The 225,308-nt window shown below is 69.2% G+C and carries 230 protein-coding genes and 1 riboswitch (2 of these 231 only partly in view); of the genes, 119 read left to right on the top strand and 111 right to left on the bottom strand.

Annotated features, from left to right (window positions below; translation table 11 throughout):
• Positions 1-200, bottom strand: partial view of a CaiB/BaiF CoA transferase family protein gene (locus DMP23_RS38935; protein ID WP_337823969.1) — the beginning only. It extends 967 nt beyond the left edge of the window; only the first 200 of its 1,167 coding nucleotides appear in the window; the start codon lies at positions 198-200; its stop codon lies off the left edge, out of view.
• Positions 201-329: 129 nt separating this feature from the next.
• Between DMP23_RS38935 and DMP23_RS38930 the strand changes: the two genes are divergently transcribed.
• The 8 genes from DMP23_RS38930 to DMP23_RS38895 all read left to right on the top strand — a co-directional run bounded on the left by DMP23_RS38930 (position 330) and on the right by DMP23_RS38895 (position 6,706).
• Positions 330-1,205 (top strand): LysR family transcriptional regulator, encoded by an 876-nt coding sequence (locus DMP23_RS38930; protein ID WP_337823968.1) that lies wholly within the window; start codon positions 330-332, stop codon positions 1,203-1,205.
• Positions 1,206-1,328: 123 nt separating this feature from the next.
• Positions 1,329-2,729 (top strand): fatty acid desaturase, encoded by a 1,401-nt coding sequence (locus tag DMP23_RS38925; protein ID WP_337823967.1) that lies wholly within the window; start codon positions 1,329-1,331, stop codon positions 2,727-2,729.
• Positions 2,729-2,920: a ferredoxin gene (locus DMP23_RS38920; RefSeq protein WP_037811043.1), complete on the top strand. Its 192-nt coding sequence runs from the start codon at positions 2,729-2,731 to the stop codon at positions 2,918-2,920. The genes DMP23_RS38925 and DMP23_RS38920 overlap by 1 nt, the downstream gene beginning before the upstream one ends.
• Positions 2,917-4,119: an NAD(P)/FAD-dependent oxidoreductase gene (locus DMP23_RS38915; protein WP_134729341.1), complete on the top strand. Its 1,203-nt coding sequence runs from the start codon at positions 2,917-2,919 to the stop codon at positions 4,117-4,119. Before DMP23_RS38920 ends, DMP23_RS38915 begins: the two co-directional genes overlap by 4 nt.
• Position 4,120: 1 nt before the next feature.
• Positions 4,121-4,744 (top strand): TetR family transcriptional regulator, encoded by a 624-nt coding sequence (locus DMP23_RS38910; protein WP_337823966.1) that lies wholly within the window; start codon positions 4,121-4,123, stop codon positions 4,742-4,744.
• A 42-nt stretch (positions 4,745-4,786) separates the two neighbouring features.
• Entirely contained in the window at positions 4,787-5,515 is a 729-nt protein-coding gene (locus tag DMP23_RS38905; RefSeq protein ID WP_337823965.1) for an SAM-dependent methyltransferase, read from the top strand.
• 60 nt (positions 5,516-5,575) lie between these two features.
• Positions 5,576-5,971 (top strand): VOC family protein, encoded by a 396-nt coding sequence (locus tag DMP23_RS38900; RefSeq protein WP_037811038.1) that lies wholly within the window; start codon positions 5,576-5,578, stop codon positions 5,969-5,971.
• 21 nt (positions 5,972-5,992) lie between these two features.
• Positions 5,993-6,706 carry a nucleotidyltransferase domain-containing protein gene (locus DMP23_RS38895; protein ID WP_337823964.1) on the top strand — a complete coding sequence of 238 codons (714 nt, stop codon included), beginning with the start codon at positions 5,993-5,995 and terminating at the stop codon, positions 6,704-6,706.
• A 380-nt stretch (positions 6,707-7,086) separates the two neighbouring features.
• Here the strand turns inward: DMP23_RS38895 and DMP23_RS38890 are convergent, their stop codons facing one another.
• Positions 7,087-7,803, bottom strand: a complete 717-nt coding sequence (locus tag DMP23_RS38890; RefSeq protein WP_337823963.1) for a CDP-alcohol phosphatidyltransferase family protein — start codon at positions 7,801-7,803, stop codon at positions 7,087-7,089.
• 33 nt (positions 7,804-7,836) lie between these two features.
• Between DMP23_RS38890 and DMP23_RS38885 the strand changes: the two genes are divergently transcribed.
• The 3 genes from DMP23_RS38885 to DMP23_RS38875 are packed head-to-tail and all read left to right on the top strand — an operon-like array spanning position 7,837 to position 9,955.
• Positions 7,837-8,811 (top strand): zinc-binding alcohol dehydrogenase, encoded by a 975-nt coding sequence (locus tag DMP23_RS38885; RefSeq protein ID WP_037811037.1) that lies wholly within the window; start codon positions 7,837-7,839, stop codon positions 8,809-8,811.
• 11 nt (positions 8,812-8,822) lie between these two features.
• Positions 8,823-9,221 carry a 6-pyruvoyl trahydropterin synthase family protein gene (locus DMP23_RS38880; RefSeq protein ID WP_037811036.1) on the top strand — a complete coding sequence of 133 codons (399 nt, stop codon included), beginning with the start codon at positions 8,823-8,825 and terminating at the stop codon, positions 9,219-9,221.
• Positions 9,218-9,955, top strand: a complete 738-nt coding sequence (locus DMP23_RS38875) for a class I SAM-dependent methyltransferase (protein WP_337823962.1) — start codon at positions 9,218-9,220, stop codon at positions 9,953-9,955. The genes DMP23_RS38880 and DMP23_RS38875 overlap by 4 nt, the downstream gene beginning before the upstream one ends.
• Here DMP23_RS38875 and DMP23_RS38870 read toward each other — a convergent pair.
• The 5 genes from DMP23_RS38870 to DMP23_RS38855 all read right to left on the bottom strand — a co-directional run bounded on the left by DMP23_RS38870 (position 9,938) and on the right by DMP23_RS38855 (position 14,043).
• A complete protein-coding gene (locus DMP23_RS38870) occupies positions 9,938-10,903 on the bottom strand; it encodes a DNA polymerase domain-containing protein (RefSeq protein WP_337823961.1) in 966 nt (321 codons plus the stop codon). The genes DMP23_RS38875 and DMP23_RS38870 overlap by 18 nt on opposite strands.
• 39 nt (positions 10,904-10,942) lie before the next feature.
• Complete coding sequence (locus tag DMP23_RS38865) at positions 10,943-11,722, bottom strand: oxygenase MpaB family protein (protein ID WP_337823960.1); 780 nt, start codon at positions 11,720-11,722, stop codon at positions 10,943-10,945.
• A gap of 42 nt (positions 11,723-11,764) precedes the next feature.
• The gene (locus tag DMP23_RS38860) at positions 11,765-12,808 is read right to left on the bottom strand and encodes a cytochrome P450 (protein WP_337823959.1); all 1,044 of its coding nucleotides are present in this window, start codon (positions 12,806-12,808) and stop codon (positions 11,765-11,767) included.
• 78 nt (positions 12,809-12,886) lie between these two features.
• The gene (locus DMP23_RS48135) at positions 12,887-12,964 is read right to left on the bottom strand and encodes a tryptorubin family RiPP precursor (RefSeq protein ID WP_350539724.1); all 78 of its coding nucleotides are present in this window, start codon (positions 12,962-12,964) and stop codon (positions 12,887-12,889) included.
• A gap of 203 nt (positions 12,965-13,167) precedes the next feature.
• Positions 13,168-14,043, bottom strand: a complete 876-nt coding sequence (locus DMP23_RS38855) for a LysR family transcriptional regulator (protein ID WP_337823958.1) — start codon at positions 14,041-14,043, stop codon at positions 13,168-13,170.
• A 70-nt stretch (positions 14,044-14,113) separates the two neighbouring features.
• Between DMP23_RS38855 and DMP23_RS38850 the strand changes: the two genes are divergently transcribed.
• Positions 14,114-15,256, top strand: coding sequence for an FAD-binding oxidoreductase (locus DMP23_RS38850; protein ID WP_275290688.1), 1,143 nt, complete (start codon positions 14,114-14,116; stop codon positions 15,254-15,256).
• Between the two features lies 1 nt (position 15,257).
• Here the strand turns inward: DMP23_RS38850 and DMP23_RS38845 are convergent, their stop codons facing one another.
• Positions 15,258-15,662, bottom strand: coding sequence for a nitroreductase family deazaflavin-dependent oxidoreductase (locus DMP23_RS38845; protein ID WP_043830655.1), 405 nt, complete (start codon positions 15,660-15,662; stop codon positions 15,258-15,260).
• A gap of 86 nt (positions 15,663-15,748) precedes the next feature.
• On the opposite strand from DMP23_RS38845, the gene DMP23_RS38840 reads away from it, so the two are divergent.
• Positions 15,749-16,207, top strand: coding sequence for a MarR family transcriptional regulator (locus DMP23_RS38840; protein WP_037811026.1), 459 nt, complete (start codon positions 15,749-15,751; stop codon positions 16,205-16,207).
• Here the strand turns inward: DMP23_RS38840 and DMP23_RS38835 are convergent.
• Complete coding sequence (locus tag DMP23_RS38835) at positions 16,193-16,864, bottom strand: GNAT family N-acetyltransferase (protein ID WP_037811025.1); 672 nt, start codon at positions 16,862-16,864, stop codon at positions 16,193-16,195. The two genes, DMP23_RS38840 and DMP23_RS38835, sit on opposite strands and share 15 nt — an antisense overlap.
• 81 nt (positions 16,865-16,945) lie before the next feature.
• Between DMP23_RS38835 and DMP23_RS38830 the strand changes: the two genes are divergently transcribed.
• The gene (locus DMP23_RS38830; RefSeq protein ID WP_037811024.1) at positions 16,946-17,794 is read left to right on the top strand and encodes a PaaX family transcriptional regulator; all 849 of its coding nucleotides are present in this window, start codon (positions 16,946-16,948) and stop codon (positions 17,792-17,794) included.
• Here the strand turns inward: DMP23_RS38830 and DMP23_RS38825 are convergent.
• Positions 17,784-18,176 carry a RidA family protein gene (locus DMP23_RS38825; protein ID WP_337824488.1) on the bottom strand — a complete coding sequence of 131 codons (393 nt, stop codon included), beginning with the start codon at positions 18,174-18,176 and terminating at the stop codon, positions 17,784-17,786. The two genes, DMP23_RS38830 and DMP23_RS38825, sit on opposite strands and share 11 nt — an antisense overlap.
• Positions 18,177-18,242: 66 nt before the next feature.
• Here DMP23_RS38825 and DMP23_RS38820 point away from each other — a divergent pair, with 66 nt between their 5' ends.
• The gene (locus tag DMP23_RS38820; RefSeq protein ID WP_337823957.1) at positions 18,243-20,594 is read left to right on the top strand and encodes a bifunctional salicylyl-CoA 5-hydroxylase/oxidoreductase; all 2,352 of its coding nucleotides are present in this window, start codon (positions 18,243-18,245) and stop codon (positions 20,592-20,594) included.
• Positions 20,591-21,736 carry an acyl-CoA dehydrogenase family protein gene (locus DMP23_RS38815; RefSeq protein ID WP_337823956.1) on the top strand — a complete coding sequence of 382 codons (1,146 nt, stop codon included), beginning with the start codon at positions 20,591-20,593 and terminating at the stop codon, positions 21,734-21,736. Before DMP23_RS38820 ends, DMP23_RS38815 begins: the two co-directional genes overlap by 4 nt.
• Positions 21,737-21,802: 66 nt before the next feature.
• On the opposite strand, the gene DMP23_RS38810 is transcribed toward DMP23_RS38815, so the two are convergent.
• Positions 21,803-22,531: a DUF2306 domain-containing protein gene (locus DMP23_RS38810; protein WP_443111315.1), complete on the bottom strand. Its 729-nt coding sequence runs from the start codon at positions 22,529-22,531 to the stop codon at positions 21,803-21,805.
• Between the two features lie 295 nt (positions 22,532-22,826).
• On the opposite strand from DMP23_RS38810, the gene DMP23_RS38805 reads away from it, so the two are divergent.
• On the top strand, positions 22,827-24,044 hold the full coding sequence (locus tag DMP23_RS38805; protein WP_337823955.1) for an RICIN domain-containing protein: 1,218 nt from the start codon (positions 22,827-22,829) through the stop codon (positions 24,042-24,044).
• Positions 24,045-24,352: 308 nt separating this feature from the next.
• On the opposite strand, the gene DMP23_RS38800 is transcribed toward DMP23_RS38805, so the two are convergent.
• Entirely contained in the window at positions 24,353-25,069 is a 717-nt protein-coding gene (locus tag DMP23_RS38800) for a GntR family transcriptional regulator (RefSeq protein ID WP_199817519.1), read from the bottom strand.
• 109 nt (positions 25,070-25,178) lie between these two features.
• Here DMP23_RS38800 and DMP23_RS38795 point away from each other — a divergent pair, with 109 nt between their 5' ends.
• Genes DMP23_RS38795 through DMP23_RS38775 form a run of 5 tightly spaced genes read left to right on the top strand, consistent with a single transcriptional unit; the run spans position 25,179 to position 29,454 of the window.
• Positions 25,179-26,438 (top strand): MFS transporter, encoded by a 1,260-nt coding sequence (locus DMP23_RS38795; RefSeq protein WP_037811016.1) that lies wholly within the window; start codon positions 25,179-25,181, stop codon positions 26,436-26,438.
• Positions 26,435-27,229 carry a putative hydro-lyase gene (locus DMP23_RS38790; RefSeq protein WP_337823954.1) on the top strand — a complete coding sequence of 265 codons (795 nt, stop codon included), beginning with the start codon at positions 26,435-26,437 and terminating at the stop codon, positions 27,227-27,229. The genes DMP23_RS38795 and DMP23_RS38790 overlap by 4 nt, the downstream gene beginning before the upstream one ends.
• A 1-nt stretch (position 27,230) precedes the next feature.
• Entirely contained in the window at positions 27,231-27,980 is a 750-nt protein-coding gene (locus tag DMP23_RS38785) for a LamB/YcsF family protein (protein ID WP_037811012.1), read from the top strand.
• Positions 27,977-28,582 (top strand): 5-oxoprolinase subunit B family protein, encoded by a 606-nt coding sequence (locus DMP23_RS38780; protein ID WP_337823953.1) that lies wholly within the window; start codon positions 27,977-27,979, stop codon positions 28,580-28,582. The genes DMP23_RS38785 and DMP23_RS38780 overlap by 4 nt, the downstream gene beginning before the upstream one ends.
• The gene (locus DMP23_RS38775; RefSeq protein ID WP_337823952.1) at positions 28,579-29,454 is read left to right on the top strand and encodes a biotin-dependent carboxyltransferase family protein; all 876 of its coding nucleotides are present in this window, start codon (positions 28,579-28,581) and stop codon (positions 29,452-29,454) included. The genes DMP23_RS38780 and DMP23_RS38775 overlap by 4 nt, the downstream gene beginning before the upstream one ends.
• On the opposite strand, the gene DMP23_RS38770 is transcribed toward DMP23_RS38775, so the two are convergent.
• The 7 genes from DMP23_RS38770 to DMP23_RS38740 form a co-directional block, all read right to left on the bottom strand.
• On the bottom strand, positions 29,423-30,046 hold the full coding sequence (locus tag DMP23_RS38770) for an alpha-ketoglutarate-dependent dioxygenase AlkB family protein (RefSeq protein ID WP_337823951.1): 624 nt from the start codon (positions 30,044-30,046) through the stop codon (positions 29,423-29,425). The two genes, DMP23_RS38775 and DMP23_RS38770, sit on opposite strands and share 32 nt — an antisense overlap.
• Positions 30,047-30,222: 176 nt before the next feature.
• Positions 30,223-31,278 carry an alcohol dehydrogenase catalytic domain-containing protein gene (locus tag DMP23_RS38765; protein WP_134665302.1) on the bottom strand — a complete coding sequence of 352 codons (1,056 nt, stop codon included), beginning with the start codon at positions 31,276-31,278 and terminating at the stop codon, positions 30,223-30,225.
• Positions 31,279-31,472: 194 nt separating this feature from the next.
• A complete protein-coding gene (locus DMP23_RS38760; protein ID WP_037811001.1) occupies positions 31,473-31,823 on the bottom strand; it encodes a hypothetical protein in 351 nt (116 codons plus the stop codon).
• A 72-nt stretch (positions 31,824-31,895) separates the two neighbouring features.
• On the bottom strand, positions 31,896-32,714 hold the full coding sequence (locus tag DMP23_RS38755; protein ID WP_337823950.1) for an LLM class flavin-dependent oxidoreductase: 819 nt from the start codon (positions 32,712-32,714) through the stop codon (positions 31,896-31,898).
• Positions 32,715-32,782: 68 nt separating this feature from the next.
• The gene (locus DMP23_RS38750; protein WP_009083739.1) at positions 32,783-33,466 is read right to left on the bottom strand and encodes a metal-dependent transcriptional regulator; all 684 of its coding nucleotides are present in this window, start codon (positions 33,464-33,466) and stop codon (positions 32,783-32,785) included.
• A gap of 405 nt (positions 33,467-33,871) precedes the next feature.
• On the bottom strand, positions 33,872-34,312 hold the full coding sequence (locus DMP23_RS38745) for a GNAT family N-acetyltransferase (protein WP_043830620.1): 441 nt from the start codon (positions 34,310-34,312) through the stop codon (positions 33,872-33,874).
• 548 nt (positions 34,313-34,860) lie between these two features.
• Positions 34,861-36,438: an amidohydrolase gene (locus DMP23_RS38740; RefSeq protein ID WP_337823949.1), complete on the bottom strand. Its 1,578-nt coding sequence runs from the start codon at positions 36,436-36,438 to the stop codon at positions 34,861-34,863.
• A gap of 47 nt (positions 36,439-36,485) precedes the next feature.
• On the opposite strand from DMP23_RS38740, the gene DMP23_RS38735 reads away from it, so the two are divergent.
• The 5 genes from DMP23_RS38735 to DMP23_RS38715 all read left to right on the top strand — a co-directional run bounded on the left by DMP23_RS38735 (position 36,486) and on the right by DMP23_RS38715 (position 40,595).
• A complete protein-coding gene (locus DMP23_RS38735) occupies positions 36,486-37,229 on the top strand; it encodes an enoyl-CoA hydratase/isomerase family protein (protein WP_337823948.1) in 744 nt (247 codons plus the stop codon).
• Complete coding sequence (locus DMP23_RS38730) at positions 37,226-38,761, top strand: ATP-dependent acyl-CoA ligase (protein WP_337823947.1); 1,536 nt, start codon at positions 37,226-37,228, stop codon at positions 38,759-38,761. Before DMP23_RS38735 ends, DMP23_RS38730 begins: the two co-directional genes overlap by 4 nt.
• Positions 38,758-39,405, top strand: coding sequence for a TetR/AcrR family transcriptional regulator (locus DMP23_RS38725; protein WP_037810989.1), 648 nt, complete (start codon positions 38,758-38,760; stop codon positions 39,403-39,405). The genes DMP23_RS38730 and DMP23_RS38725 overlap by 4 nt, the downstream gene beginning before the upstream one ends.
• Before the next feature lie 46 nt (positions 39,406-39,451).
• Positions 39,452-39,778, top strand: coding sequence for a hypothetical protein (locus DMP23_RS38720; RefSeq protein WP_037810987.1), 327 nt, complete (start codon positions 39,452-39,454; stop codon positions 39,776-39,778).
• 127 nt (positions 39,779-39,905) lie between these two features.
• Entirely contained in the window at positions 39,906-40,595 is a 690-nt protein-coding gene (locus DMP23_RS38715) for a 4'-phosphopantetheinyl transferase family protein (protein ID WP_037811207.1), read from the top strand.
• 3 nt (positions 40,596-40,598) lie between these two features.
• On the opposite strand, the gene DMP23_RS38710 is transcribed toward DMP23_RS38715, so the two are convergent.
• Together DMP23_RS38710 and mihF are read right to left on the bottom strand one after the other, a co-directional pair.
• Entirely contained in the window at positions 40,599-41,759 is a 1,161-nt protein-coding gene (locus DMP23_RS38710; RefSeq protein WP_337823946.1) for an isochorismate synthase, read from the bottom strand.
• Positions 41,760-41,851: 92 nt separating this feature from the next.
• Positions 41,852-42,163: an integration host factor, actinobacterial type gene (mihF, locus tag DMP23_RS38705; protein WP_020664542.1), complete on the bottom strand. Its 312-nt coding sequence runs from the start codon at positions 42,161-42,163 to the stop codon at positions 41,852-41,854.
• A gap of 461 nt (positions 42,164-42,624) precedes the next feature.
• On the opposite strand from mihF, the gene DMP23_RS38700 reads away from it, so the two are divergent.
• The 11 genes from DMP23_RS38700 to DMP23_RS38650 all read left to right on the top strand — a co-directional run bounded on the left by DMP23_RS38700 (position 42,625) and on the right by DMP23_RS38650 (position 54,466).
• Positions 42,625-44,253 (top strand): long-chain fatty acid--CoA ligase, encoded by a 1,629-nt coding sequence (locus DMP23_RS38700; protein ID WP_337823945.1) that lies wholly within the window; start codon positions 42,625-42,627, stop codon positions 44,251-44,253.
• 99 nt (positions 44,254-44,352) lie between these two features.
• Positions 44,353-45,657 (top strand): ABC transporter substrate-binding protein, encoded by a 1,305-nt coding sequence (locus tag DMP23_RS38695; RefSeq protein WP_337823944.1) that lies wholly within the window; start codon positions 44,353-44,355, stop codon positions 45,655-45,657.
• Positions 45,654-46,565 (top strand): carbohydrate ABC transporter permease, encoded by a 912-nt coding sequence (locus tag DMP23_RS38690; RefSeq protein ID WP_037810979.1) that lies wholly within the window; start codon positions 45,654-45,656, stop codon positions 46,563-46,565. Before DMP23_RS38695 ends, DMP23_RS38690 begins: the two co-directional genes overlap by 4 nt.
• Positions 46,562-47,380, top strand: coding sequence for a carbohydrate ABC transporter permease (locus tag DMP23_RS38685; protein ID WP_037810977.1), 819 nt, complete (start codon positions 46,562-46,564; stop codon positions 47,378-47,380). Before DMP23_RS38690 ends, DMP23_RS38685 begins: the two co-directional genes overlap by 4 nt.
• 91 nt (positions 47,381-47,471) lie before the next feature.
• Complete coding sequence (locus DMP23_RS38680) at positions 47,472-47,930, top strand: DUF4190 domain-containing protein (protein WP_037810976.1); 459 nt, start codon at positions 47,472-47,474, stop codon at positions 47,928-47,930.
• A gap of 676 nt (positions 47,931-48,606) precedes the next feature.
• On the top strand, positions 48,607-50,322 hold the full coding sequence (locus DMP23_RS38675; protein WP_337823943.1) for a TIGR03767 family metallophosphoesterase: 1,716 nt from the start codon (positions 48,607-48,609) through the stop codon (positions 50,320-50,322).
• Positions 50,323-50,374: 52 nt separating this feature from the next.
• On the top strand, positions 50,375-50,776 hold the full coding sequence (locus tag DMP23_RS38670; RefSeq protein ID WP_337823942.1) for a PaaI family thioesterase: 402 nt from the start codon (positions 50,375-50,377) through the stop codon (positions 50,774-50,776).
• A gap of 74 nt (positions 50,777-50,850) precedes the next feature.
• Positions 50,851-52,107, top strand: a complete 1,257-nt coding sequence (locus DMP23_RS38665; RefSeq protein ID WP_199817516.1) for a peptidase C39 family protein — start codon at positions 50,851-50,853, stop codon at positions 52,105-52,107.
• Positions 52,108-52,152: 45 nt separating this feature from the next.
• Entirely contained in the window at positions 52,153-52,659 is a 507-nt protein-coding gene (locus DMP23_RS38660; protein WP_337823941.1) for a DinB family protein, read from the top strand.
• Between the two features lie 86 nt (positions 52,660-52,745).
• Positions 52,746-53,843 carry an S-(hydroxymethyl)mycothiol dehydrogenase gene (locus DMP23_RS38655; RefSeq protein WP_037810970.1) on the top strand — a complete coding sequence of 366 codons (1,098 nt, stop codon included), beginning with the start codon at positions 52,746-52,748 and terminating at the stop codon, positions 53,841-53,843.
• 65 nt (positions 53,844-53,908) lie between these two features.
• A complete protein-coding gene (locus tag DMP23_RS38650) occupies positions 53,909-54,466 on the top strand; it encodes a hypothetical protein (RefSeq protein ID WP_037810969.1) in 558 nt (185 codons plus the stop codon).
• Here the strand turns inward: DMP23_RS38650 and DMP23_RS38645 are convergent.
• Together DMP23_RS38645 and DMP23_RS38640 are read right to left on the bottom strand one after the other, a co-directional pair.
• Complete coding sequence (locus tag DMP23_RS38645) at positions 54,459-55,166, bottom strand: class I SAM-dependent methyltransferase (RefSeq protein WP_134665328.1); 708 nt, start codon at positions 55,164-55,166, stop codon at positions 54,459-54,461. The two genes, DMP23_RS38650 and DMP23_RS38645, sit on opposite strands and share 8 nt — an antisense overlap.
• Before the next feature lie 28 nt (positions 55,167-55,194).
• Positions 55,195-56,805 (bottom strand): FAD-binding oxidoreductase, encoded by a 1,611-nt coding sequence (locus DMP23_RS38640; RefSeq protein ID WP_337823940.1) that lies wholly within the window; start codon positions 56,803-56,805, stop codon positions 55,195-55,197.
• A gap of 16 nt (positions 56,806-56,821) precedes the next feature.
• Between DMP23_RS38640 and DMP23_RS38635 the strand changes: the two genes are divergently transcribed.
• The 5 genes from DMP23_RS38635 to DMP23_RS38615 all read left to right on the top strand — a co-directional run bounded on the left by DMP23_RS38635 (position 56,822) and on the right by DMP23_RS38615 (position 61,383).
• Entirely contained in the window at positions 56,822-57,466 is a 645-nt protein-coding gene (locus tag DMP23_RS38635) for a TetR/AcrR family transcriptional regulator (protein WP_037810967.1), read from the top strand.
• The gene (locus DMP23_RS38630) at positions 57,463-58,998 is read left to right on the top strand and encodes a glycerol-3-phosphate dehydrogenase/oxidase (protein ID WP_337823939.1); all 1,536 of its coding nucleotides are present in this window, start codon (positions 57,463-57,465) and stop codon (positions 58,996-58,998) included. The genes DMP23_RS38635 and DMP23_RS38630 overlap by 4 nt, the downstream gene beginning before the upstream one ends.
• A gap of 65 nt (positions 58,999-59,063) precedes the next feature.
• Complete coding sequence (locus tag DMP23_RS38625) at positions 59,064-59,306, top strand: helix-turn-helix transcriptional regulator (protein WP_037819875.1); 243 nt, start codon at positions 59,064-59,066, stop codon at positions 59,304-59,306.
• 2 nt (positions 59,307-59,308) lie between these two features.
• The gene (locus tag DMP23_RS38620) at positions 59,309-60,208 is read left to right on the top strand and encodes an ABC transporter ATP-binding protein (protein WP_205670063.1); all 900 of its coding nucleotides are present in this window, start codon (positions 59,309-59,311) and stop codon (positions 60,206-60,208) included.
• The gene (locus DMP23_RS38615) at positions 60,205-61,383 is read left to right on the top strand and encodes an ABC transporter permease (RefSeq protein WP_337823938.1); all 1,179 of its coding nucleotides are present in this window, start codon (positions 60,205-60,207) and stop codon (positions 61,381-61,383) included. The genes DMP23_RS38620 and DMP23_RS38615 overlap by 4 nt, the downstream gene beginning before the upstream one ends.
• 59 nt (positions 61,384-61,442) lie before the next feature.
• Here the strand turns inward: DMP23_RS38615 and DMP23_RS38610 are convergent, their stop codons facing one another.
• On the bottom strand, positions 61,443-62,066 hold the full coding sequence (locus DMP23_RS38610; protein ID WP_337823937.1) for a class I SAM-dependent methyltransferase: 624 nt from the start codon (positions 62,064-62,066) through the stop codon (positions 61,443-61,445).
• Between the two features lie 37 nt (positions 62,067-62,103).
• Here DMP23_RS38610 and DMP23_RS38605 point away from each other — a divergent pair, with 37 nt between their 5' ends.
• The gene (locus tag DMP23_RS38605) at positions 62,104-62,541 is read left to right on the top strand and encodes a MerR family transcriptional regulator (RefSeq protein WP_337823936.1); all 438 of its coding nucleotides are present in this window, start codon (positions 62,104-62,106) and stop codon (positions 62,539-62,541) included.
• On the opposite strand, the gene DMP23_RS38600 is transcribed toward DMP23_RS38605, so the two are convergent.
• The 4 genes from DMP23_RS38600 to DMP23_RS38585 all read right to left on the bottom strand — a co-directional run bounded on the left by DMP23_RS38600 (position 62,528) and on the right by DMP23_RS38585 (position 67,042).
• Positions 62,528-63,886 (bottom strand): cryptochrome/photolyase family protein, encoded by a 1,359-nt coding sequence (locus DMP23_RS38600; protein ID WP_337823935.1) that lies wholly within the window; start codon positions 63,884-63,886, stop codon positions 62,528-62,530. The genes DMP23_RS38605 and DMP23_RS38600 overlap by 14 nt on opposite strands.
• Before the next feature lie 63 nt (positions 63,887-63,949).
• On the bottom strand, positions 63,950-65,266 hold the full coding sequence (locus DMP23_RS38595; RefSeq protein ID WP_009083788.1) for a citrate synthase: 1,317 nt from the start codon (positions 65,264-65,266) through the stop codon (positions 63,950-63,952).
• 191 nt (positions 65,267-65,457) lie between these two features.
• Complete coding sequence (locus tag DMP23_RS38590) at positions 65,458-66,399, bottom strand: carbohydrate kinase family protein (protein WP_037819887.1); 942 nt, start codon at positions 66,397-66,399, stop codon at positions 65,458-65,460.
• A 55-nt stretch (positions 66,400-66,454) separates the two neighbouring features.
• A complete protein-coding gene (locus tag DMP23_RS38585) occupies positions 66,455-67,042 on the bottom strand; it encodes a TetR/AcrR family transcriptional regulator (protein ID WP_037369544.1) in 588 nt (195 codons plus the stop codon).
• Between the two features lie 102 nt (positions 67,043-67,144).
• Between DMP23_RS38585 and DMP23_RS38580 the strand changes: the two genes are divergently transcribed.
• Positions 67,145-68,290, top strand: coding sequence for an acyl-CoA dehydrogenase family protein (locus DMP23_RS38580; RefSeq protein WP_238604096.1), 1,146 nt, complete (start codon positions 67,145-67,147; stop codon positions 68,288-68,290).
• Here the strand turns inward: DMP23_RS38580 and DMP23_RS38575 are convergent.
• Positions 68,287-68,649: a winged helix-turn-helix transcriptional regulator gene (locus DMP23_RS38575; protein ID WP_134729413.1), complete on the bottom strand. Its 363-nt coding sequence runs from the start codon at positions 68,647-68,649 to the stop codon at positions 68,287-68,289. The genes DMP23_RS38580 and DMP23_RS38575 overlap by 4 nt on opposite strands.
• Before the next feature lie 67 nt (positions 68,650-68,716).
• Between DMP23_RS38575 and DMP23_RS38570 the strand changes: the two genes are divergently transcribed.
• Positions 68,717-69,541: an NmrA family NAD(P)-binding protein gene (locus tag DMP23_RS38570; RefSeq protein WP_238604094.1), complete on the top strand. Its 825-nt coding sequence runs from the start codon at positions 68,717-68,719 to the stop codon at positions 69,539-69,541.
• A gap of 5 nt (positions 69,542-69,546) precedes the next feature.
• On the top strand, positions 69,547-70,122 hold the full coding sequence (locus DMP23_RS38565; protein ID WP_337823934.1) for a Uma2 family endonuclease: 576 nt from the start codon (positions 69,547-69,549) through the stop codon (positions 70,120-70,122).
• A gap of 29 nt (positions 70,123-70,151) precedes the next feature.
• Here DMP23_RS38565 and DMP23_RS38560 read toward each other — a convergent pair whose 3' ends face one another.
• The 3 genes from DMP23_RS38560 to DMP23_RS38550 are packed head-to-tail and all read right to left on the bottom strand — an operon-like array spanning position 70,152 to position 72,768.
• Complete coding sequence (locus DMP23_RS38560) at positions 70,152-71,372, bottom strand: amidohydrolase (protein WP_337823933.1); 1,221 nt, start codon at positions 71,370-71,372, stop codon at positions 70,152-70,154.
• Positions 71,373-71,392: 20 nt separating this feature from the next.
• A complete protein-coding gene (locus DMP23_RS38555; RefSeq protein ID WP_043830565.1) occupies positions 71,393-71,896 on the bottom strand; it encodes a GNAT family N-acetyltransferase in 504 nt (167 codons plus the stop codon).
• Entirely contained in the window at positions 71,863-72,768 is a 906-nt protein-coding gene (locus DMP23_RS38550) for an aldose 1-epimerase family protein (RefSeq protein WP_337823932.1), read from the bottom strand. The genes DMP23_RS38555 and DMP23_RS38550 overlap by 34 nt, the downstream gene beginning before the upstream one ends.
• An 88-nt stretch (positions 72,769-72,856) precedes the next feature.
• Between DMP23_RS38550 and DMP23_RS38545 the strand changes: the two genes are divergently transcribed.
• The 4 genes from DMP23_RS38545 to DMP23_RS38530 are packed head-to-tail and all read left to right on the top strand — an operon-like array spanning position 72,857 to position 75,853.
• Positions 72,857-73,432, top strand: coding sequence for a TetR/AcrR family transcriptional regulator (locus tag DMP23_RS38545; RefSeq protein WP_037819906.1), 576 nt, complete (start codon positions 72,857-72,859; stop codon positions 73,430-73,432).
• Positions 73,432-74,247, top strand: coding sequence for an MBL fold metallo-hydrolase (locus DMP23_RS38540; protein ID WP_134665361.1), 816 nt, complete (start codon positions 73,432-73,434; stop codon positions 74,245-74,247). Before DMP23_RS38545 ends, DMP23_RS38540 begins: the two co-directional genes overlap by 1 nt.
• Positions 74,244-75,092, top strand: coding sequence for an MBL fold metallo-hydrolase (locus tag DMP23_RS38535; protein WP_337823931.1), 849 nt, complete (start codon positions 74,244-74,246; stop codon positions 75,090-75,092). Before DMP23_RS38540 ends, DMP23_RS38535 begins: the two co-directional genes overlap by 4 nt.
• Before the next feature lie 8 nt (positions 75,093-75,100).
• Positions 75,101-75,853, top strand: coding sequence for an MBL fold metallo-hydrolase (locus DMP23_RS38530; RefSeq protein WP_337823930.1), 753 nt, complete (start codon positions 75,101-75,103; stop codon positions 75,851-75,853).
• Here the strand turns inward: DMP23_RS38530 and DMP23_RS38525 are convergent.
• The gene (locus DMP23_RS38525; protein ID WP_337823929.1) at positions 75,840-76,565 is read right to left on the bottom strand and encodes an SDR family oxidoreductase; all 726 of its coding nucleotides are present in this window, start codon (positions 76,563-76,565) and stop codon (positions 75,840-75,842) included. The genes DMP23_RS38530 and DMP23_RS38525 overlap by 14 nt on opposite strands.
• Positions 76,566-76,652: 87 nt before the next feature.
• Here DMP23_RS38525 and DMP23_RS38520 point away from each other — a divergent pair, with 87 nt between their 5' ends.
• On the top strand, positions 76,653-77,216 hold the full coding sequence (locus DMP23_RS38520) for a TetR family transcriptional regulator (protein WP_337823928.1): 564 nt from the start codon (positions 76,653-76,655) through the stop codon (positions 77,214-77,216).
• On the opposite strand, the gene DMP23_RS38515 is transcribed toward DMP23_RS38520, so the two are convergent.
• Together DMP23_RS38515 and DMP23_RS38510 are read right to left on the bottom strand one after the other, a co-directional pair.
• Positions 77,217-78,647, bottom strand: coding sequence for an amino acid permease (locus DMP23_RS38515; protein ID WP_337823927.1), 1,431 nt, complete (start codon positions 78,645-78,647; stop codon positions 77,217-77,219).
• Positions 78,648-78,656: 9 nt separating this feature from the next.
• Positions 78,657-79,799 (bottom strand): aminotransferase class V-fold PLP-dependent enzyme, encoded by a 1,143-nt coding sequence (locus tag DMP23_RS38510; protein WP_337823926.1) that lies wholly within the window; start codon positions 79,797-79,799, stop codon positions 78,657-78,659.
• Positions 79,800-80,042: 243 nt separating this feature from the next.
• On the opposite strand from DMP23_RS38510, the gene DMP23_RS38505 reads away from it, so the two are divergent.
• Together DMP23_RS38505 and DMP23_RS38500 are read left to right on the top strand one after the other, a co-directional pair.
• Positions 80,043-80,840 carry a cyclase family protein gene (locus DMP23_RS38505; RefSeq protein WP_337823925.1) on the top strand — a complete coding sequence of 266 codons (798 nt, stop codon included), beginning with the start codon at positions 80,043-80,045 and terminating at the stop codon, positions 80,838-80,840.
• Positions 80,837-82,465: a thiamine pyrophosphate-binding protein gene (locus DMP23_RS38500; protein ID WP_337823924.1), complete on the top strand. Its 1,629-nt coding sequence runs from the start codon at positions 80,837-80,839 to the stop codon at positions 82,463-82,465. The genes DMP23_RS38505 and DMP23_RS38500 overlap by 4 nt, the downstream gene beginning before the upstream one ends.
• Here DMP23_RS38500 and DMP23_RS38495 read toward each other — a convergent pair.
• From DMP23_RS38495 to DMP23_RS38450, 10 genes are all read right to left on the bottom strand, one after another.
• Positions 82,425-83,798: an APC family permease gene (locus DMP23_RS38495; RefSeq protein WP_337823923.1), complete on the bottom strand. Its 1,374-nt coding sequence runs from the start codon at positions 83,796-83,798 to the stop codon at positions 82,425-82,427. The two genes, DMP23_RS38500 and DMP23_RS38495, sit on opposite strands and share 41 nt — an antisense overlap.
• Positions 83,799-83,843: 45 nt before the next feature.
• Positions 83,844-84,404, bottom strand: a complete 561-nt coding sequence (locus DMP23_RS38490) for a DUF3558 family protein (protein ID WP_337823922.1) — start codon at positions 84,402-84,404, stop codon at positions 83,844-83,846.
• A gap of 36 nt (positions 84,405-84,440) precedes the next feature.
• On the bottom strand, positions 84,441-85,736 hold the full coding sequence (locus DMP23_RS38485; RefSeq protein ID WP_255443303.1) for an MFS transporter: 1,296 nt from the start codon (positions 85,734-85,736) through the stop codon (positions 84,441-84,443).
• A gap of 358 nt (positions 85,737-86,094) precedes the next feature.
• Positions 86,095-86,760, bottom strand: a complete 666-nt coding sequence (gene pdxH, locus DMP23_RS38480; RefSeq protein ID WP_037819929.1) for a pyridoxamine 5'-phosphate oxidase — start codon at positions 86,758-86,760, stop codon at positions 86,095-86,097.
• A gap of 128 nt (positions 86,761-86,888) precedes the next feature.
• The gene (locus DMP23_RS38475; RefSeq protein WP_134729441.1) at positions 86,889-87,602 is read right to left on the bottom strand and encodes an urease accessory protein UreD; all 714 of its coding nucleotides are present in this window, start codon (positions 87,600-87,602) and stop codon (positions 86,889-86,891) included.
• Positions 87,599-88,300 (bottom strand): urease accessory protein UreG, encoded by a 702-nt coding sequence (ureG, locus tag DMP23_RS38470; protein WP_037819931.1) that lies wholly within the window; start codon positions 88,298-88,300, stop codon positions 87,599-87,601. The genes DMP23_RS38475 and ureG overlap by 4 nt, the downstream gene beginning before the upstream one ends.
• Positions 88,290-88,976, bottom strand: coding sequence for an urease accessory protein UreF (locus tag DMP23_RS38465; RefSeq protein WP_134729443.1), 687 nt, complete (start codon positions 88,974-88,976; stop codon positions 88,290-88,292). The genes ureG and DMP23_RS38465 overlap by 11 nt, the downstream gene beginning before the upstream one ends.
• On the bottom strand, positions 88,976-90,697 hold the full coding sequence (locus tag DMP23_RS38460) for an urease subunit alpha (RefSeq protein WP_337823921.1): 1,722 nt from the start codon (positions 90,695-90,697) through the stop codon (positions 88,976-88,978). The genes DMP23_RS38465 and DMP23_RS38460 overlap by 1 nt, the downstream gene beginning before the upstream one ends.
• A complete protein-coding gene (locus tag DMP23_RS38455; protein ID WP_037819934.1) occupies positions 90,697-91,002 on the bottom strand; it encodes an urease subunit beta in 306 nt (101 codons plus the stop codon). The genes DMP23_RS38460 and DMP23_RS38455 overlap by 1 nt, the downstream gene beginning before the upstream one ends.
• A 10-nt stretch (positions 91,003-91,012) precedes the next feature.
• A complete protein-coding gene (locus DMP23_RS38450) occupies positions 91,013-91,315 on the bottom strand; it encodes an urease subunit gamma (RefSeq protein WP_275290631.1) in 303 nt (100 codons plus the stop codon).
• Between the two features lie 480 nt (positions 91,316-91,795).
• Between DMP23_RS38450 and DMP23_RS38445 the strand changes: the two genes are divergently transcribed.
• Complete coding sequence (locus tag DMP23_RS38445; protein ID WP_043830532.1) at positions 91,796-92,935, top strand: citrate synthase; 1,140 nt, start codon at positions 91,796-91,798, stop codon at positions 92,933-92,935.
• A 49-nt stretch (positions 92,936-92,984) separates the two neighbouring features.
• Here the strand turns inward: DMP23_RS38445 and DMP23_RS38440 are convergent, their stop codons facing one another.
• Positions 92,985-93,554, bottom strand: a complete 570-nt coding sequence (locus DMP23_RS38440) for a TetR/AcrR family transcriptional regulator (protein WP_037819941.1) — start codon at positions 93,552-93,554, stop codon at positions 92,985-92,987.
• 14 nt (positions 93,555-93,568) lie between these two features.
• Entirely contained in the window at positions 93,569-95,275 is a 1,707-nt protein-coding gene (locus DMP23_RS38435) for an SDR family oxidoreductase (protein WP_134729489.1), read from the bottom strand.
• A 151-nt stretch (positions 95,276-95,426) separates the two neighbouring features.
• Here DMP23_RS38435 and DMP23_RS38430 point away from each other — a divergent pair, with 151 nt between their 5' ends.
• Genes DMP23_RS38430 through DMP23_RS38410 form a run of 5 tightly spaced genes read left to right on the top strand, consistent with a single transcriptional unit; the run spans position 95,427 to position 100,236 of the window.
• Positions 95,427-96,266 (top strand): ABC transporter ATP-binding protein, encoded by an 840-nt coding sequence (locus DMP23_RS38430; RefSeq protein ID WP_134729450.1) that lies wholly within the window; start codon positions 95,427-95,429, stop codon positions 96,264-96,266.
• An 11-nt stretch (positions 96,267-96,277) separates the two neighbouring features.
• Positions 96,278-97,081 carry an ABC transporter permease gene (locus DMP23_RS38425; protein WP_037819984.1) on the top strand — a complete coding sequence of 268 codons (804 nt, stop codon included), beginning with the start codon at positions 96,278-96,280 and terminating at the stop codon, positions 97,079-97,081.
• Entirely contained in the window at positions 97,060-98,247 is a 1,188-nt protein-coding gene (locus DMP23_RS38420; RefSeq protein ID WP_240690738.1) for a sensor histidine kinase, read from the top strand. The genes DMP23_RS38425 and DMP23_RS38420 overlap by 22 nt, the downstream gene beginning before the upstream one ends.
• Positions 98,244-98,867 carry a response regulator gene (locus DMP23_RS38415; protein WP_037819947.1) on the top strand — a complete coding sequence of 208 codons (624 nt, stop codon included), beginning with the start codon at positions 98,244-98,246 and terminating at the stop codon, positions 98,865-98,867. Before DMP23_RS38420 ends, DMP23_RS38415 begins: the two co-directional genes overlap by 4 nt.
• Before the next feature lie 22 nt (positions 98,868-98,889).
• Positions 98,890-100,236 (top strand): serine hydrolase domain-containing protein, encoded by a 1,347-nt coding sequence (locus tag DMP23_RS38410; RefSeq protein WP_337823920.1) that lies wholly within the window; start codon positions 98,890-98,892, stop codon positions 100,234-100,236.
• 232 nt (positions 100,237-100,468) lie between these two features.
• Here the strand turns inward: DMP23_RS38410 and DMP23_RS38405 are convergent, their stop codons facing one another.
• Positions 100,469-100,861, bottom strand: coding sequence for a hypothetical protein (locus tag DMP23_RS38405; RefSeq protein ID WP_337823919.1), 393 nt, complete (start codon positions 100,859-100,861; stop codon positions 100,469-100,471).
• A 67-nt stretch (positions 100,862-100,928) separates the two neighbouring features.
• Here DMP23_RS38405 and serC point away from each other — a divergent pair, with 67 nt between their 5' ends.
• Positions 100,929-102,053 carry a phosphoserine transaminase gene (gene serC / locus DMP23_RS38400; protein ID WP_337823918.1) on the top strand — a complete coding sequence of 375 codons (1,125 nt, stop codon included), beginning with the start codon at positions 100,929-100,931 and terminating at the stop codon, positions 102,051-102,053.
• A gap of 259 nt (positions 102,054-102,312) precedes the next feature.
• A complete protein-coding gene (gene sepH, locus DMP23_RS38395; protein WP_037819957.1) occupies positions 102,313-103,149 on the top strand; it encodes a septation protein SepH in 837 nt (278 codons plus the stop codon).
• Positions 103,150-103,508: 359 nt separating this feature from the next.
• Here the strand turns inward: sepH and DMP23_RS38390 are convergent, their stop codons facing one another.
• The 3 genes from DMP23_RS38390 to DMP23_RS38380 are packed head-to-tail and all read right to left on the bottom strand — an operon-like array spanning position 103,509 to position 105,325.
• Complete coding sequence (locus tag DMP23_RS38390) at positions 103,509-103,862, bottom strand: MmcQ/YjbR family DNA-binding protein (protein ID WP_037819959.1); 354 nt, start codon at positions 103,860-103,862, stop codon at positions 103,509-103,511.
• An 18-nt stretch (positions 103,863-103,880) separates the two neighbouring features.
• Positions 103,881-104,471 carry a DUF2537 domain-containing protein gene (locus DMP23_RS38385; RefSeq protein WP_037819961.1) on the bottom strand — a complete coding sequence of 197 codons (591 nt, stop codon included), beginning with the start codon at positions 104,469-104,471 and terminating at the stop codon, positions 103,881-103,883.
• Positions 104,472-104,503: 32 nt separating this feature from the next.
• Positions 104,504-105,325: a TrmH family RNA methyltransferase gene (locus tag DMP23_RS38380; protein ID WP_037819964.1), complete on the bottom strand. Its 822-nt coding sequence runs from the start codon at positions 105,323-105,325 to the stop codon at positions 104,504-104,506.
• A 217-nt stretch (positions 105,326-105,542) separates the two neighbouring features.
• Between DMP23_RS38380 and DMP23_RS38375 the strand changes: the two genes are divergently transcribed.
• From DMP23_RS38375 to DMP23_RS38355, 5 genes are all read left to right on the top strand, one after another.
• Positions 105,543-107,039 carry a glutamate-cysteine ligase family protein gene (locus DMP23_RS38375; protein ID WP_037819966.1) on the top strand — a complete coding sequence of 499 codons (1,497 nt, stop codon included), beginning with the start codon at positions 105,543-105,545 and terminating at the stop codon, positions 107,037-107,039.
• Positions 107,040-107,092: 53 nt separating this feature from the next.
• Positions 107,093-107,695: a TetR/AcrR family transcriptional regulator gene (locus DMP23_RS38370; RefSeq protein WP_337823917.1), complete on the top strand. Its 603-nt coding sequence runs from the start codon at positions 107,093-107,095 to the stop codon at positions 107,693-107,695.
• A 79-nt stretch (positions 107,696-107,774) separates the two neighbouring features.
• Positions 107,775-108,449 carry a biliverdin-producing heme oxygenase gene (locus DMP23_RS38365; RefSeq protein ID WP_238604076.1) on the top strand — a complete coding sequence of 225 codons (675 nt, stop codon included), beginning with the start codon at positions 107,775-107,777 and terminating at the stop codon, positions 108,447-108,449.
• Between the two features lie 114 nt (positions 108,450-108,563).
• A complete protein-coding gene (locus tag DMP23_RS38360) occupies positions 108,564-109,187 on the top strand; it encodes a superoxide dismutase (protein WP_337823916.1) in 624 nt (207 codons plus the stop codon).
• Positions 109,188-109,279: 92 nt separating this feature from the next.
• Entirely contained in the window at positions 109,280-110,080 is an 801-nt protein-coding gene (locus DMP23_RS38355; protein WP_337823915.1) for an arylamine N-acetyltransferase family protein, read from the top strand.
• 258 nt (positions 110,081-110,338) lie between these two features.
• On the opposite strand, the gene DMP23_RS38350 is transcribed toward DMP23_RS38355, so the two are convergent.
• From DMP23_RS38350 to DMP23_RS38340, 3 genes are all read right to left on the bottom strand, one after another.
• Complete coding sequence (locus DMP23_RS38350) at positions 110,339-111,595, bottom strand: MFS transporter (protein ID WP_337823914.1); 1,257 nt, start codon at positions 111,593-111,595, stop codon at positions 110,339-110,341.
• Between the two features lie 167 nt (positions 111,596-111,762).
• The gene (locus tag DMP23_RS38345) at positions 111,763-112,194 is read right to left on the bottom strand and encodes a MarR family winged helix-turn-helix transcriptional regulator (RefSeq protein WP_037807762.1); all 432 of its coding nucleotides are present in this window, start codon (positions 112,192-112,194) and stop codon (positions 111,763-111,765) included.
• Positions 112,195-112,237: 43 nt separating this feature from the next.
• Positions 112,238-113,701 carry an NCS2 family permease gene (locus DMP23_RS38340; RefSeq protein WP_337823913.1) on the bottom strand — a complete coding sequence of 488 codons (1,464 nt, stop codon included), beginning with the start codon at positions 113,699-113,701 and terminating at the stop codon, positions 112,238-112,240.
• Between the two features lie 83 nt (positions 113,702-113,784).
• On the opposite strand from DMP23_RS38340, the gene DMP23_RS38335 reads away from it, so the two are divergent.
• The gene (locus tag DMP23_RS38335; protein WP_037809264.1) at positions 113,785-114,012 is read left to right on the top strand and encodes a DUF2530 domain-containing protein; all 228 of its coding nucleotides are present in this window, start codon (positions 113,785-113,787) and stop codon (positions 114,010-114,012) included.
• Positions 114,013-114,018: 6 nt separating this feature from the next.
• Here DMP23_RS38335 and DMP23_RS38330 read toward each other — a convergent pair whose 3' ends face one another.
• The 3 genes from DMP23_RS38330 to DMP23_RS38320 are packed head-to-tail and all read right to left on the bottom strand — an operon-like array spanning position 114,019 to position 118,100.
• Positions 114,019-114,174, bottom strand: a complete 156-nt coding sequence (locus DMP23_RS38330; protein WP_158714410.1) for a hypothetical protein — start codon at positions 114,172-114,174, stop codon at positions 114,019-114,021.
• A gap of 57 nt (positions 114,175-114,231) precedes the next feature.
• On the bottom strand, positions 114,232-117,024 hold the full coding sequence (locus tag DMP23_RS38325; protein WP_337823912.1) for a sacsin N-terminal ATP-binding-like domain-containing protein: 2,793 nt from the start codon (positions 117,022-117,024) through the stop codon (positions 114,232-114,234).
• Positions 117,021-118,100, bottom strand: a complete 1,080-nt coding sequence (locus tag DMP23_RS38320) for a DUF3027 domain-containing protein (RefSeq protein WP_238604071.1) — start codon at positions 118,098-118,100, stop codon at positions 117,021-117,023. The genes DMP23_RS38325 and DMP23_RS38320 overlap by 4 nt, the downstream gene beginning before the upstream one ends.
• 51 nt (positions 118,101-118,151) lie before the next feature.
• Here DMP23_RS38320 and DMP23_RS38315 point away from each other — a divergent pair, with 51 nt between their 5' ends.
• The 3 genes from DMP23_RS38315 to DMP23_RS38305 are packed head-to-tail and all read left to right on the top strand — an operon-like array spanning position 118,152 to position 121,456.
• Positions 118,152-118,925, top strand: a complete 774-nt coding sequence (locus DMP23_RS38315; protein ID WP_238604070.1) for a glutaminyl-peptide cyclotransferase — start codon at positions 118,152-118,154, stop codon at positions 118,923-118,925.
• A gap of 38 nt (positions 118,926-118,963) precedes the next feature.
• A complete protein-coding gene (locus tag DMP23_RS38310; RefSeq protein WP_238604069.1) occupies positions 118,964-120,970 on the top strand; it encodes an MFS transporter in 2,007 nt (668 codons plus the stop codon).
• 9 nt (positions 120,971-120,979) lie between these two features.
• The gene (locus tag DMP23_RS38305) at positions 120,980-121,456 is read left to right on the top strand and encodes a DUF2771 family protein (RefSeq protein ID WP_037807782.1); all 477 of its coding nucleotides are present in this window, start codon (positions 120,980-120,982) and stop codon (positions 121,454-121,456) included.
• A gap of 83 nt (positions 121,457-121,539) precedes the next feature.
• Here the strand turns inward: DMP23_RS38305 and DMP23_RS38300 are convergent, their stop codons facing one another.
• Positions 121,540-121,926 (bottom strand): cold-shock protein, encoded by a 387-nt coding sequence (locus DMP23_RS38300; protein WP_037718500.1) that lies wholly within the window; start codon positions 121,924-121,926, stop codon positions 121,540-121,542.
• Positions 121,927-122,056: 130 nt separating this feature from the next.
• Here DMP23_RS38300 and DMP23_RS38295 point away from each other — a divergent pair, with 130 nt between their 5' ends.
• A complete protein-coding gene (locus DMP23_RS38295; RefSeq protein WP_037807785.1) occupies positions 122,057-122,284 on the top strand; it encodes a hypothetical protein in 228 nt (75 codons plus the stop codon).
• 7 nt (positions 122,285-122,291) lie between these two features.
• Here DMP23_RS38295 and DMP23_RS38290 read toward each other — a convergent pair whose 3' ends face one another.
• Positions 122,292-122,912: an HAD family hydrolase gene (locus tag DMP23_RS38290; RefSeq protein ID WP_337823911.1), complete on the bottom strand. Its 621-nt coding sequence runs from the start codon at positions 122,910-122,912 to the stop codon at positions 122,292-122,294.
• 109 nt (positions 122,913-123,021) lie between these two features.
• On the opposite strand from DMP23_RS38290, the gene DMP23_RS38285 reads away from it, so the two are divergent.
• On the top strand, positions 123,022-123,633 hold the full coding sequence (locus DMP23_RS38285) for a TetR/AcrR family transcriptional regulator (protein WP_337823910.1): 612 nt from the start codon (positions 123,022-123,024) through the stop codon (positions 123,631-123,633).
• Complete coding sequence (locus DMP23_RS38280) at positions 123,630-124,601, top strand: R2-like ligand-binding oxidase (protein ID WP_337823909.1); 972 nt, start codon at positions 123,630-123,632, stop codon at positions 124,599-124,601. Before DMP23_RS38285 ends, DMP23_RS38280 begins: the two co-directional genes overlap by 4 nt.
• A 44-nt stretch (positions 124,602-124,645) precedes the next feature.
• On the opposite strand, the gene DMP23_RS38275 is transcribed toward DMP23_RS38280, so the two are convergent.
• Positions 124,646-126,304, bottom strand: a complete 1,659-nt coding sequence (locus DMP23_RS38275) for an AMP-binding protein (protein ID WP_337823908.1) — start codon at positions 126,302-126,304, stop codon at positions 124,646-124,648.
• A gap of 142 nt (positions 126,305-126,446) precedes the next feature.
• Between DMP23_RS38275 and DMP23_RS38270 the strand changes: the two genes are divergently transcribed.
• From DMP23_RS38270 to DMP23_RS38255, 4 genes are all read left to right on the top strand, one after another.
• The gene (locus DMP23_RS38270; protein ID WP_134661878.1) at positions 126,447-127,205 is read left to right on the top strand and encodes an ESX secretion-associated protein EspG; all 759 of its coding nucleotides are present in this window, start codon (positions 126,447-126,449) and stop codon (positions 127,203-127,205) included.
• 57 nt (positions 127,206-127,262) lie between these two features.
• Entirely contained in the window at positions 127,263-128,009 is a 747-nt protein-coding gene (locus DMP23_RS38265) for a PhzF family phenazine biosynthesis protein (RefSeq protein WP_337823907.1), read from the top strand.
• Entirely contained in the window at positions 128,009-128,380 is a 372-nt protein-coding gene (locus tag DMP23_RS38260) for a YccF domain-containing protein (protein WP_037807799.1), read from the top strand. Before DMP23_RS38265 ends, DMP23_RS38260 begins: the two co-directional genes overlap by 1 nt.
• A gap of 129 nt (positions 128,381-128,509) precedes the next feature.
• On the top strand, positions 128,510-129,067 hold the full coding sequence (locus DMP23_RS38255) for a dihydrofolate reductase family protein (RefSeq protein ID WP_337823906.1): 558 nt from the start codon (positions 128,510-128,512) through the stop codon (positions 129,065-129,067).
• Here the strand turns inward: DMP23_RS38255 and DMP23_RS38250 are convergent.
• Positions 129,064-129,858 (bottom strand): metallophosphoesterase, encoded by a 795-nt coding sequence (locus DMP23_RS38250; protein ID WP_037807802.1) that lies wholly within the window; start codon positions 129,856-129,858, stop codon positions 129,064-129,066. The two genes, DMP23_RS38255 and DMP23_RS38250, sit on opposite strands and share 4 nt — an antisense overlap.
• A gap of 37 nt (positions 129,859-129,895) precedes the next feature.
• Positions 129,896-130,690: an HAD-IIA family hydrolase gene (locus tag DMP23_RS38245; RefSeq protein ID WP_043827306.1), complete on the bottom strand. Its 795-nt coding sequence runs from the start codon at positions 130,688-130,690 to the stop codon at positions 129,896-129,898.
• A 194-nt stretch (positions 130,691-130,884) separates the two neighbouring features.
• Between DMP23_RS38245 and DMP23_RS38240 the strand changes: the two genes are divergently transcribed.
• The gene (locus DMP23_RS38240; protein WP_337823905.1) at positions 130,885-132,663 is read left to right on the top strand and encodes a multicopper oxidase domain-containing protein; all 1,779 of its coding nucleotides are present in this window, start codon (positions 130,885-130,887) and stop codon (positions 132,661-132,663) included.
• Between the two features lie 269 nt (positions 132,664-132,932).
• Here DMP23_RS38240 and DMP23_RS38235 read toward each other — a convergent pair whose 3' ends face one another.
• Genes DMP23_RS38235 through DMP23_RS38215 form a run of 5 tightly spaced genes read right to left on the bottom strand, consistent with a single transcriptional unit; the run spans position 132,933 to position 136,516 of the window.
• Positions 132,933-134,012, bottom strand: a complete 1,080-nt coding sequence (locus DMP23_RS38235; protein WP_337823904.1) for a sulfate/molybdate ABC transporter ATP-binding protein — start codon at positions 134,010-134,012, stop codon at positions 132,933-132,935.
• Complete coding sequence (locus DMP23_RS38230; protein WP_037809276.1) at positions 134,009-134,776, bottom strand: ABC transporter permease; 768 nt, start codon at positions 134,774-134,776, stop codon at positions 134,009-134,011. The genes DMP23_RS38235 and DMP23_RS38230 overlap by 4 nt, the downstream gene beginning before the upstream one ends.
• Before the next feature lie 49 nt (positions 134,777-134,825).
• On the bottom strand, positions 134,826-135,623 hold the full coding sequence (gene modA / locus DMP23_RS38225; RefSeq protein ID WP_337823903.1) for a molybdate ABC transporter substrate-binding protein: 798 nt from the start codon (positions 135,621-135,623) through the stop codon (positions 134,826-134,828).
• Positions 135,620-136,024: a TOBE domain-containing protein gene (locus DMP23_RS38220; RefSeq protein ID WP_009083933.1), complete on the bottom strand. Its 405-nt coding sequence runs from the start codon at positions 136,022-136,024 to the stop codon at positions 135,620-135,622. Before DMP23_RS38220 ends, modA begins: the two co-directional genes overlap by 4 nt.
• Before the next feature lie 33 nt (positions 136,025-136,057).
• A complete protein-coding gene (locus DMP23_RS38215; RefSeq protein WP_240691552.1) occupies positions 136,058-136,516 on the bottom strand; it encodes a MarR family winged helix-turn-helix transcriptional regulator in 459 nt (152 codons plus the stop codon).
• Between the two features lie 86 nt (positions 136,517-136,602).
• Here DMP23_RS38215 and moaA point away from each other — a divergent pair, with 86 nt between their 5' ends.
• From moaA to DMP23_RS38200, 3 genes are all read left to right on the top strand, one after another.
• Positions 136,603-137,667, top strand: a complete 1,065-nt coding sequence (gene moaA, locus DMP23_RS38210; RefSeq protein ID WP_337823902.1) for a GTP 3',8-cyclase MoaA — start codon at positions 136,603-136,605, stop codon at positions 137,665-137,667.
• 4 nt (positions 137,668-137,671) lie between these two features.
• Positions 137,672-137,953, top strand: a complete 282-nt coding sequence (locus DMP23_RS38205; protein ID WP_043827301.1) for a MoaD/ThiS family protein — start codon at positions 137,672-137,674, stop codon at positions 137,951-137,953.
• 663 nt (positions 137,954-138,616) lie between these two features.
• Positions 138,617-139,240, top strand: a complete 624-nt coding sequence (locus DMP23_RS38200; RefSeq protein ID WP_037807815.1) for a LysM peptidoglycan-binding domain-containing protein — start codon at positions 138,617-138,619, stop codon at positions 139,238-139,240.
• Between the two features lie 161 nt (positions 139,241-139,401).
• On the opposite strand, the gene DMP23_RS38195 is transcribed toward DMP23_RS38200, so the two are convergent.
• The 4 genes from DMP23_RS38195 to DMP23_RS38180 form a co-directional block, all read right to left on the bottom strand.
• A complete protein-coding gene (locus DMP23_RS38195) occupies positions 139,402-140,325 on the bottom strand; it encodes a molybdenum cofactor biosynthesis protein MoaE (RefSeq protein WP_037807819.1) in 924 nt (307 codons plus the stop codon).
• On the bottom strand, positions 140,322-140,792 hold the full coding sequence (gene moaC / locus DMP23_RS38190) for a cyclic pyranopterin monophosphate synthase MoaC (RefSeq protein WP_037807821.1): 471 nt from the start codon (positions 140,790-140,792) through the stop codon (positions 140,322-140,324). Before moaC ends, DMP23_RS38195 begins: the two co-directional genes overlap by 4 nt.
• 95 nt (positions 140,793-140,887) lie before the next feature.
• Positions 140,888-142,282 (bottom strand): NAD-dependent malic enzyme, encoded by a 1,395-nt coding sequence (locus DMP23_RS38185; protein ID WP_037807825.1) that lies wholly within the window; start codon positions 142,280-142,282, stop codon positions 140,888-140,890.
• 147 nt (positions 142,283-142,429) lie between these two features.
• The gene (locus tag DMP23_RS38180; protein WP_037807827.1) at positions 142,430-142,609 is read right to left on the bottom strand and encodes a hypothetical protein; all 180 of its coding nucleotides are present in this window, start codon (positions 142,607-142,609) and stop codon (positions 142,430-142,432) included.
• Positions 142,610-142,701: 92 nt separating this feature from the next.
• Here DMP23_RS38180 and DMP23_RS38175 point away from each other — a divergent pair, with 92 nt between their 5' ends.
• Positions 142,702-144,939, top strand: a complete 2,238-nt coding sequence (locus DMP23_RS38175) for a helicase-associated domain-containing protein (RefSeq protein WP_337823901.1) — start codon at positions 142,702-142,704, stop codon at positions 144,937-144,939.
• Between the two features lie 495 nt (positions 144,940-145,434).
• Here DMP23_RS38175 and DMP23_RS38170 read toward each other — a convergent pair whose 3' ends face one another.
• The 6 genes from DMP23_RS38170 to DMP23_RS38145 all read right to left on the bottom strand — a co-directional run bounded on the left by DMP23_RS38170 (position 145,435) and on the right by DMP23_RS38145 (position 152,298).
• On the bottom strand, positions 145,435-146,466 hold the full coding sequence (locus tag DMP23_RS38170) for a DUF742 domain-containing protein (protein ID WP_337823900.1): 1,032 nt from the start codon (positions 146,464-146,466) through the stop codon (positions 145,435-145,437).
• A 3-nt stretch (positions 146,467-146,469) separates the two neighbouring features.
• Complete coding sequence (locus DMP23_RS38165; protein WP_009083953.1) at positions 146,470-146,901, bottom strand: roadblock/LC7 domain-containing protein; 432 nt, start codon at positions 146,899-146,901, stop codon at positions 146,470-146,472.
• A 453-nt stretch (positions 146,902-147,354) separates the two neighbouring features.
• Complete coding sequence (locus DMP23_RS38160; RefSeq protein ID WP_037807836.1) at positions 147,355-147,960, bottom strand: GTP-binding protein; 606 nt, start codon at positions 147,958-147,960, stop codon at positions 147,355-147,357.
• Positions 147,941-148,717 carry a DUF742 domain-containing protein gene (locus tag DMP23_RS38155; RefSeq protein WP_037807839.1) on the bottom strand — a complete coding sequence of 259 codons (777 nt, stop codon included), beginning with the start codon at positions 148,715-148,717 and terminating at the stop codon, positions 147,941-147,943. The genes DMP23_RS38160 and DMP23_RS38155 overlap by 20 nt, the downstream gene beginning before the upstream one ends.
• 27 nt (positions 148,718-148,744) lie before the next feature.
• Positions 148,745-149,221 carry a roadblock/LC7 domain-containing protein gene (locus DMP23_RS38150; protein WP_369871052.1) on the bottom strand — a complete coding sequence of 159 codons (477 nt, stop codon included), beginning with the start codon at positions 149,219-149,221 and terminating at the stop codon, positions 148,745-148,747.
• Entirely contained in the window at positions 149,218-152,298 is a 3,081-nt protein-coding gene (locus DMP23_RS38145) for a sensor histidine kinase (RefSeq protein ID WP_336161628.1), read from the bottom strand. The genes DMP23_RS38150 and DMP23_RS38145 overlap by 4 nt, the downstream gene beginning before the upstream one ends.
• Before the next feature lie 700 nt (positions 152,299-152,998).
• Here DMP23_RS38145 and DMP23_RS38140 point away from each other — a divergent pair.
• The 4 genes from DMP23_RS38140 to DMP23_RS38125 are packed head-to-tail and all read left to right on the top strand — an operon-like array spanning position 152,999 to position 156,418.
• Positions 152,999-153,961, top strand: a complete 963-nt coding sequence (locus DMP23_RS38140; protein WP_037809278.1) for an ABC transporter substrate-binding protein — start codon at positions 152,999-153,001, stop codon at positions 153,959-153,961.
• Position 153,962: 1 nt separating this feature from the next.
• A complete protein-coding gene (locus DMP23_RS38135) occupies positions 153,963-154,730 on the top strand; it encodes an ABC transporter permease (protein ID WP_037807847.1) in 768 nt (255 codons plus the stop codon).
• Positions 154,727-155,551: an ABC transporter permease gene (locus DMP23_RS38130; protein ID WP_043827293.1), complete on the top strand. Its 825-nt coding sequence runs from the start codon at positions 154,727-154,729 to the stop codon at positions 155,549-155,551. The genes DMP23_RS38135 and DMP23_RS38130 overlap by 4 nt, the downstream gene beginning before the upstream one ends.
• A 15-nt stretch (positions 155,552-155,566) precedes the next feature.
• Positions 155,567-156,418: an ABC transporter ATP-binding protein gene (locus DMP23_RS38125; protein ID WP_337823899.1), complete on the top strand. Its 852-nt coding sequence runs from the start codon at positions 155,567-155,569 to the stop codon at positions 156,416-156,418.
• On the opposite strand, the gene DMP23_RS38120 is transcribed toward DMP23_RS38125, so the two are convergent.
• The 5 genes from DMP23_RS38120 to DMP23_RS38100 all read right to left on the bottom strand — a co-directional run bounded on the left by DMP23_RS38120 (position 156,419) and on the right by DMP23_RS38100 (position 163,869).
• Entirely contained in the window at positions 156,419-157,135 is a 717-nt protein-coding gene (locus DMP23_RS38120; RefSeq protein ID WP_337823898.1) for a hypothetical protein, read from the bottom strand. It lies immediately after the preceding gene.
• Positions 157,136-157,226: 91 nt separating this feature from the next.
• Complete coding sequence (locus tag DMP23_RS38115) at positions 157,227-158,444, bottom strand: acyl-CoA dehydrogenase family protein (protein ID WP_337823897.1); 1,218 nt, start codon at positions 158,442-158,444, stop codon at positions 157,227-157,229.
• Positions 158,445-158,545: 101 nt separating this feature from the next.
• Positions 158,546-160,186 (bottom strand): S53 family peptidase, encoded by a 1,641-nt coding sequence (locus DMP23_RS38110; protein ID WP_043827290.1) that lies wholly within the window; start codon positions 160,184-160,186, stop codon positions 158,546-158,548.
• A 326-nt stretch (positions 160,187-160,512) separates the two neighbouring features.
• The gene (locus tag DMP23_RS38105; RefSeq protein WP_238604054.1) at positions 160,513-161,190 is read right to left on the bottom strand and encodes a copper homeostasis protein CutC; all 678 of its coding nucleotides are present in this window, start codon (positions 161,188-161,190) and stop codon (positions 160,513-160,515) included.
• A 3-nt stretch (positions 161,191-161,193) separates the two neighbouring features.
• The gene (locus DMP23_RS38100; RefSeq protein WP_337823896.1) at positions 161,194-163,869 is read right to left on the bottom strand and encodes a sensor histidine kinase; all 2,676 of its coding nucleotides are present in this window, start codon (positions 163,867-163,869) and stop codon (positions 161,194-161,196) included.
• 136 nt (positions 163,870-164,005) lie between these two features.
• Here DMP23_RS38100 and DMP23_RS38095 point away from each other — a divergent pair, with 136 nt between their 5' ends.
• Positions 164,006-165,025, top strand: a complete 1,020-nt coding sequence (locus DMP23_RS38095; protein ID WP_134661894.1) for an ABC transporter substrate-binding protein — start codon at positions 164,006-164,008, stop codon at positions 165,023-165,025.
• A gap of 4 nt (positions 165,026-165,029) precedes the next feature.
• On the opposite strand, the gene DMP23_RS38090 is transcribed toward DMP23_RS38095, so the two are convergent.
• Complete coding sequence (locus tag DMP23_RS38090; protein WP_238604052.1) at positions 165,030-165,650, bottom strand: LppU/SCO3897 family protein; 621 nt, start codon at positions 165,648-165,650, stop codon at positions 165,030-165,032.
• 78 nt (positions 165,651-165,728) lie between these two features.
• Between DMP23_RS38090 and DMP23_RS38085 the strand changes: the two genes are divergently transcribed.
• Complete coding sequence (locus DMP23_RS38085; RefSeq protein WP_037807867.1) at positions 165,729-167,375, top strand: DNA repair helicase XPB; 1,647 nt, start codon at positions 165,729-165,731, stop codon at positions 167,373-167,375.
• 1 nt (position 167,376) lies between these two features.
• Here the strand turns inward: DMP23_RS38085 and DMP23_RS38080 are convergent, their stop codons facing one another.
• The gene (locus DMP23_RS38080; RefSeq protein WP_238604050.1) at positions 167,377-168,021 is read right to left on the bottom strand and encodes a response regulator; all 645 of its coding nucleotides are present in this window, start codon (positions 168,019-168,021) and stop codon (positions 167,377-167,379) included.
• A complete protein-coding gene (locus DMP23_RS38075) occupies positions 168,012-169,130 on the bottom strand; it encodes a sensor histidine kinase (protein WP_337823895.1) in 1,119 nt (372 codons plus the stop codon). The genes DMP23_RS38080 and DMP23_RS38075 overlap by 10 nt, the downstream gene beginning before the upstream one ends.
• Before the next feature lie 752 nt (positions 169,131-169,882).
• Here DMP23_RS38075 and DMP23_RS38070 point away from each other — a divergent pair.
• From DMP23_RS38070 to DMP23_RS38060, 3 genes are all read left to right on the top strand, one after another.
• Positions 169,883-170,524 carry a DedA family protein gene (locus tag DMP23_RS38070; RefSeq protein ID WP_037807871.1) on the top strand — a complete coding sequence of 214 codons (642 nt, stop codon included), beginning with the start codon at positions 169,883-169,885 and terminating at the stop codon, positions 170,522-170,524.
• A gap of 131 nt (positions 170,525-170,655) precedes the next feature.
• Complete coding sequence (locus DMP23_RS38065; protein WP_037807874.1) at positions 170,656-171,417, top strand: DUF4253 domain-containing protein; 762 nt, start codon at positions 170,656-170,658, stop codon at positions 171,415-171,417.
• A 626-nt stretch (positions 171,418-172,043) separates the two neighbouring features.
• The gene (locus tag DMP23_RS38060) at positions 172,044-172,895 is read left to right on the top strand and encodes a DUF72 domain-containing protein (RefSeq protein WP_337823894.1); all 852 of its coding nucleotides are present in this window, start codon (positions 172,044-172,046) and stop codon (positions 172,893-172,895) included.
• A gap of 785 nt (positions 172,896-173,680) precedes the next feature.
• Here DMP23_RS38060 and DMP23_RS38055 read toward each other — a convergent pair.
• Positions 173,681-176,467, bottom strand: coding sequence for an AfsR/SARP family transcriptional regulator (locus DMP23_RS38055; RefSeq protein WP_337823893.1), 2,787 nt, complete (start codon positions 176,465-176,467; stop codon positions 173,681-173,683).
• Positions 176,468-176,535: 68 nt separating this feature from the next.
• On the opposite strand from DMP23_RS38055, the gene DMP23_RS38050 reads away from it, so the two are divergent.
• Both DMP23_RS38050 and DMP23_RS38045 read left to right on the top strand, forming a co-directional pair.
• Entirely contained in the window at positions 176,536-177,474 is a 939-nt protein-coding gene (locus DMP23_RS38050; RefSeq protein WP_337823892.1) for an o-succinylbenzoate synthase, read from the top strand.
• An 85-nt stretch (positions 177,475-177,559) separates the two neighbouring features.
• A complete protein-coding gene (locus DMP23_RS38045; RefSeq protein WP_037807882.1) occupies positions 177,560-177,769 on the top strand; it encodes a PspC domain-containing protein in 210 nt (69 codons plus the stop codon).
• Positions 177,770-177,836: 67 nt separating this feature from the next.
• Here DMP23_RS38045 and groL read toward each other — a convergent pair whose 3' ends face one another.
• The 4 genes from groL to DMP23_RS38025 form a co-directional block, all read right to left on the bottom strand.
• Positions 177,837-179,465 (bottom strand): chaperonin GroEL, encoded by a 1,629-nt coding sequence (gene groL / locus DMP23_RS38040; protein ID WP_037807888.1) that lies wholly within the window; start codon positions 179,463-179,465, stop codon positions 177,837-177,839.
• A 266-nt stretch (positions 179,466-179,731) separates the two neighbouring features.
• Positions 179,732-181,513, bottom strand: coding sequence for a serine/threonine-protein kinase (locus DMP23_RS38035; RefSeq protein ID WP_443111314.1), 1,782 nt, complete (start codon positions 181,511-181,513; stop codon positions 179,732-179,734).
• Positions 181,514-181,584: 71 nt separating this feature from the next.
• Entirely contained in the window at positions 181,585-181,788 is a 204-nt protein-coding gene (locus DMP23_RS38030; RefSeq protein WP_009083993.1) for a cold-shock protein, read from the bottom strand.
• Positions 181,789-181,893: 105 nt separating this feature from the next.
• Entirely contained in the window at positions 181,894-182,505 is a 612-nt protein-coding gene (locus tag DMP23_RS38025; protein ID WP_134661900.1) for an AIM24 family protein, read from the bottom strand.
• Between the two features lie 134 nt (positions 182,506-182,639).
• On the opposite strand from DMP23_RS38025, the gene moeA reads away from it, so the two are divergent.
• A complete protein-coding gene (moeA, locus tag DMP23_RS38020) occupies positions 182,640-183,833 on the top strand; it encodes a molybdopterin molybdotransferase MoeA (protein WP_337823891.1) in 1,194 nt (397 codons plus the stop codon).
• Here moeA and DMP23_RS38015 read toward each other — a convergent pair.
• Positions 183,830-184,747, bottom strand: coding sequence for an MFS transporter (locus DMP23_RS38015; protein ID WP_337823890.1), 918 nt, complete (start codon positions 184,745-184,747; stop codon positions 183,830-183,832). The two genes, moeA and DMP23_RS38015, sit on opposite strands and share 4 nt — an antisense overlap.
• A gap of 83 nt (positions 184,748-184,830) precedes the next feature.
• Between DMP23_RS38015 and DMP23_RS38010 the strand changes: the two genes are divergently transcribed.
• Positions 184,831-185,079, top strand: coding sequence for a hypothetical protein (locus DMP23_RS38010; protein ID WP_337823889.1), 249 nt, complete (start codon positions 184,831-184,833; stop codon positions 185,077-185,079).
• Here the strand turns inward: DMP23_RS38010 and DMP23_RS38005 are convergent.
• Positions 185,063-185,608, bottom strand: coding sequence for an ArsR/SmtB family transcription factor (locus DMP23_RS38005; RefSeq protein ID WP_337823888.1), 546 nt, complete (start codon positions 185,606-185,608; stop codon positions 185,063-185,065). The two genes, DMP23_RS38010 and DMP23_RS38005, sit on opposite strands and share 17 nt — an antisense overlap.
• A 60-nt stretch (positions 185,609-185,668) precedes the next feature.
• Between DMP23_RS38005 and DMP23_RS38000 the strand changes: the two genes are divergently transcribed.
• The 3 genes from DMP23_RS38000 to pssA all read left to right on the top strand — a co-directional run bounded on the left by DMP23_RS38000 (position 185,669) and on the right by pssA (position 188,085).
• A complete protein-coding gene (locus DMP23_RS38000) occupies positions 185,669-185,959 on the top strand; it encodes a GlsB/YeaQ/YmgE family stress response membrane protein (protein WP_037807900.1) in 291 nt (96 codons plus the stop codon).
• Between the two features lie 441 nt (positions 185,960-186,400).
• Entirely contained in the window at positions 186,401-187,114 is a 714-nt protein-coding gene (locus DMP23_RS37995) for a phosphatidylserine decarboxylase (RefSeq protein ID WP_037807903.1), read from the top strand.
• 2 nt (positions 187,115-187,116) lie between these two features.
• Positions 187,117-188,085: a CDP-diacylglycerol--serine O-phosphatidyltransferase gene (gene pssA / locus DMP23_RS37990; protein WP_037807905.1), complete on the top strand. Its 969-nt coding sequence runs from the start codon at positions 187,117-187,119 to the stop codon at positions 188,083-188,085.
• A 10-nt stretch (positions 188,086-188,095) separates the two neighbouring features.
• Here the strand turns inward: pssA and DMP23_RS37985 are convergent, their stop codons facing one another.
• Positions 188,096-188,725, bottom strand: a complete 630-nt coding sequence (locus DMP23_RS37985; RefSeq protein ID WP_337823887.1) for a winged helix-turn-helix transcriptional regulator — start codon at positions 188,723-188,725, stop codon at positions 188,096-188,098.
• Positions 188,726-188,789: 64 nt separating this feature from the next.
• Between DMP23_RS37985 and DMP23_RS37980 the strand changes: the two genes are divergently transcribed.
• Positions 188,790-189,656, top strand: coding sequence for an alpha/beta fold hydrolase (locus DMP23_RS37980; RefSeq protein ID WP_337823886.1), 867 nt, complete (start codon positions 188,790-188,792; stop codon positions 189,654-189,656).
• 51 nt (positions 189,657-189,707) lie between these two features.
• Positions 189,708-191,996, top strand: a complete 2,289-nt coding sequence (locus DMP23_RS37975) for an AAA family ATPase (RefSeq protein ID WP_337823885.1) — start codon at positions 189,708-189,710, stop codon at positions 191,994-191,996.
• A gap of 85 nt (positions 191,997-192,081) precedes the next feature.
• Here DMP23_RS37975 and DMP23_RS37970 read toward each other — a convergent pair whose 3' ends face one another.
• The 3 genes from DMP23_RS37970 to DMP23_RS37960 all read right to left on the bottom strand — a co-directional run bounded on the left by DMP23_RS37970 (position 192,082) and on the right by DMP23_RS37960 (position 194,407).
• Positions 192,082-193,242 carry an IS30 family transposase gene (locus DMP23_RS37970; protein WP_443111358.1) on the bottom strand — a complete coding sequence of 387 codons (1,161 nt, stop codon included), beginning with the start codon at positions 193,240-193,242 and terminating at the stop codon, positions 192,082-192,084.
• Positions 193,243-193,439: 197 nt separating this feature from the next.
• Positions 193,440-194,102, bottom strand: coding sequence for a LytR C-terminal domain-containing protein (locus tag DMP23_RS37965; protein ID WP_337823883.1), 663 nt, complete (start codon positions 194,100-194,102; stop codon positions 193,440-193,442).
• The gene (locus DMP23_RS37960; protein WP_037807914.1) at positions 194,099-194,407 is read right to left on the bottom strand and encodes a DUF3263 domain-containing protein; all 309 of its coding nucleotides are present in this window, start codon (positions 194,405-194,407) and stop codon (positions 194,099-194,101) included. Before DMP23_RS37960 ends, DMP23_RS37965 begins: the two co-directional genes overlap by 4 nt.
• Before the next feature lie 139 nt (positions 194,408-194,546).
• Here DMP23_RS37960 and DMP23_RS37955 point away from each other — a divergent pair, with 139 nt between their 5' ends.
• The 4 genes from DMP23_RS37955 (at position 194,547) to DMP23_RS37940 (ending at position 198,051) form a co-directional block, all read left to right on the top strand.
• Entirely contained in the window at positions 194,547-195,113 is a 567-nt protein-coding gene (locus DMP23_RS37955; RefSeq protein WP_043827268.1) for a peptide deformylase, read from the top strand.
• 253 nt (positions 195,114-195,366) lie between these two features.
• Positions 195,367-197,010: a phosphomethylpyrimidine synthase ThiC gene (gene thiC / locus DMP23_RS37950; RefSeq protein WP_337823882.1), complete on the top strand. Its 1,644-nt coding sequence runs from the start codon at positions 195,367-195,369 to the stop codon at positions 197,008-197,010.
• A complete protein-coding gene (thiD, locus tag DMP23_RS37945) occupies positions 197,007-197,831 on the top strand; it encodes a bifunctional hydroxymethylpyrimidine kinase/phosphomethylpyrimidine kinase (protein WP_337823881.1) in 825 nt (274 codons plus the stop codon). Before thiC ends, thiD (DMP23_RS37945) begins: the two co-directional genes overlap by 4 nt.
• Positions 197,832-197,847: 16 nt before the next feature.
• Complete coding sequence (locus DMP23_RS37940; RefSeq protein ID WP_037807930.1) at positions 197,848-198,051, top strand: hypothetical protein; 204 nt, start codon at positions 197,848-197,850, stop codon at positions 198,049-198,051.
• Here the strand turns inward: DMP23_RS37940 and DMP23_RS37935 are convergent.
• On the bottom strand, positions 198,048-199,055 hold the full coding sequence (locus tag DMP23_RS37935; protein WP_443111313.1) for a phosphatidylinositol-specific phospholipase C domain-containing protein: 1,008 nt from the start codon (positions 199,053-199,055) through the stop codon (positions 198,048-198,050). The two genes, DMP23_RS37940 and DMP23_RS37935, sit on opposite strands and share 4 nt — an antisense overlap.
• A 112-nt stretch (positions 199,056-199,167) precedes the next feature.
• Here DMP23_RS37935 and thiD (DMP23_RS37930) point away from each other — a divergent pair, with 112 nt between their 5' ends.
• A complete protein-coding gene (thiD, locus tag DMP23_RS37930) occupies positions 199,168-200,001 on the top strand; it encodes a bifunctional hydroxymethylpyrimidine kinase/phosphomethylpyrimidine kinase (RefSeq protein ID WP_337823880.1) in 834 nt (277 codons plus the stop codon).
• Here thiD (DMP23_RS37930) and DMP23_RS37925 read toward each other — a convergent pair.
• Positions 199,998-200,429, bottom strand: a complete 432-nt coding sequence (locus tag DMP23_RS37925; protein ID WP_037718524.1) for a MarR family winged helix-turn-helix transcriptional regulator — start codon at positions 200,427-200,429, stop codon at positions 199,998-200,000. The two genes, thiD (DMP23_RS37930) and DMP23_RS37925, sit on opposite strands and share 4 nt — an antisense overlap.
• A 144-nt stretch (positions 200,430-200,573) precedes the next feature.
• Positions 200,574-201,197: a TetR/AcrR family transcriptional regulator gene (locus tag DMP23_RS37920; RefSeq protein WP_037807937.1), complete on the bottom strand. Its 624-nt coding sequence runs from the start codon at positions 201,195-201,197 to the stop codon at positions 200,574-200,576.
• A gap of 57 nt (positions 201,198-201,254) precedes the next feature.
• Here DMP23_RS37920 and DMP23_RS37915 point away from each other — a divergent pair, with 57 nt between their 5' ends.
• Together DMP23_RS37915 and DMP23_RS37910 are read left to right on the top strand one after the other, a co-directional pair.
• Positions 201,255-202,199 carry an NAD(P)-dependent alcohol dehydrogenase gene (locus DMP23_RS37915; protein WP_337823879.1) on the top strand — a complete coding sequence of 315 codons (945 nt, stop codon included), beginning with the start codon at positions 201,255-201,257 and terminating at the stop codon, positions 202,197-202,199.
• Positions 202,200-202,303: 104 nt separating this feature from the next.
• Positions 202,304-202,804 carry a zinc-binding dehydrogenase gene (locus tag DMP23_RS37910; protein ID WP_337823878.1) on the top strand — a complete coding sequence of 167 codons (501 nt, stop codon included), beginning with the start codon at positions 202,304-202,306 and terminating at the stop codon, positions 202,802-202,804.
• 1 nt (position 202,805) lies between these two features.
• Here the strand turns inward: DMP23_RS37910 and DMP23_RS37905 are convergent, their stop codons facing one another.
• The 3 genes from DMP23_RS37905 to thiO form a co-directional block, all read right to left on the bottom strand.
• Positions 202,806-203,558: a thiazole synthase gene (locus tag DMP23_RS37905; protein WP_337823877.1), complete on the bottom strand. Its 753-nt coding sequence runs from the start codon at positions 203,556-203,558 to the stop codon at positions 202,806-202,808.
• A 2-nt stretch (positions 203,559-203,560) separates the two neighbouring features.
• Positions 203,561-203,761, bottom strand: coding sequence for a sulfur carrier protein ThiS (gene thiS / locus DMP23_RS37900; RefSeq protein WP_037361904.1), 201 nt, complete (start codon positions 203,759-203,761; stop codon positions 203,561-203,563).
• Positions 203,761-204,849, bottom strand: a complete 1,089-nt coding sequence (gene thiO / locus DMP23_RS37895) for a glycine oxidase ThiO (protein ID WP_275295525.1) — start codon at positions 204,847-204,849, stop codon at positions 203,761-203,763. The genes thiS and thiO overlap by 1 nt, the downstream gene beginning before the upstream one ends.
• Positions 204,846-204,952, bottom strand: a riboswitch (TPP riboswitch). (Overlaps the previous gene by 4 nt.)
• A 30-nt stretch (positions 204,953-204,982) precedes the next feature.
• On the opposite strand from thiO, the gene thiE reads away from it, so the two are divergent.
• Positions 204,983-205,648, top strand: a complete 666-nt coding sequence (gene thiE, locus DMP23_RS37890) for a thiamine phosphate synthase (protein WP_337823876.1) — start codon at positions 204,983-204,985, stop codon at positions 205,646-205,648.
• A 268-nt stretch (positions 205,649-205,916) separates the two neighbouring features.
• Here the strand turns inward: thiE and DMP23_RS37885 are convergent, their stop codons facing one another.
• On the bottom strand, positions 205,917-206,696 hold the full coding sequence (locus tag DMP23_RS37885) for a hypothetical protein (protein WP_337823875.1): 780 nt from the start codon (positions 206,694-206,696) through the stop codon (positions 205,917-205,919).
• A gap of 154 nt (positions 206,697-206,850) precedes the next feature.
• Here DMP23_RS37885 and DMP23_RS37880 point away from each other — a divergent pair, with 154 nt between their 5' ends.
• Complete coding sequence (locus DMP23_RS37880; RefSeq protein WP_337823874.1) at positions 206,851-207,795, top strand: threonine ammonia-lyase; 945 nt, start codon at positions 206,851-206,853, stop codon at positions 207,793-207,795.
• Between the two features lie 220 nt (positions 207,796-208,015).
• Here DMP23_RS37880 and DMP23_RS37875 read toward each other — a convergent pair whose 3' ends face one another.
• Entirely contained in the window at positions 208,016-208,705 is a 690-nt protein-coding gene (locus tag DMP23_RS37875; protein WP_337823873.1) for an SDR family NAD(P)-dependent oxidoreductase, read from the bottom strand.
• Positions 208,706-208,792: 87 nt separating this feature from the next.
• Here DMP23_RS37875 and DMP23_RS37870 point away from each other — a divergent pair, with 87 nt between their 5' ends.
• A complete protein-coding gene (locus DMP23_RS37870) occupies positions 208,793-209,221 on the top strand; it encodes a MarR family winged helix-turn-helix transcriptional regulator (protein WP_337823872.1) in 429 nt (142 codons plus the stop codon).
• Positions 209,222-209,245: 24 nt separating this feature from the next.
• Here the strand turns inward: DMP23_RS37870 and DMP23_RS37865 are convergent, their stop codons facing one another.
• Together DMP23_RS37865 and DMP23_RS37860 are read right to left on the bottom strand one after the other, a co-directional pair.
• Positions 209,246-210,733 carry an MFS transporter gene (locus DMP23_RS37865; RefSeq protein WP_337823871.1) on the bottom strand — a complete coding sequence of 496 codons (1,488 nt, stop codon included), beginning with the start codon at positions 210,731-210,733 and terminating at the stop codon, positions 209,246-209,248.
• 4 nt (positions 210,734-210,737) lie between these two features.
• A complete protein-coding gene (locus DMP23_RS37860) occupies positions 210,738-211,487 on the bottom strand; it encodes a GntR family transcriptional regulator (protein ID WP_009084055.1) in 750 nt (249 codons plus the stop codon).
• 155 nt (positions 211,488-211,642) lie between these two features.
• On the opposite strand from DMP23_RS37860, the gene DMP23_RS37855 reads away from it, so the two are divergent.
• Positions 211,643-212,686, top strand: a complete 1,044-nt coding sequence (locus DMP23_RS37855) for an SIS domain-containing protein (RefSeq protein ID WP_037807968.1) — start codon at positions 211,643-211,645, stop codon at positions 212,684-212,686.
• Positions 212,683-213,645: a BadF/BadG/BcrA/BcrD ATPase family protein gene (locus DMP23_RS37850; RefSeq protein WP_043827252.1), complete on the top strand. Its 963-nt coding sequence runs from the start codon at positions 212,683-212,685 to the stop codon at positions 213,643-213,645. The genes DMP23_RS37855 and DMP23_RS37850 overlap by 4 nt, the downstream gene beginning before the upstream one ends.
• A gap of 90 nt (positions 213,646-213,735) precedes the next feature.
• Here the strand turns inward: DMP23_RS37850 and DMP23_RS37845 are convergent, their stop codons facing one another.
• Positions 213,736-214,419, bottom strand: a complete 684-nt coding sequence (locus DMP23_RS37845; protein WP_043827250.1) for a DUF3159 domain-containing protein — start codon at positions 214,417-214,419, stop codon at positions 213,736-213,738.
• A gap of 276 nt (positions 214,420-214,695) precedes the next feature.
• Between DMP23_RS37845 and DMP23_RS37840 the strand changes: the two genes are divergently transcribed.
• The 6 genes from DMP23_RS37840 to DMP23_RS37815 all read left to right on the top strand — a co-directional run bounded on the left by DMP23_RS37840 (position 214,696) and on the right by DMP23_RS37815 (position 219,201).
• Positions 214,696-215,535, top strand: a complete 840-nt coding sequence (locus DMP23_RS37840) for an SGNH/GDSL hydrolase family protein (protein ID WP_337823870.1) — start codon at positions 214,696-214,698, stop codon at positions 215,533-215,535.
• Positions 215,536-215,691: 156 nt separating this feature from the next.
• Positions 215,692-216,417 (top strand): OmpA family protein, encoded by a 726-nt coding sequence (locus tag DMP23_RS37835; protein WP_337824484.1) that lies wholly within the window; start codon positions 215,692-215,694, stop codon positions 216,415-216,417.
• Between the two features lie 6 nt (positions 216,418-216,423).
• Complete coding sequence (locus DMP23_RS37830; RefSeq protein WP_337823869.1) at positions 216,424-216,864, top strand: LapA family protein; 441 nt, start codon at positions 216,424-216,426, stop codon at positions 216,862-216,864.
• A 71-nt stretch (positions 216,865-216,935) separates the two neighbouring features.
• Positions 216,936-217,412 (top strand): DUF6932 family protein, encoded by a 477-nt coding sequence (locus DMP23_RS37825; protein ID WP_037807980.1) that lies wholly within the window; start codon positions 216,936-216,938, stop codon positions 217,410-217,412.
• Positions 217,409-218,293 (top strand): hypothetical protein, encoded by an 885-nt coding sequence (locus tag DMP23_RS37820; protein WP_037809292.1) that lies wholly within the window; start codon positions 217,409-217,411, stop codon positions 218,291-218,293. The genes DMP23_RS37825 and DMP23_RS37820 overlap by 4 nt, the downstream gene beginning before the upstream one ends.
• Positions 218,294-218,529: 236 nt before the next feature.
• On the top strand, positions 218,530-219,201 hold the full coding sequence (locus tag DMP23_RS37815; RefSeq protein WP_037807985.1) for a hypothetical protein: 672 nt from the start codon (positions 218,530-218,532) through the stop codon (positions 219,199-219,201).
• A gap of 1,182 nt (positions 219,202-220,383) precedes the next feature.
• On the opposite strand, the gene DMP23_RS37810 is transcribed toward DMP23_RS37815, so the two are convergent.
• The 4 genes from DMP23_RS37810 to DMP23_RS37795 form a co-directional block, all read right to left on the bottom strand.
• Complete coding sequence (locus DMP23_RS37810) at positions 220,384-220,533, bottom strand: hypothetical protein (RefSeq protein WP_337823868.1); 150 nt, start codon at positions 220,531-220,533, stop codon at positions 220,384-220,386.
• Between the two features lie 503 nt (positions 220,534-221,036).
• Entirely contained in the window at positions 221,037-223,790 is a 2,754-nt protein-coding gene (locus DMP23_RS37805) for an AfsR/SARP family transcriptional regulator (RefSeq protein WP_337823867.1), read from the bottom strand.
• 361 nt (positions 223,791-224,151) lie between these two features.
• Complete coding sequence (gene thpD, locus DMP23_RS37800; RefSeq protein WP_134728417.1) at positions 224,152-225,054, bottom strand: ectoine hydroxylase; 903 nt, start codon at positions 225,052-225,054, stop codon at positions 224,152-224,154.
• Positions 225,055-225,117: 63 nt separating this feature from the next.
• Positions 225,118-225,308, bottom strand: partial view of an ectoine synthase gene (locus DMP23_RS37795; protein ID WP_037807993.1) — the final stretch only. It continues 202 nt past the right edge of the window; only the last 191 of its 393 coding nucleotides appear in the window; its start codon lies off the right edge, out of view — the gene reads right to left on this strand; it ends in the stop codon at positions 225,118-225,120.

Here is a 225,308-nt window from a genome sequence, read left to right as displayed (position 1 = left end):
TGGTTGACCTGCATGTACAGCGGGGCCATCCCGGGCGTGCGGCCGGTGTTGGCCGGCGAGTGCCGGGCGACGTCGCGCAGCGGTTCGACCCGGATCACGTCGGCGCCGAAGTCGCCGAGGATCTGCGTGGCGTACGGGCCCATCACCGCGGACGACAGGTCGAGCACCTTCACCCCGGAAAGCGGTCCGGTGGCATCCATCTTCGCGGTCCTCCCGTTGACGATCTTTGCTTCACCACTGACGCTAAGCGCTTGCTCACCAGAAGGGAATGACCGAGTGCATCAGATCGGTATGACCACCGTGATAACACCGTGGGTACGCTGCTCAGCGTGGAGATTCACCACCTGCGGTACTTCCTCGCGGTCGCGCGCGAGCTGAACTTCACCCGTGCGGCGCGGGCGCTGAACATGTCCGTTCCGCCGCTCAGCCAGCGGATTCGCGACCTCGAACGCGAGCTGGGAGAACCGCTGTTCGACCGCTCCACCCACCACACCCGGCTGTCCGAGGCGGGCGAGGCGCTGCTGCCGCTCGCCGAATCGGTCGTTTCGGGCTTCGACGCCATTCCGGTCCGCATGCGCACCCGCGACCAGCGCGCCGACGTCCGGCTCGCCATCCCCGACGTGCTCAATCCCGCGCACCGCCGCCAGCTCAGCGAATCGATCCGGGCGCTGGACGGCTCCTACCGGTTCACCCTGCGGCAGATGCCGTCGCTCGGGATGGAATCGGCGCTGCTCAGCAACTCGCTCGACCTCGCCGTGTCACATCTCGGCACTTCGGACGACCGGCTGTCCACCATCGTCCTTTACCGCGAACCGCTGGGCGCGGTGGTGGACGCGTCGCGGTTCCCCGGCCGGACCTCGCTCACCCTCGCCGACCTGCGCGGATTCCAGTATCTGCAGGGGCCGCGGCACTGGGACCTCGGCTCCCGGCGCGCCGAGCAGCTCGCCGCCAAGGGCGTGCTGGTCGATCCTGAGGCACAGTTCTCCGACGTCAGCGGGCTGTTGATCTTCCTGCGCAGCACCAAGAGCTTCACCCTCGCGCCGGTCGAATCCGCGACCGCGCTGGCGCTGGACCCGAGCGAATGCGCGGTCCTGCCGATCGACGATCTCGTCGCCACCCTCACCACATTCCTGATCCGGCGCACCGCCGACACCCGGCTGGACCCGGTGGTCGAGGTGCTGCGGCACGCCCGCGTACCCGACTGACCTCGGCCAATGCCCGACCTGCGGGTTCACCCGGCCGTGGCGGCTTTACATTTCAACTCCTCTTGTCAATCGCGGTGTACATGTCTTACCGTCATGTAAAGCCAGCCAACGGAGGAGGGCGCGATGAGCGAGATGACCGGCACGGTGCCGCTGGGGTCGACCGAAGGATGGACCGACAAGAAGCGGTACCTGTGGCTGATCGGGCTGGTCGTGCCGTCGCTCGCGTTCCTCGCGATCGGCCTGCACGCCGCGACCGGCTGGGGCGTCTGGTTCTGGATCGGGCCGATCGTGATCCTGGCGATCGTGCCCGCGATCGACCTGGTCGCCGGCCTCGACCGGAGCAATCCGCCGGACGACGTCATCGAACGGCTCGAACAGGACCGCTACTACCGGTGGATCACCTACCTGTTCCTGCCGATCCAGTACGTCGGGTTCGTCTTCGCGTTCTGGCTCATCGCGCGCGGCGATCTGTCCGTTGTGGACAAGATCGGGCTGGCGATCTCAATCGGCTGCATCGGCGGGATCGGCATCAACACCGCGCACGAACTGGGCCACAAGAAGGAAAGCCACGAGCGCTGGCTGTCGAAGATCGCGCTGGCGCAAAGCTTTTACGGGCACTTCTACATCGAGCACAACCGCGGCCATCACGTGCGCGTCGCGACTCCGGAGGACCCGGCGTCGAGCCGCGTCGGCGAGAGCTTCTACCGGTTCTGGCCGCGTACCGTGTTCGGCTCGCTGAAATCCGCGTGGGGGCTGGAGCGCAAGCGTTACGCCCGCCGCGACAAGCATCCGTTCCGGATCGGCAACGACGTGCTCAACGCGTGGCTGATGTCCGCGGTGCTGTGGGTGGCGATGGTGGCGTGGCTCGGCGTCGGGATCCTGCCGTACCTGGTGATCCAGGCGGTGATCGGGTTCTCGCTGCTGGAAGTCGTGAACTACATGGAGCACTACGGGATGCTGCGGCAGAAGGTCGGGCCGCCGGAGCGCCGTCGGTACGAGCGCGTGAATCCCAGCCACAGCTGGAATTCCAACAACATCGCGACGAACGTCCTGCTGTACCACCTGCAGCGGCACAGCGATCACCACGCCAACCCGACTCGCCGATACCAGACCCTGCGCGACTTCGCCGAATCCCCGGTGCTGCCGACCGGATACGCCGGGATGATCGTGCTCGCGCTGTTCCCGCCGCTGTGGCGGCGCGTGATGGACCAGCGGGTGCTCAACCACTTCGACGGCGACATCAGCCGGGCGAACATCCAGCCGTCGAAGCGAGAGAAAATCCTTGCCCGGTACGGGACTTCCACTATTGATCCGGTGGTCGTGCCGGACGACGTGCGCGGTGACGCGAGCGAGGGCGGAATGTGCCCCGGCTGCGGATACGTCTACGACGAGCAGCGGGGCGACCCGCGAGAAGGCTTCCCGGCCGGTACGCCGTGGTCATCCATTCCGGACAGTTGGTGCTGCCCCGACTGCGGCGTAAGGGAAAAGGTCGACTTCGTTGCTCCCGGAAGGATGAGTGTGTGATGCGGATCGAAGCGGATTTGAACAAGTGCGACGGCCTGGGCATGTGCGAAGCGATGGCCCCGGACTTCTTCGAGGTGGGTGACGAGGGCACGGTCGTCGTGCTCGACGAGAACCCCGGCGAGGAGCACCGGACCGATCTCGCCGCGGCGGTCGACGCCTGCCCGGTGCTCGCGCTGAAGCTGGTGTCATGACGCTCGCCGTGGTGGGCGCGTCGCTGGCCGGACTGCGCGCGGTCGAATCCGCGCGGCGGACCGGATACGACGGCCGGATCGTGCTGATCGGCGCGGAGGACCACCTGCCGTACGACCGGCCGCCGCTGTCGAAATCCTTCCTCGCGGCGGACGGACCGGTTGCGGTGGAACCGTTTCTCAGCGCGGACGACCTGCGTGAACTCGGCGTCGAACTCCGGCTGGGCACTCCCGCGACCGGGCTCGACCCGATCGCCAGGGAGATCCGCACCGGCGACACGACCGTCCGCTACGACGCCGCCGTCATCGCCACCGGAGCCGCCGCCCGGGTTCTTCCCGGCACCGAGGAGATCTCCGGCATTCACTCACTGCGCACCGCGGACGACGCGATCGCCATCCGGTCCGCATTGGACAGTGGCGCTAGGACAGTCGTGATCGGAGCCGGTTTCATCGGCTCGGAAGTCGCTTCAGCCGCCCGCAAACGCGGTCTGCCAGTGTCTATTGTGGAAACGCTGGAAACGCCTTTGGTGCGCGCGATCGGTCCCGAGGTCGGCGAGGTCTGCGCGGATCTGCATCGCGCGGCAGGCACCGATCTCCGGCTGGGCACCAGGGTCACCGGCTTCACGTCGCAAGACGGCGCGGTGACCGGCGTCCAGCTGTCCACCGGCGAAGTCCTCCCGGCCGACCTCGTGGTCGCTGGAATCGGTGCGGCCCCGGCCACCGGCTGGCTGCGCGACAGCGGGCTCCTGCTGCACGAACGCGACGGCGGCGTCATCTGCGACGGCACCCTCGCCGCCGCGCACGGCGTTTACGCGGCCGGAGACGTCGCGCACGTGGCGAACGCGTTGTTCGACGGCGAGCTGATGCGGCTGGAACACTGGACGAACGCGGCCGAGCAGGGTGCGGCCGCGGCGCGGCACGCGCTGGACCCCGCGAGCGCGCGGGTGTTCAGCGCCGTGCCGTATTTCTGGTCCGATTGGTACTCGCACCGCATCCAGTTCGTCGGGACGCCGCGCGCGGACGAGGTCGTCGTCGCGGTCCCGGCCGAGCACGGCTTCACCGCGCTGTACCGGCGCGGCGACCGGCTCGTCGGCGCGTTTACCGTCGACCGGCCACGCGACATCATGAAGTACCGCAAGCGGATCGCTGCCCGAGCACCGTGGTCTGAGGCAGTCGCCTTCGCTCTCGAAACGGCCGCCTAGAATGACGGCTATGAGCGTGCTTCCGGTGCCCGCGGGCGGCCAGTACCGGCAGCCCATCATCACCGCCGCCATCGAACTCACCGCGAAATCCGGCTGGTCAACGGTCACCATGGCACGGCTGGCCGATCTGGTCGGGGTGAGCAGGCAGACCGTCTACAACGAGATCGGCTCGAAGACCGCTCTCGCCGAGGCGATGATCTCGCACGAGCTGCGCCGGTTCCTCGCCGTCGTGAGCACCGCGTTCGACCGGCATCCGGACGACCTGGTCGAGGCGATCTACGACGCCGTCCGCGCGGTGCTCGAACTGGCCGACGACAACATCCTGCTGCGCGCCATCGCCTCCGCGACGCACGGCACCGACAACGAATTCCTGCCGCTGCTGACCACCCGCGCCGGCACCCTCCTCACCGAAGCGAAGGCCGTCCTGCGCGACCGGGTCCGCGGCTACGCGCCGCCGCTCGACGACGGCCAGCTCACCGTGGTCATGGACCTCGTCGTGCGCACCGTGCTCAGCCACGTCATGCAGCCGTCGGGCACGCCCGCCGAAACCGCTGACGGCCTGGCCTGGGTCGCCGCTCGCGTGCTCGGCACCGCCCCGTCGGCATCGATGCGCACCCGCTCGTAAACCAGATGCGCGGTTCGGGCCGTGCGTGCCAGCGTGGCGCGCGTGAACCGTGAACGACTTTCCGCACTCGCCCACACCCGGCACCCCATCGCGTCCCCGGTCAGCGACGACGAGGTCCAGCGTCTGCTCGAGCGCAGCATCCCGCACGAAGACGCGGTCATCCTGGACCTGGGCTGCGGCGGTGCCGAATGGCTCATCCGCGCTCTCGCCGCGTACCCGAAACTCCGCGCCGTAGGCGTCGACACGTCGGAATTCGCCCTCTCCCGCGCCCGCACCGCCGCGACCGACCGAGGCGTCGCCGACCGTCTGACCCTCCACCAGCAATCCGCCACCGAATTCCCCGCCGCGGCCGAGTTCGACACCGTCCTGTGCATCGGCTCCACCCACGCCTTCGGCGGTTTGCCAGCCACCCTCGCCGCTCTGCGCACCCACGTCCGCCCCGGCGGCCGCGCCCTGATCGGCGACGCCTACTGGGAAGCCGAGCCGACCCCCGCCGCGCTCGAGATCTTCGGCGACCTGCCAGACCTGCCGGAACTCCTCGACCAGGTGATTTCCGCCGGCTGGACGCCGACCCACGGCCACACGAGCACCCGCGCCGAACTGGACGCCTACGAATGGTCGTGGACCGGCAGCCTCACCGAATGGGCCCTGGACCACCCGGAAGACCCGGACCAAGCCGAAGCCCTCACCGCCGCGGCCACGCACCGCGACGAGTGGCTCCGCGACTACCGCGCCTCGTTCGGCTTCGCCTGCGTGGTGGCGCGCGCTTGACAAAACTTCTTGTCAATGCGACGTTCGGACCTGACCCCCACCCCGAGAAAGGGCAGTCCGATGACCGACCTCGTCCCGTTCCTGATGTTCCAGAAGCGCGACGCCGCCGAGGCGATGGCCTTCTACACCTCGCTCTTCCCGGGCGACTCCGTGCTGTCCGAGGAGCGCTACGGCGCGGACGGACCCGGCCCGGAGGGAACGATCGTGATGGCCGAGTTCACCGTCGCCGGACAGCGGGTGCGGTGCAGCGACAGCTTCGTCCAGCACGCCTTCGACTTCACGCCGTCCACATCGCTGTTCGTCACTGTGGACTCGACCGACGAACTGAAGCGGATCTACGAGGCACTCGGCGAAGGCGGCGGAACCCTGATGCCGCTGGACGATTACGGCTTCGGCCCGTTCGCCTGGGTGAACGACCGGTGGGGCGTGTCCTGGCAGTTGAGCGCCAAGGGCTGAGCAATTCGAGAGGGGGATTGCGTGGCTGACCCGCGCGAAGGGGAGCCGGTTGCCGCCGCTGGCGAGATTGCGCGTCGGTTGTTCGCGGACGCCCGGGTCGTGATCGTCGGCGGCAGCGTGCTGACCGACCGGCGGACGCCGATGTCCGATCTCGACCTTGTGGTGGTCACCGGGCCCCGCGACGCCCCGTACCGGCATTCGTTCACCTGGGGAAACTGGCCGGTGGAAGCGCTGGTGCACGACGAAGAAACCTTGCGTGCCCACTGCGCCGACAATCTGGCCCGCCGCTGGGCCGGAATCCCGCGGCTCATTGCCGAGGGCGCGCTCGTGGCCGACCAAGACGGCCTCGGCACCCGGTTGCAGACCGAAATGCGGCACCGGTTGGCCGCCGGACCCGCCGCGGCGACGGCAAGCGAACTCGACGCGCAGCGGTACGGACTCACCGACCTGCTCGACGACCTGACCGGAGCCGACGACCCGGCCGAGATCGCCTTCATCGCCGCTCGGGTGCTGACCAAGTCCGCCCAACTGGCCCTGCTGGCCGGACAACACTGGCAGGGCAGCGGCAAGTGGCTGTGGCGTGAACTGCACGACCACGATCCCGGTCTGGCTGATCAATTGGCCACTGCCTTGCCCGACGCACCACGGCTCGGCGCGGTCGCCCGTGCGGTGCTTGACCGCACAGGCGGACCGCTGCGAGACGGCTACCGGGTCACCGATCCCCGCTGCCCTTGAGCCCGCCCTGGACAGCAAGATACGCGTACGGTTTCTTTTTGCGATTGCTAACCATCACGGATCCGCAGCTCGAGCGCAATTCCCGACGCTATTGACCCAGTGACAGATACCGCGAAGAGAAATACGGACCGGTGACCCACGGACGGGTTAAGCGAGGCTATTCGGACCCCGCTATGGTGGGCATTGGGAGGTTGGCAATCAGCCTGAGGGGGGCCGATACCTCATCCCGTGGGCCAGCCGTTTACCTGCAGTAGTCCCGCTCGGGCGGTGCTGCGGAGGGCGAGCGGCTGGCCCTTTTTTGCCGTAGTGCGGATCAAGCGCCACGACGGTTTCCCGGCACCGAAACCTTGGCTGAAGAAGAATCGCCGCAGCGGAATTCTCTAGGCGGCGCGGTTCCGGTACAACCACCACACGTCGCGCCCGAACGACCAGCTCAAGGTCGCCACCGCAATTCCCGCCAGGACCACTGGCGCGAACCCCGCCACTGCGGCCGTCAGGGCGGTGCCCTGCAGAGCCGCGACTGCCTTCCGGGCTCGGCTGGGGCGCAGTGGGGCACGGAGCCACGGCCACAGCCGGGCCGCAGCGACGAACGCGTAGCGCATCAGGCCGATCGCCAGCACCCATGGGCCGACCGTGGTGGCGGCCAGGACGCTCAGCACCAGGATCAGGAAGGCGTCCGCTTCCATGTCGAAGCGGGCGCCCAGCGCGGAGACGGTTCCGGTGCGGCGGGCGACGTAGCCGTCGAGTGCGTCCAGGGCCAGGGCGACCGCGGCGATGGGGACGATCAAGGTCAGCTGCGGGTGCCCGCCCAGGCGGTCGGCGACCAAAGCGGTCACGGTGCCGATCAGGGCCGCCCGGGCGAGGGTCACCTGGTCGGCCGGGCCCAGCCGGTACACCCTGATTCGCCAGGCGCCCTGCGTGAGCAGCACCAACAAGCCCAGGAGGTAGGCCACGCCGACTGCCCAGCCGGCCGGGCCGAGGCCGGTTGTCACCGTCAGCAGGGTCAGCAGCGCGAGTTGCGCCAGCAGCGCGGGGGCCTGCTGGACGACGGTTGAACCCAGCTCGGCCGGGGTTCGTGTACAGGTGGAGACAGCCATTTCTCCTCGATCCGGCAGCAACGGAGGACAACCTTGACACGGGCGGCGCAGGCCTTCTGGTTCACTTCGGCCGAGGGCGGGGAGCTCCGATCGGCCGAGGTGGCTGCTCCACAAGCCGACGAAGTGCTGGTCCGAACGCGATTTTCGGCGTTGAGCCGCGGCACGGAAAGTCTGGTGCAGCGCGGCGGGGTGCCGGAGAGCCAGCACGACATCATGCGCGCGCCGTATCAGGAGGGCGACTTTCCGTGGCCGGTCAAGTACGGCTACCTGAACGTCGGCGAGGTCCTTTCCGGACCGCCGGAGCTGACCGGCCGCACGGTGTTCTGCCTCTATCCACATCAGACCGAGTACGTCGTGCCCGCGTCGGCGGTCACGGTGGTGCCGGACGACGTCCCGGCGGCGCGGGCGGTGCTCGCCGGCACCATCGAGACCGCGGTGAACGCGCTCTGGGACGCGGCCCCGCTGGTCGGCGACCGGATCGCGGTGGTCGGGGCGGGGATGGTCGGGTGCAGTGTCGCTCGGCTGCTGTCCCGGTTTCCCGGCGTGGACGTCCAGCTCGTCGACCCCGACCCGGACCGCGCCGAGGTCGCGGACGCATTCGGCATCCGGTACGCCACCCCGGAAACCGCGAGCGGCGACCTCGACCTCGTGGTGCACGCCAGCGCGACCGACGCCGGGCTCGCGCGTTCGCTGGAACTGCTGGGTCGCGAGGGCACGGTGGTCGAGCTGAGCTGGTACGGAGACCGTCAGGTGTCGATACCGCTCGGCGAGAACTTCCATTCGCGACGGCTCACCGTACGCAGCAGCCAGGTCGGCACCGTTTCGCCGGCTCGCGCGGCGCGGCGCGATTACGGCGACCGGATGGCGCTGGCGCTGCGGCTGCTCGCGGACCCGGCGTTCGACGCGCTGATCACCAGCGAATCCACTTTCGCCGAGCTGCCGGATGTCGCGGCACGGCTAGCCGATGGAACTCTGCACGGACTGGCTCACCGAATCACCTACCCGTAAAGGAGAACGCGTTGTTCAGTGTCACCGTGCGCGATCACATCATGGTCGCCCACAGTTTCCGCGGCGAGGTTTTCGGCCCGGCGCAGCGCTTGCACGGCGCGACGTTCGTGGTCGACGCGACGTTCCGGCGGTCCGAATTGGACTCGGACAACATCGTCGTCGACATCGGGCTCGCCACTCAGCAGCTCGGCGCGGTGCTCGCGGACCTGAACTACCGGAACCTGGACGACGAACCCGATTTCGCCGGGATCAACACGTCGACGGAATACCTCGCCAAGGTGATCGCCGACCGGCTCGCGGATCGGATCCACGCCGGGGAACTCGGTGAGAACGCGCGCGGGCTGGCCCAGATTTCGGTGACCCTGCACGAATCCCACGCCGCTTCGGCCGGATACGAGCGTTCCTTGTGACCACAGTGGACTCTTCCGGTTACGCGCCGGAATGGCTGCGGCTCAGAGAACCGGCCGACACGGCGGCGCGGGCGGCCGATCTGGTCGCGTTGCTCCCGGCCAGCCCAGCAGTAATTCGGGATCTCGGCTGCGGCACCGGGGCGATGGGACGCTGGCTGTCCGGTCGCCTCCCGAAACCGCAGCGGTGGATTCTGCATGACCAGGACCCGCGGCTGCTCGAGATCGCCGCACGCAGTCTTCCACCGGGGATCAGCGTCGAGACCGAACAGGCCGACGTGACTCGGCTGGACCTGACCGGCACTTCTTTGGTAACGGCTTCCGCTCTGCTGGATCTCCTTACCGGGGAGGAGATCCAGCGATTGGTGAAGTCCTGTGTGGACGCGCAGATCCCAGCGCTGTTCACGTTGTCCGTGACTGGATCGGCTCACCTCACGCCAGCGGACGCGGCAGACGAAGCACTCAACGCCGCCTTCAACGACCATCAACGCCGAGACGGAAAGCTAGGCCCGGAAGCCGCCGCCTTCACCGCAGCGGAGTTCCAACGGCACGGTTGGTCCGTCCACTCCAGACCGTCACCGTGGCAGCTCGGGCCGGAACACCGCGAACTCATCGACACCTGGTACCGCGGATTCGTGGCCGCGGCCCGGGAAGAGCAACCAGACCTGGCGGTACCCGAGGATCGACAGATCACCGAGGTCACCGTGCATCACCAGGATTTACTGGCTCTCCCCTGATTCCCGCCGCGCCCGGGCCCGGCGTTTGCCCTCGTGCATCGCCGCGACCCGGGCGACCGGGATCGTGTGCCCCTCGGCCACGAGATCCGCCGGAAGTTCCTGCGGTTCCGGCAATTCCTCCGCCCACGGGTCGGCACTGCCGAGCAGCTCCACCGCGGTCTTCACGGTGAAATCCGCCGGCGTGACGTTGTCCGCGTCCGCCCAGCGAACCGGGAACGACACCGGCGTGCCCGGCCGGATCCGGGGGCTGTAAACCACCGCCACGGTCGCTCCGCCCGCGCGGGTCGAATCGAGAAACACCTTGCCGTGCCGGTCTTCCCGGATGAACGCCGTGGTCGCCAGCTGCGGATCGATCCGTTCCGCCCGCGCGCCGATCGCCCGGGTCGCCGCCGCTACGTCCTCAAAGGACAGACCGGGAACCAGCGGCACGAACACGTGCACGCCCTTGGAACCGCTGGTCTTCAACGCACCGGCGAGCCCGGCGTCGGACAACGCCTGTCGCACCAGCCGCGCCGCCGCCACCGCGACGCCGAAGTCCGCGCCCTCAGGCGGGTCGAGGTCCATGATCAGGTCAGTCTGGCCGATCGGCTCCACCCGGGTCAGCGCGGGATGCAGTTCGACCGCGCGCTGATTGCCGAACCACAGCAGCGTCCGGCGGTCGTTGCACAGGCCGTAGGTGACTGTCCGTTGTGAACTCTCCGCCCACAGTTTCGCCCGCGGCACCCACTCCGGCGTGTACTTCGGCAGGTTCTTCTGCATGAACGCGTCCTGCCCGCGCAGCACGCGCATCACCGACAGCGGACGGTCGCGCAGCACCGGCAGCAACCGGTCCGAAACGGCGTCGAAGTAGTCGACGAGGTCGCGCTTCGTCGCCCCGGCGTCGGCGAACAGCTCCTGGTCGAGGTTGGTCAGGGAAACCCCTTCGCGCACCTCATCCGGTTTGGCCATACGCCAACCCTTGCCGACCGCAGCATTCCGGTCAACCGCTTAGACGAGCGGTTTCCCCTTGCGCAACCGCCGCCGGAAGTCCGCGAGGCACGCGTCGTAGGGGAACCGCCGCACCCGTACCGGAAGCGGTTCGACCATTCGGCCGATCGCGCGCATCAGCCGATCGAACCGGCGCTGGTCCGCGGCCGACCACGGCAGCCGCATCTGCTCGCGGAACACCTCCGGCAGGAAACCGGTCGTGACGAAGCGGTGGAACCGTCCGAAGAGGAACGAGAACGGCCGCGGCAGGAATTCCAGATTCGCGATGGCGGTGAGGTACTCGCGGAGCCGGTCGTCGATGTCCACTTGAGCCAGTCCGTCCGCCCAGTACGCGGCGAAGTCCTCCGGCCAGTCTTCCGGACGCACCTGCAGCGTCGTGCCCAGCACCGCGGCCTCGGCGTACCACGATTCCGGCGCGGGCCGGCCGAGAAAAGCGCGATGCACGTCCTCGACGCCGTGGGCCAGGCAGGCGGCGACCCACAGCTGCAGCTCCCGGTCGAAAGCCCGGTACCGCACCGGACTCGCCTCAGTCGAGACCACGTGCGCGTGCACCGAATTCACCGCCCGCCGGTACGCCGCACGGTCCGCGTCCGTGCCCAGCACGGCGACCGCGAGGTAGGTGACGGTCGTGCGCGTGCGCTTGAGTGGATGCTTGAACAGATTCCCCGAGTCGACGCGGCTTTCCATCACGCCGTACCCGACCTCGGGCCGGCCCAGCTGCATGATCACGTTCGCGCCGCCCGCGAGCAGGCTGACCCCGAGCACGCCGTCCTGGAGCATCCGTCCAGGGGAACGCCTCCGTTGACACGTTGTCAAGAGCCCTCAGGCGCGCACGACCCGCACGTCCGAAACCTCCAGCAGCCCGTCCAGGTGCACCCGGCCCCGCGTCTGCGCCGGATCGACGACCAGGCCGTCCCGCCGGACCAGGTCGAGGACGCGTTCCGCCAGCGGCAGCACCATGTGCCGGCCCCAGCAGCGTTCGTTGCTGTGCCCGAACGGGAGGTAACCGGGGTGGGTGTCCGGGTCGAGCGAGGCCCAGCGGCCCGGCCGGAACTCGTCCGGCGCGTCCCACAGTTCGGGGTCGCGGTGGCTGAGCAGCGGCAGCAGCAGGACGTCGTCGCCCGGGCCGATCCGGGCGTCCACCTCGGCGAACTCCGGCGAACGCACGCGCAGGATGTTCCACGACGGCGGCAGCAGGCGCAGTGCCTCGTTGAGCACGTACTCGGTGGGCACGTCGTCGTCCAGCGGCGAACTGAGCCACAAAGCGTTCGTGACCAGCGCGGCGACGGTGAAGCAGACCGGCCCGGCCACGCGCCGGTAGAGGTACATCGCGAAGCGGCGCTGGTCGTAGGTATCGGCCTCCAGCACCATCCGCGCCAGAGTGGACAGCGCGACCTCGGGCGCGGGCCGGCCCCAGAGCGCGGCTCCGGCGGCGACCGCCGCCCAGGTGATCTTCGGCGTCAGCTCCAGCCGCCGGTCGACGAGGACCCGGAACCGCCACTGTTCGCGGCCGAACACCAGGTCCCGCAGGTAGTTGTGCGGCACGGCGGGCCACGTCCCGGAGAGATCGGCCTGGCCGAGCGGCTTCTTGAGCGCGGCGCGCACGTCCGCGCCGACCGCGCGCATCAACGCCGACGATTCCGGCCTCGTGACGACCCTGCTGCGGACCGGTTTGAACGTCGGCCGTTCCTCGGCGTTCGCCGGCCGGCTGCGCAGCAAGGCGTCCATCAGCTCGGCCCCGGCGACGCCGACGGTGTCCGGTTCCAGCCGAAAGAAGGATTTCCCCCGATAACGGTCGAACAGTTCTTGAATGCGCGGCGCGAATACCACCTGGCGCACTTTGTTCCGTTCAGCGGGAATGGTCACCGCGCAACTCCTCGTGAGCGGCGGAACGGGCCGGTTCCGGGAAATTCCGGAACCGGCCGGTACCGTTTAATGGGACCGTCAGATCCAGCCGTACCAGGCGTAAGACTTCAGGCTCTTGCTCGGAAGGGCCTTGCGCACGAGACGAACAAGCTTCACGGAAATTCCTCCGTCTTCTCCGAAACTTCGACCGCACTCGCGGCCGCTGCCGACAGTACGACGAATTTCCGGGAATACGCGGCAAGATAACCTGAACGGCCCACTAGCCTGGATGAGTTCGGGAGTTCCCGGTCGTCGGTTCGGGAATTCCGGCCCGAATTCATTGGCGAATCCGAGGCGGCGTCGGTATCCTTCGCCGCTCGCTAAAGCACTGACCGGGCGAACTCGATGAGCACCCGCGCCGCGGGCCCCACCGGCCCGTCGGACCGCCAAGCCAGCGCCAGCTGCCCGCGCAACTCCGGCCGCAACCGCAGGACGTGCAGCTCCTCGGCGTAGTAGCGAGCCAGCGATTCCGGGACCAGCGCCACGCCAAGGCCGCGCATCGCGAGCTTGGCCAGCACGCTCGGGTCGCTGGCCTCGATCGTCACCCGCGAACGCAGCCCGGCCGCGGCGAACCCGCGATCCAGCACACCGCGCATGCCGGTGCCCTTCGGCAGGCAGATCAGCGACCGTTCGGCCAACTCCGCCAAGGTGAGCGAGGCGCGGTCAGCGAACTCGTCACGCAGCGCAGTGACCGCGACCAGCTCCTCGTCGAGCACGATCTGAGTGGTCAACCCAGCGGGCACCCCGTCGGCCAGGCCGATCACCGCGACGTCCAGCCGTCCTTCCCGCAGCGCGTCGACCATCAGGTCGGAATTCGCTTCGCTGAGCGTGATTTCCACTCCCGGGTAGCGTTCCGCGAACCCGGCCAGGAACTCCGGCAGGGCCACGGGTCCGGCGGAGGTCACCATCCCCATCGCGACCTGGCCGCGCACCAACCCCTCGTGCTCGGCGACCGTCTCGCGCACCGCCGCGACCGCGGCGAGCGCCGCCCGGGCGTGCGGCAACGCGGCTTCGCCGACGCCGGTAAGCCGTACCGTGCGCCCGGACCGGTCGAACAACGGCTGCCCCAGCTCGCGTTCCAGCCGCCGGATCTGCGCGCTGACCCCGGGCTGCGCGACGTGCATCCGGGCCGCCGCGCGCGTGAAGTTGGCTTCTTCGGCGACCGCGACGAAGTACTCCAGCTGGTGCAGTTCCATAAGCAGCAATTCTAGCTGCTGGAACTAGTATCTCTTGGACTTATCGTCGAACAGCCAGCACGCTGAAGGCATGCAGACGTTCACCGCAGACCAGCCCGGCTACCGCGAAGAGATCGCCGGGTTCCAGACCGGGATCACCTCTACTCCGCACCTGGTCGTCGCCGCCACCAGCGCCGACGACGTCGCTGCGGCGGTCCGGCTCGCGGCCGAGCGCGACCTGCCGGTTTCCGTGCAGGCGACCGGCCACGGGCTGCGCGCACCGGCCGAGGGCGTGCTGATCTCGACGCGCCGGATGACCGGCGTGACCATCGACCCGGACCGCGCCGTGGCACGCGTCGAAGCCGGAACCACCTGGGGCAGCGTCATCACCGCGGCCGCGGAACACGGACTCGCGCCGCTGAGCGGTTCGTCGCCGGGCGTCGGCGTGGTCGGCTACACCCTCGGCGGCGGTTTCGGCCTCCTCGGCCGGCACTTCGGCCTCGCGTCGGACCGCGTCCGCTCCGCCGAGATCGTCCGTCCCGACGGCACGCGCACGACCGGCCCGCTCGACGCCGGGATCGTGACCGCATTGGAGTTCGAACTCGTGCCGGTGACCACGCTGTACGGCGGCGGACTGTACTTCGACACCGCCAAGATCCCGGACGTCCTGCGCACCTGGCGCGACTGGACCCGCGACCTGCCGGACACCGTCGGCACCTCGGTCGCGATGGTGCCCTACCCGGATCTGCCGATGGTGCCGGAACCGTTGCGGGGCAAGCACATCGCGCACATCCGCGTGGCCTACCTCGGCACCGGCGGAGACCAGCTCGTCGCTCCCCTGCGCGCACTCGGCCCGCTCCAGGAAACGCTGACCACGATGCCGTTCACCGACTCCGGCAAGATCGCCGCGGAGCCGCCGAACCCGCACTCGTACCTCGGCGACAACCGCGTGCTGCCGGAGCTCCGGGACGACGTGCTGAGCGCTGTGCTCGACCACGCCGGCCCGGACGCCCCGGTGCCGACCGTGCTGATCATCGACCTGCTCGGCGGCGCGTACCAGCACTCGTCCGCGCCGGATTTCACCGCCGATTCGCGCTACACCGTGCGCGCGCTGTCGATGGTCGAGCCGGACGCGGCGACCGTGCAGGCCGCGCACGCCAAGCTGTTCGCTCCGCTGGACCCGATGTCGACTGGACGGTTGCGGAGCTTCGTCTACGGACAGCCGCTGGGCTGAGTCAGCGCTCGAGAACGAAGACCGGGATCACGCGTTCGGTCTTCTTCTCGTACTCCGCGAAGCCCTCCGCGTGCTCGACCATCTTGGCGTAGAGGCGGTCGCGCTCGGCGCGGTCGGTGACGAGCTTCGCCTTCGCCGGGAACTTGTCGGTGCCGATCTCGACCGTGACGGCCGGGTTCGCGACGAGGTTGTGATACCAGTCCGGGTTGGTGTCCGCGCCGCCCTTGGACGCGACGATCACGATCCGGTCGCCGTCGGTGGTGTACACCAGCGGGCTGACCCGCTGCTTGCCGCTCTTCGCGCCGGTGTGCGTGATCAGCACCATGTTCTTGCCCTCGAACATGCCGCCGACCTTGCCCGCGTTGGCGCGGAACTCGTCGATGATCTGCTGGTTCCAGTCCGACATCGGAAAACTCCCTGATTGATGATGTAACAACAAACCTAGGATCGCGCGAATCGGGCTGTCAACACACGCGCAGGTACTGTCGCCGCATGGCCACCGAATCCGGCCCGACCGTCGAGGACGGGGTCCGCGAACTGCTGCTTCTCATGCCCCGTCTCGTCGGGCGCGCGAAGCGGACGCCGCCGCCGCCGGAGCTCGACGACGTCGCGCTCGCGCCGCGGCATTTGTCCCTGCTGGCCTATCTGTTGTTCGACGGCCCGATGACGGTCAACGAACTCGCCGCCCGGCTCGAAATCGCGCCCACCACAGCGAGTCTGATGATCGGCGACCTGTCCCGGCAAGGCGTGCTGGAGCGCGCCGAGGACCCGGCCGACCGGCGGCGCACCATCGTGAGCATCCACTCGGACAAGCGGCCCGCCGTCGACGCGTGGCTGGCTCGCGGGGCGAAGGCGTGGGAGGCGGCGTTGTCGCCGTTGAGCCCGGGAGAACGGGCGTTGGTGATCAGGACGTTGCGGACGTACGAGGAGTACGGCTCACGAGGCGACTAGCCACTGCGCTTGCGGTCCCGCGCATTTCCGCGGCCAAGCCGCGTCGTGCTGGTACCACCAGGCTTCGCAGGCCCGTCCGTCCGGCAGCGTGTACTGCGGCGGCCCCGGGACCCGGCGCAGTCCGGCCCCTTCCAGCGAACGGCCGCTCGCGACGTTGCCGACCTCCGCGCCCGCGCGCACCCGCGAAAGCCCGAGATGCTCGTGCGCCAGCACCAGACCGGCAGCGAACAGGTCGCGGCCGAAGCCTTGTCCGCGGTACTCCGGCGCGAGATAGCCGCCGGTTTCCGGGCCGCCGTCCTCCCCCGCGTGCACGCTCACGAGACCGGCGCAGCGGCCCGCCACCAGATCGATCGCGACGACGTCCACCGAATGCGGGTCCGGCGTGGTCCAGTCCGGTCCGGTGCCGGGGACGACGCGCAGCGCCTCGCCGCGCATCGGTTCGGCGACCACGGACTCGGCCAGCCAGCCGAGCCAGCGTTGCGCCGCCGGATCGCTGCCGCCCGCGACCGCCGCCGCGTACTCCCACGCGGTCGGGGTGCGGAAAAGGAACCGGCCGAGCGCGAAGGCGTGTCCCCGGCGGTCGCAGGTGCGCTTCGCCATCAGCCGTCCGCGGCGGGTCAGCCGGCTCACCAAAGGTGCATTGCTCACAAACGCCATCGCGCCGGAAATGCTACCCCGCGCCGGTTGCCCGCCCGTCTGTAGTCGGATTCGCGACGGGCGGCACGGTATGGTGAGCGGGTGACGGCCGTACCGGAAGCAGCCGATGCCGACGGCGGGCGCGCGGCCCAGCCCCGGCACCTCATCGTGTCGGTCTACGGCGTGCATCACCAGGCGGGCGGCGAATGGCTTTCGGTCGCCTCGCTGATCGATCTGCTCGCCGCGGTCGGGGTCGACGAGCCCGCCGTGCGGTCGTCGATTTCCCGGCTCAAACGGCGCGGGGTGCTCGAAGCGGTGCGCCGCGACGGAGCCGCCGGGTACGAATTGTCCGGTACCGCACTGGATTTGCTGCGCGAAGGCGACGAGCGGATCTTCCGCCGGGACCGCGCGAAGCTCGCCGACGGCTGGCTGCTGGCGGTGTTTTCGGTGCCGGAAGCCGAACGGCACAAGCGGCACGTGCTGCGGACGCAGTTGTCGCGGCTCGGCTTCGGCACCGCGTCCTCGGGCGTCTGGATCGCGCCGGCGCACCTGTACGAGGTCACTGTCGGCACCCTGGAGCGACTTGGGCTCGCCGAGTACGCCGACGTGTTCCGCGCGGAGCACCTCGCCTTCGGCGACCCGCGCGAGAAGGTGCGCGAGTGGTGGGACCTGGATCAGCTGGACGAGCTGTACACGGCGTTCCTCGAAGAGCACGAACCGGCGCTGCGCCGGTGGCAGCGCCGCCGCACGACGCCCGGCGACGAAGCGTTCGCCGACTACCTGCGCGTGCTCACCGGCTGGCGGCGGATGCCGTATCTCGACCCGTGCCTGCCCGCCGAATTGCTGCCCGAGGGCTGGTCCGGCATCCGCGCCGCCGAGGTGTTCTTCACGCTGCACGACCGCCTCGAGGAGGCCGCGCGCACGCACCTGCGGCAGGTGCTCAGCGGTTGACCACCGCGTAGCCCTGCACTTCCACCAGCGCCTCGACGTCCCACAGCCGGTTCACGCCGATGCCAGCCATCGCCGGGTAATCCGCGCCCACCAGCCGCTTCCACACGCGGCCGATCTCGCGCGCGTGCGCCTTGTAATCGTCCATGTCGACGATGTAGACGGTCAGGCTGCACAGGTCCGCGGGCTCTCCGCCGGCCGCGCGCAACGCGGCGAGCAGATTGCCGAGCGCGCGCTCGAACTGCTCCACGACGCCGTCGCCGACGATCCGGTTGTCCGCGTCCAGCGCGGTCTGCCCGGCGAGGAACACGAGCCTGCCCTGCGCCGCCACCGCGTGCGAGAACCCCGACGGCTTGCCCAGTTCGGGGGGATTGATCCGCTCCATGCCGGGAGCGTAACCCATCTATCGTCTTCTTGACGACCGTACTTCAGACGACATACCCTGGCTTGCGTGCGGATTTCAGTAGTCGGCGGCGGGCCAGCGGGCCTCTACTTCGCCGTGCTCGCGAAACAACTCGGCCCGGACCACGAGATCACGGTCTGGGAGCGCAACTCGCCTGATGACACGTTCGGCTTCGGCGTCGTCTTCTCCGACGAGACGCTCGGCGGCATCGAGCACGCCGACCCGGCCGTGCACGAGGCGATGAGCCGGGAGTTCGCGCGCTGGGACGACATCGACGTGCACTACCGCGACACCGTGTCCACCTCGGGCGGGCACGGGTTCGCCGCGATGAGCCGCAAACGGCTGCTCGCGATCCTGCAGCAGCGGTGTCGCGAAATGGGCATCGATGTCCGATTCCGCACTGTCGCGCCGGATCCCGCCGAACTGGCCGCTTCGTCGGATCTCGTGGTCGCGGCGGACGGCGTCAACTCCGCGGTGCGCACGGCGTTCGCCGATTCGTTCCGGCCGAGCGTCGAGACCCGGCAGTGCCGCTACATCTGGCTCGGCACCGACCTCGTGTTCGACGCGTTCAAGTTCTACGTGCTCGAAACCCCGCACGGCATCATGCAGGTCCACGGCTATCCGTACGGCCGCGACGGCAGCACGTTCATCCTGGAGATGCACGAGGACGTGTGGCAGCGGGCATTCGGGCCGATCGCCGCCACCGGACTCGGCCCGGGCGAAAGCGACGAGAAGTCGATCGAGCTGATCCGCGAGCTGTGCGGCGACATTTTCGACGGACATCAGTTGCTGGCCAACAACTCCAAGTGGGCCACCTTCGGCACTGTCCGCTGCGACAGCTGGGTCCACGACAATGTCGTGCTGCTCGGCGATGCGGCGCACACCGCGCATTTCTCCATCGGATCGGGCACGAAGCTCGCGATGGAGGACGCGCTCGCGCTCGCCGCGTGCCTGCACGAACAGCCGAGTGTTCCGGAAGCCCTTGCCGCGTATGAAGAAGAGCGACGTCCGGTCGTCGCTTCCACGCAGCGTGCGGCGCAGGCGAGCCTGGAGTGGTTCGAGAATCTGGCTCAGTACACGCATCAGGAACCGGAGCAGTTCGCGTTCAACCTGCTTACCCGCAGCCGTCGCGTCACGTACGACAACCTGAAGCTGCGGGACAAGGAATTCGCTGCCTCGCTGGATAAGTGGTTCGCCGATTCGCTCGGCGCCTCCGTCGCGCCGCCGATGTTCCAGCCGGTGCGGATCGGTTCGCTGGAATTGCCGAACCGGATCGTCGTGTCGCCGATGGACATGTACTCCGCGGTCGACGGCGTGCCCGGCGAATTCCACTTGGTGCACCTGGGAAGCAAGGCACTCGGCGGGGCCGGGATGGTCATGACCGAGATGATCTGCGTGTCCGCCGAAGGCCGGATCACGCCAGGTTGCCCCGGGTTGTACAACTCCGAGCAGGAAGCCGCGTGGAAGCGGATCGTCGAGTTCGTGCACCGCGAAACCCCGGCGAAGATCGGGTTGCAGCTGGGGCATTCCGGCCGCAAGGGCTCCACGAAACTGATGTGGGAAGGCATCGACGACCCGCTGCCGGAGGGCAACTGGGAAGTCTGCGCGCCGTCCGCCCTGCCGTACTCGCCGAACAACCAGACGCCGCGCGAGCTGTCCGTCGCCGAACTGGGCGAGATCAAGGACCAGTTCGTGTCGGCCGCGGAAGCCGCCGCGCGCGCTGGGTTCGATCTGCTGGAACTGCACTGTGCGCACGGATATCTGCTGTCGTCCTTCCTGTCCCCGCTCACCAACCAGCGCACCGATTCCTACGGCGGCTCCCCGGAAAACCGGCTGCGCTTCCCGCTGGAAGTCTTCGACGCGGTCCGCGCCGTGTGGCCGGCCGACCGTCCGCTGACCGTCCGGATCTCCGCCACCGACTGGTTCGAGGGCGGCAACGACGCCGACGAAGCCGTGGCCATCGCACAAGCTTTTGCCGAGCATGGCGCGGCCGCGATCGACGTGTCGACCGGCCAGGTGGTCAGCGAGGAGAAGCCGAAGTTCGGCCGCAGCTACCAAACTCCGTACGCCGACCGGATCCGCAACGAAGTCGGCCGCCGCTACGGCACCGCGGTGATCGCCGTGGGAGCGATTTCCTCTTACGACGACGTGAACTCGCTCATCCTGGCGGGTCGAGCTGACCTGTGTGCACTCGGCCGCACCCACCTGTTCAATCCACAATGGACCCTGCACGCGGCCGCCGCGCAGGAGTATCCGGTGGCGTGGCCGAAGCAGTGGGCAGCGGGCAAACGCCCGCCGCAGACCGGCCGCACCGACGGTCCGGAACCCCGCCTCGACCTGGTCCGCACCGGCGGCCACCAGACCGCCCATGCCCGCTGGCGACCGGAGGACGCCCGATGAACGCTTTCGCTTTCACTCCGGAACAGACCGCGTACGCCGCTTCCGTCCGGAAAATCGCCGCCGAACAGCTCGTCGAACTGGCCGCCGCCGGTGCTGAAGGCGCGGTAAACCGTCCGCTGCTCAAGGCGATGGGCTCACACGGTTTGCTCGCCCGACTGTTCCCCGGGGTCGAAAGCGGACAGCCGACCCGGCAAGCCGCCGCCACCGATCTGTGCCTGCTGCGCGAAGCCCTCGCCACCCAAAGCACCGAAGCCGAGACCGCTTTGGCGTTGCAGGGCTTGGGCAGCTACCCGGTACTCCAGTCCGGTTTGAACGAACAGGTCCAGCGCTGGCTCCCCGCCGTCGCCGCCGGTGACGCCGTCGCCGCGTTCGCACTGACCGAACCGGACGCGGGATCCGACGCCGCCGCATTGCAGCTCGCCGCCGAACCGGACGGGGACGGCTGGCGGCTCACCGGCACGAAAATGTGGATCTCGAACGCCCCGGAAGCCGACTTCTACACAGTCTTCGCCCGCACCACTCCCGACGCCGGATCACGCGGCGTCAGCGCCTTCGTCGTCCCCGGCGACCGCGCAGGACTCAGCGGCGAGCACCTGGATTTGGTGAGCCCGCACCCCATCGGCACGGTGGTATTCGACGGTGTCCGAGTGAATCGCGACGAACTGCTCGGGGAGGAGAACCGCGGTTTCGCCGTAGCCATGCGGACGTTGGACTTGTTCCGGCCGAGCGTCGGCGCTTTCGCGGTCGGCATGGCGCAAGCCGCCCTCGACGCGACCGTGGAGTACACGGCTTCGCGCGAAGCATTCGGCGGCCCGTTGGTGAAACAGCAGACCGTGGCGCACACGCTGGCCGAAATGGCGACGCGGACCGAAGCCGGCCGTCTGCTGGTGTACGCCGCGGCGGCCGCTTACGACGCGGGCGAGCAGAACCTGGCCGGTCGCGCGGCAATGGCGAAGTTGTTCGCGACCGAGACCGCGCAATACGTCGTGGATCAAGCGGTGCAATTGCACGGCGCACGAGCACTGCGGCGGGGACATTTGCTGGAGCATCTCTACCGCGAGGTCCGGGCACCGCGCATTTACGAAGGCGCGTCCGAGATCCAGCGGACGATCATCGCGCGGTCGTTGCAGCGGCGCGGATGAGCCGTCGCGCCGCCTGCTGGTTTTCTGACCAGCAGGCGGCGCGGACACCACCCTATTCAGCCAAGGCTAAACACTCGCGCGGCGTTTCGGCTTCCGGTCGAGCCACAGCTGCGCCGCGATCAGCGCGACGGTCCAGCTCACCCACGCCCCGAGCGCCGCGATCGACTGCCCCAGCGCGATCTCGCTCCCGCCGAACGTGGTGGCGAGCTGCGGTCCGAGGAAGATCGCCGCGATCGGGCCGATGAGCCGGTTGAGAATGATCGACATCGTCAACGCGAAACTGCGGACCATCCAGCGCCGGTGATCGCCGAACCGGCGTTCGCGAGCGGCGCGGTAGCCCGCCCACGTCGTACCGAGCCACAAGACCGCGAGCAGCACGTCGCTGGCCCGGGTCACCGGCCCGAACGGGGTCGCCGCGCCGATCGTCAGCGCAAGCAGCCCGGACGGCAGCACCCCGGCGAACACGTACGCGCGGCCGGAACAGCGGTGCAGCACCGGGTGCTTGCGCCGGATCCACGGCCAGACCTGCAGCAACGCGGTCACCATCGCGATGGACCCGAACACCACGTGCCCCACCAGGAACAGGTAGTGCGCGGGGAAGGTCGACGGCACCCGCGAGAGCGCCGGGTCGAACGCCAGGTACGGCGGCAGCGCATACGCCAGGAACGCGACCACCACCAGGCCCAGCGGCGCGACCCACGGCCGCCGCCACCAGTGCTTTCCCGGCTCGACCCGTATGGTTCGCTCCGCTGCGGGCTGCACCCGCGGTGGTCGAAGATCCGTCCCCGCCGTCATGTCGGCCTCTCTCCCGTGTTCGGTCTCGGCTGGCACTTCCGAACGTAGGACGGGGCCTTCCGGCGAACCATGGTGCCGACTGGCGTCACGGCGGTGGGGGCAGCCTTACCCTCGGCCAGGTGACCCCGCGGGCCGTCGGTGAAGGACTCCTTCCCTGACTCTGCTTCCCGCGAGGAGCCCTTCCCGGCCCATTGCCGCAGAGGTCCAGACCAGGCATACTTCTCCTACTTTGTTGCCCGCCACAACAAAGCACTCCCTCGCTCTAGGTTCCTCCCCGAAACCGAGGTGACCAAGCATGTCCAGTTTCCTGAGACGTCTCCCCGCCGCCCTCGCCGCGGCCGCGCTGCTGGCGCTCGGCCTCCAAGCCGCGCCCGCCGTCCTCGCCCCGCCCACCGCGGCGGCCGCCGACAGTTTCACCGACGATTTCAACGGACCCGCCGGAGCCGCCGCCGACGCGTCGAAATGGACCTACGAAACCGGCGACAACAACGGCAACAACCACGAACGCCAGTGGTACACCGCGGGAGCCGCGAACGGCGCGCTCGACGGCCAGGGCCACCTGGTGATCACCGCGAAACGCGAAAACTCCGGCCACACCTGCTGGTACGGCACCTGCCAGTACACCTCCGCCCGGCTCAACACCGCCGGGAAATTCAGCCAGGCGTACGGGCACGTCGAAACCCGGATGAAGATCCCGCGCGGCCAGGGCATGTGGCCCGCGTTCTGGATGCTCGGCGGCGGAAACTGGCCTAACGACGGCGAAATCGACATCATGGAGAACATCGGCAAGGAGCCGAACACCGTGCACGGCACCATCCACGGCCCCGGCTATTCCGGCGCCGGCGGCATCGGCGCGGCGTACAACGGCCCGGTCTTCGCCGACGCTTTCCACACCTACGCGGTCGACTGGTCGCCGAACAAGATCGTCTGGTCGGTCGACGGCAACGCCTACGAGACCCGCACCCCCGCCGATCTGAACGGCAACCGCTGGGTCTTCGACCATCCCTTCTACCTGATCCTGAACCTCGCGGTCGGCGGCGACTGGCCCGGCGATCCGGACGGGAGCACGCAATTCCCGCAGCAGCTGGTCGTCGACTACGTGCACGTGACCACGAGCGGCACCGGCGGGTCGAGCGGCCGGATCATCGGCATCGGCGGCAAATGCGTCGACGTGCCCTGGGCCAATCCGGCGAACTTCACTCAGCTGCAGATCACCGACTGCAACGGCAACGCGGCGCAGGACTGGACCGTCGGCAGCGACGGGACCATTCGCGCGCTCGGCAAGTGCATGGACGTGAAGCACTCCGGCACCGCCGACGGCACCCCGGTCCAGATGTACGACTGCAACAACAGCAACGCACAGCAGTGGGTCGTGACCGCCGCGCACGACATCGTCAACCCGCACGCGAACAAATGCCTCGACGCAGCCGGGGTCAGTTCGGCCAACGGCACGAAACTGCAGCTGTGGACGTGCACCGGGAACGTCAACCAGAAATGGTCGGTGAACCAGTAGCCGTCCACTGTGGACACTGTGGACAGCGTCGGCAAAGAATGAGCGGCGGGCCGTACCCCCCCCCCCCGGTGGCCACGGCCCGCCGCGGACACCGCGCGGGCCGGGCTGGAACCAAGATCTGCCGCCCGGCCACCGGCCGCCTTCCGCGCGTCGGCTGGGGGTCCCGACGCCCGGGGCGGCACGCTCACGCGGCCTACTGCCGAAGGTAGCCAGACCGCGTGCGCCGTGGAGCCTCCGGATGACAGGAGGGGCCGAACGGCCATGCTCGCTGCCTTCCCGGGCAAACCGGCCGGTTTCGGCCGAACCGCTCAGCGGGTCTCGGCCAGCTCCGCGTAGGCCTCGACCAGCTGCGCCTCGGCGTCGTCGAGGTAGACCGCGAGCATCTCCGCCGTACGGATCCCGTCGCCGGTCACGAGCACGTCCAGGATTTCGTGGTTCCGCGGCAGATACCGCTCATGGAAGCGGCGCGGGTCGGCCATCACGTGGAACACCAGCCGCAGCTCCGCGGCGAGCGCCTGCATCAGCTCGACAATGCGCTCGCTGCCGGTGAGCGCCGCCAGTTCCGCGTGGAAACGGATGTTCGCGGTACCCAGGTCCTGCCACTGCGCCTGCTTCGCCGCGCGATCGCCGTCCGCGACCGTGCTGGCGATCTTCTCGTACGCCGCCGGCTTCTCGGTCACGTCGCGGACCGCCGCGCACTCGATGATCTTGCGGACGCGGTAGATGTCGCGCACGTCGTCGACGCTCGGCACGCGCACGAACACGCCGCGGTTCAGCTCGTGCACCAGCAGCCGTTCGTGAGTGAGCAACCGGAAAGCTTCACGGAGCGTGTTGCGGGACACCCCGAGCGCGCTGCCGATGTCCTGCTCCGAAAGCCGTACTCCGGGCAGGAAGTACCCCTCGGAAACGCGCGTGCGCAGCACGCCCGCGACGCGTTCCGCGGTGCTCGTCCGGCCGAGCAGCCCGCGATCCGCTTCCAGGCCCATCGGCTCTCCGTCGGTGACCACGTCGCCCAGCGTAGCCATCGGACGATGAACAATAAAATGAGGGACTTGTGGGATTGTTGAACGATCCGTACGGTAGTGGCCATGTGACTCGTGCCACCATGAGTTCGTCCCCCTGTGAGGTGCCCCTATGAACGTCAACGTCGCCGACGGCACCGCGAACGCGGCCCGCCCGTTCGGCTGGTATCGCTCGCTCGGCCACAAGGGCCGCCGCGCCTTCCTCGGCGCGTTCGGCGGCTACGGCCTCGATTCGTTCGACTACCAGACCCTGCCCTTCGGCCTGGCCGCGATCACCGCCTACTTCGGCATCACGTCCGGAGAAGCGGGCCTGCTCAGCACCGTCACGCTGGTCGTGTCCGCGATCGGCGGCGTCGGAGCCGGCGTGCTCGCCGACCGCATCGGCCGCGTCCGCACGCTGCAGCTCACCATCGCGATGTACACGATCTTCACGGTGCTCTGCGGTTTCGCACCGAACTTCGAAACGCTGCTGATCTTCCGCGGTCTGCAGGGCCTCGGGTTCGGCGGCGAATGGGCGGTCGGCGCCGCGCTGGTCGCCGAGTACTGCTCGGCCAAGTACCGCGGCCGCACGGTGGCGTTCGTGCAGAGCGCGTGGGCGGTCGGCTGGGGCCTGCTGGTGATCGTCTACACGGTGCTGTTCAGCGTGCTCGATCAGGACATCGCCTGGCGCGTGCTGTTCTGGGTCGGCGTGATCCCGGCGCTGCTCGTGCTGTGGGTCCGGCGCAGTGTCGAGGACGCGCCGGAGGCAGCGGCGCGGCGGGTTTCGGCCAAGGTCAAAGGCTCGCTCGCCGGGATTTTCCGCCCGAATCTCTTGCGCACCACGGTGTTCGCCGCGCTCCTCGCGACCGGTGTCCAGGGCGGCTACTACACGCTGTTCACCTGGATGCCGAAGTACCTGCAGAGCAGCCGCGGCCTGTCCGTGGTCAACACCGGCGGCTACTTCGCGCTGCTGATCCCGGGCGCGTTCATCGGCTACGTCTGCGGCGGCTACCTCACCGACCTGCTCGGCCGGAAGAAGACGTTCCTGCTGTTCTCCGTCGTGTCCGCGCTGCTGATCGTGCTGTTCGTGCAGCTGCCCTACGGCGCGAACGGCCTGATGCTGCTGATCAGTTTCCCGCTCGGCTTCTCGACTTCGGCGATCTTCAGCGGCTTCGGCGCGTACCTCGCCGAGCTGTACCCGACCGCCCTGCGCGCCACCGGACAGGGCTTCACCTACAACTTCGGCCGCGCGGTCGGCGCCGCTTTCCCCGCCGTGGTGGGCTTTTTGGGTGCGGGCGGCGCGATCGTGCTCGGCGCGGTCGGCTACGCGATCGCCGCGGTAGCGCTGCTCGGGCTGCCGGAAACGCGAGGCAAGGAACTGGTGGAGGTATGACGACTTCCTACGATCCTTCGACGCTCACTCCGGCCGAGGCCCGCGCGCTATTCCGCGCCGGCACCGAACGCCCGACCACTGGCTGGGCCGACGGTTACGCCCAGACCAACCTGATCGCCGTCCCCGCGGACTGGGCCGACGACGTCCGCGAGTTCTGCGCCCGCAACCCGCGGCCGTGCCCGGTGCTCGACGTCAGCGAACCGGGCGACCCGACCACCCGGCTCGCTCCCGGCGCGGATCTGCGCACCGACCTGCCGCGCTATCGCGTCTGGCACAACGGCGCGCTGACCAGCGAAATCGCCGACGCCACCGGGGTGTGGCGCAGCGACATGGTCGCGTTCTCCATCGGCTGCAGCTTCAGCTTCGAGACGCTGCTGCGCGCCGCGGGCATCCCGCTGCGGCACGTGGAGCAGGGCCGCAACGTCTCGATGTACGTGACGAACCGGCAGTGCGAACCGGCTGGCCGGATGAGCGGGCCGATGGTGGTGTCGATGCGGTACATCCCGGAAACCCTGGTCGAGGACGCGGTGCGGATCACCGCCGCGATGCCCGCGGTGCACGGCGCTCCGGTGCACGTCGGCGACCCGGCCGACCTGGGCATCGCCGACCTCGCCCGGCCGGATTTCGGCGATCCGGTCGACGCCGGGCCCGGGGACGTGCCGGTGTTCTGGGCCTGCGGCGTCACCCCGCAGGCGGCGCTGATGGCGTCACGGCCGCCGTTCGCCGTCACGCACGCCCCCGGGTACATGTTCTTGACCGACCAACCCGATCGCGATTACCAGGTGGGATGACATGGACCTCAACAGCGACCTCGGCGAAGGCTTCGGCGCCTGGACCATGGGCGACGACGAAGCCATGCTCGACATCGTGACCAGCGCGAACATCGCGTGCGGCTTCCACGCGGGCGAGGCGCGCGTGATGCGCCGCGTGTGCGAACGCGCGGCCGAACGCGGCGTCACTATCGGCGCGCACGTCGGCTACCGCGACCTGGCCGGCTTCGGCCGTCGCGCGCTCGACATCGCGCCGGAAGACCTCGCGGACGAAGTTCTGTACCAAATCGGCGCTCTCGACGCCTTCGCGCGCGCGGCGCACAGCTGCGTGCGTTACGTGAAGGCGCACGGCGCGCTGTACAACACCGCAGCTGTCGATCCGGAGCAGGCGGCTGCGCTTGTCGAAGGCGTACGGCGCTATCACACCGATCTGGCACTGCTGTGTCCTCCGGACTCCGAAATGCTGCGCGCGGCTCAAGCGGCAGGCGTGCCTGCGTACGCAGAAGCGTTCGCAGACCGCGCGTACACGCCTGAAGGACGACTGGTGTCGCGCAAGCTGCCGGGCGCGGTGCTGCACGACGCCGACGAAGTCGCCGCGCGTGCGCTCACCATGGCGACCACCGGCGAAGTGGTCGACGCTGACGGCGGCAAGCTCACGCTACGGGCGGATTCCCTGTGCGTACACGGAGATACGCCCGGCGCGGTCGAGCTGGCCCGGCGGATTCGCGAGTTGCTCACCGAGTCCGGCGTGGTGTTGAGGTCGTTCGTGTGAGCACTGTTTTGCGCTACGGCCGTTCCGCGTTGCTGGTGGAGGTCGACGACGTACTCGGGTTCCAGGCGGCCTGCGAAGCCGCCCAGCCCGAGGGCGTTGTCGAGCTCGTGCCCGCCGCACGCACTCTGCTGGTCCGGTTCGATCGGGCTCGCACCGATTCGGCCACGCTCGCTCGTTCGCTTGCTTCAGTGTCCACAATGGATGTTTCCGGACGCTCGGCGGACACCGTCACCTTGCCGGTGCGTTACGACGGCGCTGACCTGGCGGACGTCGCCGAGGCCGCCGGACTGTCGGTTTCCGAGGTCGTGCAACGGCATTCGGCAGCCACTTACGTCGCGGCGTTCTGCGGTTTCGCGCCCGGTTTCGCCTACTTGACCGGCCTCGACCCGGTGTTGCACCTGCCGCGCCGCAGCACGCCGCGCACGCGTGTGCCCGCGGGTGCGGTCGCGATCGCCGGCGAGTACAGCGCGATCTACCCGCATCCGTCGCCCGGCGGCTGGAACCTGCTCGGCCACAGCGACGCGCAGGTCTGGGACATTGGCCGCGAACAGCCGAACCTGCTGGTCCCGGGCACCCGAGTGCGGTTCGAGGCGATCCGGTGACCGGGAAGATCGAGATCCTCGCGCCCGGTCCGTTCGCGACCGTGCAAGACCTCGGCCGCCCGGGATACGCGGCAGTCGGCGTCGGCCGGTCCGGCGCGGCCGACCGGGGTTCGCTGAAGCTGGCGAACCGGCTCGTCGGCAATCCGGAAACGCACGCGGCGCTCGAGGTCACCCTCGGCGGCCTGCGGCTGCGGGTTTCGGAGCACACGGTCGTCGCGGTCACCGGCGCGCGGCTGCCGATCCGCGCTGGCGGACGGGCCGCGGCCGTCGGTGCGCCGATCGTCCTGCGCCCTGGCGAAGAACTCGAAGTCGGTGTCGCGTCGCTCGGCCTGCGCAGCTACGTCGCGGTACGTGGCGGCCTGGACGTACCGCCGGTGCTCGGCGCGCGAGCCACCGACACGCTGGGCAAACTCGGCCCGCCCGTCCTCGCGGCGGGAATGACGCTGCCGATCGGTTCGGTGATCGAGCGCGACCCTTGTGTCGATCTCGCCCCGCTGCGCCGGCTCGCGGAAGAACCGGTGCTGCGCCTGGAACCCGGACCGCGGCTGGACTGGTTCACCCCGTCCGCACTGTCCACTTTGCTCACTGCCGCCTACACCGTGACCAGCGACCTCGACCGCGTCGGCGTCCGGCTGGACGGCCCCGCGCTGACCCGCGCCCGCGTCGGCGAACTGGCCCCGGAAGCCGCCGTGCCCGGGGCGCTCCAGGTGCCGCCTTCCGGAGTGCCGATCCTGTTCCTGGCCGACCATCCGGTGACCGGCGGCTATCCCGTCGCCGCCGTCGTGGACGAGGACGATCTGGACCTCGCCGCCCAGCTCCGGCCCGGGCAGCGGGTCCGGTTCACTTCCCCGACACCCGCAGCGTCAGATTGAGCCTCCCGGTCAAGCCAAGATCCGGATCCGCCGTGCCCGGGAGGGTTTTCGGCACCCCGTGAAACGCCAGCCGCGCCGGGCCGCCGAACACGAACAGGTCGCCCGAACGCAGCTCGACATCGGTGTACGGCCGGTTGCGATGCTCGGTGTTGCCGAAGCGGAACACGCACGTGTCGCCGAGGCTCAGCGAGACCACCGGGTCCGTCGAGAGCTCGTCTTTGTCCTGGTGCATGCCCATTTTCGCGGCGGCGTCGTAGTAGTTCACGAGTGCCACGTCGGGTTGGTAGTCGTCGGCGGGCCGGTCGTAGGCGTCGGCGAGCGCGCGCCGGCCGAGGTCGGCCAGCCAGTCCGGAAACGGCTCCACCGGCGAACCGTCCTCGCGCAGCCGTTCGTAGCGGTACGGCCGCCACTGCCAGCCCAAGCAGACCGTGCGCACCGACATCACTCCGCCGCCGGGAAGCCGGGTCGCCCGGTAACCGCGCCAGCCGCGACAGGCCGTGACGAGGTCGCGTTGTTCTTGCTCGGTGAGCCAATCCGGGACGTGCATCGCGCCCGGGGAGATTTCCCGGCGCGGACGCGGCAGCAACTCCATTACGCCGCCCCGGGGCCGGCGGCCGCAGGAGCCACCCGGACGGGCGCTCCTGCGGCGGATTCCCCTCGCCACTTGCCGCCAAGCTTCGGAGAATTCCACACCGCCGAGGGTCCCGCCAGGTCTCGATCAGCTACAACTCGGACTCGCCACCCAGGGTGTATGCCGGTCACCATTCGTCACCCGAACTCGACGACAGTCACCCCGGCCCGGGCAGGCACCGGGTCACTCATCGCAGCGAGCGCCGCTGGCACCCCGTCCAGCCCGATCCGCGTGCCGATCAACCCGGCCAGATCGATGCCGGACCGCTCCACCACGCCCAGCAACTCGGGGTACTCATACGCCTGCAGCCCATGGACCCCGACGATTTCCAGCTCGCCGCCGACCACCCGATGCATCGGAATCGGCGGCACCCCCTGACTGGGTGGCATCAACCCGGCCTGCACGTGGCGGCCGCGCTTGCGCAAGCTGCCCACCGAAGCCGCACAGGTGGCCGGTGAACCGAGACAGTCCAGCGACACGTGCGTACCGCCGTCAGTGCGCTCACGGACGTACGCGGCCAGCGCTTCGGGCCCGTCGAACGCGCTGGCGTCGACGCTCAACACTGCGCCAGCACGCTCCGCCGCGGCACGCGCCTTCGGCGAGACGTCAACCGCAACCACCTTCGCGCCCGCAGCGGTCGCCAGGAGGACCGCGGAGATGCCTACGCCGCCACAGCCGTACACAGAGACCCACTGCCCCGCGCGTACGCCGCCCTGGCGCAACACTGCGCGAAATGCCGTCCCGAAGCGGCAACCGAGCGCAGCAGCTTCCGCCGACGACATCGAGTCCGGCAACGCGACCAGGTTCGTCTGCGCGTGCTCGATGGCGACCTTCTCGGCGAAGGAACCCCAGTGGGTCGCACCGGGCTGGAACTCGTCGTCGCAGATCTGCTGGTCGCCCTTGGCGCACTGGGCACAGACGCCGCACGCGCACACGAACGGGACAGTGACCCGGTCGCCCTTCGTCCAGCCCACGACACCCGCACCGACCTCGACGATCCGCCCCGCGAGCTCGTGCCCGGCGACGTGCGGCAACCGAACCGCCTCGTCGTGCCCCTGCCAGGTATGCCAATCGCTGCGGCACACCCCGGTCGCTTCGACCGCGATGACGACCCCGCCGTCCGAGGCCACCGGATCCGGTACCTCCCGCACTTCGGGAAGCACGCCGAACTCTTCGATCACGACCGCACGCATGGGTCCGATCGTAGAAGCCGCCTCGCGGGCGGCTGGCTTCGCCGCCACTTCCGATGTACCGGCACGTCCCGTAGGCCTTCCGGGAAAACCGCATCGGGTTTATCCATGCGCGAATCTTGCGAACGCGGCGGACGACGGTGCGTAAGCGTCGGGATACGCCTGCGCACTACGCCGTCCGCCGCGGCCGGGCGCGCTCAGGAGAGCGGCTGGCCCGGCTGGTGGAACTGGCCGCGCGGACGCGGCGGGCCGAGCAGCCTGCGCAACGACCCGTCCGGGACGCCGAGGATCTGCTCGAGATTTCGCAATGCCCGCAACGATTCCGGGCGTTCCGGACGGCAGCGGCCGGATTGCCAGTGGCTCAAGGTCGCGAGACTGACCGTGGTTCCCCTTCCCCGCAGCCGATATCTGATGCGTTCGAGGCCGAGCCCGCGGGCCCGGATGGCCGCGCGCAGCGCTTCGGCGAACGGGCCGGTTTCGAGCAATTGCCCGAGATCCCGTCCCGCAATACTCCCCCGGTCGATCGTCGGTGTTCGCTGACCGGTCATCGCACACGCTCCGAACCACGTCGCTGGGAAACCTCGGAGCGTAGGCCGGACACCGCATGATCGGAAGGGCTTTCACCCTTGTGCGGAGAGTGCCCGGGCAATCGCGGCGAACGGTTCGGCGTAGCCGGAATTGACCGTGACACAGGAAATCCCCCACCGCTCGCGCCAGCGGAGAAGCATTTCCCCGGCGGCGTCAGGGTTTTCCGGCACCACGGTGACCGCTTTCTCCTCGACCAGCTGCGGCACGTCGACCCCGGTGTAGCGGGCGAGCTGCGGGGAAGACTTGTCCCCGATCGCGGTGAGGTTCACCGCCAATTCGACGTCCCGGCTTCCCGCGAACGAGCGAAAAGTGTCCACAATGGAGTCAGCCTGGTCCTCGGTCGTGCGCGGCCCCCAGGAAAACGTCACGACGTCGGCGGTGCGCGCGGCGAGCGCGAGCATTTTGGGCCCGGACCCCGCGAGCAATAGCCGCGGCCGCTCGGGGCGCTCCGAAAGCACCTCGATGGTGTCCGCCAACCGGGCGACGCGTTCACCCGGCCAAAGAAACTCACGGCCCAGCGTCGCGGCGTGCTTGCCCGCCCCGGGATGCCCGACGCCCAGCCCCAGCAGGAAGCGGCCGCCAGTCGCCTGATGCAGTGAATCGGCCTGCCACGCGAGGTTCCGGGCGTCGCGGAACGGATCGGCCAGCACGAAGGTGCCGACGGTGAGCGTGCTCGTGACCGCGGCGGCGGCCGGAACGAGCGTCAACGGGTCGAGCCCGCCGACCGGGTCGGTCGCGAACATCGTGTCGAGCCCGAACTCCTCGATCCGGCGAGCCTGCGCGGTCCAGGACTCCAGATCCGGGGCGAACCCGGCGACGATGCCGAAACGGAACGGCTTGGTAGTGGTCATGCGACCCATCGTCGGCGGGTTAGCTGCCGGACACATCCGCCCAGCAGCGACACTCGCGCGTACGCCCCTTAGCGCAGGGTGACCGACAACGCCTGCGCGATCTCCTTGCCGATAGCGTGCGTAGCGGCGTCCGGCGGCTGGCCGACCTTCACCACCATCGGCCCGCCGAACGGCTGCCGCTCGACGACTTCGATCCGCTCGCCGAGCCCGATCGCGTGCTCGGTGAGGTAGCGAAGCAGGTCCGGATCGGTGTCCCACACGCGGACGATCTCGCCAACCGCACCGGGCGGCAGGTCGTCCAGAATGCGCATCGGAAGCTCCTCGACGCTGCCGTCCGGAGCCGGGATCGGGTCCCCGTGCGGATCGCGAACGGGGTTGCCGAGCTTGGCCGCGATCCGGTCGACAAGCCGATCGGATACGGCGTGCTCCAGCGCGTCGGCCTCGGCGTGGACCTCGTCCCAGGTGTAGCCGAGTTCGGAGACCAGGTACGTCTCGATCAGCCGGTGCCTGCGCAGCACCGACCGGGCGAGCTGCCGCCCCTCGGAGGTCAGCTCGATGCCGCGGTAGGGCACGTGCGCGACCAGGCCGAGCTGGGAAAGCTTGGTGACCATCCCCGACGCCGACGACGGACTCACCTCAAGCCGCCCGGCCAGCGACGCGTTGGTGACCGCCTCGCCCCGTTCGACCAGCCCGTAGATCACGCGCACGTAGTCCTCGACCGACGACGACCTCCGGACGGAACCATCTCCCATGCCGCATACGATACGGGGCCGACCCTGCCGGGGTCGCCCGGTCAGGGGCCGTGGGGGTGGGCCGGGGGTGTTATCTCGGGGCACCGGCCGGCGGAAGTGTTGGCGGCTCGCGAGGCTCCGGTCTGCGGGAGTGTTGTTCTGTCGCGGGGCACCGGTCGGCGGAAGTGTTGGCGGCTCGCCGGGCACCGGTCGGCAGGAGTGCTGGCGGCTCGCTGGTGCTCGGTCAGGTCCTAGGCGGCTGTCCGGATGCCGCTCTTCATTCTTCGCAGCTGGCAGGTCGGCGTGCGCGTTCCGCGGCGGAGGCACCCGGCCATCCGCCACCGGTGTGCCTGCCGTTCGCGATCGCGCTGTTCTCCGCAGCCGTTCGGTGACAGCTGTCGCGTACTTGTCCGCCCGACTGTCAGGTCACGGCCGCCAGCGGTAGCGGATCCAGCCCGGCACCGGTTCCGCGCCGAGTTGCGCGTAGAACGCCTCCGCCTTGGCGTTGCCAGCCTGCATGTCCCACTCGACGCGCCCCGTCGTGCGGGCGCGCAGTGCGTCGAGCAGTTCCCTGCCCAGCCCGTGCCTGCGGTGCTCCGGACGGATGAACAGGTCATCGAGCCAAATACCGGGGCGTCCCTCCCAGGTGGAGAAATTCCAGCTGCAGAAGGCGAACCCGGCAACGACGTCCGGACGCCCCGGCGGCGTGCACATCAGCACCCACGCCTTCGGTTCCGGACCGAACAGGTGGCTGCTCATCTCGGCGCGGTCGAGTTTGAGGTCGTGCTTGTCCTCGTAGACCGCGTGTTCCTCGATGAGGCTGCAGATCTCCTCGACATCCTCGAAGACGGCGTCGCGAACGGGCATCGGGCACCCCTTTTTTGTCGGTGGTGGCGGCTACGGTGCAGGTATCAGAGCAGGGCAATGGAAATCCGGCGCGGCGGAGCCGGTGTGGAGCGGTACGAGAGGGAAGGAGTTGGTGACGGTTGATCGGTGAATCGACAAGTGAATAGGCGCAGGATTCGGCTGGGGAGCCGTCGAGCAGTGGCGAGCACACTCGCTGACCGCCGAGCAGCGAGGAGTGCGCGAGTCGATCCACGGACGTTGGCGGGCACTAAAGCCAATCGACGAAGGATGGCGAGTGCTCAAGCCAGCCAGTGAAGGTTGGCGAGCGCCCGAACCAGCCAGCGAGCAGCGAAGAGCGCCCGACCAAACCGCCGAGCGGTTGGGAGCCCACACGCTGAGCGCCGGACGGCAAGGAGCCCGCAAGCCGATCCACGGACGTTGGCGAGCACGCGAACCAACCACCGAGCGGCGCGGAGCACCCGACCAAGCCGTCACCGAGCCGCGGCGACCACCCACCCCAACCGGCAGGAAAACCAGCCCACCAGCCGACCGCACGACGGGCCTCCCCATCACGAGGCCTCGTACCGGAGTTCTCCGCCCACCGCGGTGCCGAGCACGCGGGCGTCGTCCACAGTGGACAGTGGGTCCGCGGACAGCACCACGAAGTCCGCGAGCTTGCCCGGTTCCAGGGTGCCCAGGTAGCTCTCCGCGAAGGTCGCGTAGGCCGAGCCGTAGGTGTAAGCGCGCAGGGCCTCCGCCGGGGTCAGCGCTTCCTCTACCGCGAACGGTTCGCCGGTGGACGTGCGACGGTGGACCATGTCGGCGAGGCCGAGCAGTGGGGCGCCGTCGACGACGGGGCGGTCTGAGCTGGCTGGCAGGACGCATCCGGCGTCGAGGACGCTGCGGAGGCGGTAGCACCACGGCACCCGCGCTTCGCCGAGGGCTGCGCGCATGCCGTCGCCCAGTTCGTTCACGAAGCGGCCTTGCGGGGACGCGATCAGGCCCAGCGCGGCCAGGCGGGTCAGTTCCGCGGGCGGGAGCACGGCGCAGTGTTCGATGCGGTGCCGGTGGTCCGGGCGCGGGTTGGCGGCCAGGGCGGCTTCGTAGGCGTCCAGGACGACCGTGATGGCTCGGTCGCCGATGGCGTGGGTCGCGATTTGCCAGCCGGCGTCGTGGGCTCGGCGGATCGTGGCTGTCAGCTCGTCCTCGGGCACCTGGAAGTAGCCGCGGTTGTCCGGTTCGCCGTCGAACGGTTCGTGCATCGCGCAGGTGCGGCCGACTAGCGAACCGTCGGCGAAGAGTTTCATCGGGCCGATCCGCAGCCACTCGTCGCCTAGGCCGGTGCGCAGGCCTAGGTCCAGGCCGAAGCCGGCGCCGTCAGGCAGGTCGTGCAGGACGCTCGCGGCGACCATCACCGTGCTGCGGACTCGCAGGACGCCGCGTTCGCGCGCGAGCTGGTACGCGGCCAGCTCCGCGGGCGTCTCGCCGACCAGGCCGCCGCCGATGCCGGCTTCCTGGACGCTCGTGATGCCCTCGGACAGGTACTGCCGGCTCGCCCGGTCGAGGCCTCGGACCACCGATTCGAGCGGCGTCGGGTACGTCAGCGGGCGCAGCAGCAACTGCGCCTGCTCGCGCAGCAAACCGGTCGGCGAGCCGTCGGCCGACTGGACGACGTCGCCGCCGACGGGGACGTTCGCGAGGTCCAGCTGGTCCAGCACCGCGGAGTTGACCAGCGTCATGTGGCCGGACGTGTGCTTGAGCCGCACGAGCATGCCGGGGGCGGCGCGGTCGAGGCCGTGCCGGTCAGGGTGCTCACCTCCGGCGAGTTTGTTCTGGTCGTAGCCGCTGCCGACGACCCAGCTCCCGGCGGGCAGCTCGGCCGCGCGCCGCGCCACCGCGTCGTACACCTCGTCGACGCTGCGGCAGTCGCTGAGCGGCACGTCGTCCAGGCCCATGCCGAACCAGGCCATGTGGTTGTGCGCGTCGTGGAACCCGGGCGCGACGAAACCCCCGCCGAGGTCCACCCGGCGGCGGGCGGACAGTTCGCGCGCGTCGTCGCCCAGCGCCACGATCCGGCCGTGCAGCACCGCCAGTGCGGTGTCGCCGGTGACCAGCCTGGCGTTCTCGTACACCGCGTCAACCTGCATGCCCTGGACACTATCGATCGATCGATCGAACGTCTAGGCTCCCCTCCATGAGCACCGTTGACCTGGCCGTCGAGGGCGGCATCGCGCAGATCCGGCTGAACCGGCCCGAGCGGCTCAACGCCGTCGCGCCCGTGCTGGTGGACGACTTCCTCACCGCGCTGGAGGAGGTCGCGCACAGCGAAGCCCGCGTCGTCCTCCTCACCGGCAACGGCCGCGCCTTCTGCGCCGGGCACGACCTGAAGGAACCCACCCCGGAGGGTGACTCCCGGACCAGGCTGGAGCGGCTCCAGGACGTCACGCGCCGGCTGCGCGCGCTGCGTCAGCCGGTGATCGCCGCCGTGCACGGGTACGCGATCGGCGCGGGCGCGGAGTTCGCGCTGGGCTGCGACCTGATCCTGGCCGCCGAGGACGCGGTGTTCGCGTTCCCCGAGGTGTCGCTGGGGCTGAGCGTCACCGGTGCCGCGTCGAGGCTGCTCCCACTGCTGGTCGGGCCGATCAAGGCGAAGGAACTGCTGCTGCTCGGCGACCGGTTCGACGGCCGGCGCGCGCACGACCTCGGCCTCGTCAACGCCGCCGTGCCAGCGGACGAGCTGATGCCCCTCGCGCTCGGCTGGGCGGAGAAGATCGCCCATCACCCGCCGGAGGCCGCCACGATGGCGAAGCGAGCACTCGACGCCGGGATCGACCACGCCTTCGACTCAGCGCTGGAACTCGAGGTCACCCATGCCCTAATCACCGAGCACTCGGCCGCCGTCCGCGAGTCGACCGAAGCGTTCCGGAGCCGGGCGTGACGCCGCTGCAGAACGTCGACACGCTGGTCGCCCTGGTCACGCGCGCCGCGCAGCTCTGGCCGGACCGCACCGCGTGGATCTTCGACAGCACCGGCACCAGGTTCACCTTCGCCGAGGTCGACGACCGCAGCGGACGCCTGGCTAAAGCGCTCCAGGAACAAGGCGTCCAGGCAGGCGATCGCGTCGCGGTGATGCTCCGCAACGAGCCGGAATTCCCGCTCATGTGGCTCGCGCTCGCCAAACTCGGCGCCGTTCTGGTTCCGGTGAACATCAACTACCGCGAATTCGACGGCGCGCACGTCCTGCGCCACTCCGGCGCGCGCTTGGCGGTGGCCGCCGAAGAGTTCGTGGAACTGCTGGAGAAAATCGCGCCGGAAACGGCCGTGGAACGCGTCCTCACGCCGGACGCGCTCAAGTCGGAAACACGCTGCGAACCTGAATTGGTGGTGGCCGAACAGCCGGTCAACATCCAGTACACCTCCGGCACCACGGGCGCGCCGAAGGGCTGCGTGCTGCCGCACCGGTACTGGACCACGCTCGCGATCGGACTCGCCACCGACTTCCCCGCCGTCGGCGAAGACGACATTCTGCTTACCGCACAACCGTTCCACTACATTGATCCACAGTGGAACGTCGCGCTCGCGCTGGCCGCCGGGGCGACGCTCGTCGTACTGGACCGCTTCCACCCCTCCACGTTCTGGGCGAAGGTCCGCGAGTACGAGGTCACCTGGTTCTACTGCCTCGGCCTGATGCCGACGCTGCTGCTGCGCCAGCCGCCGCATCCGGACGACCGGAACCACCGCGTCCGCGCGATCAGCGCGTCGGCGATCCCGCCGGACCTGCACGCTCAGCTGGAAGAACGCTGGGGCGTGCCGTGGTACGAGGCGTTCGGGATGACCGAGACCGGCGGGGACATCCGGGTTTCCGAGTCCGACCACGACGCCGCGGTGGGCACCGGCTGCATCGGACGGCCGACCCGCGACCGCGAAGCGATGATCGCCGGAGAGGACGGGAAACCGTTGCCTCGCGGGGAAACCGGCGAGCTGCTGATCCGCGGCATCGGGCTGATGCACGGCTACCACGAGGATCCCGAAGCGACCGCGCGCGCGTTCGCCGGCGGCTGGTTCCACACCGGCGACCTCGCCCGGATGGACGACGAAGGCCGCGTCTACTACCTCGGCCGCACCAAGGACATGATCCGGCGCAGCGGCGAGAACATCTCCGCCGACGAGGTCGAGCGAGCACTGCTGCAACATCCGAAGGTGCAGCTCGCGGCCGTCCTCGCGGTGCCGGACGAACTGCGCGGCGAGGAAGTGAAGGCGTACGTCGTGTGCGGCGAGAACCGGCCGTCGCCCGAGGAGCTGGCGGAGTTCTGCGCGCAGCAACTGGCGTACTTCAAGGTGCCGCGCTTCTGGGCCTTCGCGGACGACCTGCCGCGCACGCCGTCCGAACGCGTCGCGAAGGGCGAACTGCGCAAGGTCGCCGACCTGCGCGCCGGCTCCTGGGACCGCAGCACCGGGGAGTGGCGATGAGCAGCGCCGAACGCGTCCGGGCGGCCGCCGTGAAACTGTTCGCCACCAAGGGTTTCCACGGCACAGGCATTCGGGATCTGGCCCAGGAAGCCGAACTTTCTTCGGCGACGCTCTACCACTACATGGGCACCAAGGAAGATCTTCTTGTCGAGATCATGACGACCTCGCTGCACCGCCTGATCGACGCGGTCGCGAAGGCCACCGCGGGCAGCGACGATCCGGTGGCCCGGATGCGCACGCTGGTCGCGCTGCACGTCCTCGCGCACGCCGCCCAGCCGGGCGAAACCCGGGTGGTGGACAACGAAGTCGACGCGCTTTCGGCTCCGGCGCGTGCCCAGGTCGTCGCGCTGCGGGACGAATACGAGCAGTTCTGGGCGAAGGCGATCGAAGACGGCGCCGCGGCGAACGTGTTCCACACCGCACAACCGGCCGTGACGCGGCTCGCATTGCTGGAAATGTGCAGCGGCGTGGCCCGGTGGTATTCCCCGAAGGGCCCGCTCAAGCTCGAAGACCTGGCCACGCACTACGCGGAGCTGGCATTGCGGGCCCTCGGACATCCGGTCGCGGTGCGTGCGCACGACCTCCGGCAATGCCTCGAAGTGGTCGCCCAGGTGTGGGACTTGCCTGTCCAAGAGGGCTTTTAGCGCCGTACGCCTTGCTCAGACGGCGAACGTGGGGGACGCTCGAAGGGTGACTGAGCAAACGATCCAACTCGAACTGGACGACTCGGGTCTCTCTCCTGGCCTGCCCGCGCCTTCAAACCCGCGCGATCAGGTCCAGGACGTGCCGTATCGACCAGTCGAGTTTCGTGACGACGACCTGCCCAGCGCGCTCGAGCGCTGCGCAGTCTGGCTGCGCCAAGCGCAGGAGTGGCTGGGAGAACCGCTCGACGTCCTCGCGATCCACCTAGACTACGACGAGCGACAGGGTTCGCCCTACTACGACGTGAAATTGCTGTGCAACGAGGAGGACCTAGCCGGGGTCCCGATCGCGATGCGCGACAAGAACAAGTCTTAGCACTCGTCATCTCCGCCGCGAAGGCCCTCTCGGACTCCGAGGGGGCCTTCGCCGCGTTCGGGATAGGGGCATGACAAACCTCGGCGCGCCCGGGCAAGATCGGAGGCGGACGAGGGAGGGTATGCCGGTGACCGAAATCGTGGTGCGCTGGTCCGAACCGCTGCCCGCGGAGGACCGCTACCTGAAGCTGCTGGATGACCTGGAGAGAGGCCGCTACGACGCGTACCGGCTCGAAATCGACCAGCGCCGCTTCCTGACCGGCCGGGTGCTCGCGAAGACCCTCGTCGCGGAACGGCTCGGCGGCGGGGCGGAGTCCGTGCGCTTCGACGCGACCTGCGACGACTGCGGCAAACCGCACGGCCGTCCGCGTGTGCCGGGTTCGGACCTCGTGCTGTCGATCTCGCATTCGGGCAATCTGATCGGCCTCGCGGTCGCCGACGGCGTGCCGGTAGGCCTCGACGTCGAAACCGCCAGCCGCAAGGCGGACGCGTCGCTCGTGGAGTACGCGCTGAGCCCGGCCGAGCGGGAAGCGGTCGCGGGCCTGTCGGACGAGGAGCGTTCGGCAGCCTTCTTCATCTACTGGACGCGCAAGGAAGCGGTGATGAAGGCCACCGGCAAGGGGCTGAAGATCCCGCTGCAGAGCATCACGTTCTCCCGCTACGACGCTCCCGCCGAGCTGATGGCCTCCGGTGACGAGGCGCTGGACCCGGCGCGGACCCGGCTAGCCGACCTCAAGGCGGCAGACGGGCACCGGGCGGCGGTCGCGGCGTTGACCTCGGACAGCCTGAGCGTCACCGAGGAGCACTGGCTGCCGTAAGCCTCAGGACGCGCTGTCGTCCAGCCCCATCGCGCCGAGCAGGGTGCGGAACTTCGCGATCGTCTCCTGGTACTCGGTGTCCGGGTCCGACGCCGGCACGATGCCGCCGCCCGCGAAGAGCCGCATCGACTTGTCGGCCACCTCGGCGCAGCGGATCGCGACGGCCCACTCGCCGTCTCCCGCCGCGTCGACCCAGCCGACCGCGCCCGCGTAGTACCCGCGGTCGAACGGCTCCAGTTCCTGCACCAGGTCGCGCGCGGCGACGGTCGGGGTGCCGCAGACGGCCGGGGTCGGGTGCATGGCGGCAGCGAGGTCGAGAGCGGTCACCGAGCGGTCCGCCAGCTCGCCGGTGATGGACGTCCGCAGGTGCCAGATGGCGGGCGTGGAGACCAGCTCAGGGCCGGCCGGGACGTCGAGTTTGCGGCAGAACGGCCGCAGCGACTCGACGACGTAGTCGATCACCAGGTCGTGCTCTTCCCGGTCCTTCGCGGACGCGAGGAGGGCTTCGCCGTTGGCCCGGTCGGTCTCCGGGTCGGCCGACCGCGGCATCGACCCGGCGTGCGGGGTCGTGAACACGGAGTCGCCCGTCCGGGAAAGCAGAAGCTCAGGGGTGGCCCCGACGAGCGTGCGGCCGCCGGGCAATTCGGCGGCGTAAGTGAAGTGGCGCGGGTTGCCGCGCGCGAGGTTGCGCACGATCGCCTCGACCGGGATCGGCGCGTCGAATTCCAGCTCGAGCGCACGGGCCAGGACGGCTTTACGCAGGTCACGGTCGCGCAGAGCGGCGACGGCGGCCCGCACGTTCTCGCGGTGGCCGTCGGCGGAGGGAAGCCGCCGGGTGGCCGCCGGGGCGGGCAGGTCGGCGGCGGGCGGTGCGGCCGAGGCCTCGCCTTGGGCGCGGTGCACCGTCCGGGGCAGCACGAGGTGCCCCGGCGAGGCAGCGCCGGGTCCGGTGTCGAACGGCAGCACGCCGACGGCGAGCGGCACGCCGGAACGGTCCAGCTCAGCGGCAGCCGAGCGGGCGAGGCGGCGTGGGTCGGCGTCGGTGACTGTCCCGAGCGCACCGCGGGCGAGCAGGGCACGCCGGGCGGTCGCGAACAAGAAGTCGCCACGCTGGTAGCGGACGGTGGTCTCGGCCGGGGTCGCCGGCGCGGTACTGGTCGTCACTTCACCAGCGTCTCAGGATCCGGGAGCGCCGCGGGGAAAGTGTCGCCGGTGCAACACCTCGCGCCACCTTCCCCGCGGCCGCCGGATCAGCGTTACTTGAGCGCGTCGATCAGCGCTTCGCGCTGCCGTTCGCCCAGGCCAGCGGCCCGGCGGTCGGGGTCGATCCCCGCCTGCTCGAGCAGCGCGGCGACCTTGACCGCGCCCAGGCCGGGCACCGCCTTGAGAAGCTGCGTGACCTTCGTCTTGCCGACGGTCTTGTTCTCCTTGGCCCGCTTGAGCACCGACTCGATGCTCTCCTTGCCGGACTTGATCGAAGCGAGCAGCTCCGAACGCGCCTTACGAGCCTCTGCCGCCTTGGCGAGGGCCTCGGCGCGCTGCTCCGGAGTCAACGTGGGCAGAGCCAACGTAATGTCCTTTCCTCTCAGGTCTCCGCTTTCGCGGCCGACGGTCTCAGCCGATGCTTGCAGCTGCAAGCGCTGGCCAGCCATCACTTACCACGGCCCCAGTAAACGCCACGTGCCCGCAGTACGCGCAACCGACACGCACTTATCACCCGTCGACGGGCGCGGCGGACCTGCGCGAGGGGACCCCTCGCGACCTGTGAAAACGGCCTCGATGGGCTCATTTCCACCCCCATTACCTCACCCGAACGAGAGTGTATTTCACCGCAGTTAACACAACGCATTTTCTTGTCCCGCAACGGGAATCACGACAGAAGTGGATCATGGAAGCGCGGGGCCGCCACCCGATGGCGGGAGAGGGCCGACAAGCCGTGACCGAACTTGTTCGTGCCCGATCCGGCGGATCCGCATTAGAGTCGGGCGCACCCCAGTTCACCGGCGAACGAGCACCACGGGAGTCACCCATGTTGAGCACGATGCAGGGCGGACAGCTGTCGCTCGCGAAGCTGCTGCGCCACGGCACGAAGGTGCACGCGAAGAGCGAAGTCGTCACCTGGACCGGTTCAGAAGCCCGCCGGGAGACCTATGCGGAGCTCGGCAAGCACGCCGCCCGGCTCGCGAACGCGCTGCGCGGTCTCGGCGTCACCGGCGACCAGCGGGTCGGCACGTTCATGTGGAACAACGCCGAGCACCTCGCCGCCTACCTGGCAGTGCCCGCCATGGGCGCGGTGCTGCACACGCTGAACATCCGGCTGTTCCCGGAGCAGCTGGTCTTCGTGGCGAACCACGCGGAAGACCACGTCATCATCGTCGACGGCACGCTCGTGCCGCTGCTGGCGAGCAACCTGCCGGGGATGAAGACGGTCAAGCACGTGATCGTGGCCAACGGCGACGCGTCCGCGCTGACCGCGCCCGAGGGCGTCACCGTGCACTCCTACGACGAGCTGCTGGCCGGGCAGTCCGACGAGTTCGACTGGCCGGAGATCGACGAGCGGGCCGCCGCCGCGATGTGTTACACCTCCGGCACCACGGGCGACCCGAAGGGCGTCGTCTACTCGCACCGGTCGATCTGGCTGCACTCGATGCAGGTCTGCATGACCGACAGCATGCGGCTCGCCCAGGAAGACCTGGCGCTGGCGATCGTGCCGATGTTCCACGCCATGTCGTGGGGCCTGCCGTACGCGGCGATGATGGTCGGCGCCTCGCTGCTGATGCCGGACCGGTTCCTGCAGCCCGCCCCGATCGCCGCGCTGCTGGCCGCGGAGAAGCCGACCTTCGCCGCCGCGGTCCCGACGATCTGGCAGGGCCTGCTCGCACACCTCGACGCGAACCCGCAGGACATCAGCCACGTGCGCGAGGTGGTCGTCGGCGGGTCGGCCGCGCCGCCGTCGCTGATGCACGCCTTCGAAGAGCGCTACGACGTGCCGATCCTGCACGCGTGGGGCATGACCGAGACGTCGCCGCTCGGCAGCGTCGCGCGTCCGCCTGCCAGCGCGACCGGCGAGGAGCGCTGGGCCTACCGCTACACCCAGGGCCGGTTCCCGGCGTCCGTGGCGGCCCGGCTGATCGGCGACGACGGCGAGGAACTGCCGTGGGACAACGAGGCGGTCGGCGAACTGGAGGTGTCCGGTCCGTGGATCGCCGGCGCCTACCACGGCGGATCCGACATCGACCCGGAGAAGTTCCACGACGGCTGGCTGCGCACCGGTGACGTCGGCAAGATCAGCCCGGACGGCTTCCTCACGCTCACCGACCGCGCCAAGGACGTGATCAAGTCCGGCGGCGAGTGGATCTCGTCGGTCGACCTGGAGAACGCGGTGATGGGCCATCCGGCGGTCGCCGAGGCGGCGGTCGTCGGCATCCCGGACGAGAAGTGGGACGAACGCCCGCTGGTCGCCGTCGTGGTCAAGGAGGGCCAGCAGGCCACCGCCGAGGAACTGCGCGAGTACCTGTCGGACAAGGTCGCGAAGTGGCAGCTGCCGGAGAACTGGACGTTCGTGGAGGAGGTGCCCAAGACGAGCGTCGGCAAGTTCGACAAGAAGCGGCTGCGCGCGTCCTACTCCGAGGGAAAGCTCGACATCTCACACCTCTGAGCGGTAAATCTCCGGCGAGTTGTCGGCCTGGGAAGGGCTTCGTGAGGGAATCTGTTGCAGGCAAGGAGCCCTTCCCAGCACGTCGGAGGAGAACTGGGGATGCAGCAGCGGAGCAGGAGGTCGTTCCTGTCGTTGGCGGGAACGGCGACGGTGGGCGCGGTCGCGGCCGCGTGCGGGTCGAACACCGGGCGTCCGGGGGATCCGCCGCCGTCCACGGCGATGTCGGCGGGAGCCTCGACCCCGTCGCAGGCCCCGAAGGTCACGCTGCAGCAGTGGTACCACGCCTACGGCGAGGACGGCGTGCAGCAAGCCGTCAAGAACTACGCGGCCAGCTATCCGGGCGCGAAGGTCAACGTGGTGTGGAACCCCGGCGACTACGACTCGAAGATCGTCACCGCGCTGCAGAACAGCCCGGTGCCGGACGTTTTCGAGGCGCAGGTGAAGATCGACTGGGTCCGGCAGAACCAGGTGGTGGCGCTCGACGACATCATCGGGCCGGTCAAGAACGACTTCAGCCCCGCCGTGCTCGCCGCGCAGACCGTGGAGGGCAAGGTCTACGGCATTCCGCAGGCCACCGACACGCAGGTCCTCTTCTACCGCAAGAGCATGCTGCAGGCCGCCGGCGTGCAGCCGCCGCAGACCGTGGACGAGCTGATCGACGCCGCGAGCAAGCTGTCGAAGGACGGCGTGAAGGGGTTCTTCGCGGGCAATGACGGCGGGGTCGGCACGCTCACCGGGCCGCTCATGTGGTCGGCCGGGCTCGACTACCTGAAGAACAACAACCGCGAGGTCGGCTTCGACGATCCGCGCGCGGCCGCCGCGTTCAGCAAGCTGCACACGTTGAACGCCAACGGTTCCCTGCTGCTCGGCGCGCCCGCCGACTGGTCGGATCCGGGCGCGTTCGTCGACGGGCTCTGCGCGATGCAGTGGACCGGGCTGTGGAACGTCCCGAAGATCCGCGACGCGCTCAACGACGACTTCGGCGTGCTGCCGTTCCCGAAGCTGGACGACAGCGGCAAGCCGTCGGTCCCGGTCGGCGCGTACGGCGCGATGGTCAACGCGAAGAGCGCGCACGTCAACGAGGCCAAGGCGTTCGTGAAGTGGCTGTGGATCGACCAGACCGACAGCCAGCTGGAGTTCGCCACCCGCTACGGCTTCCACGTGCCCGCCCGGCAGAGCCTCATCGACAAAGCGCAGACGCTGCAAAGCGGTCCGGCCGCGGACGTGGTGAAGTTCGTCAAGGAGAACAGCCACCTCATCGGCGGTCCGGTGTGGACGCAGACGTCGAACACCGCGTTGTCGGACGCGGTCGCGAAGATCGCCAAGGAGGGCGCGGACCCGGTGGCGCAGACGAAGGCCGCGGTCACCGTCGCGCAGGCCGAGCTGAAACGCCTGTTCGGATGAAGCTGTCCCGGAAAACCCGGGACACGCTGGCGTTCTGGGGGTTCGTGGGTCCGTTCCTGCTCGGCCTGGCGATCTTCGCCTACGTGCCGATCGGGTGGAGCCTGTACCTGTCGTTCTTCGACGCGCGCAACACCGTCACCCCCAGCGTCTTCGTCGGACTGGACAACTACGCGCACATGCTCTCCGACGGCCCGTTCGTCGCGAGCCTCGGCACGTTCAGCGTCTTCGCCCTGTTCATCGTCCCGCTGACGTTCGTGCTGTCGCTGGCCTTGGCGGTCGGCGTGAACCAGCTGCGGTTCGCGAAGGCGTTCTTCCGTTCGGTGTTCTTCCTGCCGTTCGCGTGTTCGTACGTGGTGGCGTCGCTGATCTGGAAGACGTCGCTGTTCTCCGGCGTCCGCTACGGTCTCGCGAACACCGTGCTCGGCGTCTTCGGCATCGACCCGGTGGCGTGGACCGGCACCGTGCACCCGCCGCTGTACTGGGTGGTGCTGGTGACCGCCCGGCTGTGGCTGCAGCTCGGCTTCTACATGATCCTTTTCCTCGCCGCGCTGCAGCGGATTCCGCAGCATCTGTACGAGGCGGCGTGGCTCGACGGCGCGAAGCCGGGATGGCAGGTTTTCCGGCACATCACGCTGCCTCAGCTGCGCGCGACGTCGGTGGCCGTACTGCTGCTGAATCTGATCAACGCCTACCAGGCGTTCGACGAGTTCTACAACATCATGGGCGATTCCCGCGGTTATCCGCCGTTCGCGCGGCCGCCGCTGGTGTACCTCTACTACACCTCCCTCGGCTCCGGGGGCCAGGATCTTGGCCGCGGCAGCGCGGGCGCGATCATCCTCGCGCTGCTGATCGCCGTGGTCACCCTCCTCCAGGGCAAGCTCTTCCGGTTCGATCGGAGCGCGACATGATCCGCGCGGTGCTTCGCTGGACAGCGCTCACAGTGTCCGCGATCCTCTTCCTGCTGCCGTTCTACCTGTTGCTGCGCAACGGTCTCGCGTCGCGCGCGGAGCTCACCGCGCCGGGCTGGACGCTGTGGCCGAAGGAGATCCACTGGGAGAACTTCACGAAGCTGTTCGACCAGCAGGACGTGCCGTTCGCGCGCAGCATCGTGAACTCGGTCGTCGTCGCGGTGCTGCAAACCGTGGGCCTGCTGGTGGTGTGCTCGCTCGCCGGCTACGGCCTGGCGCGAGTGCCGTACCGGTACTCGAAGCCGGTGTTCTACGCGGTGCTGGCGACGCTGATGATCCCGACGTCGGTGACGTTCGTGCCGAGTTTCGTGGTGGTGTCGACGCTCGGCTGGCTCTCGGATTTCCGCGGCCTGGTCATCCCTGGCCTGTTCAGCGCGTTCAGCGTTTTCCTGTTCCGGCAGTACTTCCTGGACTTCCCGAAGGAGCTGGAAGACGCCGGCCGCGTCGACGGCCTGTCCCGCTGGGGCGTCTTCCGCAAGATCGTGGTGCCGAACTCGCGGGGCTTCTTCGCCGCGATCGCGGTCATCACCGTGATCGGCAGCTGGAACGCGTTCCTGTGGCCGTTGATCATCGCGCAGTCGCCGGACTCGTGGACGGTGCAGGTCGCCCTGTCCGGGCTGCTGACCGCGCAGAACCCGCAGCTGAACCTGCTGTTCCTGGCCGCGGTGCTGTCGATCGTGCCGATTGTCCTGCTCTTCGCGTTCCTCCAGCGATATCTGGTACGCGGGGTCACCGAATCCGGGTTGAAAGGCTGAAAACCGTCACATCGACCCGCGACCGCGCGTAACGTTTCGCCGTTAGCCGCCGACGACTCACCGTCGCGACAGTCGCAGCAGGAGTGCACCCATGACGGACCCGTATCAGCAGCAGCCTTACCCCGGCCAGGACCCGGCGCAGGGGCATCCCTCCGGACCGGTGCCCGCGCCGGGGTATCCGGCCACGCCTGGATACGGTCAGGCGCCGGTGCCCTACGGGGCGCCGATGTACGGGGCGCCGTACGCGGCTCCGTATCCCGGGGTCACGCCGTTGAAGACCAGCGGGCTCGCGATCGCCGGGATGGTGGTCGGGATCGTCGCGTTGATCTTCTTCTGGGTTCCGTTCTTCGACGTGGTCGCGGCTATTACGGCGATCGGGTTGTCGTGGGCCGGGATGGTGCAGGGCGGGAAGCCTGGGTGGACCGGGCAGGGGATGGGGATCGCCGGGCTGGTGTGCGGGATCTTGGCGGCTATTCCCGCGGTGATCTTTTTGGTTTGGTTCTTTGTGTCGTTGTCTGCTGTTGGGGCTACTTGCGCGTTTTACTGCTGAGGGGGTACTTCGGCTCGTCGCCTGGCGGCGACATCGCTTGTGGTTGCGTGGGGCACCCCGAAGCTTGATTGTGATGACGGTCTGAGGGTGCTTGTCAAGGCGGTAAAGATGCCTTGACAAGCACCCTCAGACCGCATTTTGGCTTCGTATCGGGGTGCGGGGGTGGTGTGGGTGCAACGCTCGTTGGGTGCATCGGTGGCGGTTTCGTTCGGGGTGGGGCTTGCGCCCCAATGTGGCATTGGGTGCATCTGACGCACCCAATGTGGCGTTCGGTGCATGCGACGCACCCAATGCCACATTGGGGCGCATCCCAGGGCGCGGGCGGCGGCGGGGCGAGCCGAGGGCCATGAGGGGAACCCTGAGGGAATCAGAGTCAATGAGGGTGGCCCTCACGTACCCGAAAAGCCGTGAAGGGCCCCTTCAGGGAATCTAAGTCCCTCAAGGAGCCCTTCACGGACTGCCGGGCGCGGGTCGTGAGGGTGGCCCTCGCGTACTGGCGGCCGACCCTGATCTCGCCCTCCGTTCGGCGGTAGTGGCATGCCTCTCGGATGTGACAGAGTCTCCCGCATTGTCACGGCAAATGTGAGAGACCTTCGCGTTCTGCTTCGGCTTAGTTCACCGGCCCGTCATGGGCGTCCGGGAGCGTCGAGGGGCGGCGAGACGGGGAGTGAAAACCATGGCGGAACTGACCAGGCGGGCGTTCACCACCGCGGGGGCGGCTGGGGTGGGGTTGTTGCTGTGCACTCCCACGGCCAACGCGCTGGATCGGGCGTTGAGGCGGACCGCGCAGCGGGCCGTGCGGACTGTGGGGACCACGCTTGACCAGGCTGCTTCCGGGGCGCCCACCGGGTACTCGCGGTTGTCCGCCGGGCCTGGGTGGCCGGTTGCGGTCCGGGCGGATCTCGTGGAGGGCAAGGCCGGGCGCGACGATCGGCGGACTGCGCTCGGGGCGTTCGTGCAGTTCACTGACCTGCATATCACCGACACTGAATCGCCTGCTCGGTTCGAGTATCTGCACCCGTTCATCGGGTCCGCGCATCGGCCGCAGGAAACACTCGGGACCGTCGCGACCAGCGCGCTCGTCAAGCGGGTCAACAGCCTTCGCGCGGGGCCGTTCACCGGGCGGCAGTTCGACTTCGTCATGACTACCGGCGACAACACCGACAACCACGAGCTGCTCGAGCTCGACTGGTTCCTCACCACGCTCAACGGTGGCGCGATCACGCCCAACTCCGGCGATCCGAACCGCTACGAGGGGGTTCAGGCGTCGGGCAATCCGGAGTTCTGGAATCCGGGCACGCGGCTCGCCGACGACTACACCAAGAAGGGCTTTCCGCAGATCCCCGGGCTGCTCGAAGCCGGGATCGCGCCGTTCACCGCGCCTGGGTTGAACCTGCCTTGGTACTGCACGTTCGGCAATCACGACGACAGCGTCGTCGGCACCTTGCCGGAGGGCATTCCGGGCATCGAGGGCTGGTACACCGGCAAATACAAGGTCATCGGCAAGGACGAGAGCAGCGCGCGCAAGCTCGGCACCGCCATCCAACAGGGCAAGAGCGTGCCGCTCGGCGAGTTGTTCGGCGGCGGCACAATTCGCGAGGTCACGCCGGATGCGCGGCGGCGTCCGTTCAGCACTTCGGAGTTCGTCAAGGCGCATCTGGCCGCGAAGAACACTGGACCCGGGCCGGTCGGGCACGGCTTTACCGACGCCAACTCCGACGGGCGCAACGTCTACTACACCTTCCGGATCGCGCCCGGCGTCACCGGGATCAGCCTCGACACCACCACGCAGGGCGGGTTCGCCGACGGTTCGATCGGGCTGGCGCAGTTCAACTGGGCCGAGGCGACGCTGAAGCGCAACAGCTCGACGTACTACGACTTCTTCGGCCGCAAGGTCACCCACTCCGTCACCGACGAGCTGTTCGTCCTCTTCAGCCACCACACCAGCGGCACCATGGGCAACCTCCTGCCCGACGCGCGCCACTTGCTCGATCCGCGGCTGGGCGGCGACACGTTCGTCGCGATGCTGCAGCGCTTCCCGAACGTCGTGGCGTGGGTCAACGGGCACACCCACCTCAACAAGATCACCCCGCACGTCGGCAAAACCCCGGCGCAGAGCTTCTGGGAGATCAACACCGCCAGCCACATCGACTTCCCGCAGCACGCGCGGATCATCGAACTGGCCGACAACCACGACGGCACGCTCTCGGTGTTCACCACGCTCATCGAGGCCGACGCCCCGTACGCCGTGGACTACTCCGCCCGCACCCCCGACGCGCTCGCCTCGATGTACCGCGAGTTTTCCTACAACGACATCCACGCGAACCTCAGCCACGTCGGCGAGGCGGGCGACCGCAACACCGAACTGCTGCTGACTAACCCGCTCAGCTGATTACCTTCGAGGTAATCGACGCCACGCGCCCGGCTGCGGTTGACTGCCCGGCATGACCGACGTCGAAGGCACGCAGCTGTTCCACCAAACGATGCCGTTCAGCGAGCGGCTCGGCATCGAGGTGCTGGAGCACGGCCCGGACCTGGTCCGCAGCCGGCTCGCGTGGGACGAATCGCTGTGCACGCTCGGCGGCGTGCTGCACGGCGGGGCGCTGATGGCGCTGGCCGATTCGACCGGCGCGGTCTGCGCGTTCCTCAATCTTCCCGAGGGCGCGCAGGGCACGACGACGCTGGAGTCCAAGACGAACTTCCTGCGCGGCGTCCGTTCGGGGTACGCCACCGCGTCGTCCAGACCACTGCGCGCCGGACGCCGCGTCGTGGTCGTCGAGACCGAAATCCGCGACGACGACGGCAAGCTCGCCGCGAAAATCACCCAGACGCAAGCAGTGTTGTAGCGGCGGCTCTTTACTTACCCGCTCCGGAAGGCGAAAATCTTTGGCTACCACTGGGGTCTGGGGACGGAGCCGGAATGCGGGTTCGCGGGTTGGTCACGTTACTGTCCATCGTCATGCTCACGGCTGGTGCGGCACAGGCCGCCGCGGAACCGCGGCACGCGCGTAACGACGAGGCCATCGACTACCACGAATGGTCGTCCGGCTCGTTCTTCGCGGGCAGGCTCGACGGGCTCGGCTTCGGCTACGGCGGGCTGCGGATCACGCATCCGGCCGGCAGCGTCGCGCACACCGAACCGGGGCTCGGCACCACGCGCACCTACGACTACGGCACCTGGACGTCGCCGAAGTACCGCCAAGGCTTCGACGCGACGCAGCTGATCGCGTCGTGGAACGCGCGCACCCCGGCCAAGACGTGGCTCGAGGTGCAGGCCCGCGGCCGGACTTCCGCCGGGGCCGAGACCACTTGGTACACGATGGGCCGCTGGGCCAGCGGGGACGCGGACATCCACCGCACCAGCGTCGACGGGCAGAGCGACGACAACGCCTCGGTCGACGTCGACACGCTCGCCACGAAGGCAGGCGTCACGCTGCGCTCGTACCAGCTGCGCGTGACGCTCTACCGCGAGCAGGGTTCGCCGACCACGCCGACGCTGTCCTCGCTCGGCGCGATGACCTCGAACGTTCCGGACCGGTTCGACGTACAGACCACCAAGCCCGGCCGGGCGCGCGGGATCGAGCTGAAGGTGCCGCCGTTCGCCCAGAACATCCACAAAGGACAGTTCCCGCAGTACGGCGGCGGCGGGGAAGCCTGGTGCAGCCCGACCTCGACCGAGATGGTCGCCGAGTACTGGGGCCGCAAGCCGACCGAGCAGCAGATGGACTGGATCCCGGCGGACTACCAGGACCGGTCGGTCGTCTACGCCGCGCGCGGCACCTACGACTACGCGTACGACGGCACCGGCAACTGGCCGTTCAACACCGCGTACGCCGCTTCGCTCGGGTTGCGCGGACACATCACGCGACTGCACGACCTCAACGAACTCGAGGACTACATCGCGCGCGGCATCCCGGTGATCACCTCGCAGTCGTTCCTGGCCAGCGAACTCGACGGCGCGGGCTACGGCACGGCCGGCCACCTGATGGTCGTCGTCGGCTTCACCCAGGCGGGCGACGTGATCGCGAACGACCCGGCGTCCAGCTCGGACGGCCGCGTGCGCACGGTGTACAAGCGGGACCAGTTCGAGAAGATCTGGCAGCGCACGAAGCGGCACACCGAAAGCGGCGCGGTGGCCGGCGGTCCGGGCGGGGTCGTTTACCTCATCACGCCGTGATTATTGGCTGGTTCGCCCGGCCGCCGCGGGGCTAAGGTGCCGTCCGTGACCGAGCCTCCGGACAGTCTGTCGGACCCCCGCGAGCTGCTGCTCGCTTACCTCGACTACTACCGTGACACGCTGCTGCGCAAGCTGGACGGCCTGTCCGACGGCGAGTTGCGCACCAGCAGGCTGCCGTCGGGCTGGACTCCGCTCGAACTGCTCAAGCACCTCGCGTTCGTGGAGCGCCGGTGGCTGCGCTGGGGATTCCTGGGCGAGCACATCGATCCGGTCTGGGGAGAGAACGACCCCGAGACCGGGAAGTGGTCGGTCGGCGCGGAGGAATCGGCGGACCAGATCCGGGCGCTCTTCCTGGACGCGTGCGCGGACTCCCGGTCGATCGTGTCCGGTGCGCAGCTCCAGGACATCGCCCGCGGCGGCGGTCGCTTCGATTCGCCGGAGCGGCCCCCGGCGTTGAGCTGGATCCTCTTCCACGTGCTGCAGGAGTACGCGCGGCATGTGGGGCAGTTGGATGTGGTCCGCGAGCTCGCCGACGGCGCGACCGGCGAATAGCGGAACCGATCCGGGCTATGGCGATATGCGCATGATCCGTGATTAGCTGCGCTCGAGAACGCCGTCGCGGGTGAAAGGTTGTGCGCATGCCGTACGAGGTCCAGGGAGTGGTGTCGCGGGCCAAGGGTGAGCCGGTCACGCTCGAGACAGTGGTGGTGCCGGATCCCGGACCGGGCGAGGCGGTCGTCTCGGTGCAGGCGTGCGGGGTGTGCCACACCGACCTGCACTATCGCGAGGGCGGGATCAACGACGAGTTCCCGTTCCTCCTCGGGCACGAGGCCGCGGGGCGGGTCGACAAGGTCGGCGCGGGCGTCACCGATCTCGCGCCCGGCGACTACGTGATCCTCAACTGGCGTGCGGTCTGCGGCACCTGCCGGGCCTGCAAACGCGGCAAGCCCTGGTACTGCTTCTCGACTTTCAACGCCGAGCAGCCGATGACCCTCACCGACGGCACGAAGCTGTCCCCCGCGCTGGGCGTCGGCGCGTTCCTCGGGAAGACACTCGTCCACAGTGGACAGTGCACCAAGGTCGACGAGCGGGCCGAACCCGCCGTCGCCGGGTTGCTGGGCTGCGGCGTGATGGCCGGCCTCGGCGCGGCGATCAACACCGGCTCGGTCGGGCGCGGCGATTCGGTCGCGGTGATCGGGTGCGGCGGGGTCGGCGACGCGGCCATCGCGGGTGCGCAACTGGCCGGCGCGACCACGATCGTCGCGATCGACACCGACGACCGGAAACTCCAGTGGGCCAAGGACTTCGGGGCCACGCACACGGTCAACAGCCGCGGCCTGAGCGAGGAGGACGTGGTCGCCGCGATGCAGGACGCGACGAACTCGTTCGGCCCGGACGTCGTGATCGACGCGGTCGGCCGCCCGGAGACCTGGCGGCAGGCGTTCTACGGCCGCGACCTCGCCGGCACCGTCGTGCTGGTCGGCGTGCCCACGCCGGACATGAAGCTCAACGACCTGCCGCTGATCGACTTCTTCTCGCGCGGCGGTTCGCTGAAGTCGTCGTGGTACGGCGACTGCCTGCCGTCGCGGGACTTCCCGATGCTGGTCGACCTGTACCTGCAGGGCAGGCTGCCGCTGGACAAGTTCGTCACGGAGCGGATCGGCGTCGACGGCGTGGAGCAGGCTTTCGAGCGTATGCACCACGGCGACGTGCTGCGCAGCGTGGTGGAGTTCTGATCCTTTTCGCCGACGCGGACTATCCGGCCGACCCGTACCCGGGAACCCGGCCGGATTGTTCGTTCGTGCACCTCGACGGTGCCGGCCACGCCCTGGACACCGCGCCGCCGGGGTGGCGTTCGCGCACGCCGGTGCTCGCGTACGGGTCGAACGCGTGCCCGTCGAAGATCACCTGGCTGCGCAGCCAGCTCGGCCTGACCGGGCCGGTCGTCGCGGCGCGCGTGCAGTGCACCGGGCTCGCCGCGGTGTGGGCCGCCGGGCTGCGGCAACGCGACGGCCAGCGCCCGGCAACGCTCACCGCGCTGCCGGGCGTGACGGAGGACCACTTCGTCTGGTTCGCGACGCCGGAGCAGCTGGCGGTGCTGGACGTCTGCGAGGGCCGCGGCAATCGGTACGACCTGGCGATGCTGGACCACGCAGACATCCGGCTGGACGGCGTGCTGCTTTCCGGTGTGCACGCTTACGTCGGTGCCTCGCCGATCCGGTTTCCGTTGCTGGTCAACGGATCCCCAGTTCGCGTCGCCGACGTCGCCCAGGCGGACGCGGCCTCGCTTATCGGCGAACCGGCGGCCGGACACGGTCTCGCCTGCACCGTCCTGCCGCCGGAGCGCACCTTCAGCTGACCCGCGGAATCGCGCGCACGGTGAGGAAGCCGAGCGGTTCCCGAGCGAGTCGGGCGTGCCGCTCCGGATCGACCAAGGCAGCTTCGTCGGACGGACGTCCCTCGCGCAGTTGCTCGATCAGGAACCCGGCCTCGCGCAATTCCTCGCAGGTGCGTTCCAGCGGAGCCAGCCAGTACCGCACCTTCCAGCCGCGGCTCCAGACCTCCTCGATCACCCGGACGTCGAAGTAGTTGCCGCCGTGCCGGAGCCAGTCGCCGGTCGGATGCTGCCTCGACAGCACCAGCGCGCCGCCCGGCCGCAGCACCCGGCGGAACTCGCGCAGCGCGCCGACCCGGTCGTCCACATACTCCAGCGCGAGGGCGAAGAGCACCTGGTCGACCGACGCGTCCGGCAGCCAGCTCAGCGGTTCGGCCAGGTCCTGAACGCGGAACTCGCCCGCCGGCACCCGCTCGCGGCTCAGCTCGACCATGCGCGGGCTGAGGTCGAAGCCGGTCACTCGTGCGCCGCGGGCGGTCAGTTCTTCGGCGTAGAGGCCGGGACCGCACGCGGCGTCGAGGACGTGTTGCCCGGCGACGTCGCCCAGTAATTCGAGGCAGGCCGGACGGTCGTAGTGCGCGTTGTAGAACCCGTTCTGCGCGTGGTCGAGGAATTCGTCGGCGAACACTTCGTATTGCGGAAAGGAACCCACTGCATCGCTCACCCGCGCCAGTCTGCCCGCGCGGGCGCGTTCAGCCGAGCAGTTTTCCGGGGTTCAGGATCCCGGTCGGGTCCACCGCGGACTTGGCCGCGCGCAGCACGTCCAGCCCGATCCGGCCGATCTCCGCCTCCAGGTACGGCGCGTGGTCGACCCCGACCGCGTGGTGGTGGCTGATCGTCCCGATGCCGGTGATCGCCTCGCACGCCGCCGCTTTCGCGCGCTGCCACTGTCCGACCGGATCGGTGTCGTCGCGCGAGGTCAGCACGGTGAAGTACAGCGAGGCACCGGTTTCGTAAGCGTGCGAAACGTGGCACATCACGATCGCCCGGCCCAGCGAGGCCACCAATGCCGCGCGCACCGCGTCGTGCAGTTCGTCCAAATTGGACCAATACGCCGCGGTCTCGAGGGTTTCCACGCACACGCCGAGATCGAGCAACGCGTCGCGCTGCCGAGGGCCGTTGAACCGGCCGTGCCGCCAGGATTCGCCGAGCACCTTGCCGATCCGCACGGCACCGGAACACTTCAACATCGCTGACGTCCGGCGGCGACGCCGAGCGACGTCGCCTTCCCAGCCGACGATCAGCAGGCACGGGTTCTTGATCCCGCGCGCCGCCAGGTACGTCTTGAGTGCCGTGGTCTTCAGCCCGGCGTTGAGCGAGAACGACACGTTCGTCTCGTCCACATCGGACAGCCGGGTGACGTCCGCAAGCGCGTGGTCCTGCGCGAGCTTCCGGACCGCCGCCGCTCCGGCCTCCCAGCCGTCGACGATCCAGCCCTCGTAATGCCGCTGCTCGGGCAACGGCCGGACCCGCAGCGCGACCTCGGTGATCACGCCGAGCGTGCCCTCGCTGCCGACCGCGAGCTGCCGCAGATCCGGTCCGGCCGCGGACGCCGGCGCGACGCCGAGCCGCCACTCGCCCTTCGGCGTGGCCAGCCGGACCCCGGCGACCATGTCCTCGAACCGGCCGTAACCGGACGACGCCTGCCCGGCCGAACGCGTGGCCGCGAAGCCGCCGATGGTCGCGCGCTCGAACGACTGCGGCACGTGGCCGAGCGTGTATCCGTGCGCCGCGAGCAGCCGCTCCGCCTCCGGGCCGCGCACGCCGGCCTGCAGCACCGCGATCCGCGACACCGGGTCCACCGACACCAGCTCGTCGAGCCGCACCAGGTCCAGGACCACCACCGCGGCCTTGTCGCCGCGCAGCGCCGCGACCCCGCCGACCACCGACGTGCCGCCGCCGAACGGGACCACCCCGATGTCGTGCCGCACGCAGATGGCCAGCACGGCCTGCACCTGGTCCGGGTCCGCGGGCAGCAGCACCGCGTCCGGCACCGGCACCTCGTCGCCTGCCCGCGCATGCAGCAGGTCCAGATAGGACAGACCACCGGTGCGGCCGAGCCGCTCCTGAGGATCGACCAGCACGTGGTCCGCGCCGAGAAGTTCCTCGAACTCGGTACGGACGGGCACAGTCAGCGCGGAGTCCGCGACCGGCCTCGGAGCGCCGGTTTTCCCTCCTCGATCCGGGCCGACCTGGCCGATACGCTGGCCAAGCCACCGGACGGCGCGGTCGGGCAGACCGGCCGAGGCCGCGCCTTGTTCGGTCCACGAACGCCGGATGCGGTGGTTGATGAGATCGCTCACGACTACAGTGTGACACATGGACGTCAAACGTCACTCCCGCCCGGGAGCGGCCCCCTCCGCACTCGCGGACGCCCGCAGCCGCCCGACCTCGGCTCGCGTCGCCGACGACGAGCTCCTCGACGCCGCGCGCCAGTGCGTGCTCGCGGTCGGCGTCCGGCGCACCACGCTGGCCGAAATCGCCCGAACCGCGCAGGTCAGCCGCATGACGGTGTACCGGCGGTTCCCCGATGTCCGCAGTGTCCTCGCCGCGCTGATGACGCGCGAGTTCAGCGGCCTGCTGCAACGGGTGACCGAGACCGGCGACCAGACCGCGCACGCGCGCGACCGCATCGTGCACCTGGCGGCGGCCAGCGTCGGCGCGCTCTCGGCCGATCCGCTGTTCCGGACGCTGCTGGACGTCGACGCCGAGCTGGTGCTGCCGTACATCGTCGAGCGGCTCGGTGCGACTCAGCACTTCGCCGAGCACGTGCTCCGAAGCCTGCTCGAAGAAGGGCACCGAGACGGCTCGGTGCGCGTCGCCGGGGTCGCCGCGCAGGCGCGTTCGGTGCTGCTGGTCGTGCAGTCGTTCGCGTTCTCGCTGCGCCCGGCAACCGCCGACGTCGACGAGGCCGCGCTGCTCGCCGAATTCCGGCATCTGGTCGAATCGGGGTTGAAACCATGAGCACCGGATCCCTCAACGCGCGCCGCCGCGAGCGCGAACTGTCCCGGCTGGTCGACGGCGAACGCGTCGACATCCTGGTGGTCGGCGGCGGGGTCACCGGCGCGGGCATCGCGCTCGACGCGGCCGCGCGGGGGCTCTCCGTCGCGCTGGTGGAAGCGCACGACCTCGCGTTCGGCACGTCACGCTGGTCCAGCAAACTCGTGCACGGCGGATTGCGATACCTCGCGAAGGGCGAACTCGGGCTTGCCCACGAGAGCGCCGTGGAGCGCGGGATCCTCATGACGCGCACCGCGCCGCACCTCACGCGCGCGATGCCGCAGCTCTTTCCGCTCTATCCCGGCACTTCCGCTGCGCAGCAGGCGTTAATCGCCGCCGGCCTCCGGGCTGGCGACGGGCTGCGGCGGGCCGCGCGTACCCCGTCGTCCGTGCTGCCCGGGCCGCGCCGGATCCCCGCGGCCGAGGCGCTGGCGCTGTCCCCCGGACTCGCCCCCGGCGGCCTTCGCGGCGCCCTGCTGGCGTACGACGGCGCATTGGTTGACGACGCGCGCCTCGTGGTCAACATCGCCCGTACCGCGGGGTTGCTCGGTGCTCGGATTCTCCCGCGCTTGTCGGCGGTTTCCTTGTCTGGCAACGAGGCTCAGGTAAGTGATGGCACTTCGTCGTACACGCTGCGCGCGCGGCAGGTCATCAACGCGACCGGTGTCTGGGCAGACACCCTGACTGACTCTGTGCAGCTACGTCCGTCTCGCGGATCGCACGTGGTGCTCGCGCCGGACACGGTGCGGGTCGGAGCGACGTCGGTCAACATCCCGGTTCCCGGCGAGACCAACCGGTTCGTGTTCCTGCTGCCGCAACTCGACGGACGGGTCTACTTAGGACTCACCGACGAGCCGATATCCGGCGGAGTCCCGGACGTCCCGACGGTTCCCGAGTCCGATGTGGACTTCCTGCTGTCGACGGCGTCTTCGGTCCTGGACCGCCCGTTGACCGCTTCCGACGTGATCGGTTCCTACGCCGGATTGCGGCCGCTGGTCTCCGGTTCCGCCGGACGCAGCGCGGATCTCTCGCGGAAACACGCGGTAGTCACCGGTTCCGACGGCGTACTCACCGTGGTCGGCGGGAAGCTGACGACGTACCGACGCATGGCCGAGGACGCCGTCGATGCCGCGTTGACGCACGCCGGATTGCCCGCTGGCCCGTCGCGGACCTCGAAGCTGCCACTGCTCGGTGCCGCACCACGCGCGCGACTGTCGCTTGTGGACGCTCCTGCGCGGTTGGTGGCCAAGTACGGCACTGAAGCACCCCGCGTGGCAGCGCTCGGCGAACTGGAGCCGGAATTCGCGGCCCCGCTGTGCGCATCGACGGAAATCACCGCGGCCGAGGTGGTGTGGGCCGTCCGCCACGAGGGCGCGGCGACCGTCGAGGATGTCCTCGAACGCCGCACCCGGCTGGCCCTGGTCCCGGCCGACGCTGAAGCCGCACGCGAGCGGGTGGCGGAACTGGTGGAGAAAACACTGGCCGGACTGTCCTGAAAACCCCGGACAACTACCGGCAAGGCAGCTTGACGGGTCGTTGGGTTTTTGCAACAGTGCGGTCCATGAGCCCGGTGCGGCGTGGCAAGGTGCTGCCGATCCACAACCGGCTGGCGGGGTTGCGTGCGGAGCGCGGGATGAGCCGGGCGGAGCTCGCCGGGGCGGTCGAGGTCAATCCGCAGACGATCGGAGCGCTGGAGCGCGGGGACCATTATCCCAGTCTCGACCTGGCGTTGCGCATCTGCGCGGTGTTCGACCTGCCGGTGGAGGCCGTGTTCAGCCGTGCGCCGCTGGAGGGGGACGCGTGACGCTGGAGATCGACCGGATCAGCAAGCGGTTCGGCACGAAAACCGCGCTCGACGGCGTGAGTTTCACCGCGGCGCCCGGCGAGTTGTTCGGGTTCGTCGGCAGCAACGGGGCAGGCAAGACCACCACGATGCGGATCGCGCTCGGCGTGCTGGCCGCCGACTCCGGCGAGGTGCGGTTCGCCGGGCGGCCGGTCACGCACGACACCCGCGCGCAGATCGGGTACATGCCCGAAGAGCGCGGTCTGTACCCGAAAATGAAGGTCATCGACCAGCTCGTCTACCTCGCCGAACTGCACGGCCTCAGCACCAACGACGCACACCGCGCCGCCGAACTGTGGATCGCGCGGCTTGGGCTCGGGCCGCGGCGCAAGGACGACATCCAGAAGCTCAGCCTCGGCAATCAGCAACGCGTGCAGCTCGCCGCCGCGCTGGTGCACGACCCGGCGCTGCTCGTGCTCGACGAGCCGTTTTCCGGCCTCGACCCGCTCGCCGTCGACGTGCTGAGCGGCGTGTTGCGCGAGAAGGCGGCGACGGGTGTGCCGGTGGTGTTTTCCAGCCATCAGCTCGACCTCGTGGAGCGGCTGTGCGACCGGGTCGGCATCATCCGCGACGGCCGGATGGTCGCGGTCGGCACCGTGGACGAGCTGACCCGCGACGCGGCACGTCGGTTGGTGGTCACCGCGCCCAGCGCCAATCCTGGTTGGGCGACAACGGTTCCCGGTGCCCGCGTCGTCGAAAACCGCGGTAGCACGACGGTGCTGGAGCTGTCGCCGAGCGCTGACGACCAGGCCGTGCTCGCCGCCGCGCTGGCCACTGGCCCGGTGACGGAATTCAGCCACCGCCGCCGTACGCTGGCCGAGCTGTTCCGCGATTCCGTCGCCACGCCGGGAGCACCTCGATGAACCGGATCCGTCCCACCCGCGCGGTGCGGCTGGTGGCCAAACGGGAACTCAACGCGCGGCTGCGCACCCGGTCCTTTGTGGTCAGCACCGCGGTGATGCTGTTGCTCCTGCTGGGTTACGTCACGCTGCAGGTGTTCCTCGCCCACGACCGGTCGACCACGAAAGTCGCGCTCGCCGGGCAAGCGCAGGGCATCGCCACGCAACTGGAGAACAACGACCGGAACCTCAAGATCGTCCTCGTACAGTCCGAATCGGACGGACTCACCCAGGTCCGCGACGGCGACGTCGACGCGCTCGTGTCCGGCAGCGCCTCCCGGCCAAGGGTGACCGTGAAGTCCACTTTGGACTCTAAGCTGCGGACGGCGCTGGACGCCATCGCACAGCAACAGGTCCTGGACGCTCAGCTGTACTCCGCGAACCTCGACCCCGCCGCCGTGCACCAGGCCGTGTCCGCCACCCACGCCGACGTCCAGGCTCTCGAACCGGCGGATCCGCAAGCCCAGACGAAACTCGTGACCGGGATCGTGGTCGCGATTCTGTTGTACGTCAGCATCATGACGTATGGAATGTTCGTCGCGCAGGGCGTGGTCGAGGAGAAATCCAGCCGCGTGGTGGAGATCCTGCTCGCGACGGTCCGGCCGGTGCATTTGCTGCTGGGCAAGGTCATCGGCCTCGGCTTGGTCGGGTTGACCCAGCTCGCGATCCTCGCCGCGGCGGGTTTGGTGGCCGGCGGCGTTTCCGGAGTGTTCTCGATTTCCAGCGTCGCGTTGGGGACGCTGGGCTGGGGTCTCGTCTGGTATCTGCTCGGCTTCCTCCTCTACGCCATGCTGTACGGCGCGGCTGGTGCTCTCGTGTCCCGCCAGGAGGACACGCAGGCCGTCGTCGGGCCGGTGAATATCGCGTTGGTCATCGGCTTTGTCGCGGGGATCAACCTGCTGACGCAAGCACCGCAGGGGGCAGCGACGCGGATCGTGTCGCTGATCCCGTTGCTGTCGCCGGTTCTGATGCCTGCCCGGATCGCGCTCGGCACGGTCGAGGCTTGGGAAATCGCGCTGTCGCTGGTGCTGACGGTCGCGCTGATCGCGGTGGTCACCTGGGCGGGGGCGCGGGTCTACCGGAACGGGGTACTGCGCGTGGGCAGCCGGGTGCGGCTGGTTGACGCGTTGCGCCGTTAGGACCGGTGGACAGTCCCGGGGCCAAGGAGGCCCGGGTGAGTTCGATCCGGCGGACGTGCTCAGTCAGACACTGCCAGTACGCACACGACTGGCGGATCCAAGTCGAGCGTTTCGGTGCGGAGCCGGGAAAAGCCAGCCTCCGCGAGTACCCCGGTCAACTCCTCGACCACCGCGGCCGACGTGACACCAGGCTGCCGTGGTTGAGATACCAGTGCGATGCGCCCGCCAGGACGCAACAACCGGGCCAGTTCGCGCAGCCGGGCAACCGGCTCCGGCCACATGCCCATCGTGTTGACGGCCAACGCGGCGTCGAACGGCCCCTCGCCGAACGCCAGATTCTCGACCGAAGCGCACACCAAACGCACCCGTCCGGCCCGGACCGCCGACCGGTTTCGGTGCCGTGCTTGCCGAATCATCACCGACGAGTGGTCGACGCCGACCACCAGCGCCGCCCGGTCCGCCAGTGCGGCAACGGCCACTCCCGGACCGCAGCCGAGTTCGAGAACCCGTTCGGACGGCTGGATGTCGAGCAACCGCACCGCCCACCGATTGCGCGTCACATTCGACGACCGCCGCCCCATGATCAATCCGGCGACGTGTCCCGGAATCCCGGCCGGCCGGTGAAACTGCGCGATCCCGCCACGCGGGCCCCACCAGCGCAGAGCGCGCTCCAAAACGTTCATGGGGCGAGCGAACCACTTCGAGTACGCTTGAAGTCAAATGACTGCCACCCTGTCCATCAGCGAACTCGCCGAGCGCACCGGCGTACCGACGAGCGCGCTGCGTTACTACGACGAACTCGGTCTCGTGCGCCCGGCGGCACGGGAAGCGGGCCGGCGGCGTTACGGCGAGTCCGCGGTCAAGGACGTCGGTGTGCTGCTGTTCTTCCAGGAAATCGGCTTCACGCTGTCCGAAATCGGCCGTTTCCTCACCGGAGAACAGCCGGGTCGGCAGGAAATGATCGACGGCAAACTCGCCGAACTGACCGAGCAGCAACGCCGCATCGAGGTCGCCCGCGCCGCGCTCGAACACGGACGACACTGTCCGGCCAGCGATCCGCTGAAGTGCCCGCGGTTCTGGACGATCATCGAGGAACGGCAACGCGGCCTGTCGCTGGCGGAAAGCCACGAACGGGCGCATGACACTAAGACCCCGTAATCGCCCCGTACCGCTGCAACGCGACCTGCCGCTCTTCCGCGTGGTCCACGATCGGCTCCGGATACCCCTCCGGCCGCTCCTTCAGCACGTGCACCGCTTTCCCTTCCACGCCACGCAATTCCGGCACATACCGGCGCACGTAATCGCCCTGCGGGTCGAATTTCTGGCCCTGCGTGGTCGGATTGAAGATCCGGAAGTACGGCGCGGCGTCTGTCCCGGAGCCAGCGACCCATTGCCAGTTCAGTTGATTCGACGCCAGATCGCCGTCCACCAGATGTTTCATGAAGTGCCGCGCGCCCCACCACCACGGCAGATGCAGGTCCTTCACCAGGAAACTCGCCACGATCATCCGGACCCGGTTGTGCATCCAGCCTTCGGCCAGCAGCTGCCGCATTCCGGCGTCGACGATCGGGTAGCCGGTCCGGCCTTCGCACCACAGCGCGAACATCTCCCGCGCGGTTTTCCCGGTGTCGTAACGCATTCCGTCGAACCGCCGGTCGTAGTTCTGCCGCGCGGTTTCCGGTCGGTTCCACAGGACGTCGGCGTGGAACTCGCGCCAGCACAGTTCGGACCGCAACGCCTGCGCGCCCTCGGAGCGTTTCCCGGCCAGGTCGGCCAGCATCGTCCGCGGATGGATCGCGCCCCAGCGCAGGTAGGGCGAAAGCCTGGTGGTGCCACCATGATCCGGACGATCGCGTTCAGTCGCGTAATCCGCGAGACCGTCGGAAAGGAACTCCTGCCACACCGCCAACGCGGCGTCCTCCCCCGCTGGCGGAAGCTCGCACTCCACCTCCGGAGTTTCCGGCAAAGGATCCGAAGAAGAAGGCTTGACCCAGTCCACAATAGACACATCGGTGTCCGCCGGACGGGGCCAGCCGTGCTGCGCCCAAGCGCGGTAGAACGGAGTGAACACCCGATACGGGGTACCGTCCGGTTTCGTGACCCGCCCCGGCGTCACGGCATACGGAGAACCTGTCGGAACCCACTGAATTCGATGCTCTGCCAAGGCTTCGGCCACGGCATCGTCACGCTCGCGTCCGTATGGTGCGGTATCCGCGGAGACGTGCACCGCTGCCGCCCGGATCTCCTGTGCCGCGGCCACGACCTCCCGCACCGGATCGCCGTGGCGCACCATCAGCCGGCCGGACAACGCTTTGTCCAGATCCCGCAAGGAATTCAGGAGGAACGCGACCCGCGGCGAACCGGCTGGTTTGAGGAGCCGGTCGTCGAGCACGTACAGCGCCAGAATGTGCTTGCTGTGCTTGGCCGCCTCGAACAGTGCGGCGTGGTCGGCCAACCGGAGATCCCGGCGGAACCACAGCACGACCGGCGCTTCCATCGTCATGCCGTACAACGATAAACGCCCCGCCGCGCAACAGCACGGCGGGGCGTTTCACCAAGCAGCGGCTCAGCGCTCCGACATCGGGGTGTAGTCCCGGGAGGCGTAGCCGGTGTAGATCTGGCGCGGACGGCCGATCTTCGTCTGCGGGTCGTTGATCATCTCGCGCCAGTGCGCGATCCAGCCGGGGAGCCGGCCGAGCGCGAACAGCACGGTGAAGAACTTCGTCGGGAACCCGAGCGCGCGGTAGATCAGACCGGTGTAGAAGTCCACGTTCGGGTACAGCTTGCGCTCGACGAAGTAGTCGTCGGAAAGGGCGGTTTCCTCGAGCTTCTTGGCGATGTCGAGCAGCTGGTCGCCGCCCTTGAGCTTGCCGAGGATCTCGTCCGCGGTGTTCTTGATGATCTTCGCGCGCGGGTCGTAGTTCTTGTAGACCCGGTGCCCGAAGCCCATGAGCTTGACACCTTTTTCCTTGTTCTTCACGCGGTTGACGAACGTCGCGACATCGCCGCCGTCGTCGCGGATGCCCTCGAGCATCTCCAGCACCGCCGCGTTCGCACCGCCGTGCAGCGGGCCGAACAGCGCGTTGATGCCCGCCGAGATGCTGGCGAACAGGTTCGCCTCGGACGAGCCGACGAGCCGCACCGTGGAGGTGGAGCAGTTCTGCTCGTGGTCGGCGTGCAGGATGAACAGCAGGTCGAGCGCCTTCGCGACGTCCGGGTCGACCTCGTACGGCTCGGCAGGGAAGCCGAACGTCATCCGCAGGAAGTTCTCGACCAGGCCCAGCGAGTTGTCCGGGTACAGCAGCGGCTGGCCGACGGACTTCTTGTACGCGTACGCCGCGAGCGTCGGCACCTTCGCCAGCAGGCGGATGGTGGACAGCTCGACGTTGGGCTCGTCGAACGGGTTCAGCGAGTCCTGGTAGAAGGTCGACAGCGCGGAAACGGCGCTGGACAGCACCGGCATCGGGTGCGCGTCGCGCGGGAAGCCGGAGAAGAACGCCTTGAGGTCTTCGTGCAGCAGGGTGTGCCGCTGGATCCGCTCGGTGAAGTCGGCCAGCTGGGCCTCGGTCGGCAGCTCGCCGTAGATGAGCAGGTAGGACACCTCGATAAAGGTGGACTTCTCCGCCAGCTGCTCGATCGGGTAGCCGCGGTAGCGCAGGATGCCCGCATCACCGTCGATGTAGGTGATGGCCGACGACGCGGCGCCGGTGTTGACGAACCCGGGGTCGTAGGTGATGTACCCCGTCTGCGCCAGCAGCTTTCCCAGCTCGATCCCCGGCGCGCCCTCGACCGGGTTGACGACCTTGAACTCGTGCTCGCCACTCGGCAGGCGCAGCGTCGCGGTTTCGCCGCCGGACTGCCCCGCATTCGTCGCGTCGGACATGCAGGTCCCTCTCACGTTGGGCACGGGACGGCGGCGCCTGCAAGGTTCCGCAGTAGCCACGTGTTCACGCGAGGAAACACGCGCCTCGCTGCACACCGCCCCGCTGGGTATGAATTCACCACTACGCTAGTCGAAGGGTGGGTCAGTCCGCACTCGCTGCGTTGCCCCAAAAGGCCCCATTGGGACCAGGTTCACACGGTGGCCGCCATATCCGCGGCGGTCGGCGGCTCCGCTCCGCTGCGAGAGACCGTGATCGACGCCGCTTTCGCCGCATAAGCAAGCGCTTCGGTCCACGCGCCGGCGTCGAGTGCGGCCAGGTCGCGCACGGTGCGCTCGTGCAGCCAGGCGAGCAACGCGCCCTGCACGGTGTCGCCGGCGCCGATCGTGTCCGCGACCTCGACCTTGCGGGACGGAACGTGTGCCAGCTCACCAGCCGAAGTGATCACAGACAAGCCGTCCGCGCCCCGGGTGAGCACGACGGCGTCCACACCGGACTCCACCCACGTTTTCGCGGCGGCCACCGGGTCGGCCCCCTCGGCGAGCCACGCGGCGTCGTCGTCAGAGATTTTCAACAGCCGCACGTCGGGCAGCCACGAGGCGAAACGCGCGCGATAGGCCGCCGGGTCGGCGATGAGCGCCTCCCGGATGTTCGGGTCGAGCACGGTCAGGGTCCCACGCGCGGATTCGCGGCGCAGAATCTGCTCGTACGCGCTCGCGCCGGGTTCGAGCACCATGCCGAGCGTTCCGAGCGACAGCGCGGTGGTTTCTTCCGGCAGCGCACCGGGATCGGAAACCAGCCGATCGGCGGTTCCCTCGACGTAGAAGGTGTATTGCGCGGCGCCGCGTTCGTCGAGCGCGACGACGGCGAGCGTCGTCGGCTCGTTGCCGCGCTGCAGCAAGGAAGTGTCGACGTTCGAAGCGGTAAGGCGATTCGCCAACGCGACGCCGAACCGGTCGGTGGAAATCCGGGACAGGAACGACGCGGGAACGCCGAGCCGGGCCGCGGCGAGCGCGACGTTGTATGGACCACCGCCGAGCCGGGGCAGCAGCGCGCGCAGCCCACCGTCCACAGTGGAATCCAACGGTTCGCCAGGAACGAGGTCGACCAGCGCCTCTCCACCCACCACGATCACAAGCGGCGAGTGTAGAGGAACGGGCTCTGACAATTCCTGTCCCGATGCGGACAAATCAGTTCTTGTCGAGCCCGCCGAGCAGAAGTTCGCCGAGCGCGGTGAAAGCTTCCGCGTCGGACACGTCGGTGCGCCTGCCGAGCACGCCGGTCTGAATGCCCTCGATGATCAGTCCGGTCATTTCGGCCACGAGCCGCGCGTGCACGTCGCGGAACACTCCGTCGGCGACGCCCTTGTCGATGAACGCGCGGATCCGGCGCGCGGCGGCGCGGCTGTTGAGCTGATAGGTGTCACGGGCGGGCGCGAAGGCGGCGATGTCGGCCATGAACTCCGGCGACGCCCGGTTCAGGTGCTCGGAGACGCCGGAGAGGTACTCGCCGATCAGCTCGCGCGCGTCGTCGATGCCCGCGATCCGCTTTTCCAGGCGTTCGGCGGCGTCGCGGAAGAAGTGCGCGACGACCTTGACCGCGAGCTGCTCCTTGCTCGGCGCGAGCGCGTACAGCGTCGACTTCGAGCAGCGGAGCCGGGCGGCCAGGTCGTCGAGCGTGAAGCCGGCGAAGCCCTCCGCCAGGAACAACGCCTCGAGCTCGCGCAGCAGCGCCTGCTGCCGCGCGGTGGGCCGGCGACGGGCTTCAGGGGTGGACATCACGTCACTATCTCCTACCGATCAGGGACAGTCCCGCTCCGGATACGGTACTCTCAATCATCCGTCAGTACTGTTTTCAGTACCGCCGCCTGGGAGGAAGCCATGCCGGTCGACCGTCTGCTGCCGACGCCGGAGTCCGAAGACCTGCTCGCACTCGTCACGGAAATCGCCCGTGACGAGCTGAAACCGCGCGCTTCGGCCGACGAGGAGGCCGAGAAGTTCCCGCGCGACCTGTTCACCCTGATGGGCAAGTCCGGACTGCTGGGCCTGCCGTACCCGGAGCGCTGGGGCGGTGCCGAGCAGCCGTACGAGGTCTATCTGCAGGCGCTCGAGGAGATCGCCGCCGCGTGGATGAGCGTCGGCGTCGGGCTGTCGGTGCACACGATGTCCTGCTACGCGCTCGCGCACTACGGCACGGAAGAACAGCAGGACCGCTGGATGCCGGACATGCTGGGCGGTTCGCTGCTCGGCGCGTACGCCCTGTCGGAAACGCACGCCGGCTCGGACGCGGCCGCGCTGTCCACCCGCGCGCGGCTTTCCGAGGACGAGTACGTCGTCAACGGCACGAAAGCGTGGATCACCCACGCCGGAGTGGCGGACTTCTACACCACGATGGTCCGCACGAGCGACGACGGCGGGCACGGCATCTCCTGCCTGCTTGTCGACTCGTCGACTCCGGGCCTGTCGGCGGCTCCGCGCGAACGGAAAATGGGCCTCACCGGGTCCCCGACGGCGCAGATGCTGTTCGAGGACGCCCGGGTCCCGGCCGACCGGCTGATCGGCGGCGAGGGTGCCGGCCTGAAGATCGCGCTGTCGTCGCTCAGCTCGGGACGGCTCGGGATCGCCGCGTGCGCGGTGGGCCTGGCGCAGGCGGCCCTGGACGAGGCCGTGGAGTATGCGAAGGGCCGCACGCAGTTCGGCCGCCCGATCGCGGATTTCCAGGGCTTGGAGTTCCTGCTGGCGGACATGGCGGCGACGGTCGAGTCGGCCCGCGCAACCTACCTGGACGCCGCTCGCCGCCGCGACCGCGGCCTGGACTTCCAGCGGCATTCGTCGATCGCGAAGCTGGTGGCGACGGACGGCGCGATGAAGGTGACGACGGACGCGGTCCAGGTCCTCGGCGGTGCCGGGTACACGCGGGACTTCCCGGTGGAGCGGTACATGCGGGAGGCGAAGGTGCCGCAGATCTTCGAGGGGACGAACCAGATCCAGCGGATGGTGATCGCGCGTTCCCTGAAGAACGCCTAGTCTTTTCTGTCGTCATAAGCCACGCGGGCGGCCTGCACGCGGCCCGCGTTGGCTTTCGACCAGTCGGCGATCGCACTGGTCAAGGCCCCGACGTCCCGGCCCAGATCGGTCAGCGCGTACTCCACGCGCGGCGGGATCGTCGGGTAGATCGTGCGGGTGACCATTCCGTCGCGTTCGAGGTTGCGCAGCACCTGGGTGAGCGATTTCTGTGTCACGCCTTCGACGCCGCGGCGCAGTTCGGTGAACCGCAGCGGGCGTTCGTACTGGCGGAGGAGACCGAGGACGTAGAGCGTCCACTTGTTCGCCAGCACGTCCATCACGGTGCGCGAGGGACACGCTTTCGCATACTTGGTATCCATTGGGTACCTATGGTTCGTTGAGGTGCCTTCTTCACAGACGATACTGGCGGCGAGCAGTCTTGGTCGCATGATCTTGGTTACCGGTGCCACCGGAAAAATCGGCAGCGAAGTCGTCCGCCTGCTCGGACCTGTCCGGACGCTCGTCCGCACCCCTTCGGGCGGGGCCGATGAGGTGGTCGGCGATTTCGACCGGCCGGACACCCCCGACGCGGCACTGCGCGGGGTCGACACCCTCGTGCTGATCGGGCCCGCGGTGGCGTCGCAGCTGACGGTGCTCGACCGCGCGGCCGCGAACGGAGTGCGGCACGTCGTGCGGGTCACCAACCACAAGGCTGTTGACGATTCGCCAGTCGCCCGGCGGCGGGAGCACGCGCGGATTGACGCGCACCTCAAGGCGTCCGGGATGGAGTACACGCTGCTGGCGCCGAACTTCTTTATGCAGAATCTGCTCGCCCTCGCACCGGAGATCGCGGCGACGGGCGGCTTTTCTTCGTCCGTGGGCGATGGCCGGATCGGAATGATCGACGCCCGAGACGTCGCCGCCGCGGCTGCCACGATCGCGACGGCCCCGGCGGAGCATGCCGGGCGGACGTATCTGCTGACTGGGCCGGAGTTGGTCACGTTCGCCGACGTGGCCCGGGAGTGGGCTGCGGTTACCGGCCGCCCGGTGGAGTACCGGCGGATTTCGGCTGCGGAGCACCAGGCGGTGATGGAGTCGAACGGGGTGCCGGAGGCGGGGTCGAATGCGCAGGTCTTCGAGCTGCTGGCGGCCGGGGACGGGGCTTGGCTGAGCGACGATTTCGCCGCGGTGACCGGGGGTTCGCCGCGGGGGTTGGGGGCGTTCCTGGCGGACTGTGTTGGCGGAAAGTGTCGTACCCCTCGCTTACCGTGAGCGGCATGGACACCAGGACACTTCCGCGGCAGTTGCTCTCGATCAAGGAATACCTCGCGCTCGGCGAGGTCGAGCCGGGATTCACCGAACTCGTCGAAGGCCGTCTGGTCTTCTCTCCGTCGCCGGGCGCATGGCACAACCACGCGACGTACGCGCTCGCCTTCCAACTGCATGATCAGCTGCCGGACGAGTTTTCCGTGGTGCCACGCGTGGATATCGATCTAGGGCTCGCGCCGGACGGGGCACCAGGTTTTTCCCGGTGCCCCGATCTCCTGGTCACCACGTCTGCCGCGATCGCCCGGACTCCCGAGGAGGACGCACTCCGCGCCGAAGACCTCGTCTTGGTGGTCGAAGTCGCGACGCCGGGGTCGAAACGCACCGACTACGTTATGAAGCACAAGGAGTACTCCGACGCCGGAATCCCGTTCTACTGGATCCTCGACCTCGACGACCCGGTCTCCCTGGTCGCCTGCCACCAGGCCGGGGAGCTCGGCTACCGGAGCTCCCCCGCCGTCACGGGGAAATTCCGCACCGCCGAGCCGTTCCCGTTCGAGCTGGACCTCACCGCGCTGCTCGGTTGAGGCGGCCGGCCAGGCCGCCTCAACCGACCTCAGCGAGCTTCCCGGTACCGCCGATCCGCCGAAACGCCCTCGCCGGTCGTCTCGTCGAAGTGGTAGGCCTCCTGGCCCCGCACGAACACCCGCATCGCGCGGTTCATCACGTCCAGCGGGTCGCCGGACCACAGCACCACGTCCGCGTCCAGGCCGGGCGTCAGGGTGCCGATCCGGTCGTCCAGTCCGAGCATCTGCGCCGGGTGCAGCGTCAGGGCCTTCAGCGCGGTCTCCGGGTCCAGGCCGTCCTTCACCGCCAGTGCGGCTTGGTACACCAGGAAGTTGATGGGGATGACCGGGTGGTCCGTGGTGATCGCGATCTTCACCCCGGCGCGCGCGAGGATGCCGGCCGAGCGCAGGGTGCGGTTGCGCAGTTCCACCTTGGACTTCGTGGTGAAGAGCGGGCCGAGGATCACCGGGACGTCGCGTTCGGCCAGCAGGTCCGCGATCAGGTGGCCTTCGGTGCCGTGGTTGATCACCAGTTTGTAGCCGAATTCGTCGGCCAGCCGGATCGCGGTCACCATGTCGTCGGCGCGGTGCACGTGCTGGTCCCAGTACAGCTCGCCGTCCAGGACCTTCGCCAGGGTTTCGTTCGTCAGGTCCGTTTCGAACGGTTTGCCCTCGGACCGCGTGTGCTCGCGCTTTTCCTGGTAGTTGCGGGCCTTCGTGAACGCCTCGCGCAGGATCGCGGCCACCCCGAGCCTGGTCGAGGGCGTGACCTTCTTCTCCCCGTAAACCCGCTTCGGGTTCTCGCCCAGCGCGCTCTTCACGCTCACCTGCTCGGCGAACACCATGTCCAGAATGGACCGGCCCCACGTCTTCACGCCGATGGTCTGCCCGCCGATCGGGTTGCCCGACCCCGGCTTGATCACCACGCTCGTGACGCCGCCCGCCAGCGCGTCGTCGAAGCCCGGTTCGTACGGGTCGATCCCGTCGATCGCGCGGAAGCGGGCGCCGTTCGGGTCGGTCATTTCGTTGGTGTCGTTGCCCGCCCAGCCCTCGCCGTCCTCGTGGACGCCGAGGTGCGCGTGCGCGTCGATGAATCCCGGCAAGACCCAGCTGCCGGACGCGTCCACCAGTTCCGCGTCCTCCGGCACCTCGACGTCGGCCTCAGCCCCGACGTGGGTGATCCGGCCGTCTTCGATGAGCACGGTGCCGCCCTCGATCGGAGCGGCGCCGACGGGGACCACATAGCCCCCGACAATCGCCTTGTAAGCCATAGTTTGACACGCTAACGAACTCACCCGGGTTCGCGCATCCGGGGTTTTTCCAGGTGCACCAACTGATAGTCCGCCTCCGGCGACCGATGCGTCTCGCGGTAACCGAGCTTTCGGTACAAATAGAGCGGCCCGGCCGAACGTTCGCCGGTGAACAGCCGGAACACCGTCACCTCCGCCGGGGTCGCCTCCTCCGCGGCTGCCAGCAGCGCGGTGCCGAGTCCCTCGCCCTGACGATCCGGCGCCACCACGAGCCTGCCGATCTCGCCGACCGGGCCGGACACTCGCATCCGCACGCTCGCCACGAGCCTGCCGCCGTCGCGGAATCCCCAAACCGTGATCGACGGGTCGGCGATGGCCGCGCGCACGTCGTCGAGGGTGTCCAGCAACGGCGGCAGGTCGAAGTTCTGGTGCGCCCGCGCCTCGGTGATGTACGCGGCTTGCTGCAGGGTCAGCAGTTCGCCCGCGGCGGCCTCGGTCAGCAGTTCGAGTTTCACGGGACCCGGATTCCCCAGCTGCCCGTCCACGACGTCGCCGGTTCCAGTTCGATCAGGTCGGTGCCGGTGTTGAGCGCGTCCGCCGGGCAGGTCATCGGCTCGATCGCGACCGCGCGGCCGCGGCCGACCAGGTCGTCCGGCGTGAACACCTGCACCCAGCGGAAGTCCGGACCGGTCCAGACCACCAGCTGGCGGTCGCCGTGGGACAGCACGTAGTGGTGGGTGCCGTCCGCGGCCAGTTCCGGCCCGCCGAACGCGGTGTCCAGGTCGACGCCTTCGAGCAGCTTGCCCTGCCGGAAGTCGTATTCGGTGCCCTCGACGTCCTGCTCGTCCGCGTACGGCATCTGCTGATCGCCCTCGTACGGCCGGACGCGCGTGGCGGGCAGCGTGAGGGTCAGCTCGTCGGTCGGCGCGTCGCCGATCCGGAAGTACGGGTGGGTGCCGACGCCGACGCCGATCGGCTTCTCCCCTTCGTTGCGGATTTCGTGGGTGATCACGAGCTCGCGCGGCTGCAGGTCGTAGGTGATCGTCGCGCGCAGCGGCACCGGCCAGCCGGGCTGGACCTCGACGTCGATGGCGAGCGTGATCGACGTTTCGGCGTGCTCCAGCAGCTCCCACTCCTGGTGCCGGGTCAGGCCGTGGATGGCGTTGCCGCGCGCTTCCTCGGTGATCTCCAGCTGCTGCTCTTCACCCTCGAACTCCCACCTGCCGCCCTTGGTGCGGTTCGGCCACGGCAGCAGCACCTGGCCGAGTCCCTTCGGCGGTTTCTCGTCCTCGGCGAACGTCTCGACATACGGCACTCCGCTGATCTCGAACGCACGCAGTCCGGCACCGATCTCGGTGATGACGGCGCGCGCGTTGCCGCGGGTGATCTCGAACTGCTCTCCGGTGGGGTTCGCCATGGCGCTGAGATTACCGATCGGCCGCGCCGCGCGGGCACGCCTCGAAACTAACTAGACCGGTCGTCATAGTTTGAGCTACGGTAGGCGCATGGTCAACCGCACCGACACGCGCCGCCGGATGCTCGAATCGGCGGCTGAGCTGTTTCGCACCCAGGGCTACCACGCCACCGGGATGACCCAGCTCGTGTCCGAAAGCCGGGCCCCGAAGGGCTCGCTGTACTTCCATTTCCCCGGCGGCAAGGAACAGCTGGCCGCCGAGGCGGTGCAGCTTTCCGGGGAGCGGCTGGCCGGGCAGTTCCGCGAAATCACCGCTGGCGCACCGGATCCGGCCACTGCCATCGATCTCATCGTCACCGCACTCGCCACCTCACTGTCCGAATCGGACTATCGCTGCGGCTGTCCCATCGCGACTGTCGCGTTGGAAGCCGCCGACAGCGAGCCAATCCGTGCCGCCTGCGACCAGGGTTACGAAGGCTGGCTGCGGGATATCTCCGCCTACTTCACCTCGCACGGCCTCGCCGAGGACCGTGCCGCTTCGCTGGCGACGATCGTGCTGTCCGCGATCGAAGGCGCGCTGCTGCTCGCGCGCACTCGGCGGGATACCGCGCCGCTGCAGGCCGTCGCCGCCCACCTGCACACCACCGTCGAACGGGAGTTCGCCTAATGCGCGTACACCACTTCAACTGCGGCACCATGCGTCCGATCGGCGGCAAGCTGGTCGACGGAAAACCCGGGCTGCTGCGCCGCGCCACCCTCGTGTGCCACTGCATGCTGGTCGAAACCGGCACCGGACTGACGCTCATCGAGACCGGAATGGGTTCGCCCACCGTCACCGACGCCGCGCGCTGGCTCGGTCCGCGCTTCCTGCGCACGTCGAATCCGATGACGGACGAAAGCGAAACCGCGCTGAGCCGCATCCGCGCGCTGGGCTTCGACCCGGCCGACGTCCGCGACATCGTCCTCACCCACCTCGACCTCGACCACGCCGGCGGCCTCGTCGACTTCCCGCAGGCGCGCGTGCACGTCTACGGCAAGGAACTCGACGCCTACCGCGCCGGAAACCCGCGGTACCGCGATGTCCAGTTCCGGCACGGTCCACAGTGGAAGTCCTATTCGGACGCCGGCGACAGCTGGTTCGGCCTCGACGCGGTCCGCGAGCTGGACGGGGTCGAGGGCGTCGCGCTCGTGCCGCTCGCCGGGCACACCGTCGGACACGCCGGGGTGGCTGTCGACACCGGGTCCGGCTGGGTGCTCAACGCGGGTGATTCGTATTTCTTCCACCGGGAGATCGACGCCGAGCCCTATTGCCCGCCTGGATTGGCTATGTTCGAACGGCGGGTCCAGACGCTGCCCGGGCCCCGGCGCGAGAACCAGCGCCGGTTGCGCGAGCTGCGCCGGGACCACGCCGACGAGGTGACCGTGTTCGCCTCGCACGACCTGACCGATTTCGTCCGGCTCAGCGAGAGGAGCACGGTATGAAGGTGCACCACCTCAACTGCGGCACGATGCGTCCGCTCGGCGGCAAGGCGCTCGACGGCCGCCCCGGGATGCTGCGGCGCAGCACGATCGTGGCGCACTGCCTGCTCGTGGAGACCGCCGACGCGCTCGTGCTGGTCGACACCGGGTTCGGCACTCGCGGGGTCACCGAATCGCGGCGCTGGCTCGGCGGTCCGTTCATGGCGATGGTCGGGGCGAAGCCGACCATGGAGGAAACCGCGGTGGCGCAGATCCGCGCGCTGGGCCACGATCCCGCCGACGTCCGGCACATCGTGATGACCCACCTCGACGTCGACCACGCCGGCGGGCTCGCCGATTTCCCCGACGCCACCGTGCATGTCCGCACCACCGAACGCCGCGCGGCGGACAACCCGAAGAGCTTCCCGGAGAAAACGCGATACCGGGCCGAGCAATTCGCGCACAGTCCACTGTGGAGCACCTACGACGAGGCCGGCGAAAACTGGTTCGGCTTCGACACGGTGCGGCCGCTGCGCGGTCTGCCGCCGGAAATCCTGCTCGTCCCGCTGCCCGGGCACACGCACGGGCACTCCGGCGTCGCGGTCGACACCGGCGACGGCTGGCTCCTGCACGCCGGCGACGCGTACTTCTTCCACGGCGAAGTCGCCCCGGTCAGCCCGCATTGCCCGCCCGGCATGCGCGCGTTCGAGGTCCTGAACCAGATGGACGGCTCCGCTCGCCGCGCCAACCTCGCCCGGCTGCAGACCCTCGCCCGCGAACACCAGGACGAGGTCTCGGTGTTCAGCGCGCACAGCCCGGTCGAATTCCAGGCACTGCGCCGGAATACCGCGCAACCCTCCGCGAGTTGACTACCCGCATGACGCGCATCCGGTACGTCGGCGGTCCGACCGCCCTCATCGAGTACGGCGGGACCCGCCTGCTCACCGATCCCACCTTCGACGGCCCCGGCGATTACCCGATCGGTGCCCGGAAGCTGGCGAAAACCGCTGGTCCCGCGGTCACCGCGGCGGAGGTCGGCGAGGTGTCCGCGGTGCTGCTTTCGCACGACCACCACCCGGACAACCTGGACGCGGCGGGGCGGGAGTACGCCCTCGCCGCCCCGCTCGTCCTGTCCACCGCCTCGGCGAGGGAGCGGATCGGCGACCCCGTGCGGGCGCTGGCGAACTGGGAGTCGTACAACCTCGGCGGCGTCCGCGTCACCGGAGTGCCCGCGCAGCACGGGCCCGACGGCAGCGAGCATCTCGTCGGCGAGGTCACCGGTTTCGTGCTCGAAAGCGAGGGCCAGCCGACCGTTTACGTCAGCGGGGACAACGCTTCCCTCGACGTGGTGCGGCAGATCGCCGAGCGCTTCGAGCGGATCGACATCGCCGTCCTGTTCGCGGGCGGAGCGCAAACTCCGCTGGTCGGCGACGCCTACCTCACGCTGCCCAGCGACGACGCGGCTGAGGCGGCCCGGATCTTGAACGCGCGTCAGGTGGTCCCGCTGCACTTCGAGCACTGGGCGCATTTCACCCAGGGCCCGGACACCCTCCGACCGGCTTTCGCGCAGGCCGGGCTCGAGGAGCGGCTGCATCTGCTCAAGCCGGGAGAAGAGGTCAGCTTCCAGTAAGCACGAACCCTCCGTCGACGGTGATCACCGCACCGGTGACGAAACGGTTTTCCATCAGGTACACGTTGGTCGCCGCGACCTGCTCCGCCTCGCCGACCGATTTGGTCAGCGTTCGTTCCGTGAACGCGGCGACCATCGCGTCCAGCTGCGGTTGCGGAAGACCGTCCCACATCGGCGTGTGGACCGGCCCCGGGCGAACGGTGTTGACCCGCACCGGGGCCAGGTCGACGGCGAGACCGCGCGCCAGCCCCTCGACCGCGCCGACGGAACCGGCCGCGAGCGCCGCGCCAGGCGTCGGGCGGACGCCGATGATCCCGGACGTCAGCACGATCGAACCGCCCGGGCGGATCTGCGGCGCGGCGTGCTTCACCGCGCTGACGACTCCCCAGAAACGGACGTAAAACAGGCTCTGCACGGTCTCGAGAGGCAGCTCTGTCCAAGGCCGCTGATCCAGCGTGTCACCCGCGGTGTACACGAGATGGTCCAGCGCGCCGACGTGCTCGAACAGGGCCGCGACGTTCGCTTCGTCGCGTACGTCGGTGACGAATCCTTCGCAGGAATCCGGCAATTCCGCGAGCGCCGCGTCCAGCCGTTCCTTGCCGCTCGCCGCGATCGTGACGGCCGCGCCCGCTTCCGCGGCGGCCTGAGCGGTCGCCAATCCCATCCCCGAGCTGCCGCCGATGACGACAACCCGCTGGTCAAGCAAAGACATGTGGGGTCCTTCCCGAAGGTGATGACTCAGTGAGACATCAACAGTAGCAGTGATGACCCACTGTGTCATCACTGCTAAGATGGCGGCATGCCGCGCTGGGATCCCGAAGCCAAGGAGCGGCTCCGCGCGGCCGCGCTGGAGCTGTTCGCCGAGCACGGCTACGACAACGCCACGGTCACGCAGATCACCGAGCGCGCCGGGCTGACCCGCCGGACGTTCTCGCGCTACTTCGCCGACAAGCGCGACGTGCTGTTCGCCGGGTCGGAGCGACTCCCGGACGCGATGGCCGACGCGGTCCGACGCGCCGACCCCGCGCTGCCGCCGTTCCAGGCGGTATTGGCCGCGATGGTCGACGCTGGCGATTTGTTCGCCGGCCTGGTTTCGCATGCCGCGCAACGCCGGGCGATCGTCGCGTCCAGCCCGGAGCTGCAGGAACGCGAGCGGACGAAACTCGCGGCTGTCACCGCCGCGGTCGTCGAAGCACTGCAGGAACGCGGGGCGACCGAATCGAGCGCGAAGATGCTCGCGCAGGTCGGTATCGCGATCTTTCAAACCGCGTTCGAGCGATGGACCGAACAGCCCGATGGCCCGAATTTCGCCGAACAGGCGCGGAAGGCGGCCGACGAACTCGCCGCCCACCTCACCCCGTGATCAGGCTTTCTCGCGCACCAGCGTCGAATCTTCCAATTCCACTTCCGCGGTCTGTTTCGTCCGACCGGTCATTCGCAGCACCAGGTAGGCCACCACGAGCAGGACGAAGAAGGGGATTCCGAACTTCCACGCCGGGTCAAGCCCTTCGATCCAGAACGTCGAAATCAGTACGGTGGCAAGGAAAGCGATCACCACGACGTTCACCACCGGCGCGCCCCACAACCGCACCGGCGACGGCGGCAGCCCGGCGCGGCGACGGCGGATCCGGAACGCCAGGTGCGTCACGAGAATGATCATCCACACGACGAGCGCGGCGAAGATCGAAATGCCGAACAGCACGAGGTACGCGTTGGAATCGGAATTCTTGGACAGGATGGTCGCGATCACCAGACCGGCAGTGGACAGCACGAGCGCGTTGCGCGGCACTCCAGAACGCGTCAGCCGTCCGGCCCAGGCCGGGGCGAATCGGTGCTCGGCAAGGGAATGCAGCATGCGCGTCGTGAGATAAAGGTTGGTGTTCGCGCTCGACAACGCGGCGGTCAGGACCACGAAGTTCATGATCGTTGCCGCCGCCGGAACGCCAGCAGCCTGGAAGACGCGGACAAACGGGCTGGCCGTAATGGACCCGCCTTCGCCGGTGACCGTCCACGGCACCACCAGCACGACGATGAGCATCGCGGCGACGTAGAAGATCGCCAGCCGCACCACCATGGCCCGGGCCGCGCGCGGAATGTCGCGAGTCGGGTTTTCCGATTCGGCCGCGGTCACCGAAACCACCTCGGTGCCGATGTAGCTGAACAGCACGAACACCATGGCCAGCAACAGACCGGACACGCCGTTCGGCAGGAATCCGCCGCCCGCGCTGAGATTCGCGAGACCGGGCGCGGGCGCCTTCGGCAGGCCGAAGAAGACGAGAATCAGGCCGAGCGCGACGAACACGAGAATCGCGCACACCTTGATCATCGCGAACCAGTACTCGAACTCGCCGAAAATGTGCACCGCCGCGCCGTTGACGACGATCACCAGCAGCGAGAACACCGCGACCGGAACCCACAGCGGAATCTGCGGCCACCAGAACTGGACGTACACGCCGGCCGCGATCGTCTCGCCGCCGATCGCGATCACTTGCATCGCCCAATACGCCCAGCGCACCACGAATCCGCTGCCCGCGCCGAGATACTTGTGCGCGATGCTGCCGAACGCGCCCGCGGCCGGGTGCACCACCACCATTTCCACCAGCGCCCAGGAAATCGCCAGCGCGACCAGTCCACAAAGGACGTAGGCGAGCACCACGGCCGGTCCCGCGTGCGAGATCGCCAGGCTCGATCCGAGGAACAGGCCGGTGCCGATGGCCCCGCCGATTCCGATCATCGTCAACTGCCTGCTGCGCAGCCTCCGCTGCAACCGGTTCGGGGACGGGGACTCGGCCATGTCTGCTCCCTACTGGCTCGCCCGGTACTCGGCGATCGCCGCGACGACGGCGTCGAGATCGGACTCGACGTTGTAGTAGTGCAAGGACATCCGCAGCACGTCGCCGCGGGCACTGCACACGATCCGCCGCCCGGCGAGGAACGCTGCCAGCGCGTCGGGATCCCGGTCGGCCAAGGCGACGAGCGGACCGCGTCGCGCGTCGTCCAGCGGGGACCGAAGCTGTTCCCCAGCGTCGAGCAACCGCTGCTGCAGCTGCCCGGTCAACAGTCCAATGTGGTCACGGACCCGGTGCGCGTCCACCTGGTGCACCAGCTTCAGCCCGGCGACCGCGCCGTACGCGGACGGGATCGACGGCGTCCCGGTCTCGAAACGGCGCGCATGCTCGGGGTAGTCGAGGTGCCGCGGGTCGAATTCGAACGGGTTCGTGCGGCCGAACCAGCCGGTCAGCGGCGGGGAAACCGCGTCGCGCAAGCCTGGCCGCACGTAGAGGAACGCGATCCCGGAGATTCCGAGCAGGTATTTCAGGCTGCCGCTGACGAGGTAGTCGCAGCCGAGTTCGGTCACGTCGACCGGCTCGACGCCGAGCCCCTGATACGCGTCGACAAAGCTCCGCGCGCCGTTTTCCCGGGCCAGCGCGGCGACTTCGCGCACCGGGAAACGCAAACCGTTGGCGTAACTGACCAACGGGACGGACACCAGTCGCGTCCGCTCGGTGATGAGCGCGGCGTAATCCTCGGTGTCGACCAGCCCGTCGTGGTGCGCGACGAACTGAACGTCCGCGCCGCGCCCCTGCTGAGCGAGCCAAACATGGCCCAGCGAAGGGAATTCGAGGTCGGTCGTGACAATTCCCGGCCGTTCCGACCACGTCTGGGTGGACGCGACCTGGTACGCGCCTTCGGACGCGGACGGCACCACGGCGATGTCGTCCGGGTCCGCGCCGATCAGCTGGGCGAACAAGGCCCGCGCCTCGGCGACCTTCGCCATCCACTTGTCCCACGGCGCCCCGTGCTCGCGGATCGTGTGCTGGAACTCGAAAAGCTCCGCGGTCAGCACGTCCGACAGCGCGCCCTGGCTGCAGCTCGCGAGGTGCACCGAGTCGGCGAAGGCGGGGAAATGCGCCCGGAAAGCGGCTGGGCTGGGCTGGTCGGTCACGACACTCCGTTCCTTGACTGGCGGGCGACCGGTCCGTTCGCCACCGTAACGGCGCGAGCACCGTGCGTCGATGCTCCGTCTGGCTCCAGACGCCCTGGTCGGGGCTCCGCGTTCACTCTGACTGATCTCTGGCAGCTATTCCGTCAGTGCTGCTGAAACCGGTACTGTAGATATGGCCTTCCGCGCTGTCAACGACCGTCAAGGATCCGCAATAGCGCGCCCCGCGACCGAGAGGACGCACCGATGAGCACCCCCGCCGAAACCGGGGTCGACCAGCTCCTGACCCAGCTCGCGCAGGGCCGGCTGCGGATTGTCGACCTCACCAACAAGCTCAGCGCCGCCACGCCGACCCTGCAGTTGCCCGAACCGTTCGCGAACCTGATCGACTTCAGCCTCGAGTCCGTCAGCGAGTTCGACGATTCCGGACCGCTGTGGCGGCACAACAACATCCACACCGGCGAGCACATCGGCACCCACCTCGACGCGCCGCGGCACTGGATCTCCAACCGCGACGGCGCGGACGTTTCGGAGCTGCCGGTCAGCAGGCTGATCGGCCCCGCGCACGTCCTCGACATCTCCGCGCGTGTCGCCGACAATCCGGACTTCCTGCTGGAGATCGCCGACATCCAGGCATGGGAGGCCGAGCACGGACCGTTGCGCGAGGGCGGCTGGCTGGTCGTGCACTCCGGATGGGATCAATACGCCCAGGACCGTGACGCGTTCCTCAACTTCTCCGACGGAGCCAGCCACACGCCCGGCATCTCGGCTGCCGCGGCGAAATGGCTTGCCGAGGAAACGCCGATCGCCGGGTACGGCGTGGAAACTGTCGGCATCGACTCCGGGAACGGCTTCGCGCTCGACCCGCCGATGCCCGCGCACCACCATTTGCTCGGCGCGGACAAGTACGGCATCACTTCCCTGCAGAATCTCGGCTCGCTGCCGCCGACCGGCGCGCTCGTCGTGGTCTGTCCGCTGCCGATCGTCGGCGGGACCGGCAGTCCGGCGCGGGTGCTCGCGGTAACGCCGGGAGTTGAGTCGTGAACGTTGCCCAAGCCGTCGGGATCGCGTTGGCGCGGTTCGGCGTCCGCAAGGCGTTCGGCGTGGTGGGGAGCGGGAATTTCCACTTCACCAACGGCCTGATCCAGGGCGGCGCCGAGTTCGTCGCCGCTCGGCACGAGGGCGGCGCGACCACGATGGCCGACGCCTACGCGCGGTGCAGCGGCGAGGTCGCGGCGGTATCGGTGCACCAGGGCTGCGGGCTGGGCAACGCGACCACCGGGATCGGCGAGGCGGCGAAGAGCCGGACCCCGCTGGTCATCGTCACCGGCGAAGCGACCGATCCGCTGTCTAACTTCCACATCGACCAGGACGCGCTCGCTCGGTCCGTTGGGGCGAGCAGCATTCTGGTGCGGTCAGCGAAAACCGCGCTGGCCGACGTACGACGAGCGTTCACGCAAGCTCGGCGCGATCGGCGCACTGTCCTTTTGCGACTCCCGTTGGAAGTGCAGGCCGAGCCGTTCGATGAAAGCCTCCTCGATGGGCTGACCGCGATCGAGGCACTGCCGCAACCGCGCGCCGCTGAGGAGGACGTGAAGGCGCTCGCTTCGCTCCTGCAGCGAGCCGAGCGTCCGGTATTCCTTTGTGGACGGGGTTCCCGGAAAGCCCGGGCCGAACTGGTCGCGCTGGCAGACCGTTGCGGAGCGTTGCTTGCCGAGGGTGCGGTCGCGAAAGGACTGTTCGCTGGCGAACCGTGGGCGATCGGGGTGTCCGGCGGGTTTTCGTCTCCGCTGACGACTGAGCTGATTCAGGGCGCGGACGTCGTCGTCGGCTGGGGATCCGCGCTCAATGACTGGACAACCGCGCACGGACGGCTGCTCTCCCCGGAAACCACATTGGTGCAGGTCGATCTGAAGTCCGCCGCGCTGGGCCGGAATCGGCCGGTCGACCTCGGCATCGTCGGCGATGTCGCCGGTACCGCCGCGGCGGTGTCCGAACAGGTCGAAGTCCACAATGGATATCGCAGCGACGAGCTCAAGGACCGGATCGCTAGGGAAATCCGGTGGCGCGACAACGAACACGACGACGCCGGGACCGCCGAGGTCATCGACCCGCGGACGCTGTCCGCCGCGCTGGACGAACTCATTCCGGCCAACCGGGTCGTCGGTGTCGATTCCGGGAACTTCATGGGCTACCCCACGATGTACCTGGACGTCCCGGACGAGAACGGTTTCTGCTTCACCCAGGCGTTCCAGTCGATCGGCCTCGGACTCGCCACCGCGATCGGCGCAGCACTCGCCCAGCCGGACCGCTTCCCGGTCGCAGCGTGTGGCGACGGCGGGTTCCTGATGAGCATCGCCGAACTGGAAACCGTCGTCCGGCTGAAGCTGCCGATGCTCATCGTCGTCTACAACGACCACGCCTACGGTGCCGAGGTGTATTTCTTCGAGCCCGGCGGACATCCGGCCGACACCGTCACCTTCCCGGACACCGACCTCGCCGCCATTGCGCGCGGTTACGGCTGCGACGCGGTCACCGTCCGCACCAAGGAAGACCTCGACGAGGTCGCGACGCGGGTCGCCGCCGGGCTCGACCGTCCGCTGGTGGTCGACGCGAAGATCGCCGGGTTCAGCGCCTGGTGGCTCCAGGCCGCGATGACGCACCACTGAGCGCCCGCTTCACCAGGAGGTTCACCACCCACAACACGAGGCCTACGGCGAGCAGGATGCCGGCCACCTGGTAATCCTGCGCCGGGCGGCCGGACAGCGGGCTGACCAGGTACAGGCAGAACACCGCGGCCAGCACCGGCACCACCGTCGGCGCGCGGAAATGCTTGTGCGCCACCTTGTCCTTGCGCAGCACCAAAAGCGCGATGTTGACGATGGCGAACACGACCAGCAGCAGCAACGCGGTCGTCCCGCCGAGCGCACTGATGTCCACAAAGGACACCAGACCGATGGCGATGACGCTGGTGAAAATGATCGACACCCACGGCGTCCGGCGAGTCGGGTGCACGCGTCCGAACACCGGCGGCAGGACGCGTTCGTTCGCAAGGCCGTACAGCAGACGGCTGGCCATCAGCATGTTGATCAAGGCGGAATTGATCACCGCGAACAGGCCGATGGCGGAGAAGATCTCGCGCGGGAAGCCCGGTGCGCCAATGTCGAGCACCCTCAGCAGCGCGTCGCTCTTCGCACCGGCCAGTTCGGCGGCCGGGACCAGCAGCGAGGACGTCACCGAGACGAGCACGTAGGTCGTCGCGGCGATGACCATGCCCCACAGCATCGCGCGCGGGAAAATCCGCACCGGGTCATGGCATTCCTCGGCCATGTTCACCGAGTCCTCGAAACCCACCATCGCGAAGAACGCCAGCGACGTCGCCGAGGAGATGGCGACCAGCCACGTCTTGTCCGCGGTATCGATCTCGACCAGCCGCGACGGTTCGCCGTTCCCGTTCAGCACCGCCCACACGCCGACGCCGATGATGATCAACAGCCCGGACAGTTCGATGCAGGTGAGGACAACGTTGGCCTTCACCGATTCGCCGACGCCGCGGAAGTTGATCAGCGCCAGCAGAAGCACGAACGCGATGCCGACCAGCACCGTCGGCAGTTTCACGAACGCCGCGAGATAGGTCGCGCCGAACGCCACCGCGGCCGACGACGCGGACGTGATCCCGGAGCACATCACCGCGAACGCGACCATGAAGGTCAGGAACGGAACCCCGAACGCCTTGTTCGTGTACAGCGCCGCGCCCGCCGCGCGCGGATACTTGCCGACCAGTTCGAGATAGCTGAACGCGGTCATGAAGGCGACCACGAACGCCAGCAGGAACGGCAGCCACAACGCGCCGCCGACGCGTCCGGCCACCTGCCCGGTCAGCGCGTACACGCCGGTGCCGATGATGTCGCCGACCACGAAGAACAGCAGCAGCTTCGGGCCCATGACCCGCAGCAAAGCCGGTTCGGCGACCTTGGATGTGCCCTCGCTCACGTCCGTCATGGGCGATTAGTGTGCCTTGTCCGGACGCTTACGGGAAGTCGGCCGTCAGGCCTTGGTGACCGCCGTGTGCACGAGCGGGGTCATCATTTCCTTGGTCATCTTGACCGGTCCGGTGTAGTTGACCAGCACCGGAACCCCGTTGGACACCTTGGCCGCGGCGAGCGTGGCGGTCTTCTGCTCGTCGGTGTAGAAAACGGCGCCGTCCGGGAAGCCCGGCACGTCGACCGCGCCCGGCTTGGCCTTCTTGATCGCGGCGATCATGTCGGCGGGCTTGGCGTTGCGGCCCTCGTAGCGGGTCACCGCGAGCGCACCCGCGGTCTTGCCTTCGACGACGTATTCGCAGCTCGTGGCCTTGCCGCCGTTGCTCGGATTGTCGTGGGCGGGTCCGGCCTTCGAGGTGATGTTCGGGATCTTGATCGCCTTGGAGACGTCGTCGGACGGCAGCAAGGAGCAGGTGTCGGCGGCCTTGGCGGCGGGCGCGGACGAGGAGGCCGGCGCCTTGCTCGCGGGCGGCGGGGTCGGTGCGGCGGCCTTCTGCTCACCAGAAGAGCAGGCGGTCAGAACAGCGGCGGCGGAGATCAGCAGAGCGATCGGATATGCACGCATATCGGGCATGCTATTCCGAACGGAGTAACACTACTGTCAGTGGCCCTCTTCGACCGGAGCCTGATACCGCCAGAACCCAGGCAGAACAGCCAGCGAAGCCACCACCAGCACGATCACCAGCAGCCCGCCGCCGGTCGCCGCGATCCTGGTCCCCCACGCCGCCGCGGACCAGCCGTGCGTGAGGTCGGCGATCCGCGGCCCGCCCGCGACGACCACGGTGAAGACGCCCTGGAGCCGTCCGCGCATCTCGTCGGTGGTGGCGGTCTGCAGGATCGCCTGCCGGTAAACCGAGCTGACCATGTCCGCCGCACCGCCGAGCGCCATGAAGATCACCGCCAGCCACAGCGAATGCGCGAGCCCGAACGCGGCCATCGCCGCACCCCAGCAGCAGATCGCGATGACGACCGCCGCGCCCTGCCGCTGCACGCGGTGCAGCCAGCCAGAGAACAACCCGATCAGCATCGCGCCCGCGGGCAGCGCGGCGTAGAGCATGCCGAGCGCCGGACCGCCGCCGGGCGGGTCGCCGAACGTCCGCTCGGCCATCTCCGGGATCAACGCGCGCGGCATGCCGGCGACCATCGCGATAATGTCGACGACGAACGACGCCAGCAGCACTTTCTGGTGCGCCAGGTAACGGAATCCGTCGACGACCGAGCCGATCCCCGCCCGGCGCGTCCCCTCGCCGAGCGGCGGGATCGAGGGCAGCCGCCACACCGCGATCAGCGTGATCGCCAGCGCGCAGACGTCCACCAAGTACAAAGTGGACAGTCCGATCACCGGGATCAGCGCCCCGCCGAACAGCGGCCCGAACACCGCGCCGAACGTCGCCATGGTGGTGTTGAGCGCGTTCGCCGACGGCAGGAGCGGAGCGGGCACCAGCCGCGCGACGACCGCGCCGCGCGTGGGCATGTTGATCGCGAAAAACGCCTGGTTCGCGGCGAGCAGCCCGAGCACGAGCCACACCGAATGCATCCCGGTGAAGGCCTGGAGCCACAGCAGCGCGGAGGTGATCGCGACGCCGACGTTGGTGACGAGCAGCAGCTTCCGCCGGTCGACCGCGTCCGCGATCGCCCCGCCCCACAGCCCGAACACGAGCAACGGAACGAGCGCGACCGCACCGGTCAGCCCGACGTACCCGGACGATCCGGTGATATCGAAAACCTGCTTCGGCACCGCGACCGCGGTGAGCTGCGACCCGACCGCGGTCACCGCGGTGGACATCCACAGCCGCCGAAACGCCGGAATCCGGAGCGGACGAGTGTCGACAACGATCCGGCCGAGGAGCTTGCGAGCCCCGGTACGGGGCGGGCGTATCCCCGGTTCTGAAGTCACGAGCTATCAGCTTAGTTGTGCTAACGAAGCTGGCGCAGGTGATTTTCCCCGCACGGAGGCCCGCGCACCCTTGGGGAAAGTCCGTGAGGGCCACCCTGAGGGAATCAGATTCCCTCAGGGTTCCCCTCACGACCCTCGACGGTCCCGCCACCCACCGAACCGCAGCCGATGCACCCAAAGCGAGGCACCCACACCTCCCCCGCCCCCGATACGAAGCCAAAAACGCGGCGCTGGGGTGCTTGTCAAGGCATCTTTCCCGCCTTGACAAGCACCCCAGCGCCGTAGTCACACTGAAAAATCGGGGTGCCCCGCCTCACCGCCGGACGCAATGTCGCCGCCAGGCGACGAGCAGCAACGATCAAGGAGCCAACCGCTCCACATGCCACCCGTCATGAGTCCGGTGAAACCGCAACCGGTCGTGCATCCGATCCTCGCGCCCCTGCCAGAACTCGACAAAGTCCGGCCGAATCCGCCAACCACCCCAGTGCGGCGGAGCCGGGATCTGCTCGACATCGCCGAACCGGCGCTCAATATTGCGCAGCGCGTTGTCCAACGCCCGCCGCCCCTCGACCACGCGCGACTGCGGCGACGCCCACGCTCCCAGCTGCGACCCGCGCGGGCGCTGGGCCCAGTAGGCGGCCGTCTCGTCGGCGCTGACCTTCTCGACCTCGCCGCGGACCGTGACCTGGCGGTGCAGCGGGTACCAGGGGAAGGTGGCCGACGCGTAGCGCGTCGCCGTGAGGTCGTGGCTCTTCGCCGACGTGTAGTTCGTGTAGAAAACCACTCCGCGTTCGTCGAAGCCCTTGCACAGCACCGTGCGCGAAGAAGGCCTGCCCTCGGCGTCGGCGGTCGCGAGCACCATCGCGTTGGGTTCCGCGAGTGCTTCGGACACCGCCTGGCTCAGCCAGCTTTCCAGCTGGTCATGCCACGTGGCCGCGAGCGCCGACTCGTCAAACGGCGCGCTGTCGTAAGCCACCCGCATGCCAGGCAGCCGCACGACCGCCTCGTCGATCTCCGGTGTCATCCGGCCCAACCTCCGTTACCCCTGGTGAGGGTGTCGAATCACGGCTATTCAGCGACGGTATTGGGTCGCCGGTCCCGGCGAAACCCACCGAACGGTGACTCCTGCCACGCCTGGCCGCCATCCGCTGTTCACCTGCTGGTCCGGGATCGATCCAGAGCTGTGGCCGTCACGACGTCGGGGGCCAGGGCAGTGGTCAGCATCCCGCCCGCGGCCAGCGGCGTCCGCGACCACCACGGGCCTGACTCCGCCGGGCCGCATCCGCGGCCGAACTCGATCTCCGTCACCAGCACCCGATGTCCGGCCAGCACGGCGAGGCTCGCGTCCAAAATGGCGTCGCCGACGGTCTGCGTCTGCCGGAGTGCCGGAACTCCGCCGCAGGTCACGTGCACTGTGGAGGACAACCGGCCCGGACGTTCGCCTTCCCTGCCGAGGACGAGGACCTCGCGGGTGTGGAACCGGGCGTCGGAGGCCAGGTCGGCGCGCAGCACGGCGACGTGGTCGGCGCGGGCGGTGACGACGGTCGGCTCCGGCAGGTATGCGAAGGAACCGCCGGGCTCGACGACGACCTCCACAGTGGACAAGCTGGGCACGTCGCGCAGACCGGGCAGGGCGAGGGTCGCCGCGACGCCGGACAGCTTCAGCTCCGCACCCGCCCCGACGTGGATCTCGAGCCGCAGTTCGTCGCCGCCGAGCGGAGCGGTGGCCGAGTTGACCAGGTGCACCACCGCACCGCGGCCGCGCTGGCGACGCGGGACGAGCGTCAGCGGCGCCATCGACTTCAGTTCTCGCAGCACCGTCCGCCCGTCGTCGCAGGCGGCGACCAGGCGTGCGTGGGCTTTCACCCCTGCCGGACCGGCACCAGCGAGCGCACCCAGTCCGCCACCGCGGGCGCGTCCGGAGTGTCCACTAGGGACTGGGTGAACACCGGGAGGTCGCCGCGCATGTGGTGGGCGTCGGAGGTCATCACGGTCAGGTCGGCGCCGACCAGCGGGGCGAGGTCGGTTTTGTTGATCACCAGCAGGTCGGCCGTCGTCACGCCGGGGCCGCCCTTGCGCGGCACCTTGTCCCCGCCCGCGACGTCGACCACGAAGATCTGGCTGTCGGCCAGGCCGCGGCTGAACACCGCGGTGAGGTTGTCGCCGCCGCTTTCCACGATGACCAGTTCCAGGCCCGGGAACTTCTCCTCCAGCCGTTCGACTGCGTCGAGGTTCGCGGTGATGTCGTCGCGGATCGCGGTGTGCGGGCACGCGCCGGTCTGCACCGCTTCGATCCGCTCCGGGTCCAGCACGCCCGCCCGGCGCAGGAAGTCGGCGTCCTCGGTCGTGTAGATGTCGTTGGTGACCACGGCCAGATTCAGCTCTCCGCCGAGCGCGCGGCACAGTGCGGCGGTGAGTGCTGTCTTGCCGCTGCCGACCGGGCCGCCGATGCCGATCCGGTACGCCCGGCCGGCGGTCGGCGCCGCGGCGTAGTGGTCCGGTTCGGCGGCGGTCGGGTCGAAGTTGACCGCGTGGAAATGCCCGTGACCGTGTTCAGCTGGCAAAGAGACGCACCTCTTCCTGGTGATGCCGAGCGTGTTCCTCGGCGAACAGATCCAGCGCCGGCGACGCTGGCGCGGGCAAATCGGCCGGATCGGCACCGGCGGTCTCGGCGGCCTGGCCGCTGACTTCGCGCAACGGTCCGGCCAGCCGCGCGACCACCGCGTTCACGGCGAACGGATCCAGCCCGAGCAGGCGAACCGCCGCACTCGCCGGGCCGCTCACAGCGAGGTAAGCGATCGCCATGGCCGCGTCGAACGGACTGCCGCCGCTGATTCCGACGAGCGCGCCGCTGACGATCGGATGGTGCGGGCGCGGCGTCTCGGCGAGCAGCTGGGACAGCACTGGCGACGGCCACGCCGCACGTCCGGCTCGCGCGGTGCCGCGGCCTTGCGCTCGCGACGCTTCCCGTTGCGCGAGCGAGGGCGTGCGGGCGTCGAGTTCCTGATCGAGCCGTCGCCAATGGACACTCTCGACAGCCCGCGCCGCGGCGTGCGCTGAGGCAGCGGCGAACGCGGCGGCGAGAAATCCCGCGGTACGCAACCGTCCAAAAAGGAATCCGGGCAGGTCGCGTTCGGACCGGACGAGACCGCGTGCGGCCACCTCTTCGAGGCCGCCGGAATGCACGTGCCCGCCGCCCGGGAACCGGGAGTCGGCGAGAATGAGAGCGACCGGGTCCATCAGAACAGGAAATACCGTTGTGCCATCGGCAATTCGGCCACCGGATGCGGTTCGATCAGTTCCCCGTCCACGCGGACCGCGAAGCTGTCCGGATCCACTCGCACCTCCGGGGTCGCGTCGTTCAGCACCATGTCGGCCTTCGTCCGGCGGCGGGTGTTGGCGACCGGCACCAACGGCCGGGCGATGCGGAATTGCTCCGCCAAACCGGAATCCAGCGCTTCCGGAGCCACGAAATGCAGACTGGACGCGGCCGCAACCGCAGGTGCGGAACCGAACATCGGCCGCGCGAGCACCGGTTGCGGCGTGGGAATCGAAGCGTTCGCGTCCCCCATCGCCGCCCACGCCGGGAAACCGCCCTTCAACACCACATGCGGGCGCACGCCGAAGAACTTCGGTTCCCACAGCACCAGGTCGGCGAGCTTGCCGACCTCCACCGAGCCGATCTCCGCGTCCATTCCGTGCGCGATCGCCGGGTTGATCGTGTACTTCGCGACGTAACGACGGGCGCGCAGGTTGTCCGCGGCACCATCGCCGGGAAGCGCGCCGCGGCGACCCTTCATCACGTGCGCGGTCTGCCAGGTCCGGATGATCACCTCGCCGATCCGCCCCATCGCCTGCGAATCGGAACTCATCATCGAGATCGCGCCCAGATCGTGCATCACGTCCTCGGCGGCGATCGTGCTCGGCCGGATCCGGCTTTCCGCGAACGCGAGATCCTCGGGCACCGACGGGTTCAGGTGATGGCACACCATCAGCATGTCGAGGTGCTCGTCGAGAGTGTTGACGGTGTGCGGTCGGGTCGGATTCGTCGACGAGGGAAGGAAGTTCGCCATTCCGGACACCTCGATGATGTCCGGCGCGTGCCCGCCGCCTGCCCCCTCGGTGTGGTAGGCGTTGATCGACCTGCCGCCGATCGCCTCCACAGTGGACTCCAGAAACCCGGCCTCGTTGAGCGTGTCCGTGTGGATCGCGACCTGCACGCCGGATTCGTCGGCGACCGTGAGGCAGGCGTCGATCGCGGCCGGCGTCGAACCCCAGTCCTCGTGCAGTTTGAACCCGCCCGCTCCGGCCGCCAATTGCTCGCGCAGAGCGTCCTGCCGGACAGTGTTTCCCTTGCCCAGCAACAACACGTTCACCGGCTGTCCATCCATTGCGGACAGCATCCGGCCGAGATTCCAGGCACCGGGGGTCACCGTGGTCGCCTTGGTGCCCTCGTTCGGCCCGGTGCCACCGCCGACCAAAGTGGTCAGTCCGGCCGCGAGCGCGGTGTCCACCAGTTGCGGGCAGACGAAATGCACGTGACAGTCGATGCCACCGGCGGTGAGGATTTTCCCGTTGCCCGCCAGCACTTCCGTCGCCGGGCCGATCACCAGCGCCGGATCGACACCGTCCATAGTGTCCGGATTACCCGCCTTGCCGATGCCGACGACGCGCCCGTCGCGGACGCCGACGTCGGCCTTCACCACGCCCCAGTGGTCGAGGATCACCGCGCCGGTGATCACCAGGTCCGGCGCTCCCTCGGCGCGAGTAGCCATGCCCTGGCCCATCGACTCGCGGATCACCTTCCCGCCGCCGAAAAGCACCTCGTCGCCGCTGCCGCCGGGACCGATCGACCGGTCCTCGGTCACCTCGATCAGCAGATCGGTGTCCGCGAGCCGGATCCGGTCCCCCGCGGTCGGGCCGAACAGTTCGGCGTAGCGGACGCGGTCGATCTCCGGCATCAGAACTCCCCGGCGTATTCGGCCCGCAGCCCCGGCACCCGCCGGTTTCCGCTGAGCGGAACCAGGTCGACCTCGCGGTCGATGCCCGGCTCGAACCGCACCGAGGTCCCGGCGGGCACGTCGAGCCGGTGCCCGCGGGCGGCTTCGCGGTCGAATTCCAGGCCGGGATTGACCGCGGCGAAGTGATAGTGCGAACCGACCTGCACCGGCCGGTCGCCGAGATTGCGCACGCGCAGCCGGATCCGGGCGCGCCCCGGATTCAGCGGCACCGGCTCGTCGCCGGGAATGATCTCGCCTGGCCGCACGAATTCCTCCTCAAGCAATCGGCTCGTGCACCGTGACGAGCTTGGTGCCGTCCGGGAACGTGGCTTCCACCTGCACGGAATCGACCATTTCCGGCACGCCGTCGAGGACTTGCGCCCGGGTCAGCACGGTGCGTCCGCCCGCCGCCAGTTCGCTGACCGTGCGTCCGTCGCGAGCGCCCTCCACGACGTAATCGGTGATGAGCGCGACGGCTTCGGGATAATTGAGCCGAAGACCGCGTTCGAGCCGTTTGCGAGCAACGTCCGCCGCGACGTGGACCAGCAGTTTGTCGCGTTCCTGCGGGCTCAGGTGCATGGCAAAGGTCTACCACCGGAGCGACCGCTCCGCCTGATTCGGCAACACAGTGTTTACTCGGCGTGGACCGCGGTTGTCCGCCGAACCAGAAAAGAATTCGGACAAGCCGGAAACGCCGCGGCGAGGATTCCGCAATTTCACCCCGGCGCGCGGCCTGCCACTTCGGAGCACGCCGGGCGCCCGTCCCGCTCACCGAGAGTGACCTCCGCCCGCCTCCGCAAGCCAGGGTTCACCTCCGCGCCACCGGGGTACCAGTCTGCGGTCACCTCACCGGACGGGAGAAAGTGGCGTCCAGCGCTCACCTGGACTGAATCGTTCTCGTAATCGTGACCGAAACCACGACATCTTCCGTTGCCCCGGCCGGGCAAAGGGAGCATGGTTTGTCCCACCGTGCGATGAGGCGCGCAAGGAGCCAGCGTGTATCCCGTCCGCGCGTGCACAACACAGCCGGGGAATGCGCATCGAAAGGGTTCGCGAAGAGTGACTACCTCCACGATCAGCACCACGAACGACGCCGACGACGGGTTCCGGCCCGGGCTCGAGGGCGTCGTCGCGTTTCGGACCGAAATCGCCGAACCCGACCGGGACGGCGGTGCGCTGCGCTACCGCGGCGTCGACATCGAGGACCTCGCCGGGAAGGTGACCTTCGGCGACGTATGGGGTCTCCTGGTCGACGGGCGGTTCGGGACCGGGCTTCCGCCCGCCGAGCCGTTCCCGCTTCCGGTGCACACCGGCGACGTCCGCGTCGACGTCCAGGCCGCGCTCGCCATGCTCGCCCCGATCTGGGGTTACCGGCCGCTGCTCGACATCACCGACGAAGAGGCGCGCGACCAGCTCGCCCGCGCTTCGGTGATGGCGCTGTCCTACGTCGCGCAGTCCGCGCGCGGCATCGGCCAGCCCGCGGTGCCGCAGTCGCGGGTCGACGAGGCCAAGTCGATCACCGAGCGGTTCATGATCCGCTGGCGCGGCGAGCCGGACCCGGCGCACGTCAAGGCGGTCGACGCGTACTGGGTTTCCGCCGCCGAGCACGGCCTCAACGCCTCCACCTTCACCGCGCGCGTCATCGCCTCCACCGGGGCGGACGTCGCGGCGTCGCTGTCCGGCGCGATCGGCGCGATGTCCGGCCCGCTGCACGGCGGCGCCCCGGCGCGCGTGCTGCCGATGATCGAGGAGGTCGAGCGCACGGGTGACGCCCGCGCGCTGGTCAAGGGCATCCTCGACCGCAAGGAGCGGCTGATGGGCTTCGGCCACCGCGTGTACCGCGCGGAGGACCCGCGCGCCCGCGTGCTGCGCCGGACCTGCAAGGAACTGGGCGCGGAGCGCTACGAGGTGGCCGCCGCGCTGGAGCAGGCCGCGCTGGCCGAGCTGCGCGAACGCCGTCCGGACCACCCGATCGAAACGAACGTCGAGTTCTGGGCCGCGGTGATCCTGGACTTCGCGAAGGTGCCGCCGCACATGATGCCCGCGATGTTCTCCTCCGCGCGCACCGCCGGCTGGGCGGCGCACATCCTGGAGCAGAAGCAGACCGGCCGCCTGGTCCGTCCGTCGGCGAAGTACGTCGGCCCCGGCCCGCGCACGCCGTCCGAGGTCGACGGCTGGGACAGCGTCACCCAGATCTGAGCCAAGTCCGTGAAGGCCTCCTTGATTCCAAGGGGGCCTTCACGGCTTTTCAGACGTGCGCGTCGGTGGCGGCGAGCATCGCGGTGAGCTGGTCGACCAGCCAGCCGTCCAGCGTTTCGCGCGGGACGGTGCCTTCTTGAAGCCACGACAGCAACGCGCCTTCGACCACCGCGGTCCAGCAGCGCAGGGTCAGCAGCACCAACGGTGACGGTTCGGGGATCGGCAGCGCTTCCAGGATCAACTCGACGGCACGGTTGCGGACCTCGTCGATCGCCGCGTCCGTCTCCGAAGTGGCGATGACCGAACCGCTGCGCAGCAACGCGACATAGCCTTCGCGGTAATGCGCGGCGACATCAACCAGTCCCCGTACGGCCGCGCGCAACCGTTCTTCCGGCGGGCCTTCCTCAAGCGTCGCGAGCCGGTCGACCAAACCGTCGGTGACCGTGCGCAACGCCTGCATTTGCAGTTCCCGCAGGCTCGGGAAATACCGGTAGAACAACGGCCGCGACACCTCGGCGCGCGCCACGATGTCGTCCACCGTGACCAATTCCGGGGCCCGGCTGCCGAACAAATCCAGCGCGGCCGCGATCAGATCGTCCCGCCGGGCCTGCGCGGTCATCCGGCGCGGACGGCTCACGGCGTGACGTCCAGTTTCGCCGCCGCGCGCAGCAAACCTGGCGTCAGCCGCGAAAGGACCAGCGCGACCTTCGCTTCCGGAGTGGACGGTTGGATCGCGACGTTTTTCTCCACCGCACGCAGAATGTCGCGCGCCACTCGTTCCGGACCGAAATTGCGCCGGGCGTAGAGCTTCGACGATTCCTTCTGGCGCCGCTTCTCCTCGACCTCGTCCACGCCGACGAACTTAGTGGTCTTGGTGATGTTGGTGTTCACCAATCCCGGGCAAACCGCGGTAACGCCAATTCCCTCGGACGCCAACTCCGCGCGCAAGCCATTGCTCAACGCGAGCACCGCGGCCTTCGTGGTGCCGTAAGCGGTGAGGATCTTCGACGGCAGGTATGCCGCGGCAGAAGCGAGGTTGACGATCTGCCCGCCTTCAGCGCGTTCCTTCATCATCGGCGCGAACGCGCGGCACCCGTGGATCACGCCCCACAGGTTGACGTCCACGACCTTCTCCCAGTCCTCGATCGTCGTGTCGAGGAACGGGCCGGACATGCCGATCCCGGCGTTGTTCACCACGATGTCCGGCACGCCGAACTCGTCCCGCACCTGCGCGGCGAACCGGGCGACCGCCTCGCCGTCCGAAGAGTCCACTGTGTACTCACCGGCGTCGACTCCGCGCTCTCGCACCAGTTTCGCCGTTTCCGCAGCTGAATCGCCGTTGATGTCGCTGACGACCACGTCGGCACCCTCGGCCGCGAACGCCAGCGCGGTCTCCCGCCCGATCCCGCTGCCCGCACCGGTCACGACGACGAGGTGGTGCGCGAAGCGACCGCTGCCGCCGCCGACCCGCGCCCGCCGCAGCGCCCGCGTTTCCTCGCCGATTTCCACCGACGCGATCAGCTCAGCTGCCGCGGCAGCAACGACTTCCGGCTTGGTCCGGGTGATCCAGTGCGACCCGATCACGCGCCGGACGCGCAGATCCGGCACCCAGCGCTCGACCTCGGTCTGCAGCGGCGTGGTGACGTACGAATCGCCGGTCGGCGCGAGCACCTGCACCGGGATTTCCGCCGGACGCGGGCGCGGCCGGGACAGCCGCGGGCCCATGTTCGCCCGGTACAGCTTCAGGCCGTGCACCCCGTCCGACGTCTTGGGCGACGTTTCGGCGGGCTCCAGCTTCCGGATCATCGTGCGCATGATTCCGGTGCGCCACAACAGTTCCGGGATCAGCGGCACCTGGAACGCGACGATGTAATACGAGTGCAGGAACTGCCGCAGCGCGTGGCCGAGGCGACGCGGCGTCGGCCGGGTCAGCTGGGCACGGAACCACGCGCCGGCGTGATCGAGGCTGGGCCCGGAAAGCGAGGTGTACGAAGCGATCCGGCCGCGCAGCTGGTCGCCGGTGACCGCGTGCCAAGCCTGGATCGAACCCCAGTCGTGCGCGACGAGGTGGACCTTGCCGGACGGCTGCACCTCGTCGACCACCGCGGCGAGGTCGTCGGCGAGCTGGTCCAGCCGGTACGCCCGGCGCTCGCGCGGTTTGTCGGATTCGCCCGCGCCGCGCACGTCGTAGACGACCACGCGGTGGTCGCGGCGCAGCTCTTCGGCGACGCCGTCCCACATCGAGCTGTTGTCCGGGTATCCGTGCACGAGCACGACCGTGGGCCCGTCCGGGTTGCCGCTCACCCGGACCGAAAGGCGGACTCCGTCACTGGCCGTCACCTGCTTGTGAGACATCTTGTCATGTTAGACAACTTGTCAACAGCGGCCGTCGTGGTTCCACGGGAAACCAGCGTGTCCACCGTTCGACGGACAGCCGGATTCCACTGCCCGGACGTCCCGCGAACCGGCCTCCGCGGCGCACGCTGAACCCATGAGCACAGCAGTGCGAGTGCGCGGACTGCGCAAGGAGTACCCGGGCCACCTCGCCGTGGCCGGGATCGATCTCGACATCCGTGACGGCGAGGTGTTCGCCCTGCTCGGGCCCAACGGCGCGGGCAAGACGACCACCGTCGAGATCCTGGAGGGGCACCGGCAGCGGACGGCGGGGGAAGCCACTGTCCTCGGCGAGGACCCGGGTACCGCGGGACGCGCGTGGCGCGCCCGCCTCGGCATCGTGTTGCAGACGGCCGGCGACGCGGCGGAATTGACCGTCGCGGAGACCGTGCGGCACTTCGCGAAGTACTACCCGAACCCGCGGGATCCGGAAGAGGTGATCGACCAGGTCGGCCTCACCGCGAAGGCGGGTGCGCGGGTGAAGGCGCTGTCCGGCGGGCAGCGCCGCCGGGTGGACGTCGCGCTCGGCATCGTCGGCCGTCCGGAATTGCTGTTCCTGGACGAGCCCACGACCGGTTTCGATCCCGAGGCGCGGCGGCAGTTCTGGGGGCTCATCGACGGACTCGCCCATGAGGGCACCACGATCCTGCTGACCACGCATTACCTGGACGAGGTCGAGGCGCTGGCCGATCGGCTCGCGGTCATCGCGCGCGGTTCGGTCGTCGCGGAGGGGACGCCGGCGACGCTCGGCGGCCGCGAACGCGCCGAGGCGGTCGTGCGGTGGCAGGACGAACGCGGCAGTCACGAGGAACGCACGCAGTTCCCGACGAAGCTCGTCTCGCAACTCGCCGGCACGCAGGGGGAACTCGCCGGTCTCACCGTGACGCGCCCCAGCCTGGAAGACGTCTATCTCGACCTGATCGGGGAGCAACCGTGACCACGACGACCATGGCGCTGCCGGGGACGTTCCGCTTGGGCCTCGCCCGCGGCGGGCTCGAACTGCGGCAGTTCTTCCGCAACCGCGAGCAGGTGGTGTTCACCTTCTCGCTGCCCGCGGTGCTGATGATCCTGCTCGGCTCCATCCTCGACGGCCCGACCGGGCAGAGCGGGGTGTCGTCCGGGCAGCTGCTCGCCGCCGGGATGATCGGCGCGGGCATCGTGTCGACGTCGTTCAACAGCGTCGGCATCGGCATCGCCGCGGACCGGGAAATCGGTGCGCTGAAACGCTTGCGCGGCACGCCGATGCCCGCGGCGGCCTATTTCGTCGGCAAGATGGTGATGGTCGCGGTGACCAGCGTGTCGCAGACCGTCCTGATGGCCGCGGTGGCGATGCTGCTGTTCCGCCTCGAACTGCCCTCCGATCCGGCGAAGTGGCTGACCCTGCTCTGGGTGCTGCTGCTCGGGATCGTCTCCTCGACGCTGCTGGGCATCGCGATCAGCTCGGCCACCCGCACCGCGAACGGCACCGTGGCGCTCGTGCAGCTGGTGTACTTGGTGCTGCAGTTCATTTCCGGGGTGTTCGTCACGCCGATCACGAACCTGCCGAGGATCATGGTCGACGTCGCGTCGTTCTTCCCGCTGAAGTGGATCTGCCAGGGCTTCCGCTCGGTGTTCCTTCCGCCGGAGGCCGCGACCCAGGAAATGGCGGGGACATGGGAGCTTCCGAAGGTGGCGCTGGTGCTGGCGGTGTGGTGCGTGGTGGGCCTGGTGCTCGCGAGGGTGACGTTCCGGTGGACGAACGAAGCGAAGTGAACCAAGCCGACGCGTGGGAGCGGTCGTACTGGTCCTGGGAGGTGCTGTTCGCGGTCGCCTACCTGGCGACCGCCTTCCTGGTGCTCTTCAACGACGGGTCGGCGGCGGAGAAAATCGTGGCCGAGTCCGCGATGGGCGCGATCGCGGTCGGCTACCTGGCCGCGGGACGGCGCGTCGTGCACGGCGAGGACAACGGAACCGCCCGGGCCGTCGCGGCGGTGGCGCTGATCGCGTTGACCGGCACCGCCATTCTCGCGACCACTTCGGCGAGCTTCGTGCTGTTCCTCGCCTGCCCGCTGCTGTTCATGCTGCTGGATTTGCGACCAGGGGTGGTCGCGACGACGCTGCTCATCCTGCTCGAACCGGTCTCGGCGGTGCTGAACGGCGGCTGGGACAACCAGTTGCTCTCGGTCCTGCTGCCGATGACCGCGATCCTGATCGTCTTCAGCCTGCTGGCCGGGAAGTTCACCAGCGACGTGCTGAAGCAGAGCCGCGCCCGCGCCGAGCTGATCCGCGAATTGGAATCCAGCCAGGCCGAGGTCGCCCGGCTGTCGCGGGAAGCGGGCACCGCGGCCGAACGCGAACGGCTGGCGCGGGAAATCCACGACACGCTCGCACAGGGGTTCACCAGCATCATCACGCTGACCCAGGCGATCGAGTCCGAACTGGACACCGATCTGTCCACAGTGCGCAAACATCTCGCGCTCGCCGGCCGCACCGCGCGCGAGAATCTCGCTGAAGCCCGTGCGATGGTCGCCGCGCTCGCACCGTCCGATTTGGCCACTGGTTCGTTGCCGGAAGCCGTGCAGCGGCAGGCAGATCGGCTCGCCGAAGAGATCGGTATCCCGGTCGAGTGCGAAGTGGACGATGCGCTGCCGCCACTGTCCACTGCGGTCGAAGTGGTGCTGCTGCGCGCGGCGCAGGAAGCGCTTTCGAACGTGCGCAAGCATTCGGGCGCGACTCTCGTCCGCGTGCGGCTGTCCGCTGTGGACGGAGCGATACGGTTGCGCGTGGAAGACAACGGGTGCGGCTTCACCCCGGATGCCGACGGAGCCGGATTCGGGTTGCGCGGCATGCGTTCGCGGGCCGAGCAGGTAGGCGGCGCCCTGGAAGTGCGGACCGGCGCGAACGGCGGCACCGAACTGGAACTGGAGGTGCCCGCGTGATCACCATCATGCTGGTCGACGACCATCCCGTGGTGCGCGAAGGACTGCGCGGCATGCTCGAAGCCGAGGACGACCTGACGGTGGTCGGCGAAGCCGGTTCCGGCGACGAAGCGGTGGCGCTCGACCGCGTGAAACAGCCCGACGTCGTCCTGATGGACCTGCGCATGCCGGGTCTCGACGGGGTCGGTGCGATCCACGCGATCCTCAAGGAAACGCCCGCGCGCCGGATCGTCGTGCTCACCACGTACGAAACCGACGCCGACATCCTGCGCGCGGTCGAGGCGGGCGCGTCGGGATATCTGCTGAAAGACGCGTCGCGGGCCGAATTGGCCGGTGCGATCCGGGCCGCGCATCGCGGCGAAACCGTGCTGGCGCCGTCGGTCGCGGGCAAGCTCGTGCACCGGATGCGGAACCCGACGCCGGCCTCGCCGCTGTCCGCGCGCGAGGTGGAAGTGCTGCGGCTGGTCGCGAAGGGCCGCACGAACGCGGAAATCGGCCGCGAGCTGCACATCGGCGAGGCGACGGTGAAAACGCACCTGTTGCGGGTGTTCTCGAAGCTCGGCGTTTCCGACCGCACGGCAGCGGTCACGACGGCGCTGGACCGGCAACTGCTCGGCTGAACTGCCCGGGCAGAATGACGCCATGCTCGACACCACCGAACTCGCCCTGTACCGACGGCTCGCACACGAGCAGTCCGTCAGCCGCGCCCCGTCCCTCGTCGCCGCTGTCGTCCGAGGCGGCGACGTCGTCTGGTCCGGAGCCCGCGGCCGCGTCGGCGACGAGCGCCCGGACGACAACACGCAGTACCGGCTGGGGTCGATCACCAAAACGATGATCGCGACCGCGGTCCTGCGGCTGCGCGACGAGGGCAAACTCGACCTCACCGACCCGCTGGAGCGGCACCTGCCGGGCACCGCGTTCGGCTCGGTCACCGTCGCGCAGCTGCTGTCGCACACGTCGGGCCTCACGTCGGAATCGCCCGGCCAGTGGTGGGAACGCGCGCCCGGCGCGGACTGGGCGGCGCTGGTCTCGAGCCTGGAGAAGGGCGCGACGAAGCTGCGTCCCGGATCCAAATTCCACTACTCGAACGTCGGCTACGGCGTGCTCGGCGAACTGGTCTCCCGGCTCCGCGAGCGGCCGTGGTTCGACGTCGTGCGCGACGAAATCCTTACCCCGCTGGGCATGAACCGCACGACCCCGCACCCGGAAGGCGCGCACGCTGAGGGATTCGCCGTGCACCCGTTCGCCGACGTGCTCATGCCGGAGAAGTGGCCGGACGCCGGCGCGATGGCCCCGGCCGGGCAGCTCTGGTCCACCGTCACCGACCTCGGCCGCTGGACGTCGTTCCTCGGCGGCCACACCGGTGACGTGCTCTCGCCGGACACCGTCGACGAAATGCGGACGATGAACACCGTCGACGACACCGAGGTGTGGTCGACCGGGTTCGGCCTCGGCCTGATGGTCGTGCGCTACCAGGGCAGACACCTGGCCGGGCACACCGGATCGATGCCCGGGTTCCTCGCCGCGACCATCGCCGACCCGCGCAGCGGCACCGGCGCGCTGTGCCTCGCGAACTCGACCTCGGGCGTCAACATCACCCAGCTGTGCCTCGACCTGATCACCACCGCCGACGACCTCGAACCCGCGCTGCCCGAGGAATGGCTCCCGTCCACTGTGGACCCGGACCTGCTCGCGCTGACCGGACTGTGGCACTGGGGCCCGACGCCGTACTTCCTGCGCGTGCAGGGCGACGGCCTGATCTCGCTGAACCCGGCCGTCGGCGCCGGCCGGGCGTCCCGGTTCCGCCCCGAGGGCCCGGACACCTGGATCGGCCTGGACGGCTACTACGCGGGCGAAACGCTCACCGTCGGCCGCGACGCGAACGGCACGGCGAACCACCTGAACCTCGCCACGTTCATCTTCAGCCGCACGCCGTACGACCCGGCCGCACCGATCCCGGGCGGTCTGGACGAGGCCGGGTGGCGCTGAGTCAGCCCGCTTCGGCCTTGACGCCGGGGTCTTCGGCGTCATAGGCAGGCGCTCGCCCGGCTGGGGACAACCACGCCTTCGCGTAGAAACCCTGGCCGGGCAGTCCCAGCAGAACCTCGCCTATCTCCGGAGTGCCGAACACCCACAGCCGCCGACGCTCGATCAGCTCGGCGGCGAGTTCCGGCGGGCAATGCTCGATCCCGGGCCCGCTCCGGCGGGCAGTCGAGCAAAGTCAGGTAGCCGCGCGGGCGAACCGTGACGCGCAGCAGTCTCGGGATCTCCTGTCCGTGGTCCCACTGGGTGGTATCCCCGACGCGGCGGCGAACGCGACTGCGAGGACGAGCGCGAAAACGGCCGAGCCGACCTCGTCCGGGCTCGACGGCTCGACGAAGAACCCGACGACGACAAACCCGGTGAACGCCACGGAAAGAGCGAACAGCGCGGCAGGGACTGCTCGACGGCGGAACCATGCGCGTCGCCAGGGCACGAAAACCAGCACCAGCGTCGCCGCCAGGCCGAGCGGAAGGCCGATCAGCGCAGTCGAATCCCACGGGTGCACCAGCGCGACCAAGGCGAAGAGCGCAAACCACCGCCAGCGCGGCCGGTAACCGTGCGTTTCCGTCACGATTCCACATGTCGGACACCCGCCAACCGCCGTTACCTGCGTTGTCCCGACCTGAGAGACTAAGCACATGACCGACGCTGAGTTGACGATCCCAGCAGACCTCAAGCCGGCCGACGGCCGCTTCGGCTGCGGACCCTCGAAGGTCCGCGAAGAGCAGCTCGCCGCCCTCGCCCGGTCCGGTTCCACCTACCTCGGCACCTCGCACCGGCAGAAGCCGGTCAAGTCGCTCGTCGGCCGCGTGCGCGCCGGGCTGTCCGAGCTGTTCTCGCTCCCGGACGGGTACGAGGTCATCCTCGGCAACGGCGGGACGACCGCGTTCTGGGACGCCGCCGCGTTCGGCCTCGTGCGCGAGCGCGCCCAGCACTTCACCTACGGCGAGTTCTCCTCGAAGTTCGCGACCGTCACGAACAAGGCTCCGTTCCTCGGCGAGTCGATCGTGGTGAAGGCCGACCCGGGCAGCGCGCCGGAGATCGCCTATCAGCAGGGTGCGGACCTGGTCGGCTGGGCGCACAACGAGACCTCCACCGGCGTCGCTGTGCCGGTGCGGCGTCCCGAGGGCAGCGACGGCGCGCTGGTCGCGATCGACGCGACGTCCGGCGCCGGCGGTCTCCCGGTCAAGGCCGAGGACTTCGACGTCTACTACTTCGCGCCGCAGAAGTCGTTCGCGTCCGACGGCGGGCTGTGGATCGCGCTCGCCTCGCCCGCCGCGATCGAGCGGATCGGCGAGATCGGCGGCGGCGACCGCTGGATCCCCGAATTCCTGTCGCTCACCACCGCGCTGGACAACTCGCGCAAGGACCAGACCTACAACACCCCCGCCGTCTCCACGCTTTTCCTGCTCGCCGAGCAGATCGAGTGGATGAACGGCCAGGGCGGCCTCGACTGGACCACCTCGCGCACCAAGGAATCCTCGAGCCGGCTGTACGAATGGGCCGAGAAGACCTTGTACACCACGCCGTTCGTGACGAATCCGGAGCTGCGCTCGCAGGTCGTCGGCACGGTCGACTTCGCTGACGAGGTCGACGCCGCCGCGGTCGCGAAGGCGTTGCGCGCCAACGGGATCGTCGACACCGAGCCGTACCGGAAGCTGGGCCGCAACCAGCTGCGCGTCGGCCTGTTCCCGGCGATCGACCCGGACGACGTCACGAAGCTCACCCAGAGCATCGAATACGTCGTGGAACGGCTCGGCTGAACCGAAAACGCGCCGAAACGCCCAAACCGCCCCGCCAGCCCTCCGGCTCGCGGGGCGGTTCGCGTTCATGACCACTCGTTCGTGACAGACCGTGGTCGGCGTGTCACGAGTGTGACCGATCTCCGGCGCGGCGAAAATGGCCGGGAAAGTGCCGTCGGATTGAGTTCGGATGGGTGAGGCGTCGGCGCGCCTCGCACGTCAAGCCGACGCGCCGTTCTAACGTGGGCACCCACAAAGGTGAACACCGGGGAGGCGAGAAATGCGGGCGTTGCGGGTGGTCGGGCTGCACGAGGACGGGAAGTCCCTCGTGCTGGAGGACCCGGCGAGCCGTACCCGCTTCCTGCTCCCGGCCGACGAGAGACTGCGTGCGGCGGCGAGGGGGGACATAGCCCGGCTGGGCCAGATCGAGATCGAGTTGGAGAGCCAGATGCGGCCACGCGAGATCCAGGCGCGAATCCGCGCGGGCGAGTCCGTCGAGCAGGTCGCGAGCAGCGCGGGCGTCTCGACGCAGCGGGTGGAGCGATTCGCTTATCCGGTGCTGCTCGAACGGTCCCGCACGGCGGAACTCGCGCAGTCGGCGCACCCGGTCCGCGAGGACGGGCCCGACGTCCAGACGCTCGGCGAGGTCATCGCCTACGCCTTCGGCGTCCGCGGCCACGACTACAACCAGGCCGCCTGGGACGCCTGGCGCGGCGACGACGGCAAGTGGGTCGTCGTGCTGCGCTGGAAAGCGGGCCGCTCCGACAACCGCGCGCACTGGTCGTTCTCGCCCGGCGCGCACGGCGGAACGGTGCACGCGCTCGACGAGAACGCCGAAGTCCTGCTGAACCCGAACTCCTACGTCGCCCCGCGCACCGTGCGGGCGCTGGCCCCCGCCCGCGATTCGGTGGTGCAGCCGACGCTCGACGCCGTCGAGGAACCGCGCGCCATCGAGGGTCCGGACGAGGGCGACGACGAGACCCGCGAGATCCCGCGTGTCCCGGGCGAGTCCGACGGTGACGAAGCCGAGCAGCCGCGCACGAAGGCGAAGAAGAACCATCCGATCGTGCCGTCCTGGGAGGACGTGCTGCTCGGAGTCCGCACCCAGCGCGGCTGACCTGCCCCGCTTCAAGCGCCCCGATGCCACATTGGGTGCGTCAGATGCACCCAATACCGCATTGGGGTTTCTCGGTAGCTGTGGTGTGCGGCCAGCTCTCCGCTCCTGCCGACGTCTGTGAGGGGAACCCTCCGGATCGTGCCCCCCCGACCTGAGACAGCTTCGGTCCGTGAAGGGCTCCTTGAGGGAATCTGATTCCCTCAAGGAGCCCTTCACGGACTTTCAGCAGGAAAGAAAGCCGCCCAGCGCGGCTCGTCGGCCGGTGCTCGCAGCATCCCGGTACGTGAGGGCCACCCTGAGGGAATCCGATTCCCTCAGGGTGGCCCTCACGGACGGCGGCGGAAGCGCAGCGGTCGGGGTCAGGCGTCCAGCAACGCGGCCAGTTTCTTCGGTGCCACGTGCCGATACGCCTCGCGCACGATCTGGTCCACCTCGGTCCAGTCGACGTCCACATCGAGCCGCACGCCGAGCCATCCGTGCACTCCGACGTAGGGCGGCCGGAAAAACCGCTCCGGCTCGGTGCGCACCAGTTCCTCCTGCACGCCGGGCGGCGCGGGGCACCAGAACGCGAGCTTGTCGTCGTGGTGCCGGTCGGCGAACATCGCGAACGTCTTGCGGCCGCGGACGAACCACGTCGGTTCGCCGTGGCTGAGTCGTTCAGTGGCTTCGGGCAGGGCGAGACAGAGGGCGCGCAACTTGTCGAGCGGAGCCATCGCGTCAGTATCCGCGAGTCAGAACACCGTGGCCAGCACGCCGATCCACGCGAGGGCCAAGCCGCCGCCCGCGCCGTACACCGCCCAGCGCAGGATCGGCACCTTCCGGCCCAGCCACAGGGACGGTGCGACGCCGCCGGTCACCACCAGCGCCGCGATCAGCGCGAGCCACACGCTCGTCTCGCGGGCGAGCGTGGTGGCCAGCGCGAGCATCGCCACGACCACCACCGCGGCCGCGAACACCGACACGGTCAGCCCGGTGAGCCAAGGCGTCGGCTCTTCCCGAGTCCGGGCCCGCGCGGGTTGATCCGGCCGCCGAGGCGGTTCGACCACCGTTTCCACGCCGGTCACCGGGTCGACGAAGCGCACCTCGGTGCCCATCACCGCGGCCAGTCGCGCGGCGAGCTGACGTCCGCGCTGCGACACGACCGAACCGGCGACGTCGACGTCCGAGTCGGAGCGCGCCACCGCCGACGCCACGCGCGCCCACTCGTGCAGGGCTTGCGCCAGCTCGGCACCGATCGCGAGCCGGCGCGGGTCGACCTCTCGCGCGTGCTCGCCGCCCGGCCCGGCGAGCACCGCCTGCTCGCCGCGGATGCGCAGCTCCATCGTGCCCCTCCCCGCAAGAAACGTGCCGGGGGTCACTCTAGTGGGGCGACGCCCGCCGAGACCTCGTGGAACGCGATCGCCGCGGCCGTGGCGACGTTCAGCGAGTCGACCCCGGCCACCATCTCCACGCGGACCGCGACGTCCGCGGCTTCGATCGCCTCGTCCGTCAGCCCCGGCCCCTCGGCGCCGAGCAGCAGCGCGATCGGGCCCGGCACTTTTTCGCGCAATCCGCGCAGCGGTACGGAATCCGCGCGCGGAGTGAGCGCGGCCACCGTAAAACCCCGTGCCCGCAGCACATCCAGGCCGCCGGGCCAGCTGTCGAAAGTCGCGAACGGGACGCGCAGCACGTGTCCCATCGAAACGCGCACACTGCGCCGGTAAAGCGGATCCGAACAACCCGGGCCGAGCAATATCCCGCCGACGCCGAGCGCGGCGGCATTGCGGAAAAGCGCGCCGAGATTCTCGTGATCGCCGACGCCTTCCAGCACGGCCAAAACCTGTGCACTGTCCACGATTTGGGAGACCGTCGGCGGTTCCGGACGATCCGCGACCGCGAGCACCCCGCGATTGAGGTGGAAACCGACGACGTCGGCCATCGTCTCCGCCGACGTCACATACGCGGGCACGTCGACGCCCGCGAGTTCGTCTTCCAATTCCCGCAGCCGTCGCTCCACGCCGAGCAGCGCTCGCACCGGATAGCGCGAAGCAAGCAGCCGCCCGACCACGACGGTTCCCTCGGCGATCACCAGCCCGCGCCCGCCGGGGCGGTCCGGCCGACGGTCCGCTGTGGACAGGTCGCGGAAGTCGTCGAGCCCCGGATGCGCCCGGTCCTCGGTGAAGATCAGTTGAGCCACATCGGACAGTCTCGCACCCGCCCGAACCCGTGCCCACTGGTCCGAACGTGCGAGGCGCTTTAGGGCAAACGGCGTAGTTACGCGCAGGGTCAACCGCCGGTGACGGAGAGCACCAGTTTGGCCGCTAGCCCATGGCGCGGCGCTGTGCGACGGTGGTCTGCCTGGCGTACTAGCCGCCCAGACCACTGCGGACAGCAGCCAAGGAGCGCGTCGAACCATGGGTACGGATCTCTCGGCACACCCCGGCCGGCTCGATCGCGGACGGTACCGCCGGAAGGTCCAGCGATGCCTGGACACCCTGGCCCGGATGCTCACCGACGGGAGCTTTTCCTTTCCCCGCAAGAACATCGGGCTCGAAGTCGAGCTGAACCTGGTGGACGGGCAATTGCGCCCGTCGATGACCAACTCGGTCGTGCTGGAGGCGCTGGACGACGCGTCGTTCACCACCGAACTCGGCCAGCACAACCTGGAACTGAACGTGCCGCCGCGCCCGCTCGCCGGGGATTCCGCGCTGCGCCTGGAAGAAGACCTGCACTCCTACCTCGCGAAAGCGCAGGAGAGCGCGGCGCACACCGGCTCGTCGGTGGCCATGATCGGCATTCTGCCCACGCTGGGAGCGGAGCATTTCGACCAGAAGTGGCTGTCCCACAAAACGCGCTACACGTCGCTGAACGACGAGATCTTCGCCGCCCGCGGCGAGCGGATCGCGCTCGCGATGGACGGCCCCGCATTGCCCGGGGCCCAGCCGGAGCGGCTGCGGCACTACGCGGAGTCCATTCTCCCGGAGGCCGCCTGTACTTCAGTCCAATTGCATCTGCAGGTGGCCCCCGAGGAATTCGCGGCGCATTGGAACGCCGCGCAATGTCTGGCGGGCGTCCAGATCGCGCTCGCCTCGAACTCTCCTTTCCTGCTGGGCAAGGCGCTGTGGCACGAAACCCGGATCCCGTTGTTCCAGCAGGCCACCGACACCCGGCCGGAGGAGCTGAAAAACCAGGGTGTCCGGCCGCGGGTGTGGTTCGGCGAACGGTGGATCACGTCGATCTTCGACCTGTTCGAGGAAAACGTCCGCTATTTCCCCGGACTGCTGCCGGAGACCGATCTCGAGGACCCGATCGAAGCGCTCGAATCCGGCCAGGCGCCAAAACTTTCCGAACTGCGGCTGCACAACGGAACGATTTGGCGGTGGAACCGGCCGGTGTACGACGTCGTCGACGGCCTGCCGCACCTGCGCATCGAAAACCGCGTGCTGCCCGCCGGTCCGACGGTCGCCGACATCGTCGCCAACGCGGCGTTTTTCTACGGCGCCCAACGCGCGCTCGCGGAACAGGACCGGCCGGTCTGGTCGCAGATGTCGTTCCAGGCAGCGGAAGAAAACCTGTACGAGGGCGCGCGCAAGGGTTTCGACGCGCAGCTGTACTGGCCCGGCATCGGCTGGATCCCGCCGGACGAACTGGCCCTGCGCGTCCTGCTGCCGCTGGCGCACGAAGGCCTGCGCCGGTCGGACGTCTCCGACGAAGCCCGGGTGCGCTACCTCGGCATCATCGAACGCCGCTGCCTCGCCCGCCGCAGCGGCGCGGCCTGGCAACGCGACTACGTGCTGCGCGCGCACGAACGCGGAGCAGACCGCGAAACCGCCCTCAACTGGATGCTGCGGCGGTACCTGGAGCTCTCCGAGGCTGGCGAGCCGGTGCACACCTGGCCGCTCGACGACTGAGCCGTTTTCGCGCGGTCCCCTACAGTGTTTCGCACGGGAAGGGGGTGGCGCGCGTGCCGAAGGTGCTGGGCGGTTCGCTCGAAGCGCACCGCCGCGAGGTGCGGTCGCGAGTGTTCGACGTCGTCCGCGCGCAGCTGTACGAGCGCGGGTTCGACGCGATCACGCTCGCCGGCGTCGCCGCGGAGGCCGGGCTCGGCCGCACCGCGATGTACAACCACTTCCCGGACAAGGAGAGCCTGCTCGTCGCGTTCGTGGAGGACGAGTCCGCGCGGTACGTCGAGCGGCTGCGCGCGGCGGTGGACGCGGAACCGGACCCGGTCGCCCAGCTGGCCACGTTCGTCCGGCTGCAGCTGCGCGTGCTGGCCGAACACCACCTTCCGCCGGGCACCGCACTGGAGTCCGCGCTCGCGCCCGCGGCGTATCAGCGGATCAGCGCGCACGCCGACCCGATCATCGAACAGCTTCGCGCGGTACTGCTCGCCGGAGTCGACGCGGGCAGCTGGCCCGCGCAGGACCTCGACGTGGTGGTCCCGATGATCACCGCCGCGCTCGGCAGCCGTCAGGTCATCGATGTGCCCGCTGACCAGCTGGAAGACGCCATCGAGGCTGCCGTGCGGTTCGTCCGGCGAGCGGTCGGCTCGAGTGAAATCCGCTGATTTTAGGGTAGCCTAAGTACCGGTCGTGGCCTACAGTTCTTTCTGACAGCTTGTCAGAAAGAACGTCGGGAGGCCTTTGATGACGGTGACCGCGGACCTCGAAGCCAGCCCGTTCTCCGGACAGCTGCGCGCGTCCACGAGGACGGTCCACGACAAGGCCAACCACTCCACGTACATGAACGCGCTGCTCGGCGGCGAGCTGACGCTGGACGGCTACGCGGCGCTGGCCACCCAGTACTACTTCATCTACGAGGCGATCGAGCGGGCAGGCGACGCGATGGCCGACGATCCGGTCGGCGGCGAGTTCGTGTTCGAGGAGCTGCGCCGGCTGCCCGCGCTGGAACGCGACCTCGCCCGCCTGGTCGGCCCCGGCTGGCGCACCGAGATCGCCCCGCTCGCCGCGACCGAGGCCTACACCGCGCGGATCGCCGAGGCGGCTCGCTGGTCCGGCGGGTTCGTGGCGCATCACTACACGCGCTACCTCGGCGACATCGCCGGCGGCCAGATCATCCGGCGGCTGCTGGAGAAGAAGTTCGACCTCGCCGAGGCGGGCACGCTCTTCTACCGCTTCGACGAGATCGGCAGCGCCCCGGCGTTCCGCGACCGCTACCGCGCGAAGCTCGACGAGGCGCCGTGGAGCGAGGACGACCGCGCCCGGGTGATCGACGAATCCGTGGTCGCGTTCGAGCACAACGTGGCAGTGTTCGACGAGCTGGCCCTCGACCTCGCGCGGTACCGAGACCCGGCGGCATGAGCCGGGTCACAGCGGGTTGACCTCCACCTAGCTCGAAGTACGAGGCTCGGTTTCAGAAGGCTCCCGCGAGGGAAGCCGCCTAGCACAACCGCGCGTCGACCAGAAGGAGGGCCCATGGCCCGGTACGAGCTGCCCGAACTCGATTACGACTACGGCGCTCTCGCGCCCTACATTTCGGGCGAGATCAACGAGCTGCACCACAGCAAGCACCACGCGACCTACGTGAAGGGCGCGAACGACACGCTGGACAAGCTCGCCGCCGCGCGGGAGGCGGGCGACTTCGGCTCGATCGTGGGCTTGGAGACGACGCTGGCGTTCAACCTGGCCGGGCACGCCAACCACGTGGTGTGGTGGAAGATCCTCTCGCCGGAAGGCGGGGACAAGCCGACCGGCGAGCTGGCCGCGGCGATCGACGAGGCGTTCGGCTCGTTCGACAAGTTCAAGGCCCAGTTCACCGCGGTGTCCACCACGATCCAGGGCAACGGGTGGGGCGCGCTGTCGTGGGACCCGATCGGCAAGACGCTGATCACCCAGCAGCTGCGCGACCACCACAACAACCTGATCCTGCCGACCGTGCCGATCCTGCTGGTCGACGTGTGGGAGCACGCGTTCTACCTGGACTACAAGAACGTGAAGCCGGACTACGTCAACGCCCTGTGGAACATCTTCAACTGGGCCGAGATCAGCAAGCGCTTCGACAACGCCGTCGCCGGCGGCAACGGCCTCCTGCTCGGCTGAGGCCAGCGGCACCCGGGGTCCGGCCTGGCGACAGGCCGGACCCCGTTTTTTCGCTTGACCTGGAGTGCACTGGAGGTGTGAGAGTGGAACCCATGGACGTCGACGCTTACCTCGCTCGCCTGGACCTGCCGGTGCCTCCGGCGGCTGACCTGGCCGCGCTGCGCCTGCTGCAGGAGCGGCACCTGATGCACGTCCCGTTCGAGAACCTCAGCGTGCACCTCGGGGAACCCATTGAACTCACCGAAGAAGCGCTCTTCGACAAGCTCGTGCGCCACCATCGGGGCGGATTCTGCTACGAGCTGAACGGTCTTTTCGCCGCCCTGCTGCGAGAGCTGGGCTTCGCCGCGACGCTGCACGCGGCTCGCGTTTTCAACGACGCCGGGGTGCCCGGACCGCCGCTCGACCACGCCGCCATCCTCGTCCAACTCGGCGACGAGCAGTACCTGGTGGACGTCGGCTTCGGCAAGTTCAGCCGGCAGCCGCTCGCGCTGTCCGCGGTCGAGCCGCAGAGCGATCCAGAGGGCGAATACCTCCTCCTGGACGCCCCGTACGGCGACGTGGACGTCCTGCGCGACGGCAAGCCCGAGTACCGCCTCGAGCGCCGCCCACGGCAGCTGTCGGACTTCGCGCCGATGGCGTGGTGGCAGTCGACGTCGCCGCAGTCGCACTTCACGCAGACCCTCACGTGCTCGCGCCCGACCGCCCAGGGCCGCGTGACGCTGTCCGGCGACCGGCTGATCGAGACGGTCGACGGCGTGCGCCACGAGGTGCTGCTGCCGAACGACGATGCCGTGCGGGTGGCCTACCACGTGTACTTCGGCCTGCGGCTGCGCCGGCTCCCGATGCGGCCCGGCGAGCATCCGCTGGAGACCCCGACCCCGCACCCGTCCTGACGCTCACCCCGTGAACGGCCTTGCCCTCGCGGGGAAGAGCCCCGACCATGAACAGAGCCCCGCGTCCCGGGGTTCCCAGGTCGCGGGGCTCTGTCCGTTCCCGAACTGACTGCCGCTCCCACCACGAAGCGGACATGTATGAGGTTAGCCTAACCTCACCAACAGAGGCAAGCCCGTCCCAGCGGAGACCTCAGTCTCACCCTCCCGAGTGACGACTTTCGGCGGTCTCCGCTGCCTTCGGACAGCCATTTCCCCAGGTCAGACCCGTTCCCGCGACAGGATCCGCAGGCCGTTGCCGAGCCTCCGGGGCATCCGGACGCCGCCGCGCCGGATCAGCACCACCGCGCACACCACCGCCGCGATCGCCGAAATCGCGCCGCCGATGTAGAACGGCGACCGGCCGCCGAACGCGTCGGCCATCCAGCCGGTCATCGGCCCGCCGATCGGGTTGCCGCCGATCAGCACCAGCACGTAGATGCCCATCACGCGGCCGCGCATCTCCGGCGGCACCGACGTCTGCACCAGCGCGTTCGCCGTGTTCAGGAAGGTGATCGTGGCGAACCCGAGCGGGATCAGCCCGATCCCGAACGCCAGGTACGTCGGCATGAACGCGGTGACGAACTCGAACACCCCGAGCAGCGCCGCCGACACCAGCATCAGCCGCACCCGGGGACGGCTCTTCACCCCGCGCCGGGCCGACGCCAGCGCGCCGGTGAAGGTGCCGACCGCGACGAGCGTCGACAACAGGCCGTACCCGTCGGCTTGGGTGTGGAAGACGTTCGCGGCGACGATCGGCAGCGACGTGAAGTAGGTGATGCCGAACGTGCTGACGAAGAACATCAGCACCATGACGGTCACCAGGTCCGGCCGTCCGCGCACGTAGCGCAGGCCCTCCACGAGCTGGCCCTTGGCGCGCGGGATCGCCGGGCCGCGGAACAGCTTCGCCGGGTTCATCAGCGCGACGCCGGTGATCACCGCGAGCGTGCTCGCCGCGTTCGCGATGAACAGCCAGCCGGTGCCGACCCAGGTGATCGCGAACCCGGCGATGGCCGGTCCGACGATGCGGGCCATGTTGAAGATCGACGAGTTGAGCGCGACCGCGTTCGCCACCTGGTCCCGGCCGACCATCTCGGCGACGAACGACTGCCGCGTCGGCACCTCGATCGCCGAGGTCGTCCCGAGCATCACGCACAGCAGGTAGACGTGCCAGAGCTGGGCGACGCCGGTCAGGTCGAGCACGCCGAGCAGCACGGCCTGCAGGCAGTTCGCCGCCTGGATGAGCATCAGCAGCTTGCGCTTGTCGACCCGGTCGGCGAGCACGCCCGCCCACAGCGACAGCAGCACGGTCGGGATGAACTGCAGCGCGACCGCGACGCCGAGCGCCACCGGGTCGTTGCCCGACAGCGTGAACACCAGCCAGTCCTGGGCGATGCGCTGCATCCAGGTGCCGATGTTCGAGATGACCTGGCCGCTGAAGAAGAGCCGGTAGTTCCGCACGCGCAGCGACGAGAACATCGTGCGGCGGGTCTTGGCTTCCGGGGATTCCGCGGCGGAAGACGATTTCCCGGCCGGGACGGAAGAGGGGTCGGGTGGAGCGGAACTGGACGGCGGCGGTGCCGTGTCCCGGGTAGCAGTGGATTGGGCCGGACATCCTGTTTCGCTACCCGTGGTGGTCACCTGTGCTAGTTCCCCGCCATCCTGTCGATGATCTCCGCGGCTCGGGAGAGCACTTCGAGCTCTTCCTCGCCGAGTTCGGCCAGTTGCCGGTCCAGCCACGCCTCCCGCACCGAGATGGCCTTGCGCACGAACGTGAGCCCGTCGTCGGACAGCTCGACGATGGCCTGGCGGCCATCAGTCGGGTGCGGCCTGCGCTCGACGAACCCCATCTCCTCGAGCGCGGCGATGACCCTCGTCATCGAGGGCGGCTGGACGCCTTCCTTCGCGGCGAGCTGACCGGGGGTCAGCGGGCCGCACTTGTGCAGGGTGGACAACGCCGCGATCTGCGTGAGCGACACGTCGTCAGCCACCCGCTGTGCCCGGAGACGGCGGTTGAGCCGCACCACCGCGAGACGCAAGCGGCTCGCCAGGGAACGCTCGTGCGGGTCGCCGGACATATAGTTAGCATACCTCACGACCTGCGCCCGGTATCTACGCCGGTCAGCTGAGTGCGGCCTGGATCGGCCCGACGGCGAAGTAGGCCACGAACGCCACCGCGATCACCCACATCAGCGGGTGCACCTTGCGGGCCTTGCCGGTGACCGCCTGGATCACGACGTAGCTGACGAATCCGGCGCCGATGCCGTTGGCGATCGAGTACGTGAACGGCATGACGACGATGGTCAGGAACGCGGGCAGCGCGATCTTGAAATCGGTGAAGTCGATGTCGCGGACCTGCGCCATCATCAGCGCCCCGACCACGACCAGCGCCGGAGCCGCCGCCTCGACCGGCACGACCTGGTACAGCGGGGTCAGGAACATCGCGGCGATGAACAGCAGACCGGTCACGACGTTCGCCAGACCGGTCCGCGCGCCCTCCGCGATACCCGATGCGGATTCCACGAACACCGTGTTCGAGCTGGCCGAGCCGAACCCGCCGGCCGCGCCCGCGAGGCCCTCGACGAACAACGCCTTGCCGACGTTCGGCAGCTGCCCGTCCTTGCCGACCAGTCCCGCTTCCTTGCCGAGGCCGGTCATCGTGCCCATGGCGTCGAAGAAGTCCGCGAGCACGAGGGTGAAGACGAGCAGCACCACGGTGATGATCGGCAGCCGGGTCCACGCGCCGAACGACACGTCGCCGACCAGCGACAGGTCCGGGAGGCCGATGACCTTGCTCGGCAGCGCCGGGTAGCCGAGGTTCCAGCCCTTCGGGTCGGTGCCGTTCGACGGCCCGGCCTTCACGATCGCCTCGACCACGATCGCGAGGACCGTCGAGCCGAGCACGCCGATCAGGATCGCGCCCTTGACCTTCTTGGCCACGAGCACCGCGGTGAGCAGCAGGCCGACGACGAACACCGCGGTCGGCCACGAGGCGATGGAACCGCCGATGCCGAGCCCGACCGGCACCGTGGTGTGCGCGTCGTCCGGCAGCCTGCGCACGAATCCGGCGTCGACCAGGCCGATCAGGCAGATGAACAGCCCGATGCCGACCGCGATCGCGGATTTGAGCGCGGGCGGCAGCGCGCGGAACACCGCGGTGCGGAAGCCGGTGAGCACGAGCAGGACGATGATCACGCCCTCGATGACCACCAGGCCCATCGCCTCCGGCCAGCTCATCTGCGGCGCGATGGTGACCGCGAGCAGGCTGTTGATGCCGAGCCCGGTCGCGATGCCGAACGGATAGTTCGCGACGAGCCCCATCAGGATCGTCAGCACGCCCGCGACCAGCGCGGTCACCGCCGCTACCTGCGGCACCGGGAGGATGTGCCCGAGCACGTCCTTGTGCGCGGACGGGGTGTCGGCCGCGAAACTGCCGATGATCAGCGGGTTGAGGACCACGATGTAGGCCATCGTCACGAACGTGACCACGCCGCCGCGGATCTCCCGCCCGGTGCTCGACCCGCGTTCGCTGATCCGGAAGAAGCGGTCCAGTGTGGACCCCGCCCGCTCGCGCTGCTCCGCCATTTCCCCGCCTGTCTCGCTGTTTCCGTCCGGGTAAGCTCTGGCCCGTGGAAGAACCGACCAGCGCCCCGGACACTCCGGCCGCCCTGCGGCACACGCCGGACCTGCCGAAGCGGCTCACCGACCTGACGCCGGTGGTGATCGTAGGTACTGCGCTCTGGCTTGTCGCGCTCGTGGTGCTTTTCTTCACCAGCGAGGGCGTGTGGGTGCAGACGTGCCTCGCCGGGATCGCGCTGGGGTTCATCGGGTTCGGGATTATTTTCTGGCAACGCGCGGCGGCTCGGCGCGGGTCCAAATCGGCGCAGCGGCTTTAGGGCTCGTCAGTTCAGCATGGTGCGCGGCGCGGGATCTTCCAGCAGCGCCGTGATGCGATAACGCTCGCCCCACCGATCACTCGCCCACGCGAACGCGCGCGCCAACCCCTCGGACGTGTCCGCCGCGTGCAGTCGACCGCCACCGTGAGCGGACCGTGCCACAGCGTCCTCCGTCCGGCGACGCGAAGCTGGTCCGCGGCGCAGCGGCTTTAGGGCTCGTCAGTTCAGCATGGTCCGCGGCGCCGGGTCTTCCAGCAGCGCCGTGATGCGATAACGCTCGCCCCACCGATCACTCGCCCACGCGAACGCGCGCGCCAACCCCTCGGACGTGTCCGCCGCGTGCAGTCGGTCGTCTGACCACCACGGCACCTCCGCCGAAGCACCCTCGATCGTCACCGTGAGCGGGTCGTGCAGCAGCACTCCGCCGTCCGGCAGCGTGATGCCGAGTTGGTCCGCGGCGAGCGCGAGGGCGGGCAGGTCGGCCCACGCGACGTACTCGCCGGTGCTCTCGACCTCGGCTTTCAGGCTGCTCGCGACGGGGACGTCGAGGAGTTCCGCCAGCCGCTCCGGATCCGCGGGCGCGACGAGGATCTTCGCCGGGTCCAGGGCAGCCGCGACCCATGGCACGTCCAGCACCACGGCTTCCTCGACGACGCTCCCGTCCGCCCCGCGGACTCGGGCGGGGGCGTCGACGTCGGAGATGTCGATCGGTGCGGCCACCAACGCCGCGTGTGCGCGGGCGACCAAGCCCGGGGTCGGCGTCCGTTGCGGGTCGCCGAGTCGTTCGAGCAGGTCGGTGACGTCTTCCGCGGTCTCCAGGTCCAGTCCGGTCCGGACGCCGACGGCGCGGAGCAGATCGTCGCTCAACTCGAGGTCGGGGACCGGGTCGTACAGGCCCGCCAGTGCGGTCGCCGAAGCGAGCCGCCACGCGCCGGGGGCTTCGCCGGCCAGCAGGGCGTACCGCGCGAGCCACCAGCCCGCGTGGCCGTCCGGGCTGTGCAGTGCCTGCCATGTTTCCGGACGGGACGCGATCAGGCGGAGCGCGTCCGGCCAGGCGTCGTCCGCGACGAGGTCGAGGTCGCGAATGGACACGACCGTCGTCGGCGGCTGCTCGAACGAATCCCACCACTGCTCTTCGTCCGGCAGGTGGTGGTCGGGTTCGTGCGGATCCTCGTCCAGCCCGACCGCGAACGAATCGAGCACCTTCGCCGCGACGAGGGTTCCCGTCGGCCAGTCTTCGGCGAATTCCTCGTCCAGCACGGAAAGCGCGCCGCCGGGCTCGAACACCTCGGGGTCGATGACGTCCAGCAACGGCGACGTCGGCAGCACCAGTTCGTCCGCGCGCCGCCAGCCGTCCTCCGCGGGCAGCGCCAGCGCGCCGATCCACTCCGGCGCCTGATCGCCGCAATCGGTGACCAGCCGGAGCACCGCGCCCGCGAGGTTCATTCCGTCCAAACCGGACTGAACGTCGGCGACACTGTGCTCGACCGCGTACTGCAGCTGTTCCGCTTCGAGCAGCTGCCGCGCGTCCGCGTGCTTGGCTCCTAACAGTTCCAGCAACTGATGCGCCGCACCTGGGTGCACGAGCCGGAGGCCGGGAACGTCCACATCGGACAGAAGTTCGCGGAGTTCGCTGCTGCCGTCGACGAGCAGCGCGCCCTTGACGCCCGGCAACGTCCGCCCGTCCGACAGCGGGACCGGCAGTCCGTCGAGCTGATTCGCGCTGAGCGCGTGACTCTCGACCGCGACCGCCAGCTCCGCGTACAGCTTCTGCCACCAGCCGGGTTCGCGATCGATGCCAGTCAGGACTTCGAGGACGTCGCCGATGCCGAGGATGTGCGCGGAGACCGGCTTGAGCAGCCGGGGATTCGCTTGCACCAAGCCCGGGATGACGTCGGCCAGCAGCGGAGCCAGCCCGTCGACGTCGAGCACCCGCGCCTGCTGTCCGGAGACTTCCTGACCGTCCACAGTGGCCAGCCAGGGTTCCTGCGCGAGCGAGGTGTAAACCAGGTCTTTCAGCTGTGAGTCCACAGTGGACAGCGGGAATCCCGCGGCGGGGACCAAGGTTGGCCGGTGTTCCGCTTTGACCGCCCGGACCAGTTCGACGTATTCACTCGCCGCCCTCTCCAGCGCGCGAGTGAGCTCCGCGCCGGGAAGCACCCGGCGGCGAGACGGCTCCAGCGGCACTTCGGCAATCAACCGGGCCGGGAGCGAAAGGCCTTCGTCGGTTGGCGTCGGCGCGTGCAGCACATCGTCTTCGAGCGGCTGCGGGACGCCGTCGGCGTCGACCGGAACGGCCCAGACTCCGTGCTTCAGCCACCGTCGTTGCCCGGTCGGCGAAGTGATCTCGACGGTCTCGTCGCCGCTTCGAGTCCACTTGCGACCGTCCACTTCGGCCTCGGCGAGCCACGGCAGGGCCAGCAGGAGGTCTTCGATCTCGTTCGCCAGACCGTCGAGCAGGCCTTGCCCGGATTCCTTCAGCGGCAACCGCACTTCGGTGGCGAATCCGGCAGGCGGCTGTTCCGTGACGGGAAACGGCAGCCGCAGCACCGGAACGTCGCCGTCCCGGCCGGATTCCTCCCGGGTGCGCTGCGCGGAAAACGCGACCCCGCCCGAGGTCGAAACGACCCGGGGCTCGTCGGTGACGGTCAGCACGGCCGCGAATCCGACTCCGAACCGGCCGACGGTCCCTTCCTTGGCCGACGCCCGCAACGACGCTAGCGATTCGACCCCTCGGGTGTCCAGCGGCGCGCCGGTGTTGGCGAACCGCAGTTCACCGTCCACAACGGACACCCGGATCCGCCCCGGTTCGCCCGCGATCTGCGCGGCGTCGGCGGCGTTCTGCGCGAGTTCGACGAACAACCGGTCGCGGTAAGCGCCGACGCGCAGGTCGCGTTCCGAGTTGGTGTCCTCGGTGAAGCGGGTGGGCGAATCGCGCCAGGCGCTCAGCGCCGCTTCCCGCAGCCGGACTGTCCCGAAAGGATCAGCCGCTCCCCCAGCGACTTCGTTCACCGGAGGACATCGCTCCCGTCGGAGTCGTCCTCGCCCGAAGTCGCATCAGAAGCGTCCGGAGCAACGGCCTCGACGACCACTTCGGCAGCAGTGCCCGCCGCCGAAGCCTCGACGACGTCCGGCTCCTTCGCCGCAGACTCCTCCGCCGCGTCCGAAGCCGGCTCGGCAGCCACCTCGACGGCAGCTTCCTCGACCGCCACCTCCGCGGCCGCCTCCGGCTCCACCGCCGCGACCTCAGCGGTCTCCTCGGCCGCCGCGGCCGCCGCCTCTTCCACCACCGCCGGGTCCGCGGCGACGCTCGGTTCCGGAGCCGGCTCCGGAGCGGGCGTGAAGTCGATCAGCGAATCGTCGTAAACCAGCTCCGCGACCGGGACCGAGGACGTCACCTCGACCCGTACCTCGGAGTGCGCCCCACATCCGTAAGCCACGTCCACGACGTGCCCGTCCGCGGGCGCGATGTCGTTCGTGCACGCCCCGAAGGCGCCGCGCAGCGACCCGGCCAGCGGCACGAAGAACCCACAGGTCCCGCAGGTCGCGGGCGCGCTACGGGCCATGTCCGAACGCGGGCCGAACTCGCCGCCGTGCCAGCGAGCGGCCGCGTCGAGCCTGCCGTAGCGCGAAAGCACGTGCACCCGGCCGAGGCCGACCTCGTGCGCCGCTTCCTCGACGGCCGGGTCGTCCGACTGGAGGTACGCGGGCGAGAGGCGCGGGTCGTCCTTGTCCGCGGGGAACAGGTCGCCGACGCCGAGGTCCCCGGCGCGCACCCGCTGCTCCCACGGCACCCACGCGGGCGCGACCAGGGCCTCCGGGCCCGGCTGCAGCACCAGTTCGCTCACCGTGACCGGCTCGTCCGGCCCGGCCACCGCGACGGTGACCGACCAGCGCCAGCCGCGGTATCCGGGCACCGAGGCTTCGAAGAGGTGGCTCGCGGAGACCGCGTCCTCGCGTTCCACTCCGACGTGCTCGCCGACCTGGTCAGCGGGTGCTTCCGCCAGCACGGCCTCCCGCGCGGCCTCGACAGCGTCCGCGAGCTTCCGGTGGAGAGAGCCGTCGTCCAGGGTCAACAGCAGCGTCATACCCCCAATTGTGCCGCACGCATCCGCGCCGCCCGTGCCAGGCTGTTCCTCGTGCGAACCCGGATCGTCTGGCCCCTGGTGGCCGCCGCCCTGCTCGGCGGATGCGCGGGCACCCAAGCCACGCCCGCCCAGCCCGAACAGCTCACCGTCCAGGTGCTCGGAACGCTGCCGCACGACTCGACCGCCTTCACCGAAGGACTCGAGTACTCCGGCACGACGCTGTACGAGAGCCGCGGGCTCGAAGGCAAGTCCGCGCTCACCGCGGGACCGGCAGGCGGAACACCAGCCAAACAGGTGACGGTGCCGTCGCCGTTGTTCGCCGAGGGCATCACCGTGCTCGGGCCGAAGCTGTGGCAGCTGACCTGGCGCGACGGGATCGCGATCGAACGCGACTCCCAGACGCTCGCCGAACTGCGGCGCGTGCACTACGACGGCGAGGGCTGGGGACTGTGCCATCAGCCCAGTGGACGGCTGGTGATGAGCAACGGGTCGTCGATGCTCACCTTCCGCGACCCGCAAACGTTTGCGGTCACCGGTTCCGTCGACGTCGGCCAGGACCAGCTGAACGAACTGGAGTGCGTCGGCGACACCGTTTACGCGAACGTCTGGCAGACCGGAACCATTCTGCGCATCGACGCCGGCACCGGACGGATCACCGCGAAGATCGACGCCGGCAAGCTCCGCACGCCGTCCCGGCCCGGCGAGGACGTGCTGAACGGCATCGCCGCGATCCCGGGCACGGACGAATTCCTGCTGACCGGGAAGCTGTGGCCGACGTCGTTCCGCGTGAAGTTCGTCCCGGAAAATCAGCGAACCGGCACGTGAGCGGGCGGTACGTGACCTCGATGAGGCAGGATTGAACCGTGGCCCTCTTCAGCTCGCGCTCCGGTTCCGACAGCCCCCTCGGCGGGCAGTCGGGCAAAGGCCGTGGGAAGAAGAAGCGCCGCTGGACTCCCGAGCCCGGCGCGGCGCAGGCCCGCTCGTGGCGCGACACCCCGCCGACCCGGGTCGATCAGGCCGTTGACCAGCGCGTTCGCCAGGCTCCGCCGGAGTACGCGCCGGAACCGCCGCGGGCCCGGCCGGAGCGCATCCAGCCCGAACCTCCGCGCGCACGCCCGGCCGAACCGCGAACCGAGCACGTCGATCAGCGCCCTCCCCGCGGTTATCCCGGACGGCCGGAGCCGCGCAGCGCGTTCTACGACGACGCGCCGCCGTTCCCGCCGAACGCCGAGGAAGCGCCCACCGGCGCTGTCCCGATGGGACACCGTCCGCCGCCGCCCCCGCGCGGCGCCCGGCCGTACCCGCCGCGCGACCACCGCACCGAGCCCGTCCACCCGCGGCCGTACGACGACCGTCCCGGCAGCGCCGGCTACGAGCACTACGACACCGGCGGCTACGCGGGCGAGCCACGCGTCGAAGACGAGCAGGACGAGGCCTTCAACACCACCGCCGTCCCCGGCGCCGGGTCGGTTCCGAAACTGCCGAAGAAGCTCACCGTCACGCGGGTCGCCGCGCTGCGCAGCCGTCAGCTGAGCGGACAGGCGATCGGCGCGTTCCAGCGCGCCACCAAGGCAGACGGCGCGGACAAGTCCGGTCTCACCTCGCTGATGTACGCGGTGATGCTGAACTACGCCAGCGACGCGGCGATGGCGATCGCGCTGGCGAACACGCTGTTCTTCGCCGCGACCAGCGGCGAGAGCAAGGGCAAGGTCGCGCTGTACCTGCTGATCACGATCGCGCCGTTCGCGCTCGTCGCACCGGTGATCGGCCCAGCGCTGGACCGGATCCAGCGCGGCCGCCGGCTCGCGATGTGCGTCTCGTCGATCGGCCAGGGCCTGATGGCCGTGGTGATGGCACTGCACTTCGACGACTGGCTGCTGTACCCGGCGGCGCTCGGGATGATGGTGCTGTCGAAGTCGTTCACCGTGCTGAAGGCGGCGGTCACGCCGCGCGTGGTGCCGCCGGAGATCACGCTGTCGAAGACCAACGCGCGGATCACCGTCTTCGGCCTGATCGCGGGCGGCGTGTTCGGCGCGCTGGCCAGCGGGGTGAGCAGCCTCTCCAACTCCTCGGGCGCACTGTGGTTCACCGCGGTGATCTGCGTGGCCGCGGCCGTGCAGTCGATGCGGATCCCGTCGTGGGTCGAGGTGACCGAGGGCGAGGTCCCGACGTCGCTGTCCGCGCGGCCGGAGCCGAAGCAGAAGCGGCAGCGCCAGCCGATGGGACGGCACATCGTCGTTGCCTTGTGGGGCAACGGTTCCGTCCGCGTGCTGACCGGCTTCCTGATGATGTTCGCCGCCTTCGCGGTGAAGGCGCAGACCGAACACGCCGGGCACAGCCCGTTCGTCCAGTTGCTGTTGCTGGGCATCATCGGCGCGGCGGCGGGCGTCGGCGGATTCGTCGGCAACGCACTGGGTTCGCGGCTGCACTTCGGTTCGGCGGACCAGGTGATCGTTGCCTGCGTGGCGGCGTGTGTCGTGACGACGCTGATCGCGACGCTGCTGCCCGGCCTCGCCACAGCGGCGATCGTCGGCCTCATCGGCGCGACCGCCAGCGCGCTGGCGAAGATCAGCCTCGACGCGGTGATCCAGGAGGACCTGCCGGAGCAGTCGCGCGCCTCGGCGTTCGGGCGTTCCGAGACGGTGCTGCAGCTGTCGTGGTGCATGGGCGGCGCGGTCGGACTGCTGCTGCCGCCGACGTACTGGATCGGCTTCCTGGTCGTCACGCTCCTGCTGGCGGTCGGCCTGACGCAGACGTTCCTGGTGCAGCGCGGCGGTTCGCTGCTGCCCGGCCTCGGCGGAAATCGCCCATTGCGCCCGGAGCCGACCGGCAGCTTCCCCGCCCAGGGGCCCGCGCGAGGCCGCCGGTAATCTCGGGCCATGCGACGTTCCCGGGTGGTGGCCGTGCTCGCGGCCGGTGGTTTCGCGGTGGCCGGCTGTTCCGCGCCGGGCCCGGCCGAGGTGACTTTCTACGCCGACGGGCACACGATCAACGTCGCCCCGATCGGCAACTGCGACATCAAGTCCGGCGTCTGCGCGGCCAACCCCGGCGCGACCGGCAAGCTCAAGGTGCGGCCGGGCCGCTCGGTGCAGATCTCGGTGCCGAAGGAGATCGCCGAGACGCCGTGGAAGGTCACCGTGCAGTACGTGAACGGCAAGGGCGAGCCCCAGCCGCTCAAGGAGGACATCATCACCTCCCGCGACCGCTACGCCTACACCGCGACGCCGCCCGCGAAGGACGACCAGATCGTGGTGGTCGAGATCGCACAGGCATCGGTGATCAGCCGCACCGGCGACCCGAACGACGCGGAAGCCGTCACGACGGCGCTGTGGTCGCTGCAGGTCCAGCCTGCCTGATCCGGCCAAAAGCCGTGAAGGGCTCCGCGCGGGGAGATTCCCGTACGGAGCCCTTCACTGTTTTCAAGCGGTGGCGTGATTGATCACGGGTCGAGGTCGCGCGCGACCGCCCGCATGATCTCCGCGATCTGCTTGGTGTTCTTGCGATCCGGGTACCGGTTGCGCCGCAGGTCCGGCTGGACCTTCAGCTCCAGCAGCTTGATCATGTCCTCGACGAGGCCGTGCAGCTCCTCCGCGGGCCGGCGGCGCGCCTCGGCGACCGACGGCGGCGGGTCCAGCAGCCGGACGGAGAGCGCCTGCGGTCCGCGCCTGCCGTCGGCCACGCCGAACTCGAGCCGCTGCCCGGCTTTCAGGCCCTCCACGCCGTGGGGCAGCGCGGCCTTGCGGATGTAGACGTCCGCACCGCCGTCTTGCGTGACGAAGCCGAACCCCTTCTCCGCGTCGTACCACTTGACCTTGCCGGTCGGCACTTCCCTCACCAGTCCTTCTGCTGTGCAGGTCACGACGAACGCGCCCCGAGCGATCTCGAGGCGCGCGTCCGATAAGCGTATCTCGCCACAGGCGCTGGGGAGAAGCGGATAGTCCCGTTACTCTCACCCCATGGAGAACGCAGCGAAACAGACCGGCAAACCGATCCTCATGCGGCTCGGCATCGGCCTGTTCGCCATCGGCATGCTCGCCGTGGCGACAGTGTTCGTGCTGTTCGCCGCCGGACTCGAGAACCTGCCGGTGTGGCTCAGCGCGGCCGCCGGCGTGATCACCCCGCTCGGACTGCTGCTCGGGCTGATCGCGCTGATCCAGGAAGCCCGCGCCGGAAAACACGGCTGACCAGCGGTTACACCGCTGTCTCCACGAACGTCCCGGCGAACCACCCGGGGAACTCGACCAGCGAGTCGAACACCACGTCCGCGCCCTCGGCGGCCAATTCCTCGCGGCTGCACGGCCCGGTCGCCACGGCCACGGACATCGCGTTGGCCGCTCGCGCGCCCCGTACGTCGCCGAGGTGATCGCCGACGTACGCCCGTGCCTCGTGTTCCAGCAGGGCCGCCGCCTTCTGCGTGGACCACAGCTCGCCCACCAGCGCGTCGACCTTCATGCCCAGCGCGTCGAGGTGCATCTGCGCGTTGGGGCCGTACTTCCCGGTGACCACGACGGTCCGCCCGCCTGCCGCCCGGACCGCCTCCAGCGCCTCGACCGCGCCGGGCAGCGCGACCGTGCTCGGCACGACCGTCTCCGGGTACAGGTCGCGGAACTGCCAGATCAGCTCGGGAATCCGGTCCTCGGGCGCGCCGAAATCGCGCAGCGCCTGATCGAGCGGCGGCCCGAGGTTCGAGGCGAACGCCTCCCCGTCGAACGTCAGCCCGGACTTCTTGCCCAGCGCGTTCATCGCCGCGACCATGCCCGGCCGCGGGTCGATCAATGTCATGTCGAGGTCGAACCCCACCGTGATGCCCACGTCCCACACGGTAGCTGTCCGGACCGACAGTTCCGGACGGTCCGCTGTACACGTGCACCATCCAGGTAAAGGTTCTTGACACAGATTCAGTCTGTGTCAAGCTGACGGTGTGACCAGCTTCACCGAGCGGACCAAGGCGACACTTCGCGAAACGCTGCTCGACGCGGCCGCGGACCTGCTCCCCGATCGCGGCCACCAGGGCCTCCGGATGGCCGACGTGGCCGCGAAAGCCGGGGTCAGCAGGCAGACGGTCTACAACGAGTTCGGCAGCAAGGCGGCGCTCACGCAGGCCGTCGCGCTGCGCGTCGCGGCGGAGTTCCTCGACGGCATCCGCTGCCGGTTCGAGGACGCCGAGAGTTTGCTCACGGGCATCCGCGGCGCGGTCGTCTACACGATCGAACACGCCAGGGAGAACCGGCTGATCGCGGCGGCGCTCGGCACCGAGGCGGGCGAGGACCTGCTCCCCCTGCTGACCTCGCGCGGCGAACCGATCCTCACCGCGTCGGCCGAGCTCGCGGCGCAGCAGTACCTCGCGCTCGAACCCCGGCTCACCCAGGAAGCCGCCGCGCTGCTCGCCGAAACGGTGGTCCGGCTGTCGCTCAGCCACCTGGTGCTGCCGACGCATTCCGCGTCCGAGGCCGCCGAGTCGGTCCTCGCGGTGATCGCCCCCGCCATCGACCAATTCGTCCACAATGGAGTGAAACGAGAGGGCCAGACATGACCGAGACGCTTCCGGAGCTGCGCAGCGGATTCTCGTCCCTGCGCAAGGGCGGGCTGAACTGGGACTCGTTCCCGTTGCGGCTGTTCGTCAAGGGCAACAAGAAGTTCTGGAACCCGGCGGACCTCGATTTCAGCAAGGAACGCGAGGGCTGGGAAAGCCTGACGCCCGAGCAGCAGCGCTCGACCACCTACCTCGTCGCGCAGTTCATCGCGGGCGAGGAGGCGGTGACCGAGGACATCCAGCCGTTCATGCGCGCGATGTCCTCGACCGGCCGGTTCGGCGACGAGATGTACCTGACGCAGTTCTGTTTCGAGGAGGCCAAGCACGTCGAGGTTTTCCGGCGCTGGATGGACGCCGTCGGACTGGACGACGACCTGCATTCCTACGTCGCGGAAAACCCGCACTACCGCAAGCTTTTCTACGAGGAACTGCCGCAGTCGCTGCGCGCGCTGGAGGACGATCCCAGCCCGCTCAACCAGATCCGCGCGAGCGTGACGTACAACCACGTGATCGAAGGCAGCCTCGCGCTCACCGGGTACTACTCGTGGCAGCTGATCTGCACGCAGAACCAGATCCTGCCGGGAATGCAGGAACTGGTGCGCCGCATCGGCGACGACGAACGCCGCCACATGGCGTGGGGCACGTTCACCTGCCGCCGGCACGTCGCCGCGGACGACGCGATGTGGGACGCCGTGCAGGAACGCATGGGCGAACTGCTGCCGCACGCGCTCGGCATGATCCAGTGGGTGCAGGACCAATTCGAGGAAGTCCCGTTCGACAACGACCCCGAGGAATTGATCCAGTACGCCGCCGATCGCACCCAGCGCCGCCTCGGCGCGATCGAATCCGCGCGGGGCACGCCGGTCGAGCAGATCGACCTCGACTACTCGCCCGAGCAGCTCGAGGAGACCTTCGGCGAGGAGGACGAAAAAGCCCTCGCCGAAGCCGCCGCGGCCGCTTCCGCCTGACGCGAACCGGCGGCCGTCCACATCGGACGGCCGCCGGTTTCAGCTCACGCGTGCTTCTGCGACGCCGCCTGCTCCAACCCCAGCAATGTCACCGACTGCTGGCGCATTTCGACCTTGCGCACCTTCCCGGTCACCGTCATCGGGAATTCCTCGACCACGTGGATGTAGCGCGGGATCTTGTAATGCGCCAGCTTGCCCTGGCAGAACTCGCGCACCGCTTCCGTGGTCAGCGGCTGCGCGCCCTCGCGCATCCGGATCCAGGCCATCAATTCCTCGCCGTACTTGACGTCCGGCACGCCGATCACCTGCGCGTCCAGCACGTCCGGATGCGTGTAGAGGAATTCCTCGATCTCGCGCGGGTAGATGTTCTCGCCGCCGCGGATCACCATGTCCTTGATCCGGCCGGTGATGTTGATATATCCCTCGTCGTCCATGATCGCGAGGTCGCCGGTGTGCATCCAGCGCGCGGCGTCGATCGCCTCGGCGGTCTTTTCCGGTTCCTCCCAATAGCCGAGCATCACCGAATAGCCGCGGGTGCACAATTCGCCAGGCGTGCCGCGCGGCACGGTCAGCCCGGTTTCCGGATCGACCACTTTGGACTCCAGATGCGGACCGACCCGGCCGACCGTGGACACCCGGCGCTCCACCGAATCGTCCGCGCGGGTCTGCGTGGACACCGGCGACGTCTCGGTCATGCCGTAGCAAATGGACACCTCGGTCATCCCCATCCGGTCGATGACCTGCTTCATCACCTCGACCGGGCACGGCGATCCGGCCATGATGCCGGTGCGCAGCGAGCCGAGGTCGAACGTCTCGAACTCGGGGTGGTTCAGCTCGGCGATGAACATCGTCGGCACGCCGTACAGCGACGTGCAGCGTTCGGCGGCGACCGCGGCGAGCGTGGCCTTCGGGTCGAACGCCGGGGCCGGGATGACCATGCACGAACCGTGGCTGGTGCACGCGAGGTTGCCCATCACCATGCCGAAGCAGTGGTAGAAGGGCACCGGGATGCAGACCCGGTCCTCCTCGGTGTAATTGCACAGCTCGCCGACGAAATAGCCGTTGTTGAGGATGTTGTGGTGGCTGAGGGTCGCGCCCTTGGGGAAACCGGTGGTGCCGCTCGTGTACTGGATGTTGATCGGGTCGTCCGCGGACAGTCCCGCCTGCAACTGCGCGAGCCGCTCCGCGTCGCCGCTTCGGCCGGACTCCATCAGGTCGGTCCACGACGAGGTGCCGAGCAGCACGACCGCTTCCAGTCCGGGACAGTTCGGCCGCACCTCCTCGATCATCGCCCCGTAGTCGGACGTCTTGAACTTGTCCGCGGCCACGAGCATCCGGATGCCCGCCTGGTTGAGCACGTACTGCAGTTCGTGCGAGCGGTAGGCCGGGTTGATGTTGACCAGGATCGCGCCGATCTTCGCCGTCGCGTACTGGAGGAACGTCCATTCCGCCCGGTTCGGCGACCAGATGCCGACGCGATCGCCCTTGCCGATGCCCGACGCCAGCAGCCCGTGCGCGAGGGTGTCGACCTCGGCGGCGAGTTCGCGGTAGGTCCAGCGGGCGCCTGCCTCGCGGTCGACGAGCGCGTCCCGGTCGCCGAACGCGGCCACCGTGCGGTCGAAATTGTCCCCGATCGTGTCGCCGAGCAGGGGGACGCTGGAGGTCCCGGAGGCGTAACTCGGCAGTGCAGGCGCGTCAGGCATCGGTGCCTCCCGTGGCGGTCTTCGTCGACGAGCCCGAGTCTAAGCTCGATTTCGGACCTTTCCGCCACCCTAGTTATGGGGTGCGCTCGCACGAGCGGCTGATGGTCGTGCGCGTTCCGCTACCCTCGGTGCGGGTTGTTTCGTGCACGAGGGGACTGGGACGTTGCCAGAGGAATTCTCCCTGGGCTGGACCGAGACCGACGTGGCGGTGCGGCGCACCGGGCTGCCCGCGTCGTGGCATCCGTTCGAGATCCGCAGCGCGGGCGCGACGATGACCGAGCACAACCGGCTGGCCGAGGAGGCGTGGACCGCGCTGCGCGGCCGGGGGCTGGCCGACGCGGAGAAACTCGACCGCGATGTCGAAGCGACCCTGCGCGCGTGGACGAGGCCGGACGTGCTGATCATCGTGCGCGCGGCCGAACTGCCGTCCGGGACCGTGCTGTACCGGGCGTGCATCGGCGAGGGCCTCGGCGTGTTCTCGGAGCAGGTCGACGACGGGCTTCGCTTCCAGCAGGTCCGGCCGGAGCGGCTGGTGGATCTGGTGCTGAGCATGTTCCCGCCCTATCCGGCGCTGCCCGTCTCCCCGGTCGCGATCACCCAGGGCCCGCCGCCGAAACGCAACGCCGCGGCGCCCGCGCCGTCGCGCCAGGATCGCGACGCGCTGGCCGGGTACTCGCAATGGCCGCTGCACCGGCACGGAACCGTGGAACTTTCGCTGCGGCCAGGACAAGGCACTCTCCGCCCAGTCTCGACCGCGACGTTCGTGGACACCGACGGCGGGCGGTACCTGACGTTCTCGGAACCGTTGCCCGACGGCGGGTTCCGGCTGCATTTCACCCCGTCGACGGGCGCGCACCTGCGGACGTGGCTGCTGGAGACGATCGAAGAGGGCGTGCGCTGAGAATTCAGGGCTAATCCCCGATGCCCTGCCCCCGTGCGGCAGGGCAAGATCGGCTCCATGCAATTCCACCTAGTCGACGCCTTCACCGACCAGGCGTTCGCCGGCAATCCGGCGGGCGTCGTCGTGCTCGAGCAACCCGCAGACGCCGAGTGGATGCAACAGGTCGCGGCGGAGATGAAGCACTCCGAGACCGCGTTCGTGGTCGCCGCCGGCGAGGGCGCGAAATCCCTGCGCTGGTTCACCCCGACCGACGAGGTCTCGCTCTGCGGGCACGCCACCATCGCGGTCACGCATGTCCTTGGCGGGCACCAGGTTTACGACACCCTCAGCGGCAGGCTCACCTGTACCAAGGCCGACGGCTGGATCGAGATGGACTTCCCCGCCGACCCGCCCGTCGAGACCGGCGAAGACCTCTCCCGCATCATCGACCTGCCGGCGAAGTTCACCGGACGGGCGCGCGAGAACCTCTTCGTGGAGCTCGAAAGCGTCGAAGCGGTCCGCCAGGCACAGCCGGACCTCGACGCCCTGCGCGCCACCTGGACCGGACGGCTGATCATCACCGCGGCAGGCGACGACTTCGTCAGCCGGTTCTTCGGCCCCGGAGTAGGCGTCGACGAGGACCCGGTCACCGGTTCCGCGCACTGCTCGCTGGCCCCGTACTGGACGCGGAAACTGGGCAAGAACGCCCTCGTCGGTCACCAGATCTCCGCCCGCGGCGGAACCGTGCGCACCGAAGTCCGCGACGACCGCGTGCTGCTGCGCGGCCAGGCCGTCACCGTAGTGAGCGGGGAGTTGTACGTCTGATGCGACTGATCCTCAACGTGATCTGGCTCGTCCTCGCCGGTTTCTGGATGGCGCTGGGCTACCTGTTCGCCGGAGTCATCTGCTGCGTCCTAATCGTCACGATCCCGTTCGGCATCGCGTCGTTCCGGATCGCGAACTACGCGCTGTGGCCCTTCGGCCGCACGGTCGTCGACCGCCGCGAAGCCGGGGTCGGCTCGTTCGTCGGCAACGTGATCTGGTTCCTGGTCGCCGGGCTGTGGCTCAGCATCGGCCACCTGATCACCGGGGCCCTGCAGTGCCTGACGATCATCGGCATCCCGCTGGGCCTGGCGAACTTCAAGATGATCCCGATCTCGCTGATGCCGCTCGGCAAGGAGATCGTCGACTCCTGAGGCCCGTCCTCGTTTGACCTGCCGCGAGGCGAACCGGCCAGTTCGGTTCGCCTCGCGGCCTCTCCACAGGTCCTACCGACAAATAATTTTGGCTTGACAACTCAAACCATCGGCAGCAAGCTGTGCCGCATGACAAGCGCACGCAAGCTGATCCTCGGTTTCTACGTCTCGCTCGACGGCAAGAGCGCTGACGCCGACAACGGCATCCGGGACGTCATGATGTCCATCGACGACCCCGAGCAGGAGAAATACTTCGTCGACCAGCTATGGGAGGCCGGGGCCTTCCTCATGGGCCGCAACACTTACGAAGCCATGGCGGGCTTCTGGCCCACCTCGGACCACCCCTCGGCCAAGGCGATGAACGCGATCCCCAAGGTCGCGTTCTCGAGAACGCTCACCAGCGCGGACTGGGCCGAGACCCGGATCGCCAGCGGCGACCTCGCGGAGGAGATCGCCCAGCTCAAGGCCGAACCCGGCAAGGATCTCGTCGCCGCGGGCGGCACCGAATTCCTGCACTCGCTGATCAAGCTCGGCGTCGTGGACGAGTACCGGCTCTGGGTGCTCCCCGCCGTCACCGGCAAGGGCGCGGCGCTGTTCCCGGAACTCGGCGAAGCCCGGCGATTGCGGCTGGTGAAGAGCACCGCCTTCCCGTCCGGGATCCTCGAACTGCGGTACGCGGCCAGCTAGTCCTCAGGCTCGAAGGGCAGCTTCACCACGAGGCACGGACCGCCGACGAACAGGCCGCCGTCGATGCCCAGCGCTTTCCCTCCGGCGTAGAGGTACGGGCCTTCGATCTGCGTCGGGTGGATGCCGAGCTGGTCGGCGATCACGCTGTGCCCGTGCACGATCCGCGAGCCGCCCAGTGCGTTGAGCAGCCGGTCGGCGTTCTCCTCGCCGTCCGGGCCGCGGAAGGCGTACCGGGTGGTCATCCGCCGCCACACGTCCCACCAGGCCTCGATGTTGCTGCCGGAGAGGATGTCGTGCGCGGTGGCGTTGATCGAGTCGAGGTCCTCGCCCCAGTCGAGGTACTCGAGGGTGTCCGAGTGCAGCAGCAGGTGGTCCTCGTCGACCGCGACGAGCGGGCGTTCGGTGAGCCACTCGATGTGCTCGGGGGTGAGCCGGTCCTGGTCCGACAGCAGGCCGCCGTTGATCTCCCAGCTGCGCGCGAAACTGCGCGGCCCGAAGTCGGACGGCACCGGGCGGTCGCCGAAGTGGTACATCCCGAGCAGCAGGATCTCGTGGTTGCCGAGCAGCATCTGCACCGAGCCGCCCGCCTCCGCCGCCTGCTCCTGCAGCTCGCGCACGAGGTCGATCACCCCGACGCCGTCCGGGCCGCGGTCGGTGAAGTCGCCGAGGAACCACAAGCGGTCGTCGACGCCGGCCCACTTGCCGTCGCTGTCGACCAGGCCCTCGGCGCGCAGTGCGTCAACCAGGGCGTCCCGGTGCCCGTGGACGTCGCCCACCACATAGACGCTCATCGTTCGACGATATGCCCTGATCCCGGGCGGTGGGCGGTCAGCCTTCGCCGAACGGGTCGAGCGTTCGCCCGATCAGGTCGGCGACCGAGCCGATCACCTTCGTCGGCCGGTACGGGTAGTTCTCCACCGATTCCTCGTTCGAGATGCCGGTGAGCACCAGAATGGTCTGCAGTCCGGCCTCGATCCCGGAGTGCACGTCGGTGTCCATCCGGTCGCCGATCATGAGCGTCGACTCCGAATGCGCGCCCAGCCGGCGCAGCGCGGACCGCATCATCAGCGGGTTCGGCTTGCCGACGTAGTACGGCGAGCGGCCGGTGGCCCGCTCGATCAGCGCGGCGACGGACCCGGTGGCAGGCATCGAGCCCTCGACGCTCGGGCCGGTCGCGTCCGGGTTGGTCGCGATGAACTTCGCGCCGCCCTCGATCAGCCGGATCGCGCGGGTGATCGCGCTGAAGCTGTACGTGCGGGTCTCGCCGAGCACGACGTAGTCCGGGTCGCGTTCGGTCAGCACGTAGCCGACCTCGTGCAGCGCCGTGGTGAGCCCGGCCTCGCCGATCACGAACGCCGAGCCGTTCGGCCGCTGCGACGCGAGGAACTTCGCGGTCGCCAGCGCCGAGGTCCAGATCGACTCCTCGGGGATGTCCAGACCGGTGCGCAGCAGCCGCGCCCGCAAGTCGCGCGGGGTGTAGATCGAGTTATTGGTGAGCACCAAAAAGTCGATATCGTTGTTCCGCAGTTCGTCGAGGAACTCGTCCGCCCCCGGGACGAGGTGTTCCTCCCTGACCAGCACACCGTCCATGTCGGAGAGATACGTCCACCGGCCTTCGCTCATGCGCGAAAACCTATCACGCGCGCGAGACGCCTGCGGCATACGACGAAAACGGCTACAGTGGAAATTGCCGGTAACGCGAGGGGAGTCGCGAGGCCGGTTACCGAGGGGGTTCAGGGGAATCTTTTCCGTAAGCTCCGGCGTATTCGCCGTGGCGCAATTCTTCCTGCCCCTTGTCTTGAAGGGGGAACAACCTGATGACAGAAATTGTCGACCGGCCCGCCGCCGCGGCCCCGATCACCGGGCCGAACTGGGGGCTCACCAAGTTCCTTGACCCGCTGCCGGTTCCGCCGGTGCTGCGGCCGCCGTGGTGGGGACAGGACATGATCACCATTCCGATGGTGGCGAAGCGGCAACGGCTGCACTCGCAATTGCCGCCGAGTACATTGTGGACTTATGCCGGACATTTCCCGGGCCCGACAATCGAAGTGCGCAGCGGCAAACAACTGCGGATTTCGTGGTCGAACGAAATAGAGGGCGAGTTCCCGTTGGTCGCCGTGCAAGGACCGGTGGGCGACGCACCGACCACCCGCCCCGGCCGCGAGCTCGACCGGCCCGGCTACTCGATCGTCGACGGCGTCGCGGACCTGCCCGCCTGGACCGTCGTTCACCTGCACGGCGCGCGCACCAACGCGAGCAACGACGGATGGGCGCACAACGCCGGCCTCCGGGGCACTTCGCAGCTCGCCGAGTACCAGAACCGGCAGCAGGCCATGCCGCTCTGGTACCACGACCACGCCATGGCGATAACCCGGTTCAACGTCCACACCGGCCTTGCCGGGCTGTACCTGATCCGCGACGACGAGGAGGACGAGCTCGACCTGCCCGGCGGCGATCGCGAACTGCCGCTGATCCTGACCGACCGCAACCTCGACACCGACCCGGCGACCGGAGCGCTCACCGGGCAATTGCTGTACAAGTTCCCGTACGTGCCGAACGGGCCGATGATCCCGTTCTCCGGTCCGTTCACGCTGGTCAACGGCGTGATCTGGCCGCACCTCGACGTCAGCGCACGGTGGTACCGCTTCCGGCTGCTCAACGCGGCCAACGAACGGTTCTTCACGCTGAACCTGGTCGACGAGAACAACGTGCCGCGGAACGACGCCGTCCGCCTGATCGGCACCGACGGCGGGTTGCTGCCCGCTCCCGCGCCGCTGCCGTCCGGCGGGCTGACCGTCGCGCCGGCCGAACGGTTCGACGTGCTGATCGACTTCAGCCGGTTCCAGGGGCAGAAACTCAAGCTGCGCAACGCCGATCCCAACCTCGGCGGGGTCGAACCGGACGTCATGGAGTTCCGGGTGGAAAGCCGCGCGCGGCACGATTCGTTCGAGCTGCCCGAAAAGCTCTCGTCGTCGTACGTCCGGATCAAGCACGGTTCGACGCTGCCGGAGGACCACGACCACGTCTGGGTCGCGCTGCTGCTCAACGCGAGCGGGCATCCGGAGATGTGGGACCTCGAACAGGTCGACGCCGATCCGGGCGGCAAGGGCATCATCCAGATCAACGACCCGGCGGGCGGGCTGAAGACGTTCCGGATGATCGGGCGGCTCTTCGACGACACCACCGGCATCTTCATCGACCACGGCAAATGGGCGGTGTGGAACATCGTGCACGTCGCGAACGGCGGGCCCGCGCATCCGTTCCACATCCACCTGACCGAATTCCAGGCGCTCTTCCGCCGCAGCTTCACCACGACGTTCGACCCGGCCGCCGAGCGCACTTCCCGGCCGATCGACGGGTTCGCGGAAGTCCCGCTGGAGAAGTACGAGGAGGGGTGGAAGGACACGATCATCGTGAACCCCGGGCAGTGGGTGAGCGTCGCCGGCCAGTTCAGCGGCGGCACCGGCGAGTTCATGTACCACTGCCACATCCTCGACCACGAGGACGAGGGCATGATGCGACCGTTCGTCGTCCACCCGCCCGAGGTGGCGAAGTTCCACGTCCACCCCGGCGGCGGCCACCACCACGGCGGCTGAGCGGGATCGCTTGCGCCCCAATGCCGCATTGGGTGCATCTGACGCATCCAATGCGGCGTTCGGTGCATCCCACGCACCCAATGTGGCATTGGGGTTTCTCAATAGCGGGCACAGCGGCCGCGGTGCACGAAGTTGCCCTTGGCCGATGGGGGCGGTGCGCCAAGGCGAACGTCCGTGAGGGGAACCCTCACGGAATCAGATTCCGTCAGGGTTCCCCTCACAGACATCAGCGGGAGCGAAGAACCGAAACCACGCGGGGGAAGCGAGGCTCAGGAAGCCGCAGCCGGGTGTACCGCCACAGTCGCGGCCTTCACCGACAGCGCCACCGCCGAACCGGGTTCCAGCGCCAGTTCGGCCACCGCCGCCGGGGTGAGGTCGGCGGTCAGGCCGTGTGCCCAGCCGCTGCCCTCGGTCCGGACTCGGATCACCGGTCCGTGCGGTTCCAGGGCCGCCACGACGGCGTCGGTCGTGTTGCGCGGACTGCCGTGGTGGTCGCCGTCGTGCGGGTAGACCGCGACCGCGTTCGGTGCGAACACCGCGACCGCCGCCTCGCCCACCACGGTGTCCGGCGTCAGCAAACCCGTCACCACTTCGCCGGACGGCGTGCGCAATCCGTCGTCCACCGCCACTCCGGACACCAGGTTCAGCCCGGCGATCCGCGCGGTGAACGGCGTCCGCGGCGCGGCCAGCACCTCACGCGTCGGGCCGCGTTCCACGATCCGGCCGCCGTTCATCACCGCCACGTGATCGGCAAGAGCCAACGCGTCCAGCGGGTCGTGCGTGACCAGCACGGTCGTCGGGCCGTCGCGCAGCACTCGGCGCAGCAAGCCGCGGATCGCCGGGGCCGAGTCCACGTCGAGCGCGGCGAACGGTTCGTCCAGCAACAGCAGGTCCGGCGCGGAAGCCAGCGCCCGGGCAATCGCCACCCGCTGCTGCTGCCCGCCGGACAGCTGGCTCGGCCGCCGGTTCGCGAACTCCGCCGCGTCCACTTCGGCCAGCCACCGCGAGGCGATCGCCCGCGTTTCCGCCCGGCTGGCACCGGTCGAGCGCGGCGAGAACGCGACGTTGTCCATTGCGGACAGATGCGGGAACAACAGCGCGTCTTGGGACAGCAGGCCGATCCGCCGTTCGTGCGGCGGCAAGTCGACGCCGTTCCCGGCCAGCCGCCGGTCGGCGAGCGTGACGTCGGCCGACGTCACCGGCAGCAGACCGGCGAGGCTGCCGAGCACAGTGGACTTCCCGGAACCGTTGGGCCCGAGCAGCGCGAGCACGGAGCCGCCGGGCACGGTGAACTCGACGTCGAGCGAGAACTCGCCGCGGCTCAACGCCAGCTTCGCCGACAGGGTCACCGCAGCCCGCCTTCCCACGACCGCGGCCGGGCGAGCGCGATGACCAGGATCGCGACCACGATGAGCAGCAACGCGAGCGCGACCGCGCTGTCGATGTCGACTTCGGCCTGCGTGTAGACCTCGAGCGGCAGCGTCCGGGTCACGCCTTCCAAACTGCCCGCGAACGTGATGGTCGCGCCGAACTCGCCCAGCGCGCGAGCGAAGCTCAGCACGACGCCGGAACCCAGCGCGGGCAGCAGCAACGGCAGCGTCACCCGGCGGAACACCGTCCACGGGCGCGCGCCGAGCGTCGAGGCGACCTGTTCGTAGCGGTCGCCGGAGCCGCGCAGCGCGCCTTCCAGGCTGACGACGAGGAACGGCATCGCCACGAACGTCTGCGCGATGACGACCGCGGCCGTCGTGAACGGCACCTGTTCGCCGGTCAGCCAGTTGATCAGGATGCCGAGGAAACCCTTGCGCCCCAGCAGGTACAGCAGGGCAAGGCCGCCGACCACCGGCGGCAGCACGAGCGGAAGCAGCACCACCGAACGCAGCATCCGCACGCCCGGCACCCGGGAGCGGGCCAGCACGATCGCCAGCGGAACACCGAGCACCACACAGGCCACTGTGGACAGTGCGGCGGTCGTCAGCGACAGCCGGAGCGCGTTCAGCGACGACGACGTGACCAGCAGCGACGGCAGCCGGGTCAGATCGGACCGCACGAGCAGGCCGACGACCGGCAGCACCACGAGCGCGAGCGCGACGACGGCGGGGAACCAGAGGATCAGCGGAACCCGGGCGTGCGGCGGCCGCGTCTCGGCCGCCGCGCCCGCCTTACTTGCCAGGGCCAAAGCCGATCTTGGCCAGTTCGGCCTTGCCCTGCTCCCCGAGGACGAAGTCGGTGAACTGCTTCGCCAGCGCCGCCTGCGGAGCGTTCTTGACGGCCGCGATCGGGTACTGGTTCACCGCGCCCGAGGACTCCGGGAAGTCGACCTTGTCCACTTTGCCCGCCGCCGACGTCGCGTCGGTGACGTACACCAGCCCGGCGTCGGCGTCGCCCGACTGGACCTTGGCCAGCACCTGCTTGACGTTCGTCTCCTCGCTCACCGGCTTGAGCGTGGTCTTGGTGGCCTGTTCGACCTTCTGCGTGGCCGAACCGCACGGCACCTGCTGCGCGCACACGACCACGTTCAGGCCCGGCTTGGTCAGGTCGGCGAAGGTCTTGATGCCCTTCGGGTTGCCCTTGGCCACGGCGATCGCGAGCTTGTTGGTGGCGAAGACCGTCGGCTGGCCGTCGATCACGCCGTCCTGCACGGCCTTGTCCATGTTCTTCTGGTCAGCCGACGCGAACACGTCGGCCTTGGCCCCGTTGTCCAGCTTCTGCACGAGCGCGGACGAACCCTCGTAGTCGAAGACGACCTTGACGCCCGGGTGCGCGGCCTCGAACTGCTTGCCGAGCACGTTGAAGGATTCGGTGAGCGAGGCCGCGGCGAACACCGTCAGCGTGCCGCCTCCCGGAGCGGGCGCGGACGCGGAGCCCGCACCCGGGTTCGAGCTGGGCTGGTCGCCGGAGCTGCAGGCACTGGCGAACAACGCGGTCGCCGCCGCGGCGACGAGGGCGAGCTTCTTCATCGGGATCCTTCCGGGGTTTCCACCACGACGGTGGTCGCCTTGACCACGGCGACCGCGAGCACGCCCGGGCGCAGCCCGAGTTCGCGGACCGCCTCGGTGCTCATCAGTGACACGACTCGGTGCGCCCCGCACTGCAGTTCGACCTGTGCCATCACCTTGTCGGCGACGACCTCGGTGACGAGTCCGACGAAGCGATTGCGGGCGGAGCGGCCGACCGCCGACGGGTCGTCCGGTTCGCTGGCTTGGGCCCGGGCGAACCCGGCGAGCTGAGCGCCGTCGACGACCTTGCGGCCGGCGGCGTCGTCCGTCGCGGTCAACTGACCCGCGCGAACCCACCGGCGGACGGTGTCGTCGCTTACGCCGAGCAGCCGAGCGGCCTCGGACAACCGAAATTGCGGCATGGCCGGAACATTATCCCCGCAGATGCGGAAAAGCTATGCGGGATGCGCATTTTCGCGTAACGCTTCGAGCATTGCGAACTGATAACGCCCGAGGACTTTCCGTTCTGCGGAAGTGAACTCCGCGAGCACCCCGGCAAGACGCCGCGCGACCCGCGCGGAGATCGCGTCGAGGCGTTCGCGGCCGGCCTCGGTGATCGTCACGAGCACCCTCCGGCGGTCGGCCCGGTCGCGTTCGCGGAGCACCAGACCGGACTTCTCCAGCCGGTCGAGCACGCCGGTCACCGCACCCGTCGACAGGCCGGTGAGCTGCCCGATTCGGCCCGGGGTAAGGGAATCGGCGGTCTGCCCGGCGAGTTCGAGCGCCTGCAGTTCGGTCGCCGAGAGCCCCTCGAGGGCGGCGTCGCGGGCGTGCCGGAGGACGACGTGCGTGCGCAGCTGAGCCGCCAGCGCGGCGAAGTGAGTCAGCTCACTATTCGTCTCAGCGGTGCTCACCGAGTGCCTCCACATCGGAACCGAGGGTGGTTTTCCAGCTTTTCGCAAGCCTGCCTTTTCAGGCCGCGCAAGCTATCCTGAGCGTAATGACAGCAGTACATCTCGGGTTTCCTCGCGTCCCCGGCAACCGAGGCCCGTCCGGCACGCCCCGGCCCGAGCACCCCGGTCTCGTCGATTCCTTCGGCCGCGTCGCGACCGACCTGCGGGTCTCCCTCACCGACCGGTGCAATCTGCGCTGCACGTACTGCATGCCGGCCGAGGGCCTCGACTGGATGCCGAGCGAGCAGGTGCTCTCCGACGACGAACTGGTCCGGCTCATGCGGATCGCGGTCGAGATGCTCGGCGGCACCGACATCCGGCTGACCGGCGGCGAACCGCTGCTGCGCCCGGGACTGGAAGGCATCATCGAGCGGATCACCGCGCTCGAGCCCCGTCCCCGGGTGTCCATGACCACCAACGGGATCGGGCTGGCCAAACGCGCCCCCGGCCTCGTCGCGGCCGGGCTCGACCGGATCAACGTGTCGCTGGACACCATCGACCGCGAGCGCTTCGCCGAACTGACCCGCCGCGACCGGCTGCCGCACGTGCTGGCCGGCCTCGCCGCCGCCCGCGACGCCGGGCTGTCGCCGGTCAAGATCAACTCCGTGCTGATGCGCGGGTACAACGAGCACGAGGCGGTCCCGCTGCTGCGGTTCGCCCTCGAAGAGGGCTACCACCTGCGGTTCATCGAGCAGATGCCGCTGGACGCGCAGCACGGCTGGAACCGCCGAGACATGATCACCGCCGAGGAGATCCTCGCGATGCTCGGCGAGGCCTTCACCCTGTCCCCGTTCCCGGCCCCGCGCGGCGGCGCGCCCGCCGAGCGCTGGCTGGTCGACGGCGGACCGGGCGACGTGGGCGTGATCGCGTCGGTGACCAGGCCGTTCTGCTCCGCCTGCGAGCGCACCCGGCTGACCGCCGACGGCGCCGTCCGCTCCTGCCTCTTCTCGAACGACGAGACGGACCTGCGCGCCCTCGTGCGCGCGGGCGCGCGCGATGAGGAGGTGGCGGACGCGTGGCGCGACACGATGTGGCGCAAGCTCGCGGGCCACGAGATCAACGAGGCCGGCTTCGCGCAGCCGATCCGGCCGATGAGCGCGATCGGCGGTTGAGCCCATGACCTCTCCCACGGCGCCTTCTTCCCCGGTGACGGTTGTCGTCCGGTACTTCGCCTCGGCGCGGGCCGCGGCGGGCACCGAGGAGGAGAAGGTGGAGCTGGCGGCGGGCGCGACGGTGGCGGACGCCGTCCAGGCGCTGCGCGAGCTGCACCCCGGGCAACTTTCTCGCGTTCTCGACGCGGCGAGCTTCCTGGTCAACGAGGTGGCGGTCCGCGATCGCGGCCGCGCGCTCGGTGACGGCTCCTACCTGGACGTCCTCCCGCCGTTCGCCGGCGGATGACCGACCGGAAAGGCCCCGTTCACGCGGCTGAGCGCCGCGTGCACGGCCGGAGCGGCGGTTTCCGGCCGATTGGTCCGGACCACGGCGAATGGCGGCACTGGCGCGCTGAGCGGTCGGCACGCTTTATCCCTACTCTCCGAAGCGTTTCGCTCACGGCGTATTTCCGCAGCTCAAAGAACCACTCGGCGGGCAGTGGCCGACCGTTGACGAGTGGTTTAGAGTGCCCTCCCTTATCTGCCGCGAATGGCCCCTTGACGCGTTATCGACGTGACCCAAGCCTCACGATCCGTGAAATATCTCGGCAAGAAAACGGGCAGATAACGACGCTCTGACCTGCGGGAACAGGCGGATCGAGACAGGTTGCGTGCCGTTACTGTGACGTAGGTCACACCCCGAATGATTTCCGATCACGCCGCGAATTACGTACCGTCGCTTTTCGGTTGGCCCCGACCGACCAAGCAACACCGGGAATCCGTAGCGCCCAGCTCTGTCCAACGGATCCCCGGACCCATACCCCGAGCGAAAGCATTTCCGGACAGAGACGAGGGGACGAAGACGGCGCGTCGTGCGACGTCCGCGTCAGCCGCCCGGCAACGGACGGACGGGCTCCCAACCCGACCCGCAGCATCGAGCTCGTAGGCGCAGGAATCGAGAAGTTTTCAGATGTCTTACCGAGGCAAGCACCGCAAGATGTCCGCCGCCACCCGCACCATTGCCCGTGTCGCAGTCGCGGGTATCGCGGTCGGCGCCCCCCTCGCGATCGCCGCGACCCCCGCGTCGGCGACCAACTGGGACGCCATCGCGCAGTGCGAGAGCGGCGGCAACTGGAGCACCAACACCGGAAACGGCTACTACGGTGGCCTCCAGTTCACCCAGAGCACCTGGAAGGCCTACGGCGGCACCGGCAGCCCGCAGGGCGCGTCGCGTGAGCAGCAGATCGCCGTCGCCGAGCGCGTCATGCAGGGCCAGGGCCCGGGCGCGTGGCCGGTGTGCAGCAAGAAGGCCGGCAGCTCGGCCTCCGCGCACAAGGCGACCCCGAAGAAGAGCACCGCCAAGAAGGCGACCCCGAAGAGCGTTGCCCCGAAGAAGGTCACCCAGCCGGTGGCCGCGCTGGTGGCGAACTCCAACCCGAACGGCGACTACACCGTCAAGGCTGGCGACACGCTCTCGAAGATCGCCAAGGAGCACAACATCCAGGGCGGCTACCAGAAGCTGCAGGACCTGAACAAGCAGTACGTGTCGAACGCGAACTTCATCGTGGTCGGCCAGAAGCTCGCCACCAAGTGAACCCTGGCCTCCTCGTGAGGCTGGTTCCGGCGCAGCATCTGCTGTGACAGAACGCCCGAAGGGCCCCACCGCGTCAATCCCCTGGCGGTGGGGCCCTTCGTCGTGTCCGGGCTCGTGAGTGGCGGTGCCGGTGAGAACCGACATCGCCGCGCACGAGGTGGTCAGGGAGAGTTGACCCATTCGTCGGTGCCGTCGGTGAAGTGCTGGTGCTTCCACACCGGAAGCCGCGCCTTCACCTCGTCCACCAGCTCCGCGCACGCCGTGAACGCCTGACCGCGGTGCTCGGCGGCGACCGCGCAGGCAAGCGCGACGTCGCCGATCGCCAACGCGCCGACCCGATGGCTCACCGCCACCGCCCGCACGCCCTTCCAGCGCGCCGCCAGGTCGTTGACCACCTCGGCGAGCACGTCGCGGGCCGTCGGGTGGCCTTCGTAAGTCAGATCGCGCACGCCCTTGCCGCCGTCGTGGTCGCGGACCACGCCGGAGAAAGTGACCACCGCACCCGCCGCGTCGTCCTCCACCAGTTGCGCGTGTTCCTCGACCGACAGCGGCTGGTCGCTCACGTCCGCGCGCAGAATCCGGACCGCCGGACCGGACGGCGCCGCCTCGCGCGGGTGGTCGCCACCGGCGAGCTGGTCCACCGCGTGGTCGAGAATGTCCGTCAGGACCCGCAGACCGTCCTTCACGCCGCCGCTCGACCCCGGAAGGTTCACCACGAGGGTCCGGCCCGCGACTCCGGCCACGCCGCGCGAGAGCACCGCGGTAGGCACCTTCGGCAGCCCGGCCGCCCGGATCGCGTCCGCGACGCCAGGCAGCTCGTAATCCAGCACCGCGCGGGTGACGTCCGGGGTCCGGTCGGTCGGCGAGATGCCGGTGCCGCCAGTCGTGAGGATCACCTGGACGCCGTCGGACACCGCGGCCCGCAGCGCGCCGCCCACCGGGTCGCCGTCCTCGACGACGACCGGCGGCGGCACGTCGTAGCCCCGCTCGGCCAGCCAGGCGACGAGCACCGGGCCGGTCTTGTCCTCGTAGACGCCTCGCGCGGCGCGGTTCGACGCGACGATGACGCGCGCGGTCTTGGTCATGGCCGCTCCCAGGTCCCGGTCTTGCCGCCGTCCTTGCGGATCAGCCGCACGTTGTCGAGCGTCGCGGCCGGGTCGACAGCCTTGATCATGTCGTGCAGGGTCAGCCCGGCGACCGCGACGGCGGTGAGCGCCTCCATCTCGACCCCGGTGACGTCCTTGGTCTTGGCCGTCGCGCTGATGTGCACGGCGGTCTCGGCCAGTTCGAACTCCACCTTGACCCCGGACAGCGCGATCTGATGGCACAACGGGATCAGCTCGGGCACCCGCTTGGCGCCCATGATCCCGGCGATCCGCGCGGTCGCCAGCGCGTCGCCCTTGGGAAGGCCGTTGGCCGAAAGCAGGCCGACGACCTCCGCCGTGGTGTGGACGGTCCCGCCGGCCAGCGCGGTGCGCGCGGACGCGGTCTTGCCGGAAACGTCGACCATCCGGGCGGCCCCGGACTCGTCGACGTGGCTGAGTTCACTCACGCCCGCGAGGCTACTGCGCAACTTCGCCCAAAGTCCGTGAAGGGCTCCTTGAGGGAATCTGATTCCCTCAAGGAGCCCTTCACGGACGGAGCGAGTTATTGCCCGCGTTCGGCGCGGACTGCGTTGCGCACCGCTTCCGCGACCGCCGGGGCGACCGCGCTGTCGAACACGCTCGGCACGATGAACGACGCGTTGAGCTTGCCGTTGTCCACCACGTCGGCGATCGCGTCGGAGGCGGCCAGCAGCATGTTGTCGTCGATGTTGTGCGCGGCGGCGTCGAGCAGGCCGCGGAAGACGCCAGGGAACGCCAGGACGTTGTTGATCTGGTTGGGGAAGTCGCTGCGGCCGGTGGCGACGACCGCGGCGTGCTTCTGCGCCTCCAGCGGGTCGATCTCCGGGTCCGGGTTGGCCAGCGCGAAGACGACGGCGTCGTCGTTCATCGTGGCGACCTGCTCCGCGCCGAAGAGGTTCGGGGCCGAGACGCCGATGAAGACGTCCGCGCCGACCAGCGCGTCGTGCAGGGTGCCGGACTTGCCGTCCTTGTTGGTGTGCTCGGCGATCCAGGTCAGGTTGTCGTCGAGGTTGCCGCGGTCGGGGTAGACGATGCCGTCGATGTCGGCGGCCACGATGTCGCCCGGGTTCTTGCGCAGCAGCAGGCGGATGATCGCGGAGCCGGCCGCGCCGACGCCGCTGACCACGATCTTGCAGTCCTCGATGTTCTTCCCGACCACGCGCAGCGCGTTGCGCAGCGCGGCGACCACGACGATCGCGGTGCCGTGCTGGTCGTCGTGGAAGACCGGGATGTCCAGCTGCTCGCGCAGCCGCTTCTCGATCTCGAAGCAGCGCGGCGCGGCGATGTCCTCGAGGTTGATGCCCGCGTACACCGGCGCGAGCGCCTTCGCGATCATGATGATCTCTTCGGTGTCCTGGGTGTCCAGGCAGACCGGCCACGCGTCGACGCCGGCGAACTTCTTGAACAGCGCCGCCTTGCCCTCCATCACCGGCAGCGCGGCGGCCGGGCCGATGTTGCCGAGGCCGAGCACGGCGGAACCGTCGGTGAGCACCGCGACGGTGTTGCGCTTGATGGTCAGCCGGCGCGCGTCCTCGGGGTTCGCGGCGATCGCCTGGCACACGCGGGCGACGCCCGGGGTGTACGCGCGGGAGAGGTCGTCACGGTTGCGGAGCGCGACCTTGGGGCTGACCTCGATCTTGCCGCCGAGGTGGATCAGGAACGTCCGGTCCGAGACCTTGCGCACCTGGACGCCGGGCAGCGAGTCGAGCGCCTGCGTGATGTCCTGCGCGTGGTTTTCCGAGAGCGCGTTGGCGCTGATGTCGACGACGATCGAGTCCGCGTGCGATTCGACGACGTCGAACGCCGTCAGCACGCCGCCGACGCGGCCGACCGCGGTGGTGAGATCACCCGCGGCCGTTGACGAGGCCGGGGCCTCGACCCGGACGGTGATCGAATACCCGGGACCGGGAACCGGCATGACACGTACTCCCCGCAGGTGGTGTGGGTTCGGACGGCTCGAATCTAGTCCGGTGACCCGCGCCACCACACCCCAACCAGGTGACTGACCAGTAACTTCAGGTTCGGGGGCGCCGCCGGTGCGGCGCTCCCGAACGCGGTCCGCAGGTCAGCGGTTGATCTCGGTCTCCGGGTGCACGTACGGCACCTGCTCGAGCGGGAAGGCCAGGTCGCCGAACGGCGAAAGCGCTCCCTGCCGGTCCGAGGACAGCTCGGTGACCGGGTGCTCGCCCGGTTCGCCCGGCCACGTCGGGTCGATGCCCTTGCTCTGCTTGTCGCCCTTCGCCACTGCTTCCTCCGAGGCCCTCGTCCGGCAAACTCGCACACAGTCTGCCCGAACACCGGTCGTGCGCGCGCACCCGCCCGGTATCCTGGGTGTCTATGCCCGCGACCTCTCTGGCGGACTGGCTGCGTGCGGAGTCCGACGACGCACTCGCCGAACTGCTGCGCACGCGTCGCGATCTGTCCACCCCTCCTCCGTCCGACACCACCGTGCTCGCCACCCGCGCGGGCACCCCGGGGTCGGTCGCCCGCGCCTGCGAAGACCTCGACACGTTCACCCTCGCGGTGATCGACGCGCTGCTGGTCGCCGGTGCCGACGTCGAGCCGGCGCCGGTGTCCGCGGTCACGGCGCTGGTCGGCCGCGACGTGAGCGAACCGCTCGCCCGGCTGCGCGCCCGGGCGCTCGTCTGGGGCGCCGACGAACTGCGCGTGCCGCCCGCGGCACGCGACGCTCTCGGTCCGTTCCCGGCCGGGCTCGGCGCGCCGTCGCCCGCGCTGGCCGCCACCGACATCGACGCGCGGCTCGCGGAGGTCGGCGACGACGAGCGGGCCGTGCTCACCGCGCTGGCCGCCGGGCCGCCGATCGGCCGCACCCGTGATGCGAGCTTCGACGTCGGGCTGTCCGACGCGGCCACGCCGGTGCAGAAGCTCCTCGCGCGCGGCCTGCTGCTGCGCCGGGACGACCAGACCGTCGAACTGCCCCGCGAACTCGGCCTGCTGCTGCGCGGCGGGCACGCGTTCGAACCGGACACGCTCGTCGAGCCGGAGCTGCCCGTCCATCCACATCGGACGGACACAGTGGACGAAACCGCCGCCGGTGAAGCGATGGAGCTGTTGCGGCAGACGGAGTCTCTGCTGCGGATGTGGTCTGATTCGCCGCCACCGGTGCTCAAGGCGGGTGGGCTCGGCGTACGCGAGCTGAAGAAGATCGCTAAAGATCTCGAGGTCGATGAGACCCGCGCGACGCTGCTGGTGGAGCTGGTCGTCGGCGCGGGACTCGTTGCGGACAGCGAAAACACCGCCCCCGAATACGTGCCCACCATGCTCACCGACAGCTGGCTCGCGTCGCCTTCGGTGCAGCGGTGGATGACGCTCGCGCAGGCGTGGCTGGAACTTCCGCGGTTGCCCGGGCTCGCCGGTGGCCGCGACGCGAAGGACAAGCCGATCGCGCCGCTGTCCGAAGAGCTGCGACGGCCGCTCGCGCCCGTTTCCCGGCACCGCGTGCTTACCGCGCTGGCTGAGCTGAATCCGGGCGCAGGCGTGAAAAGTGTCGACGAGCTAGTCGCGGTGCTGGCTTGGCGCGCACCTCGGCGAGGCGGTCAGCTGCGTGACGAAACCGTCCGTTGGACGATGGCCGAAGCGACCGCGCTGGGCCTGGTCGGTCTCGGTGCCCTCACCACCGCTACCCGGCTGCTGCTGGAGGACGACCGCTCCGGCGCTGTCGAGGCAATGCACGACGCGCTGCCCGCACCCGTCGACCACATCTTGGTGCAGGCCGACCTGACGGTTGTCGCGCCAGGCCCGCTGGAACCGGAACTGGCGGCGGACATGGCCGCGGTCGCGGACGTCGAATCCGCTGGCCACGCAACGGTTTACCGCGTCACCGAGCCGTCGGTGCGGCGCGCGCTCGACACCGGGCGGACCGCCGACGAACTGCACGCGATGTTCCGCAACAAGTCGGCGACCCCGGTGCCGCAAGGCCTCACGTACCTGATCGACGACGTCGCCCGCCGCCACGGCCGCTTGCGCGGTGGCACTGCGGGATCGTTCCTGCGCTGCGACGACGAAGCGCTGCTCGCAGAAGTCCTCGCGAACCCGGTCGCCGCCGAGTACGACCTGCGACTGATCGCGCCGACGGTGCTGATCAGCTCCGCCCCGCTGGCCGAGGTACTGGAAGCCTTGCGCGGCGCGGGTTTCGCCCCTGCGGCGGAAGGCCCGGACGGCCGGGTGGTCGACCTGCGCCCCACCGGACGCCGCCTGCCCGCCCGCGCCCGCGCGGCCCGCGCCCGGCCGGGCGAACAAGCGGTGCTGACCGACGAACAGGCGACGCGGATCGTGTCGAATCTCCGTGCAGGAGACCAAGCTTCGGCCCGCCGCCGCGGTTCGACGGTGCGCGCACCTGGCGGCGGCGGTGCGGACACGACGGCGACGCTCGACCTGCTGTCCCGCGCGACGCTCGAACAACGCGAGGTGTGGATCGGCTTCGTCGACTCCCGCGGCACGGCGAGCCAGCGCGTGGTGCGCCCGCTGCGGGTCGGCGGTGGGGTGTTGGAGGGTGCGAACCATGAGCGGTATCCGTTGCACCGCATCACTTCCGCTGCTCTGGTCGAGGACTGAGATCGCACGACCGCAAGGTACGTGAGGGTTCCCCTCACGTACATCTCCATCTCGCGCACCCGTAGCGCCGCACCCGCTGCGATGGCATTGGGTGCGTTGCGAGCCAGCGGGTTCCGTTGAGCGCGGCGTTCGGTGCATCCCGCGCACCCAATGTGGCATTGGGTGCATCCCGCGCACCCAATGTGGCGTTCGGTGCGCCCCACGCACCCAATGCGGCGTTCGGTGCGTCTGACGTACCCAATGCCACATTGGGGCGGTTTCGGCCGGGGCAGTCCGGACGCGAGCGAGCAGGGCAAGGCGGGGCAGGGTCAGGCGGGCCAAGGCGCGGCAAGGCGGGGCAGGGTGAGGCGAAGCGGAGGCAGCGCGGCGTTGGCGCGCCACCACGGCATGAGCGGAGGCAGCGCGGCGTTGGCGCGCGAACACAGCATGAGCAGAGGCAGCACGGCATAAGCGCGCCAGCACAGCATCAGCGGAGACAGCGCGGCATGAGCGCGGTCAGAGGTTGCGCAGCCCCTGCAGCACCCGCTCCATGAACTCCCTCGACGAACGGTCGCCCAGTACCAGGTCGGTCTGGTGCAGCATGACCAGCCCGATGTCCGCCATGTCTCCCACCAGGACCTTCACCACGCCGAGCGGCAGGTGCAGGTGCGCGGCGATCTCCGCGACCGACCGGGTGTCCAGGCACAGATCGCAGATCCGCCGGTGCTCGATCGAGCGCACTCCGCGGTAGCGGCGGCCCTCGTCGCTGGTGGAGACCAGGGCCTCCAGCGCCAGGTTGTGGTCTGAGTGAGTACGGCCGCGGGTCCGCGCGTACGGCCGCACCCGCGACTTCGTCGGCTGTACAGGCGGCTCGGGCTGCGAGGGCTCCTCTTCGGACCAGAACCGGTCCAATTCGGACACTTCGGAAGCCGGTCCGGGGTCGGAGTACCGCTCCTCCGCCGGGGGTTCTTCGGCCAGCGCGTGCCTGCTGCGGGTGGCCTGCTCGACGTGCTGGCGCTGGTACGCCGAGCCTTCCGGGACCACGCGGTCGTCCGGGCCGGGCGAACCGGCGTACTCGTCGAACGAGTACGGGTCGTGCGCCGCGGGACGGCTCGGCGGGGGCGGCGGCGGTTCTTCCCAGCGCTGCTGCTGTGGCTCTTCCCACCGGTGGTTCTGCCGCGGCTCTTCCCAGTAACCGGATTCGCCGTCCTCGACCCATTCGTAGCCGTCGTCCCAGCTCTCCTCCTGCACCGGAGCCGACACCGGAGCCGGTGCCGGAGCGGGCGGCGGGGCCACCGCCTGCTGCACCGGGCGCGGCGCGACCGGCGCGGGAGCCGGACGAGGCGCGGGCTCCGGACGCCGGGCAGGTGGCTGGGCATGCCGCGAAGCAGGCGGCGGAGGCGTGGCCCGCGGCTGCCGATGCGGCAGCCGGAGGCTCAGCGAACTCATGTCGTACCGGCTCGGCGAGTCGAACGACTCCCGTTCCGTGCCTTTGTGGAGGGCGTCCCAGGCGCCCGTGTCCTGGTCTCCGAAACCCGAGATCTTCATCGGCTACCCCAGCACCCCGCCGCCCTGCAGCTGCGCGCGCAGTTCCGGCGTGATCTGCTCGCCGACCCGCTCGACCAGCAGGGTCATCTCGTACGCGACTGTCCCGATGTCACACGTCGGCGCGGCCAGCACGGCCAGGCAGGACCCGTCCGAGACCGACATCAGGAACAGGTACCCGCGTTCCATCTCGACCACGGTCTGGTTCACGCCGCCCGCCTCGAAGCACCGCGCCGCGCCCTGGGTCAGGCTGATCAGCCCGGACGCCACCGCCGAGAGCTGCTCGGCGCGTTCCTGCGGCAAGCCCTCCGAAGGCGCGAGCATCAGTCCGTCCGCCGACACCAGCACCGCGTGCGCCGCACCCGGGACCCGGCGCACGAAATCCGAGATCAGCCAGCTGAACGTGCCCTGGTCCGCTGGCCGGTCGGAATCGGTCACTGCCCCTCCAAGCTCCTCGAACGCTGCCGGACGCCCGTTCGCCGCCCTCGGGCCATCCTCGCCCGGCCGCGGTGAAGTCGTCGTTCCAGCGTATTCACGCACCCGGTCGTGTCGAGCGTGTGCCCGGGCACGGTACGTGTCTGCCGGATGTAACGTCGCGCGAACGCATGCACAACCACGCATTCGCGGGTCACTCGGTGGTGGCGGCGGCCACCGTGCGCAGCGGGATGTCCGTGCAGGTCACCGCCGGTCCGACGCCCCGATCAGGGGCGGCCGGCCTCGGCCGCGAGCGGGACAGGACTACTCAGCTGCCCCGCTCGGAGGCACCACTCCCCGAAGCGGGTGAAGCCCGTGGAGTTCACTCCAACGGCCGCACCCGAGCCGGGGTGTAACGGGAATCTGGGAGTCGGCGCAAGCCTCCTTCGCAGACGGCGGCGGGGACCGCGAACGGGACTAGCCCGCCCGTAAAGCCGTGTCGTGCGCGATCGCGTGCTGCACGACCGAGATCAGCACCTGCTTCGCCGAATCCCGCTCGCGCGCGTCGCACGCCATGATCGGGACCGACGGCGAGATGGTGAGCGCGTGCCGCACGTCCTCGATCTGGTGGTGCAGCAGCCGGTCGAAGCAGTTGATCGCCACGACGTAGGGCAGCTTCCGGTTCTCGAAGAAGTCGATCGACGGGAACGCGTCCGCGAGCCTGCGCGTGTCCACCAGCACGACCGCGCCGATCGCGCCGACGGCGAGGTCGTCCCACATGAACCAGAACCGGTGCTGGCCCGGCGTGCCGAACACGTACAGCACCAGGTCGGAGTCGAGCGAGATCCGGCCGAAGTCCATGGCCACCGTGGTGGTCGACTTGTTCGGCGTGGCCGACACGTCGTCGTGGCCCACGCTGGCCTCGGTCATCATGGCCTCGGTGGTCAGCGGGTCGATCTCGGAGATCGCCCCGACCAGAGTCGTCTTGCCCGAACCGAACCCACCCGCGACCACGATCTTGGCCGACGAGGTCGGACCCGTCTGCGGTGTGTTCGCGTCGGAGTCAAATTCTCCGAAGCCCACTGAGCACCCTTTCCATGAACTCGATACTGGGGCGGTCGCCCGAATTCGTGCTGCTGCTCGTGTGCACGAGCACCAGGCCGAGGCCCGCCACGTCACCAATCAGCACCCGCACCACGCCGAGCGGAAGCCGCAGGAGCGCGGCCACCTCGGCGACCGACCGGGTGTCGAGGCACAGGTCGCAGATCGACCGGTGCTCCGGCACGCGGACGCGGTCAAGCACCCTGCCCTGTTCGCTCGTCGACACCAGCGCCTCGATCGCGAGGTCGTAGGTGGGCTTCGTGCGTCCGCGGGTGCGGAAGTAAGGCCGGACCAGCCCGGAGGTCTCCACCTCGGCGGGCTCGTCCACGTATTCGCCCGCCGCCTGCATCGGCAGCGCGGCGGCCAATCCGTTCGACGGGAAGCTCGAGGGTCCCGGCGACCCGTCGCGTTCGGCGCTGAACGCGGCGAACTCGGCCGAGTCGTACAGCGGTCCGCTCGCCCCGCCGAACAGCTCCGAACCGGGCCCGCCGAGCAGCCGCTCGCGGTACCCGGGCACCGCGGTGATGCCCGGCTGCTGCCCGGCGTTGGAATCGGTCAGCCAGTTCGGCGGTTCGCGCACCGGCTCGGAATCCGCGGCTTGGACGTCCCTCGAACGCCATTCGCGGTCGACCCGGTCCCGGAAGGACTTCCAGTCCTCCCGGCTCTGGTCCCGATCGCCCCAGCCCCCGGTGTGCTCGTCACCGAGCCGGCCATCGCCGCGCAAGCGCCCGTCGTCCACGGTTTACTCCTGTAGTCCTAGGTCCGCCTAGCGACGGACCGCAGCGCCCTGCAGTTGTGCCCGCATCTCCGGTGTCAGCTGCTGGCCGACCCGTTCGACCAGCAGAGTCATCTCGTACACCACCAAGCCGATGTCGCTCTCCGGCGAACCCAGCACCGCGAGGCACGAGCCGTCGGACACCGACATCAAGAAGAGGAATCCGTTCGCCATCTCGACCACGGTCTGCGCGACCGGGCCGCCCTCGAACACCTTCGCCGCACCGCGCGCGAGGCTGGTCAGCCCCGAGGCGACGGCCGCCAGCTGGTCCGCCCGGTCCTTCGGCAGCCCGCGCGAAGACGCGAGCAGCAGACCGTCGGCCGAGACGACCACCGCGTGCGCCGCACCGGGCACCCGGTGGACGAAGTCCGTGATCAGCCACGCGAAGCTGCTCGCCGCGCTGCCGCCGGCCTGCCTGCCGTTCGGCTGCACCGAGCCGCCTCCCGGCTGCACTCCCGCCCGTGTCACTCTCGCTCCTCACTGCTGTCGCTCACATACCCGGCCCCGGTGACGCGAACCCCGTCGTCGTCGAGCCGGGCGTCCGGCGGCCGCTCCTTCAGTGCGTGCCTTCCGGACTTGTACCCACGCTGGAAGCTTGCCATCCGGCTGCGGGCAGCCGTCGCCGAGCGGGTGATCGCACCCGTTCCGGGCATTCCGGTGGTCGCGTCCGTGAACGAGTTCTGCTGCGCCGGTTCCGGCGCGTTGCCGATCGAGCCGGGGACCAGGTACGCGTTGGGCACGCGTTTGGGCAGCCCGGCGGGCGTGATCTCCTCGTTCTTGGATTCGAGCAGCGACTGCGCCGCCTGCCATCCTTCGTCGGAGACGCTGTGCCAGCTGTCGTCTTCCGGCTCGTCGGAACCGGGGTAGAGCGGCGTCGACTCGAGCGGTTCGCTCGCCTGCTGCCGCACCGGCTCGGCCGGAGTCTCGTCCCGCTCCCGCGGCTCGGCGGCGGGAGTCTCGGCGGCTTCCGGCTCCGGCTCCGACGCGGCGGACTGCGCCGTTCCGGTGCCGGGCTCGCTGTCCTCGCCCTCGCTGAACCAGCGCGACAGCACCGACTGGTAGATCGGCAGCCGCCGGGTCGGCACGTCGTCCTCGAGCGCGGCGGAACCGTCCGGCTCGGCGGGCGGCTGCTCCTTCGGCGCTTCCGGAGCGACGTACTTCGGCTCCCGCTTCGGCAGCACCAGCGGCGGGAATTCGGTCTGCGCCAGGCTCGCGCCCTCGCCGTACGACTCGCGAGTGAGCGGCGCGAGGTCTTCCGCGGTCGGCCACGCCGGGGCTTCCGAGGCGGGCGTCGCCGGGCTGAGGAACGGACCGGCCGCGCGGTTGCCCGCGACGAGGTCGTCGAGGCTGATCGGCTGGTCGAGCGGGACCAGTCCGCCGTTGTCGGACGCCGCACCGGAGCCGGTCGAGCCCATTGCCTCGGTCAGCTCGGCGGCCGCGGGCGGCGGCGAGAGCGGAAGCGGGTTCGACGGTTCCGGCTCGCGGTTCAGCGGCGGGAGGCTCGGGTGCGAGACCTCGTTGCGGTTCGGCGGCGGCGGGGTGTTCCGCATCGCCGGCGGAACCGTCCGGACCTGGGTGAGCAGCTCGACCGGGACCACGACGCGGGCGATCACGCCGCCCTCGATGTCCTCGTTCTCGCGCAGCCGCACCTCGATGCCGTGCCGCTGGGCCAGCCGCGCGACCACGTACAGACCCATCCGCCTCGTCACCGACACGTCAAGGTCCGGCGGGTCGGCGAGGCGCTCGTTGACCTCGGCGAGGCGCTCCTCGCTCATCCCGACGCCGTGGTCGGTGACCTGGATCGCCAGCGCCTTCTTGCGCGTGATGACCGCGCGGACGGTGATCTTGGTTTCCGGTTCGGAGAAGTAGGTCGCGTTGTCGAGCAGTTCCGCGAGCACGTGCACGAGGTCGTGGATCGCGAGGCCCTGCACCGCGACCTCGGGCACGATCCCGATCTCGATGCGGGCGTACTGCTCGATCTCCGACACCGCCGCGCCGATCACGTCGGCCGCGGGCACCGGCTTGGGCACCGACTTCGCGAGGCCCGCGCCCGAAAGCACCAGCAGCGATTCGCCGTTCCGGCGCAACCGGGTCGCCAGGTGGTCGAGCTCGAACAGGCTCGCGAGATGGTCCGGGTCCTGCTCGTCGGCCTCGAGCCGGTCGATGACGCCGAGCTGGCGTTCCACCAGCCGCTGCGACCGCCGGGAGAGGTTCACGAAGATGCCGTTGACGTTCTCGCGCAGCAGTGCCTGTTCGGCGGCCATCTTGACCGCCTGCTCGTGCACCACGTCGAACGAGCGCGCCACTTCGCCGATCTCGTCGCGGGTGAGGACCGGGACCGGGTCGACCGCTTTCTTCGAGGCGTTGACCGGGTCCGGGTCGTCCAGGATCGCCTGCACGGTTTCCGGCAGCCGGGTGTAGGCGACGTCCAGCGCGGTCTTCCGCAGCACCCGCAGCGGGCGCAGCATCAGCCGGGCGATGACGAGCATCAGCATCAGCGCGGCGACCAGCGCGGCGAGGACGATGACGCCGCCGACCCACGCCGAACGCACCGCGTTGCTGGCCAGTTCGTCGGCCTGGGCGCGCAGCTGGGTCAGCAGGTTGACCTCGACCGCGCGCAGTTTGTCGGCGGCGACGGTGGAGTCCTGGCCGAGCTTGGTGCCGTCGAGGTTGAGCGGCTGGCTCTGCTGGGCGAAGGAGAACGCCTGTGTCTGCAAACGCCGACGCTCGTCGACCTCGGGTCCGGAGTAGGTGTCGTTGTAGAGCTGGACCTGGTCGCCGGTGGCGTTGGCGAGGAACGCGGTGATCGACGCGTCGCCGCTGGCCTCGGCGGCCCGGGTCTCGTCGATCAGGTTGCCGGGGAAGCCGTCGCGGAACGCGGCGATCTGCAGCGCGGAGTCGCCGCGGAGGATGAACTCCTTCGCCTCGCTGATCGACTGCGTGCTCGTGCCGAGGCGGAGCAGGTCGCGGTTGGTGGTCGCGGTGGAGACCTCGCGGCCGAGCTGGATAAGCGAGTCGAGCACCGAAGAGTAGGTGTCGAGGACCGCGCGGTCGGAGTAGGCCGAGGTGGTCATCGCCGCGCGCAGCGGGCGCAGCGCGTCGAGGCGCTGGAGGCCGTGCGCGTAGCGGTCGCTGGCCGCCTGGTCGTCGTTGTCGAGGTTGACCGCGGCGTTGCGCAGGTCGTCGACGTCGCGGTCGACCTTCGCCATCTGCGCGTCGAGGCCGGTCTGGCGCAGCGGGTCCGCCGACGAGATCCGGACCACCGCCAGCGCGCGCTCGCGCTGCAGGTCGTGCACGACCGCGGTGACCTTCTCGGCGAAGGCGACCTGGTTGGCGGTGTGGTTGAGGTCGACTGCCGACCGCACGTCGTCGACCACGCGCAGCACGCCGAGCACCAGCGCGGTGATCGTGGGGATGAGGAGAATGAGCGCGAGCTTCGACCGCAATCGCCAGTTGCCGAGCGCGAGCCAGGACCGCTGCTGCGCGGTCCCCGCGTTCTCCTGAGCGGAGGCCTCCCCTGCCCCCGCGGTGTCTTCGTTCGGCACCGCCGCACCACCGTCCGGGCCCGAGGGGCCCGTTGATTCCGAACCTGCCGTGCTCGTGGCCACTACGCGCACGCTCCCGGCAGGTAATCCGCCACCTGAGTGGTCTGGACCGCGTCCCGGACTGTTACACCCTTTCGAGTGAAAAGATCGACTTCGCGGTGCGGCTGCCCGTCGCCTCGGGCGCGGAATCGGTTCAGGTCTGACATGACGTTCGGTCCCCGCACGTGGTCGATCTCTTAGTCCGTTCGGCCGAGGCCACCCCCACCGGCTCGTCGCCGGAGTACGCGGAGAGCCCTTTTCCCAAGTCCGGGCTCTCACTACATCGGTGGTCCACACCTCACATTGCCGGAGCAGAGGGTAGCGAACGCCTGGCCCATTTGTAACCCTCCAGAAGTTGCCCGGAGAGCACCCAGGCAGCGGATCAAGGCCCATCGGGCACCCACGGGTCGTTCACATACCCCGACATACCAGCGGATTCGATCACCTGATCGAGTGACCAGTACCACTTCTGAATCGTATATGAACACCCATTGTGAGTGATCGTCCTGGTTCTCTACAGTAGCCGCGTGACTCCGGACAATGAGCCACCTTCCCCCCGCGTCCATGCCAGACGCGGGCCCATGTGCTAGGAGCGACCTTGTTTGATGAAGCGGTGAGCAGCCGGCGCGACTACGGCAGGCGCGGGTTCCTGTCGCTCGCTATGGCGGGCGGCGTTGCCTTGACTGCCAGCGGATGCGGCCTGCTGGGCGGATCGGACGATTCGGGCAGCGCGAAGGGCGGCTCCGGGGTCGAGAAGGCCAAGATCAAGGTCTCGATCATGCCGACGATCGACGTGGTGCCTTTCCACCTCGCGGTCCAGAACGGCTACTTCAAGAACGAGGGACTCGAGGTCGAAGCCGTCGACGCCGCCAGCGGTGACGCGTCGCTGCAGAAGCTGCAGGCGGGCGAGGTCGACATCGCCTACGCGAGCTACACGCCGTTCTTCATCGCCAAGAGCAAGGGTGCCGCGGACATCAAGCTCGTCGCCGACGCCTCCTCGGCGGGCCCGAAGAGCACCGAAGTCGTGGCGATGCCGAACAGCAACATCAAGAACGTGCACGACCTGGCGGGCAAGCGGATCGGGATCACCGCCACCAACACGATTTGCGACACGCTGACCAAGTCGGTCATGCGCGACAACGGCGTGAGCTTCACCGACGTGAAGTGGGTTTCGCTGCGGTTCCCGGACATCGGCCCCGCGGTCAAGCGCGGCGACATCGACGCGGGCTTCCTGACCGAGCCGTTCATCACGCAGTCGGCGAAGGTCAACGGGACGGTCGAGGTCATCGACACCGCTTCCGGCGGCACCAAGGACTTCCCGACCGCGGGCTACGGCTCGCTCGGCAAGTTCACCGACGCGAACCCGAAGACGGTCGCCGCGTTCCAGCGCGCGATGCTGCGCGCCACCAAGGAATCGGCCGACCGCTCCAAGATCGAGCCGCTGATGATCCAGTTCTCGAAGGTGGACGAGGCGACCGCGAAGATCACGAACCTGCTGACCTTCCAGTCCACTTTGGACGCCCGGCGCATTCAGCGGGTGCCGGACCTGCTGCAGCAGTTCGGTTCCATCCAGTCGAAGATCGACGTGCAGTCGATGATCGTCCCGCAGGCGAACGCGTCCTGACGTGCGCCTCGTCCGGAACCTGACCGGCCTGCTCGGCTTCCTCCTGATCTGGGAGGCCGTCGTGCGGGCCGGTCTGATCGACCAGAACGACCTTCCCCCGCCGACCGTGGTGTTCGCCCGGATCGGCGAACTGTTCGGCGACGTCGAATTCGTCCGCGACGTGGTCGCCTCCGTGCTCGCGTGGCTGATCGCGCTGCTCATCTCGATCGCCATCGCGGTCCCGGCCGGTCTGCTGCTCGGCAGCGTCCGCTGGCTGCGCGACGCGACCAAGGCGATCGTCGAATTCCTGCGGCCGATTCCTTCCGTGGCACTGATTCCGCTGGTGCTGATCGTCGTCGGCGGCGGTCCGGAAGCGAAGATCACCCTCGCCGTGTACGCGGCGGTGTGGCCGATTCTCTTCAACACCATTTACGCGCTGGCCGAGATCGACCCGCTGCTGCTGGAAACCGCGCGCACCTACGGAACTCCGCGTTCGCGCGTGCTGACCTCGGTCGCGCTGCCGCACGCCGCGCCGTTCGTGTTCACCGGGATCCGGTTGTCCGCGGCGATTTCGCTGATCCTGGTGATCAGCACGGAATTCCTGGCCGGGGCGAAACTCGGCATCGGGCAGTTCGTGCTCGAAGCCAGTTCCGGACCGGGCCGGATGGACCTGGTGCTCGCCGGGACGGTGGTCGCCGGGCTGCTCGGCTTCCTCGTGAACGAGGGCCTCGAACGACTGGGCAACCGGCTGTTCCGCTGGAGCAACGCTGTCGAAGGAGCCGCCGCGTGAGTGTGGTCGAAAAACCCTCCACCGTCACGCGCCGGATGAGCCGCGGGCTCAGCGGGTTCGCCCGCAAGTGGCTGCTGTTCGCGATTCTGGTGGTGCTGTGGGAGATCGCGGCGCAGCTGAGCGAAAACGTGTTCTTCCCGCCGCCGTCGAAGATCGCCGCCGCGGCCGCGAAACTGTGGTTCTCCGGCCCGGCCTCGCACCTGTTCCTCGGCGAACCGGTGTTCGACCACATCCTGCCGAGCCTCGGGCGGCTGCTCGGCGGCTGGCTGCTGGCGGTGGTGATCGGCGTCGCGCTCGGCACCGCGCTGGGCCGCTCGCGCACCGGAATGGATTACGTGGGACCGCTTTTCGCGTTCTTCCGCGCCATTCCGCCGCCCGCGCTCGTGCCGGTGTTCATCATCCTGTTCGGCATCGGGCCGGGCATGCAGACCGCGACGATCATCTTCAGCTCGCTGTGGCCGGTGCTGATGAACACAGTGGACGGCGTCCGCTCGGTCGACAAGGTCAAGGTCGAGACGGCCCGCGCGTTCCGGACGCCGAAGCGGTACTGGATCGGGCTGGTCGTGCTGCCCTCGGCGCTGCCGAAGATCTTCGCCGGGCTTCGGGTGTCGCTTTCGATCGCGCTGATCCTGATGGCGATCTCCGAACTGGTGGGGGCGCTCAACGGCATCGGCTACGCGCTGCTCGCCGCCCAGCGTTCGTACGACTTCGACCAGATGTGGGCGTGGATCGTGCTGCTGGGCATCCTCGGGTACGGGTTCAACGCCGCGCTGCTCGGCATCGAACGCCGGGTGCTCGGCTGGCAGCCCGGCCGGAACTAGGAAGGTTTTCCCGTTATGTCGACCATGCTCGAGGTCTCCGGCCTCAGCCACCGCTACGGCAGCGGCGAGTCCGCGCACGTCGCGGTCAACGAACTGTCGTTCACGGTGGAGACCGGGCAGCTGGCGTGCATCGTCGGCCCGTCCGGCTGCGGCAAGTCCACCCTGCTGCGCGCGATCGCCGGCCTGATCCCGCCGACCGCGGGCACGGTGAGCCTGCACGGCGACCGCGTCACCTCGGTGCCGGACGATCTCGCCGTGGTGTTCCAGGACTACAGCCGTTCCCTGTTCCCGTGGCTGTCGGTCGCGAAGAACGTGGAATTCCCGCTGCGCTGGAGCAAACTCGACAAGGCGACCCGGCGTGCCCGAGCCGCCGAAGCGCTCGAGGCGGTCGGACTTTCGGCCGCGGTGAACAAGTACCCGTGGCAGCTTTCGGGCGGCATGCAGCAGCGGGTGTCGATCGCCCGCGCGCTGGCGAGCCGTCCGGCGCTGCTGCTGATGGACGAGCCGTTCGCGTCGGTGGACGCGCAGACGCGGTTCGAGCTGGAAGACCTGCTGCGCCGGGTCCAGGTCGAACAGGGCACGACGGTGTTGCTGGTTACGCACGACATCGACGAGAGCGTGTACCTCGGCGACCGGGTGCTGGTGCTGTCGAAGTCGCCGGCGCGGATCGTGGCGGACCTGAAGGTGGACCTGCCCGCTCAGCGGGACCAGATCACGACGCGGGAATCGGCGGAATTCGTTTCGCTGCGCGGTGAAGTGGCCCGGCTGCTGCACGGTCCGGCCGTGCAGGCGGCGGCCGACCTGGCGGAGCAGGAGGCGGCGGAGGCCGCTGCTTCCGAGGCCGCTGTCGTTCCGGAGAAGAAGTAGTCACAGCTTCGGGAACCACACCGAGACGTCGGCAAGCGCGTCGAGGGTGCCGGGATCTACGTGTCCGGCAACGGTTTCCGTTTCGGCGACCACCATCGCCCGACCGTCCACTCTGGACTGGAAGTGGTGACCGGAGAAGTGCACGCCGTCGAGGCCGAGCAGGGCAGCGCCAAGGGGTTTGACGTCCCCGCTGCCCTGCACCTCTTCGACCTGCTCGCAGCCTTCGGCGTCGCTCTTCTTCGGAAACCCTACGCGGGCAACGGAAATCACCGCTGCGTTGCCGTGACCGTCACCGACGGCGAAGAGGTTGCGATCCAATGAGGTGCAGCGGTGCTCCGCGAGGTAATCCCGGACGCGGTCGGTGGAGTTCAGCAGGCAATCGCTCTCGTGTTTCGCGGCCTGCTTCAGCTGTTTGAGCTTGAACCGGCTGAAGGTTTCGTCCTTGCGGCCGCGCTTCGCGGACTTCTTGCCCTCGGCTTTGCGCGTCTCGAGACTGCGGCCGGGCAGGGAATCCGCGACGTCCCCGGCGAGGTTTCCCGGCAGCGCCTCCGCGGCGGCCCCGGATCCCACGCTCGCGGAACCGCCGATCCCGGCCGCCGTGCCGCCTCCGACAGCGGCGACGACCGCCACTCCGGCCACGAAAACCTTCGCGCCGCCGCCCTCGTTGATCGGGACTACTCGCCCGTCCTTGAGCGTGCGGAATTTCTGCTTCGCCACTCGCTGTCCCTCCCCTGGACACCAAGACCGAAGCGCTCAAGATAGCCCCTGAGCAGCGAGAACTCACCCGGTTCCGGCCGGGTTCACCCGTTCAGCCCTTGGCCCGGGAATCCGGTCCGGTCTCGTCCGGGCCGATCTCCGGCAGCGTCCGCACGCCCAGCACGTTGGCCCCGACCAGTTTCCGGGTCGCCAGGTTGCCCATCGGCATGAACGTGCTCGCCTGCACGTCGCGCCACATGCGCTCGAACGGCAGCGCCTTCGTGTAGGACATGCCGCCCAGCGCGTCGACCAGCCGCTGCATCACCTGGACCGCGTTGTTCGCCGCCGTGTACTTCACGATCGCGCTGCGGGCCACGCCGTCCTGGATGTCCCCGGTGAACAGGCGGCGGCTCGTCACCTCGTCGGCCTGGCGGTAGATCAGCGCGCGGGAGCTTTCCAGCAGGATCTGGCATTCGCCGATCACGTCCTGCAGCACCGGGTCCTCGGCCTTGCCGCGCTGGACCAGCGTCCGCACGGTCCAGTCGAGCGCGCCGGCCGCGATTCCGGTGTAGACCGCCGAGAACGCGGGCATCGCCCAGGCCCAGACGGTTTCCAGCACCCGCGAGTCGAGGTGCTTCACCGGCAGCGAGTGCACCACCGCGGCGTCCTCGACGAACACCTTGTCCAGTTCGACGTCGTTGCTCTGGGTGCCGCGCATGCCCATGGTGTTCCACGTCTGGTGGATCGTGACGCCCGGCGCGTCCAGCGCGATCTGGCACAGCAGCAGCCGCGGGCCGCCGTCGGCGTCCTCGTAGCGGGCGGTGGTGGAGCAGTGCGTGGCGACCGCCGAGTTGGTCGCGAAGCTCTTGCGGCCGGACAGTTCGAAGCCGCCTTCGACGCGGACCGCGCGGGTCTTCGCGTCCGTCATGTCGTTGCGCAGGCCCGTTTCGCTGGTGATCGACGCCCAGACCAGTTCGCCGTCCACCGCTTTGCGCAGCAGTTCCGCCAGCCGGGGCGCCTTCGTGCGCCGCCAGACGCTCGCCCACTGTCCCAGCGGCGACAGGTGCATCGTGAACGCCAGCGCGGTCGCGCCGTCGCCCATCGCGAGCCGTTCCAGCACCGGCAGGATTTCCGGCAGCCCGGCCCCCGAGCCGCCGAGTTCCTCCGGGACCGACAGCCGGAGGAAGCCCGCTTCCCGCAGGTCGTCGTAATTCTCGTGCGGGAACGTGTTTTCCCGGTCGTGCTCGGCCGCGCGCTCGGCGAAAATGTCCGCGAGCTTGGCGGCACGGTCGACGAGGGCCTGCTGCTTCGGCGTCAGGAGAGGCTGCACCCGGCCATCAAAACAGCGTCCCGGATCTTGGTCAATCGGCCGAACGCACGGGAGCGCCTGTCCCGGGTGGACCCCAGGACAGGCGCTCCCGTGCGGTGCGCTCAGCCGATCAGTTTGGACAGTCCGGAGCCGTTGAACGAGCCCCAGCCGGTCGTCTGGTCATAGCCCGTGCCTGCGGAGAAGCCGGTGGTGCCGTTGAAGGTGTTGTTGCCGGTCGTCACGTCGTGGAAACCGGAACCGTACGAGGAACCGTTGCCGATGCTGTAGAACTTCGCGTTCAGGTTGCCGAGGCCGCCCTTGTGGACCTCGTTCTGCAGCGCCGCGAAGCCCGCCCACAGCGGAGCCGCGCCCGAGGTGCCCCACACGTTCCCGGTCTGTCCGCCGGAGATGATCGTGTACGCCGAACCCTGCGCGGCGTCCCCGGCGACGTCCGGGACCTTGCGCTTGGTCGTGCTCTGCTTGGACTGCCACGACGGCGCGGCGAAGATCGTCGAGATGCCGCCGCCGCCCGCTCCGCCGGAAGCACCGTCGTTCCACGTCGTCTCGCTGCTGTAGCCGTTCGACGAGTTCACCGTCAGCTGCGTGCCGCCGACGCCGGAGACGTTCGGGCTCGACGCCGGGAAGTCCACCGCCTGGGCTTTGCTGCCGGTCTGGCGGGCGCAGTCGGTGGTGCCGTCGTCGCCCGCGGCGGCGAAGTAGCTGATGCCCTCGGCGGTGCCGGTCGCGAGCGCCTTGTCGACGCTGTTGGCCGCGGCCGAGCCTTCCGCCGCCTCGCAGGAGCCCCACGAGATCGAGACGACGCTGACCTTCTTGTCCGACGCGATCTTCTGGTACATCGCCAGCTCGCCCGCGTTGGAGTTCGGGGCCTCGTACACGTAGTCGTTCGCCGGGGCGGCGAGCGCGTGCACGACCTCGATGTCCAGGTCGACCTCGGTCTGGCCGTCGCCGGGGCTCGAGTCGTAGTTGGCTCCGTTGACCGAAACCGTGCTGACCGAACCGCCCTTGAGGCCGTACTTGGTGTCGTACGCGGTGATGTCGGACTTCTTGTAGCCGTCGAACTCCACGAAACCGACATTCACGCCCGCGCCGGTGGCGGACATGCCGCTGGTGCCGTACGCGGTTTTGAGGATGCTCGGCGTCACCGGCTTGACCGTGCGCGGCGCCTGCGTCGGCTTCGCGTGGTGCTTCACCGCGTGATTGTCGAGGCCGACGACCGAATCGACCACCGAGGACACCGAAGCGGGCAATTCCGGCGCGGAGTCGTTGGCGTAGAACTTCCGGCCGGTGACGGTGTCGGTGTAATTGCCGATGCGCGTATGGAAGGCGGATTCCAGCTGTCCGGCAGTTGCCGAGAAGGTGATCGCCTGGCGGTTTCCGGAAACCTCAATACCCTGTGCACCGCTGCGCTTGAGGAAATTCACCGCCTGATCGGCTTCGGCTTGCGTTGGGCCGAATGCAGCAGTGAATTGCTCCGGAGAGAGGAATCGGTGGTACTGCGGCGAGGCCGGGTCCTGCACGTCGGCGAGGAAGCGGGCCAGCGCCTGCTGGTTGTGCAGTTTCAGGGACAGGGCGGCGGGAATCTGCTGCTCAGCGGCGACGTCACCGGACCGCGCGCTGGCGGCGAGCGGTGCGGCGTTGCCGGAAAGGGCGACCAGCGGATCGGCGTTCGCGACGCCGGCCACGGACAGGCACAGCAACGCCGGCAGCGGAACCGCGGCGGCGACGAGCTTGCGCAAGCGCATGAGAATTCCTCTCGAGAGGCGGGGACCGGGCCGGCTAAATCGCGGTACCGACCCGTATCCCCGACCCTAAAAAACCGCTCGAAACAAAGAAACCTACTTTTGGCTGACCTTAACGCGGTTGGTTTGTTTTCCACTTGCACGATTTATGACTGATTCCCGCCGCGATGTCCCGCCGCATCCGGAAACCATCGGACGTCGGAATGCGGAAGCCCCGGACAATCCGGACCCCTTGCGCGCACACGCGCGCTGTGCTCGTCAAGCAAAAAAGGGAACCTTGCCGGAATTGGAATTCCCGGCGAGGTTCCCTTCCGCAGTGGAGCGGAGCGTCAGCCTTTGACGAGTTCGGCCCACTCGCGCACGGCGGCCGCGTCCACCGGAGCGTCCCAACCGGACGGACGCACCGCACCGCCGACGTGGAATCCGCGCACGCCGCCGGCGCGCAGCAAATGCACCTGCTGCGCCCGCAAGCCGCCGCCGACCAACAGCGCGGGACCGTCAGTGCGCCGCGCCAGCTGCTGCAGCACCGACAGTCCACTCGCGACACCGTTCGCGTGGCCCGCCGCCAGCACGGTGTCGCAGCCAAGCTCGGCCAGCACGTCGTACGCGGCGATCGGGTTGCGCGAACGGTCGATGGCGCGGTGGAACGTCCACGGCCGCCCGTCGATCTCCTTCAGCAGCGCGCGGCACGCCTCGGCGTCGACCTCGCCCTCCTCGGTCAGGAACCCGAACACGAACTCCTGCGCACCCGCGGACACCAGCCGGGCCGCCGAAGCGCACAGCTCGTCGATGGCGCGCGCGTCGAAAGTGTTCTCCGCGCGCAGCATCACGCGCACCGGCAAATCAGTGGCCGCGAGCACCTCGCGCACCGTCGCCTCGCTCGGGGTGAGCCCGTCGCTGGCCATGTCGGAGACGAGTTCGAGCCGGTCCGCTCCGCCCTCCTGCGCCCGCTCCGCGTCGTGGCAGCCCAGCGCGATCACTTCCAGCAGGGCGGTGTTCGAACTCATGCCTCATCCGTTTCGATCCAGTGGCGGGGTGTCTTCCCCCCTGGCGTGCCTGCCGCGCCGGAAGCCGCCTTGCAGACTCGTCATCCGGGCGCGCACCGCGTCGGGGGAAAGCGAGAGTATCGGCCGCGGCTCCGGCTCCGCGGCGGGGCCGCCCGCCACGTCGGCGACCCGCAGGAACGGCCAGGTGTCCTCGGCGCCGTCCTCTTGTTCCAGGTGCTCCGGCGACGGCCACTCCGGTTGTTCGGCGTGCGCGGGCGCCGGCCATTCGGGGGCCGCCTCGTCCGGGTCTTCCGTCGGGAACTCCGGCGGCTCCGCGTAGGCGTGCTCGGGCTCGGGCTCGGGTTCGAAGGCGGGGACCTCCGGCATCGGCGCGACCACCCGCGGCTCCGGCGCGACCGGTTCCTCCGGCGGCGCCGAGAGGTCGAACCAGCGCGACAGCACGTCGCGATAAGCAGGCATCCGGTCCGTCGGCGCGTCGATCTCCAGATGCGACCGCGACGCCGGGCCGGGCCACGACGGCGCCTCCTCGACCACCGGCGCGCGCCGCAGCGGACCGGCGTCGTCGAGGGTCGGCGCGACCAGTTCAGCGGGCTCCTCCGGCTCCTCGGCCGGGGCCAGCGGCGCGAGCGGGGCCAGCAGTTCCGGCTCGGGCGCGGGTTCCGGTTCGACCGGCGCGGGCGGCTGCGGCAGCGGCGGGGCCTCCGTGATCAACGTGGCCGGGACGACGACCGTCGCGGTGAGCCCGCGTCCCTCGGCCGGGCTCAACCGCACCGCGATGGCGTGCCGTTCGGCCAGCGTGGCGACCACGAACAGGCCCATCCGGCGCGACACCTCGACGTCGACCTCCGGCGGATGCGCCAGCCGCGCGTTGGTGCGGTCGATCTCCGCCTGCGGCATGCCCGCGCCGCGGTCGGTGATCTCGATCCGCCACGCGCCGTCGGCCGTCCGCGCGCTCTCCACGGTGACCGCCGTCTGCGGCCCGGAGTACCGGGTGGCGTTCTCCAGCAGCTCGGACACCACGTGCACCAGGTCGTTGACCGCGTCGCCGCGCACCGCGAGCGCGGGGGCCGGGCCGATCTCGATCCGCTGGTAATCCTCCACTTCGGACAGTGCGGCCCCGATGATCTCGTCGGCCACCACCGGTCCGGTGTCCTCGCGCACGAGGTCGGTGCCGGACAGCACCAGCAGGTTCTCGCTGTTGCGCCGCATCCGGGTGGCGAGGTGGTCGAGTTCGAACAGCCCGCCGAGGGTCTCCGGGTCCTGTTCGCCCGCCTCCATCCGGTCGAGCACGGACAGCTGCCGCTCCACCAGGTCCTGGCTGCGCTGCGACAGGTTGACGAACATCGCGTTCACGTTCTCGCGCAGCATCGCCTGCTCGGCAGCCAGCCGGACCGCCTCGCCGTGCACCGCGTCGAACGCGCGCGCGACCTGCCCGACTTCCTCGCGGGTGAAGATCGGCACCGGCGCGACCGCCGCTCGGTGCCGCAGGTTCTCCGGAGCCGGATCGGGCTCGGTGAGCAGCCGCTGCACCGCCTCGGGCAGCCGGTGGTCGGCGACCTCCAGCGCGGTGCGGCGCAGGATCCGCAACGGCCGCAGCAGCGAACGCGCGATCACCACCGACAGGACACCGGCGACCAACAGGACGCCGATGACGATTCCGCCGTCCCAGATCGTCGAGGCGCGGGCGCTGGCGGCCCGCGCGTCCGTTTTCTCCTGAAGCTGGACGAGCAGCGCCTGCTGCACCTGGTGGGCGAGATTGACCGTGTACGTCGACGCGGTGTCCCACTGGTCCGCGTCCAGACCGGACAGCGGCTGGTTGTTCTCCGTGCGCGTGAGCGCCGACTCGACCATGTCGTTGCCGATGTCGACGACGATGCCGATCACCGTGTCCGAGTACATCCGCTGCTCGTCCGGAGTCGCGAAGGTGCGGTAGTCGCTGCGCGCGGCGGCCAGTTCGGCTTCCGCGCCGAGCAGCGCGCGCGTCCGGTCCCGGTTGAGCGTGCCCTGCGCGATCGCCTCGGACATGATCGCGCGCTTGACCGACATCTGGTCCTTGATCCGCGCGAGCGCGTTCCCGGCGAGCCGCAGCCGGGCCAGGTCGGGTTCGGTGACGTCGGCCGCGGCGGTGTCGCTGATGTCGAGCAGGCCGGAGATCAGCTCGCTGTAGGAACGGAGCACCGCGTCCGCCGGATACGCGGAGTGTTCAGCCGAATACCGAAGGCCGCCCAGCACTCGCAGCCGGTCGTCGCTCTGCTGCAGATCGCCCGCCGCGGACTCGTCGAGCCGCGATTTGCTGTCGGCGAGCGACCGCTCGAACGCGCCGATCGCCAGGTCGACCCGGGTGCGCTGGCCGACGAGGACGTCAGTGGCCCCCTTGCGGTCGCCCGCGACGAAGCGCACCGTGACGTCGCGTTCGCGCTGCAACTGGTGCACGACCTCGGCGACCGTCGAGTCGATCCGGCAGCGGGCGGCGAACTCGGCGAGCTGGCGGGCGTCGCGCAGGTCGCTGTTGACCCGGAGGCCGACCAGCACGACCACGGCGAGCGCCGGGATCAGCAGGACGACGAAGAGCTTGGTGCGCAGCCGCCAGTTCCGCAGCCGCCAGCCGCCGCCGACCGGGCGCGAGGCAGCCGGATCCGTCGCGTCACCCGAACGGGGACGGTCGTCGCGACGGGTCACCTGTGCTTCCTTTTCCACCGCGGGGACCTCTGCCCACGGACGTCATCGGGCTCCAGCCGGAAACTACCGCTCGGTAGTTGCCGGCGAAAAGATCGGGAAGCCACCCTGGCGGGGGCACGGCCCTGCGGGCGATCGTATGGGCAGCGGCCCATACGATCCAGCACGAGGCAGAGATTCTCCCGGCAGGGGATGGCGAGTGAAAGCGACCGGTCTGAGGTTTGCGCTGGTGGCGACGTTGTTCGCACTCAGCGGCTGCTCCGTGTTCGGATCCAGTGACACCGGACAAGCGCAACCGCCGGAACGCGCGACGCTGCGGGTCGGCGTCGCGAGCCCGATCGACACCGCCCCGCTGCGGATCGCCGTCGCCGCGGGAAAGTTCCGCCAGGCCGGGCTGAACGTCCAACTGGTGGAACTCGGCGACAGCGACGGCGTGGAAAAACTGAAGTCCGGACAGATAGATGTGACGTTCGGCAGCGACGTGTCGCTGTTCCGCGCCGCCGGGTCCGGCACCGCGCTGCAATTGCAGGGCGAGGCGTACACCTTCGGCCGCACGACTATCGCGCTCGTCACATTGCCCGGCTCCGACTACTCCGAACCGACCGCGAAGAAGTCGCCGAAGATCGCCGTCGACTCGCCCGACGACATCGGCGCGCTCACCGCGCGGGCGGTCCTCGGCACGGCAGGCGTCGACAAGTCGAAGATCGAGTTCGTGACCCGGCCGTTCGGGCAGATGCCCGCCGCGCTGCAGTCCGGCGACGCGGACGCGGCGCTGATGGTCGAGCCGTACATCACCCGCGCGGAGAAGGAACTGGGCGCGCAGGTCCTCGCCGACGGTTCGACCGGCGCGACGCTGGACTTCCCGGCGTCGGGCTACGCCGCGACCGGCCAGTTCGCCGCCGCGAACCCGCGCACGCTGACCGCGTTCCGCAACGTCCTCACCCAGGCCCAGCTCGCCGCGTCCGACTCGGCGAAGGTGCGCGACGCGCTGCCGTCGTTCTCCGACATCGACCAGACCACCGCCGCGCTGATCTCGCTCGGCAGCTACCCGACCACGCTGTCGGCGACCCGGCTGCAGCGCGTGGCCGACCTGATGCACAGCTCCGGGCAGTTGGCGAACCGGCTCGACGTGGCGGCGATGCTCCCGAACGCCTTGTGAGGCGCTAGATGCTCGCCCCGGTCGGCTGCAGGCAAATCGTCCGCACCGGCGGTCCCGCGTACACCAGCGACAAATCCTTCTCGCCGCAGCTCGACGCCGACTTCGCGCCGTCGTGCACGACCGCCCGCGCTTCCGCCTTGGGGTCGTCGCAGGCGACCTTGCCGACCTTCGACTCGTCCGAAACGTCGCGGACGCACTCGCCGGACACGACGTTCAACGCGAGGCACAGCGTCTGGGTCGGCCTGCTGGTGGTGCTGCGCGCCGACGAGTACAGCTCGAACGGCACGTAGTCCTCGCCGCGGCAGGACGACCGGCCCTTCGAGACGGTGTCGACGCGGTAGGTGGCAGCCCGGTCGGAGCAGTCCGCTCCGGTGTAGGTCTGCGTCCTCGACCCCAGCGAAGTGAGGTACAGGCAGCTGCCCGCGACCGGCGGTCCCGCCGAGCGCACGACCGCGGCGAACCCGAACGCGCCGAGCGTGCCGAGCCCGAGCGCCACGACGACGAGTGCGGCGAAGAGCCCCTTCTGCTTGCCCGACACCCGCTTCGGGCCGCCCTGGACCGGCTGCTGCGGGAGCGGCTGGTACGGGTTCGCGGCCGGCGGCATGCCGAACGGTGGTGTGGTCACTGGGTCCCCTCCCGCGGCTTCGTCCCGCCATCTTGGCATCCCCGGGCCGCGGTCCGGGAGGGAACGTATAAAGGAGAGGTGACTGATGGCCCCCTGATCGTCCAGTCCGACAAAACCGTGCTGCTCGAGGTCGACAATCCGCGTGCCGACGACGCGCGGATCGCGATCGCGCCGTTCGCCGAACTGGAACGAGCACCCGAACACGTGCACACCTACCGGATCACGCCGCTCGCGTTGTGGAACGCGCGCGCCGCCGGGCACGACGCGGAACAGGTGGTGGACGCGCTCACCACGTACTCGCGGTTCCCGGTGCCGCAGCCGCTCTTGATCGACGTCGTGGACGTGATGGGCCGGTTCGGGCGGCTGCAGATCGCCAACCACCCGGCGCACGGCCTGGTCATGACCACGACCGACCGCGCGGTGCTGGAAGAGGTCTCGCGCCACAAGAAGATCAGCCCGATGCTGGGCTCGCGGATCGACGACGACACGGTGATCGTGCACCCGTCCGAACGCGGGCGGCTCAAGCAGGCGCTGCTGAAGGTCGGCTGGCCGGCCGAGGACCTCGCCGGGTACGTGGACGGCGAAGCGCACCCGATCGATCTCGCCGAGGACGACTGGCACCTGCGCGACTACCAGCGGAAGGCGGCGGAAGCGTTCTGGGCGGGCGGTTCCGGCGTCGTCGTGCTGCCATGCGGCGCGGGCAAGACGCTGGTCGGCGCGGCCGCGATGGCGCACGCCAAGGCGACCACGCTGATCCTGGTCACCAACACCGTCGCCGGGCGGCAGTGGAAGCGCGAACTGGTCGCGCGCACGTCGCTCACCGAGGACGAGATCGGCGAGTACTCCGGGGAGAAGAAGGAGATCCGGCCGGTCACCATCGCGACGTACCAGGTGGTCACGCGCAAGACCAAGGGCGAGTACCGGCACCTGGAGCTGTTCGATTCGCGCGACTGGGGCCTGGTCGTCTACGACGAAGTGCACCTTCTGCCCGCGCCGGTGTTCCGGATGACCGCGGACCTGCAGTCGCGGCGGCGGCTCGGGCTCACCGCCACGCTGGTGCGCGAGGACGGCCGCGAGGGCGACGTGTTCTCGCTGATCGGCCCGAAGCGGTACGACGTGCCGTGGCGCGACATCGAGGCGCAGGGCTGGATCGCGCCCGCGGAATGCACCGAGGTGCGGGTGACGCTGACCGAGTCGGAGCGTCTGCAGTACGCCACCGCGGACTCCGACGAGCGGTACAAGCTCGCGGCGACGGCGATGACGAAGATCCCGGTGATCCGGTCCATTGTGGACAAGCACGCCGGCGAGCCCACCCTGGTGATCGGCGCATACCTCGACCAGCTGGAGATGCTGGGCGCGGAACTGGAGGCCCCGGTCATCCAGGGTGCCACGAAGAACAAGGAGCGGGAGGAACTGTTCGACAAGTTCCGCCGCGGCGAACTGCGCACGCTCGTGGTGTCGAAGGTCGCGAACTTCTCGATCGACCTGCCGGAAGCGTCGGTGGCGATCCAGGTTTCGGGCACTTTCGGTTCGCGGCAGGAGGAAGCGCAACGCCTCGGCCGACTCCTGCGCCCGAAGGGCGACGGACGGCAGGCGCACTTCTACTCGATCGTCTCACGGGACACAGTGGACACTGAGTACGCCGCGCATCGGCAGCGTTTCCTGGCCGAACAGGGCTACGCGTACCACATCGTCGACGCGGAGGACCTGCGCCGACCGCTGTGAATCACGAACCGAGGTAACGGAGAACGGCCAGCACGCGCCGGCTGTAACCCTTTGCCTGCGGCAGGTCGAGCTTGTCGAAGATCGCGTTCGCGTGCTTCTCCACGGCGCTCTGCGAGATGTACAGCAGCGTGGCGATGCCCGCGTTCGTGTGCCCCTGCGCCATTTTCTCCAGCACGTCGCGCTCGCGCGGAGTCAGCCGGGCGAGCGCGTCCTCGTGCGATGTGCGGGCGACCAGCCTGCGCACCACCTCCGGATCGAAGGCCGCACCACCGGCCGCGACCCGGTCCAGCGCGTCGAGAAAGTCGCCGACCTGGGCGACCCTGTCCTTGAGCAGATACCCGACGCGTCCGCCGTCGCCGCCGATCAGCTTGGCCGCGTACCGTTTCTCGACGTACTGGGACAGCACGAGCACACCGGTGTCCGGCCAACGTTCACGGATTTCCAGCGCGGCACGCAACCCTTCGTCCGTGTGGGTCGGCGGCATGCGAACATCGGTGACGACGATGTCGGGCTGATGCTCGGCCGTCGCTTCGAGGAGCTTTTCTCCATCGCCGACCGCAGCCACGACGTCGTGGCCTTCCTCCGCCAGCAGCCGTACGAGACCTTCCCGGAGCAAGGTCGCGTCCTCAGCCAGAATCACTCGCACGGCAACGTCACCCGCACAGTGGTCGGCCCGTTTTCGGGGCTCTGTACGGAAAACTCGCCATCCATTGCCGCCACTCGTCTCGCCAACCCAGACAACCCGCCACTCTCGCCTACCTGTGCGCCACCGCAACCGTCGTCCGTGATCTCTGCTTCCAGCCTGTTTTCTTGCCGCCGGACGTCGATCGTGACCTTATTGGCGTTGGCATGCTTAGCCGCATTGGTGACCGACTCGGACGCCACGAAGTAGACCACCGTCGCCAATTCCGGCGATGGCTCGTCAATAGCGTAACGAAGGTCGACCGGGATCGTGGCCCGCTCAGCCAGAGACTCCAACGCAGCCTCAAGACCACTCTCGTCGAGCGCGATCGGGTACACACGCCAGCTAACCTCACGCAGCTCTCTCAACGCTTCCTGCGATTCCTCATGCGCCTGGCGGACCAGCTCAGCCGACCGCTGCGGGTCGTCCGCGCGCCGAGCCCGGCCGAGCAACACCCCCAATGCGACCAGCCTTTGCTGCACTCCGTCATGCAAATCCCGCTCGATCCGGCGACGCTCTCCGTTGACTGCCTCGACCACTTCACTCCGCGTGGTCGCCAGCTCAGACACCCTGCGCCGCAACAGTTCTTGACTGCTGGGCCCGAAAAACCGCCGCGCCAACCGGCGATCGAGCGCGGCTACGCCGATCAGCCCCTGTCCACAAAGGAATACCCCGATCGCGCCGAGGGCCACTACGGGGAGCCAGTCCAGAAGTTTCCCGTCACCCGCACCGCCAGGAGCCCGCCCGGTGACGAGTTGGACGAAGTAGAACGCCCCCGCCGCGACCCCCGCGCCGACGCACACCCACACTCCCAGCGCGAGAAGCCCGGTCAAGCTGCGCGGGAAGAGGTATTGGAGGGCGCGGCGACCGTCGTAATCGTCGCCGTTGCTGGCGTCGAAGAACCGCTTCAGACGGGCGCGTTCTATTTCGGCGAGCCCGCGCGCGCCGCGGAAGACCCGCTGCCGTGCCGCGGGGATGACAAGGAGCGGTGCGGCGAGTACCAGGTACGGGAGCTCGATGAGCGCCGTCAGCGCACCTAGGCCGACACCTGCTGTACGGCGCAGTCTGTTCACGTCGCTCAGGCTAGCCAGCCTGGTGGGGGCGGGGTACTGCGGTTTTCCGCATTTCGCCTGGTCCTCGGTTCTCGGCACGTCCTGTCGGGGCACATTTCCCGTCTTCCTCGGACTCGTTGCCCTTCCACCCCGACCCGCTGCGATCTTCGAACCCCGCCTGCCCAGCCACATTCCCCGCCACCCACGGCCGAGCACGTTGCCCCTCCACCCGGCCCTACCGCGATCTCCAACTCCGCCTGTCCAGCCACATTCCCCGCCTCCCGCAGACGAAGTCGCTGCTCTTCCACGCCGACCCCACCGCGGTCTCCGAACCCCGCCTGCCCCACCTCCCGCGGCCGAACTCGCTGTTCTTCCACCCCGACCCCACCGCAGCCTCCGAACCCCGCCTGCCCCGCCACATCCCCCCGCCTCCCGCGACCGAACTCGTCGACCCTCCGCCCAACCCCACTGCGGCCTTCCGCATCTCGCCAAGCCCCGAACCCCGTCTGTCCAGCCAACTTTCCCCGCCTCCCGCGAACGAGCTCATTGCACCTCCGCCCCAACCCCACTGCGGTTTCCGCCTCTCGCCAGCCCCTCGGTTTCCGAGCCCTCCCTGTCCAGCCACATCCCCCGCCTTCCACAACCGAACGCGCCGCCCCACCCCAAACCCCACTGCGGTTTCCCGCATTTCCGCGGGTGGCCGACCGCAATGTGTTGCGCGCCTTGGCTTCCTACCGTCAACAACGTCAGCTTTCGTCGTGAAAGGACCCCTCGTGCACCTCTTGCTCGCCGCCCCTGCCGAACCCCTCACCGGACTGGCCGGTTGGGCCGTCGGCCTGATGGACTCGCTAGGCGGCATCGGCGCCGCGATCGTCGTCGGCCTGGACAACCTGTTCCCGCCGATCCCCAGCGAACTCGTCCTCCCGCTAGCCGGTTTCTCCGCGAGCCGCGGCACCTTCAGCCTGCTCGGCGCCCTCTTCTGGACGACCCTCGGCTCAGTCGCCGGCGCCGTGATCGTCTACTGGCTGGGCGCCCTGCTCGGCCGCGACCGATGCCGCGCGCTGCTCAGCCGCCTGCCGCTGATGGACGCCGCCGACTTCGACCGCACCGAGGCGTGGTTCACCCGGCACGGCGGCAAGGCGGTCTTCCTCGGCCGGATGGTGCCGATCTTCCGCAGCCTGATCTCGCTACCGGCGGGCGTCGAACGGATGCCGTTCGGCCGGTTCCTGCTGCTGACGACGGCAGGCAGCCTGCTGTGGAACACCGCCTTCGTCGTGGCCGGCTACCTGCTCGGGGAGAGCTGGTCGCTGGTGGACCGCTACGCGTCGGTGTTCCAGTACGCCGTGCTCGCCGCGGTGGCGATCGCCATCGGCCTGTTCGTCGCGGTCCGGGTGCGCCGCGTCTCCCGGCGCTGAGTTTTTGGCCCTCGACCTGGGCTTTCCCGAGGTTCACCCGAACGGATGAGCGAGTGGCGCCCTGGAAATTGTCGGTGGTTCGAACTACTGTTCGATATGCAGGAACCGAACACCAGTTCGAGGGGAAGCTCATGACGATCGCACCGTTCCGCCCCGGCGTCGGGGCACCGCCGGTCCAGACCTTGCCGCCAGGGCGCTGGCACGGGCGGATCTGGGTGTCGGAGGAACCGCTCACGCGCCCGCAGCGGTACCTGAGCTGCGTCGCGGAGTTCGAGCGGTCGGGGTTGTGGCCCGTGCTGATCCCGCCCGACCAGCGCTTCACCGCCCGCGGCGAAGACTGGCTGGACGACCGAGGCCGCCTAGCCCCGGCCGGTCACCGCGTCGCCAACGCCGACCCCGCCGAAGTCCTGGCCCGCTGGTGGGACGGCTCTTGTTGCGACGGAGCCTGCCTGCGCCCGTTCGGCACCCGCTTCCCCGGGTTGGCGAAACGCTCGCACCGCCGCTCGGACCCATTGGCCGAAGCAGGCAACACCGGCTCCATCCTGGCCGCCCGCACCCCGCACCGGTTGGGCCTGGTCCAAGCCGACCGTCCGGCCGACGTCCCGGCCCTCATCGGCTGGACGGGAATGATCAAGTCGACAGACCAGGTCGCGGAACTCTCAGCAGTCCTGCGCAGCTGGGAAGACCGCTTCGGCGCAACCTTGGTGACGCTGGGCTTCGACTCACTGGAACTGTCGGTTTCCGCCCCACCCCGCACCCACGCCAGGGCACTGACAGTCGCGGCGGAGCACCGCGCCTTCAGCCTCCCCACGTACCTCACGCAGCCAGGAAACTTGCGGGAGTACGCGACGTCCCTAGTGCAGTCCCGCCGGTGGAGGTTCTCGTGGGCTTGAGGGAGTGAGGAATGCGCGGGGCGGGCAGATCCGTGGCCCGAGACGGGCTCGCCACGACCGGGGCCCGTCCGACAGACCTGACCGGTGCGGGAATGCGCGGTGAGCAGGCGAGTCCAGCCCGTCCGGTGGGCCAGGAAGGCGGCAAGCCTGGCCCACCGAACGGGATGGCTACCGCGCGCGGGATTTCGGCCGCCTCTCGCGGGGTTTCGGCCGCCTCTCGCGGCTCCGGCACCGTCACTCCCGGCCACCCCGCCACCGCTGCTGATTCCGGCTCCTCCGCCCGTCTCGGCACCGCCGCTCCTGTCGATGCCGCCACTCCCCTCGACGCCACCGCTTTCTTCGATGCCACCGTGAGCACTAGCGACAACAGCCGCCCCGCAATCCGCCCGGGCCCCACCGCCCGCCTCAACTCCACCGCCCCGGTTCCGCGCCCTCGCTTCCCCTGTTCTCCTCACCGTCCCCTCCGAGCCCCGTCCCGACGAGCAGGCAACGGAGTCCGCGCCATGAGACCTACGTCCTTCCGCCCAGGACATCTGTCCCGATCCTTAGTCCGGCTGTCCCAAAAACAGCCGCGCGGACGCGTTTACCGCAACCGTCCCGGCGGGAATCCTCGGCGGCGAAAGGCGGTGAGCAAGATCGGCCAGATCCGAGTGGGCACGTCCGGCTGGCGCTACCCGCCGTGGCGTGGCGCGTACTACCCGTCCGGCCTGCCCCAACGGCGCGAACTCGAGCACCTCTCCCGGCAGATGAACGCCGTCGAGATCAACGGGTCCTTCTACTCGCTGCAACGCCCGGAGCGCTACCTCGCCTGGCACACCGAAACCCCGGCCGGATTCCTGTTCGCGGTCAAGGGCGGCCGGTTCATCACGCACCTCAAACAGTTGCGCGACGTCGAAACCGCGCTCGCCAACTTCTACGCGTCCGGCGTCCTCGCCCTCGCCGACAAACTGGGACCGTTCCTCTGGCAACTCCCGCCGCGACTGGCCTTCGACCCTGATCGCGTCTCGACGTTCCTCGGCCAACTCCCCCGCACCACCCGCGAGGCAGCCGCGCTCGGGAAGAAGCACGACGACAAGCTCAAGTCCCCGCCGTTCCTGAAACCCGGCCCCGACCGGCCAGTGCGGCACGCGCTCGAAGTCCGTCACCCGAGTTTCACCACACCTGAAGCGCTGGACCTGCTCAGGAAACACCGGGTCGCGCTGGTGACCTCCGACGCCGCCGCGCCGTGGCCGTACCGGGAGGACCAGACCACTGACTTCAGTTACGTCCGGTTGCACGGTTCGGACGAGCTCTACACCAGCAATTACTCCGATTCAGCCCTGCGCGAGTGGGCCGCGAAGATCACCGAATGGCACGACGGCGGCCGCCGCGACGTGCACGTCTACTTCGACAACGACAGCAAAGTCGCGGCCCCGCACAACGCCGTCGCGCTCACCCGCCTGCTCGGCCTCCCCACCCAAACCGACCCGGCACAGTGAGCGGACAGTGAGCGCACTTCGGTTGGGTAGTGATACGGGCCGCCGGTGGTCTACGTGCTGCCGCTGGGGGTCGGCACGCGGACCACCGCGCCCGGCTGCCCTCCGGCGACCCCGCGGGAAGCGTTCCGCCAAACGGCCGAGTCAGCCCCGCGCCAGCCGCACCATCTGCCTCGCAATGCATCCAGCCAGACCGCGCTGCCAGCGATCTTGGGCTGCGGCGACCGGGCCGAAGCTGCCCGCGCCCACCGGCCGAGCGCACCCGATCCGCATCGGATTGGTTCAACCAATCACGCACCGCAGCGAGTACGGACGGACCTCACCCCACCGCAAGCCAGCCGACTGCGCTCGTGCCCAACCCCACATCCGGGTGATTCAGCGGCGTCAGCAACCGTGCCGCGCCGCCGCAGTCCAACGTCGCGGCACGGGGCAAACCATCCCGCACCGCATCCGGGCAATCCAACCGCGTCAACACCCGCGCCGTGCGGCAGCGGTTGAGCTCGCGGCACCGCAGCAAGAACTACCTCGGGCACCCACCCGCCGCGCACCCCGGCAATCCAGCCGCCTCAGCAACCGAGCCGCGCCACTGCAGTCCAACGTCGCGACGCCGCGACAAACCACCCCGCACCGCATCCGAGTGATCCAGCCACGTCAACAACCCCGCCGCGCCGCTACAGTCCCAACGTCGTGGCATCGCCCCAAACCACCCGCACTACGTCCGGCAATCCAGTCACGCCAGCAGCCAAGCCGCGCCGCCCGCGGTCCAACCTCGCGGCCCCGCGGCGAAACTACCCCCGAACCAACCCAGCCAACTGCGCCCGAACCCGCTCCGCGTCTGGATGGTCCAACCGGGTCAGCAACCGAACCGCTCGCAACCAGCAATCTCGCGCCGCGGCGGTGCGCCCGTAGCGTAGATGCGCGGTGCCCAGCTCCGAAAGCACATCCGCGGCCTCATACTCCTCATCCATCGCGAAGAACATGTCGACCGCCTCCGACAGGCACTCGATTCCTTCCACATGCCGTCCCAAGCCAAGCAGCGCACGGGCCCTCGCGGCCAGGGAGAAGCGGCCCTGCGGCAAATCGTCCGGCGGGACCAATGCCAGCGCTTCGTCGGCGAGCGACAAGGCCTGCGGGTAGTCTCCCATCATCGCGCACAGGTCTCCCAAGGCGCGCAAAACATTCGCCTCCACCGAGGTGAATCCCAGTTCCCGCGTGATTTCCAGCGACCGCAGGCCATGCCGGTAAGCCTCCGGGAAATCTTCGATGCCCTGCGCGGTCATCGCCAGGTTGTAGCGCGCCCGCGCCTCCCCCGGCAGCGAGCCCAGTTCCAGCTGCACCGCCAGAGCTTGCTCCAGATACTCGCGCGCCAGCACGTAATTCCGGGCGACTCCCTCGATCACGCCTAGTCCATTGAGGATCGCCGCTTCACCGTGCCGCTCCGCGGAATTGCGCGCGGCTCGCAAACCGACCTCGAAGACGTACCGCCATTCGTCGACCCGGGCGCGGCCGGCGAAGTAGGTGAACAGCGACCACGCCAAGCGCCAGCATTGCGCGTATCGACCGATCCGGAACGACCATTGGATCACCGAAAGCAGGTTTCCGTGCTCCTCGATGAACCAGGCCAGCGCCCGGTGGTAGTCGGAAAACTCGAGCTCGCCAGCAGGCGGGATGGGGCCGATTTCGTCCATCAGCTGGTGCGGACGCATCGCCAGACCCGCGTTTCGCGCCGACGCGATGTACCAATCGAGCAGGCGTGCGCTGGCCGCCGTGCGCTCGGTGGCGTCGTCTTCCTGATCCGACAGCCCAGTCGCGTAGGCGCGAATCAGGTCGTGGAATTGGTACCGGCCCGGTTTCGGCTGGGTGAGCAAGTGCGTCGATACCAGCGTGTCGAGAGCGCTGCGAGTGTCCTTTTCGGACCGTCCGTTGAGCGCGACTGCCATGCCCAGCGACAAATCCGGGCCGACTGACAGCGCCAGCAATCGCAGCAGCCGAGCCGCCGCAGGGCACAGAACCCGGTAGGAATACGAAAAAACCGTGCGGATATTGGTTTCGTCGCCGTCGCCTAGGTCGAAGGTGCTCAACCGGCCGGCGTCTGAGGGCAGCGCCGCCACGAACTCGCCCAGTGGCAGCCGCGGGAATTGCGCGGCGCGGACAGCGAGGATTCGGATCGCCAGTGGGAGTCCGCCGCAGTACTCCACAAACTTGCCAGCCGCGATCGGGTCCTCGTGCACTCGTTCGACGCCGATGGCCGACGCGAGCAGTTCCACCGCCTCTTCGCTGTCCAATTCAGACAGAGCGATCCGTCGGGCACCGTGCGTCGCGACCAGTCCGCGCAGCTGCCAGCGGCTCGTCACCACAACCAGACATCCAGGACCGGGCAGCAAATGGCGGACTTGTTCGGTGCTGTTCGCGTTGTCCAGCACTATCAAGAGCCGTCGGCCGGTCGTGTAAGTGCGCCAGGTCGCGGCGCGTTCATCCAAACCGGACGGGATTCGGTCGGCGGGCACGCCCAGTGCGAGGAGCATCGTCTCCAGCGCGGCGATCGGCGACACCGGCGCGCCCGGGCCGTAGCCGCGGAGATCCAGGAATACTTGCCCGCCGGTGAAACGGTCGGCGATCTGGTGTGCGAAGTGGACAGACAGGGTCGTTTTCCCTTGTCCGCCCATGCCTTCCACTGAGGCGATCGGCGTGGAGGTGCCGACGTCGAGTGCCTCCGGCAGCAAGGCACGCAAGGCTTTCAGGTCCGCGGCTCGACCAGCGAATGCACCAAGATCAGCTGGAAGCTGGTGCGGGATATGGGGTTCCAGCGGAGTCCGGAAGCGCGTGCCTTCGTCACCGCCCAGCACGAGCCGGTGCGCGCGCTGCAGTCCGGCACCGGGGTCAAGGCCCAGTTCCTCGGCGAGCAATCCGCTGATCCGCCGGTGCACCTCCAGCGCCTCGGCCTGCCGCCCGGAGCGGAGCAGCGCGTACATCAGCTGCTCGTGCGGCCGTTCCCGCAGCGGATGTTCGCGCGTCAGCCGCTCCAGTTCGGGCACGACAGTGTCGTATTCGCCGACCGTCAGCATCGTCTCGGCCCACAGCTCGCGGACCCGCGTGCGCTCCTCGGCGAGCTGCCCGACCTCGTCCCGGTGCAGCGCGTCCGACTCCACGTTCTGCAGCGCCGGACCTCGCCACTGCCCGAGCGCGTCCTCGAAGTACCCGGCCGCCCGGCGGTGTTCGCCTCGTTCCGCCGCGCTGCGGCCCCGCGCCGCGAACTGGCGGAAGCGGCCGAGGTCCACCGCGTTCTCGTCGACTTCCAGCAGGTAGCCGCCGCGTTCGGTGCGGATCGCCGCGCCGTCGCCGAGCGCCCGGCGCAGCCGCAGCACATACGTCTGCAGCGCGCCCTTGGACCGGCGCTGGTCGTCGCCCCACAGCCAGTGGCCGAGCACGTCGACCGAAACGAGCCGGTTGGCCCGCAGCAGCAGTCCGGCGAGCACGATCAGCGGGCGGCTGCCGCCCAGCGGCACCACCTGGTCCCCGGCCAGCACCTCGGCCGGGCCGAGCACCCGGAAGTCGAGGCCGTCCACACGTTCCATTGTGGCGTTGAGACGGCCCCCGCGGCACCTCGGTTCCCGGCGCCGCGGCGATGGCATGATCGGCAGTCATGCAGGTTTACGCGCTCCCGCTGCACTCCCGGTTCCGGGACATCACCGTCCGTGAAGGACTGCTGCTCCGCGGCACCGCCGGCTGGGGCGAGTTCTGCCCGTTCGCGGATTATTCGGACACCGAAAGCGTGCCGTGGCTCGCCGCCGCGCTCGAAGCGAGCGAAGAAGGCTGGCCGGAGCCGGTCCGCGACCGGATCGAGGTCAACACGACAGTCCCCATTTCGTCGCCCGAACGCGCACACGAACTGGTCCGCAAGTCCGGCTGCCGCACGGCGAAGGTCAAGGTCGCCGACAAACGCGCGACGCTGACCGAGGACTGCGCGCGCGTCGAAGCGGTCCGCGACGCGCTGGGTCCGTCCGGGGCGATCCGGGTCGACGCCAACACGGCATGGGACGTCGACACCGCCGTGCACGCGCTGGGCGAGCTCGACCGCGCGGCCGGTGGACTGGAGTACGCCGAACAGCCGTGCCCCACGATCGACGACCTGGCTGCCGTTCGCCGCCGGGTGTCGGTGCGGATCGCGGCCGACGAATCGATCCGCCGCGCGGAGGACCCGCTGAAGGTCGCCGTGGCCGGAGCCGCCGACATCGCCGTGCTCAAGGTCGCCCCGCTCGGCGGGGTGCGGCGTGCGCTGGAGGTCGCGGAGGCGTGCGGGTTGCCGTGCGTGGTGTCGTCAGCCGTGGAAACGAGTGTCGGGCTGGCCGCCGGGCTCGCGCTCGCCGGGGCGTTGCCGGAGCTGGATTTCGCCTGCGGACTCGGCACGATGTCGTTGCTGCGCGGGGATGTCTGCACCGAGACACTGTCCCCTGTGGACGGTTACCTGCCGGTGCTGCGCCAGGCCCCGGAACCCGACGCCTACGCCGAGTTCGCCGCGTCGCCCGAGGTGTCCCGAGTGTGGCTGGACCGGTTCGAGCGGGTCCGGAAGATCAGCGGCTAAGGGAGACTTCAGGGTCGCGGCCCCGGGGCTTTCTCCGGGGCGATCCCGGATGTGCGGTGCGGCTCGGTCGCGGAGTATTGCTGGCATGACGGACAACGTGCAGGCCGCACCGGCCAAGAAGATCTTCCGCAGCCGCTCCGACCGCATGCTCACCGGCGTGTGCGGCGGATGGGCCAACTACCTCAACGTCGACCCCTCGATGGTGCGCATCGCCGCGGTCGCCGGCGCCGTGCTCTCGGCGGGCGTGATCCTGCCGGTCTACGCCGCCGCTGCCGTCCTGACTCCGGAAGACTGAGCCGGGAACGGGCGAAGCCCGGCCCACCGCGAGGGTGAACCGGGCTTCGCCGGAAAAGCAGCCGAACTCAGAAGTCCATGCCACCCATGCCGCCGGACGGGTCGGCCGGAGCGGCAGAAGCCTTCTCCGGCTTGTCCGCGACGACAGCCTCGGTGGTCAGGAACAGCGCCGCGATGGACGCGGCGTTCTGCAGCGCGGAGCGGGTGACCTTCGTCGGGTCCGGCACGCCGGCCGCGAGCAGGTCCTCGTACTCGCCGGTGGCGGCGTTCAGGCCGTGGCCCTGCGGGAGGGACTTGACCTTCTCCGCCACGACGCCGCCCTCGAGACCGGCGTTGATCGCGATCTGCTTGAGCGGAGCCTCGACGGCGACCTTGACGATGTTCGCGCCAGTGGCCTCGTCACCGGTCAGCTTCAGGCCCGCGAAAGCGGCCTCGGCAGCCTGGATCAGGGCCACGCCACCGCCGGCGACGATGCCCTCTTCCACTGCGGCCTTGGCGTTGCGCACCGCGTCCTCGATGCGGTGCTTGCGCTCCTTCAGCTCGACCTCGGTCGCGGCGCCGGCCTTGATGACGGCCACACCGCCGGCCAGCTTCGCGAGCCGCTCCTGCAGCTTCTCGCGGTCGTAGTCCGAGTCGGAGTTCTCGATCTCCGCGCGGATCTGGTTGACGCGACCCTGGATCTGGTCGGCGTCGCCAGCGCCCTCGACGATGGTGGTCTCGTCACGGGTGATGACGGCCTTGCGGGCGCGGCCCAGCAGCGACAGGTCCGCGTTCTCCAGCTTGAGGCCGACGTCCTCGGAGATGACCTGGCCGCCGGTCAGGATCGCGATGTCCTGCAGGATCGCCTTGCGGCGGTCGCCGAAGCCCGGGGCCTTGACGGCGACGGACTTGAAGGTGCCGCGGATCTTGTTGACGACCAGGGTCGCCAGGGCTTCGCCCTCGACGTCCTCGGCGATGATCAGGAGCGGCTTGCCGGACTGGATGACCTTCTCCAGCAGCGGCAGGACGTCCTTGACGTTGGAGATCTTGGAACCGAAGAGCAGGACGTACGGGTCCTCCAGCTCGGCTTCCTGGCGCTCCGGGTCGGTCACGAAGTAACCGGACACGTAGCCCTTGTCGAAGCGCATACCCTCGGTGAGCTCAAGCTCGAGCCCGAAGGTGTTGCTCTCCTCGACGGTGACGACGCCTTCCTTGCCGACCTTGTCCAGCGCCTCGGCGATCAGCTCGCCGATGGTGCGGTCAGCGGCCGAGATCGAGGCGGTAGCAGCGATCTGCTCCTTGGTCTCGATCTGGACGGCGGCCTTGTGCAGCTGCTCGGTGATGGCCTCGACGGCCGCCTCGATGCCGCGCTTCAGCGAGATCGGGTCGGCGCCGGCCGCGACGTTGCGCAGGCCCTCGCGCACGAGCGCCTGGGCGAGCACGGTGGCGGTGGTGGTGCCGTCGCCCGCGACGTCGTCGGTCTTCTTGGCAACTTCCTTGACGAGCTCGGCCCCGATCTTCTCCCACGGGTCCTCGAGCTCGATCTCCTTGGCGATGGAGACACCGTCGTTGGTGATCGTCGGCGCGCCCCACTTCTTTTCGAGCACGACGTTCCGGCCCCGCGGGCCGAGGGTCACCTTGACGGCTTCGGCGAGGGTGTTCAAGCCGCGCTCAAGACCGCGGCGGGCGTCCTCGTCGAACGCGATCAGTTTGGCCATTGCGGTGTGGTCCTCCGGTATTGGGCGCTACCGCCGCGCTGTCTCCAGCGGCGGCAGCAGGACACGTCCTCGGCCAGGCTCGGTGCCCGCGACGGACGACTGACCGGTGGGTCAGCCTCACCGTCCCGACCTTCAGGCAGGCGGTCGGTGACCGCTCGCCTAGCACTCGACGGCGTCGAGTGCCAATGCCGTGTTTAGCACTCTCCGGGGTCGAGTGCAAGGAGCGCAGGTCAGCGTCGGTGCGCTTCCGCAGCAGGTCGGCCGGGTCAGTGGCTCGGCTGGATGTGGATCGACGACGGCGGCGGGCGCAGCGACGACGGACCGGCCGACTTCGAGCCGCCCGGACCGACCGGGATGTTGGGAGCCGAGGACGCCGGAGCGGTCCCGCCGGTGCCGTTGTCGTCCCCGCTGAAGAGGAAGATCCCGCCGACGACGAGCCCGGCCACGACGAGCAGGCCCAGTGCGATCCACAGCCACTTCAGGCCGCCGCTCTTGGGCTGCTTTTCGAACGCGCCCGCACCGCCCGCCGGGGACGGCGGACGCAGCCGCATCGGGTCGCCGAAGGCCTGGTTCGGATGGCCCTGCTGGTTGGGCTGGGCGGGGTAGCCGGGCTGGTTCGGGTAACCGCCGTAGCCGGGCGGCGGGCCTTGCTGTCCGGGGCCGGGCTGGCCGGGGTAGCCGCTGTAGCCCGGCGGGGGGCCTGCCGGGGGTTGACCGGGGTAGCCCTGTTGACCAGGCTGCCCGGGTTGGCCGGGTTGCTGCTGACCTGGCTGGTTTGGTTGGCCGAGTTGCGGCTGACCGGGCTGACCGGGTTGCTGCTGGCCGGGCTGTGCTGGATAACCGGGCGGAGGCTGGTTGCCGTAACCAGCGGGGCCGCCGTAGCCGCCTTGGGCCGGGTATCCCGCTTGCTGGCCGGGTTGCTGGCCAGGTTGCGGAGCGCCCCAGCCGCCGGGGTTGCCCTGGCCGCCCTGGCCCGCGGCTGCGGGGCCGCCCGGCTGGGCGCCCGGTCCACCGGGACCAGCGCCCGGTCCGCCAGGACCGCCTGGCCCAGCAGGTCCACCGCCGCCGGGTCCGCCAGCACCGGCGGGACCGTTGGCACCAGGGCCGCCCTGTCCGCCCGTTCCAGGTCCGCCGGGTCCTTGCTGCATGCCCGCCTCCGGAAGTCCGTTCGGCCGGGCGGGGCCCGGCGGGGTGTCCGACGTCGCGAGCGGGCCGAGCGCGACCCTGGCCGCGGCGATCATCGCGACGCAGTTCGGGTAGCGGTCGTTGGGGTTTTTCGCCATGCCCTTGCGGATGACGTCGTCGACGGCGGCCGGGAGCGCGACCACGCTCGCCACCGACGGCGGTTCCCCGCCGAGGTGGCCCTTGATGACGGTGGGGACGTCGCCGCGGAACGGCGGGTTGCCGGTGAGGCAGGCGAACAGGACGCAGGTGAGGGCGTACTGGTCGGTGCGGCCGTCGAGCGGTTCGCCGCGCAGGTGTTCCGGGGCGGCGTAGGTGGGCGAGCCGAGGAAGTCGCCGCCGCGGGTGCGGTGGCCGGTGGCGCCGCGGCGGGTGAGGCCGAAGTCGGCGACGTAGACGTGCTCGCGGGAGGTCTCGCGGCTGGTGACGAGGACGTTGGCCGGTTTGACGTCGAGGTGCACGAGGCCGTGGTTGTGCAGCGTGTCGAGGGCGTCGGCGACCTGGTCGAGCAGGCTGAGCGCGCGGGACGGGCTGATCGGGCCCGCGGACATGAGGCCGGCGAGGTCGCCGCCGTCGACCATCCGCATGGCGATGTAGAGCATGCCCTCGAGTTCGCCGAAGTCGTACAGCGGGACGACGTTGGCGTGGTCGATCGCGGAGGTGTTGCGGGCCTCGTCGACGAACCGTTCGCGGAACTCGGCGTCCGCGCCGAGGTGGTCGCCGATGACCTTCAGCGCCACCTTGCGGCCGAGCCGCGTGTCCGTGGCCTGGTAGGTCACGGACATGCCGCCCTTGCCGAGCACCGAGTCGATGCGGTAGTGGCCCAGCTGGCGACCGGTGAGGTCCCCCGACACATCGCCTGTCACGCAGCGCAGCTTAACGCGCCGGTATCCGCTGCCACTGCCGGTTCGCCCAACCGGTCAGCGGACCTGCCTCGCTAGACCTTGCGGACGTCCGCGGCCTGGCTTCGGCCGTCGCGGCCGGACTGGACTTCGAACTCCACGCGGTCGCCCTCGTCGAGGGTGCGGAATCCGTCGGCCTGGATGGCCGAATAGTGGACGAAGACGTCCGGACCTTCGGGGGATTCGATGAACCCGTAGCCCTTTTCCGAGTTGAACCACTTGACGGTGCCGACTGCCACGGCGCCCTCCCTCGGGACAAGAATCCGCTGTCCATCAGCGTGCGAAGTGGAGTTCACGCTACCGGAATCAGCGCTCCCGGCAATGGGGTAATCGGCAGATTCCCCTTACGCCTGCGCTGCTCGCCGGTTGCGCGATTGGACGAGCACGGTTCCCGGTCCGGCGAAATCGAGGACGAGTCCTTCGCCCGTGCGCAGCGATTGCGGACCGCTCGGGTCGAGTGCGCGCAACCGGCATTGCAGGGTGTCGGGATAGGCGAGGAGATAGTCCGGGCGCACGGTGACGATCTCGCCGCGGCCGAGGTCGAACGAGTCGACCGGACCGGGCGCGGTGAGCAGGAGCGGGCCGCGGCCGCTGTAGTGCTCGAGGAACCCGGAATCGGCGCCGAACAACTGCTGCAGCGGGGCCCAGTTCTGGTCGACGCGGACCGTGCTCGGCCGGGCGAGGACGCCCTCGCGGTGCACCGACCAGCCAGTGGACCCGGTGAGTTCGAGCGGGTAGACGTCGCCGGGCCCGAGCGGGGCGAGGTCGACCCAGCCGCCGTCGGCGGGCGCGGTGAACACCGAACGACCGCCCTTGCGGCCGCGGTTCTGGTTCGTCTCGGCCACGTTGAAGCTGCTGGCCAGCAACGATTCCGCGGCCGCCTGCACGGCTTCGCCGGGGGCGAGCAGCACGCGGGCGACGCCGAACCCCGGCGTGTGCCTGGTGTGGACGCGCATGTCAGCGGGGCGTCGCGAGCGCGGCGCGCCCGGGCTGGTTGCGGACCAGAAACTGCATGAGAACTCTCCCCGTACTCCCCGGCTTGTGCCGGGAGAGTGTTGCACGACGGGCAGCAAGAGGGAGGATGGTCCGCGTGATCTCTGTCGACGCCTACCGCGAGACCGTGACCGAACTGCTCGGCCGCGCGCCTGTTCGTACTGTTCCAGTCGCTGATGCGGCCGGGCTCGTCCTGGCCCGCGACGTGCTCGCCGGGGTGGCGCTGCCGCCGTTCGACAACTCCGCGATGGACGGGTATGCCGTGCGTGCCGCGGACGTCGCCGAGGTACCGGTGACGCTCCCCGTGGCCGACGACATCCCGGCCGGACGGGTCGACGTCAAACCGCTCGAATCGGGTACCGCTCAGCGGATCATGACCGGCGCACCGCTGCCGCCGGGCGCGGACGCGATCGTGATGGTCGAGGACACCGACCGCGGCACGACGGAAGTCCAGATCTCCCGCGCGGCCACCGTCGGCAACCACATCCGCCGGACGGGCGAGGACGTCACGAAGGGGACAATCGCGCTGCACGCGGGCACCGTGCTGAGCCACGCACACCTGGGCCTCGCCGCGGCGGTCGGCTTGGCGGAGCTCGAGGTGTACCGGCCGCTGTCGGTGCTGGTGGTGTCGACCGGCACGGAGCTGGTGGAAGCCCCGAATCCGTTGCAGCACGGGCAAATCTACGAGTCGAACAGCGTGATGCTGGCGGCGGCGCTGCGGGAACTCGGCTGCCAGGTCGAGGTCGTGCGCAGCGTGGTCGACGACGTGGCGGAATTCCGCAAGATCATCGAACCGCGCCTCGAATCGGCAGACCTGCTGATCACGTCAGGCGGGGTGTCGGCAGGCGCGTACGAGGTCGTGAAGGACGCGCTGACCGGGCAGGGCGTGGAATTCCAGAAGATCGCGATGCAGCCAGGCGGACCGCAGGGATGCGGCCGGTGGAACGGCGTGCCAGTGGTGACGCTGCCGGGGAATCCGGTGAGCGTGCTGGTGTCGTTCGAGGCGTTCCTGCGCCCGGCGGTGCTGTCGGCGATGGGCCATTCGGACGTGGACCGCCGACGGGTGCGCGCGCGGTTGACGGAGGACATGCCCTCCCCTGCTGGGCGGCGGCAGTATCGACGGGGGTTCTTCACGCCGGTGCTCGGCGAGGTGACCGGGGTGGTCGGGCCGCGCGGTGGGCCGGGATCGCATTTGCTGGCGGCGTTTACGCAGGCCAATTGCTTGATTGTCTTGCCGGAGGAGGTTTCGGCGGCTTCGGAGGGGGATGAGGTCGAGGTGCTGCTGCTTTAGTGCTGGCTGGGCGATTTCGCGAGCTCGGCTTGGGGAAAGTCCCGCTCCCGCCGCAACGGCCCCAGCAGCAGCACCCCCAGTGAAGCCAGCTGAACGCCCACCATCGCGAACATCGCCACCCGCACCCCGGCCGCTTGCCCGAGTGCCCCGCCTACCAAGGCACCCAACGGGATCGTGCCGTAGTTGACCATCGACGAGCTCGCGCTGATCCGTCCGTAGAGATGGCGCGGGCAATATCGCTGCCGAAAGGTCGCGCCCAGCACGTTCGACCCCACCACTCCCGCCGCGATGCCGGCTCCCGCGAGGACAAACAGCGTCAATCCCCACCCCGGCTGGGCGAGAGGGCCGAGCAGCATCGCTGGTACCACCAGTGCCTCGCACCACAGGAAACCCCACGCCGTGCCGGTCCGTCGGGCGACTCGGCTCACCAGCGTCGCGCCCAGCACCCCGCCTACCTCGCCTAGGGCGAGCACAAGTCCGACGGCCACCGGGCCCTGGCCCAAATCGTCGACCAGGAAGACCACGGACACCGCGTAAAACCCGTTCAGGGCAAGGTTCGCGACCCCGCCCGACAGGACCAGGACCCGCAGATAAGAGTCCCGCGCCACGATTCGCATTCCTTCTGCGATTTCGGTACGCAACCGCGTTCGCGGACGCGGAGGCGGCTCGTCCGCGCGCAGGAAACCCAGACACAGTGCGGAAAACCCGAAGCTCAACGCATCCACGAGCACACCGCTGACCGGCCCGAACGCGGAAGCCAACAGTCCGGCCAAACCCGGGCCGCCCACCTGTGCCGCGGATTCCGCGCCCTGGAGCCGGACGTTGGCTCCCAACAAGTCCGCATCGTCCACAACGGACGGAAGGAAAGCCCGATAAGCGAGGGAAAAGAAGACTTTGGCGAACCCGCCAACCAAAGCCGCGGCCAGGAGCAGCGCAAAAGAAAGAAAGAAACCCGAAGGCCCACGAAACAGGCACAGCAAGGAAAGCCGCCAGCTGGATGACGTCGCAGACCAGCATCACCCGCCGCTTCGGCCACCGGTCGACCCAAGCGCCCGCTGGCAAACCCACGGCGAGCCAGGGGATCCAAGCCGCCGCGGTAAGCGAAGCAACCTCGAACGTCGAGGCGTGCAGCACCAGCAAAGCCACCAACGGAACCGACGCACTGGCCACCGCGCTGCCGACCGTGCTAACCGTCTGTCCAGTCCACAAGAGACGGAACGCGGCACCCCTCACGGCTGCGCTCTGAAACCACGCCCAAACACGAAAACCGGCTCCCGTTCCGTCGAAGGGTCCGCTGCGGCTTTAGCCCCGAACTCCTCGAACAGCGCGAAAATCCGATCGTTCAACTCCGCCAATTCCGCAGGCGTCAACCGCATCCACGCATCAGAGGAAAACCACGCATCGCGCCATTCCGTAGGGGCCGTCTCCATTTCCGAAAGCCAGCCCCGCGACAACGTCATCTGCCGATCGAGGCTCACCGTCTCCGCGACCTCCGCCACCGGATCTCCGGCGAAGTCCGAAGTGGCCCACGACAACGTGCCCGACGGACGCCGCCACCATCGCTCCCGCCGGTCCCGCGCCAGTTCCGGCGCTTCGACCACCAAACCGGCCCCGGAAAGCACCTTCAGATGGTGGCTCACATTGCCCACCGCCTGCCCGGTTTTCTCCGCGAGCACCGACGCGGTGGCCGGGCCGTCGAGTTTCAGCACGTCCAGCAGACGGCGGCGCAGCGGATGCGACATCGCGGCCAGTACCTGGGAATCGCGGACCTCCATAACGCACAAGAGTAGTTGTACAACAACTCTTGTGCAATAGCCGCAGGTATCCTCGCGAGCATGGGCATCATCCTGTGGATCGTCTTCGGCGCGCTGGTCGGCTGGATCGCGAACCTCGTGGTCGGCGGCCGGGAACGGCAGCGGCAGGGCTGCCTCGTCAGCGTGCTGGTCGGCGTGGTCGGGGCGGCGCTCGGCGGCTTCATCTACCGGCTCGCGACCGGTGAGCAGCAACACTTCGAGTTCGATTTCCCGAGCTTCGGCGTCGCCATCCTCGGCGCGATCGTGCTGCTGCTCGTGTTGCGGCTGGTCAGCGCCGCGACCGCGAGCCGGCGCGATCGTGACCGTTGGTAACGGTTTCCCGACGATCTGTCAGAACACCTGGGCGACGGGCTAAACTGATCCGTTCCGCGCCCGGGTGCGTGCTTCGTCGGGGGACGCATGCACCCGGGTCGCGTCCCGCACGAGCCGAACAGCGTGAACAGGGTCGACGAGCTGGGGAACGGGCACCGAGAGGACATCCCGGCGCCAGTCGCGCAACAGCCGCGCGAGCAGATCGGGTACTGCCATCGTCTCCCTCGCCAGGTCGGCCCGGGCACCGGTCCCGAGCGGCGTCAACTACCCGGTGTTATCGGATTGTTCGACGCGTCGTTACCGGTTTGTGGTCGCGCCCACCCGCGCCGGGACAACCCTTACGACCAGGGGCCGCCCGGTCCGCCGCAAGCGGGCGGTAGCGTGGGGAAGCCCAAATCGGACCCTTACACCGACCGAGACGAACAGCGGGGAACTCGACCCATGAGCGGCCAGCCCACCGGTAACCCCCTCGCGCACGCTGTCCAGCTGGCCCGCGAGACGTTCCCGCCGATGCACCCGGCTGGACGGCCGTTCCTGTTCGGCGGCCTCGCCGCGACGTTCGTGCTGCGCCGGTTCTCCAAGCGCCTCGGCGTGGTCGGCGCGCTCGCCACCGCGGGCATGACGGCGTTCTTCCGCGAGCCGAAGCGCGTGCCTCCGGTGCGCGACAACGTCGCGATCTCGGCCGCCGACGGCACCGTCTCGCTCATCGAGGAAGCGGTCCCGCCCGCCGAGCTCGGCCTTCCCGCCGAACCGCGGATGCGGGTGAGCGTGTTCCTGTCGGTCTACGACGTGCACGTCCAGCGCACGCCGGCGGCGGGCGTGATCTCGAAGGTGGCGTACAAGCCGGGCAAGTTCCTTTCCGCGGACCTCGACAAGGCGAGCGAGGTCAACGAGCGCAATTCGCTGGTGCTGCACACCGTCGACGGCCACGAGCTCGTCGTCGTGCAGATCGCCGGACTGGTCGCGCGCCGCATCCGGTGCGACGTCCGCGAGGGCGACAAGGTGTCCGCTGGCGAGACCTACGGCATCATCCGCTTCGGCTCGCGCGTCGACACCTATCTGCCGCCGGGCAGCCGGGTCGTGGTGGCCAAGGGCCAGCGGACCGTCGGCGGCGAAACCGTGCTCGCCGAACTTCCTGCGCAGGGAGAAAGCTGACCATGGTCCGCGTGACCACCCCGGGCGTCCGGCTGCTGCCGAACGCGATCACCGTGCTCGCGCTCTGCGCCGGACTTTCCTCGGTGCAGTTCGCCCTCACCGGCAACTACGCGATGGCGATCGGCTCGATCGGCATCGCCGCCGTCCTCGACAGCCTCGACGGCCGCATCGCCCGGCTGCTCGACGCGACGTCCAAAATGGGAGCCGAGCTCGACTCGCTGTCCGACGGCATCTCGTTCGGCGTCGCGCCCGCGCTGGTGCTCTACGTCTGGCAGGCGCACGGCGACCGCATCGGCTGGGTCGCGTCGCTGATCTTCGCGGTCTGCATGATCCTGCGCCTCGCCCGCTTCAACACGCTGCTCGACGACACCGACCAGCCGCCGTACGCCGCCGAGTTCTTCGTCGGCGTGCCCGCGCCGGCCGGCGGGCTGGTCGCGATGCTGCCGCTGATCGCCACGCTGCAGTGGGGCGAGGGCTGGTGGTCCGAGCAGTACGTGGTGCTCATCTGGACCATCGCGGTCGCCGCGCTGCTGATCAGCCGCATCCCGACGCTGTCGCTCAAGACCGTGAAGGCCCCGGCGAAGGCGATCGCGCCGCTGCTGGTGGGCGTCGGCCTGCTGGCCGCCGCGATCATCGTGTTCCCGCTGGCGGCGCTGGCGGTCGCGCTGGTGCTGTACCTGCTGCACATCCCGTACTCGGTCTACCGGCACCGCTGGCTCGCCGCGCACCCGGAAGCCTGGGAAGTGCCGCCGCGCGAACGCCGTGCGATCCGCCGGGCCCGCAGTCACCGACGGCTGCGGTTGCGTCCCGCCTCGGGCCGAGTCGCCGGCGCGGCGATGCGCGCGGTGCGGCGCACGAACTCGGACCTGGTACGGACCCGGAACCTGCGCGAACGGGACCACAGCTCGGCCACGTCCGGACCTACGCAGCGGCGGCGGAGCTGGCGTCGGATCGGCATCCGGCGCCGGTAATCCGGCCTCGTCAGATCCCAAACACAGCACGAACCGCAGACTCGGCACCGTCGATCTCGATCATCCCGAGCGCACGGGCGTCGTCGAGTGCGAGCGCGCCCGCGGCAAGGCCGAGGACGCAGGCCGGATCAGCGCGGACGGTGGCGTCGAGATCGCTGCCGTCCCGCGGGCCGACCTCAAATCCCGACCGCGTCGCGCGGAGCTGGAAAGGCGCGCCGCCGACCTCGATGCCCACCGTCGCCCCGGCTCGGATCTTGACCCGGGCGTCGAGCAGCGCGGGAAGCGCCAGGGCAAGCCATTCGGGACGGAACGAGTCGCCCTCCGGGCCGCGAGTCATCAACGGAGCGGACCAGCGGATCAGGCTCTCGATCGGTTCGCGCAGCTCGGCACCCCACGGCGTGAGGGCGTACTCGACCACGCTGCCCTTGTCCGCGAGCCGCCGCTCGAGCACGCCCGCGGTCTCGAGGTCGCGGAGCCGGTCGGCGAGCAGGTTGGTCGCGATGCCCGGGAGCCCGTCGATGAGGTCCCGGTAGCGCGCGGGGCCGATCAAGAGCTGGCGGACGATGAGCAGGTTCCACCGGTCGCCGACGATTTCGAGGGACCGGGCGAGCCCGCAGTACTGGCCGTAGCTGCGCATCATTTCCTCATGCTTGACAATCTCAAGTACGCTTGGCTTCCTCAAGCATAGCGTCGAGGGGTCCGAGATGGCTGAGAGCGCACGGCCCGCCTGGGTCGACGACGATCTGTTCCCGTTCAAGAGCCGCTTCGTGGACATCGACGGGCACACCGTGCATTACGTCGACGAAGGCTCGGGCCCCACGCTGCTGCTCCTGCACGGCAATCCGACCTGGTCATTCCTCTGGCGCGACGTGATCAGCGCCCTGCGGGAAGACTTCCGCTGCGTCGCGCTCGACTACCCGGGGTTCGGGCTGTCGACCGCGAAGCCCGGCTACCGCTATCTGCCCGAGGAACACGCCGACGTGGTCACCGAGTTCGTCGACGCGCTCGACCTCAGCGGGGTCACCCTGGTTGGACAAGACTGGGGCGGCCCGATCGGCCTCGCCGCCGCGGAGCGTCGACCGGACGCCTTCGACCGGTTGGTGCTCGTCAACGCCTGGGCCTGGCCGGTCAACGGCGACCCGTACTTCGAGGCGTTCGGCCGGATCGCGGGCGGACCGCCGATCCGGTTCCTGGCCCGGCAGTTCAACCTGGTCGTCAAGGCGTTCCTCCCGATGGGTCACCGGAAGCGGAAGCTGACCGCGGCCGAAACCGCCCACTACCGCCGTGCGATGGACACGCCCGAGCGGCGCCAGGCGTCCGGCGTGCTGCCTCGCCGCCTCCTCGCCAGCCAAGCTTTCTTCGCCGAGGTCGAGGCCAACCTTCCCGACCTGCCGACCTTGATCGTGTGGGGCAACGCTCAGATCGGCTTCCGGCCGCGGGAGCGCGAACGCTTGGAGGCGTCCTTCCCGAACCACCAGACGGTGGCCCTCGACGGTGTCGGCCTCTACGTGGAGTCAGACGCACCCGATGAGTTCGTCGCCGCGATCCGCGACTGGTCGGCAACGCGGTAAGCGGCCTTTCGTTCGCGCATAACCGCCCGCCGGTTCATTAGGGTGAGCAGGGTGAGCGATCCGCAGATCACCCTGACCGTCCGGCACACGCCGTCCGCGCTCGACGCGCGGCGGGGGGTTGTCCGGCTGCACCCGGAAGTGCTCGACGCGCTCGGCCTGCGGGCCTGGGACGCCGTGCACCTCACCGGCGCGCGGCGCAGTGCCGCGTTGGCCGCGCCTGCCGCCGAGGAGGCGACGCCGGGGGTCGTGTTGACCGATGACGTGACCATGTCGAACCTCGGCGTCGCGGAGGGCGGCGAGGTTGTCGTCTCGCCAGCAGAGGTGACTGCTGCCCGGACGGTCACCGTGTCCGGTTCTCGGCTCGCGTCGGTTTCGGTGTCCCCGCAGACGTTGCGGCTCGCTCTCACCGGCAAGGTTTTGACCCGTGGCGACGCCGTTTCCCTGCTGCCGCAAGACCTCGCGCCCGCGCCGGGCTCGGATGTCGCCGCCGTGCGTGGGCAGCTGTCCCGCGTGATCGGGGCGACCTGGACGAACGAACTGCTGACCGTCACGGCGACGGAACCGGCTGGCGTCGTCGTGGTTGGACCGTCCACTGTGGTCAGCTGGCGGGACGGCGCCCGCACGGGCACGCCGACCAGCGAACCGCCGACGCGCTCCGCGACCGCGCTCGTTCGCACCACTGCTGTCACCGCTGCCGAGGACTATCTCGAAGCGGAGATCGTCGAAGAGGTCGTCACCGAGGCCCGCGAGGAAGAGCTGGACGAGCCGGTGCCGGTCGCCGATCTGGTCGGGGCCGAGGGCGCGGCACGCAAGCTTGCCGAGTGGTTCGATCTGGCGTTCCATCGGCCGGAGCTGCTGGCGAAGCTGGGTACTTCCGCGCATCTGGGCGTGCTGCTGCCGGGACCGGAGGGCGTCGGCAAGGCGACGCTCGTGCGGGCGGTCGCCGCGGCGGAGAAGGTGCGCGTGGTGTCGGTGACCGCGCCGAATATCGCCGTGCTGGAACCGAATGCGGCACATCGATCGCTGCGCGAGGCCATCGACCGGGCCGCGGACGGCGACGGTCCCGGCGTGCTGCTGATCAACGACATCGACGCGCTGCTCCCGGCCACCCAGCCGCCGCCGGTGGCCACGGTGGTCCTGGAGGAACTGCGCGCCGCGCTGCGCCGGGACAGGCTGGCTGTGGTCGCCACGACCGCGCGGGCCGAGTCGGTGGATCCGCGGCTGCGCGGGGCCGACCTGCTCGACCGCGAGCTGGGCTTGCCGCTGCCGGAAGCGAAAACCCGCGTCGAACTGCTGCGGATCCTGCTCCGCGACGTACCGGTCGAATCCGGTGCCGACCTGGGCGTGCTCGCCGAACGGACCCCCGGCTTCGTCGCCGCCGACCTGCTCGCCCTGCGCCGCGACGCGGCGTTGCGGGCCGCGCTGCGTCAGCGGGACGTGGACGAACCCAAGATCTCCCAGCAGGACCTGCTCGACGCGCTGGCCACCGTCCGGCCGATCTCGCTGTCCACTTCGGACAACCTGGCCACCGGCGGCCTGACGCTGGACGACGTCGGCAACATGACGTCGGTCAAGGAAGCGCTCACCGAAACCGTGCTGTGGCCGCTGCGCTACCCGGACTCGTTCGCCCGGCTCGGCATCGAACCGCCGCGCGGCGTGCTGCTGTACGGCCCGCCCGGCGGCGGCAAGACGTTCCTGGTCCGGGCGCTCGCCGGCACGGGCGCGCTGAACGTGTTCGCGATCAAGGGCGCCGAACTGCTGGACAAATGGGTCGGCGAATCGGAACGCGCGGTCCGCGACCTCTTCCGCCGGGCCGCCGACGCCGCCCCCTCGCTGATCTTCCTCGACGAGATCGACGCGCTCGCCCCGCGCCGCGGCCAGTCGTCCGACTCCGGCGTGGCCGACCGCGTGGTCGCCGCGCTGCTCACCGAACTGGACGGCGTCGAGCCGATGCGCGAGGTCGTCGTACTGGGCGCGACGAACCGGCCGGAACTGGTCGACCCGGCGCTGCTGCGTCCCGGACGGCTGGAGCGGCGGATCTACGTCCCGCCGCCGGACGCCGAATCCCGCGCCGCGATCCTCGCCGCGACGGCGAAGCACACCCCGCTCGCGTCCGATGTGGACCTCGCGGCCACCGCGGCGGCCCTGGAGGGCTACTCGGCCGCCGACTGCGCCGCGCTGATCCGAGAGGCGGCGCTGACCGCGATGCGCGAGTCGCTGGAGGCACGCGAGGTGACCGCGGCGCACCTGGACAAGGCACGCGAGGCGGTGCGGCCTTCACTGGACGCCGCGCAGCTGGCGACGCTGGAGGCTTACGCGCAGGCGCAGCAGGAACGCTGAGGTCGCCTCCGGCAACCGAGCTGTACGTGAGGGGAACCCTGCGGGAATCTGGGTGGATTCGAGGGGTTGTTGCAACGCGGGTGGTTCAACTGGTTTCGGCGAGGAGTGTAGCGAGGCGTTCGGCTGGGGTGTCCCAGTTGAGTGTTTTGCGGGGTCGGCGGTTGAGTTGTGCGGCGACGGCGGCGAGGTGTTCGGGGGTGTGGACTGAGAGGTCGGTGCTTTTGGGGAAGTACTGGCGCAGCAGGCCGTTGGTGTTTTCGTTGCTGCCGCGTTGCCAGGGGCTGTGGGGGTCGCAGAAGTAGACGGGGATGCCGGTGGCGACGGTGAATTCGTGGTGGCGGCCCATTTCGCTGCCCTGGTCCCAGGTCAGGGATCGTCGCAGGTGTGCGGGCAGGGTCGCGGCGGTGTCGGCGAGGGCGTCGCGGACGGCGTCGGCGCCGCGGCCGTCGGGCAGCGCGACGAGCAGGGTGTAGCGGGTGGAGCGGTCGACGAGGGTGGCGATGGCGGAAGCGTTGTCCTTGCCGATGATCAGGTCGCCTTCCCAGTGGCCGGGGACGGCGCGGTCGGCGGCTTCGGCGGGCCGGTCGCTGATCATGACCATGGGTTCGGCGAAGCGGGGCCGGCGTTGTTCGCTGCTGGCGCGGGGTTTGCGCATGGTGCGGCCGGTGCGCAGGGCGCGGGCCAGCTCGCGGCGCAGTTCGCCGCGGCCTTGGACGTAGAGGGCCTGGTAGATCGTTTCGTGGGTCACGTGCAGCTCCGGCCGGTCGGGGTGGTCGCGGCGCAGCCGGGCGGCGATCTGCTCCGGGCTGAATTTGTCGGTCAGCATCGCCTGCACCCGGTCCCGCAGTTCGGGGCAGGCCGCGATCTTGCCTGTTTTCGGTCGCGGGCGCCGTGCCCGGGCGAGGTCGTGGGCGGCGTGGGGCCGGTATTCGCCGCAGGGGCGGGCGTTGCGGGCGATCTCCCGGCTGATCGTGGACGGGCTGCGGCCCAGCTCGGCCGCGATCGCCCGCCGCGAGCGGCCCGCCGCCAGCCCGTCCGCGATCGCGATCCGCTCGCCCGCGCTCAGGAACCGGCCCGAGTCCGGCCCGGGCCGCGCGGCCGGGCGCGCGGTCGCGCCCGCCCGGCTCGGCCGCCCGTGCCGCCAATAGTGCCCGGTCCTGCGGTCGACCCCGACCCTGCGGCACGCCTCGACCGTGCCCACGCCCTCCGCCACAAGATCAAAATAGCGGCGGCGTTCCGCCGCCAGCCTCACCCGGCCCCGCGGAGCCCGACCACGCCCGACCACGACCACTGCAACCCCTGCACAACTCAGGCGTTGCAACCACCACTAGAACCCAAGCTGATTCCCTTAGGGTTCCCCTCACGTACCTCGAGCGCAGCCGAGCGCCGGGCCCGGCAGACATGACAAAGCCCGCGCCGTAGCGCGGGCTGTCACGAACCAGGTCAGCTGCCCTGGTGGCCGCCGGGCCGGTAGTCCTTCGTGATGATCACTATGACGCCCGGGCTCGAGTTCTGGATCCCGTCGAACCGGGGCTGGGCCTGGAAGCCGAACTCCTTGGCCAGCTGTTTCGCGGCGGCTTCCTCGTCGGTGCCGGGCCGGAAGTAGGCCGTGGTGGCCGGGATGTTGCCCTGCGAGTAGTTGCCGACCTCGGCGACGTTCCAGCCCGAACCGCGGAAGTCGGCGGCGGCCTGTTCGGCGAGGTGCTTGATCAGCGAGTTGTTGTAGACCCGAAGGGTGACCCACTTGTTCGAGGCCTGCTGGTCCGGACCCGCCTGGCCCGGCTGCCCTGGCTGCTGGCCCGGCTGGCCGCCGGGCTGCCCTGGCTGGCCCGACGCCGGCGCCGACGAAGCGGCGGACGACGAGGCCGGAGCCGACGAAGCGGGCGACGACGGCGCGGAACTGGGCGCCGCGGACGAGGACGACGACGGCGCGGACGACGATCCGCCGGGTGCGCTGGGCTCGCCGGACGTGCTCGGCCCGGCGTTCTGGTCGCCGCTCGTGTTGAGCACGGTGACCCCGCCGATGACGGCGGCGACGACCGCTACCCCGATCAGCGCGACCCCCGCGGCCTTCAACGGCCGGGACAGTCCCGAGAAGACGCTCATGACAGCTCGATCCCCAACCGCCGGGCCCCGCGTTTGCGCTGACGGGCGGCGCGCGTTTTGCGCAGCCGCTTGACCAGCATCGGATCGGCCGCGACGGCCTCCGGCTTGGCCAGCAGCGTGTTCAGCAACTGGTAGTAACGGGTGGAGGACAGTCCGAAGCGCTCCCGGATGGCGTTCTCCTTCGCCCCGGCGTGGCGCCACCACTGCCGCTCGAACGCGAGGATGTCCAGTTCGCGTTCGGTCAGGCCACCGACATTCTCCGGCGGCGACGGCTGGTTTTCAGCCATCGACTCCGCGGCGTCCATGCGGTCCTCGCAATCGGTGTCGGCAGTCCTTCCGCGGGCGTCATTGAACCACGGAACCCATGCTCGACATGGGCATCCGACACGGCGCGTCACGGTCCGATCCAGGTGTACCAGAAGGGTCCGACTAAACTCGGCGTCCGTGACCGTCCACCCCATCTGCATCGCCGGCGAACCCGTGCTGCACCAGCCCACACGCGAGATCACCGAGTTCGACGACAAACTCGCCACCCTCGTCGAGGACATGTTCGAGACCATGTACGCGGCCGAGGGCGTCGGCCTCGCCGCCAACCAGATCGGGCTCGACCTGCGGGTGTTCGTATACGACTGCCCGGACGACGAGGGTGTCGAGCACAAGGGCGTGGTGGTCAACCCGAAGCTGGAGACCTCCGAGATCCCGGAGACCATGCCGGACCCGGACGACGACTGGGAGGGCTGCCTGTCGGCCCCGGGCGAGTCGTACCCGACCGGGCGCGCCTCGTGGGCGAAGGTGACCGGCTTCGACGTCGAGGGAAATCCGATCGAGGTCGAGGGCACCGGCTACTTCGCGCGGTGCCTGCAGCATGAGACCGATCACCTCGACGGGTTCATTTATCTGGACCGGCTCGTCGGCCGCCACGCGCGCGCGGCGAAGAAGATGCTCAAGAAGAACAAGTGGGGCGTTCCCGGCCTGACCTGGCTGCCGCCCAAGGAACCCGCCGACGCCTGACCCGCGCCGAATTCCCCGAAGGCCTCCCCGAAATCACCGGGGAGGCCTTCGTTGTGCTTCGGCCAGACGGGCGGGAGGGTTGTGTCAACCCGACACCGCATGGCATCGTCGGACAAGCAACCTCAACCGAATGCAACGCGGGAGCTCGCGCCTTGGCGGGCTGAGAGGGTGGCTGGTGTCCATCTCGCGGACACCCGGCGTCACCGACCGCATGAACCTGACCGGGTAATGCCGGCGTAGGGAGTGAACGTCGTTGACGACGCTGGAAAACCAGGGTGCCATCGCCCCGTCCGTCACCACCGGGCCGATCACCGGCTCGCGGAAGGTCTACCACCGCACCGAATCCGGACTGCGGGTTCCGGCGCGGCGGATCGACCTGTCGAACGGGGAGCATTTCGACGTGTACGACACGTCCGGCCCCTACACCGATCCGGACGCGAACATCGATGTCCACAATGGACTGCACCCGCTCCGCTCCGGCTGGGCTGACGGACGGGAGCACAACACCCAGCTCGGCTGGGCCAAAGCCGGGGTCGTCACCCGGGAAATGGAGTTCATCGCCGCGCGCGAACGCTGCACTCCGGAGTTCGTGCGGGACGAGGTCGCCCGCGGTCGCGCGGTGATTCCGGTCAACCGCAAGCACCCGGAGACCGAGCCGATGATCATCGGCAAGAACTTCCTGGTGAAGATCAACGCCAACATGGGAAACTCGGCCGTCTGGTCCTCTGTGGAGGAAGAGGTCGACAAGATGGTGTGGGCCACCCGCTGGGGAGCCGACACGATCATGGACCTCTCCACCGGCAAGCGGATCCACGAGACGCGCGAGTGGATCGTGCGCAACTCGCCGGTCCCGGTCGGCACCGTGCCGATCTACCAGGCGCTCGAAAAGGTCAACGGGGAGCCGGAAAAGCTCACCTGGGAGATCTACCGCGACACCGTGATCGAGCAGTGCGAGCAGGGCGTCGACTACATGACGGTGCACGCGGGCGTGCTGCTGCGCTACATCCCGCTCACCGCGCGCCGGGTCACCGGCATCGTCAGCCGCGGCGGCTCGATCATGGCCGCCTGGTGTCTCGCGCACCACCAGGAATCCTTCCTGTACACGCATTTCTCCGAGCTGTGCGAGATCCTGCGCGAGTACGACGTCACGTTCTCCCTCGGCGACGGCCTCCGTCCCGGCTCGATCGCGGACGCCAACGACCGGGCTCAGTTCGCCGAACTGGAAACCCTCGGCGAGCTGACGCACATCGCGCGCGAGCACGACGTGCAGGTGATGATCGAAGGCCCCGGCCACGTGCCGATGCACAAGATCAAGGAAAACGTGGAGCTGGAGGAAAAGCTCACCGGCGAGGCCCCGTTCTACACGCTCGGCCCGCTCGCCACGGACATCGCCCCGGCGTACGACCACATCACCTCGGCGATCGGCGCGGCGCAGATCGGCTGGTACGGCACGGCGATGCTGTGCTACGTCACGCCGAAGGAGCACCTCGGCCTGCCCAACCGCGACGACGTGAAGACCGGCGTGATCACCTACAAGATCGCCGCGCACGCCGCCGACCTCGCCAAGGGCCACCAGTACGCGCAGGACTGGGACGACGAGTTGTCCAAGGCCCGCTTCGAATTCCGGTGGAACGACCAGTTCAACCTGTCGCTCGACCCGGACACCGCGCGGTCCTTCCACGACGAGACGCTTCCCGCGGAACCGGCGAAGACAGCCCACTTCTGCTCGATGTGCGGGCCGAAGTTCTGCTCGATGCGGATCACCCAGGACGTGCGCAAGTACGCCGAGGAGCACGGTCTGTCCTCTGTGGAGGCGATCGAGGCGGGCATGGCCGAGAAGTCCGCGGAGTTTTCCGAGCAGGGCAACAAGGTCTACCTGCCCGTGGTCAACCAGTGACAGTCACCCCTCGTACCGCCCTCACCATCGCCGGATCCGATTCCGGCGGTGGTGCGGGCGTGCAGGCGGATCTGCGCACGTTCTTCGCCAACGGCGTGCACGGACTGGTCGCGCTCACCGCGGTCACCGTGCAGAATTCGCTGGGCGTGCAAGGGTTTTCCGAGATCCCGGTCGACGTCGTCACCGCGCAGATCAAAGCGGTCGCCGAGGACATGGGCGTCAACGCGGCGAAGACCGGCATGCTCGCTACCGCGGACATCATTCAGGCAGTAGCGAAAACGCTGGATGAAGTCCACATTGGACGCACTACGGACACCCCGTTCGTAGTCGACCCGGTGGCCGCGTCGATGACCGGCCACGCGCTACTCCGTGAAGAAGCGCTGGAAGCGATCCGCACCGAACTGTTTCCGCGCGCCACGCTCATCACGCCGAATCTCGACGAGGTCCGGCTGCTGACCGGCGTCAGCGTTACCGACGCGAAGAGCCAGCGCGCCGCTGCGGAAGCGTTGCTGGAGTTCGGTTCCCAGTGGGTTCTGGTGAAGGGCGGGCACCTCTACGACGCCGCCGACTGCGTCGATCTGCTCACCGACGGCTCGTCGGTCATCGAGCTGAGCGGACCGCGCATCGACACGGAGAACACCCACGGCGGCGGCGACACCATGGCATCCGCGATCACCTCGTCGCTCGCGAAGGGCGCGGACGTGCCCACCGCGGTCGCGGAGGCTAAACGGTTCATCGAACGCTGCGTCCAGGAGGCGTATCCGCTCGGTGCCGGGGTCGGCCCGGTTTCCCCGTTCTGGCGGCTCGCGAATCCGCAGTGAATGCGACACTGGCCGGATGAGCGAGACACCGGAAGCATTGTGGGCGCGGCTGCCGCTTGAGGTGCAGCACGAGGTCGACGGCCTGGTCACCGAGCACCGCACCGCTTCGGCGGTCAAAACGATCCGCAAATCGGGCGTCACGCCGCGCCCGGGGATCGCCGAAGCGCAAGCGGTGTACGAATACCGGATGTCGGTGTTGAAGCCGCCGCCGCGCTTCTAACCGCGCGAATCCACGGTCGGCAGCACGGTCGTGAGGCCGGTCCAATCGGACGTCACCACGGACGCGTGCTGTTTGGCCAGTTCGGCGACGCGCTGGGTCGCCTGGTCGACGGTCGGGTTGTGGTCGTCGATGGCCGGCGCGACGTTCTGGGCGTCCGTCATCACCACGTAGTAGTGGTTTTCGTCGTACCAGGACATTCCGGCCTTCGCGAGCCATTCGCTCGCGTCTCCGTCGAAAACGACAAACCACGGTTTCTGCTCCGCGGTGTATTTGTCGCGCGGATCGCCGCCGGCGGCACCGTGCACGGTCGGGAAGATCTGGACCGAATTCAGCTTCCCGGCCGCCTTCTGGTCCAGCAGGTAACGGACGTACTCGACATCGGTGTGCAGCGTGTCGGTCGGGTTTCCTTCTTCGACGGTGCCGGGGATGATCTCGGTGAGCACCTTGCCCCGCAACGCGTCCAGCGTCGGCCAGTTGTCCGCTTTGGACGCTTCATCCAGCGTGGCGTGGCTGCCGAGCAGATCCGCGGGCTTGAACGCCGCGTCGCCGAGATGGTCGCGGAACGCGGCGTCCAGCTGAGCCGGACCGAGGCCGGTATTCGCCGAGAATCCGGTCTTCATTTCGATCTTCACCGTGAGCGGCCCGCGGCCGGGATGGGCACCGAGCCAGATCCGGATGTCGTCCAGGCACGATTCGAGGTCCTTGTTGGTCCCGCCGGAGTAAAGGTCGGCCGCGGTGTGCGCGTCGACGCAGTTGTTGCCGTTGCCCAGCGGGCTGGAGTGGCTGACCTTCCACTCGTGGGTGAAGAAGTCCGGCCAGACGTCGAGTTCGAGCAGGGACGAGCCATTGTCCAGCGCCTGCGCCAGGTACGGGTACGCGGCCGGGTCGTAGGTGTTGTGCACGCCGACCGTGGTCACGTGCGAGAGCTGGGGGCTGTCCGCGCTGGCGACCCCCGGTACCGCCAGCGTGGACAGGAGCAGGAGACCGGCCGCGGCGAGCTTCACTGATGTCTCCTTCGTCACGGGGACCAGCACGAACGTTTACTGTGCCATCGTGGTGGACTGTGAATGAAGCACAGTTGCCTCAATGGACCAGACCAGAAGTCGGAACGCGCACATGACTGAGAACCCGAGCCCGCCCTCCGCGCTCACCATCGCCGGATCGGATTCCGGCGGGGCCGCCGGACTGCAGGCGGACCTGCGGACCTTCCTCACCTGCGGGGTGCACGGCCTGGTCGCGGTCACCGCGGTCACCGTCCAGAACACGCTCGGCGTGCACGACCGCGCCGACCTCCCGCCGCACATCGTCGCCGGGCAGATCGAGGCGGTCGCGGCGGACATGGGCGTCGGCGCGGCGAAGACCGGCATGCTCGCGTCCGCGGAGATCATCCACGCGGTCGCGGCGGCCTGCGACAAGGCCGGGATCGGGCGCGACGGCGCGATCCCGTTCGTGGTCGACCCGGTGGCCGCGGCGATGACCGGCCAGTCGCTGTTCGACGACGACGGCCTCGCCGCGCTGCGCGACGAACTCCTGCCGCGCGCCACCGTCCTCACCCCGAACCTGGACGAGGTGCGGCTGCTCACCGGCATGACCGTGACCGACCGCGAAGGCATGCACACCGCGGCTGTCGTGCTGCACCAGCTGGGCCCGAAGTACGTGCTCGTGAAGAGCGGCCACCTGCAGTCCGACCCGGAGTGCGTCGACCTGCTCTTCGACGGTTCGACGTTCGTGGAGCTGCCCGGCCCGCGCTGGCAGACGCCGCACACGCACGGAGCCGGCGACACCATGGCGTCCGCGCTCACCGCCGGGCTGGCCAAAGGCATGCCCGTGGTCGAGGCGGCGCGCTACGCCAAGTGGTTCGTGTCGCAGGCCGTCGAACACTCGTACCCGATGGGCGCGAAAGTCGGCCCGGTGTCGGCGTTCTGGCGGCTGGCCCCGGAAGAGCGCTAGCCCTCGTCGGAGATCAGGGCTTCCAGCGCGGGCAGCGCGGCGATGATCGACTCGCGGGCCTCGGGCGTGAGCCGGTCGAGGCGGCGGTTGAGTTCCTGCACGCGGGTGGACCGCACGCCGGAGACGAGGCGTTCGCCTTCCTCGGTGGCGCGGGCGAGCCAGGCGCGCCGGTCGACCGGGTCGGATTCGCGCGTGACGTAACCGGCCTCCACCAGGGTGGCCACGATCCGCGACATCGTGGCCGCCGCGACGCCTTCCTTCGCGGCGAGGTCGCCGAGGCGCAGTTCGCCGAAGTGGACGAGCGTGGCCAGCGCGGAAATCGACCCGTGTCCGGGCCCGGGCGCGCCCGCCTGGCGCAGCGAGCGGGAAAGCCGCCCCACCGCTAGATACAACCGGCCCGTTACGTCCTGGACCGAGGAAAGAGTCACGATCGGCTCCTTCTGACGCTGGTGCCCGCCGCTGGGTGCGCCGGAAAGGGTGCCGTCAACCATACGGCGTACCCGTGCTCAATCCGTGTCAAGCGCGGGCGAAATCACCACAACCCGACTATTTGTGCAGCTTGGCCGCCCCATTCAGAGCACCGACACGTCAAGCGGCAGCTCCGCGGGCGGCGGCAGCGGCGCGGCGGCCTCCGCCCGGAACGACTGCAGCAGGTAGCCGGCGAGCCGCCGCGACGCCGCCGGTGCCGCGGCTCCCGCGCCCGATCGCAGCCCGCCGTTCGCCAGCAAGATCAACGACAGGTCGGAAACCGCGAAGTCGGCCCGCAGCGCACCGGCGTCCTGCGCCCGGCGGATCAACTCGGCGAACGCCCGCAACGCCCGGTCCCGCAACTCGGCGAAGGCGGCTTGATCCGGCAGCGCGGTCACGATCGCGGCGGAGAAACCGTGGTTGCGCGCCTGCATCGAGCACACCTCCTCGATCACCCGGCAGAACCCACGCCACGGATCGGGGTCGGCGAGCGCCTCGTCGAGCATGCCCGCGCACTCGGCCATCGGCTCCGCGAAGGCTTCCGCGACCAGGTCGGCCTTGGTCGGGAAATGGCGGTACACCGTGGCGACGCCGAGACCCGCGCGGCGCGCCAGCTCGCTCATCGACACGTCGAGCCCCTCGGTCTCGAACGTGCGCTCGGCGACCTCGAGGAGGTGCGCACGATTGTGGGCGGCGTCGGTGCGCAACCGAGTCGATTTTTCCGGCACCCTCTCACTTTACGCGAATCGGAAGACCCTTTCCACTTTCCGTGCTAGAAGTGGAACATGCCTTCCACTTCGATGCGCGCCATCACCTACGACCGCTACGGGCCACCGGAAGTCCTGCGCGAGACCACCCTTCCGACACCGACGCCCGGCCCCGGCGAAGTCCTGGTCCGAGTGCGCGCGCTGACAGTCAACGGCGGCGAACTCGCCATGCGGTCCGGGAAACTGCTTCCGTTCAGCGGCAAGCGTTTCCCCAAGCGAATCGGCGTAGACCTGGTCGGTGAGGTCGTCGATCCCGGAACCAGCCGGTTCACACCCGGCGACCTAGTCTGGGGCGGCGGGCGACGGATGGGCACCGCCGCCGAGTACCACGTGCTGGCCGCGGATCGACTGGACCACGTGCCAGCCGGGCTGGATCCCGCGCAGGCCGCGTCGCTGCTGGCGGGCATCACCGCGATCACCGCACTGCGGGACAAGGCCCATCTGAAACCGGGCGAACGCCTGCTGGTCCGCGGTGCGACCGGCGGGGTCGGCTTTGTGGCCACACAACTCGGCAAGGCAATGGGCGCGTACGTGACCGGTCTTACCAGCGCCAAAAATCTTGAACTGGCAAGGGACCTCGGCGCGGACGTCGCACTCGACTACCGCGATCCGGGTGACCTGGGGAAGTTCGACGTCATCCTCGACACCGTGGGCCGAGACCTAGACACGTTCCGGCAACTGCTGACCCCGCGCGGAAGGATGGTCGCGATCGCGTTCGACCTCAACCGTCCGGTCCGTGCGGTTGGCTATGTCGCGGCCAATTCGCTACGACGTCGACGGTGGGTGCGGGGGTTCAGCGGCAATCCGAAGGCAGACCTGCTGGCCGACCTGAGCCGCTGGGTCACCGCCGGACTGGTGCGGCCGTTGGTGGACCGGGTGTTTCCGCTGGCGGATATCGCGGGGGCGCATCGAGCACTCGAGGAAGGCGGGGTGCGCGGCAAGGTGGTGATCGCAGTTCCGTGAAGTGCGCGCACCGGCGCTGACGCACCCTGGCCGACCAGCTGTTAAGCCTTTCCCGCGTTAGCCTTGAAGAGACACTCGAGCTGGACGCCGCTCTGATTCTCCCGATGAATGTGCAGGCTGGCGGCATCAGCGAAGCCCTTCCGCTCACCACCGTCAATCTCGACAAGCAAGCGCGGATACCTCGACCGAGGTTGATACGAACCGTACTGGTCAACAGACCACAGAGCCACTGGGCCGCCGTGTCCGATGCTCAATCCCATTTCCGAAACGCCGAAAAACAGGATCTTAATAATGTCCATATCAGGATCCGTGCGTTCGCACCATTCCGTTGTCCTCAATTCCAGCACCGAGTGCCCGGCACCATAGGACCAGACCCTGAAGTGCCGATCACTCGACCACAGGAGTTCTCGCTTCAAGCCACTCACGAACCGTTCCTCCGACACGGGAACCCGAAGGCAGACCTGCTCGCCGACCTGAGCCGGCGGGTCACCGCCAGGTTGGTGCGACCGTTGGCGGACCGGGTGTTTCCGTTGGCGGATATCGCCGACGCACACCGCACGCTCGAAAGCGGCGGTGTGCGCGTCAGAATCGTCGTCGAGGTGTAGCTCAGCGAGGCGGACTGGACGCCTGCGCCCAAAACCGCTGCGGGACCCTTCCCGCACCTCGCGCCAGGTACCCCGCCTCCACAGCGCTCCGCATCGCCAAGGCCATTCGTTCCGGGTCCGCCGCGCGGGTCACCGCGGTCGACAGCAGTACCGCCGAGCAGCCGAGTTCCATTGCCAGCGTGGCGTCCGACGCGGTGCCGATCCCCGCGTCCAGCACGATCGGCACCGACGCGCGCGAGACGATCAGTTCGATGTTGTGCGGGTTCCGGATTCCCAGCCCAGTACCGATCGGAGCACCGAGCGGCATCACCGCGGCGCAGCCCACTTCCTCCAGGCGCAGAGCGAGCACCGGGTCGTCGTTGGTGTACGCGAACACCGTGAATCCGTCCGCCACCAGGCGTTCGGCTGCTTCCAGGGTTTCCAGCGGATCCGGCAACAGGGTGCGGTCGTCGGCGTGCACCTCGAGTTTGATCAGGTTCGTTTCGAGCGCCTCGCGGGCCAGCTGGGCGGTGAGCACGGCTTCCGCCGCCGTGCGGCAGCCTGCGGTGTTCGGCAGCAGCTCGATGTCCAAGCGCCGCAACAGCTCCAGTACGCCCGAGCCGCCTTCGGCGTCGGCTCGGCGCATCGCCACGGTGGTGAGCTGGGTGCCCGACGCGACGAGCGCTCGTTCCAGCACTTCGAGATTCGCCGCGCCACCGGTGCCAATGATCAGTCGCGACGACAGCTTGTGTTCGCCGATGATCAGGTCGTCCATGCTCAACCTCCTTGAACCGCGGTCAGCACTTCGAGCTGCGCGCCCTTCGGCACGACCGCTTCTTCCCATTCGCCACGCCGCACGACCTCGCCGTTGACCGCGACGGCCACACCCCGGCGTTCCGCTCCCAGCGCGTCGAGGACCGCGGAAACGGTGCTGTCGTCGGGGAATTCCCGCCATTCGCCGTTGACCTTGATCTCCATCAGACTCGCTCCTTCTCGACCAGACGGGAGGGCGTCGCCGCGGCGACCTCCGGCGGCGGGGCTTCGCCGGCCAGCCACGCGACCACGGCGTCCGCAGTCGCGGGCGCCATCAGCAAACCGTTGCGGTGATGTCCTGTCGCCGCGTACACGCCTTCGCTCACTTCGCCGATGTAGGGCAGAGCGTCGCGGCTCGCGGCGCGCAGTCCGGCGGCGACTTCCACCAGTTCGTACTCCGTGATGCCGGGCAGAATACGTTCCGCGCCTTCCAGCAACTCGCGTACGCCGCGCGCGGTGACAGCCTGATCGAAACCGGCTTCGTACTGCGTCGCGCCAAGGACCAGTTCGCCGTCTTCTCGCGGTACCAGATAGATCGGCCGCCCTTCGACCATCGCGCGCACCGTGTACGGCGGAGGCGGCAGACAGCCACGACGCGGACGCAGTCGCAAAATCTCGCCCTTCAGCGGGCGTACGGCGTGCTCCAGCAACGGATGCAGCTGTCCGGTCCACGCCCCCGCGGCGAGGATCACCGGGCCGGACACGTCGGAAAGGCTCTCGAGCCGCTCGCGCCGGAACTCGACCCCACGCTTCGTAGCCGCTTCGCTCAGCGCTGTGAGCAGTTTCCGGTTGTCCACGGCTAAATCACCCGGTACGTGCAGGCCGCTGCGCACCGCACCGACGCCCGGCGCGAGCCGCTTCGCCTCGCGACCGGTGAGCGTCTCGACGTCGCGGCCGAGCGAACGCAGGTACCCGGCGAGGATGTCGAGGTGCCCGGCATCGGCGCTGTCGAACCCGACGACGATCGTGCCGTGCTCGGCCAGCCCGGGATCGGTGCCCTCGTCGGCGAGGTCGCGTGCGAAGCCTGGCCAGCGCCGCAGCGACGCTTCCCCCAGGCTGAGCACGGCTTCCTCGCCCGGCCACGCCTCGGTGACCGGTGCGAGCATCCCGCCGGCCAGCCAGGACGCCCCGCCGCGCGCGGGCTCCGGGTCGACGACCGTGACGCGCCATCCGCGAGCGGCCGCGCGCCAGGCGACGGACAGCCCGATGACGCCGCCGCCGACGACAGTGACGGTTGTGGTGCTGGTGTTCACAGTGGAATCACGCTCCCTGCGCCGGCATGACCCGGATCAGGTTCCACGGTCGGAGCGGCAGCTCCCTCTCAGCCCGTTGCCTCGGGCTCCCGTGCGGACTCCCACACCGTAGCGCGCGGGTAACGTCACCGCCATGCCTGCCTTGACCGGAGACCAAATTCGCACCCGGCTAGCCGACGCCCGGCTGTACCTGTGCACCGACGCCCGCACGTCCCGAGGCGACCTGGCCGAGTTCGCCGACGCAGCCTTGGCGGGTGGCGTGGACATCATCCAGCTGCGGGACAAGACCGGCGGCTCCCCGCTCGAGGCCAAGCAGGAGATCGCAGCACTGGAAGTCCTGGCAGAGGCCTGCGCCCGACACGGAGCGCTGCTCTCGGTGAACGACCGAGCGGACGTAGCGCTGGCCGTCGGCGCCGACGTCCTGCACCTGGGCCAAGACGACATCCCCGTCTCCCTGGCCCGACGAGTCCTGGGCGACGACGTAGTCATCGGCCGATCCACCCATTCGGAGGAGCAAGCCACAGCAGCCGCCACCGAGGCAGGAGTGAACTACTTCTGCACCGGCCCCTGCTGGCCCACCCCGACGAAGCCCGGCCGCTTCGCCCCCGGCCTGGACCTAGTCCGCTCAACCGCAGCGAGCAACACCGAACGCCCGTGGTTCGCCATCGGCGGCATCGACGAACCCCGCCTACCCGAAGTACTGGCCGCAGGCGCGACCCGCATCGTCGTCGTCCGAGCAATCACCGAGGCGGAAGACCCCAAAGCAGCCGCACAAACCCTACGAGCCCACCTGGGATAACCACGCCCGCCGACGCACCCAAGCCGGCCACCCAACCGCACCGGTGCACCCAACGAGCGAAACACCCAGCCCCTCTACCGCAGCCGATGCACCCGCTATCGAGGCACCCACACCTCCCCCGCACCCCGATACGAAGCTCCCCTGCGGTTCGGGGGTGCTTGTCAAGGCATCTTTCCCGCCTTGACAAGCACCCCCGAACCGTCAGCACAATCAAACTTCGGGGTGCCCCACGCAACCACCGTGCGCAATGTCGCCGCCAGGCGACGAGCTACTCCCCACCATTAGACGGAACCACAGGCGCAGTAGCCGTCTGACTACCACTAGGCGCCTGCGAACTACTAGACGGCTTAGACGAAGAAGTCGGTGCCTGACTCTCCCGCGTAGCCTGCGAAGACGGCGGCGCACTAGCCGTAGTAGTAGGCGTAGACGTCGAACCGTTAGACCGAGACTCCCCAGTCGGCGGCGCCTGCGGCTGAGTACTGGGCGTGTTGTCCGGATGATCATCCCGCTGCTGACTGGTCTCCGGCTGCCGAGGAATCAACCCAGTCGGCACATTCCCCTTAGTCGTCCAGTCAATCCCCACCAGCACCACCAACGCCACGACAAACGCGACCGCACTGGACGCGATGATCAACGGCCACCGCATCTTCCGCAGCTTCTCGCCCAGACCTTCGACCGCATCCGGCTCAGTGGGACGCAACCGGACCGTAGGCATGTTCGCCACGTCAGCGTCGACATGCACCGTCGCCGCGTCGCCGGAACCGGATTCCCGCACCGCCTCCACCGGCACCAGCGCGCCCCTGCTGCGCCGGGCAGCCGTCTCCATCGCCTTCCGCGCGGCATCGCGAGTGCGCTGCAAAGACCGCAGGTACAACTCGCCGCCGACGGTGCTGACCACACTGGCCACCCCGGCGCCGATGACTGTTCCCGCGACCCCCAGCGTCGAACCCAGCAACGCGGCGGTGACCGCCGCGAGCGCCGCGGCGAGCACCGAGGTCATGCGGAGTTTCTTCTTGTCCTCCGCGGTTTCCTTCTGCTCCTCGCTCATGATTCCGATCTGATCGTTTCCCAGCCCTGTTCCCTGCTTCTTCAACGGTTAAGTCGTCCGAGGTGCTCCCTTCGTTGCCCCGGCGTGAGGGACGCCACGTTGACTGTCCACAATGGATGGACTAGAGCTCACACTTTCCTGACATACTCGCCTCATGCACCTCGTGACGATCTCCGACATCGAAACCGCGGCCGGACGGCTGAAGGGCACCGCGGTGCACACCCCGCTGCTGCGCCAGCTCTGGGTTCCCGGCGAATTCTGGGTGAAACCCGAGAGCCTGCAACCGATCGGCGCGTTCAAGATCCGCGGCGCGTACAACGCGATCGCCGCGCTCACCGACGCCGAACGGCAACGCGGCGTGGTCGCGTATTCGAGCGGCAACCACGCGCAAGCGGTCGCCTACGCCGCGCGCGAATTCGGGATCACCGCGGTGATCGTGGTGCCGGATGTCACGCCGCGGTTGAAGGTCGAAGCGACCCGCCGCTGGGGCGCGGAAGTTCGCGAAGTGCCGATCGCGGAACGGGAATCGGCGGCGCTCGCCCTCGCCGAGGAACGCGGCCTCACGCTCATCCCGCCGTTCGACCACCCGGACATCATCGCCGGGCAGGGCACCGTCGGGCTGGAGATCGCACAGGACCTCCCGGACGTCGAGACCGTGCTGGTCCCGATCAGCGGCGGCGGCTTCGCCTCCGGGGTCGGCGTGGCGATCAAGGCGAAGTGCCCGAACGCGAAGGTCTACGGCGTCGAACCGGAACTGGCCGCCGACACCGCCGCCAGCCTCGCCGCGGGCGAGATCGTGGAGTGGCCGATCACGGACCGCGCCCGCACCATCGCCGACGGCCTGCGCGCCCAACCGTCCGAGCTCACGTTCGCGCACCTGCGGCACGTGCTGGACGGCGTGATCACGGTGACCGAGGACGAAATCCGCGACACGGTCCGCGCGCTCGCCCAGCAGGGGCGCCTGGTGACGGAACCCAGCGGCGCGACCGCGCCGGCCGCCTACCTGCACCACGCCGACGAACTCCCCGGCGGACGCACCGTCGCGGTCGTTTCCGGCGGCAACATCGATCCGGCGATGCTGGCCGAACTGCTCGCCTAGCCGAGCGCCCCCATGCCGCATTGGGTGCATCTGACGCACCCAATGCGGCGCTCGGTGCATCTAACGCACCCAAAGTGGCATTCGGTGCGTCTAGCGCACCCAATGTGGCGTTCGGTGCATCTGACGCACCCAATGTGGCGTTCGGTGCATCTAGCGCACCCAATGCGGCATTCGGTGCGTCTAGCGCACCCAAAGTGGCATTGGGGATGTTCAAGGCCGGTCACCAGTTGACGGTCTGCCCCTGCCGGTCCAGGTAGCGCAGCCCGCCCTTGCCCGCCCAAGCTTCGATCGTGTCGGCGACTCCGGGGATGCTCTCGTCGACGGTCAGCCGCGCGCTCGGGCCGCCCAGGTCCGTCTTCACCCAGCCCGGCGCCATGAGCAGCAGGGTGCGCGGGTCGTCGGCGTGCCGTGCGGCGAAGCTGCGCATGAGCTGGTTCAGCGCGGATTTGCTCGCCCGGTAGACCTCGAAGCCGCCGTTCGTGTTGCCGGAGACGCTGCCCTGGCCCGACGACATCACGCCGATGGTGCCCGTCGAGGGAACCAGGTCCTGCAGGGTTTCGACAACGCGCATCGGGCTCAGCGCGTTGGTCACCATGACCTGGGTGAAGTCCTCGGTGGACACGTCGGCGAAGGTCGCCGAGGGGTCGGTCGTGTAGTTGGTCCCGGCGTTGACGAACAGCAGGTCGAACCGGCCCGACCGGGCACGCAGCGCGGCGACCTGCTCGGGCGCCGTGATGTCGACGGTCTCCACCGTCAACCTGCCCTCGGCCGATTTGGCCAGCTCGTGCAGTGCGGACGGCGTGCGTTCGGTCGCGGTGACCTGCCAGCCGCGGCGGAGGAACTCGGCGGCCAGCGCGTAGCCGAGCCCCCGCGACGCCCCGATGATCAACGCGCTCTTGCCTGTAGTCATGACTTCCCCTTAGCTATCAATTGATAGCTAATCTACGTCGCCGGAGAGATACCTGTCAAACGATAGGTATTGGGCTACGCTAGCCGGGTGAAAGACGAACAGCTCTTCGAGTTGGCCGACCTGATCCTCGCGGTGGCCCGGCACATCAACGCCGCCAAGGAAGCCAACGCCGAGTCGGGAACGCCGCTGGAAGGAGCGGTGATGCGGTTCGTCGACCGGCACCCGGGAACGACGGTCAACGCCGCGGCCGAGGCGACCCAGATGATCTCCAGCAACGTCAGCCGAGCCGTGCGGGGCCTGGAGAACAAGGGCCTGCTGCGCCGCGAAGCCGATCCCGACGACGCGCGCCGAGTGCGGCTCTACCCCACCGAAAAAGCAGCGGAAAACCTGCAACGGCTGCGCGACACGTGGTCCGCCCTGCTGGAGGGAACGAAGCCGGCCGAGGCCAGCGCCTTGATCACTGCCTTGCAGGGCATCGAGACCCGGCTAGTCACCCGATCCCGCAGCACCACGTAGGCGAGCCAGCATCCCCACGAAAAATCAGCGATGCCCGCCCGGATGGACGTGCGTGGGCGGCCCTTCCACCCCGCAATGCAGACAATCCCCGGGATGCGGCGAATCGTCCGATTCGGCAGCGCCGAGCACCCCGTTGTGAATTCCTAACGCGATCAGCCCGCCGACGATCGCCAACACCGCGCAGATCACCAGCGCCGTCTGCCATCCGGCGGTCAGCGCGATGGGATCGCGGTAAGCCGAACCGGTCAGACCCGCCGCGGCGGGCAGGACTGCCACCGCCAGAAGTCCACCCGATCGGGCGATCGCGTTGTTGACCCCGGAGGCGACCCCGGCGTACCGGTCCGGGGCGGCGGCCAGCACCGTCGCGGTCACCGGGGCGACCACAGTGGCCAGGCCCAGCCCGAACACCACCACCGCGGGCAACACCGACCCGAGGTACGACGACCCCGGCCCGACCCGCGTCAGCAGCAACATTCCGACGCCGACGACGATCGGCCCGACCACCAGCTGCAGCCGCGGTCCGATCCGCTGCGCGAGCGCCCCGGACCGGCCGGAGAGCAGCAGCATGATCACCGTGATCGGCAATCCGGCCAGCCCGGCCAGCGTCGGCGAATACCCCAGCGACACCTGAAGCTGCAGAACCAGCAGCATCATCACGCCGCCGAGCGCCGCGTAAACCACGAACGTCAGTGCGTTCGACAGCGTGAACGTCCGGTCGCGGAACAACGAAGGCGGCACCAGCGGTTCGGCAGCCCGGTGCTGGAGCCACAGAAACATCCCGAGCCCGGCGACACCGACCACCAGCGCGACCAGCACGACCGGATCGCCGATCCCGCGTACCGGCGCCTCGACCAGCGCACCGGTCACCCCGGCCAGCCCGAGCGCGCCGACCGCAGCGGCGACGTAGTCCGGATGCCCGGTCGCCGCGGTATCGCGCGATTCGGGCACGAACCGCCGCGCCATCAGCACGACGATCACCGCGAGCGGCAGGTTGATCAGGAACGCCAGCCGCCACGACCACGCCTGCACCAGCAGTCCGCCGAGCAGCGGGCCGACCGCCGCGGCGATTCCGCCGAGCCCGGACCACGAACCGATCGCCCGCGCGCGGTCTTCGTGCGAGAACGACGACTGCAGGATCGCCAGCGAACCCGGCGTCAGCAACGCCCCGCCGATTCCCTGCAGCACCCGGAACAGCACGAGCAGTTCGGTCGACGTCGCCGCCGCGCACAGCCCGGACGCGAGCCCGAACCACACGACCCCGATCAGGTACACCCGCCGCCTGCCGTAGCGGTCGCCGAGCGATCCGGCGACCAGGATCAGCGCGGCCAGCGCCAGCAGGTAGCCGTCGAGAATCCACTGCAGACCGGCGACGGACGCGCCCAGCTCCTCGCCGATCCGGGGCAGTGCGACGTTCACGATCGTGCCGTCGAGCATCGCCATCCCCGAACCGAGGATGGTCGTCCAGAGCACGCCGCGAGCCGCGGGCGTGCCCCAGCGAACGTCGGCGCGCACTCGATCAGGGCAGCAGCGTGGTGACGAACTTGTACCGGTCGCCGCGATAGACCGCGCGGGCGAACTCGACCGGCTTGCCGTCGGTGGCGAACGAATGCCGGGTCAGCATCATCACCGGCATGCCGACGTCCGCCCCGAGGATCTCCGCTTCCTGCGGCCCGGCCAGCGACGTCTCGATCGTCTCCTCCGCGCGCTCCAGCTCGACGCCGTAATGCTCGCGCAGCACCGCGTACAGCGAACCGCCCGCGGTGATGTGCTTGCGCAGCCCGCGGAACCGGCCGAGCGGCAGGTGCGTGGTCTCGAGCGCCATCGGCTGGCCGTCGGCGAGCCGGAGCCGGCGCAGCCGCAGGATCTTCGCGCCGTTGCGCAGCTGCAGCAGCTTCGTCATCTCGCCCTCGACCGGAAGCTCTTCGAGTTCCAGTAACTGGGACGACGGCTTCAGGCCCTGCTTGCGCATGTCCTCGGTATAAGAGGACAGCTGCAGCCGCTGCGCGAGCTTCGGCTCGGCGGCGAAGGTGCCCTTGCCCTGGACGCGGTGCAGTCTGCCCTCGGCGGTGAGATCCGCCAGCGCCTGGCGCACGGTGGTGCGCGAAACGGTGAATTCTCCCGCCAGCGCCCGCTCGGTCGGGATCGGCGATCCCGGCGGCAGTGCGTCGAGCAGGTCCAGCAGATGCTGCTTCAGCGCCCAGTACTTGGGTTCGCGCTGCCCTCGCGCAGCAGTCCCCGCCTCGCTCGCGGGGGGTGTCTCCAGCATGCCCGGCTCCCTCAGTCTTCCCACATTAAACGCGCCACTGCCCCGTGAGGAAACGTACCCTTCTCCCGACCCGCTCCGCCCGGCTAGCATTGGTCTAGACCTGACCGGACGCCGCTCAGCACACCGGGACACCCGTCCCGGCGGAGAGGAAAGTGATGACCCAACTACGTCCCGGCGAGCACATGGCCGCGGAAATCTCGGAGCAGCCCAGCATTCTGGCCGGGCTGGTCGAGCGGCGGTCCGGCATCGCAGCAGTCGCGGAAAAGATTTCACAGAACCCGCCGCGGTTCGCCCTGCTCGCCGCTCGCGGTTCGAGCGACCACGGCGCGCTGTACGCGAAATACCTGATCGAGGTACTTCTCGGCCTCCCGGCCGGGCTCGTGTCGCCGTCCACCGCGACGCTGTACGGCGCCCGTCCGGACCTGCGCGACGTGCTCTTCATCACCGTCAGCCAGAGCGGCGGGTCGCCCGACCTGATCGAGGTCACCGAGGCCGCCCGCCGCCAGGGCGCGCTGACCGTGTCGGTCACCAACACCCCGGACTCGCCGCTGCGCGCGGCTTCGGAACTGGGCGTGGACATCGGCGCCGGGGTCGAGAAGGCGGTCGCGGCGACCAAGACGTACTCGGCGACGCTGATGGCGCTGTACCTCTTCATCGACGCGATCCGCGGCGGCAAGGGCGAGGACGCGGAGAAGATCGGCGAACTGGCCCAGCAGACGCTCGACGGCGCCGCCGAAGGCGTGCAGCGCGCGGTGGACCGTTATCGCTTTGTCGACCGCGTGCTCACCACTGGCCGCGGTTACTCCTACGCCAGCGCGCTCGAAGCGTCGCTGAAGCTCGCCGAGACGAGCTACCTCGCGGCCCGCGCGTACAGCGGCGCGGACCTGCTGCACGGTCCGGTCGCGGCGGTCGACGGCGAGACCGCCGTGCTCGCCGCCACCAGCCTCGGCCGCGGCGGCGAGGCCATGCGCGAGGTCCTCGAAGCGGTCGGCGAGCGCGGCGCGGACGTGCTCGCGGTCGGCTCGGCGGCGAACGACGTGCCCGCCGCGGTGCGCATCCCGGTCGCCCCGACCGTCGAGGAATTGGCTCCAGTGCTGGAAATCCTGCCGATCCAGCGGATCGCGCTCGGGCTGTCGCTCGCGCGCGGCGGCAACCCGGACAACCCGCGCGGTCTGCTGAAGGTGACCAAGACCCGGTGAGCCTCGTAGTAGGCGTGGACGCCGGCGGCACGTCGACGCGAGCGATCGCGGTCGACGCCGCCGGCGTCGTGCACGGCACCGGAGCCGCGGCGGGCGCGAACCCGAACTCGCATCCGCCCGCGGAGGCGGCGGCCCGGATCGCCGGGGCCATCGAGTCCGCAGTGGACGGACGGACCGACGTGCTCGGCGTCGTGGTCGGCATGGCGGGCGAGAGCAAGCTGTCCGACCCGGCGGTCGCCGCGGAGTTCACCGCGGCCTGGGAGCGGATCGGCCTCGCCGGCCGGGTCCGGGTGACCGGCGACGCCGAGGTGGCCTACGCGTCCGCGACGGCCGAGCCGGACGGCACCGTGCTCGTCGCGGGCACCGGCTCGATCGCCGGGCGCATCCGCGGCCGCCGGATGGTCGCCACCGCCGGCGGGCACGGCTGGCTGCTCGGCGACGAGGGCTCGGGCTTCTGGCTCGGCCGCGAAGCCGTGCGCGCCACGCTCGCCGCGCTCGAGGGCGACGGCCCGCTCGGCGGATTGCCCGAGGCGGTCCTCGCCGAAGCGTTCGGACCGTCCGCAGTGGACCTGTCCGATCGCTTCAAGGTCATGTGGGCGCTGGTGACCCATGCCAACGCGGAACCCCCGGTCCGGCTGGCCCGGTACGCACCGCTGGTGAGTGCCGCCGCTGCCGCCGGAGAGCCCGGCGCGGAGGAGATCGTCGCGCGGGGCGCCCGGCATCTCGTGCGCGTCGCTCGCGCCACGCGCGAGCCGGGAGAAAAAACTCCGATCGTGCTCGTGGGCAGCGTGCTGGCCGAAAACGGCCCGGTCGGGGCTCGCGTGCGGGCCGAATTCGCCGGTCTTAACGTTCTGACCAGCTCCGATGGGGTGCTCGGCGCGGCCTGGCTCGCGGCGGTGCACGCGTGGGGCGAGGACACCCCGCGACCATCCCGACGGGTGAATGCCACCAAAACTTGAGCGGAAGAGTCGAAACCGTCGACTCAACCCCTCCGGTCCGGGTACCGTAGGAACCGGCCCCCGGACCCTCCCCCCTCGCCGGGGGCCGCCTTAACTTCCGGGTCCGGTTTCGGACTCGCCCGCACCCGGGTCTTTCGCCAGGCGAAGGCCCGGGTGTTCTGCTGGAAGGCTCCGGTAAAGGACCCAGCCGCTCACCGCCACGGTCGCGGCCACCAGCGGCCAGGAGAGCACGGTGCGCGCCACTCCGAGCGCCACCACCTGCCCGGTCCACCACAACAGGCCGTAAACGACCACTCGCAGCAAGTACTGCAGCACCCACACGGCGCTCGCCCACGAGTACGCGCGCAGCAGAGCCGGGTCGCGCCGCCAGCGCGTCTTCTGTCCGAGGAGCAGTCCCACGATCACGCCGAGCAGCGGCCAGCGGACCGCGATGCTCGCCGCGAACAGCAGCGCGCTCGCCGCGTTCGAGAACAGCTGCAGCAGGAAGAAGTCCTCGGCGCGGCCGGTGTGCATCGCGATCAGCGCGGCGATCACCACCGCGGCGAGGCTCACCACCACCGCGCGCGCCTTGTCGCCGCGGATCAGCCGGTACGCGCCGAGCAGCACGGCGACGCCGATCGCGACGCCCGCTCCCCAGGCGATCGACTGGCCGGAAACGAGCCAGCCGACGACGAACGCGGCGGGCGGGATGCTGGCGTCGATCGCGCCGCGCCGCCCGCCGAGGATCTGCGTGAGCGACTCCCGCGCCGGCCCTTTCGCAGTCTCGTCTGTCACACCTTCCAGCCTGCCGCAACTCCCGGCGGAGCCCCAGGTCGGGAGACCTACCCCACATGGCGCCCGGTACGGGGCGGAACGTGAGGTTCGTCCCGGTGAAATTGCCGTAATAGGGAGGCGCGAACCCCCGACAAGGTAAGAGACTGTGACGTCCGGCTGAACCGGTCGTGTCCGGCGGGAAGGATATGGGGATATCCGACTGTTAGTTGGGGTGTACAACTAGATCCGGGACTTCACGGGGAACAGGCGCGCACCAGCGGGAAAGGGGAACCCAGCGTGTACGGGATCAACAGCTACGTAGCCATCGGGGACAGCTTCACCGAGGGCCTCAACGACCATCGGGGCGACGGGACGTTCCGGGGCTGGGCCGACCGGCTCGCGGAGATGCTGGCCGGCGACGAGCCCGGCTTCCAGTACGCGAACCTGTCGCTGCGCGGCAAGATGCTCGACGAGATCATGGACGAGCAGCTCCCGATCGCCCTGCAGCTGAAGCCCGATCTGGTCACGCTGTGCGCGGGCGGCAACGACGTCATCGTGCCGGGGGCGGACGTCGACGCCATCGCGGAGCGCTTCGAAGCGGGGGTGGCGAAGCTGCGCGCGGCCGGGATCCCGGTGGTGATCTTCAACGGGCCGGACACCAAGACGCTGTCGGTGATGAGCGTGCTGCGCGGCAAGGTCGCGATCTACAACACGCATCTGTGGGCGATCGCGGCCCGGCACGGCGCGAAGATGGTCGACCTCTGGACGATGGAGCCGCTGCACGACCGGCGCGCCTGGAGCGACGACCGGCTGCACTTCACGCCGGACGCGCACCGCCGGATCGCGCTGCTCACCGCCGAGGTGCTCGGCGTCCCGGTCACCGAGGACTGGCGCGAGCCGTACCCGGCGAGCACCGAACCGGCCACCTGGATCACGTCGCGGCGCTCCGATCTCGCGTGGACCAAGGTGCACCTGCTGCCGTGGATCCGCCGTCAGCTGCGCGGCGAGTCCATGGGCGACGGGCTGTCGCCGAAGCGCCCGGAACTGGCTCCGCTCGTCCCGCTCGTGCCGGACAACCCGGCGAGCATCGACCTCGACATGCGGGGCGACGTGCGGGGCAACGCGACCGCCTCCTGAACGCCGTCCCCCGACAGTGCCCGCGCCGGTCACCACCGGTGCGGGCACTGTCGCGAGAGCCACCCGAACGGCGGCCTTTACCAGGTCGCCAAGCCGACCGGCCCGGCATAGGGTCCTGTTATGTCCGGTGCACGAGGGTGGCTTCGCTTGATCCCCGTGGCAGTGGTGGTCACGGCCCTGCTCGCGGGCCTCGTGACTTGGCTGCAGGGCAGCGGAATCCAGGACGACCTCGCCGCGCGATCACGCTCCGCGCTCGACGCGGCGGGCCTGCGCGGCGGCGAGGTGAAGTTCTCCGGACGGCAGGCGACCCTCGAAGGATTCCCGGCCGAAGAAGCCGGCCGCGCGCTGGGCATCGTGCAGGGAGTCGACGGGGTCGAATCCGCGCAAGCCTCCGGCGGTGCCGGGCCGGTGCAGTCCGCGCCGTCGCCCGAACCGTCGACGACGCCGCCGTTCAGCCCGCCGCCGAGCTCTTCCGCCCCGCCGTCCGCGCCGCCGACCGACCGCGACGGGATCCAGGCCGAAGTGGACCGCAAGCTCGCAGCCGCGCCGATCACCTTCGAACCGGACACCGCGAAGCTCACCGACGAAGGCGAGCAGGCCGCGCGCGATCTCGCGCCGCTGCTGCGCGACGCACCGGACAACTTCCGCTACCGCCTCGTCGGCCGGGTCGCCGACGGTCCGGGCGGGCGCAGCGCGGCGCTGAAGCTCTCCCGCAACCGGGCGCTGACCGTGATCCGATTGCTGATCCGCGAGGACGTGCCGCCCGACCGCTTGCTCGCGGTGGCCAGCGCGAGCGGCTCGGACGGCTCGAACAGTTCGGACAGTTCGGATAACGGGGGCGACAGCGACCGGCGGGTCGAGATCACAGTGGAACAGAGGTGATGGCGGATGCTCTGGCTCTTCGGGCAGATCTGGCTGTGGCTGCTCGTCTCGTTCCTGCTCGGGGCGGCGGTCATGTGGCTGTTCACGCGGGCCGCCCGGCCGAAGGCCGAACCCGAGGCTGAGCCGTACCGGCCCGCGGCGGCTCCGGCGGAGGAAGCGGCCGAGGAGACCCGGCACATCCCGCCGGCGAACCCGTACGAGGACTACGAAGAACCGGCGTACCCGCATTACGAGGACCAGCCGGAGCGCATCTACAACGACTATCCGGAAGTCGACCCGGACGATCCGTACCACGGGCAGCCCCCGGCGCACGACCCGGCCGGGCATCCGCTGCCCGATCCCGAGCCGCGGCTGTCGGGCGAACTGAGCTGGCCCGAGGACGACCAGCGGAGTCCGCACTGGCCGGCCGACGAACCCGCGCCCCGCCGACCTGGACGCAGTGGCTGACACCCACCTGGTAGATTCGGCTACGCACGGTAAGCGGGCGCCGAGGGCCCCGGACGACGTCAGGAGGTCCGATGGCGCTTCCGCACTGGACGCCACAGAACCTGCTGCCCCCCGGTCGCCATCACGCCGACCTCGCCGACGTCTACGAGCGCCTGGTCTACGACGCGCCGCACCAGAACGAGCGCGAGATCCTCTTCAGCGCGCTCAACAGCTACCTCGGGGTCGCCCAGCGGGTGATCACGTCCGGGCGGGCCTGGCTCGGCGGCGCGTTCGTCACCCGCACGGCGCATCCGCCGCGCGGGCTCGACGTAGTGCTGCTGCCGGACGAGTGGGGCGCGTTGAAGCGGCTTGACGACAGCGGCCGCACCGCCCTGTACGGCCTGCTGACCCTGCGCGGCATCATCGTCGGCCAGCCCGCGATGTACCTCGACCAGATCCAGCCGGTGGGCGGCATGCTCGACGGTTTCCTGTGCCGTCCCGGCGACGAGGACGTGTGGGAAGCGGTGTGGGCCGACGGCGGCAGAGGCATTCCGGAGATGGTGTGGTGAGGAACGAGTTCCGGCGGATCGCCGACGAGATCCCCGGCGGCACGTGGCTGGACGACCTCGCGCGCGCCTCGGCGATGGCGGCGAACGCGAAGTTCGAGCGGACCTGCCGCGCGCCGCTGCTGCACGTGTCGGTGATCGGCGAAACGCACATCGACGCGTACACCTTTTCCGACATCAGCCGCGCGCTCCAGGACGCGACGGCGAAGATCGGGCACATCATCCGCAATCCGTCGAACGAGGTCACCTTCGTCCAGCAGGCGGACCGGGACAAGGCCCCGCTGATCCAAAAAGGACAGGCGGGCAACGCGATCTTCTTCGGTTTCCCCGAACCGGCGGTCGACGACGCGCTGATCCACGACGGCATCGAAACGCTGTCCGAGCGCGCGGTGAAGGAACTCTGCGATTTCCTGCCCGCCAACGGTTCCGACGACGGCGCGCTCGACGCGGTGCTGCTGCAGCGCGACACGGTGCGCAACGCGGTCAGCGACGTCGTCAACGCGGTCAGCAAGCACGCCGGCATCGGGATGGCGCTCACGCCCACCGCGGGCGAGCAGGTGACCCGGAGCATGACCACCGAACAGGCGCGGGTGCTGCAGGGCAGCCTGCGCGAGTCCCGCGAGGCGGTCGGCTACGAGACGGTGACCGGACGCCTCGACGGCGTGCGCACCCGGCGGCGGATTTTCTACCTGGAGCGGGAATCGGGCGGAACCATTCAGGGCGCGGTCGCCCCGGATCTGCTCGACCAGATCAAAGAAAACCTCGATCGGCCGGTGACCGCGCGGTTGCGCGTAGTGCGCACGACGACCATCGACGGACGGCGCGGCAGGCCGGTGCACGAACTTCTCGAGATCACTCCGGAAGTCAATCTTTTCGATCAGTGAATGGCGCGCGCGGTGCTGCGTCGCCAGGTCAGGACCGCCGGGTAAGCGCGCGGTCGCTCTGCGGAATCACGCTGCCTTTTTCGGGCAGCGAATGGCGCCGCTTCGCGCAATCCGGCGGGAAATGACCCCGTCCGCCCGGACGCGGTAAATGGATGACATTGTCAGTCGATAACGATTATTCCAACCACGCGGGCATCTGCGTTAGCGTCTTCGCCATCCCAGCGGAAGAGGCACGCATGACGACCGAGCAGCCGTATCCGGCCGCACCCGCGCGACACAGCAGGACCACTGCTCGTCCTGGTCCGCACCGTCCGCCCCAGCAGGAGCCGTCCCGGAGACAGGCCAACTGGCCCGGCGGGCTCGCGGTCACCCTCGGACTGGCCGCGGCGGGCGTCGCCTTCCTCCCGGATTGGGGCTTCCTCGCCTGGCCGCTCGCCGGCATCGGCCTCGCCGGCGGAATTGCGGGAATCGTCCTTTCCTCCAAGGGAAAAATGCGCGGATTGGGTGTCGCACTCACCGGAACCACGCTTTCCGCACTGGCCGCCCTGCTGTGCGGCGCGATGCTGCTCTACCCGTCGATGTTCGGCACCGCCCGCGCGGGCGATCTGCACATCCCGCCGCAGCCGGGCGAGAAGCATTCGGTCGACTTCGTGGTGAGCTCGGCGAACGGCGCGACGGTCCGCTACGGCACGCTGAATGACCAGCGCACCGCGACCACCCCGCCAAGCACCGACGACTGGCACGGGCACGCCTCCTACGACGGCGGCAGGCCGGTGCTTTCGCTGACCGCGGACACCGCCAACGCGGGCGTGACGAACCAGATCAGCTGCCAGATCATCGTCGACGGCAAGAAGGTCGCCGAAAGCAGCGGCAGTTCGATCGCGCTCTGCACCTCGAACGTCGAATAGGGCCTGGCGGCCGGCCGGCCTACCCCCATCTCGGCCGGCCAACCGCCACCGAACCGCTCCTGGCGGCTCTTCCAGGTCCGCGCGGTACTGCCGCGGTCCCGTCGCCGGCTTCACAGCCTGCCCCTCCCCTAGGGCTCCGCCAGCGTCGCGGCCGACCCTACGCGCGCTGACCGCCTGATGGCTAAGAATCCGCTAAGCGGACGCGATTATTACCACGGTGACCTGGGAAAACACAGCTGAACATTGTACAAGAGCCGGGCGCGGACGACTGCCCGCTCACTGTGCGCCGACCGACTGACTGGGCCCGTACCAGGCAACCAAGTCCCTTAGGCGATATCCAGCATCGCCCCGCCGCTCTTCCGAGTTGCCACCGCGCCATGTCAACCCACAGGAAACGGGGCACCCAACCGCACGCCCCCGCCGCCACAGCCGGGCCTGCAAACCCAAGGCACCCGCTCGGCCCGAGCGGGTCGCGCAAAAAAAGCGACGAGTGCGTCCAGAACTCTCGCTCAGCAGGATTGAGGCTTGCGTCACAGTCTCAGCATGCACCCTTGGGCACAAACTGAGGTTGAACAGATACCCGCCTCGGTAGCGCAACTTTTCCTAGATGACACCATCGCGCCCCTTGATCAACAAGCACCTCAAACCAGCAGCCGCATGGGGTAGCGGTCTCGCTCAGGCATCCTTCGCCGCGTCGTTCGCAGGCAGGCGGACAGGCAAGCAGACACCAATTGCCTGCGACGCCCATACGATCCTCTTCTCTCGCCAAGACGGCCTCCTAATCGAGGCCAGCGTCCATGGCCCAGCGATGCTCCTTGCACACAGCCGCAGCGGCGCTTCCCTCACCCGCCCTCCGTGTCCCCTAACACCTTCGGTCAGTTCCCAACTTGGGCCAGCACGCAGCTCCGATGCCGCTGACCTGCAAGTTCTTCACCACGCCAAGCACAGGGCGACAACCCCAAGACTGAAGATTTTCGGGCTGGGTACTTTCGCAAGAGGAAGAGATATGTCTACAGTGACGCGTCCTCAGATAGTTTGAATAAACACACTGAGTTCATTCAGCGAGGACACCCGGGGTAACACCCGGCTGTGCTACGCCGACTGACAAGACAAGCCGGTTCGCACAAGGAGGGGCCCGCACCAGCGGCAACTGGCGCAGACCCCTTTGCCCGGATCCTCCAGCTAGCGCTGGAAGAAGCCGAGCACCTTGTCGGCGATGTCGACCAAGTCGACGATCAGCACGAACACCGAAACGGCGGGCCACCGGGTCCCCTCTGGGGCCTGGTGCTCCGTCGGCGGACGCCGCAAGAGCGCCCTAATCCACTCCAGCACGTTGGGCTCTTCTCCTTCCTTCGTTATCTGCTCGCGGTGTTGTTGAAAAAGAAGACAACGCGAGCAGCTGCAATGAAAGGAAGGGAGGGTCCGCTGCGTAGCAGTGGATCTTCACCAGGTCGCCCCGGAGGACTTCCCGATGCGCCAGACACTAGGCCGCCGCAACGCCGAGCGGAAATCATTCTCGATGTTACCTACGTCACAGTAACGCCAGGAAACATTGCACGATCCGGCCGTTTATGCAGATCAGAAGGCTGTTACCTGGACGTTTCCTGCTCGAGATATTTCACAACTGGTGAGGCTTGGGTCACTTAGGCTGGACGCGAGCATCCATTCGTGCCTCCTCGGGGGCGCGCATCTTAAACGACGGCATGCGCATGACGGAATGGACTCGCTCCACCGCATCCATATCCGCTCACCGTACCCAGCAACGCCTTCCCGACTCGGTTAACGACTCCCCAGTAACTACACGCAGCGTCGCTCGGCAACGCAGCACACCAGTGCTACGAACCCGCCAGATCCGCCGCTTCCTTCCGCAAGTCCTCGACCTGCCGCGGGTTCATCCGCTCGTACAGCGCCACCGCCAGCCCGTACTGCTCGCGCGCCGGCTCCAGCCGTTGCTGGCCGCGCAGGATCCGCGCCAGGGTCACCCGCAGGATGCCCTCCTGCAGCTCGAACTGCCGCGCGACCGCCAGCGACACGGCTTCCCGCGCGTAGCGTTCGGCGGCTTCCAGCTCGCCGATGCCCAGATGCAGTTCCGCGAGGTTGTTCAGCGACACCACGGCATAGCTGTCGTCCCCGAGTTCGCGGTCTATCTCCAGCGAGGCCAGCTGATGCGTGATCGCCTCGGCCGGGCGTCCCGCGCGTTTCTCCGTCTCCGCGCAGTTGTTGAGGGCCTGGCCGCGCAGTTCGAGATCACCGGTGCGTTCGGTCTCCGCGACCGCCTCCAGCAGCCGTTCGATCGCCTCCGAATAGCGGCCGAGCAGGGTCAGCACGCTGCCGAGGTGGATTTTGGCGACGATGAGCGAGCGGCCGTCGAGCCGGGTGGCCAGCCCGACCGCGCGTTCGGCGTCGTCGATGCTGCCCTGCGACAGCTCGAAGGTGAGCGCGATGGCGCAGCGGGAGATCAGCATCCAGCACTGCCCGAGCGGTTCGTTCGCGGCTTCGGCGGCGGCGAGGCCGAGGTCGACCAGCCGGATCCATTCCTCGTACAACGGGCAGACGACCCGGTAGGTGTGCGCGACGCGGGCGAGCCGCCAGACGTCGGCGTAGCGGCCGTCGGCGTGTGCAGCGTCGAGCACGGCGAGCAGGTTCGGCCATTCCGCGGCGAACCAGTCTTGGGCCTGGGCGAAGGTTTCCAGCGGCGGCAGCGCGTCCGGCGGCACGAGGCCGGTGAGGTCGAGCGGGTCGACGATGCGCAGCATCTTCCGCCGCGCGGTGTCCGAGGCGGCCTGGTGATAGCGGATCGCCCGATCGAGCACCGCCGCGCGTTCCGCCGGGTCCAGTTCGGTTTCCGCCAGCTCGCGCAGGTACAGCCGGACCAGGTCGTGCGGGGCGAAGGCGTCGCGCGAGGTCTCGGCGACCAGGTTGTGCGCGGCCAGCGTGCGGAGTTCGCGGCGGGCCTGCTCCACCGGGATCTCCGCGATCGCCGCCGTCAGGTGCGGACCGGTGTGCCGCGCGGGCACCGCGCCCAGGCGCAGCAGCGTCCGGGCCAGCCCGTCCGGAAGGCCGCGGAACGAGACGTCGAAGGCGGCCCGGACACCGTCTTCGGCTCCGGTGACGTCGAGTCCGGCCAGCCGGGTGCGTTCGTTTCCCAGCTCCCCGACGAGATCCTTCAGTGTCCACTGTGGACTGGCGGCGAGCTTGGCCCCGGCGATCCGCAGCGCGAGCGGCAGGTAGCCGCACAGCCGGGCCAGCGCGTGGTTGAGGTCGAAGTCCGCGGGCCCGGCCAATTCCTCGATCACGCTCACCGCGGCTTCCGGCGCGAGCGTGCCGAGCACCCGCAGCTTCGCCGCGTGGGACACCGCCAGCGCCTCCAGCCGCGACCGGCTGGTCACCACCGTCATCGACCGTGCGCCCGGAGGGAGCAACGGACGCACCTGTTCGGCCGAACGCGCGTCGTCGAGCAGCACGAGCATCCGCCGTCCGGCGATCAGCGAGCGGTACAGCGCGACGCGTTCGTGCACCTGCTCCGGCACCTCGTCGGCGGGCACGCCCAGCCCGAGCAGGAACTGCGACAGCAGATCGCCCGGTTCCAGCGGCGGCTGGTGCGGATCGAACCCTTGCAGCGCCGCGTACAGCACCCCGTCCGGGAACAGCCGGGCAGCGCGGTGCGCCCACCAGATGACCAGCGCGCTTTTGCCGACCCCGGCGGTGCCGGACACGATCACCGTGCTGTCGCCGCGTTCGGCGAGCCCGTCGAGCCATTCCAGCTCCGCCTCGCGCCCGGCCAGCGTCGGCAGCGCGGGCGGCAGCTGAGAAGGCGCGACGGCCTGTTCCGGAACCGCGCTCTCGTGCGCGGCGAGATCGTCGTTGAGCACCCGCTCGTGCAGCGAGCGCAGATCCGCGCCGGGTTCGACGCCGAGCGAACCGAGCGTCGCCCGCGAGACGGTGTGGTACAGCTCGAGCGCTTCCCCGCGCCGCCCGGCGTGGTAAAGCGCGCGCATCAACTGCCCGGCGACGCGCTCGGCGAGCGGGTCGGCGCGGACGATCGGGCTCAGCTCCACGATCAGCTCGTCGTAGCGGCCGAGGTCGAGATCCGCGTTGACCCGGGCGTAGCGGATCGCGCGCCGCAACTCGTCCAATTCGGGCGCCCGTACCGAATCAGGCACACCGGACAGCGTCGGCCCCTGCCACAGCGCGAGCGCCTCGGCGAGCAGCTTCGAGGCACTCTCCGGCGATTCCAGCGCGGCCTGGTCCAGCAGCGCCCGCGCCCGGTGCGCGTCGATCCGGTCCGGTGCGAGGGAAAGCTGGTAGCCCGGCGGACGGGTGCTGATCTCGGCGACCGGATCGGCCATCTCCCGCAGCAGCCGGCGCAGCTGCGACACGTTGCCGTGCACGATGGTGCGGGCGGTGGCGGGCGGATCGTGGCCCCACAGGGCGTCGATGATCTCCTCGAGCGGCACCACCTTGCCCACGCGCAGCGCGAGCAGCGCCAGCAGCCCCCGCACCCCGGGGCCGCCGACGGGAACCGCACGGCTGCCGTCGAGCAGCCGCACCGGGCCGAGCAGTTCGACCCGCGCGCCGGCATCGGCCATGCTCGCGCGCACCTCCCAGGCTCACCCCCAGCCAGACAGGTCAACTTACCGTCAGCGGCGGCCCGCAGACACCGCTCTTTCGTGAATTTCGACCCTGAACAGACGAGTCCGGCCCCGCACCATCAGTCCCGATCTGATGGTGCGGGGCCGGACTCAATGATCGTCGGCCGGGCCGCCAGGGGGCGCGGTCCACCCGTGCATCTCGGCCGTCCGCCGGCGGTTCGGGGGGCTCACCCCGAGCAAGAACCCGGACCGCTGCGGACAACCATGCCTCCGCAGACGAACTGCGAAGTGGCGACAACGTAACAGGGCGCACATTCTTCGTTACGAGCGACCCGCCGGTTGGCGAAAGTAACGCTGGTCACCGCGTGATCGGCGTGGAGTTGCGGCCGGCGATGAACGACGGCCGCGGCGCGCTCGCGGCGAACGGCTCCTGCAACGCGTTGTCCACGCTGTTGAACACCAGGAAGATGTTCGAGCGCGGATACGGCGTGATGTTGTTCGACGATCCGTGCATGATGTTCGAGTCGAACCACAGCGCCGAACCGGCCGAACCGGTGAACTGGTCGATGCCGCAGTCGGCCGCCAGCTTGGTGATGTCATCCGGCGACGGCACGCCCACCCGCTGGTCCTTGAGCGAGCTCTTGTAGTTGGCGTCCGGGGTCTCGCCGACGCACTGCACGAACGTGCGCTGCGAACCCGGCATGACCATGAGCCCGCCGTTGTACGGGTAGTTGTCGGTGAGCGCGATCGAGCAGCTCACCGCACGCGGCGACGGCATGCCGTCCTCCGCGTGCCAGGTCTCGAAATCGGAATGCCAGTAGAAGCCGGTGCCCTTGAAGCCCGGCATGTAGTTGATCCGGCTCTGGTGGATGTAGACCTCGGAGCCGAGGATCTGCCGCGCCCGGTCGAGCACCCGGGGATCGCGCACCAGCTCGGCGATCAGGCCGGAGATCTCGTGCACGTCGAAGATCGACCGGACCTCGCCGGTCCGCGCCTCGGTGATCACGCGCTCGTCGTCGTGCAGCTTCTCGTCCGACGACAGCCGGACGACCTCCTGCCAGTACGTCTGGACCTCACCGGGCGAGAGCAGTCCGTCCACGACCGTGTAGCCCTTGGCGTCGTGATTAGCCAGGGTCGCGGCGTCGATCGGGCCGTCAGCCTCGGTACCCCACACCGTGGGGTGCACGCGCGGAAGATGCTCCGGCGTACCGGTGATCCGGGTCGGGTAACCGTCTTCGACCCGGGTGTCCATGATCGTCACAGTGGCTCGCCTCCAGTTCTTCTGGCGTTTCTTCTTTCTCGGGGTGGTGGGAGTGGCTCAGTCTCAGGAGTCTTCGGTGACGAGCGGGTAGACCCCGTTCTCGTCGTGCACCTCGCGGCCGGTGACCGGCGGGTTGAACACGCACACGCACTTGATCTCGGTCTTCGGGCGGACCTGGTGCTTGTCGTGGTCGTTCAGCAGGTACAGCGTGCCCGGCTTGAGCTGGTGCACCTCGCCGGTGGCGAGGTCTTCGA

The organism is Amycolatopsis sp. A1MSW2902 (assembly GCF_017312175.1).
In the GTDB taxonomy this organism is placed as follows: domain Bacteria; phylum Actinomycetota; class Actinomycetes; order Mycobacteriales; family Pseudonocardiaceae; genus Amycolatopsis; species Amycolatopsis nivea.
The sequence above is the reverse complement of the archived record's forward strand: the minus strand, read 5'-3'. Positions and strand labels throughout refer to the sequence as shown.

Excerpts from the sequence above, each read along its gene's own strand:
- DMP23_RS38450 (WP_275290631.1), bottom strand. The coding sequence starts at position 91,315 with ATGCACCTGAGCCCGCAGGAACGCGACAAACTGCTGGTCCACGTCGCG.
- DMP23_RS38610 (WP_337823937.1), bottom strand. The coding sequence starts at position 62,066 with ATGAACGTTTTGGAGCGCGCTCTGCGCTGGTGGGGCCCGCGTGGCGGG.
- DMP23_RS38185 (WP_037807825.1), bottom strand. The coding sequence starts at position 142,282 with ATGCCGGTTCCCGGTCCCGGGTATTCGATCACCGTCCGGGTCGAGGCC.
- DMP23_RS38680 (WP_037810976.1), top strand. The coding sequence starts at position 47,472 with ATGACGGACCCGTATCAGCAGCAGCCTTACCCCGGCCAGGACCCGGCG.
- DMP23_RS38005 (WP_337823888.1), bottom strand. The coding sequence starts at position 185,608 with ATGGAGGTCCGCGATTCCCAGGTACTGGCCGCGATGTCGCATCCGCTG.
- DMP23_RS38360 (WP_337823916.1), top strand. The coding sequence starts at position 108,564 with ATGGCCCGGTACGAGCTGCCCGAACTCGATTACGACTACGGCGCTCTC.
- DMP23_RS38265 (WP_337823907.1), top strand. The coding sequence starts at position 127,263 with ATGCAATTCCACCTAGTCGACGCCTTCACCGACCAGGCGTTCGCCGGC.
- DMP23_RS38805 (WP_337823955.1), top strand. The coding sequence starts at position 22,827 with ATGTCCAGTTTCCTGAGACGTCTCCCCGCCGCCCTCGCCGCGGCCGCG.
- DMP23_RS38010 (WP_337823889.1), top strand. The coding sequence starts at position 184,831 with ATGACGTCGCAGACCAGCATCACCCGCCGCTTCGGCCACCGGTCGACC.
- DMP23_RS38495 (WP_337823923.1), bottom strand. The coding sequence starts at position 83,798 with ATGACGGACGTGAGCGAGGGCACATCCAAGGTCGCCGAACCGGCTTTG.
- DMP23_RS38125 (WP_337823899.1), top strand. The coding sequence starts at position 155,567 with ATGTCGACCATGCTCGAGGTCTCCGGCCTCAGCCACCGCTACGGCAGC.
- DMP23_RS38695 (WP_337823944.1), top strand. The coding sequence starts at position 44,353 with ATGCAGCAGCGGAGCAGGAGGTCGTTCCTGTCGTTGGCGGGAACGGCG.
- DMP23_RS38200 (WP_037807815.1), top strand. The coding sequence starts at position 138,617 with ATGTCTTACCGAGGCAAGCACCGCAAGATGTCCGCCGCCACCCGCACC.
- DMP23_RS38340 (WP_337823913.1), bottom strand. The coding sequence starts at position 113,701 with ATGGCGGAGCAGCGCGAGCGGGCGGGGTCCACACTGGACCGCTTCTTC.
- DMP23_RS38055 (WP_337823893.1), bottom strand. The coding sequence starts at position 176,467 with ATGGAACGTGTGGACGGCCTCGACTTCCGGGTGCTCGGCCCGGCCGAG.
- DMP23_RS38700 (WP_337823945.1), top strand. The coding sequence starts at position 42,625 with ATGTTGAGCACGATGCAGGGCGGACAGCTGTCGCTCGCGAAGCTGCTG.
- DMP23_RS38240 (WP_337823905.1), top strand. The coding sequence starts at position 130,885 with ATGACAGAAATTGTCGACCGGCCCGCCGCCGCGGCCCCGATCACCGGG.
- DMP23_RS38045 (WP_037807882.1), top strand. The coding sequence starts at position 177,560 with ATGACGGACAACGTGCAGGCCGCACCGGCCAAGAAGATCTTCCGCAGC.
- DMP23_RS37805 (WP_337823867.1), bottom strand. The coding sequence starts at position 223,790 with ATGGCCGATGCCGGCGCGCGGGTCGAACTGCTCGGCCCGGTGCGGCTG.
- DMP23_RS38550 (WP_337823932.1), bottom strand. The coding sequence starts at position 72,768 with ATGGCGAACCCCACCGGAGAGCAGTTCGAGATCACCCGCGGCAACGCG.
- DMP23_RS38465 (WP_134729443.1), bottom strand. The coding sequence starts at position 88,976 with ATGGACCCGGTCGCTCTCATTCTCGCCGACTCCCGGTTCCCGGGCGGC.
- DMP23_RS37985 (WP_337823887.1), bottom strand. The coding sequence starts at position 188,725 with ATGATGCGCAGCTACGGCCAGTACTGCGGGCTCGCCCGGTCCCTCGAA.
- DMP23_RS38105 (WP_238604054.1), bottom strand. The coding sequence starts at position 161,190 with ATGAGTTCGAACACCGCCCTGCTGGAAGTGATCGCGCTGGGCTGCCAC.
- thiD (WP_337823880.1), top strand. The coding sequence starts at position 199,168 with ATGACTGAGAACCCGAGCCCGCCCTCCGCGCTCACCATCGCCGGATCG.
- DMP23_RS37910 (WP_337823878.1), top strand. The coding sequence starts at position 202,304 with ATGAATGTGCAGGCTGGCGGCATCAGCGAAGCCCTTCCGCTCACCACC.
- DMP23_RS38835 (WP_037811025.1), bottom strand. The coding sequence starts at position 16,864 with ATGGCGTTTGTGAGCAATGCACCTTTGGTGAGCCGGCTGACCCGCCGC.
- DMP23_RS37880 (WP_337823874.1), top strand. The coding sequence starts at position 206,851 with ATGCACCTCGTGACGATCTCCGACATCGAAACCGCGGCCGGACGGCTG.
- DMP23_RS38655 (WP_037810970.1), top strand. The coding sequence starts at position 52,746 with ATGCCGTACGAGGTCCAGGGAGTGGTGTCGCGGGCCAAGGGTGAGCCG.
- DMP23_RS38795 (WP_037811016.1), top strand. The coding sequence starts at position 25,179 with ATGAACGTCAACGTCGCCGACGGCACCGCGAACGCGGCCCGCCCGTTC.
- DMP23_RS37825 (WP_037807980.1), top strand. The coding sequence starts at position 216,936 with ATGGCGCTTCCGCACTGGACGCCACAGAACCTGCTGCCCCCCGGTCGC.
- DMP23_RS38140 (WP_037809278.1), top strand. The coding sequence starts at position 152,999 with ATGGCGGGCGGCGTTGCCTTGACTGCCAGCGGATGCGGCCTGCTGGGC.
- DMP23_RS38110 (WP_043827290.1), bottom strand. The coding sequence starts at position 160,186 with ATGCGCTTGCGCAAGCTCGTCGCCGCCGCGGTTCCGCTGCCGGCGTTG.
- DMP23_RS38490 (WP_337823922.1), bottom strand. The coding sequence starts at position 84,404 with ATGCGTGCATATCCGATCGCTCTGCTGATCTCCGCCGCCGCTGTTCTG.
- DMP23_RS37965 (WP_337823883.1), bottom strand. The coding sequence starts at position 194,102 with ATGAGCGTCTTCTCGGGACTGTCCCGGCCGTTGAAGGCCGCGGGGGTC.
- DMP23_RS37885 (WP_337823875.1), bottom strand. The coding sequence starts at position 206,696 with ATGAGCGAGGAGCAGAAGGAAACCGCGGAGGACAAGAAGAAACTCCGC.
- DMP23_RS38205 (WP_043827301.1), top strand. The coding sequence starts at position 137,672 with ATGACCTCTCCCACGGCGCCTTCTTCCCCGGTGACGGTTGTCGTCCGG.
- DMP23_RS38690 (WP_037810979.1), top strand. The coding sequence starts at position 45,654 with ATGAAGCTGTCCCGGAAAACCCGGGACACGCTGGCGTTCTGGGGGTTC.
- DMP23_RS38350 (WP_337823914.1), bottom strand. The coding sequence starts at position 111,595 with ATGTTCTCGTCGCTGCGCGTGCGGAACTACCGGCTCTTCTTCAGCGGC.
- DMP23_RS38595 (WP_009083788.1), bottom strand. The coding sequence starts at position 65,266 with ATGTCCGACGCGACGAATGCGGGGCAGTCCGGCGGCGAAACCGCGACG.
- DMP23_RS37980 (WP_337823886.1), top strand. The coding sequence starts at position 188,790 with ATGGCTGAGAGCGCACGGCCCGCCTGGGTCGACGACGATCTGTTCCCG.
- DMP23_RS37960 (WP_037807914.1), bottom strand. The coding sequence starts at position 194,407 with ATGGACGCCGCGGAGTCGATGGCTGAAAACCAGCCGTCGCCGCCGGAG.
- DMP23_RS38430 (WP_134729450.1), top strand. The coding sequence starts at position 95,427 with ATGAGCACAGCAGTGCGAGTGCGCGGACTGCGCAAGGAGTACCCGGGC.
- DMP23_RS37940 (WP_037807930.1), top strand. The coding sequence starts at position 197,848 with ATGAGCGAGACACCGGAAGCATTGTGGGCGCGGCTGCCGCTTGAGGTG.
- DMP23_RS38625 (WP_037819875.1), top strand. The coding sequence starts at position 59,064 with ATGAGCCCGGTGCGGCGTGGCAAGGTGCTGCCGATCCACAACCGGCTG.
- DMP23_RS38255 (WP_337823906.1), top strand. The coding sequence starts at position 128,510 with ATGACAAGCGCACGCAAGCTGATCCTCGGTTTCTACGTCTCGCTCGAC.
- DMP23_RS37815 (WP_037807985.1), top strand. The coding sequence starts at position 218,530 with ATGACGACCGAGCAGCCGTATCCGGCCGCACCCGCGCGACACAGCAGG.
- DMP23_RS37860 (WP_009084055.1), bottom strand. The coding sequence starts at position 211,487 with ATGCTGGAGACACCCCCCGCGAGCGAGGCGGGGACTGCTGCGCGAGGG.
- thiE (WP_337823876.1), top strand. The coding sequence starts at position 204,983 with ATGCCTGCCTTGACCGGAGACCAAATTCGCACCCGGCTAGCCGACGCC.
- DMP23_RS38275 (WP_337823908.1), bottom strand. The coding sequence starts at position 126,304 with ATGCCTGACGCGCCTGCACTGCCGAGTTACGCCTCCGGGACCTCCAGC.
- DMP23_RS37875 (WP_337823873.1), bottom strand. The coding sequence starts at position 208,705 with ATGACTACAGGCAAGAGCGCGTTGATCATCGGGGCGTCGCGGGGGCTC.
- DMP23_RS38725 (WP_037810989.1), top strand. The coding sequence starts at position 38,758 with ATGAGCAGCGCCGAACGCGTCCGGGCGGCCGCCGTGAAACTGTTCGCC.
- DMP23_RS38575 (WP_134729413.1), bottom strand. The coding sequence starts at position 68,649 with ATGGATACCAAGTATGCGAAAGCGTGTCCCTCGCGCACCGTGATGGAC.
- DMP23_RS38920 (WP_037811043.1), top strand. The coding sequence starts at position 2,729 with ATGCGGATCGAAGCGGATTTGAACAAGTGCGACGGCCTGGGCATGTGC.
- DMP23_RS38410 (WP_337823920.1), top strand. The coding sequence starts at position 98,890 with ATGCTCGACACCACCGAACTCGCCCTGTACCGACGGCTCGCACACGAG.
- modA (WP_337823903.1), bottom strand. The coding sequence starts at position 135,623 with ATGAAGAAGCTCGCCCTCGTCGCCGCGGCGGCGACCGCGTTGTTCGCC.
- DMP23_RS38685 (WP_037810977.1), top strand. The coding sequence starts at position 46,562 with ATGATCCGCGCGGTGCTTCGCTGGACAGCGCTCACAGTGTCCGCGATC.
- DMP23_RS38220 (WP_009083933.1), bottom strand. The coding sequence starts at position 136,024 with ATGCCGCAATTTCGGTTGTCCGAGGCCGCTCGGCTGCTCGGCGTAAGC.
- DMP23_RS38295 (WP_037807785.1), top strand. The coding sequence starts at position 122,057 with ATGGAGAACGCAGCGAAACAGACCGGCAAACCGATCCTCATGCGGCTC.
- DMP23_RS38870 (WP_337823961.1), bottom strand. The coding sequence starts at position 10,903 with ATGGCCAAACCGGATGAGGTGCGCGAAGGGGTTTCCCTGACCAACCTC.
- DMP23_RS38365 (WP_238604076.1), top strand. The coding sequence starts at position 107,775 with ATGACGGTGACCGCGGACCTCGAAGCCAGCCCGTTCTCCGGACAGCTG.
- DMP23_RS38790 (WP_337823954.1), top strand. The coding sequence starts at position 26,435 with ATGACGACTTCCTACGATCCTTCGACGCTCACTCCGGCCGAGGCCCGC.
- pssA (WP_037807905.1), top strand. The coding sequence starts at position 187,117 with ATGGTCCGCGTGACCACCCCGGGCGTCCGGCTGCTGCCGAACGCGATC.
- DMP23_RS38925 (WP_337823967.1), top strand. The coding sequence starts at position 1,329 with ATGAGCGAGATGACCGGCACGGTGCCGCTGGGGTCGACCGAAGGATGG.
- groL (WP_037807888.1), bottom strand. The coding sequence starts at position 179,465 with ATGGCCAAACTGATCGCGTTCGACGAGGACGCCCGCCGCGGTCTTGAG.
- DMP23_RS38545 (WP_037819906.1), top strand. The coding sequence starts at position 72,857 with ATGGTCAACCGCACCGACACGCGCCGCCGGATGCTCGAATCGGCGGCT.
- DMP23_RS38390 (WP_037819959.1), bottom strand. The coding sequence starts at position 103,862 with ATGGCTCCGCTCGACAAGTTGCGCGCCCTCTGTCTCGCCCTGCCCGAA.
- DMP23_RS38585 (WP_037369544.1), bottom strand. The coding sequence starts at position 67,042 with ATGTCCACCCCTGAAGCCCGTCGCCGGCCCACCGCGCGGCAGCAGGCG.
- DMP23_RS38280 (WP_337823909.1), top strand. The coding sequence starts at position 123,630 with ATGACCGAGACGCTTCCGGAGCTGCGCAGCGGATTCTCGTCCCTGCGC.
- DMP23_RS37830 (WP_337823869.1), top strand. The coding sequence starts at position 216,424 with ATGCTCTGGCTCTTCGGGCAGATCTGGCTGTGGCTGCTCGTCTCGTTC.
- DMP23_RS38065 (WP_037807874.1), top strand. The coding sequence starts at position 170,656 with ATGACGATCGCACCGTTCCGCCCCGGCGTCGGGGCACCGCCGGTCCAG.
- DMP23_RS37995 (WP_037807903.1), top strand. The coding sequence starts at position 186,401 with ATGAGCGGCCAGCCCACCGGTAACCCCCTCGCGCACGCTGTCCAGCTG.
- DMP23_RS38665 (WP_199817516.1), top strand. The coding sequence starts at position 50,851 with ATGCGGGTTCGCGGGTTGGTCACGTTACTGTCCATCGTCATGCTCACG.
- DMP23_RS38900 (WP_037811038.1), top strand. The coding sequence starts at position 5,576 with ATGACCGACCTCGTCCCGTTCCTGATGTTCCAGAAGCGCGACGCCGCC.
- DMP23_RS38320 (WP_238604071.1), bottom strand. The coding sequence starts at position 118,100 with ATGACGCTGCTGTTGACCCTGGACGACGGCTCTCTCCACCGGAAGCTC.
- DMP23_RS38765 (WP_134665302.1), bottom strand. The coding sequence starts at position 31,278 with ATGCGTGCGGTCGTGATCGAAGAGTTCGGCGTGCTTCCCGAAGTGCGG.
- DMP23_RS38865 (WP_337823960.1), bottom strand. The coding sequence starts at position 11,722 with ATGCTCCAGGACGGCGTGCTCGGGGTCAGCCTGCTCGCGGGCGGCGCG.
- DMP23_RS38605 (WP_337823936.1), top strand. The coding sequence starts at position 62,104 with ATGACTGCCACCCTGTCCATCAGCGAACTCGCCGAGCGCACCGGCGTA.
- DMP23_RS38915 (WP_134729341.1), top strand. The coding sequence starts at position 2,917 with ATGACGCTCGCCGTGGTGGGCGCGTCGCTGGCCGGACTGCGCGCGGTC.
- DMP23_RS38375 (WP_037819966.1), top strand. The coding sequence starts at position 105,543 with ATGGGTACGGATCTCTCGGCACACCCCGGCCGGCTCGATCGCGGACGG.
- DMP23_RS38525 (WP_337823929.1), bottom strand. The coding sequence starts at position 76,565 with ATGTCTTTGCTTGACCAGCGGGTTGTCGTCATCGGCGGCAGCTCGGGG.
- DMP23_RS38910 (WP_337823966.1), top strand. The coding sequence starts at position 4,121 with ATGACGGCTATGAGCGTGCTTCCGGTGCCCGCGGGCGGCCAGTACCGG.
- DMP23_RS38850 (WP_275290688.1), top strand. The coding sequence starts at position 14,114 with ATGCAGACGTTCACCGCAGACCAGCCCGGCTACCGCGAAGAGATCGCC.
- DMP23_RS38760 (WP_037811001.1), bottom strand. The coding sequence starts at position 31,823 with ATGACCGGTCAGCGAACACCGACGATCGACCGGGGGAGTATTGCGGGA.
- DMP23_RS38245 (WP_043827306.1), bottom strand. The coding sequence starts at position 130,690 with ATGAGCGAAGGCCGGTGGACGTATCTCTCCGACATGGACGGTGTGCTG.
- DMP23_RS38675 (WP_337823943.1), top strand. The coding sequence starts at position 48,607 with ATGGCGGAACTGACCAGGCGGGCGTTCACCACCGCGGGGGCGGCTGGG.
- DMP23_RS38440 (WP_037819941.1), bottom strand. The coding sequence starts at position 93,554 with ATGACCGCGCAGGCCCGGCGGGACGATCTGATCGCGGCCGCGCTGGAT.
- DMP23_RS38750 (WP_009083739.1), bottom strand. The coding sequence starts at position 33,466 with ATGGGAGATGGTTCCGTCCGGAGGTCGTCGTCGGTCGAGGACTACGTG.
- DMP23_RS38305 (WP_037807782.1), top strand. The coding sequence starts at position 120,980 with ATGCGACGTTCCCGGGTGGTGGCCGTGCTCGCGGCCGGTGGTTTCGCG.
- DMP23_RS38630 (WP_337823939.1), top strand. The coding sequence starts at position 57,463 with ATGAGCACCGGATCCCTCAACGCGCGCCGCCGCGAGCGCGAACTGTCC.
- DMP23_RS38810 (WP_443111315.1), bottom strand. The coding sequence starts at position 22,531 with ATGACGGCGGGGACGGATCTTCGACCACCGCGGGTGCAGCCCGCAGCG.
- DMP23_RS37855 (WP_037807968.1), top strand. The coding sequence starts at position 211,643 with ATGACCCAACTACGTCCCGGCGAGCACATGGCCGCGGAAATCTCGGAG.
- DMP23_RS38845 (WP_043830655.1), bottom strand. The coding sequence starts at position 15,662 with ATGTCGGACTGGAACCAGCAGATCATCGACGAGTTCCGCGCCAACGCG.
- DMP23_RS38855 (WP_337823958.1), bottom strand. The coding sequence starts at position 14,043 with ATGGAACTGCACCAGCTGGAGTACTTCGTCGCGGTCGCCGAAGAAGCC.
- DMP23_RS38530 (WP_337823930.1), top strand. The coding sequence starts at position 75,101 with ATGACGCGCATCCGGTACGTCGGCGGTCCGACCGCCCTCATCGAGTAC.
- DMP23_RS37905 (WP_337823877.1), bottom strand. The coding sequence starts at position 203,558 with ATGGACGACCTGATCATCGGCGAACACAAGCTGTCGTCGCGACTGATC.
- DMP23_RS38520 (WP_337823928.1), top strand. The coding sequence starts at position 76,653 with ATGCCGCGCTGGGATCCCGAAGCCAAGGAGCGGCTCCGCGCGGCCGCG.
- DMP23_RS38050 (WP_337823892.1), top strand. The coding sequence starts at position 176,536 with ATGCAGGTTTACGCGCTCCCGCTGCACTCCCGGTTCCGGGACATCACC.
- DMP23_RS38735 (WP_337823948.1), top strand. The coding sequence starts at position 36,486 with ATGAGCACCGTTGACCTGGCCGTCGAGGGCGGCATCGCGCAGATCCGG.
- pdxH (WP_037819929.1), bottom strand. The coding sequence starts at position 86,760 with ATGACACCGGAGATCGACGAGGCGGTCGTGCGGCTGCCTGGCATGCGG.
- DMP23_RS38385 (WP_037819961.1), bottom strand. The coding sequence starts at position 104,471 with ATGGAGCTGCGCATCCGCGGCGAGCAGGCGGTGCTCGCCGGGCCGGGC.
- DMP23_RS38250 (WP_037807802.1), bottom strand. The coding sequence starts at position 129,858 with ATGAGCGTCTATGTGGTGGGCGACGTCCACGGGCACCGGGACGCCCTG.
- DMP23_RS38345 (WP_037807762.1), bottom strand. The coding sequence starts at position 112,194 with ATGTCCGGCGACCCGCACGAGCGTTCCCTGGCGAGCCGCTTGCGTCTC.
- DMP23_RS38170 (WP_337823900.1), bottom strand. The coding sequence starts at position 146,466 with ATGAAGATCTCGGGTTTCGGAGACCAGGACACGGGCGCCTGGGACGCC.
- DMP23_RS38755 (WP_337823950.1), bottom strand. The coding sequence starts at position 32,714 with ATGACCACTACCAAGCCGTTCCGTTTCGGCATCGTCGCCGGGTTCGCC.
- DMP23_RS38565 (WP_337823934.1), top strand. The coding sequence starts at position 69,547 with ATGGACACCAGGACACTTCCGCGGCAGTTGCTCTCGATCAAGGAATAC.
- DMP23_RS38425 (WP_037819984.1), top strand. The coding sequence starts at position 96,278 with ATGGCGCTGCCGGGGACGTTCCGCTTGGGCCTCGCCCGCGGCGGGCTC.
- thiS (WP_037361904.1), bottom strand. The coding sequence starts at position 203,761 with ATGGAGATCAAGGTCAACGGCGAATGGCGGGAATTCCCCGACGACAGC.
- DMP23_RS38175 (WP_337823901.1), top strand. The coding sequence starts at position 142,702 with ATGCCCGCGACCTCTCTGGCGGACTGGCTGCGTGCGGAGTCCGACGAC.
- DMP23_RS38815 (WP_337823956.1), top strand. The coding sequence starts at position 20,591 with ATGAACGCTTTCGCTTTCACTCCGGAACAGACCGCGTACGCCGCTTCC.
- DMP23_RS38800 (WP_199817519.1), bottom strand. The coding sequence starts at position 25,069 with ATGGCTACGCTGGGCGACGTGGTCACCGACGGAGAGCCGATGGGCCTG.
- DMP23_RS38515 (WP_337823927.1), bottom strand. The coding sequence starts at position 78,647 with ATGGCCGAGTCCCCGTCCCCGAACCGGTTGCAGCGGAGGCTGCGCAGC.
- moaA (WP_337823902.1), top strand. The coding sequence starts at position 136,603 with ATGACAGCAGTACATCTCGGGTTTCCTCGCGTCCCCGGCAACCGAGGC.
- DMP23_RS38260 (WP_037807799.1), top strand. The coding sequence starts at position 128,009 with ATGCGACTGATCCTCAACGTGATCTGGCTCGTCCTCGCCGGTTTCTGG.
- DMP23_RS38600 (WP_337823935.1), bottom strand. The coding sequence starts at position 63,886 with ATGACGATGGAAGCGCCGGTCGTGCTGTGGTTCCGCCGGGATCTCCGG.
- DMP23_RS38540 (WP_134665361.1), top strand. The coding sequence starts at position 73,432 with ATGCGCGTACACCACTTCAACTGCGGCACCATGCGTCCGATCGGCGGC.
- DMP23_RS38025 (WP_134661900.1), bottom strand. The coding sequence starts at position 182,505 with ATGCGCGTCCACACCAGGCACACGCCGGGGTTCGGCGTCGCCCGCGTG.
- DMP23_RS38770 (WP_337823951.1), bottom strand. The coding sequence starts at position 30,046 with ATGGAGTTGCTGCCGCGTCCGCGCCGGGAAATCTCCCCGGGCGCGATG.
- sepH (WP_037819957.1), top strand. The coding sequence starts at position 102,313 with ATGCGGGCGTTGCGGGTGGTCGGGCTGCACGAGGACGGGAAGTCCCTC.
- DMP23_RS38355 (WP_337823915.1), top strand. The coding sequence starts at position 109,280 with ATGGACGTCGACGCTTACCTCGCTCGCCTGGACCTGCCGGTGCCTCCG.
- DMP23_RS38825 (WP_337824488.1), bottom strand. The coding sequence starts at position 18,176 with ATGGAGCGGATCAATCCCCCCGAACTGGGCAAGCCGTCGGGGTTCTCG.
- DMP23_RS38460 (WP_337823921.1), bottom strand. The coding sequence starts at position 90,697 with ATGCCGGAGATCGACCGCGTCCGCTACGCCGAACTGTTCGGCCCGACC.
- serC (WP_337823918.1), top strand. The coding sequence starts at position 100,929 with ATGACCGACGCTGAGTTGACGATCCCAGCAGACCTCAAGCCGGCCGAC.
- DMP23_RS38095 (WP_134661894.1), top strand. The coding sequence starts at position 164,006 with ATGGGCAGCGGCCCATACGATCCAGCACGAGGCAGAGATTCTCCCGGC.
- DMP23_RS38745 (WP_043830620.1), bottom strand. The coding sequence starts at position 34,312 with ATGCCCGTTCGCGACGCCGTCTTCGAGGATGTCGAGGAGATCTGCAGC.
- DMP23_RS38890 (WP_337823963.1), bottom strand. The coding sequence starts at position 7,803 with ATGGCTGTCTCCACCTGTACACGAACCCCGGCCGAGCTGGGTTCAACC.
- DMP23_RS38740 (WP_337823949.1), bottom strand. The coding sequence starts at position 36,438 with ATGCAGGTTGACGCGGTGTACGAGAACGCCAGGCTGGTCACCGGCGAC.
- DMP23_RS38195 (WP_037807819.1), bottom strand. The coding sequence starts at position 140,325 with ATGACCAAGACCGCGCGCGTCATCGTCGCGTCGAACCGCGCCGCGCGA.
- DMP23_RS38000 (WP_037807900.1), top strand. The coding sequence starts at position 185,669 with ATGGGCATCATCCTGTGGATCGTCTTCGGCGCGCTGGTCGGCTGGATC.
- DMP23_RS38570 (WP_238604094.1), top strand. The coding sequence starts at position 68,717 with ATGATCTTGGTTACCGGTGCCACCGGAAAAATCGGCAGCGAAGTCGTC.
- DMP23_RS38560 (WP_337823933.1), bottom strand. The coding sequence starts at position 71,372 with ATGGCTTACAAGGCGATTGTCGGGGGCTATGTGGTCCCCGTCGGCGCC.
- DMP23_RS38580 (WP_238604096.1), top strand. The coding sequence starts at position 67,145 with ATGCCGGTCGACCGTCTGCTGCCGACGCCGGAGTCCGAAGACCTGCTC.
- DMP23_RS37915 (WP_337823879.1), top strand. The coding sequence starts at position 201,255 with ATGCCTTCCACTTCGATGCGCGCCATCACCTACGACCGCTACGGGCCA.
- DMP23_RS38505 (WP_337823925.1), top strand. The coding sequence starts at position 80,043 with ATGAGCACCCCCGCCGAAACCGGGGTCGACCAGCTCCTGACCCAGCTC.
- DMP23_RS38635 (WP_037810967.1), top strand. The coding sequence starts at position 56,822 with ATGGACGTCAAACGTCACTCCCGCCCGGGAGCGGCCCCCTCCGCACTC.
- DMP23_RS38535 (WP_337823931.1), top strand. The coding sequence starts at position 74,244 with ATGAAGGTGCACCACCTCAACTGCGGCACGATGCGTCCGCTCGGCGGC.
- DMP23_RS38670 (WP_337823942.1), top strand. The coding sequence starts at position 50,375 with ATGACCGACGTCGAAGGCACGCAGCTGTTCCACCAAACGATGCCGTTC.
- DMP23_RS38785 (WP_037811012.1), top strand. The coding sequence starts at position 27,231 with ATGGACCTCAACAGCGACCTCGGCGAAGGCTTCGGCGCCTGGACCATG.
- DMP23_RS38615 (WP_337823938.1), top strand. The coding sequence starts at position 60,205 with ATGAACCGGATCCGTCCCACCCGCGCGGTGCGGCTGGTGGCCAAACGG.
- DMP23_RS38840 (WP_037811026.1), top strand. The coding sequence starts at position 15,749 with ATGGCCACCGAATCCGGCCCGACCGTCGAGGACGGGGTCCGCGAACTG.